The organism is Pantoea sp. MT58, from assembly GCF_014495885.1.
Taxonomy (GTDB): Bacteria; Pseudomonadota; Gammaproteobacteria; order Enterobacterales; family Enterobacteriaceae; genus Pantoea; species Pantoea eucalypti.
Genome location: NZ_CP061083.1, coordinates 2,805,977 through 3,036,662, shown reverse-complemented (window position 1 = coordinate 3,036,662; position 230,686 = coordinate 2,805,977). Strand labels below are relative to the sequence as shown.

The 230,686-nt window shown below is 54.6% G+C and carries 209 protein-coding genes, 11 tRNA genes, 2 other RNA genes and 1 riboswitch (2 of these 223 cut by a window edge); of the genes, 131 read left to right on the top strand and 91 right to left on the bottom strand.

Annotation, left to right across the window (positions count from 1 at the left end):
• Window positions 1–589 carry the 5' portion of an SDR family oxidoreductase gene (locus IAI47_RS14375; RefSeq protein ID WP_003849434.1) on the bottom strand. It extends 185 nt beyond the left edge of the window, so 589 of the gene's 774 nt are visible here — the first part of the coding sequence; it begins with the start codon at window positions 587–589; the stop codon falls past the left edge of the window.
• Window positions 590–619: 30 nt separating this feature from the next.
• Window positions 620–1,246, bottom strand: coding sequence for a multifunctional acyl-CoA thioesterase I/protease I/lysophospholipase L1 (gene tesA / locus IAI47_RS14370; protein ID WP_181162210.1), 627 nt, complete (start codon window positions 1,244–1,246; stop codon window positions 620–622).
• Here tesA and ybbA point away from each other — a divergent pair.
• A complete protein-coding gene (gene ybbA / locus IAI47_RS14365) occupies window positions 1,214–1,900 on the top strand; it encodes a putative ABC transporter ATP-binding protein YbbA (protein WP_010259059.1) in 687 nt (228 codons plus the stop codon). The two genes, tesA and ybbA, sit on opposite strands and share 33 nt — an antisense overlap.
• Complete coding sequence (gene ybbP / locus IAI47_RS14360; protein WP_003849440.1) at window positions 1,897–4,314, top strand: putative ABC transporter permease subunit YbbP; 2,418 nt, start codon at window positions 1,897–1,899, stop codon at window positions 4,312–4,314. Before ybbA ends, ybbP begins: the two co-directional genes overlap by 4 nt.
• 83 nt (window positions 4,315–4,397) lie before the next feature.
• Here ybbP and purK read toward each other — a convergent pair whose 3' ends face one another.
• The 4 genes from purK to ppiB all read right to left on the bottom strand — a co-directional run bounded on the left by purK (window position 4,398) and on the right by ppiB (window position 7,306).
• The gene (gene purK / locus IAI47_RS14355; RefSeq protein WP_008924927.1) at window positions 4,398–5,462 is read right to left on the bottom strand and encodes a 5-(carboxyamino)imidazole ribonucleotide synthase; all 1,065 of its coding nucleotides are present in this window, start codon (window positions 5,460–5,462) and stop codon (window positions 4,398–4,400) included.
• Entirely contained in the window at window positions 5,459–5,965 is a 507-nt protein-coding gene (gene purE, locus IAI47_RS14350; protein ID WP_003849444.1) for a 5-(carboxyamino)imidazole ribonucleotide mutase, read from the bottom strand. Before purE ends, purK begins: the two co-directional genes overlap by 4 nt.
• Window positions 5,966–6,095: 130 nt before the next feature.
• Entirely contained in the window at window positions 6,096–6,812 is a 717-nt protein-coding gene (gene lpxH / locus IAI47_RS14345) for a UDP-2,3-diacylglucosamine diphosphatase (RefSeq protein WP_003849446.1), read from the bottom strand.
• Window positions 6,812–7,306 (bottom strand): peptidylprolyl isomerase B, encoded by a 495-nt coding sequence (gene ppiB / locus IAI47_RS14340; RefSeq protein ID WP_003849447.1) that lies wholly within the window; start codon window positions 7,304–7,306, stop codon window positions 6,812–6,814. Before ppiB ends, lpxH begins: the two co-directional genes overlap by 1 nt.
• A gap of 212 nt (window positions 7,307–7,518) precedes the next feature.
• Here ppiB and cysS point away from each other — a divergent pair, with 212 nt between their 5' ends.
• Together cysS and IAI47_RS14330 are read left to right on the top strand one after the other, a co-directional pair.
• Entirely contained in the window at window positions 7,519–8,904 is a 1,386-nt protein-coding gene (gene cysS / locus IAI47_RS14335) for a cysteine--tRNA ligase (RefSeq protein ID WP_008924928.1), read from the top strand.
• Window positions 8,905–8,937: 33 nt separating this feature from the next.
• Window positions 8,938–10,044 (top strand): AAA family ATPase, encoded by a 1,107-nt coding sequence (locus IAI47_RS14330; RefSeq protein WP_008924929.1) that lies wholly within the window; start codon window positions 8,938–8,940, stop codon window positions 10,042–10,044.
• 27 nt (window positions 10,045–10,071) lie between these two features.
• Here the strand turns inward: IAI47_RS14330 and ybcJ are convergent, their stop codons facing one another.
• Both ybcJ and folD read right to left on the bottom strand, forming a co-directional pair.
• Complete coding sequence (gene ybcJ / locus IAI47_RS14325) at window positions 10,072–10,284, bottom strand: ribosome-associated protein YbcJ (RefSeq protein ID WP_003849455.1); 213 nt, start codon at window positions 10,282–10,284, stop codon at window positions 10,072–10,074.
• Window positions 10,285–11,151, bottom strand: a complete 867-nt coding sequence (gene folD / locus IAI47_RS14320) for a bifunctional methylenetetrahydrofolate dehydrogenase/methenyltetrahydrofolate cyclohydrolase FolD (protein WP_003849457.1) — start codon at window positions 11,149–11,151, stop codon at window positions 10,285–10,287. It lies immediately after the preceding gene.
• A gap of 172 nt (window positions 11,152–11,323) precedes the next feature.
• Here folD and IAI47_RS14315 point away from each other — a divergent pair, with 172 nt between their 5' ends.
• The 3 genes from IAI47_RS14315 to IAI47_RS14305 all read left to right on the top strand — a co-directional run bounded on the left by IAI47_RS14315 (window position 11,324) and on the right by IAI47_RS14305 (window position 12,674).
• Window positions 11,324–11,827 (top strand): DUF1198 family protein, encoded by a 504-nt coding sequence (locus tag IAI47_RS14315; protein ID WP_008924930.1) that lies wholly within the window; start codon window positions 11,324–11,326, stop codon window positions 11,825–11,827.
• 94 nt (window positions 11,828–11,921) lie between these two features.
• Window positions 11,922–11,998 (top strand) — tRNA-Arg (locus tag IAI47_RS14310).
• Between the two features lie 352 nt (window positions 11,999–12,350).
• The gene (locus tag IAI47_RS14305; RefSeq protein WP_008924965.1) at window positions 12,351–12,674 is read left to right on the top strand and encodes a hypothetical protein; all 324 of its coding nucleotides are present in this window, start codon (window positions 12,351–12,353) and stop codon (window positions 12,672–12,674) included.
• Here IAI47_RS14305 and IAI47_RS14300 read toward each other — a convergent pair.
• Together IAI47_RS14300 and IAI47_RS22195 are read right to left on the bottom strand one after the other, a co-directional pair.
• Entirely contained in the window at window positions 12,671–13,489 is an 819-nt protein-coding gene (locus IAI47_RS14300; protein WP_008924966.1) for a DUF4225 domain-containing protein, read from the bottom strand. The two genes, IAI47_RS14305 and IAI47_RS14300, sit on opposite strands and share 4 nt — an antisense overlap.
• 754 nt (window positions 13,490–14,243) lie before the next feature.
• Entirely contained in the window at window positions 14,244–14,462 is a 219-nt protein-coding gene (locus IAI47_RS22195; RefSeq protein ID WP_220486796.1) for an IS1 family transposase, read from the bottom strand.
• 374 nt (window positions 14,463–14,836) lie between these two features.
• Between IAI47_RS22195 and tssB the strand changes: the two genes are divergently transcribed.
• The 20 genes from tssB (at window position 14,837) to ddpX (ending at window position 38,010) form a co-directional block, all read left to right on the top strand.
• A complete protein-coding gene (tssB, locus tag IAI47_RS14290) occupies window positions 14,837–15,322 on the top strand; it encodes a type VI secretion system contractile sheath small subunit (RefSeq protein ID WP_003854105.1) in 486 nt (161 codons plus the stop codon).
• Window positions 15,319–16,794, top strand: coding sequence for a type VI secretion system contractile sheath large subunit (tssC, locus tag IAI47_RS14285; protein ID WP_187961147.1), 1,476 nt, complete (start codon window positions 15,319–15,321; stop codon window positions 16,792–16,794). Before tssB ends, tssC begins: the two co-directional genes overlap by 4 nt.
• Window positions 16,795–16,823: 29 nt before the next feature.
• Window positions 16,824–17,318: a type VI secretion system tube protein Hcp gene (locus IAI47_RS14280; RefSeq protein ID WP_008924967.1), complete on the top strand. Its 495-nt coding sequence runs from the start codon at window positions 16,824–16,826 to the stop codon at window positions 17,316–17,318.
• A 45-nt stretch (window positions 17,319–17,363) separates the two neighbouring features.
• Complete coding sequence (locus IAI47_RS14275; RefSeq protein ID WP_003854098.1) at window positions 17,364–17,771, top strand: GPW/gp25 family protein; 408 nt, start codon at window positions 17,364–17,366, stop codon at window positions 17,769–17,771.
• Window positions 17,772–17,785: 14 nt separating this feature from the next.
• Window positions 17,786–19,588, top strand: coding sequence for a type VI secretion system baseplate subunit TssF (gene tssF, locus IAI47_RS14270; RefSeq protein WP_008924968.1), 1,803 nt, complete (start codon window positions 17,786–17,788; stop codon window positions 19,586–19,588).
• Window positions 19,579–20,514, top strand: coding sequence for a type VI secretion system baseplate subunit TssG (gene tssG / locus IAI47_RS14265; RefSeq protein WP_008924969.1), 936 nt, complete (start codon window positions 19,579–19,581; stop codon window positions 20,512–20,514). Before tssF ends, tssG begins: the two co-directional genes overlap by 10 nt.
• A 4-nt stretch (window positions 20,515–20,518) precedes the next feature.
• Window positions 20,519–22,507 carry a type VI secretion system Vgr family protein gene (locus IAI47_RS14260; protein ID WP_008924970.1) on the top strand — a complete coding sequence of 663 codons (1,989 nt, stop codon included), beginning with the start codon at window positions 20,519–20,521 and terminating at the stop codon, window positions 22,505–22,507.
• An 11-nt stretch (window positions 22,508–22,518) separates the two neighbouring features.
• Window positions 22,519–23,031, top strand: coding sequence for a hypothetical protein (locus IAI47_RS14255; RefSeq protein WP_008924971.1), 513 nt, complete (start codon window positions 22,519–22,521; stop codon window positions 23,029–23,031).
• Window positions 23,031–23,330, top strand: a complete 300-nt coding sequence (locus IAI47_RS14250; protein WP_181162220.1) for a PAAR domain-containing protein — start codon at window positions 23,031–23,033, stop codon at window positions 23,328–23,330. The genes IAI47_RS14255 and IAI47_RS14250 overlap by 1 nt, the downstream gene beginning before the upstream one ends.
• A gap of 12 nt (window positions 23,331–23,342) precedes the next feature.
• Window positions 23,343–24,398, top strand: a complete 1,056-nt coding sequence (gene tssA, locus IAI47_RS14245) for a type VI secretion system protein TssA (RefSeq protein WP_008924973.1) — start codon at window positions 23,343–23,345, stop codon at window positions 24,396–24,398.
• The gene (locus IAI47_RS14240) at window positions 24,395–25,051 is read left to right on the top strand and encodes a type VI secretion lipoprotein TssJ (RefSeq protein ID WP_187961146.1); all 657 of its coding nucleotides are present in this window, start codon (window positions 24,395–24,397) and stop codon (window positions 25,049–25,051) included. Before tssA ends, IAI47_RS14240 begins: the two co-directional genes overlap by 4 nt.
• The gene (gene tssK, locus IAI47_RS14235) at window positions 25,048–26,439 is read left to right on the top strand and encodes a type VI secretion system baseplate subunit TssK (protein WP_008924975.1); all 1,392 of its coding nucleotides are present in this window, start codon (window positions 25,048–25,050) and stop codon (window positions 26,437–26,439) included. The genes IAI47_RS14240 and tssK overlap by 4 nt, the downstream gene beginning before the upstream one ends.
• Window positions 26,436–27,062: a DotU family type IV/VI secretion system protein gene (locus tag IAI47_RS14230; protein ID WP_008924976.1), complete on the top strand. Its 627-nt coding sequence runs from the start codon at window positions 26,436–26,438 to the stop codon at window positions 27,060–27,062. The genes tssK and IAI47_RS14230 overlap by 4 nt, the downstream gene beginning before the upstream one ends.
• Before the next feature lies 1 nt (window position 27,063).
• Window positions 27,064–30,501 (top strand): type VI secretion system protein, encoded by a 3,438-nt coding sequence (locus IAI47_RS14225; RefSeq protein WP_008924977.1) that lies wholly within the window; start codon window positions 27,064–27,066, stop codon window positions 30,499–30,501.
• Between the two features lie 49 nt (window positions 30,502–30,550).
• Window positions 30,551–33,103, top strand: coding sequence for a type VI secretion system ATPase TssH (gene tssH / locus IAI47_RS14220; RefSeq protein ID WP_008924978.1), 2,553 nt, complete (start codon window positions 30,551–30,553; stop codon window positions 33,101–33,103).
• Window positions 33,100–34,422 carry a VasL domain-containing protein gene (locus IAI47_RS14215; RefSeq protein ID WP_008924979.1) on the top strand — a complete coding sequence of 441 codons (1,323 nt, stop codon included), beginning with the start codon at window positions 33,100–33,102 and terminating at the stop codon, window positions 34,420–34,422. The genes tssH and IAI47_RS14215 overlap by 4 nt, the downstream gene beginning before the upstream one ends.
• Before the next feature lie 141 nt (window positions 34,423–34,563).
• Window positions 34,564–35,469 (top strand): hypothetical protein, encoded by a 906-nt coding sequence (locus IAI47_RS14210; protein WP_008924980.1) that lies wholly within the window; start codon window positions 34,564–34,566, stop codon window positions 35,467–35,469.
• 94 nt (window positions 35,470–35,563) lie between these two features.
• Window positions 35,564–36,529 carry a hypothetical protein gene (locus tag IAI47_RS14205; protein ID WP_008924981.1) on the top strand — a complete coding sequence of 322 codons (966 nt, stop codon included), beginning with the start codon at window positions 35,564–35,566 and terminating at the stop codon, window positions 36,527–36,529.
• A 182-nt stretch (window positions 36,530–36,711) separates the two neighbouring features.
• Window positions 36,712–37,203 (top strand): hypothetical protein, encoded by a 492-nt coding sequence (locus IAI47_RS14200; RefSeq protein WP_008924982.1) that lies wholly within the window; start codon window positions 36,712–36,714, stop codon window positions 37,201–37,203.
• Window positions 37,204–37,428: 225 nt separating this feature from the next.
• On the top strand, window positions 37,429–38,010 hold the full coding sequence (gene ddpX / locus IAI47_RS14195; protein WP_008924983.1) for a D-alanyl-D-alanine dipeptidase: 582 nt from the start codon (window positions 37,429–37,431) through the stop codon (window positions 38,008–38,010).
• Between the two features lie 167 nt (window positions 38,011–38,177).
• Here ddpX and IAI47_RS14190 read toward each other — a convergent pair whose 3' ends face one another.
• A complete protein-coding gene (locus IAI47_RS14190; RefSeq protein WP_008924984.1) occupies window positions 38,178–38,414 on the bottom strand; it encodes a DUF2171 domain-containing protein in 237 nt (78 codons plus the stop codon).
• Between the two features lie 353 nt (window positions 38,415–38,767).
• Here IAI47_RS14190 and IAI47_RS14185 point away from each other — a divergent pair, with 353 nt between their 5' ends.
• The 7 genes from IAI47_RS14185 (at window position 38,768) to IAI47_RS14155 (ending at window position 43,726) form a co-directional block, all read left to right on the top strand.
• Entirely contained in the window at window positions 38,768–39,364 is a 597-nt protein-coding gene (locus IAI47_RS14185; RefSeq protein WP_003854078.1) for a DUF1349 domain-containing protein, read from the top strand.
• A gap of 102 nt (window positions 39,365–39,466) precedes the next feature.
• Entirely contained in the window at window positions 39,467–40,486 is a 1,020-nt protein-coding gene (locus IAI47_RS14180) for a DUF481 domain-containing protein (RefSeq protein WP_008924985.1), read from the top strand.
• 103 nt (window positions 40,487–40,589) lie between these two features.
• Entirely contained in the window at window positions 40,590–41,555 is a 966-nt protein-coding gene (gene corA, locus IAI47_RS14175; RefSeq protein WP_003854075.1) for a magnesium/cobalt transporter CorA, read from the top strand.
• Window positions 41,556–41,852: 297 nt separating this feature from the next.
• Window positions 41,853–42,086 carry a hypothetical protein gene (locus IAI47_RS14170; RefSeq protein WP_003854071.1) on the top strand — a complete coding sequence of 78 codons (234 nt, stop codon included), beginning with the start codon at window positions 41,853–41,855 and terminating at the stop codon, window positions 42,084–42,086.
• 474 nt (window positions 42,087–42,560) lie between these two features.
• Window positions 42,561–42,833 carry a cupin domain-containing protein gene (locus tag IAI47_RS14165; protein WP_003854069.1) on the top strand — a complete coding sequence of 91 codons (273 nt, stop codon included), beginning with the start codon at window positions 42,561–42,563 and terminating at the stop codon, window positions 42,831–42,833.
• 11 nt (window positions 42,834–42,844) lie between these two features.
• A complete protein-coding gene (locus tag IAI47_RS14160; RefSeq protein WP_008924986.1) occupies window positions 42,845–43,270 on the top strand; it encodes a DUF4186 domain-containing protein in 426 nt (141 codons plus the stop codon).
• A gap of 138 nt (window positions 43,271–43,408) precedes the next feature.
• The gene (locus IAI47_RS14155) at window positions 43,409–43,726 is read left to right on the top strand and encodes a hypothetical protein (protein WP_003854066.1); all 318 of its coding nucleotides are present in this window, start codon (window positions 43,409–43,411) and stop codon (window positions 43,724–43,726) included.
• A gap of 65 nt (window positions 43,727–43,791) precedes the next feature.
• Here the strand turns inward: IAI47_RS14155 and IAI47_RS14150 are convergent, their stop codons facing one another.
• Window positions 43,792–45,030 (bottom strand): AI-2E family transporter, encoded by a 1,239-nt coding sequence (locus tag IAI47_RS14150; protein WP_187961145.1) that lies wholly within the window; start codon window positions 45,028–45,030, stop codon window positions 43,792–43,794.
• A gap of 351 nt (window positions 45,031–45,381) precedes the next feature.
• Here IAI47_RS14150 and IAI47_RS14145 point away from each other — a divergent pair, with 351 nt between their 5' ends.
• Complete coding sequence (locus IAI47_RS14145) at window positions 45,382–45,711, top strand: hypothetical protein (RefSeq protein WP_003854059.1); 330 nt, start codon at window positions 45,382–45,384, stop codon at window positions 45,709–45,711.
• Between the two features lie 14 nt (window positions 45,712–45,725).
• Here the strand turns inward: IAI47_RS14145 and IAI47_RS14140 are convergent, their stop codons facing one another.
• Complete coding sequence (locus IAI47_RS14140) at window positions 45,726–49,484, bottom strand: NAD(P)-binding protein (protein WP_008924987.1); 3,759 nt, start codon at window positions 49,482–49,484, stop codon at window positions 45,726–45,728.
• Window positions 49,485–50,087: 603 nt separating this feature from the next.
• Here IAI47_RS14140 and IAI47_RS14135 point away from each other — a divergent pair.
• A complete protein-coding gene (locus IAI47_RS14135; RefSeq protein ID WP_003854056.1) occupies window positions 50,088–50,780 on the top strand; it encodes a YetF domain-containing protein in 693 nt (230 codons plus the stop codon).
• 14 nt (window positions 50,781–50,794) lie between these two features.
• Here IAI47_RS14135 and IAI47_RS14130 read toward each other — a convergent pair whose 3' ends face one another.
• The gene (locus IAI47_RS14130; RefSeq protein ID WP_008924988.1) at window positions 50,795–51,529 is read right to left on the bottom strand and encodes a GNAT family N-acetyltransferase; all 735 of its coding nucleotides are present in this window, start codon (window positions 51,527–51,529) and stop codon (window positions 50,795–50,797) included.
• Between the two features lie 188 nt (window positions 51,530–51,717).
• Here IAI47_RS14130 and IAI47_RS14125 point away from each other — a divergent pair, with 188 nt between their 5' ends.
• Entirely contained in the window at window positions 51,718–51,924 is a 207-nt protein-coding gene (locus tag IAI47_RS14125; protein WP_003854053.1) for a hypothetical protein, read from the top strand.
• 64 nt (window positions 51,925–51,988) lie between these two features.
• On the opposite strand, the gene IAI47_RS14120 is transcribed toward IAI47_RS14125, so the two are convergent.
• Both IAI47_RS14120 and IAI47_RS14115 read right to left on the bottom strand, forming a co-directional pair.
• Window positions 51,989–53,182 carry a zinc-dependent alcohol dehydrogenase gene (locus IAI47_RS14120; RefSeq protein ID WP_187961144.1) on the bottom strand — a complete coding sequence of 398 codons (1,194 nt, stop codon included), beginning with the start codon at window positions 53,180–53,182 and terminating at the stop codon, window positions 51,989–51,991.
• Between the two features lie 150 nt (window positions 53,183–53,332).
• Window positions 53,333–53,923, bottom strand: coding sequence for a hypothetical protein (locus IAI47_RS14115; RefSeq protein ID WP_008924990.1), 591 nt, complete (start codon window positions 53,921–53,923; stop codon window positions 53,333–53,335).
• A gap of 365 nt (window positions 53,924–54,288) precedes the next feature.
• Between IAI47_RS14115 and IAI47_RS14110 the strand changes: the two genes are divergently transcribed.
• The 4 genes from IAI47_RS14110 to IAI47_RS14095 all read left to right on the top strand — a co-directional run bounded on the left by IAI47_RS14110 (window position 54,289) and on the right by IAI47_RS14095 (window position 58,582).
• The gene (locus tag IAI47_RS14110; RefSeq protein WP_008924991.1) at window positions 54,289–55,575 is read left to right on the top strand and encodes an HAAAP family serine/threonine permease; all 1,287 of its coding nucleotides are present in this window, start codon (window positions 54,289–54,291) and stop codon (window positions 55,573–55,575) included.
• Between the two features lie 235 nt (window positions 55,576–55,810).
• On the top strand, window positions 55,811–56,908 hold the full coding sequence (locus IAI47_RS14105; protein WP_008924992.1) for an ABC transporter substrate-binding protein: 1,098 nt from the start codon (window positions 55,811–55,813) through the stop codon (window positions 56,906–56,908).
• Between the two features lie 271 nt (window positions 56,909–57,179).
• On the top strand, window positions 57,180–57,644 hold the full coding sequence (locus tag IAI47_RS14100) for an RcnB family protein (protein ID WP_008924993.1): 465 nt from the start codon (window positions 57,180–57,182) through the stop codon (window positions 57,642–57,644).
• Between the two features lie 101 nt (window positions 57,645–57,745).
• A complete protein-coding gene (locus IAI47_RS14095) occupies window positions 57,746–58,582 on the top strand; it encodes a Cof-type HAD-IIB family hydrolase (protein WP_008924994.1) in 837 nt (278 codons plus the stop codon).
• A gap of 108 nt (window positions 58,583–58,690) precedes the next feature.
• Here IAI47_RS14095 and IAI47_RS14090 read toward each other — a convergent pair whose 3' ends face one another.
• Window positions 58,691–59,839 (bottom strand): iron-containing alcohol dehydrogenase, encoded by a 1,149-nt coding sequence (locus IAI47_RS14090; protein ID WP_008924995.1) that lies wholly within the window; start codon window positions 59,837–59,839, stop codon window positions 58,691–58,693.
• A 292-nt stretch (window positions 59,840–60,131) separates the two neighbouring features.
• Between IAI47_RS14090 and gntT the strand changes: the two genes are divergently transcribed.
• Complete coding sequence (gene gntT / locus IAI47_RS14085; RefSeq protein ID WP_003854041.1) at window positions 60,132–61,448, top strand: gluconate transporter; 1,317 nt, start codon at window positions 60,132–60,134, stop codon at window positions 61,446–61,448.
• Window positions 61,449–61,559: 111 nt separating this feature from the next.
• Here the strand turns inward: gntT and IAI47_RS14080 are convergent, their stop codons facing one another.
• Entirely contained in the window at window positions 61,560–61,805 is a 246-nt protein-coding gene (locus IAI47_RS14080) for a hypothetical protein (RefSeq protein ID WP_003854040.1), read from the bottom strand.
• A gap of 1,297 nt (window positions 61,806–63,102) precedes the next feature.
• Here IAI47_RS14080 and cspE point away from each other — a divergent pair.
• From cspE to tatE, 4 genes are all read left to right on the top strand, one after another.
• Window positions 63,103–63,312 carry a transcription antiterminator/RNA stability regulator CspE gene (gene cspE / locus IAI47_RS14075; RefSeq protein WP_006118399.1) on the top strand — a complete coding sequence of 70 codons (210 nt, stop codon included), beginning with the start codon at window positions 63,103–63,105 and terminating at the stop codon, window positions 63,310–63,312.
• Between the two features lie 228 nt (window positions 63,313–63,540).
• A complete protein-coding gene (locus IAI47_RS14070; protein WP_003854037.1) occupies window positions 63,541–63,972 on the top strand; it encodes a GNAT family N-acetyltransferase in 432 nt (143 codons plus the stop codon).
• 499 nt (window positions 63,973–64,471) lie between these two features.
• Window positions 64,472–65,260 (top strand): deaminated glutathione amidase, encoded by a 789-nt coding sequence (locus IAI47_RS14065; RefSeq protein WP_033742974.1) that lies wholly within the window; start codon window positions 64,472–64,474, stop codon window positions 65,258–65,260.
• A gap of 173 nt (window positions 65,261–65,433) precedes the next feature.
• Window positions 65,434–65,637 (top strand): twin-arginine translocase subunit TatE, encoded by a 204-nt coding sequence (gene tatE / locus IAI47_RS14060; RefSeq protein WP_003854033.1) that lies wholly within the window; start codon window positions 65,434–65,436, stop codon window positions 65,635–65,637.
• Window positions 65,638–65,759: 122 nt separating this feature from the next.
• Here tatE and lipA read toward each other — a convergent pair whose 3' ends face one another.
• From lipA to leuS, 13 genes are all read right to left on the bottom strand, one after another.
• The gene (gene lipA, locus IAI47_RS14055) at window positions 65,760–66,725 is read right to left on the bottom strand and encodes a lipoyl synthase (protein WP_003854032.1); all 966 of its coding nucleotides are present in this window, start codon (window positions 66,723–66,725) and stop codon (window positions 65,760–65,762) included.
• Between the two features lie 169 nt (window positions 66,726–66,894).
• On the bottom strand, window positions 66,895–67,554 hold the full coding sequence (lipB, locus tag IAI47_RS14050; RefSeq protein ID WP_008924997.1) for a lipoyl(octanoyl) transferase LipB: 660 nt from the start codon (window positions 67,552–67,554) through the stop codon (window positions 66,895–66,897).
• A gap of 80 nt (window positions 67,555–67,634) precedes the next feature.
• Window positions 67,635–67,898 carry a DUF493 family protein YbeD gene (ybeD, locus tag IAI47_RS14045; protein ID WP_003854030.1) on the bottom strand — a complete coding sequence of 88 codons (264 nt, stop codon included), beginning with the start codon at window positions 67,896–67,898 and terminating at the stop codon, window positions 67,635–67,637.
• 100 nt (window positions 67,899–67,998) lie between these two features.
• Complete coding sequence (gene dacA / locus IAI47_RS14040; protein WP_003854029.1) at window positions 67,999–69,210, bottom strand: D-alanyl-D-alanine carboxypeptidase DacA; 1,212 nt, start codon at window positions 69,208–69,210, stop codon at window positions 67,999–68,001.
• A 131-nt stretch (window positions 69,211–69,341) separates the two neighbouring features.
• Window positions 69,342–70,439: an endolytic peptidoglycan transglycosylase RlpA gene (gene rlpA / locus IAI47_RS14035; protein WP_008924999.1), complete on the bottom strand. Its 1,098-nt coding sequence runs from the start codon at window positions 70,437–70,439 to the stop codon at window positions 69,342–69,344.
• Between the two features lie 10 nt (window positions 70,440–70,449).
• Window positions 70,450–71,562 carry a peptidoglycan glycosyltransferase MrdB gene (gene mrdB, locus IAI47_RS14030; RefSeq protein ID WP_033743010.1) on the bottom strand — a complete coding sequence of 371 codons (1,113 nt, stop codon included), beginning with the start codon at window positions 71,560–71,562 and terminating at the stop codon, window positions 70,450–70,452.
• An 8-nt stretch (window positions 71,563–71,570) separates the two neighbouring features.
• Window positions 71,571–73,475 carry a peptidoglycan DD-transpeptidase MrdA gene (gene mrdA, locus IAI47_RS14025; RefSeq protein WP_003854026.1) on the bottom strand — a complete coding sequence of 635 codons (1,905 nt, stop codon included), beginning with the start codon at window positions 73,473–73,475 and terminating at the stop codon, window positions 71,571–71,573.
• Window positions 73,476–73,509: 34 nt separating this feature from the next.
• On the bottom strand, window positions 73,510–73,980 hold the full coding sequence (gene rlmH / locus IAI47_RS14020) for a 23S rRNA (pseudouridine(1915)-N(3))-methyltransferase RlmH (RefSeq protein WP_008103678.1): 471 nt from the start codon (window positions 73,978–73,980) through the stop codon (window positions 73,510–73,512).
• 3 nt (window positions 73,981–73,983) lie between these two features.
• Window positions 73,984–74,301 (bottom strand): ribosome silencing factor, encoded by a 318-nt coding sequence (gene rsfS, locus IAI47_RS14015; RefSeq protein ID WP_003854023.1) that lies wholly within the window; start codon window positions 74,299–74,301, stop codon window positions 73,984–73,986.
• A gap of 92 nt (window positions 74,302–74,393) precedes the next feature.
• Window positions 74,394–75,038, bottom strand: a complete 645-nt coding sequence (nadD, locus tag IAI47_RS14010; protein WP_008925000.1) for a nicotinate-nucleotide adenylyltransferase — start codon at window positions 75,036–75,038, stop codon at window positions 74,394–74,396.
• Window positions 75,031–76,062, bottom strand: coding sequence for a DNA polymerase III subunit delta (gene holA, locus IAI47_RS14005; RefSeq protein ID WP_008925001.1), 1,032 nt, complete (start codon window positions 76,060–76,062; stop codon window positions 75,031–75,033). Before holA ends, nadD begins: the two co-directional genes overlap by 8 nt.
• Window positions 76,059–76,658, bottom strand: a complete 600-nt coding sequence (lptE, locus tag IAI47_RS14000; protein ID WP_003854016.1) for an LPS assembly lipoprotein LptE — start codon at window positions 76,656–76,658, stop codon at window positions 76,059–76,061. The genes holA and lptE overlap by 4 nt, the downstream gene beginning before the upstream one ends.
• A 14-nt stretch (window positions 76,659–76,672) precedes the next feature.
• Window positions 76,673–79,255 carry a leucine--tRNA ligase gene (leuS, locus tag IAI47_RS13995; protein ID WP_008925002.1) on the bottom strand — a complete coding sequence of 861 codons (2,583 nt, stop codon included), beginning with the start codon at window positions 79,253–79,255 and terminating at the stop codon, window positions 76,673–76,675.
• Window positions 79,256–79,477: 222 nt separating this feature from the next.
• Here leuS and IAI47_RS13990 point away from each other — a divergent pair, with 222 nt between their 5' ends.
• Entirely contained in the window at window positions 79,478–79,960 is a 483-nt protein-coding gene (locus IAI47_RS13990; RefSeq protein ID WP_003854013.1) for a zinc ribbon-containing protein, read from the top strand.
• Between the two features lie 45 nt (window positions 79,961–80,005).
• Here the strand turns inward: IAI47_RS13990 and IAI47_RS13985 are convergent, their stop codons facing one another.
• The 9 genes from IAI47_RS13985 to miaB all read right to left on the bottom strand — a co-directional run bounded on the left by IAI47_RS13985 (window position 80,006) and on the right by miaB (window position 89,598).
• Window positions 80,006–80,731 (bottom strand): amino acid ABC transporter ATP-binding protein, encoded by a 726-nt coding sequence (locus IAI47_RS13985; RefSeq protein ID WP_003854011.1) that lies wholly within the window; start codon window positions 80,729–80,731, stop codon window positions 80,006–80,008.
• A complete protein-coding gene (gene gltK, locus IAI47_RS13980; RefSeq protein ID WP_003854008.1) occupies window positions 80,732–81,409 on the bottom strand; it encodes a glutamate/aspartate ABC transporter permease GltK in 678 nt (225 codons plus the stop codon).
• Window positions 81,409–82,149: an amino acid ABC transporter permease gene (locus tag IAI47_RS13975; protein WP_003854005.1), complete on the bottom strand. Its 741-nt coding sequence runs from the start codon at window positions 82,147–82,149 to the stop codon at window positions 81,409–81,411. Before IAI47_RS13975 ends, gltK begins: the two co-directional genes overlap by 1 nt.
• 285 nt (window positions 82,150–82,434) lie before the next feature.
• Entirely contained in the window at window positions 82,435–83,331 is an 897-nt protein-coding gene (locus IAI47_RS13970) for an amino acid ABC transporter substrate-binding protein (RefSeq protein ID WP_003854004.1), read from the bottom strand.
• Between the two features lie 609 nt (window positions 83,332–83,940).
• A complete protein-coding gene (gene lnt / locus IAI47_RS13965) occupies window positions 83,941–85,464 on the bottom strand; it encodes an apolipoprotein N-acyltransferase (RefSeq protein ID WP_008925003.1) in 1,524 nt (507 codons plus the stop codon).
• A gap of 4 nt (window positions 85,465–85,468) precedes the next feature.
• Window positions 85,469–86,350, bottom strand: a complete 882-nt coding sequence (gene corC, locus IAI47_RS13960; RefSeq protein WP_008925004.1) for a CNNM family magnesium/cobalt transport protein CorC — start codon at window positions 86,348–86,350, stop codon at window positions 85,469–85,471.
• An 82-nt stretch (window positions 86,351–86,432) separates the two neighbouring features.
• Window positions 86,433–86,906: an rRNA maturation RNase YbeY gene (ybeY, locus tag IAI47_RS13955; RefSeq protein WP_003853997.1), complete on the bottom strand. Its 474-nt coding sequence runs from the start codon at window positions 86,904–86,906 to the stop codon at window positions 86,433–86,435.
• Window positions 86,903–87,964, bottom strand: a complete 1,062-nt coding sequence (locus tag IAI47_RS13950; RefSeq protein ID WP_003853995.1) for a PhoH family protein — start codon at window positions 87,962–87,964, stop codon at window positions 86,903–86,905. Before IAI47_RS13950 ends, ybeY begins: the two co-directional genes overlap by 4 nt.
• A 209-nt stretch (window positions 87,965–88,173) precedes the next feature.
• Window positions 88,174–89,598 (bottom strand): tRNA (N6-isopentenyl adenosine(37)-C2)-methylthiotransferase MiaB, encoded by a 1,425-nt coding sequence (gene miaB, locus IAI47_RS13945; RefSeq protein WP_003853992.1) that lies wholly within the window; start codon window positions 89,596–89,598, stop codon window positions 88,174–88,176.
• Between the two features lie 172 nt (window positions 89,599–89,770).
• Between miaB and ubiF the strand changes: the two genes are divergently transcribed.
• Window positions 89,771–90,943 carry a 3-demethoxyubiquinol 3-hydroxylase gene (gene ubiF, locus IAI47_RS13940; protein ID WP_003853990.1) on the top strand — a complete coding sequence of 391 codons (1,173 nt, stop codon included), beginning with the start codon at window positions 89,771–89,773 and terminating at the stop codon, window positions 90,941–90,943.
• 112 nt (window positions 90,944–91,055) lie between these two features.
• Here ubiF and IAI47_RS13935 read toward each other — a convergent pair.
• From IAI47_RS13935 to nagB, 12 genes are all read right to left on the bottom strand, one after another.
• Window positions 91,056–91,130: transfer RNA gene (locus tag IAI47_RS13935), tRNA-Gln, on the bottom strand.
• A 29-nt stretch (window positions 91,131–91,159) separates the two neighbouring features.
• Window positions 91,160–91,234: transfer RNA gene (locus IAI47_RS13930), tRNA-Gln, on the bottom strand.
• A 6-nt stretch (window positions 91,235–91,240) separates the two neighbouring features.
• Window positions 91,241–91,317, bottom strand: a tRNA-Met gene (locus IAI47_RS13925).
• Between the two features lie 24 nt (window positions 91,318–91,341).
• Window positions 91,342–91,416 (bottom strand) — tRNA-Gln (locus tag IAI47_RS13920).
• A 35-nt stretch (window positions 91,417–91,451) separates the two neighbouring features.
• Window positions 91,452–91,526: transfer RNA gene (locus IAI47_RS13915), tRNA-Gln, on the bottom strand.
• A gap of 22 nt (window positions 91,527–91,548) precedes the next feature.
• Window positions 91,549–91,633, bottom strand: a tRNA-Leu gene (locus IAI47_RS13910).
• A gap of 9 nt (window positions 91,634–91,642) precedes the next feature.
• Window positions 91,643–91,719, bottom strand: a tRNA-Met gene (locus tag IAI47_RS13905).
• 218 nt (window positions 91,720–91,937) lie between these two features.
• Window positions 91,938–93,605, bottom strand: a complete 1,668-nt coding sequence (gene asnB / locus IAI47_RS13900) for an asparagine synthase B (RefSeq protein WP_003852788.1) — start codon at window positions 93,603–93,605, stop codon at window positions 91,938–91,940.
• A gap of 308 nt (window positions 93,606–93,913) precedes the next feature.
• Window positions 93,914–94,666 carry an HAD-IIA family hydrolase gene (locus IAI47_RS13895; protein ID WP_003852790.1) on the bottom strand — a complete coding sequence of 251 codons (753 nt, stop codon included), beginning with the start codon at window positions 94,664–94,666 and terminating at the stop codon, window positions 93,914–93,916.
• Window positions 94,667–94,705: 39 nt separating this feature from the next.
• Window positions 94,706–95,926: an N-acetylglucosamine repressor gene (locus IAI47_RS13890; protein WP_008925006.1), complete on the bottom strand. Its 1,221-nt coding sequence runs from the start codon at window positions 95,924–95,926 to the stop codon at window positions 94,706–94,708.
• A gap of 7 nt (window positions 95,927–95,933) precedes the next feature.
• Window positions 95,934–97,082 (bottom strand): N-acetylglucosamine-6-phosphate deacetylase, encoded by a 1,149-nt coding sequence (nagA, locus tag IAI47_RS13885; protein WP_008925007.1) that lies wholly within the window; start codon window positions 97,080–97,082, stop codon window positions 95,934–95,936.
• Between the two features lie 62 nt (window positions 97,083–97,144).
• On the bottom strand, window positions 97,145–97,945 hold the full coding sequence (gene nagB / locus IAI47_RS13880; RefSeq protein WP_003852796.1) for a glucosamine-6-phosphate deaminase: 801 nt from the start codon (window positions 97,943–97,945) through the stop codon (window positions 97,145–97,147).
• 327 nt (window positions 97,946–98,272) lie between these two features.
• Here nagB and nagE point away from each other — a divergent pair, with 327 nt between their 5' ends.
• The 3 genes from nagE (at window position 98,273) to IAI47_RS13865 (ending at window position 102,750) form a co-directional block, all read left to right on the top strand.
• Window positions 98,273–100,300 (top strand): N-acetylglucosamine-specific PTS transporter subunit IIBC, encoded by a 2,028-nt coding sequence (nagE, locus tag IAI47_RS13875; RefSeq protein ID WP_008925008.1) that lies wholly within the window; start codon window positions 98,273–98,275, stop codon window positions 100,298–100,300.
• A 152-nt stretch (window positions 100,301–100,452) separates the two neighbouring features.
• Window positions 100,453–102,120 carry a glutamine--tRNA ligase gene (glnS, locus tag IAI47_RS13870; RefSeq protein ID WP_008925009.1) on the top strand — a complete coding sequence of 556 codons (1,668 nt, stop codon included), beginning with the start codon at window positions 100,453–100,455 and terminating at the stop codon, window positions 102,118–102,120.
• Between the two features lie 234 nt (window positions 102,121–102,354).
• A complete protein-coding gene (locus IAI47_RS13865) occupies window positions 102,355–102,750 on the top strand; it encodes a hypothetical protein (RefSeq protein ID WP_003852803.1) in 396 nt (131 codons plus the stop codon).
• Window positions 102,751–102,814: 64 nt separating this feature from the next.
• On the opposite strand, the gene fur is transcribed toward IAI47_RS13865, so the two are convergent.
• The 4 genes from fur to ybfF all read right to left on the bottom strand — a co-directional run bounded on the left by fur (window position 102,815) and on the right by ybfF (window position 105,478).
• Window positions 102,815–103,258 carry a ferric iron uptake transcriptional regulator gene (gene fur, locus IAI47_RS13860; RefSeq protein WP_003852805.1) on the bottom strand — a complete coding sequence of 148 codons (444 nt, stop codon included), beginning with the start codon at window positions 103,256–103,258 and terminating at the stop codon, window positions 102,815–102,817.
• A 348-nt stretch (window positions 103,259–103,606) separates the two neighbouring features.
• Window positions 103,607–104,137, bottom strand: a complete 531-nt coding sequence (fldA, locus tag IAI47_RS13855; protein ID WP_003852808.1) for a flavodoxin FldA — start codon at window positions 104,135–104,137, stop codon at window positions 103,607–103,609.
• 132 nt (window positions 104,138–104,269) lie between these two features.
• Complete coding sequence (ybfE, locus tag IAI47_RS13850) at window positions 104,270–104,545, bottom strand: LexA regulated protein (protein WP_003852811.1); 276 nt, start codon at window positions 104,543–104,545, stop codon at window positions 104,270–104,272.
• Between the two features lie 168 nt (window positions 104,546–104,713).
• Window positions 104,714–105,478 carry an esterase gene (gene ybfF, locus IAI47_RS13845; protein ID WP_003852814.1) on the bottom strand — a complete coding sequence of 255 codons (765 nt, stop codon included), beginning with the start codon at window positions 105,476–105,478 and terminating at the stop codon, window positions 104,714–104,716.
• 250 nt (window positions 105,479–105,728) lie between these two features.
• Between ybfF and seqA the strand changes: the two genes are divergently transcribed.
• Together seqA and pgm are read left to right on the top strand one after the other, a co-directional pair.
• Complete coding sequence (gene seqA, locus IAI47_RS13840) at window positions 105,729–106,274, top strand: replication initiation negative regulator SeqA (RefSeq protein WP_008925010.1); 546 nt, start codon at window positions 105,729–105,731, stop codon at window positions 106,272–106,274.
• 27 nt (window positions 106,275–106,301) lie between these two features.
• Window positions 106,302–107,942 carry a phosphoglucomutase (alpha-D-glucose-1,6-bisphosphate-dependent) gene (pgm, locus tag IAI47_RS13835; RefSeq protein WP_008925011.1) on the top strand — a complete coding sequence of 547 codons (1,641 nt, stop codon included), beginning with the start codon at window positions 106,302–106,304 and terminating at the stop codon, window positions 107,940–107,942.
• Between the two features lie 275 nt (window positions 107,943–108,217).
• Here pgm and kdpE read toward each other — a convergent pair whose 3' ends face one another.
• A complete protein-coding gene (gene kdpE, locus IAI47_RS13830; RefSeq protein WP_003853190.1) occupies window positions 108,218–108,892 on the bottom strand; it encodes a two-component system response regulator KdpE in 675 nt (224 codons plus the stop codon).
• A 256-nt stretch (window positions 108,893–109,148) separates the two neighbouring features.
• On the opposite strand from kdpE, the gene IAI47_RS13825 reads away from it, so the two are divergent.
• From IAI47_RS13825 to nei, 11 genes are all read left to right on the top strand, one after another.
• Entirely contained in the window at window positions 109,149–109,349 is a 201-nt protein-coding gene (locus IAI47_RS13825; protein ID WP_003853189.1) for a YbfA family protein, read from the top strand.
• Window positions 109,350–109,503: 154 nt separating this feature from the next.
• Window positions 109,504–110,460, top strand: coding sequence for a 2-thiouracil desulfurase family protein (locus tag IAI47_RS13820; protein ID WP_008925012.1), 957 nt, complete (start codon window positions 109,504–109,506; stop codon window positions 110,458–110,460).
• Window positions 110,461–110,472: 12 nt separating this feature from the next.
• Window positions 110,473–111,897 (top strand): deoxyribodipyrimidine photo-lyase, encoded by a 1,425-nt coding sequence (gene phrB, locus IAI47_RS13815; RefSeq protein ID WP_008925013.1) that lies wholly within the window; start codon window positions 110,473–110,475, stop codon window positions 111,895–111,897.
• An 18-nt stretch (window positions 111,898–111,915) separates the two neighbouring features.
• The gene (locus tag IAI47_RS13810) at window positions 111,916–112,659 is read left to right on the top strand and encodes a type 2 GTP cyclohydrolase I (protein ID WP_008925014.1); all 744 of its coding nucleotides are present in this window, start codon (window positions 111,916–111,918) and stop codon (window positions 112,657–112,659) included.
• A gap of 160 nt (window positions 112,660–112,819) precedes the next feature.
• Window positions 112,820–113,476 (top strand): 5-oxoprolinase subunit PxpB, encoded by a 657-nt coding sequence (gene pxpB, locus IAI47_RS13805; protein ID WP_008925015.1) that lies wholly within the window; start codon window positions 112,820–112,822, stop codon window positions 113,474–113,476.
• Window positions 113,470–114,399, top strand: coding sequence for a 5-oxoprolinase subunit PxpC (gene pxpC, locus IAI47_RS13800; RefSeq protein ID WP_008925016.1), 930 nt, complete (start codon window positions 113,470–113,472; stop codon window positions 114,397–114,399). Before pxpB ends, pxpC begins: the two co-directional genes overlap by 7 nt.
• Window positions 114,389–115,126, top strand: coding sequence for a 5-oxoprolinase subunit PxpA (gene pxpA / locus IAI47_RS13795; protein ID WP_008925017.1), 738 nt, complete (start codon window positions 114,389–114,391; stop codon window positions 115,124–115,126). Before pxpC ends, pxpA begins: the two co-directional genes overlap by 11 nt.
• 52 nt (window positions 115,127–115,178) lie before the next feature.
• The gene (locus IAI47_RS13790) at window positions 115,179–115,907 is read left to right on the top strand and encodes a DUF969 domain-containing protein (RefSeq protein WP_008925018.1); all 729 of its coding nucleotides are present in this window, start codon (window positions 115,179–115,181) and stop codon (window positions 115,905–115,907) included.
• Window positions 115,907–116,923, top strand: a complete 1,017-nt coding sequence (locus IAI47_RS13785; protein WP_008925019.1) for a DUF979 domain-containing protein — start codon at window positions 115,907–115,909, stop codon at window positions 116,921–116,923. The genes IAI47_RS13790 and IAI47_RS13785 overlap by 1 nt, the downstream gene beginning before the upstream one ends.
• 6 nt (window positions 116,924–116,929) lie before the next feature.
• Complete coding sequence (gene pcp / locus IAI47_RS13780; RefSeq protein ID WP_008925020.1) at window positions 116,930–117,577, top strand: pyroglutamyl-peptidase I; 648 nt, start codon at window positions 116,930–116,932, stop codon at window positions 117,575–117,577.
• A gap of 11 nt (window positions 117,578–117,588) precedes the next feature.
• Window positions 117,589–118,377 carry an endonuclease VIII gene (gene nei / locus IAI47_RS13775; RefSeq protein WP_008925021.1) on the top strand — a complete coding sequence of 263 codons (789 nt, stop codon included), beginning with the start codon at window positions 117,589–117,591 and terminating at the stop codon, window positions 118,375–118,377.
• A 347-nt stretch (window positions 118,378–118,724) separates the two neighbouring features.
• Here nei and IAI47_RS13770 read toward each other — a convergent pair whose 3' ends face one another.
• Window positions 118,725–120,008, bottom strand: a complete 1,284-nt coding sequence (locus IAI47_RS13770; RefSeq protein WP_003853167.1) for a citrate synthase — start codon at window positions 120,006–120,008, stop codon at window positions 118,725–118,727.
• A gap of 633 nt (window positions 120,009–120,641) precedes the next feature.
• Here IAI47_RS13770 and sdhC point away from each other — a divergent pair.
• The 24 genes from sdhC to IAI47_RS13650 all read left to right on the top strand — a co-directional run bounded on the left by sdhC (window position 120,642) and on the right by IAI47_RS13650 (window position 140,660).
• On the top strand, window positions 120,642–121,031 hold the full coding sequence (gene sdhC, locus IAI47_RS13765) for a succinate dehydrogenase cytochrome b556 subunit (RefSeq protein WP_033742984.1): 390 nt from the start codon (window positions 120,642–120,644) through the stop codon (window positions 121,029–121,031).
• Window positions 121,025–121,372, top strand: coding sequence for a succinate dehydrogenase membrane anchor subunit (gene sdhD, locus IAI47_RS13760; protein ID WP_008925023.1), 348 nt, complete (start codon window positions 121,025–121,027; stop codon window positions 121,370–121,372). Before sdhC ends, sdhD begins: the two co-directional genes overlap by 7 nt.
• Complete coding sequence (sdhA, locus tag IAI47_RS13755; protein WP_033742985.1) at window positions 121,373–123,139, top strand: succinate dehydrogenase flavoprotein subunit; 1,767 nt, start codon at window positions 121,373–121,375, stop codon at window positions 123,137–123,139.
• Window positions 123,140–123,153: 14 nt separating this feature from the next.
• Window positions 123,154–123,870, top strand: coding sequence for a succinate dehydrogenase iron-sulfur subunit (locus IAI47_RS13750; RefSeq protein WP_003853156.1), 717 nt, complete (start codon window positions 123,154–123,156; stop codon window positions 123,868–123,870).
• A 200-nt stretch (window positions 123,871–124,070) separates the two neighbouring features.
• Window positions 124,071–126,878 (top strand): 2-oxoglutarate dehydrogenase E1 component, encoded by a 2,808-nt coding sequence (sucA, locus tag IAI47_RS13745; protein WP_003853155.1) that lies wholly within the window; start codon window positions 124,071–124,073, stop codon window positions 126,876–126,878.
• A 15-nt stretch (window positions 126,879–126,893) separates the two neighbouring features.
• The gene (gene odhB, locus IAI47_RS13740; RefSeq protein WP_003853153.1) at window positions 126,894–128,117 is read left to right on the top strand and encodes a 2-oxoglutarate dehydrogenase complex dihydrolipoyllysine-residue succinyltransferase; all 1,224 of its coding nucleotides are present in this window, start codon (window positions 126,894–126,896) and stop codon (window positions 128,115–128,117) included.
• 67 nt (window positions 128,118–128,184) lie between these two features.
• Window positions 128,185–129,351 (top strand): ADP-forming succinate--CoA ligase subunit beta, encoded by a 1,167-nt coding sequence (sucC, locus tag IAI47_RS13735; protein ID WP_003853151.1) that lies wholly within the window; start codon window positions 128,185–128,187, stop codon window positions 129,349–129,351.
• Complete coding sequence (sucD, locus tag IAI47_RS13730) at window positions 129,351–130,226, top strand: succinate--CoA ligase subunit alpha (protein ID WP_003853148.1); 876 nt, start codon at window positions 129,351–129,353, stop codon at window positions 130,224–130,226. Before sucC ends, sucD begins: the two co-directional genes overlap by 1 nt.
• A 573-nt stretch (window positions 130,227–130,799) precedes the next feature.
• Window positions 130,800–132,371, top strand: coding sequence for a cytochrome ubiquinol oxidase subunit I (cydA, locus tag IAI47_RS13725; protein ID WP_008925025.1), 1,572 nt, complete (start codon window positions 130,800–130,802; stop codon window positions 132,369–132,371).
• Between the two features lie 11 nt (window positions 132,372–132,382).
• Window positions 132,383–133,522, top strand: coding sequence for a cytochrome d ubiquinol oxidase subunit II (gene cydB / locus IAI47_RS13720; protein WP_008925026.1), 1,140 nt, complete (start codon window positions 132,383–132,385; stop codon window positions 133,520–133,522).
• A gap of 15 nt (window positions 133,523–133,537) precedes the next feature.
• On the top strand, window positions 133,538–133,642 hold the full coding sequence (gene cydX, locus IAI47_RS13715; protein WP_008925027.1) for a cytochrome bd-I oxidase subunit CydX: 105 nt from the start codon (window positions 133,538–133,540) through the stop codon (window positions 133,640–133,642).
• Complete coding sequence (ybgE, locus tag IAI47_RS13710) at window positions 133,642–133,935, top strand: cyd operon protein YbgE (protein WP_008925028.1); 294 nt, start codon at window positions 133,642–133,644, stop codon at window positions 133,933–133,935. Before cydX ends, ybgE begins: the two co-directional genes overlap by 1 nt.
• Window positions 133,936–134,113: 178 nt before the next feature.
• A complete protein-coding gene (gene ybgC / locus IAI47_RS13705; RefSeq protein WP_008925029.1) occupies window positions 134,114–134,518 on the top strand; it encodes a tol-pal system-associated acyl-CoA thioesterase in 405 nt (134 codons plus the stop codon).
• Window positions 134,515–135,201 (top strand): Tol-Pal system protein TolQ, encoded by a 687-nt coding sequence (tolQ, locus tag IAI47_RS13700; RefSeq protein ID WP_003853142.1) that lies wholly within the window; start codon window positions 134,515–134,517, stop codon window positions 135,199–135,201. Before ybgC ends, tolQ begins: the two co-directional genes overlap by 4 nt.
• A 13-nt stretch (window positions 135,202–135,214) precedes the next feature.
• Window positions 135,215–135,643, top strand: a complete 429-nt coding sequence (gene tolR / locus IAI47_RS13695) for a colicin uptake protein TolR (protein ID WP_003853140.1) — start codon at window positions 135,215–135,217, stop codon at window positions 135,641–135,643.
• 27 nt (window positions 135,644–135,670) lie between these two features.
• Window positions 135,671–137,005 (top strand): cell envelope integrity protein TolA, encoded by a 1,335-nt coding sequence (gene tolA / locus IAI47_RS13690; protein ID WP_008925030.1) that lies wholly within the window; start codon window positions 135,671–135,673, stop codon window positions 137,003–137,005.
• 115 nt (window positions 137,006–137,120) lie between these two features.
• Window positions 137,121–138,416, top strand: a complete 1,296-nt coding sequence (gene tolB, locus IAI47_RS13685) for a Tol-Pal system beta propeller repeat protein TolB (RefSeq protein WP_003853138.1) — start codon at window positions 137,121–137,123, stop codon at window positions 138,414–138,416.
• A gap of 51 nt (window positions 138,417–138,467) precedes the next feature.
• Window positions 138,468–138,995, top strand: a complete 528-nt coding sequence (gene pal / locus IAI47_RS13680) for a peptidoglycan-associated lipoprotein Pal (protein WP_003853135.1) — start codon at window positions 138,468–138,470, stop codon at window positions 138,993–138,995.
• A 9-nt stretch (window positions 138,996–139,004) separates the two neighbouring features.
• The gene (cpoB, locus tag IAI47_RS13675) at window positions 139,005–139,799 is read left to right on the top strand and encodes a cell division protein CpoB (RefSeq protein ID WP_003853134.1); all 795 of its coding nucleotides are present in this window, start codon (window positions 139,005–139,007) and stop codon (window positions 139,797–139,799) included.
• Between the two features lie 164 nt (window positions 139,800–139,963).
• Window positions 139,964–140,039: transfer RNA gene (locus IAI47_RS13670), tRNA-Lys, on the top strand.
• 71 nt (window positions 140,040–140,110) lie between these two features.
• A tRNA-Lys gene (locus IAI47_RS13665) sits at window positions 140,111–140,186 on the top strand.
• A 46-nt stretch (window positions 140,187–140,232) separates the two neighbouring features.
• A tRNA-Lys gene (locus tag IAI47_RS13660) sits at window positions 140,233–140,308 on the top strand.
• Window positions 140,309–140,351: 43 nt separating this feature from the next.
• Window positions 140,352–140,486, top strand: a non-coding RNA gene (locus IAI47_RS13655) — RtT sRNA.
• Window positions 140,487–140,529: 43 nt separating this feature from the next.
• Window positions 140,530–140,660, top strand: a non-coding RNA gene (locus tag IAI47_RS13650) — RtT sRNA.
• 380 nt (window positions 140,661–141,040) lie between these two features.
• On the opposite strand, the gene IAI47_RS13645 is transcribed toward IAI47_RS13650, so the two are convergent.
• Window positions 141,041–142,516 carry an AlkA N-terminal domain-containing protein gene (locus tag IAI47_RS13645; protein WP_008925031.1) on the bottom strand — a complete coding sequence of 492 codons (1,476 nt, stop codon included), beginning with the start codon at window positions 142,514–142,516 and terminating at the stop codon, window positions 141,041–141,043.
• 158 nt (window positions 142,517–142,674) lie between these two features.
• On the opposite strand from IAI47_RS13645, the gene IAI47_RS13640 reads away from it, so the two are divergent.
• The 3 genes from IAI47_RS13640 to pnuC all read left to right on the top strand — a co-directional run bounded on the left by IAI47_RS13640 (window position 142,675) and on the right by pnuC (window position 145,151).
• Entirely contained in the window at window positions 142,675–143,217 is a 543-nt protein-coding gene (locus IAI47_RS13640) for a methylated-DNA--[protein]-cysteine S-methyltransferase (protein WP_003851910.1), read from the top strand.
• 126 nt (window positions 143,218–143,343) lie between these two features.
• Window positions 143,344–144,405 (top strand): quinolinate synthase NadA, encoded by a 1,062-nt coding sequence (gene nadA / locus IAI47_RS13635; protein WP_008925032.1) that lies wholly within the window; start codon window positions 143,344–143,346, stop codon window positions 144,403–144,405.
• A gap of 23 nt (window positions 144,406–144,428) precedes the next feature.
• A complete protein-coding gene (gene pnuC / locus IAI47_RS13630) occupies window positions 144,429–145,151 on the top strand; it encodes a nicotinamide riboside transporter PnuC (protein ID WP_008925033.1) in 723 nt (240 codons plus the stop codon).
• On the opposite strand, the gene zitB is transcribed toward pnuC, so the two are convergent.
• The 4 genes from zitB to IAI47_RS13610 form a co-directional block, all read right to left on the bottom strand.
• Window positions 145,145–146,128: a CDF family zinc transporter ZitB gene (zitB, locus tag IAI47_RS13625; RefSeq protein ID WP_008925034.1), complete on the bottom strand. Its 984-nt coding sequence runs from the start codon at window positions 146,126–146,128 to the stop codon at window positions 145,145–145,147. The two genes, pnuC and zitB, sit on opposite strands and share 7 nt — an antisense overlap.
• Window positions 146,106–149,162 (bottom strand): ATP-binding protein, encoded by a 3,057-nt coding sequence (locus IAI47_RS13620; RefSeq protein WP_008925035.1) that lies wholly within the window; start codon window positions 149,160–149,162, stop codon window positions 146,106–146,108. The genes zitB and IAI47_RS13620 overlap by 23 nt, the downstream gene beginning before the upstream one ends.
• Window positions 149,163–149,176: 14 nt before the next feature.
• Complete coding sequence (locus IAI47_RS13615) at window positions 149,177–149,758, bottom strand: response regulator transcription factor (protein ID WP_008925036.1); 582 nt, start codon at window positions 149,756–149,758, stop codon at window positions 149,177–149,179.
• Window positions 149,759–149,856: 98 nt separating this feature from the next.
• A complete protein-coding gene (locus IAI47_RS13610) occupies window positions 149,857–150,225 on the bottom strand; it encodes a YbgS-like family protein (protein ID WP_003851898.1) in 369 nt (122 codons plus the stop codon).
• A 287-nt stretch (window positions 150,226–150,512) separates the two neighbouring features.
• On the opposite strand from IAI47_RS13610, the gene aroG reads away from it, so the two are divergent.
• Complete coding sequence (gene aroG / locus IAI47_RS13605; protein ID WP_008925038.1) at window positions 150,513–151,565, top strand: 3-deoxy-7-phosphoheptulonate synthase AroG; 1,053 nt, start codon at window positions 150,513–150,515, stop codon at window positions 151,563–151,565.
• Window positions 151,566–151,640: 75 nt separating this feature from the next.
• Here aroG and gpmA read toward each other — a convergent pair whose 3' ends face one another.
• From gpmA to modE, 6 genes are all read right to left on the bottom strand, one after another.
• Window positions 151,641–152,393, bottom strand: a complete 753-nt coding sequence (gpmA, locus tag IAI47_RS13600) for a 2,3-diphosphoglycerate-dependent phosphoglycerate mutase (RefSeq protein WP_003851893.1) — start codon at window positions 152,391–152,393, stop codon at window positions 151,641–151,643.
• A 151-nt stretch (window positions 152,394–152,544) separates the two neighbouring features.
• Window positions 152,545–153,579 (bottom strand): galactose-1-epimerase, encoded by a 1,035-nt coding sequence (galM, locus tag IAI47_RS13595; protein WP_003851891.1) that lies wholly within the window; start codon window positions 153,577–153,579, stop codon window positions 152,545–152,547.
• A complete protein-coding gene (gene galK / locus IAI47_RS13590) occupies window positions 153,573–154,721 on the bottom strand; it encodes a galactokinase (RefSeq protein ID WP_008925039.1) in 1,149 nt (382 codons plus the stop codon). The genes galM and galK overlap by 7 nt, the downstream gene beginning before the upstream one ends.
• Window positions 154,718–155,764 (bottom strand): galactose-1-phosphate uridylyltransferase, encoded by a 1,047-nt coding sequence (gene galT / locus IAI47_RS13585; RefSeq protein WP_008925040.1) that lies wholly within the window; start codon window positions 155,762–155,764, stop codon window positions 154,718–154,720. The genes galK and galT overlap by 4 nt, the downstream gene beginning before the upstream one ends.
• Window positions 155,765–156,001: 237 nt before the next feature.
• A complete protein-coding gene (modF, locus tag IAI47_RS13580) occupies window positions 156,002–157,474 on the bottom strand; it encodes a molybdate ABC transporter ATP-binding protein ModF (RefSeq protein ID WP_008925041.1) in 1,473 nt (490 codons plus the stop codon).
• A gap of 69 nt (window positions 157,475–157,543) precedes the next feature.
• Window positions 157,544–158,326 (bottom strand): molybdenum-dependent transcriptional regulator, encoded by a 783-nt coding sequence (gene modE, locus IAI47_RS13575; protein ID WP_187961143.1) that lies wholly within the window; start codon window positions 158,324–158,326, stop codon window positions 157,544–157,546.
• Window positions 158,327–158,462: 136 nt separating this feature from the next.
• Here modE and IAI47_RS13570 point away from each other — a divergent pair, with 136 nt between their 5' ends.
• From IAI47_RS13570 to modC, 4 genes are all read left to right on the top strand, one after another.
• Window positions 158,463–158,618, top strand: a complete 156-nt coding sequence (locus IAI47_RS13570; RefSeq protein WP_008925042.1) for an AcrZ family multidrug efflux pump-associated protein — start codon at window positions 158,463–158,465, stop codon at window positions 158,616–158,618.
• Between the two features lie 145 nt (window positions 158,619–158,763).
• Window positions 158,764–159,537: a molybdate ABC transporter substrate-binding protein gene (gene modA / locus IAI47_RS13565; protein WP_008925043.1), complete on the top strand. Its 774-nt coding sequence runs from the start codon at window positions 158,764–158,766 to the stop codon at window positions 159,535–159,537.
• Window positions 159,534–160,223, top strand: coding sequence for a molybdate ABC transporter permease subunit (gene modB, locus IAI47_RS13560; protein ID WP_008925044.1), 690 nt, complete (start codon window positions 159,534–159,536; stop codon window positions 160,221–160,223). The genes modA and modB overlap by 4 nt, the downstream gene beginning before the upstream one ends.
• Complete coding sequence (gene modC, locus IAI47_RS13555; protein ID WP_003851877.1) at window positions 160,223–161,281, top strand: molybdenum ABC transporter ATP-binding protein ModC; 1,059 nt, start codon at window positions 160,223–160,225, stop codon at window positions 161,279–161,281. Before modB ends, modC begins: the two co-directional genes overlap by 1 nt.
• Here the strand turns inward: modC and IAI47_RS13550 are convergent, their stop codons facing one another.
• On the bottom strand, window positions 161,282–162,100 hold the full coding sequence (locus IAI47_RS13550) for a pyridoxal phosphatase (protein ID WP_003851875.1): 819 nt from the start codon (window positions 162,098–162,100) through the stop codon (window positions 161,282–161,284).
• Window positions 162,101–162,255: 155 nt separating this feature from the next.
• Between IAI47_RS13550 and pgl the strand changes: the two genes are divergently transcribed.
• Window positions 162,256–163,257, top strand: coding sequence for a 6-phosphogluconolactonase (pgl, locus tag IAI47_RS13545; RefSeq protein WP_003851874.1), 1,002 nt, complete (start codon window positions 162,256–162,258; stop codon window positions 163,255–163,257).
• Window positions 163,258–163,499: 242 nt separating this feature from the next.
• Here pgl and IAI47_RS13540 read toward each other — a convergent pair whose 3' ends face one another.
• Both IAI47_RS13540 and bioA read right to left on the bottom strand, forming a co-directional pair.
• On the bottom strand, window positions 163,500–163,976 hold the full coding sequence (locus IAI47_RS13540; protein ID WP_008925045.1) for a kinase inhibitor: 477 nt from the start codon (window positions 163,974–163,976) through the stop codon (window positions 163,500–163,502).
• A gap of 75 nt (window positions 163,977–164,051) precedes the next feature.
• The gene (gene bioA, locus IAI47_RS13535) at window positions 164,052–165,356 is read right to left on the bottom strand and encodes an adenosylmethionine--8-amino-7-oxononanoate transaminase (RefSeq protein WP_008925046.1); all 1,305 of its coding nucleotides are present in this window, start codon (window positions 165,354–165,356) and stop codon (window positions 164,052–164,054) included.
• Between the two features lie 86 nt (window positions 165,357–165,442).
• Here bioA and bioB point away from each other — a divergent pair, with 86 nt between their 5' ends.
• From bioB to bioD, 4 genes are read left to right on the top strand one after another with little or no spacing between them, the layout of a single operon-like run.
• Entirely contained in the window at window positions 165,443–166,474 is a 1,032-nt protein-coding gene (gene bioB, locus IAI47_RS13530) for a biotin synthase BioB (protein ID WP_003851866.1), read from the top strand.
• Window positions 166,474–167,625, top strand: a complete 1,152-nt coding sequence (gene bioF, locus IAI47_RS13525; protein WP_187961142.1) for an 8-amino-7-oxononanoate synthase — start codon at window positions 166,474–166,476, stop codon at window positions 167,623–167,625. The genes bioB and bioF overlap by 1 nt, the downstream gene beginning before the upstream one ends.
• A complete protein-coding gene (gene bioC, locus IAI47_RS13520; protein WP_008925048.1) occupies window positions 167,609–168,364 on the top strand; it encodes a malonyl-ACP O-methyltransferase BioC in 756 nt (251 codons plus the stop codon). The genes bioF and bioC overlap by 17 nt, the downstream gene beginning before the upstream one ends.
• The gene (bioD, locus tag IAI47_RS13515) at window positions 168,361–169,032 is read left to right on the top strand and encodes a dethiobiotin synthase (protein WP_008925049.1); all 672 of its coding nucleotides are present in this window, start codon (window positions 168,361–168,363) and stop codon (window positions 169,030–169,032) included. Before bioC ends, bioD begins: the two co-directional genes overlap by 4 nt.
• 3 nt (window positions 169,033–169,035) lie before the next feature.
• Here bioD and IAI47_RS13510 read toward each other — a convergent pair whose 3' ends face one another.
• Window positions 169,036–169,758, bottom strand: a complete 723-nt coding sequence (locus IAI47_RS13510; protein WP_003851859.1) for an ABC transporter ATP-binding protein — start codon at window positions 169,756–169,758, stop codon at window positions 169,036–169,038.
• An 893-nt stretch (window positions 169,759–170,651) separates the two neighbouring features.
• Here IAI47_RS13510 and uvrB point away from each other — a divergent pair.
• Window positions 170,652–172,673: an excinuclease ABC subunit UvrB gene (gene uvrB / locus IAI47_RS13505; RefSeq protein WP_003851852.1), complete on the top strand. Its 2,022-nt coding sequence runs from the start codon at window positions 170,652–170,654 to the stop codon at window positions 172,671–172,673.
• On the opposite strand, the gene yvcK is transcribed toward uvrB, so the two are convergent.
• A complete protein-coding gene (gene yvcK / locus IAI47_RS13500) occupies window positions 172,657–173,580 on the bottom strand; it encodes a uridine diphosphate-N-acetylglucosamine-binding protein YvcK (RefSeq protein ID WP_003851850.1) in 924 nt (307 codons plus the stop codon). The genes uvrB and yvcK overlap by 17 nt on opposite strands.
• A 204-nt stretch (window positions 173,581–173,784) precedes the next feature.
• Window positions 173,785–173,918, top strand: a riboswitch (molybdenum cofactor riboswitch).
• Here yvcK and moaA point away from each other — a divergent pair.
• The 5 genes from moaA to moaE all read left to right on the top strand — a co-directional run bounded on the left by moaA (window position 173,908) and on the right by moaE (window position 176,613).
• Complete coding sequence (gene moaA / locus IAI47_RS13495; RefSeq protein ID WP_008925051.1) at window positions 173,908–174,894, top strand: GTP 3',8-cyclase MoaA; 987 nt, start codon at window positions 173,908–173,910, stop codon at window positions 174,892–174,894. Its footprint overlaps the riboswitch before it by 11 nt.
• 14 nt (window positions 174,895–174,908) lie before the next feature.
• Entirely contained in the window at window positions 174,909–175,424 is a 516-nt protein-coding gene (gene moaB / locus IAI47_RS13490; RefSeq protein ID WP_008925052.1) for a molybdenum cofactor biosynthesis protein B, read from the top strand.
• An 11-nt stretch (window positions 175,425–175,435) separates the two neighbouring features.
• Complete coding sequence (gene moaC, locus IAI47_RS13485; protein WP_008925053.1) at window positions 175,436–175,921, top strand: cyclic pyranopterin monophosphate synthase MoaC; 486 nt, start codon at window positions 175,436–175,438, stop codon at window positions 175,919–175,921.
• Window positions 175,914–176,159, top strand: coding sequence for a molybdopterin synthase sulfur carrier subunit (gene moaD / locus IAI47_RS13480; RefSeq protein ID WP_003851844.1), 246 nt, complete (start codon window positions 175,914–175,916; stop codon window positions 176,157–176,159). The genes moaC and moaD overlap by 8 nt, the downstream gene beginning before the upstream one ends.
• Window position 176,160: 1 nt before the next feature.
• Window positions 176,161–176,613: a molybdopterin synthase catalytic subunit MoaE gene (moaE, locus tag IAI47_RS13475; protein ID WP_008925054.1), complete on the top strand. Its 453-nt coding sequence runs from the start codon at window positions 176,161–176,163 to the stop codon at window positions 176,611–176,613.
• Between the two features lie 98 nt (window positions 176,614–176,711).
• Here moaE and IAI47_RS13470 read toward each other — a convergent pair whose 3' ends face one another.
• Entirely contained in the window at window positions 176,712–177,497 is a 786-nt protein-coding gene (locus IAI47_RS13470; protein ID WP_008925055.1) for an OBAP family protein, read from the bottom strand.
• A 106-nt stretch (window positions 177,498–177,603) separates the two neighbouring features.
• On the opposite strand from IAI47_RS13470, the gene IAI47_RS13465 reads away from it, so the two are divergent.
• Together IAI47_RS13465 and IAI47_RS13460 are read left to right on the top strand one after the other, a co-directional pair.
• On the top strand, window positions 177,604–178,698 hold the full coding sequence (locus IAI47_RS13465; protein ID WP_008925056.1) for a DUF1615 domain-containing protein: 1,095 nt from the start codon (window positions 177,604–177,606) through the stop codon (window positions 178,696–178,698).
• A gap of 104 nt (window positions 178,699–178,802) precedes the next feature.
• Window positions 178,803–179,510: a Bax inhibitor-1/YccA family protein gene (locus IAI47_RS13460; RefSeq protein WP_008925057.1), complete on the top strand. Its 708-nt coding sequence runs from the start codon at window positions 178,803–178,805 to the stop codon at window positions 179,508–179,510.
• Window positions 179,511–179,556: 46 nt separating this feature from the next.
• Here the strand turns inward: IAI47_RS13460 and IAI47_RS13455 are convergent, their stop codons facing one another.
• The 3 genes from IAI47_RS13455 to IAI47_RS13445 are packed head-to-tail and all read right to left on the bottom strand — an operon-like array spanning window position 179,557 to window position 182,527.
• Window positions 179,557–180,525 (bottom strand): lysylphosphatidylglycerol synthase domain-containing protein, encoded by a 969-nt coding sequence (locus IAI47_RS13455; RefSeq protein ID WP_008925058.1) that lies wholly within the window; start codon window positions 180,523–180,525, stop codon window positions 179,557–179,559.
• Window positions 180,525–181,769: a cardiolipin synthase ClsB gene (clsB, locus tag IAI47_RS13450; RefSeq protein WP_008925059.1), complete on the bottom strand. Its 1,245-nt coding sequence runs from the start codon at window positions 181,767–181,769 to the stop codon at window positions 180,525–180,527. Before clsB ends, IAI47_RS13455 begins: the two co-directional genes overlap by 1 nt.
• Window positions 181,766–182,527 carry an endonuclease/exonuclease/phosphatase family protein gene (locus IAI47_RS13445; protein ID WP_003851831.1) on the bottom strand — a complete coding sequence of 254 codons (762 nt, stop codon included), beginning with the start codon at window positions 182,525–182,527 and terminating at the stop codon, window positions 181,766–181,768. The genes clsB and IAI47_RS13445 overlap by 4 nt, the downstream gene beginning before the upstream one ends.
• 179 nt (window positions 182,528–182,706) lie before the next feature.
• Between IAI47_RS13445 and IAI47_RS13440 the strand changes: the two genes are divergently transcribed.
• The 4 genes from IAI47_RS13440 to IAI47_RS13425 all read left to right on the top strand — a co-directional run bounded on the left by IAI47_RS13440 (window position 182,707) and on the right by IAI47_RS13425 (window position 186,901).
• On the top strand, window positions 182,707–183,099 hold the full coding sequence (locus IAI47_RS13440; protein ID WP_003851829.1) for a YbhQ family protein: 393 nt from the start codon (window positions 182,707–182,709) through the stop codon (window positions 183,097–183,099).
• Between the two features lie 217 nt (window positions 183,100–183,316).
• A complete protein-coding gene (rhlE, locus tag IAI47_RS13435) occupies window positions 183,317–184,690 on the top strand; it encodes an ATP-dependent RNA helicase RhlE (protein ID WP_008925060.1) in 1,374 nt (457 codons plus the stop codon).
• Between the two features lie 2 nt (window positions 184,691–184,692).
• The gene (gene dusC / locus IAI47_RS13430) at window positions 184,693–185,643 is read left to right on the top strand and encodes a tRNA dihydrouridine(16) synthase DusC (protein WP_033742990.1); all 951 of its coding nucleotides are present in this window, start codon (window positions 184,693–184,695) and stop codon (window positions 185,641–185,643) included.
• 70 nt (window positions 185,644–185,713) lie between these two features.
• Window positions 185,714–186,901, top strand: a complete 1,188-nt coding sequence (locus IAI47_RS13425) for an MFS transporter (protein WP_008925062.1) — start codon at window positions 185,714–185,716, stop codon at window positions 186,899–186,901.
• Between the two features lie 50 nt (window positions 186,902–186,951).
• Here IAI47_RS13425 and IAI47_RS13420 read toward each other — a convergent pair whose 3' ends face one another.
• The 4 genes from IAI47_RS13420 to IAI47_RS13405 all read right to left on the bottom strand — a co-directional run bounded on the left by IAI47_RS13420 (window position 186,952) and on the right by IAI47_RS13405 (window position 192,727).
• On the bottom strand, window positions 186,952–188,553 hold the full coding sequence (locus tag IAI47_RS13420; RefSeq protein ID WP_003851818.1) for an inorganic phosphate transporter: 1,602 nt from the start codon (window positions 188,551–188,553) through the stop codon (window positions 186,952–186,954).
• A 187-nt stretch (window positions 188,554–188,740) separates the two neighbouring features.
• Complete coding sequence (locus IAI47_RS13415; RefSeq protein ID WP_008925063.1) at window positions 188,741–189,880, bottom strand: L,D-transpeptidase family protein; 1,140 nt, start codon at window positions 189,878–189,880, stop codon at window positions 188,741–188,743.
• A 214-nt stretch (window positions 189,881–190,094) separates the two neighbouring features.
• Complete coding sequence (locus IAI47_RS13410) at window positions 190,095–191,909, bottom strand: glycoside hydrolase family 15 protein (RefSeq protein ID WP_003851815.1); 1,815 nt, start codon at window positions 191,907–191,909, stop codon at window positions 190,095–190,097.
• A 236-nt stretch (window positions 191,910–192,145) separates the two neighbouring features.
• Window positions 192,146–192,727 (bottom strand): DedA family protein, encoded by a 582-nt coding sequence (locus IAI47_RS13405; RefSeq protein WP_003851812.1) that lies wholly within the window; start codon window positions 192,725–192,727, stop codon window positions 192,146–192,148.
• Window positions 192,728–192,936: 209 nt separating this feature from the next.
• On the opposite strand from IAI47_RS13405, the gene IAI47_RS13400 reads away from it, so the two are divergent.
• The 3 genes from IAI47_RS13400 to IAI47_RS13390 all read left to right on the top strand — a co-directional run bounded on the left by IAI47_RS13400 (window position 192,937) and on the right by IAI47_RS13390 (window position 197,322).
• Entirely contained in the window at window positions 192,937–193,524 is a 588-nt protein-coding gene (locus tag IAI47_RS13400) for a Yip1 family protein (protein WP_008925064.1), read from the top strand.
• 179 nt (window positions 193,525–193,703) lie between these two features.
• Window positions 193,704–194,651, top strand: coding sequence for a D-alanyl-D-alanine endopeptidase (gene pbpG / locus IAI47_RS13395; RefSeq protein ID WP_003851808.1), 948 nt, complete (start codon window positions 193,704–193,706; stop codon window positions 194,649–194,651).
• A gap of 226 nt (window positions 194,652–194,877) precedes the next feature.
• Window positions 194,878–197,322 (top strand): DUF3772 domain-containing protein, encoded by a 2,445-nt coding sequence (locus IAI47_RS13390; protein WP_008925066.1) that lies wholly within the window; start codon window positions 194,878–194,880, stop codon window positions 197,320–197,322.
• Between the two features lie 94 nt (window positions 197,323–197,416).
• On the opposite strand, the gene IAI47_RS13385 is transcribed toward IAI47_RS13390, so the two are convergent.
• From IAI47_RS13385 to dld, 3 genes are all read right to left on the bottom strand, one after another.
• Window positions 197,417–200,068, bottom strand: coding sequence for a beta-N-acetylhexosaminidase (locus IAI47_RS13385; RefSeq protein WP_008925067.1), 2,652 nt, complete (start codon window positions 200,066–200,068; stop codon window positions 197,417–197,419).
• Window positions 200,069–200,116: 48 nt separating this feature from the next.
• A complete protein-coding gene (locus tag IAI47_RS13380; RefSeq protein WP_008925068.1) occupies window positions 200,117–201,514 on the bottom strand; it encodes an OprD family outer membrane porin in 1,398 nt (465 codons plus the stop codon).
• A gap of 360 nt (window positions 201,515–201,874) precedes the next feature.
• Complete coding sequence (dld, locus tag IAI47_RS13375) at window positions 201,875–203,578, bottom strand: D-lactate dehydrogenase (RefSeq protein ID WP_008925069.1); 1,704 nt, start codon at window positions 203,576–203,578, stop codon at window positions 201,875–201,877.
• Window positions 203,579–203,733: 155 nt separating this feature from the next.
• Between dld and bglX the strand changes: the two genes are divergently transcribed.
• From bglX to dsdC, 3 genes are all read left to right on the top strand, one after another.
• On the top strand, window positions 203,734–206,031 hold the full coding sequence (gene bglX / locus IAI47_RS13370) for a beta-glucosidase BglX (RefSeq protein WP_008925070.1): 2,298 nt from the start codon (window positions 203,734–203,736) through the stop codon (window positions 206,029–206,031).
• Between the two features lie 96 nt (window positions 206,032–206,127).
• Window positions 206,128–207,003, top strand: a complete 876-nt coding sequence (locus tag IAI47_RS13365; protein WP_008925071.1) for an oxygenase MpaB family protein — start codon at window positions 206,128–206,130, stop codon at window positions 207,001–207,003.
• A gap of 411 nt (window positions 207,004–207,414) precedes the next feature.
• Window positions 207,415–208,347: a DNA-binding transcriptional regulator DsdC gene (dsdC, locus tag IAI47_RS13360; protein ID WP_187961141.1), complete on the top strand. Its 933-nt coding sequence runs from the start codon at window positions 207,415–207,417 to the stop codon at window positions 208,345–208,347.
• A gap of 307 nt (window positions 208,348–208,654) precedes the next feature.
• On the opposite strand, the gene IAI47_RS13355 is transcribed toward dsdC, so the two are convergent.
• Window positions 208,655–209,569 carry a DMT family transporter gene (locus tag IAI47_RS13355; protein ID WP_008925073.1) on the bottom strand — a complete coding sequence of 305 codons (915 nt, stop codon included), beginning with the start codon at window positions 209,567–209,569 and terminating at the stop codon, window positions 208,655–208,657.
• Between the two features lie 882 nt (window positions 209,570–210,451).
• On the opposite strand from IAI47_RS13355, the gene IAI47_RS13350 reads away from it, so the two are divergent.
• From IAI47_RS13350 to idi, 3 genes are all read left to right on the top strand, one after another.
• Window positions 210,452–211,561, top strand: a complete 1,110-nt coding sequence (locus IAI47_RS13350; protein ID WP_003851794.1) for a suppressor of fused domain protein — start codon at window positions 210,452–210,454, stop codon at window positions 211,559–211,561.
• 190 nt (window positions 211,562–211,751) lie between these two features.
• Window positions 211,752–213,647, top strand: a complete 1,896-nt coding sequence (locus IAI47_RS13345) for a methyl-accepting chemotaxis protein (protein ID WP_033743014.1) — start codon at window positions 211,752–211,754, stop codon at window positions 213,645–213,647.
• 146 nt (window positions 213,648–213,793) lie between these two features.
• Window positions 213,794–214,336 carry an isopentenyl-diphosphate Delta-isomerase gene (gene idi / locus IAI47_RS13340; RefSeq protein WP_008925075.1) on the top strand — a complete coding sequence of 181 codons (543 nt, stop codon included), beginning with the start codon at window positions 213,794–213,796 and terminating at the stop codon, window positions 214,334–214,336.
• A gap of 158 nt (window positions 214,337–214,494) precedes the next feature.
• Here idi and IAI47_RS13335 read toward each other — a convergent pair whose 3' ends face one another.
• Window positions 214,495–215,970 (bottom strand): MFS transporter, encoded by a 1,476-nt coding sequence (locus tag IAI47_RS13335; protein WP_003851786.1) that lies wholly within the window; start codon window positions 215,968–215,970, stop codon window positions 214,495–214,497.
• A gap of 310 nt (window positions 215,971–216,280) precedes the next feature.
• On the opposite strand from IAI47_RS13335, the gene IAI47_RS13330 reads away from it, so the two are divergent.
• Genes IAI47_RS13330 through IAI47_RS13315 form a run of 4 tightly spaced genes read left to right on the top strand, consistent with a single transcriptional unit; the run spans window position 216,281 to window position 220,030 of the window.
• Window positions 216,281–217,192 carry an ABC transporter substrate-binding protein gene (locus IAI47_RS13330; protein WP_003851785.1) on the top strand — a complete coding sequence of 304 codons (912 nt, stop codon included), beginning with the start codon at window positions 216,281–216,283 and terminating at the stop codon, window positions 217,190–217,192.
• A 3-nt stretch (window positions 217,193–217,195) separates the two neighbouring features.
• Window positions 217,196–218,371 (top strand): ABC transporter permease, encoded by a 1,176-nt coding sequence (locus IAI47_RS13325; RefSeq protein ID WP_008925076.1) that lies wholly within the window; start codon window positions 217,196–217,198, stop codon window positions 218,369–218,371.
• The gene (locus IAI47_RS13320; RefSeq protein ID WP_008925077.1) at window positions 218,364–219,311 is read left to right on the top strand and encodes an ABC transporter ATP-binding protein; all 948 of its coding nucleotides are present in this window, start codon (window positions 218,364–218,366) and stop codon (window positions 219,309–219,311) included. The genes IAI47_RS13325 and IAI47_RS13320 overlap by 8 nt, the downstream gene beginning before the upstream one ends.
• Window positions 219,299–220,030 (top strand): ABC transporter permease, encoded by a 732-nt coding sequence (locus IAI47_RS13315; protein ID WP_003851780.1) that lies wholly within the window; start codon window positions 219,299–219,301, stop codon window positions 220,028–220,030. Before IAI47_RS13320 ends, IAI47_RS13315 begins: the two co-directional genes overlap by 13 nt.
• A 176-nt stretch (window positions 220,031–220,206) precedes the next feature.
• Here the strand turns inward: IAI47_RS13315 and IAI47_RS13310 are convergent, their stop codons facing one another.
• Window positions 220,207–220,941 (bottom strand): MerR family transcriptional regulator, encoded by a 735-nt coding sequence (locus IAI47_RS13310; protein ID WP_003851779.1) that lies wholly within the window; start codon window positions 220,939–220,941, stop codon window positions 220,207–220,209.
• Window positions 220,942–221,089: 148 nt separating this feature from the next.
• Between IAI47_RS13310 and IAI47_RS13305 the strand changes: the two genes are divergently transcribed.
• The 4 genes from IAI47_RS13305 (at window position 221,090) to ybiB (ending at window position 225,455) form a co-directional block, all read left to right on the top strand.
• Window positions 221,090–221,653 (top strand): XRE family transcriptional regulator, encoded by a 564-nt coding sequence (locus tag IAI47_RS13305; RefSeq protein WP_008925079.1) that lies wholly within the window; start codon window positions 221,090–221,092, stop codon window positions 221,651–221,653.
• The gene (locus IAI47_RS13300) at window positions 221,650–222,168 is read left to right on the top strand and encodes a GNAT family N-acetyltransferase (protein WP_105099372.1); all 519 of its coding nucleotides are present in this window, start codon (window positions 221,650–221,652) and stop codon (window positions 222,166–222,168) included. Before IAI47_RS13305 ends, IAI47_RS13300 begins: the two co-directional genes overlap by 4 nt.
• A 123-nt stretch (window positions 222,169–222,291) precedes the next feature.
• A complete protein-coding gene (gene dinG, locus IAI47_RS13295; protein ID WP_008925081.1) occupies window positions 222,292–224,460 on the top strand; it encodes an ATP-dependent DNA helicase DinG in 2,169 nt (722 codons plus the stop codon).
• A 26-nt stretch (window positions 224,461–224,486) separates the two neighbouring features.
• Entirely contained in the window at window positions 224,487–225,455 is a 969-nt protein-coding gene (ybiB, locus tag IAI47_RS13290; protein ID WP_008925082.1) for a DNA-binding protein YbiB, read from the top strand.
• A gap of 1 nt (window position 225,456) precedes the next feature.
• Here ybiB and IAI47_RS13285 read toward each other — a convergent pair whose 3' ends face one another.
• From IAI47_RS13285 to hutH, 3 genes are all read right to left on the bottom strand, one after another.
• Window positions 225,457–226,614: a M20 aminoacylase family protein gene (locus tag IAI47_RS13285; RefSeq protein ID WP_008925083.1), complete on the bottom strand. Its 1,158-nt coding sequence runs from the start codon at window positions 226,612–226,614 to the stop codon at window positions 225,457–225,459.
• Between the two features lie 208 nt (window positions 226,615–226,822).
• Window positions 226,823–228,508 (bottom strand): urocanate hydratase, encoded by a 1,686-nt coding sequence (hutU, locus tag IAI47_RS13280; protein WP_003851765.1) that lies wholly within the window; start codon window positions 228,506–228,508, stop codon window positions 226,823–226,825.
• A gap of 15 nt (window positions 228,509–228,523) precedes the next feature.
• Entirely contained in the window at window positions 228,524–230,074 is a 1,551-nt protein-coding gene (hutH, locus tag IAI47_RS13275; RefSeq protein ID WP_008925084.1) for a histidine ammonia-lyase, read from the bottom strand.
• 326 nt (window positions 230,075–230,400) lie between these two features.
• On the opposite strand from hutH, the gene hutC reads away from it, so the two are divergent.
• Window positions 230,401–230,686: the 5' end (the start) of a histidine utilization repressor gene (gene hutC, locus IAI47_RS13270; protein ID WP_008925085.1), read on the top strand. 470 nt of this gene lie beyond the right edge of the window; the window shows 286 of its 756 coding nt (coding positions 1–286); its start codon is at window positions 230,401–230,403; its stop codon lies off the right edge, out of view.

The following is a 230,686-nucleotide window of genomic DNA, read 5'->3' as shown; positions in this document are numbered from 1 at the left end:
GCACCGGATTATGCTGTTCGCCCTGCGTCACATTATCGGTAAAGCGTGTCTCAATCGGTCCCGGTTCTATCAGACTGACCCGAATGCCACTGCTGCGCACTTCCAGCCGCAGTGCATCGCTCCAGGCTTCCAGTGCATATTTACTGGCAGCGTACGCGCCCCGGCCTGGCGTGGAGATCAGTCCCAGCACCGAACTGGTATTCACAATGCGGCCATCGCCGCTGGCTTGTAACGCAGGTAACAGCCGCAGCGTTAATTGATGTACACCGAAAAAGTTGCTGGAAAACTGCTGTTCAAGTTGCTGACGGGAGAGGGTACGAAGCGGTCCATAGAGGCCAAACCCGGCGTTGTTAAACAGCGCATCCAGACGGTTATCGCATAACGCGAGTATCGCATCTGCTGCCTGATCCACGCTCTGCGGATCGTCCAGATCGAGCTGTAGCCCGGTAAAACCCAGCGTGTTCATACGCGCGACATCGTCGGCTTTGCGGCAGGCGGCGATCACCCGGTAACCTCGCGCCAGTAAATCGTGGGCGGCGACCAGGCCAATGCCGCTTGAACAACCTGTAATAAGAATAGTTTTTTGCATTTATTTACCCTATTTGCGCATCCTGGCGCGTTACGGCTGCTTAACTAAGGGGGCCAGTTCTTTTGCCATTAACGCAGAGATAAACGGCTGAGCATCAGGATTCGGATGAATACCATCCTGCTGCATCCATTCGGGTTTCAGATAGACCTGCTCCATAAAAAAGGGCACCAGAGGAATGGCATGCTGCTGTGCGAGCTCCGGATAGATGCCGCTGAACGCCTCGGTGTAGCGGCGGCCATAGTTGGCGGGCAGACGGATCTGCATCAGCAAGGGTTTCGCATTAGCGGCTTTAACATCGTCGATCACTTTACTCAGATTCTGTGCGATAGCGTCGGGCGGGAAACCGCGCAGACCATCGTTACCGCCCAGTTCGATTAACACCCATTGCGGCTTATGCTGTTTTAATAGCGCAGGCAGTCGCGCCAGTCCCTGGGCAGCAGTATCACCGCTGATGCTGGCGTTGACCACTTTCGGTTTCTGCTGCCACTGCTTATCAAGCAGGCTGGGCCAGGCCGCAGTGGCAGACATGCGATAGCCCGCACTCAGGCTGTCGCCCAGCACCATCAGGGTATCTGCAGCAGCAAGACGGGATACCAGCAGAAGAATCAATAACAGGAAGGGATAATGCCAGCGGAAAACATTGTTGAAGTTCATCATCTTACTAAGTCCGTCGGTCAGGGAGAGCATCAGTTAACCATCCTCACCGGAGTTGAGTTGGTTGTCAAACCAGCCGAGACCATTGCGCTGATTGGCGAGTCGGGTTCCGGCAAGTCTACCCTGCTGGGCATTCTGGCCGGGCTGGACGATGGCAGCAGCGGTGAAGTCCATCTGCTGGGTCAGCCGCTGCACCAGATGAATGAAGAGCAGCGTGCAGCACTGCGTGCCCGGCAGGTTGGTTTTGTGTTTCAGTCATTTATGCTGGTACCGACTCTGAATGCGCAGGAAAACGTTCAACTGCCATCACTGTTGCGCGGCGACAGCGATCGCCAGAGCCGCGAACAGGCGCGTGAACTGTTGACGCTACTCGGGCTGGGTGAGCGTCTGCATCATCTGCCCGCCCAGCTGTCCGGCGGGGAACAGCAGCGGGTCGCGCTGGCCCGCGCCTTCAGCGGTCGTCCGGGCCTGCTGTTTGCCGATGAGCCCACCGGCAATCTCGATCGTAAAACGGGTGACCGTATTGCCGACCTGCTGTTTTCTCTTAATCGCGACTTCGCCACCACGCTGATTCTGGTGACGCATGATGAACAGCTGGCGGCGCGTTGCGACCGTCGATTGCGGCTGCGTGACGGAAAATTGTGGGAGGAGCAATGATCTGGCGCTGGTTCTGGCGCGAGTGGCGCTCCCCCTCGCTGCTGATCGTCTGGCTGGCTCTGACGCTGGCGGTAGCCTGTGTACTGGCGCTGGGCTCAATCAGCGATCGCATGGAAAAAGGGCTGAATCAGCAGAGTCGTGATTTTATGGCGGGTGACCGCACGCTGCGTAGCACTGATGCTGCCCCGGAAGCCTGGCTGGAAAAAGCGAAGGAAAACGGCCTGACGGTCAGTTCTCAACTGACTTTCATGACCATGACCTTTGCCGGGCAGTCGCCACAACTCGCCTCAGTCAAAGCGGTCGATGATCGCTATCCGATGTTTGGCACCTTACAGACGCAACCTCCGGGGCTGAGACCGCAGGCAGGCACCGCGCTGGCAGCACCGCGCCTGATGGCGCTGCTCAATCTGAAAGTGGGCGATACGCTGGAAGTGGGAGACACCCAGCTGCGCATCAGCGGCGAGGTAATTCAGGAGCCGGATGGCGGCTTTAACCCGTTTGAGATGGCGCCACGTCTGCTGATTAACCTGGCAGATGCGGCGAAAACCGGTGCGATTCAGCCGGGTAGCCGCATCACCTGGCGCTATAAATTCTCCGGTAATCCTGACCAGCTGGCCAGCTATGACCGCTGGATTGAGCCGCAGCTGAAGGCGGATCAGCGCTGGATCAGCGTGGAGAACGCGGAAGATGCGCTGGGCCGTTCGATGCAGCGCGCGCAGCAGTTCCTGCTGCTCTCGGCCTTGCTGACGCTGATGCTGGCGATTGCAGCCGTGGCGGTCGCCATGAGTCACTACTGCCGCAGCCGCTACGATCTGGTGGCGGTGCTGAAAACCCTGGGTGCGACGCACGGCGCGTTGCAGCGCTTAATCATCGGTCAGTGGCTGGCGGTGCTGCTGCTGGCGGCGATTGCCGGTGGCCTGGTGGGGCAGGGCGTGGAAGCGATCCTGATGGCGATGCTGAAACCGGTATTGCCTGCCAGCTTACCGGCAGCCAGCGTCTGGCCATGGATCTGGGCAGTGGGTTCATTATTTGTGATTTCGCTGCTGGTGGGACTGCGTCCCTATCGTCTGCTGCTGGCAACCCAGCCGCTGCGGGTGCTGCGGCGCGATGCCGTGGCAAACCTCTGGCCGCTGAAGTTCTATATTCCAGTGATGATTGCGGTGGTCGTGACGCTGTTAGCGCTGCTTGTCGGCGGCAGTAAAATGCTCTGGGCGCTGCTGGCGGGTGTGGTGGTGCTGGCAGGATTACTGGCGTTACTCGGCTGGGGAACTCTGCTTCTATTGCGTCGGCTGGTGGTGCGCAATCTGGCGCTGCGGCTGGCGATCAACCGGCTGCTGCGCCAGCCTGGCATGACGCTGAGCCAGCTCGCCGCTTTTTCACTGTCGTTTATGCTGCTGGCGCTGCTGCTGGTAATGCGTGGCGATCTGCTGGACCGCTGGCAGCAGCAGTTACCGGCGGATAGCCCGAACTTCTTCCTGTTGAACATGACGGCGGACCAGGTGCCGCAGGTGCGTGACTTCCTGCAGTCGCATCAGATCACGCCCGGGACCTTTTACCCGATTGCGCGGGTACGGCTTAGTGAACTCAATGGCAAACCGGCCGATCCGAAGCTGGATAACGCCCTGAACCGTGAGCTCAACCTGACGGAACTGGCCGATCGCCCGGATCACAATCCGCTGGTGGCAGGCAACTGGCCACCAAAAGCGGGTGAAGTGTCGATGGAAGTGGAACTGGCGGATCGGCTGGGGCTGAAGCTCGGCGATACCCTGACGTTCGACGGCGATACGCAGACGTTCAGCGCACGTATTACCAGCCTGCGTAAAGTGGACTGGGAAAGCCTGAAGCCGAACTTCTTCTTTATCTTCCCGCCGGGGGCGCTCGACAGCCAGCCGCAGACCTGGCTCACCAGCTTCCGCATGGAGGCGAATCCGGTTCTGCTGGCGCAGCTGAATCGTGCTTTTCCGGCGCTGAGTCTGCTGGATATCGGCAGCATCATGCAGCAGATCGGTCAGGTACTGACGCAGGTCAGCCGGGCGCTGGAGATCATGGTGGTACTGGTCACTGCCTGCGGTGTGTTACTGCTGCTGGCGCAGATTCAGGTCGGAATGCGGCAACGCAGGCAGGAGCTGGTGGTCTACCGCACGCTGGGTGCGGGCAAAAGACTGCTACGCACCACGCTGTGGTGTGAGTTTGCCCTGCTCGGCGTCGTCTCGGGCGTGGCGGCCGCGATGGGAGCAGAAGCGGCGCTATGGGGATTACAGACAAAGATTTTCGATTTCCCGTGGCAGCCTGACTGGACATTATGGCTGGCACTGCCGTTATGCGGCGCGTTGCTGTTATCGCTGTGCGGTGGCTGGCTTGGGATTCGGTTACTGAAAGGGAAGGCGTTGTTCAGGAAGTTTGATGCGGCATAAGGCAGGGCTGACTAAGGCGGCATGAGGCCGCCTTTAACCTTTATCCGGAACGCCCCAAGAACCCGCAAGCGGGTAACGGGAAACTACAGCTTTTCAACGGCCCAGGCGATGCCGCTGGCGTACTCTTCCGGGAGCAGGGGCACCAGCGCATTGAGTGCTGTTTTGAGCCGCCCGGCATCGCTGTCGGTCAGATTCAGATGACCCACTTTACGGCCCGGTCGCACCTCTTTGTCGTACCAGTGCAGATGCACCAGCGGCTGCTGCAGCCAGCTGAGATTCACATCGGTGCCGATCAGATTAACCATTACCGACGGCGCAAATACCATTGGCTGTGGCAATGCCAGACCAAGAATGGCGCGCAGATGCAGCTCAAACTGGCTGATCGACGCACCGTTCTGCGTCCAGTGACCACTGTTGTGCACGCGGGGCGCCAGCTCATTAATCAGCAGCCCATCAGGCGTAACGAAACACTCCATTGCCATTACGCCAACGTAATTCAGTGCCTGCATAATGGCGCTGAGCATCGATTCAGCCTGCTGCTGCTGAGCCTGGTCTGCCTGCGGAAACGCTACACTGGTGCGCAGAATGCCATCCTGATGCAGGTTATGCGTCAGCGGATAGAATACAACGGTGCCATCGTGACCGCGTGCGCCCACCAGTGAGACTTCACCGGAAAAGTTGATGCCCTGCTCAACGATACATTCGCCGTAACACGCTTCGGGTAGCTGATGCGTCTCATCAGCACGCAGACGCCACTGACCTCGCCCGTCGTAACCGCCGGTGCGGCTTTTCACGATGGCCAGTTCGCCCAGCGAGTCAAACACTGCCGGCCATTCGCTTTTATCGGCCAGCAACTGCCATGGCGCGGTGGCAAGCCCCAGCTGGTCCAGCAGCTGTTTCTGCGTCAGACGATCGGCCAGACGCGGAAAAATATCACGGTTAACAAAGGCCGGATGGCTCGCCAGTTCGCGCGTCAGCGCGGTCTCCGGCCAGCGTTCGATTTCGGCGGTGATCACACTGTCAGCGATGGGCAGGGAAGCAGGATCCGCCTCCAGACCCACCGGATAGACCGCGATCCCCAACGGTTCACCTGCCTGACGCAGCATACGACCCAGCTGGCCGTTGCCCAGTACGCAAACCGGCTTCATGCATCCACCCGCGGATCAGGATGGTTCAGCACCTCATCGGTCTGACTCTGACGCCAGGTCGTCAGGCGTGACGCCAGCCCACTGTCATGCAGTGCCAGAATCTGTGCGGCCAGCAGCGCGGCATTGGCTGCGCCTGCTTTGCCAATCGCCAGCGTTCCGACCGGAATGCCGCGCGGCATCTGCACAATTGAATAGAGGCTATCCACGCCGCTTAGTGCAGCGCTCTGCACCGGTACACCCAGCACTGGCACCAGAGTTTTTGCCGCCAGCATACCTGGCAGATGTGCTGCGCCACCTGCGCCAGCAATAATCACCTGAAAACCGTTATCGGCTGCCGTTTCGGCAAAGCTGAACAGTTTATCCGGGGTACGGTGCGCAGAGACTACTTCAACATGAAAAGGGACGTCCAGGCTGGTGAGGATCTCAGCGGCGAACTGCATGGTGGCCCAGTCACTTCTGGAACCCATAACAATGGCGATGCGGGCCGGGGCGTTGGATGACATGCGGTCAACTCCTGTGAATAGACAAACAGACCTGGCCGGGCGGACAGGTTTTGAAGGGCACCGAGAATAGCATGAGAAGCACGCAAGGAAAACGGTTGCGTCCCGCTAACGTCCGCGAATTAACCGCAGATTAGAAGTCGAAATCGATGAGCTGAATGCCGCTGGCGTCGAGCTGAATCATGGAACCCCGGCTGTGCCAGGCACCCAGCACCGCGCGTTCCGCCGTTTCACCCTGCAGGTTCAGCGTATGAATGGCGGGGCGATGGGTATGACCGTGGATCAACAGCGGCACCTGCTGGCGCAGCATAGCGGCAGTGACTGCCTCCTGGTTTACATCCATGATGGTCTGGGATTTGTGCTGGTTTGCCTGTTTACTGTCGGCGCGCATCCGGGCCGCAATGCGTTTGCGGATCCTCAACGGCAGCGCCAGGAACAGTCGCTGGATCCACGGATTGTGCACTTTGGCACGAAAGCGCAGATAACCCGCATCGTCGGTGCAGAGCGTATCACCGTGCATGATGAGCAGCCGATGGCCGTAGAGCGTCAGTACCTGCTCTTCCGGCAGCAGCGTCATGCCGCTTGCGCGCGCAAAGCGTCGGCCAATCAGGAAATCCCGATTGCCATGGATGAAGAAGACCGGAACCGGGAGGGCGCGCAGGGCGCGGGCAATCTGCTGATGCAGAGGATTGGGATCGTCGTCACCAATCCAGGCTTCGAACAGATCGCCGAGAATATAGAGCGCGTCGCAGTGGGGCGCTTCGCGCTGTAAAAAATGCAGAAAACCGGCGGTAATCGCCGGTTCTTCCTGACACAGATGGAGATCTGCGATAAACAGCGTGCGCGACATTACTCGCTGACGGTCACTTTCTGGATAACGACGTCATCTTTTGGCACATCCTGATGCATGCCGCTGCGGCCAGTAGAGACTGCTTTGATTTTCTCGACCACATCCATGCCTTCAACCACTTCAGCGAACACGCAGTAGCCCCAGCCCTGAACGCTTTCGTCACGGAAGTTCAGGAAGTCGTTGTCAGCTACGTTGATGAAGAACTGTGCGGTGGCAGAGTGCGGCGCAGAAGTACGTGCCATTGCCAGCGTACCTTTGGTGTTTTTCAGACCGTTGTTCGCTTCATTCTGAATTTCGGCTTTGGTTTCTTTCTGCTTCATGCCCGGCTCGAAGCCGCCGCCCTGAATCATAAAGCCGTTGATTACGCGGTGGAAAATGGTGTTGTCGTAAAAACCTTCACGGCAGTAATCCAGGAAGTTCTGTACGGTTGCCGGCGCTTTATCATCGAAAGTTTTGATTACGATATCGCCATGGTTCGTCTGGAAAGTTACCATTTTTGTCGTCCTGTAAAGGTTGTCATCAGTTGCTGAGGTCGCGGTGTCGATTGGCGTACCCCTTTTTGTCGACCGTTCTTATATCATAATTTCCAATGACGCGTCAGCAGCACGGCGCAGTTGGCTTGCTTTGCGTCGCGCGAGCGATAAAAATACGGCACAATGTCTGGATACTTAAAAGTGCCAACCACACGCGAAAACGGAACCGTTCAATGCTTAAGATTTATAACACCCTGAGTCGACAGAAAGAGGAATTCAAACCCATTCATGCCGGTAAAATCGGGATGTATGTTTGCGGCATCACGGTGTATGACCTCTGTCACATTGGTCATGGGCGGACGTTCGTGGCATTTGACGTCGTGGCGCGCTACCTGCGTTACCTCGGTTATCAGCTTAATTATGTCCGTAACATCACTGACATTGATGACAAAATCATCAAACGCGCCAACGAAAACGGCGAGAGTATCGAAACCCTGACCAATCGCATGATCGGCGAGATGCACAATGACTTCGCTGCGCTGGGGATCCTGCCGCCCGATGAGGAGCCGCGCGCGACCCGTCACATCGCTGAGATTATCGAGCTGGTGGAAAAGCTGATTGCTCGCGGTCACGCCTATGTAGCGGACAATGGCGACGTGATGTTCGATGTGCTCAGCGACACCGATTACGGCGCGCTGTCGCGTCAGGATCTGGAGCAACTGCAGGCGGGCGCACGCGTTGAAGTGGCCGATGTGAAGCGCAACCCGATGGATTTCGTGTTGTGGAAAATGTCCAAAGCGGATGAGCCAGCCTGGTCATCGCCGTGGGGCAACGGGCGTCCTGGCTGGCACATTGAGTGTTCTGCGATGAACTGCAAACAGCTGGGTACGCATTTTGATATCCACGGCGGCGGTTCAGACCTGATGTTCCCGCACCATGAAAACGAAATCGCTCAGTCGAGCTGCGCCCATGACGGCCCTTACGTCAATTACTGGATGCACTCCGGCATGGTGATGGTTGACCGCGAGAAGATGTCCAAATCACTCGGCAACTTCTTTACCGTGCGTGACGTGCTGCAACATTATGATGCGGAAACAGTGCGTTACTTCCTGATGTCCGGTCACTATCGCAGCCAGCTTAATTACGGCGAAGATAACCTGAATCAGGCGCGTGCGGCGCTGGAGCGTCTCTACACGGCGCTGCGCCACACCGACAGCAGCGTGCCTGCAAGCGGCGGCGACGCGTTTGAAGCGCGTTTCCGCAGCGCGATGGATGATGATTTCAACACCCCGGAAGCCTACTCGGTGCTGTTCGACATGGCGCGTGAAGTCAACCGTCTGAAAAGTGAAGATGGTGCTTCAGCACATGCGCTGGCGTCTAAACTGCGCGAAATGGCTAACGTGCTGGGTATCCTGCAGCAGGATCCTGAGCTGTTCCTGCAAAGCGGCGCGCAGGTGAATGACGAAGAAGTTGCCGAGATTGAGCATTGGGTGAAGGCTCGTGCCGATGCACGCGCTGCCAAAGCCTGGGCAGAAGCAGATATCGCGCGTGACAAACTTAACGCGCTGGGTGTCATCGTCGAAGATGGGCCACAAGGGTCCAGCTGGCGTCGAAAATAAACCGGAGAGGGCGAGCAATCGCCCTTTTTTATTATGGCGATTGAACAGATTCAGATCCGCGGCTTCCGCTCAATACGCAACCTGACGCTATCGCTTCAGCAGCTGAATGTGGTGAGCGGTCCCAACGGCTGCGGTAAATCCAACCTCTATAAAGCGGTGCGGTTGCTGCATGAGGCTGCCAGCGGTCGTCTGGCGCTGGCGCTGGCTGAAGAAGGCGGCATCCAGAAAGCGATGTGGGCCGGTGGTTTACGCCGGGGCGATCGCCGACACGATCCAAAGCGACTGGAGCTGGCGGTGGTGATGGATGATATGGATTACCAGCTGGAGATTGGTTTTCCCGAGCCACTGTCGACCAGCCTGTTCAATCTGGATCCGCTGTTGAAGCAGGAGCGGCTCTGGCTCAGCGGCCAGCGACGTCGTCCTTCTGCCTGCATCATGCAGCGCGAAAACCAGACCGCCTTTCTGCACAACGTTGAAGGTGAGCGCGTCGCCTATCCGGCAGTATTGCATCCGGAGGAGTCGCTGTTTGGTCAGCTTGGCGAACCCCATCTTTATCCGGAGCTTTCGCAACTGCGTGAACGTCTGCAGCAGTGGCGCTTCTACCACGAGTTCGCGGTCTGGCCCGGCTCACCGATTCGTGCGCCGCAGATTGGCGTGCGTGCGCCGGTGCTCGCTCACGATGGCCGCAATCTGGCGGCGGCCTGGGCGACCATCGTGGAGCGTGGTCATTCAGAACTGTTGTTTGAGGTTATGGCGCAGGCGTTTCCCGACTGCCAGTTTGACGTCGAGGTGCAGAACGGCCGTTTTCAGATGCTGATGTCCCGTCATGGCATTCTGCGTCCGCTGGAGAGCGCGGAGTTTTCTGATGGCACGCTGCGGTTTCTTTGTCTGGTTGTGGCGCTGCTCAGCCCGCGTCCACCCGCCTTTATGGCACTGAATGAACCGGAAAACAGTCTGCATGAGGATTTGTTGCCTGCGCTGGCGCGGTTAATCGCCGAAGCCAGCGAGTACAGTCAGCTCTGGATCACCAGCCATTCACCCCGACTTGCAACGCTGATTGCGCAGCATACGGCGGTGAATCATATTGCACTGGAGCAACGGGAAGGGGAGACGCGTGTGAAGGAGGATGAACCGCTCTAATAGCGTCCCCGCAGGGACGCTCCGGAATTACTCGACCACAGTGATGCGGAAACCGGCAAATTCCACGGTCTGACCGGCTACGATCTTGCAGCGCTTACGGGTTTCAACCGCGCCATTCACCTTCACTTCACCCTCGGCAATCACGACTTTCGCCTGTGCACCGCTCTGAACCCAGCCTTCCAGCTTTAACAGGTCACACAGATCGACATGCGGGAATTTACCCAGTGAAAAACTTGTCATTTAAAAAACCTCTTTATCATGAAACTCTTCGCACGCCTGCAGCGTGTTTTGAATCAATGTTGCTACTGTCATTGGACCCACACCGCCCGGCACCGGAGTAATGTAAGATGCGCGCGCTGATGCGCTGTCATAGTCAACGTCGCCTACGACTTTGCCGCTCTCCAGACGGTTAATGCCCACGTCGATAACTATGGCACCGGGTTTGATCCAGTCGCCCGGAATAAAGCCTGGCTTGCCCACAGCAACGACCAGCAGATCGGCGTGCTCAATGTGATGACGCAGATCTTTGGTAAAGCGATGGGTAACCGTTGTCGTACAGCCCGCGAGCAAGAGCTCCATGCTCATCGGACGACCAACGATGTTGGATGCCCCGACCACCACAGCGTTCAGGCCATAAGTGTCAATGTTGTAGCGCTCCAGCAGCGTGACGATACCGCGTGGCGTGCAGGGACGCAGGGTTGGTGCACGCTGACACAGGCGGCCGACGTTATAAGGGTGGAACCCATCGACATCTTTGTCAGGCGTAATCCGCTCCAGCACTTTCACGTTATCGATGCCCGCTGGCAGCGGCAGCTGTACCAGAATGCCATCGATTTCATCATCCTGATTGAGCTTATCGATCAGCTCCAGCAGCTCAGCCTCGCGGGTGGTGGCAGGCAGATCGTAAGAGCGGGAGTGGAAACCAACCTCTTCACAGGCGCGGCGTTTGCTGGCCACATAGATCTGCGAAGCCGGATTTTCACCCACCAGAACCACTGCCAGACCTGGGGCACGTTTTCCGGCCGCCAGACGCTGCTTCACTTTTTCCGCAACCTCAACGCGCACCTGCTGCGCAATCGTTTTACCGTCAATAATTTTTGCTGCCATCAGAGAGGAAATCCACTGTGTTGTGTTGAATCGGGGAAGGGCGCTATTTTGTCAGAAGCGTGGGCTGCTGTCAGTTACAGTTTCAGCCGTGTATGCGCTTTCCGATGTTTTCGTCGCGACGATGCCAGCCTGCATGCGTATGATATCTGCAGGACAATCCGGGGACGATGTAATGATTTGGATAATGCTTGCGACTCTGGCGGTGGTATTTGTTGCTGGATTTCAGCTGCTCACCGCGGGCTCACGCCACGCCGCCCAGCGGCTCAGCAAACGACTGCAGCTGCCACCGGTACAGGTGGAATCAATGATCTCTATGATGGGAAAAGAGGCCGCGAAAGAGTTTACCGACTATCTCAGCCACGATAATGAAACGCATCTGCATAATGGCGCAGCGGTACTGCTGATCTGGCAGGTGTTGATTGTTGATGGCAGCGAGGAGAACAGCCAGCGCTGGCATACGATTCTCAGTCGCGCCGGTTTTTCACCGCTTATCAGCCGCCAGCAGCTGCTACTCGCGCTGGGCTTTCTGCGCCAGCTGGAACCGGACAGTCAGGAACTGCACGCACTTCGTGAGCAATACAACGCGCGCTTCACATCACAAGGGATTGAGCTGGAAGGAGAATTGACCGGTAGCAGTAAACTCGTGTCGCTCAGCGAATGGCGCAGTCGTCACTGACGCCAATTGGTTATTCCCGCAGCACTTCGCTGCGGGGAAACGGCAAAAACGTTGACGTACCCGCTTCCCGACGTATAATCCGTGCCATCTCCATGCGCCCTTAGCTCAGTTGGATAGAGCACCGGCCTTCTAAGCCGTAGGTCACAGGTTCGAATCCTGTAGGGCGTACCAAATTCTCTCCTATTTTTTGCATACTGAGACTCTTTTTTCTCTATTGTCAGTTTGATACCTCAACATTTTACTCTTATTTATGTTTAAAAAACGAATTGCCCGCATTACTCGCATGGCTGTTTGGATAGGTTAGTATTTTTCTGTGCTTACGATCTGCTTATTGTGCATGCTGTTTTTTGCATATAGCATTTTAATATCATGCGCAATTGCATGGATATGATGTTCAGGCAGAGCCTTCTGAGGTGAGGAAACGTTGATACCAGTGCTGGCCAGGTAAGCAGGTTGGTTAGCATGTGTCTCGTTCACTGTGCTATATTTCGCACGTATCGCAACGTTATTCAGGATGAATCAGATGAACGAATTTGAGCAAGAACTCTATAATAACGGCTTCTCTGCTAAAGATATCGGTAAGCTCAAGAGCATCATTAAAAAAGACGAATCAAAAAAAGATACACTACAAAGCCTCGTTATTGATTTGAGTAAACGCTTCTGGGGCGGTGTCATTGCTCTTGTTATTTTGCTACTGATTGGACTGGATGGCATTTTCAATGCGGATGCTTCCAATGCCATTCCATATATTATTGTTCTGACGTTTGCATTTCTTGTGGTCTATTTTGTGACTCCTCTGAACCTCTCCTGGAAAGCTAACAGGTTTATCAGAAAAACCAGAGGTTAGTTTTGTGCAGGGCTATTTTGCATTTGGTATAGGTTCAAACCTACTCCAGCCCCCTTATAGGCTGCTCCAGCGCCTTTTAAGGCAAGTGCTGGTTTACTCATAACCTGAACCTTGCGGTAATAGTCTGTTGGCAGATATTTGTATAGCCGCCATGCTTCTGGCTTTAAAGTCAGTTTGAAAATGCCATAGTATGATGTTGTCAAATCAACTACCTGATAGGCTAACAAGCCGAGTCGCTTATCAAAACCAAAAAAATCTGCAACATCTTCATATTTATCTCTTATTGGGTTCGATGGGTGAGGCACACCGCTGAGTTTTCCTATGCTCTCAATCCCTGATCCCACTCCATTCATCACCAGGGTCGAACCCGCTACAACACCTAAAATATTACCTGTAGTGACAGAACCTACAATCAGACCGACACCAGCCACGATTTGCAAGCCACTTAACACCACGCCGATCCCATTGATGACATATCCAATGACCTTTTCATGGTCATGATAAAACTGCACGGAAGACGATACGACAGCTTCACCGGTCCTAAGCATTCTGTCCTGAATCTTGAGATGCTGACTTTCCTGCTTAAGATTCTGAATGCACTCCTGACACTGATCGTCAGAATTTGAAGTACGAATGGTATGGATCTGTAAACGAGCGAACTCGCGCACCTCATCCTGGAATTTCAGTTTTACAAGAGCATCCTTGAGGTGAAATTGAGAAAGTGAAGTAGCTATGTTAACTAAATGATTAGCTTCAAGATTTGCCATCGTCAGAAAGTAGTTTGAGAGTCTTTTTGTGTCCCAGTAGTTGTCCATAACAGTACCTCTGTAAAAACGTGGTCTCACTAAACGTGATTTTCAGATCCTAAAATAGCTGGAGTTGTATGGGATCACAAATTGAGGTGTGCAAGTTTTGCAATGCTGAGCAATTTATCGATGATTGACCTGCTGACCTGCTGACCTGCTGACCTGCTGACCTGCTGACCTGCTGACCTGCTGACCTGCTGACCTGCTGACCTGCTGACCTGCTGACCTGCTGACCATGAATAGTGATGTATTCATAAGTCACTGGAGAAGATCCTTTGAAGAAGTATTTTTCCTGCACACCAATCTTCAGTATTCTCCGCGAGACAGAAGCCGGTGTTTTGGCCCGGGAGCTCTGCCACAGGCTGTATACCGGAAGTCTCATCAGTTGCTAACCGTACTCAGGATTTCGGTCAACACACCATCAATATGTAGCCTGCATAAATTTATAAGGCAGAAGCTATTATAATCAGGGGTTAAAACTATTTTTTAAAATATACGAATATTTTTTAACGTGATTTTGTTCATTTTTATTCAGGAGCTGGCTGTAAAAATAACATATTCTTTTCATGTTGTATGATTTTCAATTCTTTGTTGCTGGTCATTTTTTCTGTGTAATCTGATTATACATGCTCGAAAGCTGTTCTTCAGTGAGTGATGCGCCAACCTTTATTTAACATTAATTTAAAGTTGGTTCATTTTTGATTGTGTCTTTGTTTAAGGTTCCTGAACTTAAAGGTGGTGTCAGGAAAAAAATTTAGTTACATTAGTTTCGCATTAACGAGATGATGAATGAAATTACATAATATGGATCCGGCTGGTAATAATGATTTTTTGGGTGGATGGCTGGTTTTTTATTAGGGCGTTTAAAGGAAGGTAATAAGCAGGTGATTTTTTTAATTATTCCTTTTATTCTTGCTCGCAGTGTGAAATTGCTTCGCTTAATACGATAGGTGAAGGTTTTGACGTTAACATGCTTTTTCAGGGCGAAGTGAGCTATTAAAGTTATCTGTTTAATTTTATCCTCTGGCTTGCGGGCATGATAAATGTCAGAGAACTAATACATGCTGGGACACCCACTGCAGTGGAACCAAATGTCCTCTTCAGGAATCTGATCATGTTAATAAACCAGAGCAAAGTGACAGCGAGGATTATGAACGTCAACACTGAGCGTGGGTAAAATTCAAAAGCGAGGTTAATACGCCGAATTCAACTTATTTGAGATGTCACCAAATTCCATTGTCTTTTCTATGGGGCTGTTTTTAGCTTGCTACCGATTTTGCTGGTGAACTGAGCGGATTTTTTAAATATTAAAAATCTAATTTTCTCTTGAGATCTTAATGTCTGTGAGTTTAATTCATGTCAGAAACCCAAAGTAAACTGGGCAAGGCCCGGCCGCCACGCGTGCATATTACCTATGACGTTGAAGTTGGTGGCGCGGAAACCCAGAAAGAGTTGCCACTGGTTATTGGTGTGATGGGCGAATTTTCGGATGAAAAAAAGCCCCTTCGTGAGCGACGCTTTGTTCAGATTGATAAAGACAATTTTAATGAAGTGATGCAGGGCATGAAGCCTGAAATCGAAATGCTGGTTGATAATGAACTGAATAATGACGATGGAAAGCTGTCGGTCGCACTGCGTTTCAATTCTATTGAGGATTTCGCTCCTGAAAATATAGCTCTACAGGTGGAGCCTCTGAAAAAACTACTTGAGCTGCGGGAGCAACTGAGTGATTTACGCAACCGTACAGCCAGTAATGATCGCCTGAAAGAACAACTGGCGGAACTGCTGGCCAATCAGCCTTCAGAAACGAAAGTTGATAATGTGGGAGAAGAGGCAGAATGAGTGCTGAGGAAATGCAGGCTGCAGTCACAGAGGCGGTCAGTGCCGATTACCTTGATCAGATAATTGACAATACCCAGGCTATCAGGCGTGAGTCTGATCGCAGCAAGCTGAGGTCTCAGCTTGACAGTTTCCTCAGTGAGGTGGCAACAGGCGCTGTTGTTGTAAGTAATGACCTGGTGGGTAGCATTGAGGAGCGCATCACAGTCATTGATGCCCTTCTTTCGGCGCAGATCAGCAAAATCATGCAGGCGCCAGCGTTTCAGAAAATGGAATCTTCGTGGCGGGGTCTGCAGAAGCTGGTTCAGAGCAGCGTTACGGAAAACACGAAAGTCCGGGTGTTGAATTGTACCAAAAAAGAGCTGATCCGCGATTTTAAATCTGCCTCTGATTTTGACCAGTCAGTCCTGTTCAAAAGCGTCTATGAGAGCGAATACGGCACTTTTGGTGGAGAGCCGTACTCCGCATTTGTGGGCGATTTTGAATTCGACGCCATGCCGGAAGATTTATATCTGCTGGAGCAGATTTCTCATGTTGCGGCGGCGGCTCATGCCCCTTTACTCACGGCAGCGGATGCCGGCATGTTTGGTATGAATAACTTTCAGGAGATGCCGCGTCCCCGGGATCTCGGCAAGCTTTTTGACACGTCAGACTATATCCGCTGGCGTTCTTTCCGACAGAGCGACGACGCCCGCTACGTTGGACTCACACTTCCCCGGGTTATAGGTCGCCTGCCTTATGGTGCCAAAACAACACCAGTAGAGATGTTCAATTTCGAAGAGAAAATCGACGAGAGCCGTGAGGGAGCCAGCTATCTGTGGATCAATGCCGCCTATGAACTGGCCGGCCGAATGATTTCTGCTTTTGAAGATCATGGATGGTGTGCGGCTATTCGCGGTGTTGAAGGTGGTGGTCTGGTGAAGTCGATGCCGGTGTATAACTACATTTCGCATACCGGCGAGAAGGTATTGCAGTGTCCAACGGAAGTGGCTATCTCCGACCGCCGTGAAAAAGAGTTAGCAGACCTCGGGTTCATTCCTCTGGTGTACTGCAAAGGAACGGATTATGCCGCCTTTTTCGCTGTGCAGTCGGCAAATAAACCGCGGAAATATGACTCCAACCTTGCAAACGCGAATGCGCGGTTATCAAACCAGCTGCAGTACATTATGACCACATCAAGGTTTGCTCATTACCTTAAATCGATTGTGCGGGATAAAGTCGGCAGTTTTATGTCCAGAACAGAATGTCAGAACTTCCTGCAAAACTGGATTAATCAATATGTGGTGGGCTCTGACAATGTCGGCCTGCATATTAAGGCCAGCCATCCGCTGCGCGAAGCCCGGATTGAGGTAGTGGATGTCCCGGGATGTCCCGGAAGCTATCGTGCCGTGGCCTATCTGAGGCCTCACTTCCAGCTTGAGGGACTGACGATGTCGCTTCGGCTTGTGGCTGAATTACCTGCATCGGCAGGCTGATAAAAAACGTATTATAACCAGGAGAAGATATGTCCAGTGCAAGTAATCTATTTATGCAAATCGACGGTGTAAAAGGAATTGTAACTGATAAACAGTATAAACAGTGGATTGCTATCGGTCATGCATCAATGGGCGTGCATAGCCAGGCCAGTATTGATAATGGCAGTGGGCAACTGAATAGCAGCGGCGTGCATTTTGAAGATATTTCTATTGCGAAGGCGCTGGATGCCACATCAACCCAACTGGTTGATATGGTTGCGCAGGGAACCAACGTTAAAAAAGTGATTATTGCGCTGAACGTCAAAACTGACAATAAAGATAATGAAATTTGCCGCTGGGAATTTGAGAATTGCATTTTTACCAGCCATAACATCAGCCTGCATAATTCAAACGGTATACCTGATGAGCAGCTTGCCATGGTATTTGGCTCGGTTAAGTTCCAGACCAGTATGATTACGTCTGAAGGTTCAACCAGTAAACAGGGTCCTGTTGGCTGGAATCAAGTCACTAATACCAAACTTTAAGTTAAGCGGCAGCGCGCTTTATAGCGTGCTGCTTATGGGAACATTATGCTTTTACAGCTGCTGTCTGATGATAATCCTGTCGCCCAGGATGAAATCCCGGAAATTATTTCGGATGACGGGGTGCTCGCAGCGGAGCTATTGATGCTGCTCTCATCCAGGCCTCGGCACTACCACGTTTCAGACATGCCTGAAATATGTCAGTCGGTCATTAACTACGGTATCAGCGATGTGTTTCCGGGAGGGATATCCAGAAGTGATAGAAATATTATTCTTGAATCCCGCATTTTACGTGCGCTTCAGCTTTTCGAACCGCGTTTAAAAGACGTCATGGTGTCCGCCGGAAACGAAAGTTATGGATGCAGTTCCTTTATTATTGAGGCTGAAAAAAATAATGCTCCCATCCGTTTTTATCTGGAATGGGATGACGTCCTCAGCCATTTCTCATTACGTTAACAGTGGTTTCTGACATGCTGTCAAAGAAGTTGCTTTCTTATTATCAGAATGAGTTGAGCTATCTCAGAAAATACGGAAAACGGTTTTCCCGTCATTTTCCGAAGGTTGCCCGACGTCTTGGCATGTCAGATGGACTGTCCGAGGATCCGCACGTTGAGCGGATCATCGAGTCTTTTGCACTTGTTACTGCGCAAATTCAGCAGCGTCTGGATGAGGATATGCCTGAAGTAACCGAAGCTCTGCTGACCGTTCTGGCTCCTCAGTTTCTCCGGCCGTACCCGTCGGTATGTATTGTACAGATGCAGCCTGACAAAAGAATCAGCGGACTGACCACTGGCTGTGAGGTTGAGGCCGGGACAATGCTCTATACCCGACAATCAGAGGAGCATGTCTGCCATTTCAGGACGCTTTACCCGGTCATTATGGAGCCCATGACGCTTGAGGAAACAAGTCTCAGGTTTGATAACAGCACTCTGCGCTGGCAACTGGAATTACGGCTTCAGGTCTGGCCGGGAGCAATCCTGAATTCACCCTCACTGCGCTTTTATCTTAATGGCAGCAGTATGGCAGTGAATATACTTTACACACTGATAAATGATGAGATTGAAGCCTTTTCACTGGTTTGCGGAGAAAAGCATTATTTACTTTCTGAATCTGATATTCAGGTCGTGGGATTTAACCGTGCAGAGAGTATTCTCGAATGCGATCCCCGTATATCACCGGTCTATGCTCTGCTTCAGGATTATTTTTATTTCCCTCAGAAGTTCCATTTTATTGATTTCAGCCTGCCCGCAGGACTCACTGTGACATCGAATGAGGTCATGTTGTTCAGGCTGCGTTTTCGCCAGTGCGCGATGGTTGCAATGCTGGATAAAATTGCTTGCTCGGTTGACCGACATTTTTTCCGGCTGCACTGTACGCCGGCAGTAAACCTTTTTCCAATGCGCGCTGAACCTCTGGTTCCGCACGATGATACTGCGGAATATCCTGTGAGACCCGATGTCGGTCATGGTGATGCTATAGGAATATGGTCAGTGAACAGCGTTTGTGCCACGCACAAAACGGGTAATGAAATCAGCACAAGGGATATCGCGCCGCTGTTTGGTCTGTCGCATTCCGTTACAGGGGGAGAGCAGGGGACATACTGGCAGTGTATGCAGCGTGAAACCGTTGATGAAAGTGGCCCTGCAAACCGCCTGTTTATTGCTTTTTCCGACCGCGGTGAAAAGCCTCTGACGCCGAAGAATGACTTGATTAATATAGAACTGACCTGCTATGACCGGGATATACCCTCCAGCATACGCAATGGTAATCCTGAAGGGGATTTCGAGTCGGATCTGGCAGTAGCGGGAGTGACCATTACGGCACTCACGCGGCCCACGCGAACCGTCTCTCAGCCGGTAAAACAGGCTTCACGCTGGCGGCTCATCTCGCATTTATCCCTCAATCATATGCTCATCAGCGGCGATAACGGGGTTCAGGTCCTTAAAGAAACATTTGCGCTATATAACATTAATGATAATCCCGCTATTCAGCAGCTGATCGGATTAATCAGACATGTCGTTGTAACACCTGTGACCGCTCGTCTGGTGAGCAACGATCCCCTGTCAATGGCGCGTGGGGTTGAGATCTGTGTGACTTTCCAAAGTTCCGCCGCAGAAGAACCTGAGTATTTTCTATTCTGTCGTTTTATTGAGCACTTTCTTTCGCTTTATGCACCAGTAAACAGCTTTTCACAGGTCGTAACCTGCATCGAATTTCATCAGGAAAGCCGGCGAGTGTGGCCTGTGCGGAGCGGGAGGCTGTCGTGGATTTAAGTACGATTTTCAGCCGATATAACTTTTTCCAGCAGGTTCGCCTGATGTTGCGGCGCCTGAAGGAACGACCTGAGAGTAACGGAACAAAATCGCTGACCAGTGATATCAGTTTTGTATCGCCTCTTTCACTTGACGCTCCAGCAGGCGAAGTGGGTCAAATTATCAGAACGGAAGAGGGAGTATGGCAGGTTGAGGTTCTGATGTATGGAATGACGGGTGCTCTGGGAGCACTACCCACGACGTATACAGAATGGATGCTGGAGCGCTATTACCGATACGGTGATAAAACGGCGAAAGCATTTATTGATATCTTTAATAACAGATTGCATGCCCTGCGTTATCTGGCCTGGCTTAAATATCACTATTACGCCTCGTATGAGTTGAACAGTCAACGCCCTCTCAGCGAGGCGTTGCTGGGGCTGGCTGGCGTCATGCAGTCTGCTCCTGCGCTTCAGAATGAAGCCTTCGCAGGTCTTTTTATGCACCCTGTGCGGTCAGCCCTGAACCTTGAAACATGGCTGGAAAACCTTTTTTCCGTTCCCGCCCGAGTGCGTTCTTTCACCGGAGGATGGCTGAAGGTTCCTTCTGAGCAGTGTTGTCATCTTGGTCATGTCAGGCTGACTCTGGGACAGGCCCCTATGCTGGGTCAGATGCGCAGAGACAGGGCTTCCGGCTTTACAGTGGAATTGGGCCCGTTGCCATTAAGTCATGCGCCACAATATCTGCCTGGCGGAAAATTCTATGCCGACCTGTTAAAACGCATTCGCGAATATGTTGGTCCCGGACTGGCATTCTCGGTCGAAATAATTACAAAACATGATCGCCACGGCGTCCCGGGGGGATGTCTCGGTGTGGATCTTTGTCTCGGGCAGCCCGGACCAGGTTTTCATCGTGTTTATTTACCCGTGTGCCGTGAACAGGAATAAATAAATGTTATCAGGTCAGGAAAATCGCTTTATCCGTTTTGTCGGACAGTCTGCATCGTCTCTGGTTCTGTTGTCCCTGGAAGGTAAAGAACAGTTGTCTGCGCCGTACGACTTCACAATCCGCTTTCGTTCAACACTGACATCGTCAGAAACGGCGAGTTTGCTGGGTGAGGAACTTGCCTGCCATGTTGGTTCAGGACAGCGCTCGCGTTATGTGCAGGGGGTCGTAACAGAAATGGAAGAAGAAAGCGATGACAGGGGGATCTGTACCTGGCACGCACGGTTACAGCCTCGCCTGGCTCTGCTGAAAATGGGCCGTAATCTGTCCGTATATCAGAATATAACGGTACCCGACCTGGTGTGTCGTTTGTTACGCGGGAATAACATCACCGATATTGACCTGCGGTTACATGGCAGTTATGCACCGCATGAATACTGTATTCAATACCGTGAATCGGACTTTGATTTTATCAGCCGACTTCTTGAGCAGGAAGGAATTTACTATTTCTTCTGCCAGACCAAAGATCGACATACGCTTGTCCTGGCCGATCATCCATCCGGTCACTACCGTGCAATAACACCTGAGCTGGCCTATCAGCCTGAAGCGGGAAAGGGTGAGGATGGCGGCATTTCGAGCTGGTCATCCCGTGTAAGTCTGGCAGTGTCTTCTGTTCATTATAAAGCGTTCAGTTTCGAACAGGCGGCTACCGCAGAGGGCGAATGTCTGTGTAATAACCTGGAATACAGTGCTCAGGGGATCAGTTTCGTTGATGCGTATGACCTGAGTGACCGGGAGACGCTGCAAAGCGCTGCACGGCTGAAAATGGAGCAGCTTGAAGCGCAGACCCGCTATGCGCATGCCCGCATTCAGGCATGGTGGCTAAGTTGCGGCGAGACGTTCTGTCTCACGTCGCTGCCTGATCAGGCAGGCGAATATATTATGCATTCCCTGACATTTCAGGCTGTCAGCAACCTGGATGATGGTTTACCCGATTTTAAGTGTAACGCGTCAGTTTTTGATACCGCCAGAGTGTGGCGGCCTGAGTGTGTCACGCCCGTACCTGACATACCCGGAGTACTTACGGCGACTGTGGTCGGTCCTGCCTCTGAAGATGTGCATACGGATGAGTACGGCCGCATAAAAATACAGTTCCCCTGGGACAGCGAAAATAAGAATGATGACAGCAGTTCCTGCTGGGTCAGGGTATCTCAGCCCTGGAGCGGCGCGCGCTTCGGTGCCATGTTCATCCCCCGCATCGGCAGTGAGGTGGTGGTTAGTTTCCTGCTCGGCAATCCTGACAATCCGCTTGTTACCGGCACCGTCTCCAACGGCAGGAACCTTCCTTTGCTTAACCTGCCCGGTGAGAAAGAACAGGCGGGATTTGTATCAAGAAGTTCTCTCAATGGTTCAGTGGAAGAGGGGCATCAGCTCCGTTTTGACGACAAAAAAGGAGAAGAAAAGCTAACTCTCGTCGCCCAAAAAGATATGGATGTGGTGGTCAAAAATAATCTGACGACGGCCGTTACTTCTGCGGTTAAAGAGACCATCGGCTCTGATCGCTCCACGGAAATCACCAAAGGAAACGATGCGCTCATTCTGCATCAGGGAAATTGTAACCTGACCCTGGAACAGGGAGATTTTAACACCCTCCTTCAACAGGGAAACATGGCGCTGGGTCTGCAGCAGGGGAATTACAGCCTGAAAATTAATGGTCACCTGCAGCAAAATCTGAAAGACGGAAGCCATTCACTCAGCATATCCGGGGGAGGCAGCACAATAAAGGCAGATAAGCGCTGTGTTATCGAGTCAACCCAGGCGGTTGAGCTGAAAGTGGGCAGCAGCAAAATCTCCATTACCCCGGCCGGAATAACGCTGAGCGGCACCACCATCAAAATTGAAGGGACAGCCACGGCAGAACTGGGTGGTGCAATGGTCACGATCAAAGGAAGCGGCATGACCCAGGTCAAAGGTGGCGTGGTCATGATTGGCTGAGGATGACAAAAATGACTGTGTCTAAGATTTTATCCCCGGAAGGGGTTGCGAAGATTCGGGATTCGGCGTCCTGGCATGAAAACATGCATAGCCTGCTGACCGCTTTGCACTGGGAAGACGCGCTTGGGTACTGGGTAAACGCGTGTACGGCTGAGAAATTAATTGCCTGGCTGCTACCGCATTCAGTCAGCACGCTGCCGCCGGGTGAATCCACCCATGCATTTGAAGCCGATATCAGTAACTGGCTTAAAACCTACGAGGATAACTACCGCTGGCGTATTTTTCATCAGGCTGAATCGCTGGGTTTTTCCACACCTGCAGGTGCTCTTGGCCTGGCGATTTTCTGGACGGGAAGCCTGACGCAGCCGGAATATGAAGCTGTATATGCTGACGAACATCTTACGCCCCTGATGCTCTGTACCGTGTTGCGACTCCTGAGCATCAGGCTTGCCGGACCCGATACGCCGGATTTTGGAGCACGGCAACTCTATTCTCTTTGGCTTCCGGTGCAGGAGAACGAATGATGGGACAGCCAGCAGCACGAGTCGGCGATATGCATATCTGCCCGATGGTCACTCCGGGAGTGCCGCCAATTCCTCATGTGGGAGGGGCGGTATCAACGCCCGGTACACCCACGGTGCTGATAGGCGGCGTGCCTGCAGCGACAGTGGGATCGCTTGCCATCTGTGTGGGGCCACCAGACAGTTTAGTGGCGGGAAGTACCTGCGTATTCATTGGTGGTAAGCCAGCGGCGCGTATGGGGGACATCTGTGCCCATGGTGGAACGGTTGTCGCAGGTTGCGTCACAGTGCTGATTTCATGAAAGGGCATAGGGATGAAAATTGATTTAGACGAGCTTCTCTTGCCCCTGCCCGGAGGGCAGCCAGCGGGCAGATGCATGGAATATGAATCTGTATATGAAGAGATCCGTCAGGCGCGTGAGAGCGATCCGGACTTTCTGCCACAGGACGAATGGCGGACACCCCTGCGTAAAGCCGACTGGCCAAAAGTAATACGTCTTAGCGCATCAATACTGCGTGAAACCAGTAAAGACTTGCAGGTCGCCTGTTGGCTGGTTGAAGGGACCAGCCAGCAATACGGGATTGTCGGTATCAGGGAAGGCCTTGCTTTTCTGCATCGTTTTGTTGCCCGTTACTGGGACAGTGGCTGGCCCAGGAAAGACGATGACGATGGCCTGTTGATTAGTCATGCCATCGTCAGCCGGCTTGATCGGCAACTGTCTGATCTGATTATTCAGCTTCCTTTGCTCAGTCAGCCTGAAAGCACGCTCGAATACTGGCGGAAGGTACTGGCTTATGAACATCAGGCGTCAATGGCTCCGGGTGAACGCGGCAGCGAGGATTTTTCAGCCGAAACGTTTCACCTTTGGGCCTCCCGGCAGTCAGCGGAAAAGTTAGCACGACTGTCTGATGAATTGTTACTGCTGTCAGTATGTCTTGCAGATTTTGAAGCCACATATCAGACGCTGAATCCGCAAAAAGAAGGACCAGCACTAGGGCAGACAGCTCAGGGAATTAATGACCTGCAGGCATTTTCACAACGACTGGCCGGGTTAGTGACACCAACCAGCGAAGATGTCATGTCGCTTAATGTTCTCGCACGGAATGACGAACAGCCTGTGTTAAAAACCAATGAGCTGGCTTCAGGATCAGGCAATCAGCAAATGTCTCGCGATCTGGCGATCACCCAGATGTTAACGATTGCTCATTTTTTTCGTCAGTCTGAGCCCTCGAGTCCGGTTCCATTTTTAATGGAGCGAGCTGCCCGCTGGGCTGACATGACGCTGACGGAATGGCTGGAAGAGATGCTGAGTGATAACAACACTCTTCAGGATATTAATAACGTGCTAACGGGGCCAGGGAAGGAATGATTATAAAAGGGAAAAATCTGTGCTGTTTCAGCCTGATATGGATGTTGTCAGGTTGTGCGGGACATCAGAGCAGTTTGCAAAATTCAGCGAAACCAGATCTGTCAGCGCCGTTTTCAGCTGGAGCCATTAGCGTAACGCTAAATGCCAGGCCTGACCTGAATCTGGTCAACGGCATGGCCAACAGTTGCACTATTTTAGTGCTTCAGGCTGCAAAAGCCGAAACGCTTGAACAGATACTCATCAATCCTGTGAAAGTAAAGAGCCTGTTTGCGGGGGCAGGAGTCGGGACGGATGCGGCAAACGGCCACGCAGTTTTACAGATTGATCGTTACACCATGATGCCGGGACAGACAACCACGTTGCATGTCGACAGGGCAATGCACACGCGATACATGGCGCTGATTGCAGGGTACTACCCATTCCCGGGTAAACAGCACCAGATCCAGGAAGATATTCCTGTAAGGAAATACAAGACAGGATGGCTGAATCCCGTCTGGCATCGCGAACTTTCACCATTATCTCTGGCAATCACGCTGGGAAGTGAGGGAATTATCAGCATACAGAAAAACGTTCAGCAAAGCCAGGCTCCGGATGTCAGCCTGCCTGACATTGATCTGACTGAGACAAAAAATAGCGGAGCAGATAAACAATGAACGCTGAAGAACAACAGATCTATTGGCATTCTGGACTTTATCTGCAACCTCAACATTTACAGTCGCTCGATCTCCATTATGCATGGTTGCATGCCCGTCATCGGCAGCAGGCGCAACCTTATAACTACGGGATTAGTGAGATGTCTGTGAACAGGGCTGCTCTGAACGATTATGTCATGAGTGTTGATAGCATTAGTTTCTTTCTTCCGGGTGGAGATTATCTGACGTACCCCGGAAACTGTCGTATTCAAAAAAGAAACTTTCGTGATGCCTGGAAACTTCGCGATCATCCTTTAACGTTATGGCTGGCATTACCGCGGTTTGACGCTGCCCACTGTAATGTGACGTTGCCAGAAAAGGAAAACAGCCATGTGGTAACTCGCTGGCTGAGTATGGCAAACGCTCCTCTGATGAAAGACGTGCATGGTAGCGGTCCTGAAACTGAAGTAAACCGTATCTTATATAATGTTTTGTTGCTGACGAGCGAGGAAAAAGAGGCCGCAACCAACTGTGAATGCATCCCATTGGTAAGGTTGTGTCATGAGGGTGAGCAAGTGGTCTTTGATTCAATGTTTTCACCTCCTGCCGTTACGCTCTGTGGCAGCCCCTCACTGCATAAGCTCATTGAGAGCCTTGTGTTCGAAATCGGAGCCAGAACCCGGAAACTCGAAGAATATAAGCGTCCGGAACAGCTGGTCAGCCGTCAGGAACGGAGCGATCAGCTAATTCAACTGATGACTATGCGCTCTCTTAATCGCGCATTACCCGTGCTGAAAAATTACATGGCGGCTGCTCAGGTACATCCCTGGAGTATTTATAATTTACTGAGTCAGCTTGTCGGCGAACTTTCCTCATTCAGTGATTGTTGTAATTGTCTGGGAGAATGGAAAGGGGAGGAAAATATCGCCCTGTATTATGATCATGAAAAACTATTTGACTCATTTTATCGTCTGAGAACGACGTTAACTATGCTTATGAACAGCCTGGTGCTTGAAGACAGCACGTATATAAAGCTGAAAAATGAGAATGGCATATTTTGTGGAGAGATAACGAAAAATCAGGAACTGAAGAAAGGCGATGTTTTATTGTTATTACGTACTTCGGAAAAAATCCTGAGCCAAAGTGGTCAGTTCAGTGCGGCAGGCTTTAAGCTTGCCTCGGGTAATACGATTGACGGATTGATTCGACATGCTTTGCCAGGGGTAGCGCTCACCGCCTGCGAAAATCCACCTCGGGGAGTGCCTGTTCGCAACGATTATTATTATTTTCACATACACCACAATTCTGACCAGTGGCGTTCTGTAGCTGAAAATGGGGAGGTTGCGTTTTATTTTCCTGAAATGCCGGATGACCTGGAAGTGCAGCTGGTTTTTACGGGGGCAGAATGAATTCTCTGTTAAATCATTATCTACCTGTGTTCAGTATGGGAATAAAGTTCAGTCTGACGCCCGAGGATTATCCTGACTGTAATCATTTCAGAAATGAGTGCATTACATTGCTGGATAAGGCTATGCTGAACTCAGAATTATTATACAGCCTGCAGGACTGTGAGGATTCACATTTTGCGGTGATTGTATGGCTTGATGAAATGGTATTAAAAACGTCACCGGACTGGGTAAATGAATGGCGCACCAGCATGCTGCAAAGTCAAAGGTTCCGGACGGCGATCGGGGGCGAGGAATTTTACACCCGTCTTGATAGAATTGATTTAGTGAATAAGGACCTGAGGCAGGTTTACCTTTTTTGTTTGCTCATGGGTTTCCAGGGGAAGTATGCTCATAAGAGGAGCGATGAATTACAGTTGCGTATCAGTGATGAAAGGAAATGTCTTCCAGATGAATGGCAGTCCTGGCCCGGTGTTGCGAGAATTATAGCAACGGACGTCGAATTAAATTCGCGCCAGTCTTTTCAGAGGTTGCGTTTTTTTCATAACAAAACATCATTGTTTTTATTTGGTGCTATTTTTTATCTGACAACTCTTTCAGGACTGCATCTGTTAATCCGGAACTAATATGTTAAAAAAGATAATTCCCGTTATAATCTGGGCGGTTTTGCTGTGCATTCTTTTCATCTTTTGCCTTTTCCTGTCAGTATGGATGGAAATATCTCTTGTTTACGCCATTGTTTTATGGTTTTTTTTTATTTTTTCTGTTTGTCTGGTTAGTCTGCTTCGGAAATCGTTATCCGCCTTGCAAAAACAGGATTATTTTCAGAAGCTTTTTTCCCGCCATGTATTTTCCCGTACAGAACGGATCCTGTATACACACTGGAGATCGGGCGTACGTAGATTAAAAAAAGCCAAAAGAATAAATAAGGTCTATCCCTGGTTTTTTATTACCGCAGCAGGCAACAGTCATTCAACCCTGCTGTCGGGGTCAGAGATGATGCCAGCTTCGGGATGTCGGGAAAATCGGGAGATCACGCCAGCCCGAACCCTGCGGTGGTGGTTTTTCCAGCCACTGTCATTTCTGGAACTGCCCGGACTATTTTCTGAGTCCGGATGTGTGAAAAAAGTCTGGAAACGAACTGCGAGCTGGTTTCATGCGGCTCCGCCGCCGGCCGGCGTTGTCGTCTGCATTTCTGTTACCGAATTGCTGAATCTTCGCGATGAGCCGCCTGTCATCAGGGGGAGGCGTATACGTGCTTGCCTGGAGCCGTTGCTGAATAAAACCAGAAGACGTTTGCCGGTTTATGTCCTGGTGACAGAGTGTGAAAATATCCCGGGATTCAGCCGCTGGATAAGTGCGCTATCATCAGAACAACAGCACCAGCCTCTGGGATATTTCTGGCTCACGCCTCCCGCGATTGATAGCCGTGATCCCTCATTCCTCAGTCCCCTTTTCGATGCCATGAGAGAGGGGCTAAATAACGTGCGTATCAGCATGTTTTCCGGAGCAAAGCCTGATGCTGATACACTTTTTCTGCTGGACATGCCTGAGCAGATGCAGTCGCTTCAGCCTGTATTGCATCAATATATTGCGTCCATCTGTGGGGATGATGTCAGTTCAGACTCTACGGTCCCGGCATTAGGCGGGATCTGGTTTACGGCAACAGAACCTGTTAGCAACACATCAAATGAGAGAAAGAGTTATTTTACAGGAGAGTTGTTTTCCAGAACGCTGCCATTTATCAGTAGCAACAGCAAAATATTATACACATGCCCTGTCCGCGGCTTTTTGAGCCGCTGGGGAACGCTTTTTATCGCGAGCATAGTTACATTTCTGCTGTTGATTAGCGCGACAATGACCTTTCATGTTGTTGATACCGATAAAAGCAGTGATGTAATTAGCTCTCTTTCTCAGCTGGAATCGATTGATGCTGCTCTTCAGCATCCGGTCCGCTATTTACCTTTCATAAGTGTGCTTTATTCCCGCCAGGCCGAGATTGAGGATAGGATATTATCCTATTCGGTGATTCATTATCAGGATGATCGCGAGGTTATCAGCCGTTACCACCAGGATTTCAAACTGGCCGTTCCGGAAAAACAACGTGAACTCATCCTGGAACTTGCTCGTGCTGTTGTGGCAAAAGAAAGCCTTCTGAACGGCAACGCACTGGCTTCGTCATCAGGAAAGTCACCGATATCTCCTGCCCTGACAATGATGACTAGCGATATTTCCCTGACTCCACGCCAGAGTTTGCTGCTCCAGCGTGCACTTTTGTTGCGTAATGGAGGAGAACAACAGATATCCCGTTTAAGACGTTTACTGGGTGAACTTGTCAGTGACGATCCACAGTGGCGATGGCTGCTGGCATCAACTCAGCAGATTTCGCCTGTACGTTCGGGAAGCTTTTTTCCAGGAAGTGGTGACAAAGTTAGCATTGATGGCATCTGGACAGCGGAGGGGACGCAACAAATTTACCGCTGGCTGAAAGAGATTCACTACGCAGCAGGTAAAAAAATAGACTTACCCGCCTTGGCACGGTTTGAACAACGCCTGCCTGCACTACGTCAGTCGGCCTGGATTAAGTTTATTATACAGCTGAACAGACTGCCTGTTTCGGATCTGAGTGAGCAACAGTGGTCTGATATCTTGCTCAATATTGCCCAGGGAAACAGTCCTGCAACAGGCCTTGCGCGTATGGTAAATCAGCAGCTTGCAGACATCAGTCATGCTGACGCTTCGCCCTGGCTGTTACAGCTGCGAAAGCTGGTTGAATTGCAGACGAACAGTGTTTCAGGAACGCTGGTTCGACAGTTCAGTCAGCGCAAGCAGGAGCTGGATTTTGTCTTCGGGGAGTGGCTTAAAAAGGGCAAGGGCGCTCAGGTTATTACTGACGCGGGCTTACAGGCACAGTCGTGGACGGATTGGCAGAGCAGTTTACATTCTGCCGTATCAGATGCACTTAATTCGCCATCAGATACTCCCTTGCTGACGTCAGGTCTGTTTGCCCCTGTTCAGGGAAACGAAAACAATCCACTTCCTGCACTGAGTAAGCGTTTCACTGCATTGCGTAAAAACCTCATCTCTGTGACGCCAGATGCCGGTGTTGACGCGGTCTGGACACTGTATGGGCAGGATAAAAAATTGATAATCGCTCATGCCATGCAACAGAGTGGATGCTGGTTACAGCATCAATGGCAAAGCACGGTGCTATGGCCACTGGAGCAGAACGCCAGGCGAATAGACTATCCGGCACAACAGGCTCTCGCACACCAATATATTTCCTCCTTTATGCGTGATTCAGCAAAACATGTTCTCGCTATCGGTAAGAACGGTGCTGAAGCAGGCAAATTTGAAGGCCAGCATATAAAGCTGAGCCAATCGTTTATCTCCCTGATAAACGCGGAACTCAATCCCGATGATTTGCTGCCCATGCCTGAGCGGGATAAAACCCGTAAGGATGACAAATTAGCCCTGCTCAGAGCCCAGCAGAAAAGTCTCGAAGATAAGCAGAAACAGCTGGAGAGCACGCCCAGAGAACTGAGCCTGCATAGCCTGCCAGCCACAGTACCTGGTGGTGCCGGGCTAATGCCTGTCGGCACAAAACTTACTCTTTTTTGTGACGATCAACGCTGGGTACTGAAGAGTATGAACTTCGATGAACAGGCGCTTTTCAGATGGCGGCCGGGTCATTGCGGCCGGGTGGCACAGCTTATTCAGTTTCCCGGCTTCAGCCTTGAATATAACTACACAGGAGAGAGTGCCTGGCCAGATTTCCTCAACGATATAGCAGAAGGGCAGCACACTTATCAGGCGGAGGATTTTTCCGACCAGGCTGCATTATTGCGTGCGCAGGGTATTAAACAAATTATGGTTCGCTATCAGCCAGCCAGCCAGGCTGATGTTCAGGAGACCTGGCGGCAATGGCAGGCGCTTGAACACGCACTTGATGAGAATAATAGCGCGCAGCAAGCGTCTCTCATTCAATCCGGCGATGGACGCTTTTCTGAACCGCAGAAACACCTGCTTTCCCGCCTTCCTGCAAAAATTGCAAGTTGCCCCTGACCAGCTGTCGGATGAACTGTTCATTTAGTATAAAAATCAGGAAAAAAAGATGAGTCAGTATTTGAAAAAAATTACGGAAGTCTTTTCTGCCGATGCGCGGTACTGCCTGAATGCGGCAGTGAGTCAGGCCGTTAGCCGGACTCACCATGAGGTGAGTGTTGAGCATTTACTGCTGGCGCTAATCACTACTCAGACGGTATTGCTTGAACAGCTGTGTCTGGGGGCGGGGCTCAGAGGGGACCAGCTGGCAGACGCGCTGACGCATAGTCTGAACCAGCAGCGCAGCGGCAATACCTGTGGACCCGTACTGTCTGAGTCCCTTGTCCGGCATCTTGAGAAAGCATGGCTGCATGCCAGCATTTGCTGGCATCAGCGGCATCTTCCTGCCACGGCGTTTATTGGTTGTCTGCTTGCTGACCCGGACGATGTTACGTTGCCTCTTCCGACAGAGGTTCGTCAGGCACTGCATTGTGACGTGCTGAAGGCTGACGCACTCATGGCTGAATACTCAGGTACGGGCCAGAAAAAAGATAACACGGAAGAAGGTGTGCCATCTGGTGGGCCTGCATTGCTGAAATACACCCATAATCTGACTCAGAAAGCGCGCCGGGGAGAGCTGGATCCCGCTACAGGGCGTGAGAATGAAATCCGCCAGATGATAGATGTATTACTTCGTCGGCGTCAGAACAATCCAATCCTGACGGGTGAACCTGGCGTCGGTAAAACAGCACTGGTTGAGGGATTAGCGCAGCGCATCGTCAGCGGTACCGTACCAGACGCACTGAAAAAAATGGATATCATGTCACTTGATCTCAGCCTGTTACAGGCTGGAGCCAGCGTAAAAGGTGAATTTGAAAATCGGCTGCAAAGCCTGCTCTGTGACATTCAGTCACACCCCGTGCCGATCATTCTTTTTATTGATGAGGCACATATGCTGGTTGGAGCAGGAGGGACTGCGGGCCAGAACGATGCGGCCAACCTGCTAAAACCCGCCCTGGCAAGGGGAGAGTTACGCATGATCGGTGCTACAACGTGGTCCGAGTACAAAAAATATTTTGAAAAGGATGCTGCGCTTGCCCGCCGCTTTCAGATAGTCAGGGTGACGGAACCCGACCGGGACACGGCAATTAATATGCTGCGGTCGATTGTACCCGCCATCAGCAGTCATCATGGTATTCCAGTCCCTGATTCGGCAATCGTGGCTGCTGTTGAATTCTCTGCCCGTTATCTTCCGGGCCGGCAGTTGCCTGATAAGTCAGTCACGCTGCTGGATACGGCCTGTGCCAGGGTGGCTTTGTCCCAGAGCGACGAGCCACGAGAGATTGAAGATCTGAATGTCATGCTGAGGAATATCTCACTTGAGCGCCGTAGCCTCTCTCTGGACAGTGGATGTGCAACACGTATTGCCTGGCTGGATCAACGTAAAGCTGAAATCAAACAAGACCTGACCATTCTAACTCCGGTATGGAAAGAACAGCAGAGCCTGGTTGCCCGGATTGCTCAATGCCAAAATTCTGAGCAGCAAGCAAGCCTGCGGCAGAAACTGTCTGTAATGCACAAACAGCAACCTATGGTCTTCGAGCGTGTTGATGCGGCATGCGTTGCAGAAATTATTGCCGGGTGGACGGGGATTCCGGTGGAACAAATCCTGGAGCAAAAACAGGGGCCGCTGAATACTCTGTATGAACGTTTGTGCGAACGGGTTACCGGACAATCACATGCGCTTGAGGCAATTGTCCGGCAGATTCGAACCAGTCGGGCGGGTCTTGCCGATCCGTTAAAGCCAATGGGCGTCTTTATGCTGGCCGGACCTTCCGGGACAGGTAAAACAGAAACAGCACTGGCCCTGGCAGAAATGTTGTACGGCGGAAGTAGAGGGCTGATAACGCTGAATATGTCTGAGTACCAGGAGGCACACTCTGTCGCCGGCCTGAAAGGCTCTCCCCCTGGCTATGTCGGCTATGGACAGGGTGGCGTACTGACTGAGGCTGTGCGTCGACAACCCTATAGCGTTGTTCTGATTGATGAAGTTGAAAAAGCACACAGAGATGTGATCGAACTTTTCTATCAGGTATTTGACAAAGGGGTCATGGAGGACAGTGAAGGGCAAACTATCGACTTTCGCAACACCTTCATCATTCTGACCAGTAATCTGGCTGATGATGTAATTATGGCGGCAGGAGAAAAGGAATCTCCTGATATCAATGCATTAGTCCGCCAGATACGACCTGAATTCAGCCGCGTATTTCCAGCGGCGTTTATGGGGCGTCTGACCCTGCTCCCTTACTTACCGCTCAGTGCCCAGGCGCTTAATAATATTATCAACGCGAAGCTCAGAAAAATCAGCCTGCGCTTTTCTGGCAGAGACGGTGAGAAGAGATCTCTCAGTTACAGTCCTGCAGTAGTGAGGTATATCGCTGACCGCTGTCATGTCAGGCAAAGTGGCGCGCGTGATGTTGATACTGTAATCAATCAAAGCCTGTTGCCTTTGGTGACCGATTATTTGCTCGAAGCTGACGGCAGCGGAAACCTGCATATCCTGGTGCAGGTTACGGGAAAAGATCTTGCCATCGTTACAGATCGACAGAGTAAAAGAAAATGAACTCAGGCACTGGTTTTCAGGCGCTAAAAGTTAATAAAAAAGATCCGAGACAGAGCCCGGAGTTTCTTGAAATCAACTGGTCCATGCAGAATGCAGATATTCGCAGGATGAGTGAAAGTGAATGGAAAACGCTGGATAGCCAGTGCCGGGCATACTGGCGTAAGTATGGGTATGATTTGCAGAGTGGGTGTTGGTTCTGTCTGATGAGCTTAAAGCTGGACGGCTGGAGAGGTCTGGCGCAGGGACTCAATATCCTGGTTAGAGTATGGCGCGGCAAGGCATCCGAATATTGCTGGCCTCCGGTCGTCGATTCGGATCGACGACGATATCTGCTTGAATGGCTGAATACACACGTAGTGACCAGTATTTACCAGCTTGACTGTGATGATAATTTTACGGCCATGGCCAGTAGTATTGCTGAAAGTATTGCACTGCTTTATGACGAAGCGGTGAAAACGGATGCGCGTTGCAGAAACTCTTTAAAAAATATGCATTATTTTCTTCAGGTTCGCAGTAAAGCATCTTCTTCTTTGATTTTAAGCCTTGCACATTTAAAAATTGATAAAGATATACGGCCAGAATTATCTCCGATCAATATTAAAACCAATTCCTCTGTCCAGGGGAGCAGCATAAAAAGAAAGCATCTTATTCAGGCTGGATGTGCAGGTATTATTGGCGGTATGTTGGCGACCATGCTGTTAATGTCCGGCATCAGATACATGGAAAAACCAGGAGTTACCGAAAAGCTTGCTGGGGTACTTCAGGATTTTCCGGGTGACGATGCACTGACAGCATTAGCATGGCAGGGGATAGATAAGGAAGAACTGGAAAGTCATCGTGATGAAATATTGCATAAGTCGGCGTCATTATTGACATGGATTGCGGATCGTCCAAACGATGAATTACTTCGCAAGGGCGATATTCTTGCTCAGCGTCTTGAAAATGCATGGCCTGATAATTCAGTCAGTCAGAAATGGAAGTATAAACTGCAGGCTAAGGCTAACATTTTACCCTCAACGTGGAACTACAAAGAGGTTACTGCCGATCTGGACGAATTTGATTTAAAACTGGCCAATGCAGAACAGAAAAAAGGAGGATATTTAACGATTTCTGAACTGAAAAGCTTTTCCTGGAAAATACGCAGAAAACTGGAAAGTTCAGGCGTACCACCAGAAGAACTGCTTAGATATTCAGCAGAGGATAAAGAAGGCAGCCGTAAAGAAATTCTGGAGTCTGTTGCAAAAACCTTGTCTGCTTTAAATGCTTTGTATGTATTGTCAGTGAACCAAAATGATAAGCCAGCACAAGAAAATCATTAAGTCCCAAAAGGATTATGCTCTTTAATGAACGTAATGTTTTTTCTGAAAAAATAAAGCTGATTTGATTTTGTTATTTTGAGGTGGCTGGCAACACTAAGCTAGCATCACCCGTGTAAAATTATACTAAACATGAGATTTAAAATGATAAACTTTGATAGAAGTATTTCAAAGAAATGTTTAAAAAAATTCAGTGAGAGAACTCAGGTTAGAAACGAAAGAGAAAAGATTAATAGCGATATATTACGGGCATGGGATTATGAATTAAATAAAAAAGCAAGACCAGATTTAATGATCGCACACTGTATCTCTTCCCGCGGAAGCGTTTCTGCCATTGGAAAAAAGAACACAAACTCACCTTTTTTAACAAAGACTGTAGAAGTGGTTCTATCATCATGGGATGTTATATCTGCCTGTTGTACAGGTGCAGTGTCGAATTCTAACGGTATTATGGAAGGTCGGGTGCCTCTGGATATTCAACTCAATCTTCGTGTTCCGGTACAAAATATTTTGGGTACGCATCATAGTGATGTGAGATTCAATAATTTTTCAGGGCTTGAAGGTAATGTTCCGCATGGACGTGTTCTGGATAAAGCGGCATTGACCGAAAGTATTTTTAAAGGGATAGAAAGACCTAATGATCATGGTTTCAAAATGTCTGGTCCTTATAATATTTTACGTCATCCAAATGAATTCTTGAGAAAAATTGTTTCCAGTGCGGGTAATTATAACGAAATACTTCTTGTGGGGAAGACAGGCGTACGGATGTATATGGACTTCCCATGTACTGAAATGATAAAGCTAATAGGGGTTTCATTCAGACCAAATTATCTTATAAAGCTTTTGATCAAAGGGGAATATGACGAAGAAACACTGTCAAAATTTGAAGAGGACATGGAGTTTATAAAAAAAATCCTCAGGATTAATGCTAGTAACAGACTTCTATTTCCGATGGGAAGACATCCTGGATTAAGGAGGCTTAAGTTTTCATATCACATTGAAAAAGCAGGGTTTATAACAGTTGATGGTAGCTCTTATGTGCTTAGATGAAAGCTAAATTTTTAACATTTTACTGATTATTCATAAGGTGCCGGGAGAATGTTCCTGCCAGCCCTGTTATCCGTTAATTATTAAGGAGATACGTATGGATGAAAAAAAGTGTGTGGCCGGCAATCCATTGCAGGTAAACAAGGCATTGGAACTACAGGCATTGATTATGTGTTATTTCCCAAAATATACTAACTGCGAAGTTAAGTTTGAAGAATGCAACTGGGATTTCGGGGGTAGTGATAATGTTATTCAGTCAAAAATAAGAAGTATGGCTATATCAAAAGGGTATTGTAAAAAGGATTTTATAGTGCGAAACCGGATGGTTGTAAAAAAAGAAAAAGCAATCAGCCCCATAAAAACCCTTCACAGGGCATTAGTAGCAACCTATGTTACTTCAGGTAATTACTATAATACGCCCTTAAGACGACGTCTCAATCCAGTTCAGCGGCTTGTGTCTGAACCACTTACCATGAGTATGGAGGATGTCATTGAAAAGTTCAGGCGTGAAAGCGAAGAAGCTGCCAGAGGTTATGGGTTTAGCCTTGATTTTACTGTAAGAAGCATGAGATTACAGGGCAGGTTGTCTGCGGGCTTTTCAACATTACTGCTTAAAAATCTGCTATTGGAAAGAAAAAGAAAAGGGACAACGTTTCGTGGCGTTCTGGCGTCATCACAGTTTGTGACTTTGCTCGATTATTACAGTCAGCATTCTACCGTTGTAACCACAGATCAATTTCTTTCCACTACCACATATCAGCTTGTTGCCAGAGAGTTTTCCGCAGGAAAATATGATTCCCGATCTGTTTCTGAAGGAGATAAAAAAGTTGTCTTTATCGTGGAGGGATACTCTGGTGCAGAAATATCAGCCTGGATTGATGAAGGTGAAGTGTTATATCCGCCAGAAGTTTATTTTCAGGTCTGTCCAGTAAATACTTATGAAAAAATACGTTATCTGGGTGCTACATACGGCGCGTTTATCTATAAATTAAAAGAGGTTCCTGCGCCAGATACCGATAAGGAAATACCCTTTTTAACAGATGTTCATAAATTGCAACGTTAAGGCATAATTTTAATAACATGTTTGATATCACACCTGAAAATGCTGGGGTTAAAACATACACTCCATAAATATCTTCTTTTGGTTTTTTAGCTTTTAAGAAGAATATGGCGGTGTTTTCAGGGTGAGGTTTCTCTTATTTTTTTCTGGTGGATGCTTTTATTTTTCTATAAAAGGTAATGTTTATGTTAACAAGCACTCAACGTGATAAGTTAAAAAATATATTTAATCATCGTGCTAAAATGAAGACAATCAATTCATTTTTATCCTTACAAGAACCTGCGGGCCCAGAGCAAATCCTTGAGCTAAGGAGGTTGTCTGACAATGATTATTTTTTTGTCCCTGTGATGCCTGAAAGGAAAGTTAATATCCCGAAACCTCATGGGCGATTTTTATTTGTTATTCCCTCTTTCTCGCCAGGAAAGGTCTTCTGTGGCGTACCTGATGGTTACCGGACGTTTGCTTCTGATATTATCAAACCAATACAGGGCCATACTTCAATATGTCTTGATAAAGATGTGTTTTTTGCGGGTGAAGTGGATTTTATTAATGGCGTATTGAAAAGCTGGTCGAATAACAGTGGTCATTATATGCCAAAAGCAGAACTCATTGATATTAATTTTATTCCGGCAGTAAAATTACTCTTGCCTAAAAGTAAGTTTAATGAGATTTTTTGAAGTAATTTTTTGTTAATGATAGGCATGTAATTTTTTAGACTACTGTTTTTTTTGAAAAGCAGGATGTCTAGGAGTGCCAGAAAGATTCATTCACTACAGAATCTGGCAAATGCCTGCAAATACCTCAGAATTGGTAAAGGAAATAGATCGTTCATTACGGTCTGGAAGAATGCGTTAGCAAAGATACCTGAACCCTAAAATTTTATGAACAAGGAGCACCCCATCATGGAAAGTCAGAGTCTTGTTAATATCGCTGAGGCCTTTCCTCAGTCAGCCATCGATCTCAAATATGCCACCGCTGACAACCTCACCGGTAAGCCGATCTATCGCGACGCGCGTTGTCTGCTGCACGTTGATGCGGCGAAAGCGCTGGCAAAATGTATCAATATCGCCGGTGTGGCGGGCTATAAGATGCTGATCCTCGATGCATATCGGCCACCTGCTGCGCAGGCTATTTTATGGCAGGCCTGTCCGAATCCTGACTATGTTGTGCCGCTTTCGCGTGGATCAAACCACAGTCGCGGAACGGCGGTAGACGTGACGCTGATCGATGAGCGCGGTGAGATCGTGGATATGGGCACCGGCTTCGATGAGATGAGTGAGTACTCTCATCCTTATCATCCTGCGGTGCCTGTTCAGGCACAGCGCAACCGACTAATGCTTAATGCCATCATGCTGGGCGGTGGCTTCAGCAGTATTGCAACCGAATGGTGGCATTTTGAATTGCCCGGTTCAGAGAACTATCCTCTGATTGACGGTGTGTTTCACTGTTATTCCTCGTCTCATGCTGAAAATATCAACATCTGAAGCGTTATAAACAGGAGGGGTATAATGAGTGCAGGGAGATGCGTATCGCGCTGTTTAATATAAGCAGAGTGATTAAATAAATTCGGGAAGGGCGGAATGACGTTGTCATTTACAGCGGTTTTCTGGAGTAATAAAAATAAGCCGTGGCAGGCGCCACGGCTAACGATTTATGTAGACTGCCACTCGCTTTCAACATCCGCTTTGGCTTTAGAGAGAATGACTTTATTGTCATCCACTTCTTTAACCCAGCTGAATGGAATAATGTGGTGCTTGCCGCCTGCTTCAGGGTCGCTTTTCGCCAGTTTAATTTTGTCGTCGCCTTCAAAATGGTCGACAATACCGACATGTTCGCCATTTACATCAACAACCTGTGCGTGATCCAGAATCTCTGATTTATCTACCATGGTGGCTTAATCCTTATATTTGATGAGTTAAGTTGCCCTCAGACAAAACAAGCCTGGTAGTTAAATACGTTTTTAGCCAGGCGATTAACAAAATGAAATAGTTAAGTGCACTGGTCCTGGTCGATATTATTTCCCCTCATAAGTGTGTGAAAGAAAAATAAGCGAAACCGCAGATAAGGCGAATTTGTCTGTTGCATCAGGCATTCTGACCTGTTCATCTGCCACATCACTTTAATCAGATTAGCTGCGTGAGTCTGCCGCGCGTTTAACAACAAGGCTATGATAATCAGACCCATCGCCTTGCGGTAGAGCAACCTGATCGCGGGCGGTTTAACGTACAGAAAGGAGTCCCTATGACAGCAGTCAGTTCATTGACCACCGAAGGCGGCGTCTGGATTAATCAGCCGCCGGTACACAGTCTGGATGGCAATACGTTGCAGTTCGAAACCGCATTAAACAGTGATTTCTGGCAGCGCACCTGGTACGGCTTCGAACGGCACAGCGGCCACGCCTTTGGCTTCTGGGTAGAAAACGACTTCACCGTTCAGGTGCAGGTGAGGGCAGAATTCAGTCAGCTCTATGATCAGGCTGGTCTGTTCATTCAGGACAGTGAAACGCATTGGGTTAAAGCGGGTATTGAGTTCAACGATGACCAGCCCGCCATTGGCAGCGTGGTCACGCGTGAGTTTTCTGACTGGTCTACCGGCGTTTTTCCAGGCGATGCGCGTCAGTTCTGGATGCGAGCCACGCTGGAAAATGCCGCGCTGAGGATCCAGTACTCCACTGATGGAGAGATATGGCCGCTGTTGCGACTCTGCCCGTGGCCGGGTCAGGGGCGGCGTTTTGTCGGCGTGATGGGCTGCTCGCCCGAACGCGAAGGGCTGGGGGTTAGCTTTATGGATTTCGCGCTGACTCCGCCGCTCGGTAAAGCACTGCACGACCTGTCATAACCCTGGGCAGATTGCTTATCATCGCAGAATCGGCTTAATTGTCGGGTCAGAATTTGCGGTGACGCGTCGTCCATGCAGGACAACGCTTTTACAGGGAAAGCCATGCGTTGTTCCAACTTGTTGACCAGACTGCTGGTCATCTTCTGCTGTGCCGGATGGGCAGAGCAGGCCGCAGCCGATACCGTCTGGCTGAATAATGGCGACCGGCTGACGGGCACGATTCGTTATCTCAGTGACGGCAAGCTGGGTATAGAGACACAGTATGCCGGGACCGTCACGCTGGACTGGAATGCGGTCAGCACGCTCGCCAGCGAGAATCCGGTCAATGTCGAAAACAAACAGACCGGTGAGCATTATCAGGTGCGGCTCAGCTCGTCCGATCCCGGCTATGTCTGGGTTGAGCGCAACGAGCAGGAGCAGCAGGTCTCCCTCAGGCGTATTGACGAGTTTATGAAAGCCAAAGTACGCACCGATCAGCTCGCCTGGACCGGCAACATCGATGCGGGCGTCAAAGTCAAAAAAGCCTCGACCAAAACGGATGACTACAGTTTTGCGCTTAACACCAAACTCAACCAGGGAAAATGGCGGCATGACATCGGCGCGACCTTCAATCGCGAGCAGGAAAACGACAGCATCAACACCAGTAACTACAGCCTGCGCTATGCCTTTGATTACCTGGTCAGGGAGCAGTATTTCTGGCAGACCCGCGCGACCTACAAGCGCGACTGGGTTGAGAATCTCTCCCGGCAGGCGCTGATCGGTACCGGGCCAGGCTATCAGCTGTGGGACACTGAACTCAGCGCGTTCTCACTCTCATTGCTGGGCGGTGCCTTTGAGTATGGCTACAGCGATGACAGGGAAGAGCGACATTTTGGCGGCTCAGTACGCTGGAACTATCAGCGCTATTTGCTGGGCAAGTCGGTCACGCTTTACAGCAATGGCGACATCGGCCATTCGCTGGACGATGACGGGGTATTTATGCTGGATGCGGAAGTCGGAATGCGCTATAGCCTGACTTCCTGGTCAACCCTGCATATTGGCTATCATCGCAACCTGGTCAGCGGCATACCGGATACCCTGAATGAAGGCATCTTCTCCACCGGGCTTGGGCTAAAGTGGTAATCCGCAGATTGCGCAACGCCGCAGCAAATCCTTACGGTTTTTATCCGGTTACAGGCCCGGCATTAGCTAAGCTCCATGTACTGTCACAACAGGAATGCAGAAGATGATCGTAAGTAGCATGGTGTATCGTCCGGGATGCGCGGGCGAAGAGGTCCAGGTCGATGATATCAGTGAAGTGATTAAAGAGCCGGAGGCGTTTATCTGGCTTGGGCTGTGGCAGCCAGACGCTGAGTTTATGGCGAAGATTAAAGAGGAGTTTGGACTCCACGAACTGGCGGTTGAGGATGCGCTTAATGCCCATCAGCGACCTAAAATCGAACATTATGGCGACTCACTGTTTATTGTCGTGAAGACGGTGTGCGCTAAGGATGATACCTGCGAGCTGGGTGAGTCCCATTTCTTTGTTGGGAAAAAATTCCTGATCAGCATCCGTCACGGCGCATCGGAAAGCTACACCCCGGTGCGACAGCGGGCGTCTGAAAACCCGGCGCTGCTAAAATTTGGTCCGGCCTATCCGCTTTACTGCCTGCTCGATTTTGTCGTGGATCGGTATGCTCAACTCTCCACCTCTCTGAATGAGCGGGTCGGGCAGATGGAGAACGATCTCTTTACCAGCGAATTCGACCGCAAGTCGGTGCAATCGGTTTACACCATGCGTCGTCATCTGCTGTCGCTGCGCAATGCGGCGCTACCGGTTGAAGAGATCTGCAATCAGCTGATTCACCTGCATGAAGATTTGATACCCCGTCCGCTGCGTGCCTATATCCGTGACGTACAGGACCATGCCCGCCATGTGGTAACCGACGCGGAAGATATGCGCGAGATGCTGACCAGCGCCATGCAGGTCAATCTGGCGCTGGTCACGGTGCAGCAGAATGAAGTGGTGAAAAAGCTGGCCGGCTGGGGCGCGATTCTGGTGATCCCGACAGTTGTATTCAGCATGTATGGCATGAACTTCGAGCACATGCCAGAGCTGAAGTCGCTGTATGGTTATCCGCTGGCTGTCGGGCTGACACTGGTGGCCTGCGGCGGGCTGTGGGCCAGGCTGCGCCGCTCTGGCTGGTTGTGATCGTGACGGGTCAGGAGAGGCTGCACAGGCGGTCATCCGGTTCCTGACCCGTGTTATTTCGCTGTAACTGACGCAGCTGCCCGTTTTTGCCGCGGGTCCACATGAAGATGCGCGGGATTGGTCCGGCAGAACAGGCAACAGACACCGCCACAAAGCGAACCCTTTGACGCTGCGCTTATTCTGCCGCTGCCCTTGTAATCCTGTCGATTTAGTTCAGACTCACTACTCCACTCATGTTTTATCATCAGAGCTGGCCTGACTATCAATCAGCGTTATGCTTTTACAGTCAGGATTAATGTGAATGAATTTACACGTTTTACCTTCTATCCGATCACCGGCTGGCATATCGGTCCTCTGAGCTCGCATCAGGCACTCGTCCTCAAATTCGGTTATATCGATCCCGACGCCCCGCGTGAACAGGGCCCGCAGGAGACGCTGTTCCTGGGGCTGACCATTGAAATGGCCAAAAAACTGGTTGCCAGTCTTTCCGAACATATCGACTACGCCGAAAAAATGGGCAACCAGCACTAGTTTCCATCCGGGAAGACGCCTGGCGGTTGGCATTCAGTAATCCATCGTCGGGTGCGCACACCGTTACGCTGCCGCCGCATTTAACCTACTGGCACCACCGCCGACAATAACGCTATCCACGCCACACTATGCGACTGGCCTACGCTGCGATTCACTGGCTGTCGCTGCGGGGTTCGTTTTCGTCTGATTGCAGCATAATGAGTCCTGTTTGAGTCAGCAGCGTCTGTGCCCGACGGGCCTCCACGCCTCTTTTGGACTATTGGTAGTTAATCAGCAATAGCCCTGTTCTTTCATGGTGAACACACTTTTTTGTCATCCTGATGTCAAACCAGCGACAATAAGAGAGCAGGAACACCATCCGACTGACCGGTCAACAACGTTGCCTGCGCGACGGTACGTAACCCGTTGAGTGCCATAAGTAACCATAAAGATCGTCTACACTGCTTAGGGTCTGTTCCACATTGAGGTGTTGCCATGACCGAACATGAATTCAGAAAATTGTTAGCCGAACAGGGCTTTGATGAGCCGCTGCTGGTTGAACGTGCAGCGTCAGCCCAGCTTGATAATCACGTCCATCCCTTTGAGGCGCTGGCACTGATTCTCAGTGGTGACATCACTATCAGTACTGAACAGGGCGACACGACTTATCATCCCGGTGAGACATTTCACCTGCAGCCGAATGAGCTGCATCGCGAGGCGTTTGGTCTGCAGGGCGTCAGTTATCTGGCGGGACGTAAATATGAGTAACGAGTATTAGCATGAAGGTTTCAGACGATCTCTTTATCCGGCTGGCGCGCTCACCGTTCCGCCAGCGTTTTCGCCTTGGACGCGCTGAATATGATTACGCCAACAGCAAAGGCGAGTCGGTGGTGAGACAGCACGCCGCAGGGTTTGTGGAACAGCGCCTTGCGCCTGCCCAGCCTGAGAATGATGGCAAACAGACACCCATGCGCGGCCATCCGGTGTTTATCGCCCAGCACGCCACCGCGACATGCTGTCGTGGCTGTCTGAGTAAATGGCACAATATCGGACAGCATCAGCCGCTGAGTGCTGAGCAGCAGGCGTATGTGGTAACGGTGTTACTGGCGTGGATTACGCGACAGCTGGAACAGCCTGCGCCGCCTGCTCGCGTGACCCGAAATCAGCCTGAAAAAGACGACGATCCGCAGCTCGCGCTTTGGTAGTGGGCGAAAAATCTACAATCAATCACTTTTTCTGGTGAAAACTGGCCCTTTTTCATTCCTGGTTTATTCTTAAATCTTTCCTGGGAAGGCTATGCCAGGATTAAAACCTACACGGCAACGATGAATACAGAGGGAATTATGAAGAAATCAATTATTGCACTGTCTGCTATTTTGCTGGCCTCGCCAGTATTTGCTGCTACTACTACAGACAACACCGTTGCAGAAGCGCATAAAGGCGCTGATACCGCGAAAGAAAAACTGCATCAGACCCAGAACGAAGGCGAAGAGCTGAAGCTGAAGTCTGAGCACGCCGCTGAAGGCAAGAGCCACACCACCGGTAGCAAAATCACCGAAGGTACACAGAAGGGCTGGCACAAAACCAAAGAAGGCACTGAGAAAGGCTGGGATAAAACCAAGCAGGGTGCTGAAGATCTGAAAAACAAAGCGACCAACTAATTCGCTGCTGTTTCAGAGTTAAAAAAAACCCACCGAAAGGTGGGTTTTTTTATGGCCTGACGCTGTCAGGGCTTATTCAAGGCTGCTTTCTCTCTCTGCGAGGCGACTAACGCTGAGACTTTGCTTTCCGTTTCTGCAGCCGCTTCCGCTGATGCCGCAGCCGCTTCTGCCGCGGCTTCTGCTGCTGCCTCGGCGGCGTCATCGGACTGTTTCTTGCCTTCTTCGATAAACTCTTCGTCGATGGCTTCGATATTCTCGCGGTTGTCGCGTCCGGAGAGGAGATTCCAGCAGGCGATAAACAGAGCAGCAATCACCGGACCGATAACAAAACCGTTAATGCCGTAGATTTCCATGCCGCCCAGCGTGGCAATCAGGATCATATAGTCAGGCATTTTGGTGTCTTTGCCGACCAGCAGCGGACGCAGGATATTATCCACCAGACCGACAATCACCACGAAGAAACCCACCAGGAACAGCCCTTTCCACAGTGCGCCAGTGGCGAAGAAGAAGATCGCCGCAGGCACCCAGATAATGGCGGAACCGACGGCCGGAATCAGGGAGAGGAAGGCCATCAGCGCACCCCACAGCAGGCTGCCGTCGATGCCGGTAAACCAGAAGGCCAGCCCGCCGAGAATACCCTGAACGATACCGACTACCACCGTGCCTTTCACCGTCGCGCGCGCCACGGCGGCAAACTTCACCATCAGGTGATGCTTCACGTAGGTTGAAAGCGGCAGCGCTTCCAGAATCAGATGTACCAGATAGGAGCCATCTTTCAGCAGGAAGAACAGCAGATAAAGCATGATGCCAAAGCCGACGGTGAAGCTGAACGTTCCTTTACCGATAATAAAGGCGCTGCCCGCGACATACTGACCGCCCTTAAGGGCAAACGAGGAGAGCTTCTGCTGAATCTGCCCGGCGTTATCCAGATTGTTTTCAGCCAGAAAATGCTTCGCCCAGCGCGGCAGATGCTGCAACAGATCGGCGAAGACCACCGGGAACTGCGACGAGTTGGTCTGCAGCTTGTGATAGACCGCGTTGGTTTCAACCACCAGTGAGGAGGCAATGATCGCCAGCGGCGTAAACACAATCAGGCAAATACAGAGCAGGGTAATTAACGCCGCTACGCCATTACGATCACCCAGTCGATTACGAAACCAGGTTTTCAGCGGATGGAAAATGACCGCCAGAATCGCTGCCCATAAAATCGACGAGAAATAGGGCGAAAGGACGTCAAAAAAAGCGACGGTGGCGATAGCCAGAATCAAAATGAAAAACCCGATGTTCAATCCTTTAAAACGCATGGAAAAACCTCATCTGGAACAAACGCTGATAAACCCGACGCGCAAATTTTCTGTGCCTGTCTTCGCCTATGCGAGGGCCTGGGACGCATTAACGGTCTGGCTTTGTTCTTAACACGCTGCTGGTGGCAGCATCATACTGGCTAACTATCTGAAAGGTCTGGCAGAAGTGATGAACGGATAATGTTCGTTCGCTGCGTGACTTCCGGTCGGTAGCAGGCTGCTTATGACTGCAGCGCGCTGAATCCTACATTAGCGTAGCGGTTTCGACCATTATTGGTAGGTCAGAGACTCATGTTCTCTGTGTATGCTGCCGATAATAGCGTTGACTGAGCAAAAAACAGGCAATAAGAAATGGGTAAACCGAGCGTTTTAACGGTGCTGCTGGCGCTGGCACTAACCGGCTGTGCCACCAAACAGTATCCTCAGGCGGCGGCGGTAACGCCGGAAGAGACGGCGACACTTAACTGCAGTGCACTGGATCAGGAACTCGTGAAAGCGCACAGCGTGCAGAGTGACATTGAGCAAACCGGCCAGTTTGATGCACTGACCGTACTGGGGTTTGTCGGCGATTTCGGGCTGGGTAATGGCATTGCGAAATACAATGCCAGCCAGAAGGCAGAACGGCGACTGAATCAGTTACAGTCGCTGAAAGCCGCGAAGTGCAGCCAGCGACTGTCGTAGCGGGCGGCTTAAAATCAGCCAACGGTTCCTGCGCGGACATGCTGCAGCCGGACATTTTCGGCTGCACGTTTACCTGCCAGAAACGCGTGATCCGAATTGTAATATTCCCACTCGCTGTAGCGACCCGACAGATGAATATCCTGAGTCAGCAGCCACTGACGGATCAGCGCCACGTTATCGCTTCGTGCATGGTCATAGACCACGTAGGCATAGGGCATATCAACCTCTGAAGCACAAAGCAGCGGATCGTCCGCAGTGATCATGCCGACCCTGATGCAATCCTGACGGCAGCGCTCAATCAGCGCATCGCCCTCCAGCGGCAGTGGGTTGGCCGCATTGTAGGTGATTTCGCAGGTTAAGCCGAATCCGCCCGGCGGATTGCAGTGTGGGCTGGCATTACCCTGCACAAAGATGCGGTGGAACAGCGTATCGCCAGGATAGTAAATCCAGTGCTTTTCGGTCAGATCAGCGCGACCAATGCCCAGATTCACACAGCGCACCGAAACAAACTGCAGCTGCTGCGCCGCCCGTTGCACACTCTCCGGCACCTCATCGCCCATCAGTTTAATCAGCTCAGGTAGCGGCATGGTGCTAATCAACTGCTCATAACGGTAGTGGCGACCATCCGCCAGCAGCGCAACATGCGCCTGCGAATAGATGCGGGTCAGCGTCGTATCCGTTTCCAGCGTACATTTCAGATGCGGCAGGAAGCCGGACATCAGTGCCTGGAAACCGCCGCGCAGCGGATAGCCAAATCGGGCGTTAGGGCCGACCGGTTTCGCCAGTGGTTGTAGTGCGCCATCGATGATCTGCGACAGATCGGGCAGTGGGACGCGTCCGCCCAGCCACGAGGTTTCCATGTCGCTCAACGGCACCTTCCACAGCTTCTGGTTGTAGGGCAGGGCAAAGTGACGTGCGATGCCTTTACCCCAGGTTCGCATAATGAAGTGCTGGAAATCCTCTTCGCCTTCCACCATGCCGCTGCTGCTGCCCTCATCAGGAATCGCGCCATCCGCACAGCAATCCCGCCGCGCCCGCGCGCGATCCAGCGGCACGGCAGCTGTCGCCGTTGCGCCATAACGCGCCTCGATAGCCCCCAGCACGCACTCTTTTACCACTTCGACGGGTAAGCCGTGCAGCGCAGACTGGAACGGATAGCGGGTATACACGCCGTCACTGTAGACCCAGGCTTCACGTGCCTGCCAGTGCAGATTGTCGCCCAGCAGCATTTCATAGAGCTGCAACACATATGGGTCCTGCGAGAACATAATGTGACCAGCATAATCGAAGGTGAACCCCTGATCGTCAATCGAGCGGCACCAGCCGCCTGGGGTGCTATTTTTCTCCAGCAGGACTGCGCCTTCGCCATAGTGATAACCGGCGCTCAGCCCGGTGGGTCCGGCGCCGATAATCAGGCAGGGCACCGCTTCGCTCTCCAGCATGGCCGGCGTTAAAGGTGTGACGTTAGCCTGTGCGCTGGCCTGACTGGCTGACTTCAGGGCAGGCTGACGTTGCGCGAGCGCCTGCTGGATCAGCCCATGTATCTGCTCAGCGGTGCGATCCCATGAGGTGGCATCCACTTTTGTCTGCATCCGTCCCATCAGCGCCAGCCGCTCAGCGGCACCCATCGCCATTGCCTGTTCACAAGCGGCAATAAACGCCGGGTGAGTTTCTGCTACTGCCACCTCCTCTGCGTAGTGGCGCGCCACATCGACAATCGCGGTACTGACAATCGGCAGCTGCGCCGCCATATATTCCAGCACCTTGGTAGGCGAGATGAAGCGGGTGGAGGCATTAATGGCGAACGGCATCAGACAAACATCCCAGCCTGCCAGAAATTGCGGCAGTGCCTGGTAGGGCTGCTGGCCGAGCCAGTGAATATTGTCGCGCTGTGGCAGGCTGGCGGGATCAATTTTTACTACCGGCCCAACCATAATGATCTGCCATTCGGGGTGGGTGTCTGCCAGCGTCGCAATCAGCGACAGGTCGATGCGCTCATCAAGCACGCCGTAGTATCCCAGACGCTGCGGTGGAATCGTATCCTGCAACGGATGACGATTAGTGCGATCGCGTGCCTGCTCAAAATGAACAGCATCGACACTGCTGGGAAAGCAATAGACCTGAGAATGTTTGTCACGCTTCGCTTCGTAAAGACTGGTGCCGCCGGTAAAGACCAGATCGGCGCGGGTCATCAGTGCCGATTCGCGCTGTTGCAACTGGCGCGGCGCATTCTGGAAGGCGGAAAGCTCATCCATACAGTCGTAAATTACCAGCGAGGGATCAAACGGCGTCAGCAGCGGCAGCGCCATCGGCGTATAGAACCAGATCAGCGGCTGTTCATCTTCCTCAAGAAGTGGCGCCAGCAGCAGCAACAGTGGCGCGATCTGGCTGTCATGAAAACCGGGCGCGTCGCTGTCGGTATGTGGCTGGATGACCGTGATGTTAGCGGCAGGTGAACTCTGATGCAGACCCGGTGGCCCCGACTGCCGGACCGGCTCCTCGAAAAACAGCACGCGATAGTGCTGCGCCAGGCGTGTCAGAAGCTGCTGCGGACGCTGGAAAACAAATCCCCAGCGTAAATGGCTGAAAACAATGAGAACAGGTGGTTTCATGGTGTGCTCCTGACGTTGTAGTGGGGACTGAATGTGCTGCAAAAAGCGCTGCGCCTGCCGTAAAGCGTCGGCATAAGGCTGCTGTAACTGGCGGGCGTAAGGATCCGGCCCCAGCAGATCGAGATCCCATAAACCGCTGCGGGTCCAGAAGGTTGTCTCTTCCCACAAGGGACGATCGAGGATCGGATAGAGGCAGATGCCGATCAGATCAACGCCTGCCAGCTGTGCCTGCGCTACCTGGGCGGTGATTTCGCTGATCCAGGCTCCACGTCCGCTGCCAACATGACTCGTTTCCGCCAGCAGAATGGGCCGCTGGTAACGCTGCCAGACTTGCTGCAGCATCTGATGCAGTGGCTGGCGGCGGTTGTCGCCCAGATGCCAGTAAAGGCGGAGGTTTGAGCCCTGTTCCCACTGGTTATCGTGGTAGTAATTCACGCCAATCAGATCGAGATAGCGGGGTGTGCCACCCAGCTCCGGGTTACGCCTGCCGCTAAGCATGTCCCACGCCTGATACTGGGTATCGCACATCTCACGTGCCAGCACGTCACTGGTGGGATCGGCAGGATCGGGCACGATATGGATCAGCGGATCGCAGTGCAGCAGACGGGCGCGCGGATCGGCCAGCCAGATCGCATCACAGGCGGCCAGAGTGGCGCGAACCAGTTGCTGCTTGGCAGCATCCGCCCGATCCGGCGCCGGAATCGCCTCACAGGCGAACAGCCCGACCGAGATGCCCCAACTGACAAAGGAGATTTCATTCATTGGGGAGTAGACCGGCGGCTGCTGATACCAGGGCGCCAGAAAGCGGGCCAGCGCACCGCAGAACGCAGCAAAGCGACTGATAAAATCGTGATCAAACAGGCTGACGCCAGCGGGCCAGCCGTAATGGCAGATTGTCCAGCTCAGCTGGATGCCCTGCTGCTCTGCGGCCCGCATCCGCGCAGCGACCGTCGAAAAGTCATAATGCCCATCGCGTTCACATAAGCGCCAGCCGACGCTTTCGCGTACCGTGCGAATAGAAAAGGGGGACAGCGCGGCATAATCCTCTGCTACACGTGCCTGATGCTGATTAAGATCGTTCATCGACAGCGCAATCCCGGCAGGATTGATATGGTCGGCACCTTCATAGCCGGCCTGCCAGAAACTGGTAAAAGGCGTCATGGCATCTCCCGAAAAAAAAGCAACACGTTTCTCTCTGACGAGCCGTCGTGAAACGGGTCAGGGCGTTACAGGTATGCATTGCAGACTGGTCGTTATGACCAGTCTGAACAGATGGGCGATCCTTGCCATAAGGCACAACCACTGAAGGACAGGCATCAGGTCCTGTGGCGGTCTGGACGAGAGATAGCAGGTATCTATGTGCGGCGCTATCGACAGGAAAAAGACTGACTTCTCTGAATGTTATCGGGTTTACGGAAGCCTTACTGGAAAGTATAGATGCGAGAGTGTGGTAATCAACTCATTGAAGTAAAAAGAAAAAAGCGTAGCGGTAAAAGAATCCCAGTCAGAAACAGGATGTTTTTTGGTTAAGTTTCATAATCTGTTTGATAAGCGCAACGTGAACAGCGTCAGCGCTATTTTCAGCTTTATTAACCTTTTCCTTCACATGCAGAGAGGTCAGACTCACCCGCTTTTACGTTACAGCTTCGCTTGCCTTTTGGCGGGCTGGCGACAAGATTTACTTATCACTGGCCTGAATCTGCGGGTCATCAACGGAGGGCTGCGATAATGCGCGTTCCCTTAAAACAGGATGTTTAGCAGACTATGTTCTCATTCGACTGGCACCGTTTCTTACTCAACGATCAACCGGCCACTTTTTTATTTGAGGTGGTGGCGCGGGTCCTGATCGCATATCTGGTGGTATTCACCTTTTTGAAAGTGTCTGGACGACGCGGCGTGCGCCAGCTGTCCCTGTTCGAACTGGTGGTCATCCTGACACTGGGCTCGGCATCGGGTGACGTCACATTTTACGATGATGTACCGGTGTTGCCGGTCATTATGGTGTTTGTGGTGCTTCTGGCCCTCTACCGCCTGACGACCTGGCTGACGGCACACAGCCCGCGCTTTTCACGATTTATTCAGGGCGACGTCATTACGCTGATTAAAGATGGGTTGTATGTGCTGGAAAGTCTGGATCGGCTGAATATTTCCGAAGATGAGTTCTTTATGGAGTTGCGGCAGAGCGGCGTGGAGCATCTGGGACAGGTCCGGCTGGCGCTGGTGGAGGTCGACGGTCAGCTTAGCCTCTATTTCTATGATGATAATGAGATGCGCGCCGGGCTAAGCATACTGCCGCCGGAGCATCGGCAGGATTACAGTACGGTGCCGATCAGCGCCCTTTACGCCTGCACGCATTGCGGGCAAACACAGAGGATAGAAGCCGGGCAGCCGGCCGTCTGTCCGCGCTGTCAGCGGCAGCGCTGGTCTGCGGCACTGAGCGTGCGTCGGCTGCATTAATGGCCCGTGCCTGCTTAACCTTTCCGGCTTGTCGCGTCAGTATCGCCCCGATGAGCACCGGCGAAACAGGCGCTGAGTGAGCGCTTTTGCTCTCCTTCGGCGGTGAAATTATCCGCGCTCAGCCAGGCGTTCAGGGCGCGCTGAACGTCTGGCCATTCCCGATCAATCATCGACAGCCAGTCGGTATCCCGATTACGCTGTTTTCGCGTCATGACCTGACGAAAACGGCCCTCAAATCGAAACCCCAGCCGTTCTGCTGCGCGTCGTGACGCCACATTGGTTGAATCACAGCGCCACGCGACTCGCCGATACCCCAGCGAGAAAACCTGTTGCAGCAGCAGAAAAATCGCCTCGCTGCCGATCACACTACGCTGCATCAGCGGCGACCAGGTGACGTGACCGATTTCAAGGGTGCCATGTTCGGGTTCAATGCTGGCGAAGCAGACCACACCGCAGGGCTGCTGATTCGGCGTGCAGACAGTGAAGGGTACCAGGGCTTTATCAGCAACTTTATCCGCAATCCAGCGCTGCATCTGCATCAGCGAAGCGGGCCGCTCTGCGCTCAGCCAGGTCCAGTCGCGATCATCAGGTGCCAGCATAAAGGCCTGTAACAGCGACGCCGCATGTTCCACGCTAAGCGGTAAAAGAAGGCAGTGCTGTCCCTGGAGAGGAACGCCGTGAGGTCTGGCGACCGGCTGCCAGTCGGGCAACGCTTCACCGACCGGCTGATCAAACTGATTGATGTTCACTGGCATCCTCCTGAAGGGAATAGGGACGGGAAGCGGGAAAACTTTCGAGCTGTACTGACGGGCTATCCTGAACCGCGAGTAAACCCGTCGCAGCTTGTTCCCGCTACCCACATAACTTTGCCTGTTACTGACAGAAAATGAAAACCCTTCAGGCAGCATAGCGACACCGAATTCATTGAGGTGTGCGTATGAAAGTGAGGCTGGCCAGTACATTACTGTTTTTGCTGTTATCGTTTGGCGCGTTTTCACAACAGGTGATCAGTGAAAGTCATCCCCATTCACGCAGTGCGCGACTGCTCGAGCAGGGGAGTCAGGTGGACACGGCGGATTCGCCGGATGAACATCTGCTGGAGCGGCGGGAGTGGCGAAGCAGTCTGGAGCGTAAGCCGTTTTGAAATGAATTCCCCGGCAGAGTTCTCTGCCGGGGAGCAGGGAATGTGGCCCTGCTGGTTCATGTGACTAAATGGTGGCCTGGGAGGCTGCCATGCCAGGCACCAGAATCACCTTGCGACACTCCTCTTCGCGTTTTGCGAAAATATCGTAGCCGCGTGCGGCATCTTCCAGCGGGAGATGGTGAGTTATAATCTCTTCCGGCGTCAGATGGCCTTGCTCAATCAGCTTCAGCAGGTCAGGCAGATAAGCATGGACATGCGTCTGTCCCATCTTAAAGGTCAGCCCTTTGTCGAAGGCATCGCCAAACAGAAAGCCGTGAATAAATCCTGCGTAGACGCCTGGCACGCTGACGATACCGCCACGTCGCACTGCAGCAATACACTGACGTAATGCTTTGCCGCTACTGCCTTCCAGCTTGAGATTGGTGAGCACGGTCTCAGTCATGCTGCCTTTTGCCTCAAACCCGACGGCATCAATTACGGCATCTACACCGCGATTGCCGGTACTGTGTTCGATAATCCAGCCAGCCGGATCATCAATTTCATCGAAATTAATCGGGATTACGCCGTAACGTTCGCGGGCAAAGTTTAAGCGGTAATTATTATGGTCAATCATGTAGATCTGTTCGGCACCCTGCTGGCGGGCGCAGGAAGCACTGAGCAGGCCAACCGGTCCGGCACCGAAAATTGCCAGGCTGGAGCCCGGCTTGACCTCAGCGTTTTTCACCGCCTGCCAGGCAGTGGGCAGAATATCCGACAGGAACAGCACTTTTTCATCCGACAGCACCGACGGCACTTTGAACGGGCCTGTATTGGCTTTGGGCACACGGACATATTCCGCCTGGCCGCCAGGCACACCGCCATAAAGCTTGCTGAACCCAAACAGCGCCGCAGGTGGCGTGATGTTTTTGCGGTTCAGGATGGCGCCTCGTCCGCTATTGGTATTTTCACAGGCGGCATACTGACTCATGAGGCAGAAAAAGCAGTCGCCACAGGCGATAACAAAAGGGATGACAACCCGATCACCTTTGGCCACGGCGGTTACTGCGCTTCCGGTCTCAACCACTTCACCCATAAACTCATGACCGAAGATATCGCCATGCCCGGTCCCCGGGATTTTGCCGCGATAGAGATGCAGGTCTGAACCGCAAATAGCGGTAGCGGTCACACGCAGGATAATATCATCGGCGGCTTCCAGTCCCGGATCGGGCACGTTATCCACACTGACTTTATGGGGACCATGATAAGTTAATGCTTTCATCTCTTCATCTCCTGCTGACAAGGGAATGGTGGTCAGGCCAGAAGGCGTGACTACCCGCGGGAAAGACTCAGGGAACCTGAAATCGCAACCTGCCTGAAGTGTAGTAACCCTTTGAGGAGTAAGCAGAGCGGTGCATATGACTGAGCTGTATCAGCCGGGCTGACAGGGCGGATGCAGCTGGATCGTAGCGACCGGGGCGGAGGCCGAATCGGGCTGCCAGCGGGACAGATCGGCAAAGGCACGACGATAAACCGTATCGATCTGCGCCGGAACCTGTTCGATGTAGTGAAACGCATGCTCGCGTGTTTCACCGGTGAGATTCTGCAAATAGTGCCGTGCGTCATCCAGCGTGGGGATCTGGCCTTCCGTTCCCGCCATGCGGGCGGGCAGACCGGTCCAGATTAATCCTTCAATGCCTTTCGTCTGTGCCCACTCCGCCAGCGGTCCGGTTGCGTTCTCTGTCACCGTAATTATGCCGATGCCATCGACGCGGCTGTCCGGAATCGCCTCACGAAGGCGCAATGCACGGCAGGCGCTCTCCAGTGACGCCGTGTTTAACCAGGCCCAGAGTACCTGCACCGGTTTTGCGTTCAGACAGATTGCGGTCGAGAGTTCACCGCCGTCAGCGATGCGCACAAATTCAATCGGTACCGCAGGACCATCATGATGCCACGGACTGGCCACTGGCAGGTCGCCGGTTTTCCAGATTAACGATCCCCATCCCAGGCAGGCAATCTTCATTTTCATCTCCTTTGCATCTGTCGGCGTGATCGCGACAGCGTGAGGTAAAGCGTAGTCCGTTATGCTGAATCGTTGCAGGGATCACCTTTTTAAGGGGGTAAAACCGCCACATAAATGGCATGATCGCCGTGCAGTCGCCTTGCACGATATGACGGATTTTTGCGCAACACATGCGAGTTTATCTTCGTTACTTGAAGTTTTATCGTCATGTAGTGTAAAAAGTGGCGCACGCAATCGATTACCTATGCGCGGGCGGATCAGCGGCACCCTTCACTGATCCGCTTGCAGCAGAGGCGGAGAGCGGGAGAGACCTTTTCCTGCCTGTTGGCTCAAATTAATGGCGGCTTTTTAACACGGAAAATCTGATGAAAACCACGCAAACGGGCACGCTGGGTGCGCTTGAGAGTGACGTCGATACGGGATGGCGTAAAACCGACACCATGTGGATGCTGGGTTTATACGGCACGGCAATTGGCGCGGGTGTACTGTTCCTGCCAATTAATGCGGGTGTCGGCGGTCTGATCCCGCTGATCATTATGGCGGTGCTGGCTTTTCCGCTGACCTTCTTTGCGCACCGCGCTCTGACGCGCTTTGTGCTCTCCGGTAAAAATCCGGCCGGTGATATCACTGAAGTGGTCGAGGAGCATTTTGGCGTCGGCGCGGGCAAGCTGATTACGCTGCTCTATTTCTTCGCTATCTACCCGATACTGCTGATGTACAGCGTGGCGATTACCAATACGGTAGAGAGCCTGATGGTGCATCAGCTTGGCCTGGTGCCACCGCCGCGTGTGCTGCTGTCGCTGCTGCTGATTGTCGGACTGATGACCATTGTGCGTTTCGGCGAGAAGATGATCGTGAAAGCGATGAGCGTGCTGGTTTACCCGTTTGTGGCGGTACTGATGCTGATGGCCTGCTACCTGATTCCACACTGGCACGGCGCGGCGCTGTCGACCCTTAACGTTCAGCCTGCGGGCAGCAGCCTGTGGATGACGCTGTGGCTGGCGATTCCGGTGATGGTCTTCTCGTTTAACCATTCACCTATCATCTCTTCCTTTGCGCTGGCGAAGCGCGAAGAGTATGGCGATGCCGCTGAGAAAAAGTGTTCGCGCATTCTGGCCTGTTCGCACCTGATGATGGTAGTGACGGTGATGTTCTTTGTGTTCAGCTGCGTGCTGAGCCTGTCGCCCGAAGATTTACACGCTGCCAAGGCGCAGAACATCACCATCCTTTCTTATCTGGCTAACCATTTTCAGGTGCCGATGATTGCGTGGATGGGGCCGCTGATTGCCATTGTGGCGATCACCAAATCATTCCTGGGTCACTATCTGGGTGCGCGCGAAGGATTTAACGGTATGGTCAATAAGGCGTTGCGCAGTCGCGGTAAGACCATCGCGCCAGCCAGACTGAATCGCCTGACGGCACTCTTTATGCTGCTGACCACATGGCTGGTGGCGACGCTGGACCCGAATATTCTCGGCATGATTGAGACACTGGGCGGACCGATTATTGCCATGATCCTGTTCCTGATGCCGATGTATGCCATCCAGAAGGTGCCCGCGATGCGTAAATACAGTGGTCACATCAGCAACCTGTTTGTTGTGTTGATCGGACTAATTGCTATCTCTGCAATCTTCTATTCGCTGGTGAAGTAACACGCAACAGGCGCATCTCAGTCACGCTGAGACGCGCCTGCTTTCCTGCCCGCCACTCGCCGTTCTTACTGTCCTCATCCGCAATTCTGCGCCATCGCTTCGTGATTTCAGCCAGCAATCGCGTTCCTGATCTTCTCTGACAGTAGCATCCGGTCAGCAATTTTTACATTTGTTACGTATTCGCATGGTAAAGTAAACGCGAATAATTATTATTCCTTTATGGGACAGGAGAAAAATGAAAATCGGGATTGCTGCAGCTACCACACTTTTACTGTCAACGGCCTCTGCGGCTACCACCTATCCGGTCACCGTGACCGACATGGATGGCCAGAAAGTTACGCTGCAAAAAGAGCCGCAACATGTAATTTTGCAGGATGGGCGCGACGTGATGTCGCTGGCACTACTGGATCGACAGAATCCGTTTCAGCGGGTTGTCGCCTGGAACAACCTGCCGAAAAAGCAGGACACTCAGACCTGGGACCTGCTGAAGCAGCGCTGGCCGCAGGCCGCATCCATTGTGGATATGGGCTTTAACGATCAGGGACAGGTCAATCTGGAGAGCGTGCTGGCTCAGCAGCCCGATATGATGATTGCCCAGCTGCGTGCCAAACCGGCCCTGATGCAGTCAGGCGTGCTGGCGACCCTGAAAAATCTGCATATCCCGGTGCTGTTCCTGGATGATGAACTCCATCCAAAAGAGAATACCCTGAAGAGTGTGAAAGTGCTGGGCACCGTTCTGAACCGCGAAGCCGAAGCAAAAGCCTATGCCGATTTTTACCAGCAGCGCTGGGAGATGCTTCAGCAGAAGATTGCGCAGGTGCAGCACAAGCCGACAGTGTTTATTGAGCCAATTGCCGGCAACAGCGATAACTGCTGCTTTACCCACGGTCATAACGGCTGGGGCGCACTGGTAGAAGCGGTCGGTGGAAAAAATATTGGCTCAGCGTTACTGCCCGGCAGTTCAGGATTTGTGTCGCTGGAGAAGATTATCGCCATGAAGCCGGACGTCTACATCATGACCGGCTCTAAACGCCCGAACAGCAACGTGCTGCCGTTTGGCTACGGTGCCAGCCAGGCCGACGTGACCGCCACCTTTAACCGCCTGCAGAGCCGTACCGGTCTGGAGCAGATCGAACCGATAAAACAGAAGCGGGTGTATGGCGTTTATCACCATTTCTATAATCACCCTTACAACATTATCGGAATGGAAATTCTGGCAAAAGATCTCTATCCGGATTTGTTCAGGGATCTGGATCCGACGGCTGATTATCACCACATTGTGACGCACTTTACCGGGTTACCGGACGCGCCAGTGATCCTCAGTACGCCATAACCGGATAACGCGTCAGAGAGCGATTCAGCATCCTGACGCATCTCAACGCTTAAACAGTCAGCCTGATGCGTTATTATCAGGCTGACTCTTTGATATCTGGATTACGTCAGGAAAGCTGTCCGGATATGACGCGTGTTAAGAAAGCGCTAAGCAAGCGTAATAGTGTGTAAGTTACCGGATTTTAAGACTTTTGAAGATGTCTCCCGCCACAATTATTGCCATCATGCCGATCAACGGTGCCTGAACAGCCGTTATTTTCGGAGGCAGTATCATGAAAAAAACAACACTTACGCTTATCGCTTCACTTTTGACATGCAGCACACTCTTTTCTCAGGCCTCACGGGCAGACGATCACGGAGACGCACAGCGTATGCCGGTGCCACATCAGAATGATGATCATCGTCCTGACAATCGCGGTCCTGACCAGAATCGCGGCCGCGACAATCGCGATCATGATATGGGCAATCATCGCCCGGATCAGGATAACAAACGCCATGGCAGAGAGGGCCGCAATGAACGGGACCATTTCGCCTGGCAGGGGCACGACTTCCGTCGCGGCCATCCTGTTCCGCCAGAATATCGCGGTGACCACTATCGTGTAGCCGACTGGCATGAACGCGGTCTGCGTGAACCGCCACGTGGTTACCACTGGGCAAACATTGATGGCAACTATGTGCTGATTGCTGCCGCGACCGGGGTGATTACCGCGCTGGTGCTGAATAGCGCCCTGAACTGATTCCCGGGGGATGGCTCAGGCCATCCCTCTTTCTTTCCGTTTTGCTGCGCCAGCGGCTATCCTGAGACTCCACTCTGAAATTTCCTGTGTAAGGAGTCATGATGACGACGGTTAAGATGGTTGCGGTAGATATGGATGGCACGTTTCTGGACGATAACAAGCAGTATAATCGATCCCGTTTTCTCGACGGCTATCAGCAACTCACCGCCCGTGACATCAAATTTGTGGTAGCCAGCGGCAATCAGTATTACCAGCTCAAATCCTTCTTCCCGGAGATCGCCAGCGATATCGCTTTTGTGGCAGAGAACGGCGCATGGATTATTGATCGTGATGAGGAGCTGTTTTGCGGTGCCTTTGAACGACGTGATGTGGAAGCGGTCATCGACACTCTGCAAAACGGCAACTATCCCGGCCTGCGTTACCTGCTGTGTGGACGTGACAGCGCGTATTACTTCGAGGGCATGGAAGAGACCTGGCTTAAGAAGATGCGCCACTACTGTCACCGGCTGAAGCCGATTCATCATCTGAATGAGGTGCAGGATGACAGGCTGTTTAAGTTCGCACTGAATCTGTCTGACGATCACATAGAAGCACTGATGGCGGATATTGAGCGTTTGCATCAGGGCCGCGTGGCGGCGACCTCCAGCGGTCACGGTTCGGTAGATTTGATCGTGCCGGGAAATCATAAAGCGCACGGTCTGGATCTGCTGGCTCAACGCTGGGGGATTACGCACGATCAGGTGCTGGCCTTCGGCGATGGCGGTAACGATCTGGAGATGCTCAAACAGTCCGGCTTTAGTTTTGCCATGGGCAACGCGCCAGAGCGGGTGAAGCAGGCGGCGCGCTTTGAAGCACCCTCTAACAACGAGCAGGGCGTGCTGCAGGTGATTGAGCAGATGCTGGCAGGTGAGGGGCCTTTTAGCGCCAGAGAGGCTTAGCCTCGCGTCTCAGAGCGCGGATGCAACAGAATTGCGCTGAGCGGATGCCTGACCTGCCAGGGCTGGCAGGTCAGAATTGCCGGAACCGGGAAGCGAGATTCGCGTTGATCACGCCGTGATTTGCCAGGCCTGCGTAATCATCGTCTGCATCTGTTCGTGGCTGTAATTTACCAGCGAGTTTTTGCTGTTGGCACGCGCCAGAATCCACTCGACCTGGGTGCGGCTCAGTGTGGTGCCATCCTGCCAGAACGGGGTGATCGACTGCGCCTGCAGCCACTGCTTCAGAAACTGTGCCGGTGAATCCGTGGTTTCGCTGAAAAGTTGTGGGTGTAGCTCGGCCATCAGCTTTCGCTGCAGCGGCTGCTCGCTATCAGACAACAGATCCAGGAACGGAAACAGAAGCCGTCCGCATACTTCTCCGTGATGGAACGGTTTTATCGCCCCCAGTTCTCCCGCAATACCATGGATCACGCCGAGACCCGCACTGCTGAGACTGACACCTCCCAGCCACGACGCCATCATCATCGCTTCTCGTGCCTCATCACCAACCGCATCCTCGCGATTGAGTGCAGGCCAGGCCTGAATAAACTGACGCAGACCGGTCAGCGCCAGCTGTCGGGTGAAGAGATTGCCTTTGCTGGAGAGATACGCTTCGAACAGGTGGGTAAAGGCATCAATTCCGCAGGTCGCCAGCACAGAGTCAGGTGCACCTTTCAGCAGATCCGGGTCAAGAATCGCCACCTCTGGCACAAACACCGGGTGGCGCAATGACGCTTTGATTTGAATGTCCTGCTGATCGGTTACCACCGCATTTTGCGTCACTTCACTGCCTGTCCCGGCAGTAGTCGGAACAGCAATCAGCGGCAACGTGATGGGCTGAACGGCGGTGTCACCCACTTTTTCCAGATAACGGGCGACAGGTAAAGGATGCTGTACCATCGCACTGAACGCTTTCGCCGCATCCAGCACACTCCCTCCACCAATCGCGACTACCCGATCAACATGCCCGCGCCAGCGCGCAACCCAGCCATCAATTTCAGTGGGTGAGGCTTCATGGCTGACAATTTCGTAGCCAATAATGTGATCGTTGAGGCCAGCTTTCAGCCGGGCGTAGGCCGGGCCCTGCAGGAAAGATTGTCCGCAAAACAGCAGGGTAGGCTGTGAACGGGCGGCCAGCAGCGGCACCAGCTTATCCAGACTACCGCGGCCAAAAAGGGTTCGTTGATTACTGTACAGCTCACTCAGGTTCTCACTCACCAGTGCATCCTTTTTACATTTCACTAAAATCTGAGTGTAACGAAAAGCGCGGCGTCGACACTGGCAAACTTTCTAATAACGCATCGGCAAAAAGTTGATCACCTTCGCAAAACAGAAATTCACCGTCGGCGGGGTGATGCTTTCCTGCGGATGTTACCCTTAACATGTTATCGGTAACAGCGTTTGTCGGGATGTGTAAACATCTTACAAAGGCACTGTTTTGTCGCCCTACGGGGATCATGATAATAAATCGACACCGTATTCCGTTCGGTGCACAAGGTGGAGAAAAGCTATGCCATTACTCTATGTGGCGATCGGCGTCGCGCTACTGTTGCTGCTGATGATTCGCTTTAAGCTCAATGGATTTATCGCGCTGATCCTGGTGGCGCTGGCCGTCGGCGTGATGCAGGGCATGCCGGTGAATAAAGTTATTACCTCAATCAAAGCGGGTGTAGGTGGCACGCTGGGCAGCCTGGCGTTGATCATGGGCTTTGGTGCCATGCTCGGTAAACTGCTGGCCGATTGCGGCGGGGCGCAACGTATCGCGACCACCCTGATTGAGAAATTCGGCACAAAGCACATTCAGTGGGCGCTGGTGCTGACCGGTTTTATTGTCGGATTTGCGCTGTTCTATGAAGTCGGCTTTGTACTGATGCTGCCGCTGGTATTCAGCGTGGCGGCGTCGGCGCGTGTGCCGCTGCTCTATGTCGGGGTGCCGATGGCCGCTGCTCTGTCCGTGACGCACGGTTTCCTTCCGCCCCATCCGGGTCCAACCGCCATTGCCACGCTGTTTAACGCAGACATGGGTAAAACGCTGCTGTTTGGCACGCTGCTGGGTATCCCTACGGTGATTCTGGCAGGTCCGGTCTACGCACGTTTCCTGAAAAATATCGATAAACCGATTCCACAGGGGCTCTATAACCCGAAAACGTTTACCGAAGCGGAAATGCCCAGCTTTGGCGTGAGTGTCTGGACGGCACTGGTACCAGTGGTGCTGATGGCGCTGCGTGCCGTGGCGGAGATGCTGCTGCCAAAAGGCCACGTGCTGCTGCCCTATGCGGAGTTCTTTGGCGACCCGGTCATGGCGACCCTGATTGCGGTGCTGATTGCCATCTTCACCTTTGGACTGAATCGTGGCCGCACGATGGAACAGGTGATGGATACCCTGACCGACTCGATCAAAATCATTGCCATGATGTTGTTGATCATCGGTGGTGGCGGTGCCTTTAAACAGGTGCTGGTGGACAGTGGCGTAGATAAATATATCGCCAGCATGATGCACTCAACGCAGCTGTCACCCATCTTTATGGCGTGGTCGATTGCCGCAGTGCTGCGTATTGCGCTGGGCTCTGCCACGGTAGCAGCGATTACTGCCGGCGGTATTGTTGCACCGCTGATTGTTACCAGTGGCGCCAGCCCGGAACTGATGGTGATCGCCGTGGGGTCCGGCAGCGTGATCTTCTCTCATGTTAACGACCCTGGATTCTGGCTGTTCAAAGAGTATTTCAACCTGACGATTGGCGAAACCATTCGCTCCTGGTCTGCGCTGGAAACCATTATTTCGGTTTGTGGCCTGGTGGGTTGCCTGTTGCTCTCCTGGGTGATTTAACCTGTCGTCGCTGGCAAATCTGTCAGCGGCTCTCTGTTCTGACCGGGTGCACGACGTTAAAACTAAAAAGGGCCGCAAGTGCGGCCCAGGCTGTCACTTAATTCTGACGCCTTAGTGAGGCGGTTCAAAACCGGCTTTCACCATCTCTTCCCGCAGCGCACGTGCAATTTCACGGTTGCCGCCAGTGACCGGGTAGATCACGTTATTCACCACATCATCAAGATAGTGCTCGTCAAACTCCTGCATAGAGAGCTGCGTGCCGCCTTCATCGTTGATGGCGAAAGAACCTCTGATGTGGTTACCGCTGTTTTTGGCCTTAAGGCTGTAGCGGCCCATGCTGGTATTAATCGTGCTCATAAGATCTCCTCGCGACTCATTTCAGTCTCATCACTATTGAGGCCTGCCTTGCCGCATAAATTTTAGCCAGGAGTATTCTTTAAAACGAAAAAAGAGTGCCGGTAAAAACTGGTGTTGCGATCGCTATCCCAGAAAGCAAATAAAGAGCAGGATTGGTGAACTTTTGACCAATTGAAGCCTGAGTGAAGCGGCGCGATAAATATTCCTGTCTATACTGCCTACAGGAAACGTGTCTAATCAGTGAGGGAAAAGGAAATGAAAATTATTCTGTGGATTATCGCGATTATCTTTATCGTCGGCCTGCTGACCCTGACAGGGGTGTTCAAACTGATTTTCTGATTTTTGTAAAAGCTTCAGCGACAACGGGCACCTAATCAGGTGCCCGAACTGTTTTCTGGCTGGCCAGCAGACACTGTGTAATGGGATCCATCGGCGTCGTGGGCAGCAGATCCTGGGAATCCAGGCATTTTTTACAGTTCGCACAGCGGGCACCATGAACGTTGTGCTCTTCCTCGTGATACTCCGTAAAAACGAATCGGGTGCTTCCGCACTGACTGCAGCGTATCTTCATCACCATCCTGTGCCTCACTCTCCTTTTCATTTGCCCGGAAGGAAGCTATCCCCTCACCGGTTAAGCGGACGTAATCTATTGCCGGGTAATATTATTCCGGCTCGCCATAAGAAAAGTAGTTGCTCATAACGTTAATTGTTTGTTGCCAGATGCGAATCCGGACACTAAAAAGCACTTCATTGATCTTTCTCAAGGTTTGCCTGCTTTTGGTGAAAATATCAGCAGGTTGCCTGCTCTCACTGGGGGCAATGGCACAGCAGTCTCAATATTGTCTGAGAAAAAGTCGTTTCGGCGGATAGGAATTTGCGATCAACTGCACATTAAATAACCAGATGCGTTACGGCGGCCTCCGGAAGCAGGGAAATCGGATTTTTATGCTGAGGTTTACTACCCGCAGGACGATAAAAAATAACTGTTTTGAGACGGTTGTTATCAGTAATAACAGGAATACGTCTTAATAAGATTTTCCTTTTTAACCTCAAAACGTCACGGTGTTAAAGATCAAAAAGGTTCGCCTTTCCAGCAGGTTAGCGGAAGGCACAGGCCATACGTCTGATCCCTGCTGATGAGTGTTTCGCAAGTCGAAAAGCAGGAAAGTGTGATGCATGTACGGAAAGTCGATATTTATCACTTTTTCATCAAATCATGCTGGACAAATCCCTCAGCAATTGCTGTACTAGACCCCGACACAGTTTAGTGTCCATTTTTCATGTAAAGGTAATATAGATGTCTAAGATCAAAGGTAACGTTAAGTGGTTTAATGAATCTAAAGGATTCGGTTTCATTACTCCTGAAGATGGCAGCAAAGATGTATTCGTACATTTCTCTGCAATCCAGAGCAACGGCTTCAAAACTCTGGCTGAAGGTCAGCGCGTAGAGTTTGAAATCACCGACGGCGCTAAAGGCCCATCTGCTGCTAACGTTATCAGTCTGTAAGTTAACAGTCAGAATTCTAAAAACCCGCCTTATGGCGGGTTTTTTTATGGCTGTAATCTGCGCTTCATCCCTCACATCGTAACCTTCTGAATTGTCCCCAGGGGCGCACAAACTGCGCGGCGGTTCACAATAAATCCTCGTAACATATTTATAACAACCAGCTGTGCAGCTTTTTAGCCTGCGACGCTATATAACAGTGCTACAGAACCCGATGAGTGAGGAGACAGGATGAACATACGGCATGCGGAGTTGAGAGACAGTTTTGCGTTGAGTGCCTTGCTGAGTGAGTTAGGCTACGGCGGCACTGAAAGTTTCATTGAGCAGCGTCTGGCGCAGTTATGCAGCGATCCCAGTGAAGCGCTGTTAGTGGCTGAACTGGGCAGTCAGGTTCTGGGTTTCCTTTCACTTCATTTTATTCCTCAGCTGGCCCTGGCCGGTGATTTCGCCCGCATCAGTTACTTCTGTATTGCGGAAGGTGAGCGCAGCAAAGGCGTCGGCCAGCAACTGCTCCAATATGCCGAAACGCTGGCAGCCCGCCGTGGCTGCGATCGTATGGAAGTCCATTGCCATCAATCACGGCTCAAGGCGAATCAGTTTTACGCGCGCGAGGGTTATGCTGAATCACCCTGTTATCTCATTAAAAATCTGCAAGCGGGTTAAATTCCCGTCCTAAGGCGATGACCAGTGCCTCGGCAATCATCTCCCGCTGTTCATCCCTGAGGCTGGCGACAGGGATTATTGCTGACCTGCTACCACAGCATTTGTTCTTTGCCAGCACTTTCTGCTTCCTATCTGGTTTCAGGACAGCATAAACAGTTGTCCGACTGCTGATTAGCGCCGTTACCTCACGTGATGCAGACACTCTCTGCATACCCATCGGGACGGCGTCCACGCAGAACACGCACTGAAGCTGTTAGCGGTATTAAGGGCGGCGAGCGATAGCGCTTAAAGGCTATGGCGGTATAAAAGAAAACAGGATGACACTGCACTGGCTGTACAATGCCGAAGCACAGCGCAGGAATAAGCGGCGATCAGGTTCGTTTTAAAGAGAACAGACAACGATCGCCGGCTCTGGATGCGAGCATTCTCTGCAAGGGCTTAATCACTGATGAGTGACGCGGGAAGTGACACTTCTGGTCGCTGGGGGAGGAAAGAGATGATGAAAGTTGCACTGGGACAATTTGCGGTCAGCCGTGAATGGCAGGAGAACGCTGATAGCTGTCTGGCTCTGATGAAGCGGGCAGCAGAGGGAGAAGCGGATCTGCTGGTCCTGCCAGAAGCTGTTCTGGCGCGCGATAATACCGATCCCGATTTAGTGGTGAAAGCCGCACAGCCGCTGGATGGCCCTTTTATCACACAGTTGCTGGCTGCCAGTGAGCATAATGCGCTGACCACTATAATGAGCGTCCATGTCCCCAGTGACCAGCATAAAGCGCTCAATGTACTGGTGGCTATCCGCAACGGCGAAATTATTGCCACCTATGAAAAGCTGCATCTGTACGATGCATTTGCCGTGCAGGAATCGCAACGGGTCAATCCAGGCCATGTCATTCCACCGCTGATTGAGGTTGCGGGTATGAAAGTCGGATTAATGACCTGCTATGATGTGCGTTTCCCGGAACTGGCACGACGACTGGCGCTGGACGGTGCAGAAGTGCTTGTGTTGCCTGCCGCATGGGTGAAAGGCCCGCTGAAAGAGATGCACTGGGATTTACTGACCCGTGCCCGCGCGCTGGAGAACACCTGCTATATGGTGGCGGTGGGCGAGTGTGGCCCACGCAATATTGGCAACAGTCTGGTGGTCGACCCGCTGGGGGTAGCGGTGGCGAATGCCGCGGAGTCCCCGACACTACTGTTTGCTGAACTCGACCCGGAACGCGTCGTCTATGCCCGACAGATGCTGCCGGTACTGGAGAACCGGCGCTTTGCGCGTCCTGAACTCAAGTGATCTAAGGATAAAAATCCATGACGACAAAGCGAGCAAAACGCTGAGTGCTGGCACTTGTGCATACTTAATCGGCCTCTCTGAGATCTCACTCTGTTACAGATTCCAGTTGTCGCCGCAGGCAAACTGCGCGTAAATAACAGTCACCGTGATTTGAATAAGTTGAAAGGTTAAATATGGAAGGTATCAGTATTGCCAAGCTGCTGATTATCGGTGCGCTTATCGTACTGCTTTTTGGTACCAACAAGTTGCGCTCACTGGGCGGCGATCTGGGCTCCGCGATTAAGGGCTTCAAAAAAGCCATGAAAGACGAAGATACCAGCGCAACCCGAACAACCGCTGAAGACGTACCGGCAGAACGCGTCGTTCATAAAGATTAATCGGTTATTTGCTGAAAATAACTGTTACTTTTTATTTCAGGCAACGTCAGGCACGCATAAAAAAACCAGGCTGTTTCCAGTCTGGTTTTTTGTTGTTCAGGCTTCTGATAGCGGAGGCCGGCTTATTTCACTTCTTCGCCTTTGGCCTGCATATCCGCATGATAGGAAGAGCGGACAAACGGACCGCATGCGGCATGGGTGAAGCCCATCGCCATCGCTTCTTCTTTCATCTCATCAAATTCAGCCGGGCTGACGTAGCGCTGAACCGGCAGGTGGTGACGGCTCGGCTGCAGATACTGGCCCAGAGTCAGCATGGTGACACCGTGGCGACGCAGATCGCGCATCACTTCCACGATTTCGGCGTTGGTCTCACCCAGCCCAACCATCAGACCCGATTTGGTCGGGATATCCGGATGCGCTTCTTTGAACCGCTCCAGCAATTTCAGTGACCATTCGTAGTTAGCGCCCGGCCGCACCTGGCGGTAGACGCGTGGTACGTTTTCCAGATTGTGGTTAAACACATCCGGTGGCGTTGCGGTGAGAATTTCCAGCGCACGGTCCATGCGGCCACGGAAGTCCGGAACCAGTGTTTCAATTTTAATCGTGGGATTTTTTTCGCGAATCGCGCGGATACAGTCTGCAAAATGTTGTGCACCGCCATCACGTAAATCATCGCGGTCAACAGAGGTGATCACGACGTAGCGCAGGCCCATATCGGCAATCGTCTGCGCCAGTTTTGCCGGTTCGTTAGCATCAGGCGCATTAGGACGGCCATGTGCCACATCGCAGAACGGACAACGACGGGTACAGATAGCACCAAGAATCATAAAGGTGGCAGTACCGTGGTTGAAGCATTCAGCAAGGTTAGGGCAGGAGGCCTCTTCGCAGACTGAGTGCAGCCCGTTTTTACGCATCGCGGCTTTAATGCCCTGAATACGACTGGAGTCAGCTGGCAGCTTGATTTTCATCCATTCCGGCTTACGCAACATCTCCTGCCGTTCAACAGCCACGGTTTTCACCGGGATCAGCGCCATTTTGTCTGCGTCACGATATTTGACGCCGCGTTCCATCTGAATTGGTTTACTCATAAATCAGCAGGTTCCGGTCGGATTGCGATTTGAAAGCGTTCCCACTCAAACCGGGAAGGGGGCTTTCAACTTTATTTGAAAAAAGTGCAAAAATTATATCATCACATCGCCTGCGAAGCAGCCACAGTCAGCACGGATACGTTACATATTTGTAAATTCGCATTCTGCGTTAAGGCTTAACAGGGAGATCGCCTGATATCCATTCAACATTTTCATAACCTGACAGCCGCGCAAAGGCGCTGACCAGCGGAGAACGTACCTGCTCCGTTGTCACCTCTGGCTCAAAATTTTTCAACTGTGTCATGCTCATCCCGGCGTAACCACAGGGATTGATGCGCAGGAAAGGAGATAAATCCATGGCCACATTCAGCGCCAGGCCGTGAAATGAACAGCCTTTGCGGATGCGTAATCCCAGTGAACAGATTTTCTCTTCCCCGACATAAACGCCGGGGGCATCCGCGCGGGCGCGGGCGCTGACGCCGAACTCTGCCAGCGTCGCGATCACCGTCTCTTCCAGAATGGTCACCAGCTGGCGCACGCCGAGTTTACGGCGTTTCACATCGATGAGGACGTACATCACCTGCTGTCCCGGCCCGTGATAGGTCACCTGACCGCCACGATCGCTCTGCACCACCGGAATATCGCCTGGCATCAGCAGATGCTCCGCTTTTCCCGCCTGACCCTGCGTAAAGACCGGAGGATGCTCGACCAGCCAGATTTCGTCACGACTCTGGTCATCGCGCTGGTCGGTGTAGTGATGCATGGCGTCGGAGACAGATTGCCAGTCGCACAGACCGGACTGACGGACAAAGAGGGTTTCAACTGACAAAACGATAGCCCGCTAAAGGAAATAACGTTAAGAATAACGTCGGCAAACCGTCAGGCAGAGGCGCCTTGCCGACCCGTAAATTACAGGACCATCCGCACGATTTCGATGTTGCCCAGCTCTTCGTACAGGCGTTCAACCTGCTCGATGTGGGTGGCGGTGATAGTGATGTTTACGGAGTGATAGTTGCCTTTGCTGCTCGGCTTAACTTCAGGGCTGTAGTCGCCGGGCGCATGACGTTGCACCACTTCAACCACTTGATCAACCAGCTCCGGTTGCGCCAGACCCATTACTTTGTAGGTAAACGGGGTAGGAAATTCGAGCAGCTCATTCAGTTTGGTTTTCATATTAACTCCGGTGCATAAAAAACAGGCTCCCGCCTGAGCGGGAGCATCATAATATCCTGTAATGGGGGCAGAAGGGTGATTTTTCAATCACCCCTTACGCTTAACCGAACCAGTGATGGAACATCAGTTTGATGTAATCAACGATACGGCCAAAGAAACCACCCTCAGAAACTTCGTTCAGCACCACCAGCGGACGCTGTTCGATAGTTTTGCCATCCAGCTGGAAGTTGATGCTGCCCACAACCTGGTTTTTCTTCAGTGGCGCGTGCAGTTCTGTATTGGTCAGCACATAGCTGGCTTTCAGATCTTTCATACGGCCACGTGGAATGGTCAGGTAAGCATCTTTTTCCACGCCCAGTTGTACACGGTCATTATCACCGAACCAGACTGGCTCAGAAGCGAACTCTTTGCCTGCTTTCAGTGGCGCAACAGTTTCAAAGAAACGGAAGCCCCAGGTGAGCAGTTTCTTGCTCTCAGTTTCACGGCCTTTATAGGTATGACCGCCCATCACAGCGGAGATCAGGCGCATCTGGCCTTCGGTCGCTGACGCCACCAGGTTGTAACCGGCTGAGTTAGTATGACCGGTTTTGATCCCATCCACGTTCAGGTTGGTATCCCACAGCAGACCATTACGGTTCATCTGACGGATATTATTGAAGGTGAACTCTTTCTCTTTATAAACAGCATACTCTTCCGGTACGTCGCGGATCAGCGCCTGGCCGATCAACGCCATGTCGCGCGCGGAGCTGTACTGACCTTCCGCGTCCAGGCCATGAACGGTCCCGAAGTGGGTATTCTGCAGGCCAAGCGCTTTGACGTAGTTGTTCATCAGGTTAACAAAGGCATCCTGACTGCCAGCGACATAGTCAGCCATCGCAACGCAGGCGTCGTTACCGGACTGCAGGACAATGCCACGGGTCAGCTGTGAAACCGGCACGCGATCGCCTGGTTTCAGGAACATCAGCGAAGAACCTTTAAACACCGGGTTGCCGGTCGCCCAGGCATCCGGGCCGACGGTCACCAGATCATCCTGATGAATTTTGCCCGCTTTCACGGCCTGACCAATGACATAGCTGGTCATCATCTTGGTCAGACTGGCAGGATCGCGGCGTGCATCGGCGTTTTTCTCTGCCAGCACTTTGCCTGAGTTGTAGTCGATGAGGACATACGCTTCGGCATCAATGTCCGGCACGCCCGGAATCATGGTCTTGAGATTGACGTCATCAGCAATAGCAGCATGGCTGAGAGAGATAGCGATCAGTGATCCCACTGTCAGGCGTTTCAGTAAACGAGATGATTTCAGCGTGTTCATGTGTAGGACTACAACATCCGTGAGTTTGAGGTTAAAAATGTCACTCATCATAACCAATGCCAGATTTTCTGGCACCGGGCATGATGATTGGGTTGTTAGCAGACGTAACCTGCAGTGCTCTGAACCACGGTTCAGCGACGTGTGTTCGTAATAAATGACGCGGCCTGGCCTTCACTGCTCAGGCGCTGTTGCAGCGCAGCAGCTTCGGCGCGGGAGGCATAACCACCAAGCTGTACGCGATAGACATTGTTGCCCGCGTTTTCAACCTTGCCGGGCACACCATAACGCTGGCTCAGGCTTTTCATCATCTGCTGCGCACGCGCCGGATCGTTCAGCGCACCAACCTGCACCACATAGCCATCGGCAGAACCACTGCTGGCTGCAGGCGAGGCACTGGCTGCTGCGGGAGCAGCACTGCTGGCTGCGGGTGCGGAACTGGCAGGTGCGGCGGCTGGCGGCTCGTTACCTTCCAGTACACCGTTCGCTAATGGCTGGGGTGCGCCAAGAAAGCCGCTGCTCTGGACTGGCGCGCCCATGTTGTCACTGCTCTGCAGCGTGCTGTTGCTGATGGCTTCAACATTCTGTGCAGGCGGTTCAGAAGGGGCTGCACTGCCGCCGTTCATCACCGCGCCGCCACTCAAATCCGGGCGGGCAGGCAGAGAGTAGCTCTGTTTGGCTACCACGGTTCCGATGGTGCCGGGACCTGAGAGCGTGCCGTCGGGTGCGACCTTGATGTAGTCGACGCGTACCCGCGAATTGTTGGAGATATTCAGGCGATCACCGGCAGCCCGCGACAGGTCGATAATGCGTCCCGGCGTGTAGGGACCGCGATCGTTAACGCGCACCACAATCTGACGGCCATTCGCGATATTGGTCACGCGCACATAGCTCGGCAGCGGCAGAGTAGGGTGAGCCGCAGTCAGCGCATCGGGATCGTAAGCTTCACCGGTGGCGGTGCGGTTTCCCTGTGCCTCTTCACCGTACCAGGTTGCCAGACCGACTTCGCTGTAGTTCGACGGATCTTTGATGATGCGATAATTTTTGCCGTTAACGCTGTAATCCTGGCTGGTGCCCGGATTGATTGGCTCATAACGTGGCTCAACGCCTGGAATCTCTACCACCGGTCCGTTGTAAGCCGGTTGCGGCGGCGCCGTATTTTGGGGTTCGGGCGTGGTACAGGCCGCCAGAACCAGTGATGCCAGTGCAACGCCAAGCCATTCCTTACGCATCTGCAGCCTCTTAGACACTTTTAGATAACATTTTTCGGTGAGTGTGGATCGACATCACAATGCCAAATCCCGCCATAAGCACGATAAGCGCGGAGCCGCCATAACTGACCAGCGGCAGCGGCACGCCAACTACCGGTAAGATACCACTAACCATGCCAATATTAACGAAAACATAAACGAATAAAATCAGCATTAAACCGCCCGCCATAACACGGCCAAAGGTGGTCTGCGCCCGGGCTGCTACCACCAGTCCCCGCATGATCAGCAGCAGATAGAGGGCCAGCAGCAGCAGTACGCCGACCAGCCCTAACTCTTCGGCCAGAACGGCGAAGATAAAGTCAGTATGACGTTCCGGCAAAAACTCCAGCTGAGACTGGGTGCCCTGCAGCCAGCCTTTTCCGCGCAGTCCGCCCGAGCCAATCGCGATTTTCGACTGGATGATGTGATAACCGGCACCCAGCGGGTCCGTTTCCGGATCGAGCAGCATCATGACGCGGTCGCGCTGATAGTCGTGCATCAGGAAGAACCACAGAATCGGGATAAAGGCGGCGACCAGCAGTACCGCCACGCTAATCAGTTTCCAGCTCATTCCTGAGAGGAAAAGCACAAACAGGCCCGAGGCGGCAATCAGAATCGAGGTGCCGAGATCGGGCTGTGCGGCCACCAGCAGAGTAGGCAGGAAGATCAGAATCAGCGCGATACCGGTATTTTTCAGCGTCGGCGGACAGACATCGCGGTTGATAAAGCGCGCCACCATCAGCGGCACCGCGATCTTGGCAATCTCAGAAGGCTGGAAACGCACAAAGCCGAGATCGAGCCAGCGCTGGGCCCCTTTACTGATCTGTCCAAAAGCATCCACTGCCACCAGCAGGATGACGCAGACAATATAGAGATAGGGCGCCCAGCCTTCATAAACGCGCGGCGGCACCTGCGCCAGCACAATCATGATCACCAGACCCATCGCGATCTGCCCGAGTTTACGCTCCATCATGCCAGGATCCTGTCCGCTGGCACTCCAGATCACCACGGCGCTGTAGGTCAGCAGCGCGAGAATGATCAGCATAAACATCGGATCGATGTGGATGCGCATCCAGATCGATCGTTTCTGCGGACTATCTTGCATCGACATGTTTATTCACCTTCATAACCGGGCGGCACAGGGGCGGCGTCCGGCAGAACTGTATTGTTATCACCCAACATAATGTGATCCAGAATCTGGCGCATGACGGTGCCGACAGCCGGACCGGCGCCACCGTTTTCCAGGATAATGGTCACAGCGACCCGAGGTTTGTCATAAGGGGCAAACGCGGTCATTAATTTATGGTCGCGTAATCGTTCAGCAATTTTATGGGCGTTATACGTTTCGTTCTCTTTCAGGCCGAAGACCTGTGCTGTACCGGACTTGGCGGCGATTTTATAGGGCGCATCAGCAAAACTCTTGTGCGCGGTACCATTAGGGCGATTCGCCACGCCGTACATGCCATCTTTGGCGATTTCCCAGAAGCCGGAATGGATATCACCAATCGGGGCCTCAGGCGGCTGACGATAGGGCACCAGGGTACGACCTTCGCGGGTAGCACGCAGCATATGCGGCACCTTGACGACACCGTCATTGATTAAAATCATCATCGCTTTGTTCATCTGCAGCGGGGTTGCCGTCCAGTAACCCTGACCGATCCCCACCGGAATGGTATCACCCTGATACCACGGCTTTTTAAACCGTTTCATTTTCCAGTCGCGGGTAGGCATATTACCGGCGCTCTCCTGCGGCAAATCGATGCCGGTACGGCTGCCATAACCAAATTTGTTCATCCACTCCGACAGGCGGTCAATACCCATGTCGTAGGCGACCTGATAGAAGAAGGTATCAGCAGACTCTTCCAGTGCTTTGGTGACGTTCAGACGGCCGTGGCCCCACTTTTTCCAGTCACGAAAACGCTTTTCTGAACCCGGAAGCTGCCACCAGCCGGGATCAAACAGACTGGTGTTACGGTTGATCACGCCCGCACTCATGGCAGAAACCGCGACATAAGGTTTGACTGTGGAAGCCGGTGGGTAAGCCGCCTGAATGGCGCGGTTGTAGAGCGGGCGGTTTTCATCTTCCAGCAGTCCACGGTAATCCTTACTGGAAATACCGTCGACAAATAAGTTGGCATCGTAGCTCGGCGTAGAGACCATGGCGAGAATTTCGCCGGTGCGCGGGTCGCTGACCACCACTGCTGCGCGACTTCCCGCCAGCAGAGTCTCGACATATTGCTGCAGTTTGAGATCGATCGTCAGATAGATATCACGCCCAGCCTGAGGTGACTCCTCATGCAACTGGCGAATAACGCGGCCACGATTGTTAACCTCTACCTCTTCAAAGCCGGTTTTGCCGTGCAGCAAACTCTCGTAATACGCTTCAATCCCCAGCTTACCGATATCGTGTGTTGCGGCATAGTTCGGCCATATGCCCTCTTTATCGAGGCGGGCAACGTCACGGTCGTTGATTTTTGACACGTAGCCGACGACATGCGTCAGCGTGGCACCGTAAGGATAGTAGCGGCGCTGATAACCTTTCACTTCCACGCCGGGGAAACGGTACTGATTAACCGCAAAGCGCGCCACCTGCACTTCATTCAGACCGGTTTTAACCGGGATAGAGGTGAAACGACGTGAGCGTTTACGCTCTTTCTGGAAATTCTCGAGGTCTTCATCCGTCAGCTCAAGAACCGGACGTAAGTTTTCCAGCGTCTGTTGCAGGTTATCGACTTTTTCCGGGACAAGTTCAGCCTGATAGATGGTGCGGTTCAGTGCCAGCGGGGTGCCGGTACGATCGTAAATTATGCCGCGACTGGGCGCGACAGGCACCAGTTTGATGCGGTTCTGGTTAGAGCGGGTGCTGTAATCATCAAAGCGAAGAATCTGCAGGTGGTAGAGGTTAACCACCAGAATTGACGAGAGCAGTAAGATACCGACGAAGGCGATAAACGCCCGACGGACAAAGAGTTTCTGTTCGGCGCTGTAATCGCGAAAGGCGTTGCTTTGTAATTTCATCCGCTACTTGTCATGTCTGATGTGGGCTGATCGGTCATTCACGATGATAAGGATGATTTGTCGTTATACTCCAGGCACGATACAGACTTTCGGCTACCAGCACGCGCACCAGCGGATGGGGCAACGTCAATGCTGACAGTGACCAGCTCTGTTCTGCCGCCGCTTTACAGGCGGGGGCCAGGCCTTCGGGCCCGCCAATCAGCAGGCTGACATCGCGACCATCAAGCTTCCAGCGTTCAAGCTGCTGTGCCAGCTGCGGGGTTTCCCACGGTTGGCCCGGAATATCCAGCGTGACGATGCGATTACCTTTGCCGACCGCCGCCAGCATCGCTTCACCCTCTTTTTCAAGAATGCGTTTGATATCAGCATTTTTACCGCGCTTACCTGCGGTAACTTCGATCAGCTCAAACGGCATATCTTTCGGGAAGCGGCGCAGGTATTCCATAAAACCGGTCTGCACCCAGTCAGGCATTTTGGTGCCGACGGCAACGAGTTGCAGTTTCACCGATTAGCTCCAGAGTTTTTCCAGCTCATACAGCTGGCGACTCTCTTCCTGCATCACATGCACGATGACATCGCCCAGATCAACCACGACCCAGTCTGCCGCGCTTTTACCTTCAATGCCTAATGGCATCAGGCCAGCTAAACGGGATTCCTGCTCAACGTGTTCTGCGATCGAAGTCACATGACGCGTGGAGGTACCGGTGCAGATGATCATGTAATCGGTGATGCTGGATTTGCCCTGAACGTCGATGGTAACAATGTCCTGGCCTTTAAGATCATCAATCTTATCAATAACGAACTCTTGGAGTGCTTTACCTTGCAAAAGGTTCCCCTTGGAATCTGGTAGTAACGAGCCGGCTGTAAGCCCGGAGAGTGCAGCCAAAAAATTAAGCGGCGCAGTATAGCATGCCCGGATCAGTCGCGATATAAGCCTTCGCGGTCGATATAGTCGATAACCGCAGCGGGTAACAGGTCATCGCAGGGCTGATTTTGATGGCGACGGCGGCGAATTTCGGTCGCCGAAATATCATAGAGTGGGGTTTCCGCCAGCCAGATATGCCCCGCGGGCTGCTGATGCAGCTGCCGGATATCCCGAGCGACGTGTTGCTCAAGCCACGCCTGCATCTCTGGCGAGTCGAACCGGGTCGGATAGCCGGGACGCTGGCAGACCAGCAGATGGCAGAGTGACAGCAGATCCTGCCAGCGATGCCATTTGGACAGGCTCAGCAGGGAATCCTGACCAATGATAAAGGCCAGCGGCTGCTCTGCACTGCGTTCTGCGCGCCAGGCTTCCAGGGTGGTCACGGTCCAGGAAGGCGTATCGCGTTCCAGTTCACGGGTATCAATTTCAAACAGCGGTAAGCCATGGATAGCACAGCGCAGCATAGCAACCCGCTGAGACGCGCTCGCTTCCGGTTGTGGACGATGCGGGGGCACATTGTTGGGCAGCAGCGTCACCCGTTTCAAGCCAGTCTGTTGAGCCAGCGCTTCCACCGGGCGCAGATGGCCAAAATGGATCGGATCGAAGGTGCCACCAAACAGTGCGTGTAACTCAGACATGGGCAAAGCTCGTCGGAAAAGCGCGACTGCTGAGCAGCAGCGTCAGCGTCTGTACCTGCGGCCACACTGACTGACCATAATCCTGCTTCAGGGTGATCTCAATCTGACTCAGCAGATGAATGGCGCGTTGCAGACGGGTGGCATCCAGTCGCTGGAGTGCGTCGGTGAACAGCGCGCGGCGGTTTTGCCAGATACGCTGCTGATCCATCAGCGTGCGCAGTGGTTGCCGGGCCTGATGGCGTTGCAGATGCAACAGCGTCAGCAAATCGCGCTGCAGCGTACGCAGCAGAATCACGACTTCGCTCTCTTCTTTCTCCAGTTGGTGCAGGATATGCAGCGCGCGACGACTTTTACCCGCCAGCAGGGCATCCACCCAGTGGAAGGGCGTGAAGTGCGCGGCATCACTGACCGCCTCTTCGACCCGTGGCAGTGTCAGCTTGCCGTCCGGCCACTGCAGTGAGAGCCGCTCCAGCGCCTGCGCCAGCGCCAGCAGATTACCCTCATAGCAGTAACACAGCAGCTGTACTGCCGCGTCATCCACGGATAATTTCAGCGCTTTCGCGCGATTTACCACCCAGCGTGGCAATTGTGCCTGCTCTGGCGTCTGGCAGGGCACGACAACCGCAGAGGCAGCCAGTGCCTTAAACCAGGCGCTGTTTTCCTGCGCTTTGGTCAGCTTTGGCATCCGGCAGATCAGCAGAATATCGGCGTGCAGCAGCTGAGAGAGCTTAACCAGCTGCTCGGCCATGGCGGCGTTGGGGCCATTCTCGGGGAATTGCAGTGTCATCGTCTGACGCTGGGCAAACAGACTCAGTGACTGGCAGCTGACGAACAGGCTCTCCCAGTCGGTCTGGGCATCCAGCGTAAAACTAAAATGTTCGTCGAATCCCTGTGTGGTTGCGGCGGCACGGATGGCATCCGCGCTTTCCTGCAACAGCAGCGGTTCGTTACCGGCTAACAAATAACAGGCGCGCAGCCCCTCACGGAGCTGCGCGCTGAGTTGCTCAGGATAAATCCTGATCATTGCAGGCTGGTAGCAGAGGAAGAGGGCGCTTCCTGTGAACCCTGACCCGGCACCGAAATCACTGACGCTGGCAGAGTATCTTTGCTGTTCATCTGCGCGGCATGCACCGACAGCAGCTTACGAACCAGCTGTTCAGCTGCACGCTGACGCATCTCCTGCGTAATCAGGTCCTGCTCGGCATCTTTTGCCAGCGCCGCATTCGGGTTATCGAAGAACGAACGATAAACCGTGGTGCTGATGGGATAGATACCTTTGCCCGGCAACAGCACCTGCGCAGTGAGGGTCATCACCAGCTGATACTCGGCAGTGGTGCCGCTGATAAAGACCGAGGCTGTATTACGCCCTGACATTTCAGGACCCAGACGCAGTGTCGGAATATCGGTACGGGTCTGCTTGCTGTCTTCAACAATGGTGACATCGTTGATACGCAGTTGCTGACGTACAGTACGCGCCAGCGGACCATAAGGATCGCCGGTTGAAACAATCAGGGTTTTCAGTTCGCTGGGCACCTGCGTGGTGCCGCGCGGATGAAAACCACAGCCAGCGGTGATCACCACCGCCAGCATGACAAACAGCCTGATAATCGGATGTCGCACAGTTCCTCCTGAACTTAACCTACGACCAGGTTAAGCAGTTTGCCCGGTACATAAATGACTTTACGGATAGTCACGCCGTCCAGGTACTTCGCCACCAGATGCTCCTGCGCAGCGCGTGCCTGAACCTGTTCCTGTGTTGCATCGGCGGGTACGGTGATTTTGCCGCGCACTTTACCGTTAACCTGTACCACCACCAGCAGTGAATCTTCAACCATAGCGGCTTCATCAGCAACCGGCCAGCTCGCTTCATCAATGGTGCCTTCGCCGCCCAGCGTCTGCCACAGAACATAGCAGGCGTGCGGGGTAAACGGATAGAGCAGACGGACGATAGCCAGCAGCGCTTCCTGCATCAGGGCGCGATCCTGCTCGCTCTCCTGCGGAGCGCGGGCCAGCTTGTTCATCAGCTCCATGATTGCCGCAATAGCGGTGTTGAAGGTCTGACGACGGCCGATATCATCCGCCACTTTGGCGATGGTTTTGTGCAGGTCACGACGCAGCGATTTCTGCTCGTCATTCAGGCTGTCCACATCCAGTGCCACGGTCGCACCCTGTGAGGTGTGCTCGTAGACCAGCTTCCAGACACGTTTCAGGAAGCGGTTAGCCCCTTCAACGCCCGATTCCTGCCACTCCAGCGTCATATCTGCTGGCGAAGCAAACATCATAAACAGACGTACGGTATCGGCGCCGTAACGCTCAACCATCAGCTGTGGATCGATGCCGTTGTTTTTCGACTTCGACATTTTGCTCATGCCCGCGTAGATCACGTCGCGGCCCTGCGTGTCGGTCGCTTTAATAATGCGGCCTTTCTCGTCACGCTCAACTTCAACGTCAACCGGGGAAACCCAGTTACGTTCGCCGTTGTTGCCCAGGTAGTAGAAGGCATCAGCAAGTACCATGCCCTGGCACAGCAGACGTTTTGCTGGCTCATTAGAGTTCACCAGGCCCGCGTCACGCAGCAGCTTGTGGAAGAAGCGGAAATACATCAGGTGCATGATGGCGTGTTCGATACCACCCACATACTGATCGACCGGCAGCCAGTAGTTTGCTGCGGCCGGGTCCAGCATGCCTTCCTTGTAGCTGGCGCAGGTATAACGCGCATAGTACCAGGAGGACTCCATAAAGGTGTCAAAGGTGTCCGTTTCACGCAGCGCTGGCTGACCGTTTACTGTGGTTTTCGCCCACTCCGGATCCGCTTTGATCGGGCTGGTAATGCCATCCATCACCACATCTTCCGGCAGGATAACCGGCAGCTGGTCTTCAGGTGTCGGCATCACAGTGCCATCTTCCAGCGTCACCATCGGGATAGGTGCACCCCAGTAGCGCTGACGGGAAACACCCCAGTCACGCAGACGGTAGTTCACTTTACGTACGCCCACGCTTTTTGCCGCCAGTGAATCCGCGATAGCGTTAAAGCCAGTTGCGTGATCCATGCCGTTGAACTCACCCGAGTTGAACAGGGCGCCTTTATCCGTCATCGCCGCAGCGCTGACGTCAGGAATGGAGCCATCCAGGTTGAGGATGACCGGCTTGATCGACAGATCGTATTTAGTGGCAAACTCCCAGTCACGCTGGTCGTGTGCCGGAACCGCCATCACGGCACCGGTGCCGTATTCCATCAGGACGAAGTTGGCGACCCAGACCGGAAGCAGCTCACCGGTCAGCGGATGAATAACAGACAGGCCGGTCGCCATGCCTTTCTTCTCCATGGTCGCCATATCGGCTTCGGCCACTTTGGTATTACGGCATTCCGCAATAAAGTCAGCCAGTGCCGGATTATTGACTGATGCCTGAGTGGCCAAAGGATGACCTGCTGCGACAGCCACATAGGTTGCGCCGATAAAGGTATCCGGGCGGGTGGTGTAGACAGTAACTTTCTCTTCGCTCTCTGCCACGTCGAAAGTGATTTCGACGCCTTCAGAACGACCAATCCAGTTACGCTGCATGGTTTTGACCTGTTCAGGCCACTCTTCCAGCGTATCCAGATCGTTCAGCAACTCTTCCGCATAATCGGTGATTTTGATAAACCACTGCGGGATCTCTTTACGCTCAACTTTGGTGTCGCAGCGCCAGCAACAGCCATCGATCACCTGCTCGTTCGCCAGCACCGTCTGATCGTTCGGGCACCAGTTCACTGCGGAGGTTTTTTTATAGACCAGGCCTTTTTCATACAGTTTGGTAAAGAACCACTGTTCCCAGCGGTAGTACTCAGGCTGGCAGGTGGCCAGTTCACGACTCCAGTCATAGCCAAAACCCAGCAGTTTGAGCTGGTTTTTCATGTAGGCGATGTTGTCGTAAGTCCACGGGGCAGGTGCAGTATTGTTTTTAACCGCAGCGCCTTCTGCAGGCAGGCCGAAAGCATCCCAGCCAATCGGCTGTAGCACGTTTTTGCCGAGCATACGCTGATAGCGCGCGATTACGTCGCCGATGGTGTAGTTACGAACGTGACCCATGTGCAGGCGGCCAGAAGGATAGGGCAACATGGAGAGGCAATAGTATTTCTCTTTACCTTCCTGCTCAGTCACTTTAAACGTTTCGTTTTCATCCCAGTGCTGCTGCACACGGGATTCAATTTCTTCCGGGCGGTATTGCTCTTGCATGGCTGCCTGTGGTCCTTTATGAAAAACATTTTTCTGGCTCTAAGATCCGCATAGCATACCCATAAGGCCGCGTATCAACAACACTTCCCACTTTTGCTGGCACGATTTCTGCCGAAAGCGTCAGCCTCTTCACCCTTTTGTAATTCACTGTACAGACGACACGGCAAAAGCAACATTACGACTAAACTTAAGTCAGCGAGGGTCTGCATAAAGGAGAACAAAATGAATAAAGTGGCTCAGGAGTATCGCGAGTCGTTAGCCGTATTGACTGAACGTCTTCGTCAGGGCGATCGTAACCTTGATGAGCTGATTGCCGGGCGGCGAAGTCAGTTGCTGGTGCGCGATGATATGTCAGAAAGTGAGATTGACCAGGCGCTGCGTTCGGTGCGCCGTGATTTAGGCGAGTTTGCCCGAAGTTACAGCGATGCTGAAGAACCGCTGGCGGACTCACTGTTTATGCGCATTATCCGCGAGAGCGTCTGGAAAGAGCTGGCGGATATTACGGATAAAAGTCAGCTGGAGTGGCGTGAGGTCTTTCAGGATCTGCATCACCATGGTGTCTATCAGAGCGGTGAAGTGGTAGGTCTTGGCAATCTGGTGTGTGAAAAGTGCCAGTTTACCCGGGCAATCTATACGCCTGAGACCTTATCCCGTTGTCCGGAATGCGGCCACGATCAGTTCCAGCGTCAGCCTTTTGAACCCTGATAACAAACATTATGCGGGCCACATTGAGTGACCCGCATACGTTGTTTAGTGCAGAATTTTAGCGAGGAAATCTTTAGCGCGGTCAGACTGCGGATTATTAAAGAAGTCATCTTTGTTGGTGTCTTCGATAATTTTCCCTTCATCCATAAAGATCACGCGATTGGCGACTTTACGGGCAAAGCCCATCTCGTGTGTCACCACCATCATCGTCATCCCTTCCTGCGCCAGTTCAACCATCACATCCAGCACTTCATTGATCATTTCCGGATCCAGCGCGGAGGTCGGTTCATCAAACAGCATCGCAATAGGATCCATGCAGAGCGCACGCGCAATTGCCACGCGCTGCTGCTGACCGCCGGAGAGCTGGCCAGGAAACTTCTCCGCATGGGCTGACAGTCCCACACGCTTCAGCAGCTTCAGCCCTTTATCGCGGGCCGCCGCTTTGTCTCGCTTCAGCACTTTTACCTGCGCCAGCACCAGATTGTTAATAATGCTCAAATGCGGGAACAGCTCGAAGTGCTGGAATACCATTCCGACCTGACTGCGAAGCTGCGCCAGATTGGTTTTTTTGTTGTTCACTTCGGTGCCGTTGACGGAAATCACACCCTGCTGAACGGGCTCAAGTCCGTTCACGGTTTTGATGAGCGTCGATTTACCGGAGCCGGACGGGCCGCACACTACCACCACTTCACCGGTTTTGACTTCGGTTGAGCAGTCGGTCAGCACCTGAAAGTGACCATACCACTTAGAAACATTTTTCAGGCTAATCATTTAAACCGTCCTTTTTCTTTTTAGATAGCTGACCAACAGCGATGCGCTCAGGCTGATAACGAAGTAGACCAGACCTGCAAACAGAACCATTTCAACCTGGGTGCCGTCGCGCTCACCGATAGTCGACGCGGTACGGAAGAAGTCCGCCAGGCTTAACACATAAACCAGAGAGGTATCCTGGAACAGCACGATACCCTGCGTCAGTAACAGCGGAACCATGGCCCGGAATGCCTGCGGCAGAATAATCAGTTTCATGGCCTGCCACTGCGTCATACCCAGCGCCAGCGCGGCATTACCCTGGCCGCGTGAGATACTGATGATGCCGGCACGAATGATCTCTGAGTAGTACGCCGCTTCGAACAGTGAAAAGGCGACCATGGCTGAAATCAGGCGGATATCGGTTTTAGGCGACAGGCCCAGCACCTGTTGCAGGAAACTCGGCACCACCAGATAGAACCACAGCAGCACCATCACCAGCGGTACTGAGCGGAACAGGTTGACATAAATTTTGGCGAACCAGCTGATGGGCTTAAAGGTCGACAGACGCATTACCGCCAGCAGGGTGCCCCAAAGAATGCCGAAAACCACGGCGGTAATCGTGATCTTAAAGGTAATCACTAAGCCGTTAAGCAGATAGGGCAGGCTGGGCGCAATCGAACTCCAGTCAAAGTCGTACATTACTTGCCTCCCGCATTGCCTGGCAGCCGGACTTTGCGCTCGACCAGACTCATCAACAACATAATCACCAGGTTAATCGCGACGTAGGCCAGCGTAATGGCGGTAAAGGATTCATAGGCGTGAGCAGAATAGTCGAGCAACTTGCCCGCCTGTGCTGCCATATCCACCAGACCAATGGTGGAGGCGATAGCGGAGTTCTTGACCAGGTTCAGCATTTCCGAGGTCATCGGCGGAACAATCACGCGATACGCATTCGGCAGCAATACATAGCGGTAAGTCTGCGGCAGGGTTAATCCCATCGCCAGGCCAGCATTCTTCTGTCCACTCGGCAGTGACTGAATCGCCGCGCGCACCTGCTCGCAAACGCGGGCGGCGGTAAACAGGCCGAGACAGATCATGGAAGAGAGGAAGAACTGAATGTTGGGGTCCAGCTCAGACTTAAACCACATGCCGAGATTCTCGCCCACCAGCTCGGGCGCCACCAGATACCAGAAGAAGAACTGGACGATCAGCGGGATGTTACGAAACAGTTCGACATAGCAGGTGCCAATGGTCGACAGCAGGCGATTAGGCACGGTGCGCAGAATGCCAAAAAATGAACCCACGCAGAAAGCGATAATCCAGGCGCAGCAGGAGACGGCTATCGTCACCTGAAAACCGGACCACAGCCAGCCGAGGTAGGTCGTGTTACCGAACGGGGCCTGTTCGAGAAATATGCCCCAGTTCCAATCGATACCCATAACGAGCTCCGGAAAAAAAGGGTAGCTAAGCTACCCTGAAGATTGATGAACGGCGTTTTATGTCCTGACGCAGGGGAACGACCCGTGTCAGTCTGTCTGTCCATGCCGCGGTTTCAGCAATCGAGAGGGCAGCCAGGCCGCCCTTGTTATACCCGCCGTCTTTCAGGCTGCATTTTGTTGGCTATGTATGTCCACGCATCCGAATCATCTACCTGAGTAAGTTCCCCGGGATGCATGCTCTCCTGCCGACTCAATGTGACCTGAAATCCATTGGGTATTTTTTTGTTAATTGAGTGCTTTGTCGTTTGGCGTTTTGAACAGCGCTTTCATGTCATCAGACAGCTCAAAGTTCATGTTCAGGTTCTTAGGCGGAATAGGCTTTTTGAACCAGGTATCGAACCATTTTTCTGCCTGACCCGACGTCTGGGCTTTGGCGATGGTTTCATCTACCAGCGCTTTGAACTGCGGATCATCTTTACGCAGCATGCAGCCATAGGCCTCTTTAGACTGTGGCGTGCCTAAAATTTCCCAGTTGTCCGGCTTTTTGGCTTTGGCGCGTTCGCCAGCCAGCAGGGCATCATCCATCATAAAGGCCACGGCACGGCCGGTTTCCAGTGTACGGAACGAGTCGCCATGATCTTTTGCGCTGATGATGCGCATATCCAGTTTCTGTTCGTCGTTGAGTTTGTGCAGCAGCACTTCAGACGTAGTCCCTGAGGTTACGACGACGGTTTTGCCTTTCAGGTCGGCGAAATCTTTGATCGGGCCATCTTTCTTAACCAGCAGACGGGTGCCAATGACAAAAATGGTGTCAGAGAAAGCCGCCTGTTTCTGGCGCTCAAGGTTATTGGTGGTGGAGCCACACTCATAATCGTAGGTGCCGTTTTGCAGCAGTGGAATACGGTTTTGTGAGGTGATTGGAATCATTTTGACCTGCAGGTCAGGCTTGTTCAGCTTCGCTTTGATGGCTTCCACAATGGCGTTTGAGTAATCCTGTGAATAGCCGACGACTTTTTGCTGGTTGTCATAATAAGAAAAGGGAACTGATGATTCGCGATGCCCGACCACAATGACGCCATTGTCATTGATTTTCTTCAGGGTGCCGCTGAGATCTTCCGCCTGGGCCGCTCCCGCCGCTGCACCGATCAGCAGAAGAGATAATGCCACTTTGCGTAGTTGCATGTTCCAACTCCTTCGTATGAAAAAGGCACAGGATATAACCTGCGCTGATTATGATGTTGTGTCTGTTTTGTGCTGCGTTTCTGCTCATTCTGCGGATTAAATGGGCGCAGAAGAGTCACTAACATAGCGGATTGTTAACGCAATGAAACAAAAAAGTTTCTTTTTTGCGAGGTGATCCGCACCAAAAAAAGGCAAATTTCTCACACTGCGCGTTTACGGTGCAGGAGGTGCGACAGTTTTGGTGCAATCCGCCTCGCGGCAGCGTCTGCAATCAGGCCGTTAGCGAAAAACAGTGAAACATTTTGCAATCATCGTGCCAGAAAGCGGTGCAGGGTGAGAAAGGCAGCAGAGTATGCGGTCAGGGAGTGGGAGTATCAGAAAATAACAAGGAGAAAAGGCGAAACTTGCACCTCGCACCTACGGCAGACAAACGTCAAGCGAGGGGAGCTTTCGCCTGTAGCAGCGCATCGCGGGCCATAGATGGCCCGCGATGCGCAAGGCAGGGATGGCGGTGTTTGCGTCTCTGCGTAAGGCGTTTACTCCCTGAGCACCGCGCGTTTTCAACAACCTCAGGCGAAGCATTCGCTTCGCCATGACGCCTCTGCGCTGTTATCGGCGTCGGCGCAGCAGGGCAATCAACGCCGCCAGCAGCGTCAGTGACCAGACAGGCCAGATGCCAGCCCGCGCGTACGGGGTTTCTCCCTGCGTAGGCGTAACTTTGCTGGTCAGGACATCGCGCGTAAATTGCGGCAGCATGGCTTCCACATCACCACTGGCATTCACCACTGCAGTTACGCCATTGTTGGTACTGCGCAACAGCGGACGACCCAGTTCCAGCGCCCGCATCCTCGCCATCTGGAAGTGCTGCCACGGGCCGATAGAGTGGCCAAACCAGGCATCGTTCGAAACGGTCAGCAGGAAGTTGGTGTCGGGATGGAAGTTGGCCCGCACCTGTTCACCCAGCACGATCTCATAACAAATGGCGCTGGTCAGGTTATAGCCCGCCACGCGGAGTTGCGGCTGGAGATAGTTGCCACGGCTGAACGCCGACATCGGCAGATCAAAGAACGGAGCCAGCGGACGCAGCAGATCGGCCAGCGGCACAAATTCGCCAAATGGCACCAGGTGATTTTTCTGGTAACGATTGCCGCTGAAGTAGTTGTACGGCGTCTTGCCACCCAGCACGATCACGGTGTTGTAATCGTGATAGCGGTTCTGCTCCAGTCGGGAGTCTACGATACCCGTGACCAGCGAACTGCCGCGTTCACGCAGTTCATCATCCAGTGAATGCAGGAACGGCTGCTGATTACTTTCCAGATCGGTAATCGCCGATTCAGGCCAGATAATAATCGGCGCTTTGCCCATGAGCGGCTGGCTCAGACCGTGATAAATGCGCAGGGTGTTGAGCAGTTGCTGCGGATCCCACTTCATCGACTGCGGGATGTTTCCCTGCACCAGCGCCACTTCGACGGCACGCTCGGGCATCGGCTGAACCCACTGGATATAGCGCAACGGCCACGGCAGGGCCAGCAGCAGCAATGCTGCGACCAGACTTCTGACGTTGCGCTGCTGCAGGGCATATGCCAGCAGGCCAGCCACCACCATCAGCAGGAAGGTCAGGGTCTCGACCCCCGCCAGCGGGGCCAGACCTTTTAACGGGCCGTCAATCTGGCTGTAGCCAAACTGCAGCCATGGAAAGCCGGTCAGCACCCAGCCGCGCAGGAATTCCGTGATCTGCCACAAAGCCGGTGCGGCCAGCGCCAGTCGCCACAGCGTTGTGCGCGGCCAGATGCGATTCAGTACACCGGCAAACAGCGCCGGGTAGATCGCCAGATACGCCGCCAGCAATGCCACGATAAAGACATTCACCGGGCCAGGCATGCCACCAAAGGTGGCGACACTGACGTAAACCCAGTTGATGCCGCTGCCGAATAAGCCAACTCCCCAGACAAAACCGATTGCCGCAGCCTGCGGACTTGAGCGGTTGAGGGTCAGGAGCTGTAAGCCGCACAGCGACAGCAGTGCGGCGGGCCAGAAATCGTAAGGAGAGAAGGCGAGGGTGCCCAGCGCACCCGTCATTAAAGCCAGCAGCAGGCGAACCCGCTGGCGCGGGTAGAGTGAGGCTAAAGCCATAGACTTATTCGTCTTCCAGTTGAGGTTGTGGCGAGTTTTCCGGAATGGTCACGTGAACCTGGATAATGCGGCGGCTGTCAGCCATTGCTACCTTGAACTGGTAACCCTCAATCTCAATGCTTTCACCGCGCGCGGGCAGATGGCCGAAGCCCTGCATCACCAGACCACCAATGGTATCGACTTCATCGTCACTGAACTGCGTGCCAAACACCTCATTGAAATCTTCAATGGCGGTCAGAGCGCGCACCGTAAAGGTGTGACGGTTGAGCTGACGGATATCACGATCTTCTTCATCGTCATACTCATCTTCGATCTCACCGACAATCAGCTCCAGAATATCTTCAATGGTCACCAGACCAGAGACACCACCAAACTCATCGATAACGATCGCCATGTGGTAGCGCTGGGAGCGGAACTCTTTCAGCATCCGGTCAACGCGCTTACTTTCAGGCACAACCACCGCAGGACGCAGGACTTTCTCAATGCTGAAAGGCTCAGATTCGCTGCTCATAAACGGCAGCAGATCTTTCGCCATCAGAATCCCTTCCACATGATCTTTGTCTTCGCTGATCACCGGGAAGCGGGAATGGGCGGATTCGATAATGACATCCAGACACTCTTCGAGGCTCTGATTACGTTTCAGGGTGATCATTTGCGAGCGCGGGATCATGATGTCACGCACGCGCTGCTCCGCAATATCCAGAACCCCTTCGAGCATGTCGCGGGTGTCCTGGTCAATCAGCTCTTTGTTATTCGAGTCGCGGATCAGCTCCAGTAGCTCATCACGGCTTTTCGGTTCACCGTGAAAAAGTTGGTTGATCAACAGGGAGAAAAATCCCTTTTTACTACTGGGTGCATCGCTGTTTTGAGAATGGTCGTCGCTCATGGCGGTTTTTATAGATCTCTCTGGTGAGGAATAGGTGCTGTCAGCACACCGTGCTGACAGCCGGATAGCCAGAATTCGGGATTCAGGCGTCTTCTTTCTCCGAAATGTACGGATCAGGATACCCAAGAGCAAGCATTATCTCGGTCTCCAGTCCTTCCATCTCGTCCGCTTCGTCGTCTTCAATATGGTCGTAACCCAGCAGATGCAACGTGCCGTGTACCACCATATGCGCCCAGTGGGCTTCAACGCTTTTGCCCTGTTCTGCGGCTTCCTGCTCAACCACCTGGCGGCAGATGATCAGATCGCCCAGCAGAGGTAACTCAATACCCGGTGGTGCTTCAAACGGGAAGGAGAGCACATTTGTCGGCTTGTCTTTGCCGCGATAAGTCAGATTTAACTCATGACTCTCCGCTTCATCGACCAGACGGACGGTGACTTCGCTTTCGGGCTGAAAAGGGGTAACAGCCGCGGAAAGCCAGCGATGAAACAGGCTTTCATCCGGCAGGTTCGCCGTGTTCTCACAGGCGACCTGCAGGTCGAGAATGACCTCACTCATTTGCTCTCCTGCGAGGTGCTCTGTGCAGCCAGTGCTTCACGTTTACGCTCTTCAGCCTGCTGATCGCGACGGGTCTGATCGGCCGCTTCCCAGGCTTCATAGGCGGTAACAATGCGGGCAACCACCGGATGGCGCACCACATCTTCACTGTGGAAGAAGTTAAAGCTAATCTCTTCAACGTCTGCCAGCACTTCAATGGCATGCCGCAGGCCCGACTTAACGTGACGTGGCAGGTCAATCTGGGTGACGTCGCCGGTAATTACCGCTTTGGAGTTAAAGCCGATACGCGTCAGGAACATCTTCATCTGCTCGATGGTGGTGTTCTGGCTCTCATCAAGAATGATAAACGCATCGTTCAGGGTACGACCACGCATGTAAGCCAGCGGAGCCACCTCAATGACGTTGCGCTCCATCAGCTTTTCTACCCGCTCAAAACCGAGCATTTCAAATAGGGCATCGTAGAGCGGACGCAGATATGGGTCGACTTTCTGGCTCAGATCGCCAGGCAGGAAGCCGAGTTTTTCACCCGCTTCGACGGCAGGGCGCGTCAGCATGATGCGGCGAATCTCCTGACGCTCCAGGGCATCCACTGCGGCTGCCACCGCCAGATAGGTTTTACCGGTACCCGCCGGGCCGACGCCAAAGGTGATGTCGTGGTCGAGCACGTTAGCGATGTACTGCGCCTGGTTTGGCGTGCGTGGCTTAATCACACCACGCTTGGTCTTGATATTGACCGCTTTGCCGTACTCCGGCACGCTTTCGGCGGTTTGTTCCAGTACCCGGCTCTCTTTGATGGCCAGGTGAATCTGGTCAGGCTCAATATCCGGGATCTCACCACGCATCGGCGCGGTGTCGACATACAGGGTTTTCAGAATATCTGCGGCGGCATTGACGCACAGTGGACGTCCCACCAGCTTAAAGACATTGTCGCGACGATTGATCTCAATGCCCAGACGACGCTCAAGCTGTTTCACATTATCGTCGAAAGGCCCGCACAGGCTCATCAGTCGACGGTTATCAGCCGGTTCAAGGGCGATTTCACGAGTTTCGATATTCAAACGAATCCTTTGGGTCACTCAGGGCCAGTTATGGGATGTGTCTGACGCACCGTTGGGCTTAACCGTGTGCACCATAACGAAATTATTTATGCCGTAACGCCTGGGCGCAAGCTTAAGGAGAGATATTTGGGCGACACTTTCATAAACCAAGTGTCGCGGCGTGAAATTGGCGGCAACGCGCTGCGCGCTGCCGCCCGGTAGTGCAGGGATCACGGCTGGAACAGGCTCACGCCGATTTCGTTTTCTTTGCGGGTACGGGCAATCACAGAGGCCGGGCTTTCCGCCATACGCAGGCCCATCTCTTCTTCGGTACGCACCAGTTTGCCGCGCAGCGAGTTGGTGTAGACATCGACAATTTCAACATCCACAAAACGGCCAATCATCTCAGGCGAGCCTTCGAAATTAACCACACGGTTATTTTCGGTGCGGCCGGAAACTTCCATGACGTTCTTGCGGGAGATGCCTTCTACCAGAATACGCTGCACGGTGCCCACCATGCGGCGACTGATCGCCTGCGCCTGCTGGTTAATGCGGTCCTGGAGGATCCACAGACGCTGCTTTTTCTCCTCTTCGCTGACATCATCCGGCAGGTCAGCGGCTGGCGTGCCAGGACGGGCAGAGTAGACAAAGCTGAAGCTGACATCGAAATTGATCTCGGCGATAAGCTTCATGGTCTGCTCGAAATCCTGCTGCGTTTCACCCGGGAAGCCGATGATGAAGTCAGAACTGATCTCAATATCGGGCCGCGCTGCGCGCAGCTTGCGGATAATCGCCTTATATTCCAGCGCGGTGTGCGCACGCTTCATCAGCGTCAGAATACGGTCCGATCCACTCTGAACGGGCAGATGCAGGAAACTCACCAGCTCCGGGGTATCGCGGTAGACCTCGATAATGTCGTCAGTAAACTCAATCGGGTGGCTGGTGGTGAAACGAATACGGTCGATACCGTCGATAGCAGCGACCAGGCGCAGCAGCTCGGCGAAGGTACAGATCTCACCGTCAAAGGTGGCGCCACGATACGCGTTGACGTTCTGGCCAAGCAGGTTAACTTCACGCACACCCTGCGCCGCCAGCTGCGCGATTTCCAGCAAAATGTCATCGCTGGGACGGCTCACTTCCTCGCCGCGTGTGTAAGGAACCACGCAGAAAGTACAATATTTGTTGCAGCCTTCCATGATAGAAACAAAGGCTGTGGGACCTTCTGCGCGCGGATCCGGCAGGCGATCGAATTTCTCAATTTCCGGGAAACTGATGTCGACCACCGGACTTTTGGTGCCGCGCACGGTGTTAATCATTTCCGGCAGACGATGGAGTGTCTGCGGACCAAAAACGATATCGACGCAGGGAGCACGCTGGCGAATATGGTCCCCTTCCTGCGACGCGACGCAGCCGCCAACGCCGATAATGACATCCGGATTGCGCTCTTTGAGTTTTCTCCAGCGTCCCAGCAGGTGGAACACTTTCTCCTGCGCTTTTTCACGAATAGAACAGGTGTTAAGCAGCAGGATATCCGCCTCTTCAGGGACCTCGGTCAGCGTGTAGCCGTGCGTCGTGTTCAGCAGATCAGACATCTTGGATGAATCATACTCATTCATCTGACATCCCCAGGTTTTGATATGCAGTTTTTTTGTCATCGCGCTAGCCATTGATTCAGTGCAGTGAAGTGAGGGGCGCGTATTGTAATGCTTTGATGCTGTTGTGACCAGCCTGAGGGCTTTTCTGCCAGCCTTCGGGTTTTCCGGTACACTTTGCTCTATTCAGACCCGTGTTGCGCAGGCTGGCGGGAATAAGAGAGGGATATAAGCAATGCAGGATAATCAGTTTGATGTCGTGATTGTCGGCGGTGGCATGGTCGGTGCTGCGCTGGCCTGTGGACTGACACAGCAACATTTTCGCGTGGCGGTCATTGAGCGTGCCGAACCCGCTCCATTTGAGGCCGACAGCGATCCCGATTTGCGAATTTCAGCGATCGGATCCTCCTCGGTAGCGTTACTGAAGCAACTTAACGTCTGGCCGCGGGTAGACGCGATGCGCAGCGCGCCCTATCGGCGACTGGAAACCTGGGAGTGGCAAGCGGCGCAGGTAAGTTTTGATGCTGCCTCGCTGGGCTTACCTGAACTGGGTTTTATGGTTGAGAACAGCGTGCTTCAGCGGGCGTTGTGGGAGGAGATGCAGTCGCTGGGCGTGACCTGCTATTGTCCGGCCACGCTGGAAAATCTGCAGCCAGAAAATGGCGGCTGGCGCGTTGATCTTAACGACGGCGTGGCCTTACACACCCGGCTGGTGGTTGGCGCAGATGGTGCGAACTCACAGGTGCGGCAGATGGCCGGAATCGGGATTCATGGCTGGAGCTATGCGCAGTCCTGTTTACTGATCAGCGTGACCTGCGAACATCCGGCAGGAGATGCCACCTGGCAGCACTTTACGCCGCAGGGGCCGCGCGCCTTCCTGCCGCTGTATGGCAATCGCGCCTCACTGGTCTGGTACGACGCGCCTGCAAGAGTGCGTCAGCTGCAGACGATGCCGATGGCCCAGCTGGAAAAAGAGATTGCCAGCCACTTCCCGGCGCGGCTGGGACGTTTCAAAGCCCATGCGGCAGGGGGTTTTCCGCTGGTGCGTCGCCATGCTTCACGCTATGTCCTGCCAGGACTGGCGCTGGTTGGCGATGCCGCGCATACCATTAACCCGCTGGCCGGGCAGGGCGTGAATCTTGGCTATCGCGATATTGATGCGTTGATTGAGGTGCTGGTCAGCGCACGCGGTGCGGCGGAAGACTGGGCGTCAGAGCGGATATTGCAGCGCTATCACCGGCAGCGTCGTAAAGACAATATGCTGATGCAGGGCGGAATGGATCTCTTTTACTTTGCTTTCAGCAATCAGCTGGCACCACTGCGCTTCGCGCGTAATCTCGGACTGATTGCTGCCGAGCATTCCGGTGTCCTGAAGCGACAGGTATTACGATACGCACTGGGTTTATAGACCATTGCGCATTGAGGCTCGCCGCAGGGCGGGCCGGCAATCAGGAAGCGTGGAACGTTTCAGAAGGGACAAAAACAACAAAGCCCGCAAAAGCGGGCCTGGTTGTGCAATTTGGCTGGGGTGCAGGGATTCGAACCCCGGAATGCTGGTATCAGAAACCAGTGCCTTACCGCTTGGCGACACCCCAATAATGGTGTTTTTCAAATTGTCTTTGTATGGCTGGGGTGCAGGGATTCGAACCCCGGAATGCTGGTATCAGAAACCAGTGCCTTACCGCTTGGCGACACCCCAATTATATGGTGGCTACGACGGGAATCGAACCTGTGACCCCAGCATTATGAGTGCTGTGCTCTAACCAGCTGAGCTACGTAGCCTAATTGTACTGCATTTTTCAATGATGGCTGGGATACCTGGATTCGAACCAGGGAATGCCGGTATCAAAAACCGGTGCCTTACCGCTTGGCGATATCCCATTCGTCCGTTCTCAGCATACAAGAATCATCGAAATTGGCTGGGATACCTGGATTCGAACCAGGGAATGCCGGTATCAAAAACCGGTGCCTTACCGCTTGGCGATATCCCATCCACGCTGCCGAATAATGAAATGGTGCGGGAGGCGAGACTTGAACTCGCACACCTTGCGGCGCCAGAACCTAAATCTGGTGCGTCTACCAATTTCGCCACTCCCGCAAAAAAAGATGGTGGCTACGACGGGAATCGAACCTGTGACCCCAGCATTATGAGTGCTGTGCTCTAACCAGCTGAGCTACGTAGCCATCTTTTTTTCGCGTTACCTTCATCGGCGTTGCGGGGCGCATTATGCGGAGTTGACCAGACAGCGTCAACAAGTTTTTTACCGTTTTTTGCCAGATAATTGCTGTTTGACTGGCTTATAACCAGCCTGGCGGTTTATTCGGCAATTTTTCAGTGAATACAACGCTAATCGTAAAAAAAATGGGCCGCAGCGGGCCCATTCTGACGGCTCTCTGCCTGCTTATTTGTAAGCTGACTGATGCACACCGACGGCACGTCCGGATGGATCGTCCATGTTTTTAAACGCTTCATCCCACTCAATTGCTTTGGCAGAAGAACAGGCGACCGATGGACCACCAGGCACACATTCTGCCGCGCTCGCTAATGGGAACAGCTCTTCGAAGATCTCACGATAAAGATACGCTTCTTTCGAACCTGGCGTGTTGAACGGGAAACGGAAGTGGGCGGTTGCCAGCTGCTGATCGCTGATTTGCTTCGCCGCGACTTCTTTCAGTGAGTCGATCCAGCTGTACCCCACGCCATCCGAGAACTGCTCTTTCTGACGCCACGCCACGCTCTCTGGCAGGTAAGAGGAGAAACATTCACGCAGAATGTGCTTCTCCATTTTACCGTTGCTGCCACACATTTTGTCGGCCGGGTTAATCCGCATCGCCACATCCAGGAATTTTTTATCCAGGAAGGGTACACGTGCCTCAACGCCCCAGGCTGACATCGCTTTGTTAGCACGGGCGCAGTCGAACATATGCAGCGCCTGCAGTTTACGCACGTTTTCTTCGTGGAACTCTTTGGCGTTTGGCGCCTTATGGAAATAGAGATAGCCGCCGAAGACTTCATCTGCGCCTTCGCCAGACAGCACCATCTTAATGCCCATCGCTTTGATTTTACGCGACATTAAATACATCGGCGTAGAGGCGCGAATAGTGGTGACGTCATAAGTTTCAATGTGATAAATCACATCGCGAATCGCATCCAGTCCTTCCTGAACGGTGAAATGAATTTCGTGGTGCACGGTGCCCAGATGTTCCGCTACGGTTTTCGCCGCTTTTAAATCGGGTGAACCTTCCAGTCCGACTGCGAAGGAGTGCAGTTGCGGCCACCAGGCATCACTTTTGTCCTGATCCTCAACCCGCTTTGCTGCAAAACGCTTGGTCACAGCTGAAATGATGGAGGAGTCCAGACCGCCTGACAGCAGCACACCGTAAGGTACATCTGACATCAGGTGGCTTTTCACGGACTCTTCCAGCGCATGCTTCAGGCCAGCGGCGTCGGTGGTGTTGTGCTCAACGTTTTTGTATTCCATCCAGTCACGCTGCCAGTAACGACGGATTTCACCATCGGTGCTGGAGAGATAGCTTCCCGGCGGGAATTCTTTGATGGAACGGCAGGCTGGCACCAGCGCTTTCATTTCTGAAGCAACAAACAGGTTGCCGTGCTCATCGTTACCCATATAGAGCGGGATGATGCCAATGTGGTCGCGACCAATCAGCCAGGTTTTTTTAACGGTGTCATAGAGGATAAAGGCGAACATGCCTTCCAGCTCGTCGAGGAAATCGACACCTTTCTCCTGATAGAGCGCCAGAATGACTTCACAGTCAGAGCCGGTCTGAAATTCGTAGCGATCGCTGAGTTCAGCGCGCAGTGCCTGATGGTTGTAAATTTCGCCGTTAACCGCCAGTACGTGGGTGTGATCGGCGTTGTACAGCGGCTGTGCGCCATTGTTAACGTCAACAATTGAGAGGCGTTCATGCGCCAGAATAGCATGATCATCGGCGAAGACGCCTGACCAGTCCGGGCCGCGATGACGCATTAAGCGTGAACATTCCAGCGCTTTTTTGCGCAGCTCAACAGGATCGGTTTTCAGATCCAGCACACCAAAAATTGAACACATAACTGACTCCTGAGCTCACCTTACGGCGATGTTATCTTTTACGTTTGTCCGGCAGCCTGTCGCTGCGTGATACATAAGAAAATGCGCTATTTAGTGCATTCAATGCAAGAGGAATCGTGATTTACTGATAAAAATATTGTTCACATGGCAATAATTTTGAATAAACGATAATTTAAACGTTGTTTTGTTGATGGATCAGCAATGGAATGGCTTTTATGAACAAAAAACAGGCAGTGAAACCCGCGGGAACAGGGGAAAAAAAGGGGGACGCATCACAGATTAGCCGGATGCGTCATAAGAGAAATGAATCAGAACAGGTCAATATCGGCAACAGAAGGGTAGATCCAGTCCGGGCGGAACGGCATAGCATCAATATCCGTCAGCGTGGAGACGCCAGAGAGAACCAGCACCGTCTCCAGACCCGCCTGAAAACCGGCCAGAATATCGGTTCGCAGATTGTCGCCAACAATGACCGTCTCTTCAGAGTGAGCCTGCATTTTGTTCAGCGCGGCGCGCATGATGTAGGGGCTGGGTTTGCCAACAACAAACGGGCGACGACCAGAGATTTTCTCGATACCCGCACAAAGCGCGCCACAGGCAGGAATAAAACCGCGCGCATGCGTATCCGGGTTAGTGGCAATGAAGCGAGCGCCGTTAGCCACGAAAAAAGCCGCTTTATGCATCATGTCCCAGTTAAACGAGCGTGTCTCACCGACAATCACGAAGTCGGGATTCACATCAGTAATCGTAAAGCCCGCTTTGTAGAGTTCGTGAATCAGCGCGCCCTCACCAATGACATAGGCCTTTTTGCCTTCCTGACGGCGCAGGAAATCGGCTGTGGCCATTGCCGAGGTATAGAAAACGGATTCAGGAACCTCAACACCGGCCGAGGCAAAACGGTTAGCCAGATCCTGCTCGGTTTGCGAGGGATAGTTTGTCAGCACCACCAGCGGCATCTCTTTGGCCAGAATGCGCTGTAAAAATTCCTGCGCGCCGGGAACGGCCGTGTTGTCGTGCATCAGCACGCCATCGATATCACAAATTACGCTTTTAATGGTCATAGTCAGATCCGATGTGGCCCGCCACAGCAGCGGGTTAGCTTAGTCTTCCAGAAGATGTTGCAGCAGAATGCCGTTAAGCATGGCACGTTTGGCGAGCGCAAACGCGCCAATGGCAGAACGATGATCCAGGGTGGAGCGCACAACCGGCAGATTTTTGCGAAAGGCGGCTAAGGCCTGGGTATTGATGCAGCCTTCGATAGCGGGCAGCAGCACTTTTTCGGCCTCTGTGATCTCACCCGCCAGCACCACTTTTTGTGGATTAAACAGGTTGATTGCGATTGCGATAGCTTTGCCAAGATAACGGCCAACATGCTCGATCACTTCACACGCCAGCGCATCCCCCTGATTGGCCGCTTTGCAGATATGGGACATCTGGCTCGCCTCCAGCGTCAGTGTGCTGGGATGGCCCTGACTCAACAGATGTCGTACGCGATTTTCAATGGCGCCGTTGGCGGCAATGGTTTCAAGGCAGCCAAAGTTGCCGCAGTGGCAGCGTTCACCAAGGGGATCGACCTGAATATGGCCGATCTCGCCGACGTTGCCGTTGCTGCCAAGAAAGATATGGCCGTTAGCAATAATGCCGGCACCGGTGCCACGGTGTAAGCGCACCAGAATTGAGTCTGCACAGTCACGGCTTGCACCGAAGTAGTGCTCGGCCAGGGCCAGACTGCGGATGTCGTGACCGACAAAGCTCGTGACGTTGAAACGTTTTTTCAGACTGGCGACCAGCGGCCAGTGGCTGACGGAAATATGCGGCATATAGCGGATGACGCCGTTAATCGGATCGACCAGCCCTGGCAGGATAACGGAAATCGCGATCAGCTCGCGTATTTTGCGCTGGTGCTGCTCAATGAAGCTGCTGATGGCGTTAAACAGCGCATGTTCCAGCGTCTCCTGAGTGCGTTCCGGCAGGGCGTAATCTTCCTGTGCCAGTGATTTACCACTGAGGTCGAACAGGGTCAGGGTGGCATCATTGCGTCCGAGACGGATGCCGATGGTATGGAAATGGCGGGTTTCAGTAATAATCGAAATGGCGCGGCGACCACCGGTAGAGGCCTGCTGGTCTACCTCTTTGATCAGGCCGCGCTCAATCAACTGGCGGGTAATTTTGGTGACACTGGCGGGGGCAAGCTGACTGAGTTCAGCAATCTGAATGCGCGATATCGGCCCCTGTTGATCAATCAGCCGGTAAACCGCTGCGCTATTGAGTTGCTTAACAAGATCGACATTTCCTATTTGTGACTGGCCGCCAGTGGTCATTCAGTGCTTACTCGCTCAGGACGTCGTCTCCGTTGACAAACGTCTTAATGATTTTAAAGTCGCGCGTAAACACAGTCAGGTTCGCGATTTTTCCTGCTTCGATCGAGCCCAACTGCCTTTCCACGCCCATCGCCCGTGCCGGATAAAGTGATGCCATGCGCAACGCTTCATCCAGTGCGATACCCACATGCTCGACGCTGTTTTGTACCGCTTCGATCATCGTCAGGGCAGAACCACTTAATGTGCCGTTTTCGTCGACACAAAGCCCATCACGATAATAGATTGTTTTGCCTGCAAAAATAAACTCGCTGATGTCAGCACCAGCGGGGGCAGTGGCATCCGTTACCAGCACCAGTTTGTCGCCTTTAATGCGCTTTGCATTCCGTACGTTAGCGTAATGTACATGTAAACCATCCGCAATAATGCCGCAGTATACATCAGGTGAATCAAACAGCGCACCGATAAGCCCGGGTTCACGGCCGGCAAATGCCGGCATGGCGTTGTAGAGGTGCGTTGCGAAACGCACGCCAGCAGAAAAACCCGCTTTCGCCTCTTCATAAGTCGCATTCGAGTGACCCGCTGAAACGATGATTCCGGCGTCTGTCAGCTGACGAATCACCTCGCTGCCGGCGTTTTCCGGTGCCAGCGTGACTTTGGTGATGACGTCTGCGTTGTCACAAAGATACTGCACCATCGCAGCATCCGGCAGGCGAATCAGCGCCGGATCGTGGGTGCCTTTTTTCGCCTTACTCAGCCAGGGCCCTTCCAGATGCAGACCCAGGGCCTGATGCTGATGTTTCTGCAGATAGGCGCGCATGGTTTCAATCGCACGCTTCATCAGGGCATCGCTGCTGGTAATCAGCGTCGGTAAAAAGCTGGTGCAGCCAGACTTCTCATTGGCGCGCTGCATCGTTTCCAGGGTTTCGATACTCAGTGCATCCAGGCTGTCATTGAACTGCACACCGCCGCAGCCGTTGAGCTGAAGATCGATAAAACCTGGCGCAATCATCGCGCCCGCCATATCCCGCTGCTCAATATTGGCCGGGAGCGATTCACGCGGGCAGACGCGTGCAATAAGCCCGTCAGCCACCACGACGGCATGATTGTCCAGAACCTCATGGCCACTGTAAATTCGACCGTTTACTAATGCGTACATCTCTTTTCTCCCGTCCTGGCCTGCTGTCACTCAGCGTAACAGCAGGGCACGACAATGTTCTGTTACACGCCTTTCATATTTTCCGCTTCCATTTCGCGGAAATATTTCACGGTTTTCACTTTCAGTTCCATGGTGGCGGGTTCATCACAGACCACCACCGATTTGGCATGCAGCTGCAGACAGCTGATTGTCCACATATGATTCACATTGCCTTCGACCGCCGCCTGCAGTGCCTGCGCTTTAACATGGCCGGTAACCAGAATCATCACTTCTTCTGCATCCAGCAGCGTACCGACGCCCACGGTAAGGGCATATTTAGGCACCTGATCAACATCGCCGTTAAAGAAGCGAGAGTTTGCCACGCGGGTGTCATGCGTCAGGGTTTTAATGCGGGTACGGGAGGCCAGTGAAGAAGCCGGCTCGTTAAAGGCGATATGACCGTCGTTACCGACACCGCCCATAAACAGGTGAATTTTACCCAGCGTGCGAATTTTCTCTTCGTACTGACGACATTCTGCGTCAATATCCGGCGCATTACCATTCAGCAGGTTGATATTTTCCGGTTGAATATCAACGTGATCAAAGAAATTGCGATACATAAAACTGTGATAGCTTTCCGGATGCTCTTTCGGCAGGCCAACATATTCGTCCATATTGAAGGTGACGACATGCTTAAAACTGACCTGGCCCGCTTTATGCATATCAATCAGGTGCTTGTACGCCTCCAGGGGTGTGCCGCCGGTCGGCAGACCCAGAACAAAAGGTTTATCCGCCGTCGGATTAAATGCATTGATGCGGTTAACAATATGTCGGGCGGCCCATTTGCCTACCTGAGTTGGCGTCGCTAAAGGAATCAGTCTCATGTTTCACCTCATTAGAAAATGGAAAGGGGATCGCTAAACCGTTGCGTTACTCATCAGCCTGAGCAGATTTTCTATTCTCGCCACGGGCGGAGCGCAATTCAATATTTCGGATCATAAAATAAGTTTGCAGTCATTGCCAGATGTTGCCGTATGACACGATGTTTTTTAGTGATAAAAATCACATCTGGCAGGGTTTTAATTTGCGAAGCGAATTAATTTATTATTACACTTCGCTGCGTGATATGAAGTGTATTAACGATCTTTGCAGCTGACACAACAACATTAAGCAGCGCAAAGCGACAAGTCAGGCTCATAGGGGGAAGGGTTATGTTAGGTTACTTACAAAAGGTGGGGCGTGCACTGATGGTGCCGGTCGCTACCCTGCCAGCAGCAGCAATACTAATGGGGGTTGGCTACTGGATTGATCCAGACAGCTGGGGTGCAGGCAATGCGCTGGCTGCCTTACTGATCAAATCAGGTTCTGCCATCATTGAGCACATGTCAGTCCTGTTTGCGATTGGTATCGCCTATGGCATGTCAAAAGATAAAGATGGTGCGGCAGCCCTGACCGGCTTTGTCGGATTCCTGGTGGTCACCACGCTTTGCTCACCGGCCGCGGTGGCCATGATTCAGAAAATTCCTTTAGCTCAGGTACCTGCAGCGTTTGGCAAAATTGAGAATCAGTTTGTCGGTATTCTGGTCGGTATCCTGTCAGCAGAAGTCTATAACCGCTTCAGCCATGTTGAGCTGCCTAAAGCGCTCTCCTTCTTCAGCGGACGACGGCTGGTGCCGATTCTGGTTTCGTTCCTGATGATCTTCGTCGCTTTTATCCTGATGTACATCTGGCCAGTGGTGTTTAACGGCCTGGTCAGCTTTGGTGAACACATCCAGAAGCTGGGCTCTGTCGGTGCCGGCATCTATGCCTTCTTCAACCGCCTGCTGATTCCGGTCGGTCTGCATCACGCGCTGAACTCCGTGTTCTGGTTTGACGTTGCAGGTATTAATGACATTCCTAAATTCCTTGGCGGTGCGCAGTCACTGGCTGACGGAACCGCAACCGTAGGGATTACCGGTCGTTATCAGGCGGGCTTTTTCCCGATTATGATGTTTGGTCTGCCGGGTGCAGCACTGGCTATCTACCACTGTGCGCGTCCAGAGAACCGCGTCAAAGTGGGGAGTATTATGCTGGCTGCTGCGTTTGCTGCCTTCTTTACGGGTATCACCGAACCGCTGGAATTCTCCTTTATGTTCGTGGCGCCGGTGCTCTATCTGATCCACGCCGTTCTGACCGGTCTCTCTGTCTTTATCGCTGCCAGTATGCACTGGATTGCCGGATTTGGTTTCAGCGCCGGGCTGGTGGATATGGTGCTGTCGACCCGTAATCCTCTCGCGACACACTGGTACATGCTGATTCCGCAGGGGCTGGTCTTCTTCGCTATCTACTATGTCGTGTTCCGCTTCACGATTAAAAAATTCAACCTGATGACGCCAGGCCGTGAGCTGGCGGTTGACGGTGATGAAAGTGATGGTTACGACGTCAACGTGGATAAAACCGACAATGGTGAAACGGCGACTGAATCACTGGCGCGCCGTTACATCGGTGCAGTGGGTGGTTCAGAGAACTTAACCAGCATCGATGCCTGTATCACCCGTCTGCGTCTTAATGTGAATGATTCCGCTCAGGTTAATGAAGGTGTGGCGAAGCGTCTTGGTGCGTCCGGCGTGATTCGTCTTAACAAACAGAGCGTGCAGATCATCGTGGGCACCCAGGCAGAAAGCATCGCCTCGGCCATGAAAAAAGTGCTGACCAAGGGTCCGGTTGCTGCAGCGACAGCCAGCAGCGCACCGGCTGAGCCGGCTGTGGCACCGCAGGCGGTGCTGAACAGTGAGAAGCGTGTCATCGCAACCCTGCTGGCACCAGTCAGCGGTGAAGTCGTGGCACTGGATGATGTGCCGGATGAAGCCTTCGCCAGCAAAGCGGTGGGTGACGGTCTGGCGATCAAACCCAGCGACAAATGGGTCGTGGCACCGATAGCGGGTACGCTGGTTAAAATCTTCAACACCAATCACGCCTTTTGTCTGGAAACGGAGAATGGTGTAGAGATTGTGGTGCATATGGGGCTGGATACCGTAGCGCTGGAAGGCAAAGGCTTTACCCGTCTGGCAGAAGAGGGGGCCAGCGTGGTCGCCGGTCAGCGGGTGCTGGAGATGGACCTTGAATTCCTGAACGCGAACGCCCGCTCAATGGTGAGTCCGGTCGTGGTCAGTAACAGCGATGACTTCGCAGGGCTGACATTACTGGCTCGCGGCCAAGTGGTAGCCGGTGAAACCCCGCTATACGAAGTGAAAGGCTAATCCCCGCAACAGAACCCCACAGGCAGGAAGCGATTCCTGCCTTTTTTGTTTTAAAGGCTTAACAAACGGTTGTTTCCCTCAGACGCTTTGTGGATCATACTCCGTTACTTCGTGGTACAAATCACCCGTTATTCGTATTGAGGATTTTTGAGATGAGTGAGGCTGAAGCCCGCCCAACTAACTTTATTCGTCAGATCATTGACGAAGATTTGGCGAGCGGTAAGCACAGCAGCGTGCATACCCGTTTCCCGCCAGAGCCCAATGGCTATCTGCATATTGGTCATGCGAAATCGATCTGTCTGAATTTTGGCATCGCCCAGGATTATCAGGGGCAATGCAACCTGCGTTTCGACGATACCAATCCGGTTAAAGAGGATATGGAATTTGTTGAATCCATTAAGCGTGACGTCCAGTGGCTGGGTTTTGAGTGGAGCGGTGAGGTCTGTTACTCATCAAACTATTTTGATCAGCTCTACAATTATGCCATCGAGCTGATTTCTAAAGGTCTGGCTTACGTTGATGAACTCAGTCCGGATGAGATTCGCGAATATCGCGGCACCCTGAAAGAGCCTGGCAAAAACAGCCCTTATCGCGATCGCAGCGTGGAAGAGAACCTGGCGCTGTTTGAGAAAATGCGCAACGGTGAGTTTGCCGAAGGCAGCGCCTGTCTGCGTGCCAAAATCGACATGGCCTCTAGTTTCATCGTGATGCGTGATCCGGTGCTGTACCGCATCAAGTTCGCAGAACACCACCAGACGGGTAACAAGTGGTGCATCTATCCGATGTATGACTTTACCCACTGCATCTCCGATGCGCTGGAAGGCATCACGCACTCACTGTGTACGCTGGAGTTTCAGGACAACCGCCGTCTCTATGACTGGGTGCTGGATAACATCACCATTCCGGTTCATCCGCGCCAGTACGAGTTCTCGCGTCTGAATCTGGAGTATGCGGTGATGTCGAAACGCAAACTCACTCAGCTGGTGACCGAGAAGCACGTAGAAGGCTGGGACGATCCGCGCATGCTGACCGTTTCAGGTCTGCGTCGTCGCGGTTACACCGCAGCCTCTATCCGTGAGTTCTGCCGTCGTATTGGCGTGACCAAACAGGATAACATCGTGGAGATGGCCTCGCTGGAATCCTGTATTCGCGATGATCTTAACGAGAATGCACCACGTGCCATGGCGGTGCTCGATCCGCTAAAAGTGGTGATCGAAAACCTGCCAGCGGGTCACAGCGAAACCCTCACCATGCCCAATCATCCGGGTAAGCCGGAGATGGGCACGCGTGAAGTGCCGTTCAGCCGCGAGATCTGGATCGACCGTGCAGATTTCCGTGAAGAGGCGAACAAGCAATATAAACGTCTGGTGCTGGGCAAAGAAGTTCGCCTGCGCAACGCCTACGTGATTCGTGCTGAGCGAATTGCTAAAGATGAAGCGGGCAACATCACCTGCATCTATTGCACCAGCGATGTTGATACGCTGAGCAAAGATCCTGCTGATGGCCGTAAGGTCAAAGGCGTGATTCACTGGGTCTCTGCCGATCACGCGCAGCCTGCTGAGTTCCGTCTGTATGACCGCCTGTTCAGCGTGCCAAACCCGGGTGCGGCTGAGGACTTCCTGGCGGTAATCAACCCTGAGTCACTGGCGATTAAACAGGGCTTTGTGGAACCGAGCCTGCGCGATGTAGAACCGACCACACCGTTCCAGTTTGAACGTGAAGGTTATTTCTGCGCCGACAGCGTTTACTCTACGCCCTCGCAGTTGGTATTCAACCGTACCGTTGGTCTTCGTGATACCTGGACGAAAGCCGGCGAATAACGTGGTGAGGCTGACCTCATAAAATGACAAAAGGGCGATTTATCGCCCTTTTTTATTGTCCCTATTTCGACCATTACCGACGTTTGTTCTGAACTAACTGCAATCCATTAAATGCCATACTGTGAGAGAAATCTGAGTTTAAAAAAATTAATCAATTTCAGGATGTGAATTAGCAGCTTTCAGGTAGGCTATGCGCTCTCAGAGGTCGCACAGCGGGTTACAGAAGGAAAAAATATGACCGTTCTCGCCCAGGAAGCCAAACACAGTGTCGTCGTTTTACATCAGCTCATTGAACGTATTTTTAATAAGCCCGCCGGATCAGACGACAGTTTTGAGCTGCTGATGTCCTATTTTCATCCTGAATTCCGCATGGTGACCCCTAAAGGCAAAGAGTACAATCTGAACGAGGTCGAGGATCTTTTCCGGCAGTTGCAGGGGCAGCGGGAAGGGATGCGCATTGCCACCTGCGAACATGTGATCCTCTCTCATCATGATAAAGAGATCACCGTGCAGTATCGCGAAATGCAGATGATGAATGGCAATAACAATAGCCGCATCTCGCTGGCCATTCTCGATTGCAGTAGCTCTATTCCGCGCTGGCGTTATCTGCAGGAGACGCTGGTCGCCTGACTGACAGCAGACATCAGACGAAAAAAAACCGGTGAATTCACCGGTTTTTTTATTTCAGCTCGCGTTACTGGTCGTGCAGGGTTTCATTTTCCCGGCAATCGCCCAGTGTGCAGTGTCCGTAAAGATAGAGGCTGTGGTTAGTGAGCTTGATGCCGTGGCGGGTTGCGATTTCACGCTGACGCGTTTCAATAGACTCGTCGCTGAACTCAATAACCTTGCCGCAATCCAGGCAGATCAGGTGATCGTGATGATGCTGCTGCGTCAGTTCGAAGACCGATTTGCCGCCTTCAAAATTGTGGCGCGTCACAATACCCGCGTCATCGAACTGGTTAAGCACACGGTAAACGGTAGCCAGTCCAATCTCTTCGCCGATATCAATCAGGCGTTTATACAAATCTTCCGCACTGACGTGATGGCACTCAGGTTCCTGAAGCACTTCCAGAATTTTCAGTCTGGGCAGTGTCACTTTCAGGCCAGCCTTCTTTAATGCGGTGTTGTTGTCAGTCATGCGGATTTTGTCCTGTTACTAATATTCACTTTTGTGGCTTGTCGCCTTGAATGTCGATCTACACTCATTCTCATTTGCGTCTCATTATAGAACTGAAGCGATGAAATGAAAACCAGAGGGCGTGCCTGAATCATCATGGGCTGCTGGGGAGGCGTCACCGGGCCGGGGAGAATTCTGGCAGATGTCTGTTTGTACATCGCTTAGTCTTGCCGCGTGAGAAAATAAGCGGAAGATCGATGCGGGTATTCTACAGATTAAACGGAGAAAGTTAAAAAAATGTGGCTATTATTTCTATAGGAATTTCCATTACCTCAATGTGAGCTGGCGCTCACATTGAGTCAGACACCATCACGCTTCGATGATCTCTTTCAGTTGCAGTTCATCAAAAATCTGCTTAACCCACTGATCAACACGCTGGTTAGTCAGTTCAGGCTGACGATCTTCGTCGATAGCCAGACCCAGGAAGTGGGTATCATCCGCCAGACCTTTTGAGGCTTCGAAATGGTAGCCCTCAGTTGGCCAGTGTCCGACAATCACGGCACCGTGTGGCTCAATAATGTCGCGGATAGTGCCCATCGCATCACAGAAGTACTCTGCGTAATCTTCCTGATCGCCGCAGCCAAACAACGCCACCAGCTTGCCATTAAAGTCGATCTCTTCCAGCGTCGGGAAGAAGTCATCCCAGTCGCACTGTGCTTCACCGTAGTACCAGGTTGGAATACCCAGCAGCAGGATATCAAATGCTTCCAGATCTTCTTTTGTGCTTTTCGCGATGTCATGCACTTCTGCAACGTCTGAACCCAGCTGTTTCTGGATCATTTTTGCAATGTTTTCGGTATTACCGGTATCGCTGCCAAAGAAGATGCCTACGAGTGCCATGAGTAAAATAACCTCTTAAATCCTGATGATGAGATGTGTGCCGCAGCACATTTCAGCGAATAATAGCAGACGAGAGAAAACCGGTGAACGGTTAAAGCCCCGACATTTGCTCCTGCGTGCGATTTGCCCGCATCAATCCAGTTTGAGCTGCGCCAGCAGCATCTGTTCAATCAGTTCGCTGCGGCTGAGATTACGCTGTTCTGCCAGCGTATTAAGTGCATCGACGGCTTCACTGTTCATTTTCAGTTCGACACGACGAAGTCCGCGTCCTTTGTCACGTTTAAGCTGGTTGCGCTTGTTGATGCGCAGCTGTTCATCACGCGAAAGCGGACTGGTTTTGGGTCGACCGGGGCGGCGCTCATCAGCAAAGAGATCGAGCGTCGTGCGGTCAGTCTGTTCTTTTGCCATGGCTTAGTAAAACTGAATGGGGGCGGGCGCCAGACACTCACCGCGCAGATTATAAATTATTGGCCATTGCCGCAGCAAAACTGACCAGCGGCAAAATTTTAGCGCGCCATCATACTTCACGCGTACTCCCGACGCCAATCCTAAACTTTTACCGCCATCTATTTGCTTTTAAAGCGCAAAAAAACGACGAATGCTGCGCAAAACGGCATCAGGTTTCTCTGCATGAACCCAGTGCCCGGCGCCGCCAATGACATGTGCCTGAGCCGCCGGAAACTGTTGAAGTAACACGTCGCGGTAGCGGTTATCCAGATAGCTTGAGTCGCCGCCACGAATAAACAACGCGGGATGATCCCAGGCAGGAACCGGCTGCCAGCCAGAAATCGTGGTGTAGTTATCCCACAGTACCGGCACATTGAAGCGCCACTCACCCTCCTGAAATGACTTCAGCAGAAACTGGATAACCCCTTCTTCATCAATCAGCGTGCGCATAATGCGGGCTGCCTCGCTGCGGGATGAAACGCCCGCATCAGTGACGGCACGAATACCGGCAAAAATCTCATCGTGGCGGCGGGTCTGGTAGTCCACCGGTGCGATATCGATCATCACCAGTCGCTCAATGCGATCCGGCACCAGCGCGCTCATGGTCATCGCGATTTTACCGCCCATCGAGTGACCGATAACCGCGACGCGTTCGATGCCCTGTGCATCCAGCGTGTCGACCATATCCTGCGCCATTACAGCGTAGTTCATCTCGTCGGATCGTGGCGAAAGACCGTGGTTACGGACATCAACCTGCAGCAGGGGACCGGCATCTTTCAGCCCGCGCGCCAGCACACCAAGGTTATCCAGGCTGCCAAACAGACCATGGATAAGGAGGATGGGCAGGGAATCAGGAGGGGATTGTTCAGTTTGCAGACGGGCGTTCAAAATCATAGCAAAGTTCTTAAGTTTGAGACCTGAGCTTAGGTTATCATGGTTTCACCTTTTCAGGTGCGCCGGTTCCGGTGGCATTAGGACATATTCTGACTTTTGCCCGTAAACCGTTTGATTGCTAACAACCCGCCTGAATTTAACTTTATAATCCTGATGTTAGAACCCACACACCTTTTGAATTGCCTGACTATACTCAGTGCTTTTCAGGAAACAGGTGGTTCTGTCATGAGAAAGAACCGTACGGAATAAGATGAAAACGATTGAAGTTGACGAAGAGCTCTACCGTTATATTGCCAGCCATACGCAACACATTGGTGAAAGCGCATCCGACATTCTGCGTCGTATGCTGAAATTCACGGCCGGTCAGACTGCACCTGCTTCGCCTGCTCAGCCAGCGTCAAAAGAGGCAGCGAAAGAGTCCCAGGCCTCTGTGGGTTCCCGCCCGCAGGATCGTGTTCGCGCGGTGCGTGAGCTGCTGCTTTCCGATGAATATGCGGAGCAGAAGCGGGCGGTGAATCGCTTTATGCTTATTTTGTCAACGCTCTATCGTCTTGATACCGCAGCCTTTGCTGAGGCTACTGCATCGCTGCAGGGGCGTACCCGCGTCTATTTTGCAGGCGATGAGCATACGCTGTTGCAGAATGGCACCCATACTAAGCCGAAGCATGTGCCCGGCACGCCGTACTGGGTGATCACCAACACCAATACTGGTCGTAAATGCAGCATGGTTGAACACATCATGCTCTCGATGCAGTTCCCTGCGGAACTGACCGAGAAAGTTTGCGGCACCATTTAAAAACTTAAGCGTCAGGGAGCAGCGCCAATGGCCAATCACCCACGTGCCGGGCAACCCGCCCAGCAGAGCGATTTGATTAACGTTGCACAATTAACGTCACAATATTATGTCCTGCAGCCCGATGTGGCGAACCCGGAACATGCGGTGAAATTTGGCACCTCTGGCCATCGCGGCAGTGCAGGGCGCCAGAGCTTCAACGAGATGCACATTCTGGCCATCGCTCAGGCAATTGCCGAAGAGCGTAAAAAGAACGGCATCACCGGACCTTGCTACGTCGGTAAAGATACTCATGCGCTGTCAGAACCGGCGATTCTGTCTGTTCTGGAAGTCCTGGCGGCGAACGGCGTTGATGTGATTGTTCAGCAGGATAATGGCTATACGCCAACCCCTGCGATTTCCAACGCCATTCTTGAGCACAATAAAGCGGGTGGCCCGCTGGCAGATGGTATCGTCATCACACCTTCGCATAACCCACCGGAAGATGGCGGCATTAAGTACAATCCACCTAACGGTGGACCGGCGGATACCAACGTCACTAAAGTGGTGGAAGATCGCGCTAATCAGCTGATCAAAGATGGGCTGAAAGAGGTGAAACGTCTGCCACTTGAACAGGCTATGGCGAGCGGTCACGTGGTCGAGAAAGATCTGATCCAGCCTTACGTTGAAGGTCTGGCAGAGATTATCGATTTCCCGGCAATTCAGAAAGCTGGCCTGAAGCTGGGTGTTGATCCACTGGGCGGTTCAGGTATTGCTTACTGGCAGCGTATTGCTGAGCATTACAAGCTGGATCTGACGCTGGTAAACGATGCAGTCGATCAGACCTTCCGCTTTATGCATCTGGATAAAGATGGCGTTGTGCGCATGGACTGTTCGTCCGAAAGCGCAATGGCAGGCCTGCTGGCTTACCGCGACAAGTTCGATCTGGCGTTCGGCAACGATCCCGATTATGACCGTCACGGCATCGTGACCCCGGCGGGTCTGATGAATCCAAACCACTATCTGGCGGTTGCGATCAACTATCTGTTCCAGCATCGTCCACAGTGGGGCCAGGATGTTGCCGTGGGTAAAACCCTGGTGTCCAGCGCCATGATTGACCGTGTGGTCAACGACATTGGTCGCAAGCTGGTGGAAGTGCCGGTTGGTTTCAAATGGTTTGTTGATGGTCTGTATGACGGCAGCTTCGGTTTCGGCGGTGAAGAGAGCGCGGGCGCTTCATTCCTGCGTTTCGACGGCACGCCGTGGTCAACGGACAAAGATGGCATCATCATGTGTCTGCTGGCGGCTGAAATTACAGCGGTGACCGGTAAAAATCCGCAGCAGCATTATGATGAACTGGCTGCGCGTTTTGGCGCACCAAGCTACAACCGTCTGCAGGCATCCGCCACTTCAGCGCAGAAAGCTGCACTATCGAAGCTGTCACCAGAGATGGTGAGCGCGGATACGCTGGCGGGTGATCCTATCACCGCGCGTCTGACGGCGGCACCAGGTAACGGTGCCTCAATCGGCGGTCTGAAAGTGATGACGGAGAATGGCTGGTTTGCTGCCCGTCCTTCAGGCACCGAAGATGCCTACAAAATCTACTGTGAAAGCTTCCTGGGCGCAGAACATCGTGAGCAGATTGAGAAAGAAGCCGTAGAGATTGTCAGTGAAGTGCTGAAAAACGCCTGATAAGTCAGGATGAGAAAAGGCGCCTCTGGCGCCTTTTAGATTGCTGACAAATTCTACCCCGGTTAGTTGCGGGATCGTGCCAGCACAGGAAACAGGGTCAGATCGGAAAGACGCAAAAGCCGTCATCCATGACACGCTCGGCCCACGCCATCCATGGCGTGGGACGCTTTCCTCCTCGGACCCTGTTCCCTGTGCCTCGGGTTTATCCGTTGCGGTCAGATTCAGTATGATTTGAGTTTGTTTGCAGTCATGAAAGGCGCCTCTGGCGCCTTTTTTTATGGCATAAAACGGTAGCCGATCCCGGTTTCGGTCAGCAGATGGGCAGGTTGTGTCGGATTCGCTTCCAGCTTCTGGCGCAGATGGCCCATATAGATGCGCAAATAGTGGCTGTGCTCCACGGCATTGGGTCCCCACACCTGGCTCAGCAGCTGTCGCTGTGTCAGCACCTTTCCGGCGTTATTCAGCAGAATACTCAACAGACGAAATTCTATTGGAGTGAGGTGAATCTCATTGCCGCCGCGCTGCACCCGCCGTGCGGCGAAATCGACACTTACGTCGGCAAAGTGAACTCTGGCATCAGGTTGCTGGCCACTATGACGACGCAGCGCAACCCGGACGCGCGCCAGCAGTTCGCCAATACCAAAAGGTTTGGTCAGATAGTCATCCGCGCCTGCATCCAGTGCGGCGATTTTATCCTGCTCATCGCTGCGCGCTGACAATACAATTACCGGGATGGCGCTCCACTGGCGCAGGTCACGGATAAAATCGGTGCCATCCCCATCTGGCAGGCCAAGATCGAGGATCACTAAATCGGGCTTACGGGTTGCCGCTTCAATCAGTCCGCGCTGCAGCGTATCGGCATCAAACACCTTAAGATCTTCATTTTCCAGCGCCAGCCGGACAAAGCGACGGATCTCTTTTTCATCTTCAACGATCAAAACCGTGGTCACGCAATACCTGCCTTGGATAGGGGCCGAACTACCATTTTATCAATATTACAGGCTGCCGTCCGTGAGCTTCACCTTCCGGGCGTTTAAACCCTCATGTAACCAGACGATAACTTATCTGTAACTTAATTACAGGCTGATTCTTAAACCGTGTAAATAGCGGCAAATAAGTGGTCAGACGAGTAGTAAAATTACACAACCTGGCGTAAAGTCAGACACAGATCACATTCAAACACTTTTGCTTACCGGGAGGAGAACCATGTATCAGGCTTATCCACGTTACAAAATTATCGCGCGTCGTACGCTGGTGGTTTTTCTCGGCGTGCTGGCGCTTCCTGTCATGCTGTTTCGACAGGACCGGGCACGTTTCTACAGTTACCTGCACCGTGTCTGGTGCAAGACCAGCGCAAAGCCGGTCTGGCTGGCGCAGTCTGAAGCCGGTGGTGGCGCGTTCTGGTAAGTCGTACTGCCACAAAACAGGCCTGGTCAATTGACCGGGCTTTTTTTTGCGTTTTTTCTGAGTATAAGCAGATCTGAACCGCGTTTTCCTCCTTTATTCCTGACCATTTTGCGCTACACTTAAACCTCTACAAGATTTCTGAGGTTGTACAAGTATGAGCAAAAAAATCCCCGTTGGAATCAGTGCATGCCTGCTCGGCGACCGCGTCAGATTTGATGGTGGGCACAAGCGTCTTACTTTTGCGACCGACGATCTTACCCCGTTTGTGCGTTTTGAACCGATCTGTCCGGAAATGGCGATCGGTTTGCCAACGCCGCGCCCGGCATTACGCCTGGTAAAGCAGGGCGACGATGAGCTGCATCTCTGCTTCAGCAAAGATGGTGGAGAAGAGGTCACCACGCAGATGCGTGACTGGTCTGCCGAGCGGGTAAAATCGCTGCATCATCTCTGCGGCTATATTCTGTGCGCCAAGTCCCCCAGCTGCGGCATGGAGCGTGTGCGGGTCTATGAGCCTGACAACAATAACAACCGCAAAGTGGGCACTGGTATTTTTGCTGAATTCCTGCAGCGCGAAATGCCCTGGCTGCCGCTGGAGGAAGATGGTCGTCTGCACGATCCCGCTCTGCGTGAAAACTTTATTGGTCGTATCTGCGCGCTGCACGAGTTCAATCAGATGTGGGAAAATGGCCTGACCCGTCAGGCTTTAATCGCCTTTCACAGCCGCTACAAACTGATGATGCTGGCACATTCGCAGGAGAAGTATCGCGAACTGGGACCGTTTGTCGCCTCAATGAGCCAGTGGGAGTCGCTCGACGCCTTTGCCTTCGAGTACCGCAATCGTATGATGGAACTGATGTCACGCCCCGCCTCACGTCGCAATCACACCAATGTACTGATGCATGTGCAGGGCTACTTCCGCACCCATCTGAGCTCACCGCAGCGCCAGGAGCTGGCAACCCTGATTGACCGCTATCGTCAGGGCACACAACCCTTGCTGGTGCCGATCACCATTCTTAAGCACTACATGGCCGAATACCCGCATCCGTGGCTGGCCCAGCAACGCTATTTTGATCCCTATCCCGAAGCCTTGTGCTTACGCTACGGACAATAATTCAGGAGGAGTATGACCACCCATCTGGTCTGGTTGCGTAACGATTTACGCATCAACGACAACCTGGCGCTGCACGCCGCCTGCCGCGACAGCGATGCAAAAGTGATTGCGCTCTACCTCTCCACGCCAGAACAGTGGCAGCAGCATGACATGTCCCCAAAACAGGCGGCGTTTATTCACGCCAGTCTGCTGGAAGTCCAGAGCGCCCTGGCTGAGCGGGGCATTCCCCTTCACTATCAGGCCTGTCATGCCTTCAGCGACAGTATTGATGCGCTGGCGGAATTCTGCGAAAAGCAAAAGGTCGATCAGCTTTTCTACAACTATCAGTATGAGGTCAACGAGCGCCAGCGCGATGCCCGGGCTGAAAAGCGTCTTGATGATGCGGGCGTCATTTGTCAGGGTTTTGATGACAGCCTGTTGCTGCCGCCCGGCAGCGTGCAGAGCGGCGACCGCTCGATGTATAAGGTTTTTACGCCGTTTAGCAAAGCGTTTGTCCGCCGTTTGCAACAGAGTCTGCCGGAGTGCGTGCCAGCGCCGAAACCGCGTGAAGGTTCGCCGCTGAAAGTCACCCCGATTCCTGCTTTTGACTATCCGACCAAGGCTTTTGATGAAGATCTGTTCCCGGCAGGCGAAGCAGCTGCGCTGAAGCGTTTACGTCATTTCGCCACTAAACCGGTTATCGATTACCCTGCGAAGCGTGACCTGCCGGCGCTGGATGCCACCAGCCGTCTGTCGGTTTATCTGGCGACCGGCGTGCTGTCACCCCGCCAATGCCTGCATCGTGTGTTGCATGAGCATCCCGATGCACTGGACAACAGCCGCGCATTTACCTGGCTGAACGAGCTGATCTGGCGTGAGTTCTACCGCCATCTGCTGGTTGCCTACCCGGCGCTGTGTCGGCATCAGCCGTTTATCGACTGGACGCGTAACGTTGAATGGCAGCGTAACGACGCACACTTTGACGCCTGGAAAGCGGGTAGAACGGGTTACCCGATTGTCGATGCGGCGATGCGTCAGATGAAGGCGCTGGGCTGGATGCACAACCGCTTAAGAATGATCACAGCCAGTTTCCTGGTCAAAGATCTGCTGATCGACTGGCGTGAAGGCGAACGCTATTTTATGCAGCAACTGATCGATGGCGATCTGGCCGCGAACAACGGCGGCTGGCAGTGGGCAGCATCGACGGGCACTGACGCGGCTCCCTATTTTCGCATCTTTAATCCGACGACACAGGGCGAGCGCTTCGACGAGAAGGGGGATTTTATCCGCCACTATCTGCCGGAACTGGCCGACGTCCCTGACAGCGATATTCACCAGCCCCACGTCTGGGCGGAGAAGCATCACAAGAAACTCGATTATCCGGCACCAATCGTGGATCATAAGGCCGCCCGTAAAAAGACATTAGATGCCTTTGAGCGCGCCAAAAGCGCCGCCTGAGGCCTCGAAGGAGCCTGAATGAACCATTACGAATTAGAGACGCTGATCAATCAGCACCTCGACAGCCACAGCTTCAGTGACTACGCCCCCAACGGTTTGCAGGTTGAGGGACGCAGCCAGGTCAAAACGATTATCACCGGCGTGACGGCCTGTCAGGCACTGCTGGACGAGGCGGTGGCACGTCAGGCCGATGCGATTATTGTCCATCATGGCTATTTCTGGAAAAGTGAACCGGCCGCGATTAAAGGTATGAAGCGTCGTCGTCTGCGCACTCTGCTGGCTAATGATATTAATCTCTATGGCTGGCACCTGCCGCTCGACGCGCATCCTGAACTGGGCAACAACGCCCAGCTGGCAAACTTGCTGGATATTGAAATAAAGGGTGAAGTGATGCCGCTGGTGTTCTGGGGTGAGCTGGCTGAGCCGATCTCCGGTGAGCAGCTGGCACGTCGAATCGGTGACCGACTGGGACGTGAACCGCTGCATTGCGGCGATAACGCGCCCGCGCTGATTCGTCGTATCGCCTGGTGCAGCGGGGGTGGCCAGGGCTTTATCGACCAGGCCGCTGCCGCAGGCGTCGATGCTTATATCACCGGAGAAGTCTCTGAACAGACCATTCACAGCGCACGTGAGCAGGGGCTGCACTTCTTTGCTGCAGGCCATCACGCTACCGAGCGCGGCGGCGTAAAAGCGCTGGGCGAGTGGCTGGCGCAGCACCACGAGCTTGATGTGACTTTCATTGATATTCCCAATCCTGCCTGATCTCCTTCCCGGGTCCTGTGTGCCTGCGCAGGACCTAAATCTATTGACACATCCCTGTCACTTTCGCATAACTATTTGCTTTATGTAGATAAGCCATCGGCTGATTCGGGCATCCGGCACGGTCAGCCGGTCGCGATCTCAACTGAGCGGGAGGTAGCTGTTGCAACGAGCACGGTGTTATTTATTGGGTGAACGCGCTGTCGTGCTGGAGCTGGAACCCCCGGTCTCACTGGAGAGTCAGCAACGTATCTGGGGACTTAACCAGCGATTGCAGTCCTCTGCGAGCGTGCTGGAGGTCATTCCCGGCATGAACAACATCACCTTGATTTTGCGTGATCCCCAGCAGAGTGCGCTGGATGCGATTGAGCGACTTCAGCGATGGTGGGAAGAGAGTGAAGCGCAATTACCTGAGTCGCGTCTGGTAGAGATCCCGGTGATCTACGGCGGTGAGGCCGGTCCCGACCTGACGGCGGTGGCTGAACATGCCGCGCTGACGCCTCATCAGGTGGTTGAGCTGCACAGCAGCAGCGAATACGTCGTGTTTTTTATTGGCTTTCAGCCGGGTTTCCCCTATCTGGGCGGACTGGATCCGCGCCTGCACATTCCGCGTCGTAGTGAGCCCAGGGTGGCCGTGCCCGCGGGATCCGTGGGTATCGGTGGCAGCCAGACCGGCGTCTACCCTCTGGCGTCGCCCGGCGGCTGGCAGTTGATCGGCCAGACACGCACCGCGCTGTTTGATCCGCTGCAGCAACCGCCCACGCTGCTCCGTCCGGGTGACAAAGTGCGCTTTGTGCCGCAACAGGAGGGCGTATGTTAAACATTCTGCGGGCCGGGCTGGCGGCCACTATTCAGGATGCGGGTCGATACGGCTGGCGTCAGTTCGGTATCAGCCCCGGTGGCGTGCTGGATTATCCCGCCATGTTCACCGCCAACGTACTGGTAGGCAATGCGCCCGACAGCGCGGTGCTGGAGATGGTGCTCGGCCAGTTCAAAGCAGCGTTTACCCGCGACGGCTGGTTTGCGCTGACGGGTGCAGGCTGTCATGCGGAGCTGGACGGCCAGCCGGTCTGGACGGGCTGGCGCACGCCAGTGAAACGCGGACAGGTCCTGTCGCTGGCGATGCCGCAGCGTGGTATGCGCAGCTATCTGGCGGTGCAGGGTGGTTTTGACATCCCCGCGGTGCTTGGCTCTGCCAGTACCGACCTGAAAGCAAAATTTGGCGGATTTCATGGGCGCGCCTTGCAGGATGGCGATCAGGTCCCGCTGGGGAAACCGACGCGTCAGTTCGACCGCAAAGTCGGGGTACGACAACTGCTGTGGGGCAACCGCATTCGCGCCTTGCCTGGTCCGGAGTATCACGAATTCAGTCCCGAAGCGCAGCAGGCGTTCTGGCGCACCGCATGGAAACTCAGCCCGCAAAGTAACCGGATGGGATACCGGCTGGAAGGACGTGAGCTTAAACGTGAGCGCCCGCGCGAGCTGCTGTCACACGGCGTGATGCCAGGTGTGATTCAGGTGCCGCCGAACGGACAGCCCATCGTATTGATGGCGGATGCCCAGACTACCGGTGGTTATCCGCGCATCGCTTCTGTTATCGAAGCCGATCTTTATCACCTGGCGCAAATCCGTCTGGGTGAGCCGATTCACTTTATTCACTGCACCCTGCCGGAAGCGATGCTGGCCCGTCAGCATCAGCAACGCGCTCTGGACCAGATGAAATGGGGACTCAATGAAAATTGATTTAAACGCCGACCTGGGTGAGGGCTGCGCCAGCGATGAAGCGCTGCTGCAACTGGTGAGCTCTGCCAACATCGCCTGTGGCTTTCACGCCGGTGATGCACAGACCATGCTGCAGTCGGTGCGCTGGGCAAAGGCATCCGGCGTCGCCATCGGGGCGCATCCCGCCTTTCCCGATCGCGAGAACTTTGGCCGCAGCGCCATGCAGTTGCCGCCGGAAACGGTCTATGCCCAGATGATCTATCAGATTGGTGCGCTGAAAAGTCTGGCGGAGAGCGAGGGCGCGCGCCTGGTGCATGTTAAGCCACACGGCATGCTCTATAACCAGGCCGCGTCAGACCCGGTGCTGGCTGATGCCATTGCCCGCGCCATCAGGGCGGTGGACAGCCAGCTGATTGTGGTCGGGCTGGCGAATAGCGAATCGATCCGTGCTGCGGCGCATTACGGTTTACACACGCGGGAAGAGGTGTTTGCTGACCGTGGCTATCTCAGCAGCGGTGCGCTGGTGCCGCGCAACCAGCCGGGCGCGCTGATTGAGAATGAACAGCAGGCTATCGATCAGACACTGACAATGGTACGGCAGGGCAAAGTGAAAAGTATCACCGGAGAATGGGTGGCGGTGAACGCGCAGACTGTCTGCTTACATGGCGACGGCGAGCATGCCCTGCAGTTTGCACAGCGGTTACGTGATGCGTTTGCCGACCAGCAGATTCGTGTCACCAGCGCCTGAATAATCACACTTAGCCCGGCTTATGCCGGGTTTTTTAACTCGGGGAAAATCCATGGAAACTGCAGTGAATCTCTGGCCACTACTGGGCATTGCCGCGATCATCGTCGGCTTCGTATTACGTTTTAATCCGGTGCTGGTGGTGATTGTCGCCGGATTTGTCACCGGTCTGGCTGCGATGATGCCGCTGGCGGACATTCTGGAAAAACTCGGCGCAGGGTTTCTTAACACCCGGAACCTGCCGCTGATTCTGCTGCTGCCACTGGCGGTCATTGGCCTGCTGGAACGTCACGGGCTAAAAGAAAGGGCGCAGGCGTGGATTGCTCAGATTAAAACCGCCACCGCCGGACGGCTGCTGATCGTCTACCTGTTTGTGCGTGAAATTACTGCGGCGCTGGGGTTAACCAGTCTTGGCGGACATCCGCAGATGGTGCGTCCGTTACTGGCACCGATGGCGGAGGGCGCCACAGAAAATCGCTATGGCGAGATCTCGCCTGAACTGCGCCATAAGCTGCGCGCCATGTCAGCGGCGACCGATAACGTCGGCCTGTTCTTTGGTGAAGATATCTTCGTGGCATTTGGCGCGATTATCTTTATGCACAACTTTATGCAGGCGTCGGCCGGGATTCAGACTGAGCCGCTGCACATCGCCTTATGGGGCATTCCGACTGCCGTTGCTGCGTTCCTGATCCATTCAGCGCGTCTGGTTCGTCTGGATCGTCAGCTGGCACGTGAGCTGCAGCAGCTCAACAGCCAGGCGCTGAAAGCCAAAGGAGGCCAGTAATGTTTCAGCAACAATATCTGATGTGGCTGGCGGGCATTATCCTGCTGGTGGTGGCTATCCTCTCATGGCGTGACCGCGCTAATCCGCGTCGCTTTACCACCGGACTCTTCTGGGCCTTATATGGCCTGGTTTTTCTGGTCGGTGACTGGACGACGGTGCTGATGAGCAGCCTGATGGGCTCGGACGCGGCGGGCACCCGAATGCTGCACATCACCATCGGTGTCATTGTGGTGATCATGGCGCTGATTGCGGGTTTAGGGGGTGTCCGGCTGGGTCGTTATCATCAGCGCACTAATGAAGAGAAACAGGCAAGCGCACAGCGTCTGCGGAATAAGCTGTTTCTGCCTGCACTGGCGATTCCGGTTGTGACCGTGGTCGGTGTGCTGGCGTTCAACAATATTCCTGGGTTGCAGGATGCGGTGTTCGGTCCCGGTAATCACGCCACGCTGGTGACATTGTTTTCAATGATGGCCGGCTGTGTGATTGGCTGGCTGGTGGCGTTAAAACTGACCCATGAAAAACCGGTACAGTCGATGCAGGAGACCCGTCGCCTGCTGGATTCAATTGGCTGGGCGTTTATCCTGCCGCAGATTCTCGCCACCCTGGGACTGCTGTTTACCGCCGCGGGCGTAGGCAGTGCTATTTCGCATCTGACTGAAACCTGGCTGGCGGTGGATAACCGCTTTATCGCCGTCACCGTCTATGCCGTCGGGATGGCCCTGTTAACCATGGTCATGGGTAACGCGTTTGCGGCATTTCCGATTATTACTGCAGGCGTTGGCATTCCGATTCTGGTGCTGCAGCACGGCGGAAATCCGGCGGTAATGGCGGCGATTGGTATGTTCTCCGGTTACTGCGGCACGCTGATGACGCCGATGGCGGCCAACTTCAATATTGTTCCGGCGGCGCTGCTGGAGCTGCCCGATCGTAACGCGGTCATTAAGGCTCAGATTCCAACCGGTGTGCTACTGTTAATCGTTAACATTTTCCTGCTCTATTTCCTGATGTTTCTGTGAGGCTGCATGAAAACTGTCCTGATGACCGCTTTTGAACCCTTTGGCGGTGAAACGATTAATCCCTCGTGGGAAGCGGTGCGCGCGCTGGAAGGCAAAAAGATTGGCGGAGCGACGATCGTCATCCGACAGCTGCCGGTGGTATTCAGTGAGGTACTTAATGTGCTGAATCAGGCACTGGAAGAGGTTAAACCGGACGCGGTAGTGTCAGTCGGGCAGGCGGGCGGTCGCAGCGACATTACCGTGGAACGTATCGGTATCAATGTCGATGACGCCCGCATCCCGGACAACGCCGGCCAGCAGCCTGTAGACGAACCGATTGTGGCAGGCGGCCCGGCAGCCTATTTTTCCCGTCTGCCCATCAAAGCGATTGTGGCGGCAGTGCGCGACGCGGGGATCCCCGCGTCGGTCTCACAGACCGCCGGGACCTTTACCTGCAATCGGGTGATGTATGGCCTGCTTCACTGGCTTGAGCAGCAAGGGAGTCCGGCGCGGGGTGGCTTTATTCATATTCCTTACCTGCCTGAACAGGCCGCGCAACATCCTGGTGCGCCGAGCATGGCGGTCGCGACCATTATTCAGGCGCTGGAGATTGCGGTGAAGGTGACGCTGGAGACCGGCGAAGATATTAAACAGGCTGGCGGCGCCACCCATTAAGAGGAAGAACGATGCCAGAAGGACCGGAAATTCGCCGCGTGGCGGATAAGCTTGAAGCCGCCATTGTGGGTGAGCCCTTAACGGAAGCGTGGTTTGCGTTTCCTCAGCTCAAGACCTATGAACCTTCACTGATTGGTGAGCAGGTGCAGGCGATTGAGACGCGGGGTAAAGCGCTGCTGACTCATTTCAGCAATGGTCTGACGCTCTACAGTCATAACCAGCTTTATGGTGTCTGGCGCATTGTGAAACCCGATACCGAACTCAATACCACGCGTCAGTTGCGGGTGCGGCTGGCTACAAAGGGTAAAGCGATTCTGCTTTACAGCGCGTCAGATATTGAACTGCTTAACGCTGATACGCTGGCGGCACATCCGTTTCTGACCCGCATCGGACCGGATGTGCTGAACAGCGCGCTGACGGTTGAAGAGGTGCGAGAGCGGCTGCTGTCACCCCGTTTCCGGCGGCGTCAGTTCAGTGGTCTGCTGCTGGATCAGGCTTTTCTGGCCGGGCTGGGAAACTACCTGCGTGCCGAGATTCTCTGGCTGGCGCAGCTGCTGCCAAATCATCGGGCGCAGGATCTCAGTGACGATCAGCTGACTGCTTTCAGCGAGGCGCTGCTGTCAGTGCCGCGTCATGCTTATCGGATGCGTGGAACCATGAAGAAATATCATGAGGAAGCGGCGTTTCAGTTTGAGGTGTTTCATCGGCAGGGCAAGCAATGCCGGCGCTGTGGCACGGTGATTGAGAAGGGCACGCTGTCATCACGGCCGTTTTACTGGTGTCCGGGGTGTCAGAGATAGACAGTAAAGTCAAAAGGGTAAAATGCTCTTACGGCTGACAGAGCCAGGCCCGTGTGAATCTTATAGCAATAAAATAGCTTAACGCGCAGGGAGCATGGTCAGAGGAGGAAAGCGTCCCGCGCCAGGGACAAAAACGCCGGGAGCGTTTTTGAACAACGCAAAGCGTTGGCCCGGAAACGGGCGCACCTCTCGGATGAGGTGCGTAATCGCGCGGGCCGAGCGTGTCATGGATGACGGCTTTTGCGTCTTTCCGATCTGACCATGTTCTCTGCGCAGGCGCGGTATCACAGCCAACCGCCCCCGGTTTTTAAGCAACATCAAGCGGAGAAATCTCCGCCCTCCGAATCTTACTTCTTCAGCTGTGAACTGAATTCGCGCTCAGTATAACCGGTGTAGAGCTGACGCGGACGGGCAATCTTCATGCCTTCGTCGTGCATCTCTTTCCAGTGTGCAATCCAGCCAACAGTACGGGCCATCGCGAAGATCACCGTAAACATGGAGGATGGAATGCCCATCGCTTTCAGAATGATACCGGAGTAGAAGTCCACGTTTGGATAAAGTTTACGCTCGATAAAGTACGGGTCGTTCAGCGCAATGTGTTCCAGCTCCATCGCCACTTCCAGCAGGTCATCCTTCATACCCAGCTCATTCAGCACTTCATGGCAGGTATCGCGCATTACGGTCGCACGTGGATCGTAGTTTTTGTAAACGCGGTGACCAAAGCCCATCAGACGGAATGAGTCATTCTTGTCTTTGGCGCGTTTAACAAATTCCGGGATGTGCTCAACGGTGCTGATCTCTTCCAGCATACGCAGGGTCGCTTCGTTGGCACCGCCGTGCGCCGGTCCCCACAGGGAGGCGATCCCGGCGGCGATACAGGCAAACGGGTTCGCGCCGCTTGAACCGGCGGTACGTACGGTCGACGTAGAGGCGTTCTGCTCATGGTCAGCATGCAGGATCAGGATGCGGTCCATCGCGCGTTCCAGGACCGGATTCACTTTGTACTCTTCGCACGGGGTAGCAAACATCATGTGCAGGAAGTTACCGGCATAGGAGAGGTCGTTGCGAGGATAAACAAATGGCTGGCCGATAGAATATTTGTAACACATTGCTGCCATGGTCGGCATTTTGGAAAGCAGACGGAATGCCGCGATTTCGCGGTGGCGCTCAATGTTTACATCCAGCGAATCGTGGTAAAACGCAGCCAGAGCACCCGTAACACCGCACATTACCGCCATCGGATGTGAGTCACGACGGAAGCCGTGGAACAGGCGGGTAATCTGCTCATGAATCATGGTGTGGCGGGTAACAGTGGTGCGGAACTCATCAAACTGTTTCTGGTTCGGTGCTTCGCCATTCAGCAGAATGTAGCAGACTTCCAGATAGTTAGAGTGGGTCGCCAGCTCAGAAATAGGGAAACCACGGTGTAGCAGGATACCTTCATCACCATCAATAAAGGTGATGGCAGATTCGCAGGACGCAGTAGACGTAAAACCGGGATCGAAGGTGAACAGGCCACTTGAACCCAGAGCGCGGACATCAACCACATCCTGGCCCAGCGTACCTTTCAGCACGTCCAGTTCAATAGATGTTCCATCTTGCAGGGTTAGCGTTACTTTTTTATCTGTCATTTTCGTCTCCATAGCGCCTTATGTAGGTAAGGATCTTTAGACACCTGAAACGCGTTCATGTTGCGGTTGGCAAAACTACACAGTATCACTCTGCGGGGATAAAGCGGGTGCAGGGTACAGAGTGAGCGGCGCGTTCCCAGCGGGAACCGGTGAGCCATGGACATGCTGCATATCGCGGTTGTTAAAGATCCGGTCAGGACATAACTTCTTGGTAACCAATAACCTGATGCTTTTTAAAGCTCATTATCGCAATGTTACATAACTTGCGCTTAGGGGAAAGTGTATCCCCATAACTTTTGTGCATCATAGGAATTTATAGGCTTAGTTTGTAACTGAATTGTTGAACTATTGTCAAATCAGATAATTAAAATTGTATCAATTGTGAAAATCGTGAGTATGATCACTGTTCTACCTAAAATATACCAAAGAGTTTGTAGGGGAATTGTAATCAGAATGTGATCCTCCTATACTCCAGGCAGGTCTCCGGAACACCCTGACACCAGGAGCCACCCAGCGTTTACTACCGCGTCAATTAACACTGGATGTTGCTTTATTGGTGACGGTTAAAGTCTGCCACGCGTTGTGATTAGACTCCGCCTCAGGTCCGGAGGAAGCAAAATAAAAAAGAGCTGTGTGGGCAAAACCGTGAAAAAACAAAGACCTGTCAACTTGGATCTCTCGACGATCCGGTTTCCCGTTACTGCAATAACGTCCATTCTTCACCGCGTCTCCGGCGTAATCACATTGGTTGCTATTGGCATCCTGCTGTGGCTACTCGGTCTCTCTCTCTCTTCTCCTGAAGGTTTCCAGCACGCTGCATCCATCATGGACGGCTTCTTCGCGAAGTTCATCATGTGGGGCATTTTAACGGCGCTGGCCTATCACGCGGTGAGCGGGATTCGTCATATGTTGATGGATTTTGGTTATCTGGCCGAAACGCTGGAATCAGGTAAGCGTTCCGCTCATATGACTTTTGTGATCACTGTCGTGCTGGCAATTCTGGCGGGAGTCCTCGTATGGTAAGCAATGCATCCGCGTTGGGTCGCAACGGCATTCAGGACTGGCTGCTGCTGCGGGCAACGGCAATCCTCATTACGCTCTACATCGTCTACATCCTCGGTTTCGTTGTGATGACAGACACGCTGACCTATGACCTGTGGCGTGGCTTCTTCGCGTCCGCATTCACCAAAGTGTTCACGCTGCTGACGCTGTTCTCCATTCTGGTCCACGGCTGGATCGGGATGTGGCAGGTGTTAACAGACTACGTCAAATCGCTGCCGGTTCGCTTGCTGTTGCAGTTTGTGATTGTCGTGGCGCTGTTGTGGTATGCGATTTATGGCTTTGTTGTGGTGTGGGGTGTGTAAATGAGTTTGCCAATCAGAGAGTTCGATGCCGTGGTAATCGGCGCAGGTGGCGCAGGAATGCGGGCCGCACTGCAAATCTCCCAGGGCGGCCAGACCTGCGCTCTGTTATCTAAAGTTTTCCCGACCCGTTCCCACACAGTATCTGCGCAGGGCGGTATTACCGTTGCGCTGGGTAATACCCATGAAGATAACTGGGAATGGCATATGTACGACACCGTCAAAGGGTCCGACTACATCGGTGACCAGGACGCGATTGAATATATGTGCAAAACCGGCCCGGAAGCGATTCTGGAACTGGAGCACATGGGCCTGCCTTTCTCGCGTCTGGAAGATGGTCGTGTTTATCAGCGTCCGTTTGGTGGTCAGTCGAAGAATTTCGGTGGCGAGCAGGCGGCACGTACCGCGGCCGCAGCTGACCGTACTGGTCACGCGTTGCTGCACACGCTTTATCAGCAGAACCTGAAAAACAAAACCACCATCTTCTCTGAGTGGTATGCACTGGATCTGGTGAAAAATGCCGATGGCGCAGTCGTTGGATGTACCGCAATCTGCATCGAAACCGGCGAAACCGTTTATTTCAAAGCGAAAGCGACCATTCTGGCAACCGGCGGCGCAGGCCGTATTTACCAGTCCACCACCAATGCGCATATCAACACCGGTGACGGCGTCGGTATGGCACTGCGTGCGGGCGTGCCGGTGCAGGATATGGAGATGTGGCAGTTCCACCCAACCGGTATCGCCGGTGCGGGCGTGCTGGTCACAGAAGGCTGTCGTGGTGAAGGCGGCTATCTGCTGAACAAACATGGCGAACGCTTCATGGAGCGTTATGCGCCAAATGCCAAAGATCTGGCGGGCCGCGACGTGGTTGCGCGCTCAATGATGATTGAAATTCGTGAAGGTCGCGGCTGTGATGGCCCATGGGGTCCGCATCTGAAGCTGAAACTGGATCACCTCGGTAAAGAGGTGCTTGAGTCACGTCTGCCAGGCATCCTTGAGCTGTCTCGCACCTTTGCCCATGCCGATCCGATTAAAGAGCCGATTCCGGTTATTCCAACCTGCCACTACATGATGGGCGGTATTCCGACCAAAGTGACCGGTCAGGCACTGCGCGTGAATGAGCAGGGCGAAGATGTGGTGATTCCAGGCCTGTTCGCTGTCGGCGAAATTGCCTGTGTATCCGTCCATGGTGCCAACCGTCTGGGCGGTAACTCACTGCTCGACCTGGTGGTCTTTGGCCGTGCAGCCGGTCTGCATCTGCTGGAGAGTATTAAAGAGCAGGGCGACCTGCGCGATGCTTCTGAAGATGAGATTGCCGTAGCGATGGCGCGCTTCAACCGCTGGGAAAACAATACTACCGGTGAAGATCCGGTTGAGATTCGTAAAGCGCTGCAACGCTGCATGCAGAACAACTTCTCTGTATTCCGCGAAGGCGACGCAATGGCGCAGGGTCTGAAAGAGCTGAAAGAGATTCGCGAGCGTCTGAAGTCAGCGCGTCTGGATGACCGCTCACCAGATTTCAATACGCAGCGTATTGAGTGCCTTGAGCTGGATAACCTGATGGAGACGGCTTTTGCCACGGCGGTAGCGGCTAACTATCGCACCGAGAGCCGCGGTGCACACAGTCGCTTCGACTTCCCGGATCGTGATGATGAAAACTGGCTGTGCCACAGTCTTTATGTCCCGGAAACCGAAAGCATGACGCGCCGTGAGGTGAACATGCAGCCGAAACTGCGCGCGGCGTTCCCGCCGAAAGTGCGTACCTACTAATTTCGGAGACGATCATGAGACTTGAGTTTTCAATTTATCGCTACAATCCGGACGTCGATGACAAGCCGCGCATGCAGGATTACACCCTGGAGTCGGAAGACGGTCGCGACATGATGTTGCTGGATGCGCTGATTCGCCTGAAAGAGAAAGATCCAACGCTGGCGTTTCGTCGCTCCTGCCGCGAAGGCGTCTGCGGCTCTGATGGCCTCAACATGAACGGTAAAAACGGACTGGCCTGTATTACGCCCGTCTCGGCATTGGGCAACGGCAAACAGAAAATTGTTATCCGTCCGCTGCCAGGTTTACCGGTAGTGCGTGACCTGGTCGTAGACATGAGCCAGTTTTATGCACAGTATGAGAAAATTAAGCCTTTCCTGCTGAATGATGGCGAGAACCCGCCAGCACGTGAGCATCTGCAGTCACCGGATGAGCGCGAACACCTGGATGGTTTGTATGAATGTATTCTCTGTGCCTGCTGCTCAACCTCATGCCCATCTTTCTGGTGGAACCCTGAGAAGTTCATCGGTCCTGCTGGCCTGCTGGCAGCATACCGCTTCCTGATTGACAGCCGCGACACGGAAACCGAAGCGCGTCTCGACAATCTGAATGATGCTTTCAGCGTATTCCGCTGCCACAGCATCATGAACTGTGTGAGTGTCTGTCCGAAAGGGCTTAACCCGACGCGCGCCATCGGCCATATCAAGTCGATGCTGCTGCAGCGCGGCGCATAAGTTATCTCCGCCGGGAACCTCAGGTTCCCGGTGTTTTACGGAAGCCTCTGTAAGCGCGGTGACTACCACGTTTACAAAGGTTCCCTTACGGGCCACGCGCGCTGCGCAAAGTGCTCGTATCGCTGAACTCACTACGGCAAACCGCGAAAGCGGCAACAAATGAAACCTCAAAAAAGCATAGCAATGCTTAAGGGATCACAATGCAGAACAGCGCGATGAAGCCCTGGCTGGACTCTTCCTGGCTGGCCGGCGCGAATCAGTCTTACATAGAGCAGCTCTATGAGGATTTCCTGACCGATCCTGACTCTGTCGATGCAGTGTGGCGCTCGATGTTCCAGCAGTTACCGGGCACCGGAATGAAACCTGAGCAGTTTCACTCCACCACACGTGAGTACTTCCGTCGCCTGGCGAAAGATGCATCTCGTTACACCTCATCTGTCTCCGATCCGGAAACCAACTCCAAGCAAGTGAAAGTGCTGCAGCTGATTAACGCGTTTCGTTTCCGCGGTCATCAGCATGCCAATCTTGATCCGCTCGGCCTGTGGAAACAGGACCGTGTCGCCGATCTCGATCCCGCTTTTCACGACCTGACCGAGGCCGATTTTCAGGAAAGCTTTAACGTAGGTTCATTTGCCATTGGCAAAGACACCATGAAGCTGGCCGATCTCTTCCAGGCGCTGACGCAGACTTACTGCGGCTCGATTGGTGCAGAATATATGCACATCAACAACACCGATGAAAAACGCTGGATCCAGCAGCGTCTTGAGTCGGTTGCGGGCCGTGCAGCGTTCAGCAACGAAGAGAAAAAAGGTTTCCTGAAAGAGCTGACTGCGGCAGAAGGGCTGGAAAAATACCTTGGGGCGAAATTCCCGGGTGCCAAACGCTTCTCGCTGGAAGGCGGCGATGCGCTGGTTCCGATGCTGCGCGAAATGATTCGTCACGCCGGCAAGAGCGGTACCCGTGAAGTGGTACTGGGTATGGCGCACCGTGGTCGTCTCAACGTGCTGATCAACGTGCTGGGCAAAAAGCCGCAGGATCTGTTCGACGAGTTCGCCGGTAAGCATAAAGAACATCTGGGCACCGGTGACGTGAAGTACCACATGGGCTTCTCCTCTGACGTGGAAACCGAAGGCGGCCTGGTTCACCTGGCGCTGGCGTTTAACCCGTCACACCTGGAGATCGTCAGCCCGGTGGTTATGGGTTCTGTGCGTGCCCGTCTGGATCGTCTGGATGAGCCAGCCAGCAATAAAGTTTTACCGATCACCATTCATGGTGATGCGGCCGTGATTGGTCAGGGCGTGGTTCAGGAAACCCTGAACATGTCACAGGCGCGCGGTTATGAAGTGGGTGGTACGGTTCGCATCGTTATCAACAACCAGGTTGGCTTTACAACGTCCAACCCTAAAGATGCGCGTTCTACCCCTTACTGCACCGACATCGGCAAAATGGTGCTGGCACCGATTTTCCATGTCAATGCTGACGATCCGGAAGCGGTCGCGTTTGTGACCCGTCTGGCGCTCGATTACCGCAACACCTTTAAGCGCGATGTGTTTATCGATCTGGTCTGCTATCGCCGTCATGGTCATAACGAGGCGGATGAGCCAAGTGCGACCCAGCCGCTGATGTATCAGAAAATCAAAAAACACCCGACGCCGCGCAAAATCTACGCCGACCGTCTGGAAGGTGAAGCCGTTGCCACGCAGGAAGATGCGACCGAAATGGTCAATCTCTACCGTGACGCGCTGGATGCGGGCGAGTGCGTGGTGCCGGAATGGCGTCCAATGAGTCTCCACTCCTTTACCTGGTCACCTTACCTGAATCATGAGTGGGATGAGCCTTATCCGGCGCAGGTCGACATGAAACGTCTGAAGGAACTGGCGCTGCGTATCAGCCAGGTGCCTGAAGAGGTGGAAGTGCAGTCGCGTGTTGCCAAGATTTATAACGACCGTCGTCTGATGGCTGAAGGCGAAAAGGCCTTCGACTGGGGCGGCGCGGAAAATCTGGCCTACGCCACGCTGGTTGATGAAGGTATTCCGGTTCGCCTGTCGGGCGAAGATACCGGTCGCGGTACTTTCTTCCACCGTCATGCGGTGGTTCATAACCAGGCGAACGGCTCAACCTATACTCCTCTGCATCATGTGCACAGTGGTCAGGGTCAGTTCAAAGTGTGGGACTCCGTGCTGTCAGAAGAGGCGGTACTGGCCTTTGAATATGGCTACGCCACCGCAGAGCCGCGCATCCTGACCATCTGGGAAGCGCAGTTTGGTGACTTCGCCAACGGTGCACAGGTTGTTATTGACCAGTTCATCAGTTCCGGTGAGCAGAAATGGGGCCGTATGTGTGGCCTGGTGATGCTGCTGCCGCACGGTTATGAAGGTCAGGGCCCGGAGCACTCCTCTGCGCGTCTGGAGCGTTATCTGCAACTTTGCGCTGAGCAGAACATGCAGGTTTGCGTGCCGTCTACACCCGCACAGGTTTACCATATGCTGCGTCGTCAGGCGCTGCGCGGTATGCGTCGTCCATTGATTGTGATGTCACCAAAATCTCTGCTGCGCCATCCGCTGGCTATTTCCACGCTGGATGAACTGGCGAATGGCAGCTTCCAGCCTGCGATTGGTGAAGTCGATGATCTGGATCCGCAGGGCGTTAAACGCGTCGTACTGTGCTCCGGTAAAGTGTATTACGACCTGCTTGAGCAGCGTCGTAAAAATGAGCAGACCGATGTGGCTATCGTGCGCATCGAACAGCTTTATCCGTTCCCGCATCAAGCGGTTCAGGAAGCATTGAAAGCGTATTCTCACGTACAGGATTTTGTCTGGTGTCAGGAAGAGCCACTGAATCAGGGCGCCTGGTACTGCAGCCAGCATCATTTCCGTGAAGTTGTGCCATTTGGTGCCACTTTACGTTATGCAGGCCGCCCGGCCTCCGCCTCACCGGCCGTGGGTTACATGTCCGTACACCAACAACAGCAGCAAGACCTGGTTAATGACGCGCTGAACGTTAATTAATTAAAAGGAAAGATAATGAGTAGCGTAGATATTCTCGTTCCCGACCTGCCTGAATCGGTTGCCGATGCCTCAGTGGCAACCTGGCACAAAAAACCAGGCGATGCAGTCACTCGCGATGAAGTGCTGGTCGAAATCGAAACCGATAAAGTGGTGCTGGAAGTACCAGCCTCTGCTGACGGTATCCTGGAAGCCGTTCTGGAAGATGAGGGTGCCACTGTTACCTCCCGCCAGATCCTGGGTCGTCTGAAAGAGGGCAATAGCGCCGGTAAAGAGAGCAGCGCGAAGTCTGAAAGCAAAGAGTCTACCCCGGCTCAGCGTCAGACTGCGTCACTGGAAGAAGAGAGCAACGATGCGCTCAGCCCGGCTATCCGCCGCCTGATTGCAGAGCACAATCTCGACGCCTCTCAGATTAAAGGCAGCGGTGTTGGCGGACGTCTGACCCGTGAAGATGTTGAAAAACACCTGGCCAACAAGCCGCAGGCTGCTAAAGCGGCAGCACCTGCTGCTGATGCGGCTACCGCGCAGCAGCCAGTGGCTAACCGCAGCGAAAAACGCGTGCCGATGACGCGTCTGCGTAAGCGCGTTGCCGAGCGTCTGCTGGAAGCGAAGAACAGCACCGCGATGCTGACCACCTTCAACGAAATCAACATGAAGCCCATCATGGATCTGCGCAAGCAGTATGGTGAGGCGTTCGAGAAGCGTCACGGTGTGCGTCTGGGCTTTATGTCCTTCTACATCAAAGCGGTTGTTGAAGCGCTGAAACGCTATCCGGAAGTGAACGCTTCTATCGATGGAGAAGATGTGGTTTACCACAACTACTTCGACGTCAGCATTGCGGTCTCTACACCACGTGGTCTGGTTACGCCAGTCCTGCGTGACGTTGATGCGCTGAGCATGGCGGACATCGAGAAGAAAATCAAAGAGCTGGCAGTGAAAGGCCGTGACGGCAAGCTGACAGTGGAAGATCTGACCGGCGGTAACTTCACCATTACCAACGGCGGCGTCTTTGGTTCACTGATGTCTACCCCGATCATCAACCCACCGCAGAGCGCCATCCTGGGCATGCACGCCATCAAGGATCGCCCGATGGCGGTCAATGGTCAGGTTGTAGTGCTGCCAATGATGTATCTGGCGCTCTCCTACGACCACCGTCTGATCGATGGCCGTGAATCAGTTGGTTATCTGGTTGCAGTGAAAGAGATGCTGGAAGATCCGGCGCGCCTGCTGCTGGATGTCTGATTTTCACCGGGCGCGCCTGGCGCGCCCAACCTCAATACTCTTTTCAGACCTGAATGGATAGAACATCATGAACTTACACGAATACCAGGCGAAACAACTGTTTGCACGGTATGGCATGCCTGCACCAACGGGTTACGCCTGTACTACACCACGTGAAGCGGAAGAAGCTGCCTCTAAAATTGGCGCAGGCCCGTGGGTAGTTAAATGTCAGGTTCATGCCGGTGGCCGCGGTAAAGCGGGCGGTGTGAAAGTAGTTAACAGCAAAGAAGAGATTCGCGCCTTTGCTGAAAACTGGCTGGGCAAACGCCTGGTGACCTATCAAACTGATGCAAACGGCCAGCCGGTAAACCAGATTCTGGTTGAAGCAGCGACCGATATCGACCAGGAGCTCTATCTGGGCGCTGTGGTCGATCGCGCAACGCGTCGCGTCATTTTCATGGCGTCGACTGAAGGCGGCGTGGAAATTGAAAAAGTGGCGGAAGAGACCCCGCACCTGATCCATAAAATGGCGCTGGATCCGCTGACCGGTCCGCAGCCTTACCAGGGCCGTGAGCTGGCATTCAAACTTGGCCTGACTGGCAAGCTGGTTGGTCAGTTCACCAAGATCTTCATGGGTCTGGCGACACTGTTCCTGGAGCGCGATCTGGCGATGGTTGAGATCAACCCGCTGGTGATTACCAAGCAGGGCGACCTGATCTGCCTGGACGGTAAACTGGGTGCCGATGGCAATGCCCTGTTCCGTCAGCCAGAACTGCGTGAAATGCGCGACCCAAGCCAGGAAGATCCACGTGAAGCACATGCGACACAGTGGGAACTGAACTATGTTGCGCTGGAAGGCAACATCGGTTGTATGGTTAACGGCGCAGGTCTGGCGATGGGTACCATGGACATCGTTAAGCACCATGGCGGTCAGCCAGCCAACTTCCTTGATGTCGGCGGCGGCGCGACCAAAGAGCGCGTAACCGAAGCCTTCAAAATCATCCTGTCTGACGATGCGGTTAAAGCCGTTTTCGTTAACATCTTCGGCGGTATCGTACGCTGTGACCTGATTGCCGACGGCATCATCGGCGCAGTGGCTGAAGTGGGTGTGAACGTGCCAGTAGTGGTACGTCTGGAAGGTAACAATGCCGAGCTGGGCGCCCAGAAACTGGCGGACAGCGGTCTGAACATCATTGCAGCAACCAGCCTGACAGACGCCGCACAGCGTGTTGTTGCTGCCGCGGAGGGTAAATAATGTCCATTCTGATCGACAAAAACACCAAAGTCATTTGCCAGGGTTTCACCGGTGGCCAGGGGACTTTCCATTCTGAGCAGGCGCTGGCTTACGGCACCCAACTGGTTGGCGGCGTGACGCCAGGCAAAGGCGGCACGACTCACCTCGGCCTGCCGGTGTTCAATACCGTGCGCGAAGCCGTAGAAGCGACGGGCGCAACTGCCACCGTGATCTATGTCCCCGCACCATTCTGTAAAGATGGCATCCTGGAAGCGATCGAAGCGGGCATCAAACTGATCATCACCATCACCGAAGGTATTCCGACCCTGGATATGCTGACCGTGAAAGTGAAGCTGGATGAAGCAGGCGTGCGGATGATCGGTCCAAACTGCCCGGGTGTTATCACCCCTGGCGAATGTAAGATCGGCATCATGCCGGGCCACATTCACCAGCCGGGCCGCGTTGGTATCGTATCGCGTTCAGGTACGCTGACCTATGAAGCGGTTAAGCAGACCACTGACATCGGCTACGGCCAGTCAACCTGCGTCGGCATCGGCGGTGACCCGATCCCAGGCTCTAACTTCATCGACATTCTGAAAATGTTCCAGGATGATCCACAGACTGAAGTTATCGTGATGATCGGTGAAATCGGCGGTAGCGCTGAAGAAGAAGCCGCAGCCTTCATTAAAGAGCACGTGACCAAACCGGTTGTGGGCTATATTGCTGGCGTAACCGCGCCAAAAGGCAAGCGTATGGGCCATGCAGGCGCCATCATTGCCGGTGGTAAAGGCACAGCAGATGAGAAATTTGCTGCGCTGGAAGCGGCAGGCGTGAAAACCGTTCGCAGCCTGGCTGATATCGGTGATGCAGTTAAAGCCGTATTACCGGCCAAATAAGTCAGCGTCATCTGAAACTAAGCCACCTTCGGGTGGCTTTTTTTATGTCCGTTATCAACGGGCATAATGCTGGCAGTGAAAGCGAAGAATACGTTGTTAAATAACCTGCTCACCGTTTATCACGTTAAGAAAAAGTGGCAAAGGTAAACTATTTCTTCACATCTTATTTCATTAATGACAATTTTTTAACAGGAAACTGACCCAGCTCTATCTGGAAACTTATTACGTTAATCCAGATCAATAAATCACGTTTTATATCCAACTATATCTCTGGCAAAGCGCAACGCTAAGGGCGTAAATTGCGCTGCATCAATCCAGCCTTTTACACAAATTTTCATACGTCTGCTCAACCCGGGATGACACCCACTTTTCTCCTGTTAAAGCAGCCGTTAATAAAGCGCTGATTGACATTTTTCAGAGCTGCTTCATTCGTTACTCGCCTTTTCGGGCAGCTCACAGACCTGTTCTGCTGGTAATAAAAAACTGGAATCAATAAACAGTCGTTCCTGACTCCGATTACGTTCGATCTGATCGCGCGCGTGACGGAGACAAAGCGAGGAGCAAGGAGTCCTTATGTTAGATATCGTCGAGCTGTCGCGGTTACAGTTTGCCTTAACGGCGATGTACCATTTTCTGTTCGTCCCTTTAACGCTGGGTATGGCGTTTCTGCTGGCGATCATGGAAACGGTCTATGTCCTGAGCGGTAAACAAATTTATAAAGATATGACGAAGTTCTGGGGCAAGTTATTTGGTATTAACTTTGCGCTGGGCGTCGCTACCGGACTGACCATGGAATTTCAGTTCGGGACAAACTGGTCATATTACTCTCACTACGTCGGCGATATCTTCGGCGCGCCGCTCGCCATTGAAGGTCTGATGGCGTTCTTCCTGGAATCGACCTTTGTCGGGCTGTTCTTTTTTGGCTGGGATCGGCTGGGTAAAGTGCAGCACATGGCGGTGACCTGGCTGGTCGCCCTGGGCTCGAATATGTCTGCGTTGTGGATTCTGGTCGCCAACGGCTGGATGCAGAACCCTATCGCTTCAGAGTTCAACTTTGAAACCATGCGCATGGAGATGGTCAGCTTCTCAGAGCTGGTGCTGAACCCGGTGGCACAGGTGAAATTCGTTCACACCGTCGCGGCCGGTTACACCACAGGCGCGATGTTTATCATGGGCATCAGTGCCTGGTACATGCTGAAAGGCCGCGACTTCGCCTTTGCTAAACGCTCGTTTGCTATTGCGGCCAGCTTTGGCATGGCGGCGGTGCTGTCAGTGATCGTGCTGGGTGATGAGTCTGGTTATGAAATGGGTGATGTGCAGAAAACCAAGCTGGCCGCGATTGAAGCGGAGTGGGAAACCCAGCCGGCGCCGGCGTCCTTTACCCTGTTTGGCTTGCCCGATCAGGCCACTCAGGAGAACCGGTACGCCATTCAGATTCCCTGGCTGCTGGGCCTGATTGCCACCCGATCCACGGATACGCCGGTGACGGGCCTGAAAGAGTTAATGGCACAGCATGAAGTACGCATCCGCAACGGCATGAAAGCCTACGCCTTGCTGAACGAACTGCGCGGTGGCAGTCAGGATCAGGCGGTACGGGACGCGTTCAACAGTCACAAACAGGATCTCGGTTACGGTCTGCTGCTGAAACGCTATACCGATAACGTGGCGGATGCGACAGAAGCGCAGATCAAACAGGCGACGCAGGACTCTATCCCGCGTGTTGCCCCGCTTTATTTCGCCTTCCGTATCATGGTGCTGTGTGGTGTTCTGCTGCTGGGCATTATCGCGCTGGCTTTCTGGAGCGTGTTGCGTAACCGCATCGGTAAAAATCGCTGGTTACTGAAAGCGGCGCTGTTTGGTATCCCGCTGCCGTGGATCGCAATCGAATCCGGCTGGTTCGTCGCGGAATATGGTCGTCAGCCCTGGGCAATCGGTGAAGTTCTGCCGACTGCGGTGGCGAACTCTTCTCTGACTGTAGGCGATCTGTTGTTCTCGATGATCCTGATTTGCGGACTCTACACGCTGTTCCTGGTGGCTGAGATGTACCTGATGTTCAAATTCGCCCGCCTTGGGCCGAGCAGCCTGAAAACCGGGCGTTATCATCATGAGCAGATCACGGCAACCACGCAGCCGGTTCGGGGATAAGGAGAGCGACCATGTTTAATTATGAAGTTCTGCGCTTTGTCTGGTGGCTGTTGATTGGCGTGCTGCTAATCGGCTTTGCTGTCGCAGATGGTTTTGATATGGGCGTCGGCATGCTGACGCGCATTCTGGGTCGCACCGATACTGAGCGTCGCATTATGATTAACAGTATCGCCCCGCACTGGGACGGCAACCAGGTCTGGCTTATCACTGCCGGTGGCGCACTGTTTGCCGCCTGGCCGATGGTCTATGCGGCGGCCTTTTCTGGCTTCTACGTTGCCATGATTCTGGTGCTCGCCTCGCTGTTCTTCCGTCCGGTTGGCTTCGATTACCGCTCGAAGATTGAAGACAACCGCTGGCGCGGTGCCTGGGACTGGGGCATCTTCATCGGCAGCTTCGTACCGCCGCTGGTCATTGGCGTGGCGTTTGGCAACCTGTTACAGGGCGTGCCGTTCCATGCCGATGAGTATCTGCGTCTGTTCTACACCGGCAACTTCTTCCAGCTGCTGAATCCGTTTGGCCTGCTGGCTGGTGTGGTCAGCGTAGCGATGATTCTGGCACAGGGCGCAACCTATCTGCAGATGCGCACCACGGGCGAACTGCATCTGCGTTCACGCACCGCAGCACAACTTGCCGCCCTGGTGATGATGGCCTGCTTCATCCTGGCCGGTGTCTGGGTGAAATATGGTATTGATGGCTATGTGGTGACCAGCACGATGGATCACTTTGCTGCCTCTAACCCACTGGGTAAAACGGTAGTGCGTGAGGCAGGTGCCTGGATGGTCAACTTCCAGAACCATCCTGTGCTGTGGCTGTTCCCGCTGCTGGGCGTGGTGTTGCCGCTGCTGACCATACTTTGCTCGCGGGTTGAGAAGGGCGCCTGGGCATTCCTGTTCTCTTCACTGACGCTGGCCTGCGTCATCATGACCGCCGGCATTGCGATGTTCCCGTTCATCATGCCATCCAGCACCGTGCCGGGTACCAGCCTGACGATGTGGGATGCAACGTCCAGCCTGCTGACGCTGCAAACGATGACCGTTGCCGCCGCTATCTTTGTTCCAATCATTCTGATTTACACCACCTGGTGTTACTGGAAGATGTTTGGTCGTATTACCAAAGAGCATATTGAAAGCAACAGTCACTCACTCTATTAATTAAGGAGAAGTCGCATGTGGTATTTTGCCTGGATTCTCGGCACGTTGCTGGCCTGTGCCTTTGGTATCGTGACCGCGCTGGCGATTGAACACGTTGAAGCGCAGGATGAGTCTCACTGATGCGTACGCCAATTCGGATGCTGTATGATCTGATGGATAAGGGCCCGTTACGGGCTCTTTCACTGCTGCTGGCGCTGCTGGCGGCTGGCGGCGTGATGTGGGACCCGACCCGCTTTGCTAACCACGCGGGTCAGCTGCCTGCGCTGCAGGGTCTGGTGCTGATCTGGGCGGTCTGCAGTGGTGTGATTCACGGTACAGGCTTCCGGCCACAGCAAACCCGATGGCAGGCGCTGTTTAGCCCGTTACCCGCCATGCTGGTGTTATTTATCGCGCTTTACCGTTTTTACCTGTAACACCCCACCTCACCAGCGCTGTCAGTGAATATTTGTCAGCGTCTGGTCAATTAATCTTCCTGAAATCGTTCCATTTGTTACCGAGCGATAATTATTTTCGCCTGGCTCTGACGAGCCATTCCCAACCCCAATTCTCTTGCGTATAGTAGCAACGTTTAAAACGAGGCCGGGATGTAGAGTGAGTACAACGCTGTTTCGCTGGCCGGTTCGGGTCTACTACGAAGATACTGATGCCGGTGGTGTGGTTTATCACGCCAGCTATATCGCTTTTTATGAACGAGCACGTACCGAAATGTTGCGACAGCACCATTTCAATCAGCAGATGCTGTTAGAACAGCAGATCGCTTTTGTGGTACGGCGCATCACGGTGGACTATCTTGCAGCGGCGCGTCTTGATGACCTTCTGGAGATCCAGAGCGAGGTCACCTCAATGACTCGGGCTACCATGACGTTCACTCAGCGTATCGTGAATACTGAAGGCAAAGTGCTCAATGAGGCAGAGGTCCTGATTGCCTGCATTAACCCTCATCTAATGAAGCCGATTGCGCTTCCCAAGTCTATTGTCGCGGAGTTCAAGCAGTGACTGACATGAACATTCTTGATTTGTTCCTGAAGGCGAGCCTTCTGGTCAAACTTATCATGTTGATTTTGATCGGCTTTTCTATTGCCTCCTGGGCCATTATTATTCAGCGCACACGTATTCTGAATGCGGCGGGAAGAGAAGCTGAGGCATTTGAAGACAAATTCTGGTCCGGCATCGAACTCTCCCGACTGTATCAGGAGAGCCAGGAGCGTCGGGAAGAGCTGGGCGGCTCGGAGCAGATTTTCTACTCCGGCTTTAAAGAGTTCGCCCGACTGCACCGCGCTAACAATCATGCGCCGGAGGCAGTTATTGATGGTGCAAGCCGTGCGATGCGCATCTCAATGAACCGTGAGCTGGAAGCGCTGGAAAACCACATTCCGTTCCTCGGTACTGTCGGTTCAATCAGTCCCTATATCGGGCTGTTCGGTACTGTCTGGGGGATCATGCACGCCTTTATCGCGCTGGGCGCGGTGAAGCAGGCAACACTGCAGATGGTGGCACCGGGTATCGCTGAAGCATTGATTGCAACCGCAATCGGTCTGTTTGCGGCAATTCCGGCGGTAATGGCGTACAACCGTCTGAACCAGCGCGTCAACAAACTGGAGCAGGGCTACGACAACTTCATGGAAGAGTTCACTGCCATTCTGCATCGCCAGGCTTTCTCCAGCGATAGCGCTAAGTAAATAGAGGTTAATGATGGCCAGAGTACGTGGTCGCAAACGCCGCGACCTGAAGTCGGAAATCAACATCGTTCCGCTACTGGACGTCCTGTTGGTGCTGCTGCTGATCTTCATGGCAACGGCACCCATTATTACCCAGAGCGTGGAAGTGGATCTGCCTGATGCGACCGACTCTAAAACCGTTTCCAGCGATGATAATCCGCCGGTAATTGTTGAAGTGGCGGGCGTGGGGCAGTACAGCCTGGTCGTGGATCACGATCGTATGGATCAGCTCCCCCCCGAGCAGGTGATCAGCGAAGCGCAGCGTCGACTGGAAGCAAATCCTAAGACGGTGTTTTTGATTGGGGGCGCGAAAGAAGTGCCTTACGATGAAATCATTAAAGCGCTCAACCTGCTGCACCAGGCGGGTGTTAAATCTGTCGGTTTGATGACGCAGCCGATTTAAAATCGAACCGTTTTTTGGGAACCGAGTGTGTCGAAGGCAACCGAGCAAAACGAGAAGTTAAAGCGCGCGATAATCATTTCGGTGATTCTGCATATCGTGTTGATCGCGCTGCTGATTTGGAGCTCGTTTAATGAGCACGTTGACCCCAGCAGTGCGGGTGGCGGAGGCAGCGATATTGATGCTGTGATGGTCGATCCCGGTGCCGTCGTGAGTCAATACAATCGTCAGCAGAACCAGCAAAGCGACAGCCAGCGGGCTGAGCAACAGCGTAAAAAGCAGGCGCAGCAGCAGGCAGAAGAGCTGCAACAGAAACAGGCTGCTGAACAGCAGCGTCTGAAAGCGCTGGAAAAAGAGCGTTTAGCCGCGCAGGAAACCGCGAAAGAAGAGGCTAAACAGCAGGCTGAGCAGCAGAAAGCGGCAGAAGACGCCGCGAAACAGGCTCAGGAACAGCAGAAAACCGCCGAAGCGGCAGCAGCTAAAGCTAAAGCGGATGCGAAAGCACAGGCGGATGCTCAGGCTAAAGCGACTGCTGAGCAGGCGAAGCAGGCCGCAGCCGAAGCAAAGAAGCAGGCTGATCAACAGGCGAAAGCCGCTGCTGCCGCTGCGGCAAAAGAGAAAGCCGTTGCGGAGGCGAAGGCGAAGTCGGAAGCGGATGCAAAAGCGGCGGCTGAGGCCAAAGTGAAGGCGGCTGCGGATGCCAAAGCTAAAGCCGCCGAAGAAGCGAAAGAGAAAGCCGCAGAAGCGAAAGAAAAAGCTGCTGAGGCAGCAAAAGAGAAAGCCGCTGAAGCCGCTAAAGAAAAAGCCGAAGCCGCCAAAGAAGCTGCCAAAGAGAAAGCTGAGGCGGCGAAAGAGGCCGCTAAAGAGAAGGCGGAAGCGGCTGCTAAGGCGAAAGCCGATGCGGCTGCCAAAGCGAAGGCTGAGGCTGCCGCTAAAGCCAAAGCAGATGCCAAAGCGAAAGCTGCCGCCGATGCGGCCAATGACAGCGATGTTGATGATTTGCTGGGTGGACTCACTTCCGGTAAAAATGCACCGAAAAGCGGCACCTCAGGTGGCGCAGCGGGGCAGGGCAACCAGAAGAAAGCGGGGGCATCGGGCGCTGAGATCAACTCCTACATGGGTCAGGTGGTGAGTGCGATTCAGAGCCGATTCTACGATGCCGATCTGTATCGCGGAAAAACCTGTGATTTGCGGATTAAACTTGCGCCTGATGGCTTGTTGATTGATGTTAAGTCAGAGGGTGGTGATCCCGCGCTCTGCCAGGCCGCGATTGCTGCTGCCAAACAGGCACGTATTCCGAAGCCGCCTTCTCAGGCGGTCTACGAAGTGTTTAAAAACGCGCCGATGCGTTTTAAACCGCAATAATGCAGTCACGGTCGGCAAGTTGATCTATGTTTAGCTTGCCGTACTTATGTTGTACTCGTGGTTTCCAGGAACAGTGCCAATTATCGTGGACTGAGGTTCAGATAAGGGAGATAAAATGAAGCAAGCTCTTCGCGTTACGTTAGGCTTTTTTATCCTGCTGTGGGCAGCCATGCTGCATGCAGAAGTTCGAATTGAGATCACCCAGGGTGTGAACACCGCGCGCCCGATTGGCGTGGTGCCGTTTAAATGGGCCGGTTCTGGTGCAGCGCCGGAAGATGTCGGCGGCATCGTGGCGGCTGACCTGCGCAACAGTGGCAAATTCAATCCACTGGATCGCTCACGTCTGCCACAGCAGCCAACCAGTGCGCAGGAAGTGCAGCCTGCCGCCTGGAGCGCACTCGGCATCGACGCCGTTGTCGTCGGTCAGGTCGCGTCTAACCCGGATGGCAGCTATCAGGTTTCTTACCAGCTGGTTGACACCGGCGGTGCGCCGGGTACAGTGCTGGCACAGAACTCATATAAAGTGACAAAGCAGTGGCTGCGCTATGCCGCTCACACTGCCAGTGACGAAACGTTCCAGAAGCTGACAGGCATTAAGGGCGCTTTCCGCACCCGCATCGCCTATGTCGTGCAGACCAACGGTGGTCAGTTCCCTTATGAACTGCGCGTCGCTGACTACGATGGCTATAACCAGTTCGTCGTACATCGTTCACCACAGCCACTGATGTCGCCAGCCTGGTCTCCGGATGGCAGCAAAGTGGCCTACGTGACCTTTGAAAGCGGCAAGTCCGCGCTGGTGGTCCAGACGCTCTCTAACGGTGCCATCCGTCAGGTTGCCTCATATCCGCGTCACAACGGTGCTCCGGCATTCTCGCCAGATGGTTCTAAGCTCGCTTTCGCACTCTCTAAAACCGGTAGCCTGAACCTCTATGTGATGGATCTGGCGTCAGGTCAGACGCGTCAGGTGACGGATGGTCGTTATAACAGTACTGAACCGACCTGGTTCCCGGACAGCCAGACTCTGGCTTATACCTCCGATCAGGCGGGTGCCCCTCAGATCTATAAAGTCGGTATTAATGGCGGCACGCCACAGCGTATTACCTGGGAAGGCGGTCAGAACCAGGATGCGGATGTGGCAACAGATGGTAAATCTATGGTGATGATTAGCACCAACGGTGGTGCTCAACACGTCGCCAAACAGGATCTGGAAACGGGAGCCGTTCAAACGTTAACGGACACGTTCCTGGATGAAACGCCGAGCCTGGCACCAAATGGCACAATGGTAATCTACAGCTCTACTCAGGGTATGGGTTCCGTGTTGCAGTTGGTTTCAACCGACGGCCGTTTCAAAGCGCGTCTTCCGGCAACTGATGGACAGGTAAAATTTCCTGCCTGGTCGCCGTATCTGTAATGTCTGACACTTCAGACATCGCAAACAATAAACAATAATGGGATTTTTGAAATGCAACTGAACAAAGTGCTGAAGGGTTTGATGCTGGCTCTGCCGGTTCTGGCAGTAGCGGCTTGTAGCTCACACAAAAACAACAACAATGACCAGACTGGCATGGGTGCTGATGGCGCTTACGGTGCAAATTCTGGCATGAACGGCAACGGCGGCAACATGTCTTCTGACGAGCAGGCTCGTCTGCAGATGCAGCAGCTGCAGCAGAACAACATCGTGTACTTCGGTCTGGACAAATATGACGTTCAGTCTGATTACGCACAGATGCTGGATCAGCACGCAACTTTCCTGCGCAGCAACCCATCATACAAAGTGACCATCGAAGGTCATGCGGATGAGCGCGGTACGCCGGAATACAACATCGCCCTGGGCGAACGTCGTGCTAACGCCGTTAAGATGTACCTGCAGGGTAAAGGCGTGTCGGCTGATCAGATGTCTATCGTTTCTTACGGTAAAGAGAAGCCAGCCGTTCTGGGTCATGACGAAGCAGCGTATTCTAAAAACCGTCGTGCCGTTCTGGTCTACTAAGAGAATCACATGGTTAGTAACTTCAGACGTCATCTGTTGAGTCTGTCGTTACTGATTGGCGTAGCGGCCCCCTGGGCCGCTAATGCCCAAGCGTCAATCAGTAGCGTTGGCTCCGGCTCGGTCGAAGACCGTGTCACCACTCTTGAACGAATCTCTAATGCCCAGGCACAGCTGATGCAGCAATTGCAGCAGCAGATGAGCGATAACCAGCGTGATATTGATGCGCTGCGTGGGCAAATCCAGCAAAACACGTATCAGTTGAATCAGGTGGTTGAGCGGCAGAAGCAGCTTTACCAGCAGATTGACACGCTGAGCAGCGCCAGCAGCAACGGCGGGCAACAGGCAGCCGGCAGCGATGCCGCAGCAGATACAGGCGCAGCAGCAACCGCAGGCGCGGCAGCATCAACGGAGAGCGCACCTGCGCAGACCGGCGATGCGAACAGCGATTACAATGCGGCTGTGGCGCTGATTCTGGAGAAGAAACAGTATGACCAGGCGATCAGCGCGCTTCAGGCGTGGGTAAAACGTTACCCTGATTCGACCTATCAGCCGAATGCGAATTATTGGCTGGGTCAGCTGAACTACAACAAAGGCAAAAAGGACGACGCGGCGTATTATTACGCCACGGTAGTGAAAAACTATCCGAAGTCGCCGAAAGCTGCAGAAGCGTTGTTGAAAGTGGGTGTGATCATGCAGGAGAAAAAAGACACGGCGAAAGCCAAAGCGGTCTTCCAGCAGGTGATCAAACTTTATCCAGACACTGAATCTGCTAAACAAGCTCAGAAACGTCTGAGCGGTCTGTAATTTGTCCGGTTCAGACCAGATATCGTGTGATTTCTGGTCTTGCCGTATGAAAGGTAAGCAACTGAAGCGTTTAGCAGAAATAAGAGTTGCGCTACCCCGCTAAATCAGTAATATATGCCGCCGTTGCCGGGACACATTGAAAAGTGTATGGTAAGCCTGAAGATGGGTCGTTAGCTCAGTTGGTAGAGCAGTTGACTTTTAATCAATTGGTCGCAGGTTCGAATCCTGCACGACCCACCATCTCCTTCAGACGCGCTTTTTACCGCGCAGTTTCAAGAAGAACACTTCAGCATTGCTTCACAACCTAAGATGGGTCGTTAGCTCAGTTGGTAGAGCAGTTGACTTTTAATCAATTGGTCGCAGGTTCGAATCCTGCACGACCCACCATCTTATCTCAGCCGCCAGGCGCGCTGAACGGTTGTAAGCCCCCAGCGGGTCGTTAGCTCAGTTGGTAGAGCAGTTGACTTTTAATCAATTGGTCGCAGGTTCGAATCCTGCACGACCCACCAATTAAGAAAGAAGCGCCTTTTGGGCGCTTTTTTCGTTTCCGGGGCACGGACTTTACCGTGCAGGGTGAGAACCTGCAGCAGGTTCGACTGAATCGCCCGGCGATTCAGGCTGTTGCGTCAGCATCACCCGGAGGGCGAGGCCCTGGGAAGGGCCGAGGCAATCCTGCACGACCCACCAATTAAGAAAGAAGCGCCTTTTGGGCGCTTTTTTCGTTTCCGGGGCACGGACTTTACCGTGCAGGGTGAGAACCTGCAGCAGGTTCGACTGAATCGCCCGGTGATTCAGGCTGATGCGTTAGCATCACCCGGAGGGCGAGGCCCTGGAAGGGCCGAAATCCTGCACGACCCACCAATTAAGAAAGAAGCGCCCTTTGGGCGCTTTTTTCGTTTCTGCTGTATCTATTTATTATTCAAAAGCACAATGCATCTGGCATATAAGATAGTGATCAAGCCTGGCCTGTATCGCTATGAGATCCAGCCTGCGCAGAGAACACGGTCAGATCGGAAAGACGCAAAATCCGTCATCCATGACACGCTCGGCCCGCTCCGTCCCTGGAGCGGGACGCTTTCCTCCTCTGACCGGGTTCCCTGCGCTTTAAACTCATTTATTACGGTCAGATTCAGCCGGATGATGGTTTGCCAGCAGATTGGAAGCTTTTTATGGCGCTTTTATTATTTCTGCGATACTGCTTGTGCAAGTCTGGGTGATAACCTGCATCTCTGTATCCATCCTCACGGCTTTTTCTTCACCTTCGCCACTGCCAGGCTCTCCCAGATATGCATCACCGCATAGCTGCGCCAGGGACGCCAGGATTGCGAGCGCGCTTCTGCTTCTTTAGATGACATGCCGCCCAGGTTATTACGGATGGCAATGTCCTCTTTGGGAAAAGCATCCGGCCAGCGCAGGGCGCGCATCGCGATATAGTGCGCGGTCCAGGGACCAATGCCCGGCAGGCTGACCAGCTTTTTTATCACCTCATCAGGTGGCTGCGCGGCACTGAGACGCAGATCCCCGCTGGCGCAGGCGGTGGCAAAGGCGATGATGGCGCGGGAGCGAGCGGCGCTGACGATGCCCATCGGCGCAACGTCATCCACCGTCAGCGCTGCGATGCGTTCAGGAAGCGCGGTGTAGCGGGTCAGGTCGGCAAAGGGCGTTTCACAGGGCTCGCCAAAGGCGGCGGCAAATCGGCTGCTGACTGTGGTGGCGGCTTTGACGGTCACCTGCTGGCCGATAATAGCGCGCACGCCAAGTTCAAAAGCGTCGAAGGCGCCCGGCACACGCAGACCAGGATGTGCAATCAGGCTGGGTGCCAGCAGCGGGTCCTGAGCCAGACAGGTGGCGATACGCTGCGGCTGCGCGTCCAGGTCAAACAGATCGCGCAGGCGGCGCAGCAGCAGCGGCAGAACCGGCGTCAGCGAGGTTGAGAGCGTCACCTGCAGCGCGTTCTTCTGCGGCAGATGGGACACACTGACCCAGCCCCGATAACGTCCCAGCGCCACGGTGCGTCGCCAGCAGCCATCTTCCACTGCCTCAACTTCCTTCATCAGGTGTGTCTGCAAAAACCAGAGCATCGCCGCCCAGTCGTAGGGCGGGCGATAGGCCAGCCGCAGCGTCACACGGTCGCCGGGCTGCGCACGCTTCGCGCCGGTATCCTCCCGGCGCAGCGCGCTCGGCGTCATGCGGTAGCGAGCCTGGAAAACATCATTAAAACGGCGCAGACTGCTGAAGCCACTGGCGTAGGCGACCTCTGTGACCGGCAGTTGCGTTTCTGTCAGCAACTGCTTGGCCAGCAGCATTCGCCGTGTCTGCTTCAGCTCCAGTGGTGAGACACCGAGTTCATGTTGCACGATACGGCGCAGCTGACGCAGGCTGAGACTGAACTCAGCGGCAATCGCCTCCAGACCTTCGCGCTCCTCCAGCATGCCTTCCTCAATGCGCTGAATCAGCTGCTCCGCCACGCGATGCGGCTGATCGACAGGCGCATTGCCGGGAGCCAGCTCAGGCCGGCAGCGCAGGCAGGGGCGAAAGCGCGCTTTCTCCGCCGCCTCGGCGCTGCTGAAGAAAAGACAGTTTTTCTGCATCGGCGCTTTGACCGGGCAAATTGGGCGACAATAGATACCGGTTGAGGTCACGCCCACAAAGAAAACGCCGTCGAAGCGGGTATCACGTGAGGTCAGCGCCTGATAGGCAATGTCGGGATCGAGCATGGCATTTCTCCGGTAAATAAGCGCAGCCTACAGGGGGGAATCCCGGCAGACTGGCTGTTTTCGGACAGCACAACAGTTTATAACCATGACCGAAAACAGCCAGTCAGGCTGATGAAAAGTGCGATACTGAACGACGGAACCGTGACGGGAGAATTACCATGTACTACTTCAAGCAGATAGTTACCCCGGTGGGCGAGCTGAAGCTGGTCGCCAGCGATATCGGCCTGGCGGGGATTTTGTGGGAAAACGACGATCCAAAACGCACCCGGTTTTTACCTCAAACGCGCAATGACGATCATCCCATTCTGATCGAAACCGCGCGTCAGCTCAGCGAGTACTTTACCGGTGCGCGACGCTGTTTTGCGTTGCCGTTCGACATGGTCGGCACCGACTTTCAGAAAAAAGTCTGGCAGGCGCTGGTGGCGATACCGTTTGGTGAGACGCGCAGCTACAGCCAGATTGCACGGGAGATCGGCCATCCGCAGGCGGTGCGGGCGGTCGGCGCGGCCAATGGCCGTAATCCACTTTCCATTGTCGCACCGTGCCATCGCGTGATCGGTGCCAACGGCAAGCTGACCGGCTTTGCGGGCGGCCTGGAGACCAAAGCTTTCCTGCTGGCACTGGAAGCGCCGCAGAAAACGCTGGTGCTGGCAGATGAAACGCAGCCGGGCAGGGTCGGTGCTGTAACGCAGGCAGAGTAAAAATCTCACGACACAGTGTGGCTTTTCCGCTATCGTGTTTAGCATATAAAACACGACGGCGTATTCATCGCCAAAATTCGCCTCCTCAGGTGATTTTCGTTAATTAGACAAAACGAGAGCTGTGTCATGAGTGTAATGTTCGATCCTGAAAGCGCCGTTTATCCTTTTCCACCGAAACCCGCCCGCCTGAGTGACGATGAGAAGACGTTTTACCGTGAGAAAATCAAAGCGCTGCTGAAAGCGCGAAACGCGGTGATGGTGGCGCACTATTACACCGATCCGGAAATTCAGGCGCTGGCGGAAGAGACAGGCGGCTGCGTCTCCGACTCGCTGGAAATGGCGCGTTTCGGCAGCAATCATTCGGCGACCACACTGCTGGTGGCGGGCGTACGCTTTATGGGTGAAACCGCCAAAATCCTCAGCCCCGAAAAAACCGTGCTGATGCCGACCCTGCAGGCGGAGTGCTCACTGGATCTTGGCTGTCCCATTGAAGAGTTTAACGCCTTCTGTGATGCGCATCCCGATCGCACTGTGGTGGTCTATGCCAATACCTCGGCGGCCGTCAAAGCCCGCGCCGACTGGGTGGTGACCTCCAGTATTGCGGTAGAGCTGATTGAGCATCTCGACAGTCTCGGCGAAAAGATCATCTGGGCACCGGATCGTCACCTTGGTCGCTATGTTACCCGGATGTCGGGTGCAGATGTGTTGTGCTGGCAGGGTGCCTGCATTGTGCATGACGAGTTCAAAACCCAGGCGCTGCAGCGCATGAAAGCGCTCTATCCCGATGCGGCGGTGCTGGTGCATCCTGAGTCACCGCAGGCGATTGTCGAACTGGCGGACGCGGTCGGCTCGACCAGCCAGCTGATTCAGGCGGCGAAATCCCTGCCGCATCCGCAGATGATTGTGGCGACCGACCGCGGCATCTTCTACAAAATGCAGCAGGCGGTGCCGGATAAAGAGCTGCTGGAAGCGCCGACCGCCGGTGAAGGGGCAACCTGCCGCAGCTGCGCGCACTGTCCCTGGATGGCAATGAACGGCCTTAAAGCCATCGCAGAGGCGCTGGAGTCGGGTGGGGTGGAACATGAGATTCAGGTGGATGAGACGCTGCGAGAGGCGGCGTTACTGCCGCTTAATCGCATGCTATCCTTTGCAGCGGAACTTAAACTCAACGTGAAGGGCAACGCCTAAGCGTTCCCGGACAGGTGCTCTGCATGGACTTCTTCAGCACACATAATATTCTGGTTCATATTCCTCTGGGTGCCGGAGGCTACGATCTCTCATGGATTGAGGCCATCGGCACGCTGGCGGGCTTACTCTGTATCTGGTTTGCCAGCCTGGAAAAAATTATCAACTATCCGTTTGGCCTGATTAACGTCACGCTGTTTGCGGTGATCTTCTTTCAGATCCAGCTCTATGCCAGCCTGCTGCTGCAGCTCTTCTTCTTTGCCGCCAATCTCTATGGCTGGTACGCATGGAGCCGACAGACCGAAGATCATCAGGCGGCGCTGAAAATCCGCTGGCTGCCGCTGCCTAAAGCGCTGGCCTGGACAGCAGGGTGTGTGATTGCGATTGCGCTGATGACCCTCTATATCGATCCGGTGTTTGCGCTGTTAACCCGTGCGGCGGTAACGCTGATGAACGGTCTGGGCCTGTCGGTGGCGATGCCTGCGCTGCAGCCGGATGCCTTCCCGTTCTGGGATTCCTGCATGATGGTGCTGTCTATTGCCGCGATGGTGCTGATGACGCGCAAATATGTGGAGAACTGGCTGCTGTGGGTCATCATCAACGTGATTAGCGTGATGATCTTCGCCCGCCAGGGTGTCTATGCGATGTCGCTGGAGTATGTGATTCTGACGCTGATTGCGCTGAACGGATCACGTATGTGGATCCGCAGCGCGCGGCAACAGGGTTCCCGCGCGCTGTCAGCTCAGTGAGTGTGCTTGTCGCCTTTAACATGGTCATGATCGTGGTCGTGAGAATGACTGTGGTCATGGCCGGTGGCAGCCGCACTGCCTGAGCCGAGTTCACACTCGGCACCAGCGCAGGGCTGGTACTCCATCTGCACCGTCGCGTGCGCGATCTGATAGTTCTCGCGCAGATAGTCGTGAATGCGATGCAGCAGCGCATCATGATCGTAAGGCGGGATCACCTGCGCATGCAGCGTCAGCATCGGCTTTTCGCCCACCTGCCACAGATGCACATGGTGAACATTGCGCACCTCGGCGATGTTCAGGGTGAGATCCCGTGTCAGCTTGTTCACATCCAGTGAATGCGGAGCCCCTTCCAGTAACTCCTGCAGACTCTCACGCAGCAGCGACCAGGCGCTGCGTAGCACCAGCAGTGACACCAGCAACGACAGTATCGGGTCGATGGGCGTCCAGCCGGTCAGCATTATAATTACTGCCGCCACAATCGCGCCCACTGAACCGAGCAGGTCACCCATCACATGCAGCGCCGCGGCCCGCACGTTGAGGTTCTTCTCTCCGCTGCCATGATGCAGCAGCCAGAACGAGAGCAGATTGGCCAGCAGGCCGCCGATCGCGATTCCCAGCATCAGTCCGCCGGTCACCGGTTGCGGGTCGGCAAAGCGGCGCACTGCTTCCCAGACGATCAGCGCAGTAATGCCGAGCAGTGCAATGGCGTTAATAAATGCGGCTACCGTGGTCAGACGCAGCAGGCCAAAGGTGTGACGTGCATTGGGTTTACGGCGTGAGAAATGGACCGCCAGCAAGGCCATCAGCAGTGCGGCGGCATCGGTCAGCATATGCCCGGCGTCCGCCAGCAGCGCCAGTGAACCAGAGAGCCAGCCGCCAATGACTTCAGCAACCATGAAGACGACGGTCACCCCGAAGGCGGCCGCCAGACGCGTGCGATTACTATCCTGCCCGCTATGAGTGTGGGTATGTGCCATAAGTTTCCAGTTTTTTCAGTAACCTGTTTGCTAATAATATCAGTAATTGCCACGTCTCAGACGGGTCCTGATGCTGTTTTACCTGCTCCGTCAATTGCTGGCTGAGCTGCGCGCCATGCTCCAGCCCCACCAGTAAAAAGCTTCCTTTCATCCTGTGTGCCGCCTCAGCGAACGGCGTCCAGTCCGCACGATCATGCGCCGCCTGCATCGCAGCCAGATCCTGCGTGACCGTGTTGTGCAGCGTCTGGCTCAGACGGTTGAGGAATTTTTCATTCTGCTGTGCCAGTTGCCACAGATTGTCATCCAGTGACGCCAGCGGATCGTCCTGCCACGCCTGCTGCCACTCTGCCAGCAACGCGCTGAGATCGCCTAACTGCACCGGTTTGATCAATACCCGCTCCCGCTCCTCAAGCGAGCGCGACAGCAGCTGCGCATCAGCCGAGCAGAGTACCCGCATCGCCTGCCGTCTCCGCTGGCGGTCACGCCGACGCAGTATCCGCAGCAGCAGCGTGCCGTCGGGACGCGGCATCATCTGGTCGATAAACAGCAGGTCATAAGGTTGCTGCGCATCGGCCTGCAGCAGCGCACGTCCCTGCTCAAAGATGTCAGCCTGAATGGCAAAGCGTGCCAGCTGCTGCTGCATCACCAGCAGGTTAGTCGGGTGGTCATCCACAATCGCCACCCGCAGCTGCGGAAAACCGGGCAGGGCGGATTCGTCCACGTGGTTTGCTGGCGTGCAGATCTCAAGCGGCAGCGTCACAGTGACCTGAGTGCCGAGCCCCGGTTCTGAGGCGAGCCGGATATCGCCGCCCATCCGCAGCACTATTTCGCGGCAGATAAACAGCCCCAGGCCGCTGCCCTGCACCGAAACTGATTTTCCGGACGGCGCCTGATACCAGGGATCAAACAACTTCTGCTGTTCCTCCGATGGGATACCGCTGCCGCTGTCGCTCACTGTGAGAATCAGCTGTTGATCCTGGGCAGCCAGGGTCAGGCGAATCGTGCCGTGACGCGTAAATTTCAGCGCATTGGTCATCAGGTTGTTGATCACCTGCTGCAGGCGATCGGCATCGATGAGCACCGTGTCAGGCAGCGGCGTCAGCGCCTCGACAATCAGACGCGGCCCGTCACCGCGCATTAACGGGTGATAAAAGTGCTGCTGCTGGCTGAGCCATTGCGCCAGCGCCAGTGGACGGGGTGCCAGGGTAAAACTGTTGCTCTCAATGCGGGCATGGTCCTGCAGGTCATTCAGCAGCGTCAGCAACGATTGAGCGCTGCTGTGAAGCAGCGTCAGGTTCTGGCTGCTGTGCTGCTGTTTTTCCAGCTCAAGCAGCCCCAGGATAGCCTGCATCGGCGTGCGCAGCTCATGACTGACGGTTGCCAGAAACTGGCTTTTCATCGCATTGGCATGCTCTGCCTGTTCACGCTGCTGACGCTCGCGGCGCTGTTGCCAGTAACGGCGTGCCAGCAGCAGCAACAGCAGCACAATGGCCGCACCGGCCACCGCCAGCACCATCATTGGCAGCGAACCCATTGCCATCACGCTGCCGGGCTGCGGCGGGGTAGACCAGCTGTCGCGCATCTGGCTCTGGGTATCGGCCGGGATCTGCTGCAGAGCGCGATCCAGCAGCGTACGCAGCACCGCCTGGTCGGGTGCGACGCCGAGCGCGATGGGCCAGGCGATGTCGCTGGCGGCAAAGGCCAGGTGGATGCGCGCATCATCGCGGCTGGCAATACGCCAGCGGGCGGAAAGCACATTATCGACCAGCACATCGATCTGCCCTTTTGCCAGCGCGTCATAAAGGCTATTATGGTCGGCAAACTGCAGGGGCTGCAGATCCGCAGGCAACAGACGCAGCGCCAGATCATCCTGCAATACACCAATCCGTTTGCCGCGCAGGTCGCGCCAGTGCGCCAGCGTGTCAGACTGGATACTGTAGATGCCCCACAGCGCCCGCCACACCGGCAGCGACGTACTCTGCATCGCATCGCCGTTCAGCGGCTGCATCAGCTGCAGCATCGCCTGATTTTGCTCAATCAGGGTGCGTGCCTGACGGGGATTGCTGACCCATACCGGCTCAAACTGCAATCCTGTGCTCTGTGCTATCGCTTTCAGCAAGTCCACGCCATAACCTCTGGCGGTGCCGCTGGCATCGCGGTAGCTCCAGGGATAGTTGTCCGGTTCGGCGGTGTAAGTAACGCGCGGATGATCGGCGATCCAGGCGCGTTCAGCGGGGCTGAGCATCAGGGTCTGCGTATCCTGATAGCGCGGCAGGTTACTGCTCCAGCGCGCCTGTAGCGTGTTCATCAGTTCCGCTGGCAATTGACGCAGGCTCTGATTAATCCAGCTGATAAGCTGAGGATCACGTGCCACCGCGCGCAGGTTGAGCTGTCCGGCCTCGATGTGAGAGGCGATCTGGTAAATCTGGCCCTGCTGAAGCTGGCTTAACAAAAAACCGGCGCTGGTCTCATCCGCCACCACATAGTCATTCTGCTGATTGAGCAGGGTGTAGAGCGCCTGCAGATCGCTGCTGTAGCGTCTGAAGCTGTGGCGGGCCGCCAGCGCGGGCGGCAGTTGGGCCAGCGTGCTGTCGCTGATCGCCAGTTGGGCATTCTGGCTGTTAAACATCACGGCACGCTGGTTTTGCTGATTGCGGTAGACACGCAGCGGGCTGCTGTACCAGTTATCGCTGCTCAGGGTGCCGGCGGGCAGGGGCGTGACCCACATGCCCAGCGCGAAATCAATCTGGCCGCTGCTCAGTGCCTGCATGAGATGCAGCTGATCGCTGTACAGGTTGAGGGTGAACTGCGCGCCGGTCAGCTGTCGCAGCGCGGAAAGATAGTCGGCATTGATGCCATAGAGGTCATTGCCGATGCGCATTGTCCAGGGCGCGTGGTTCTCTTCCAGCAGGCCAACGCGCAGGATTTTGCCCTGCATGGTTTCCGCGTGCGTCACCGGCAGCATCATCGGCAGATTGACGCTGCTCACCGGACGCACCTCAGCCAGCGCGGAGCCGCACAGCAACATCAGCATCAGCAGAAAAACTCTCACTGCTGCGCCTTCCACAGATCGGCCAGTTCTACCACCGAGCGGGCGCCGGTTTTTTCCAGAATATTTTTCTTATGGGTGCTGACCGTTTTATTGCTGATGTGCAACTGGGCAGCAATTTGCAGATTAGACAGCCCGCTGGCCAGTAGGGCCAGAATCTGACGCTCTTTCTGGGTCAGCGGGAGTTCAGGCTCATCATCCATCTCCGGGAAAGCCGTCTGTCCGCCGAGCACGGCAAGGATAGCGCTGAGCAACTGCGCCATACGCTGGCTTTTCACCACATAACCGGCGGCACCCAGCGCCTGAGCGCGACGCACATAGTGGCGGGTCTGCTGCGCGGAGTAGATGAGGACCGGGCAATCGGGTCGATGGATCTTCAGGCGACGCAGGAACTCCAGCCCATCACTATCCGGCAGGCCGATATCCAGCACGATAATGTCCAGTGACTGCTGAAGCAGGGGACGGGCGGCTTTTTCACTGCTGGCAGAGAGGAGCTGAACCGGAATAGGTGACTGGCTCAGGGCGGCTTCAAGTGCCACTTCAACCAGCGGATGATCGTCAATCAGAAGCAAAACAGCCATGAAGGATTCCCTGTAAATTTCACAGGATTAGCATAGCGGAAGAGTGGGGCAGAGGGGAGAAAAACCCGGAGAGCCGAAGCGCGCCGGGTTAAACAGCATTACTGGGTGGTGCCGTCGGTTTTGGTATCTACGTCACCGCCGCCCACTTTAGTCTGAACTTTTTTATTAATGTTCGGACATTTGCCATCTTTACACTGGGCGTTCTGGTCCATTTCGTTAGCAGACATATTACCATTGCTGGTGGTGCTGCCAGACGTTGCAGGATTAGTGTTGTTGCCGGTGTTATTAATTTTATCGTTATCAACTTTGTTTGGCGGCAGATTTTCATTTGCGCCGCCCGCTGCTGCACCTGCACTGGCCGCCTGATTAGCTGTACCATTGTTGCTGCTGCTGTCCGCAGCCAGTACCGCACCGCTGCTCAGTGTCATTGCTGCTGTCAAAAAAACTAAGGCAAACTTTTTCATCATTATACTCCCGTTAATAAATGAAGTTGCTTTAAGCCCAGAGGTGCAATTTCGGGTAATAAAATCCCTGACGAAATAAAATTCGCCGGTTGGCTTAAACAGGGTGATTAAATCTGGTAAGCGGGATGTTCCTCAGTGCTTACCAGTAAAAAGTCTAGTCGCTAACCTGATTAATGCAAATATGACCCGCACATTTAACCCGCAGCGGGAATTTACACCCCTGGCGCTTCGGGCTACATTGGGCAGGTTGTGTCCGGCGGGCGCCGGGCCAGAAATAAAATGGAATCAGTATGAATTACCAGAACGATGACTTACGCATCAAAGAGATTAAAGAGCTGTTACCTCCGGTTGCGCTGCTCGAAAAATTCCCGGCGACCGATCGTGCTGCACAGACCGTTTCACAGGCCCGTCAGGCGATTCATCAGATCCTGCAGGGCAAGGATGACCGCCTGCTGGTGGTGATTGGACCCTGCTCCATTCATGATACACACGCGGCGAAAGAGTATGCCGATCGCCTGCTGGCGCTGCGTGATGAGCTGAAAGGCGAGCTGGAAGTGGTGATGCGGGTCTATTTTGAAAAGCCGCGCACCACGGTGGGCTGGAAAGGGCTGATCAACGATCCGTATATGGACAACAGCTATCAGCTCAACGACGGTCTGCGTCTGGCGCGTAAGCTGCTGCTGGACATTAACGACAGCGGTTTACCGGCGGCGGGCGAGTTTCTGGATATGATTACCCCGCAATACGTGGCTGACCTGATGAGCTGGGGCGCGATTGGTGCGCGTACCACAGAATCTCAGGTTCACCGTGAGCTGGCATCGGGTCTTTCCTGTCCGGTGGGTTTCAAAAACGGCACCGATGGCACCATTAAGGTCGCGATCGATGCGATTAACGCGGCAGGTTCGCCACACTGTTTCCTGTCAGTGACGAAGTATGGTCACTCCGCGATTGTTGAAACCAGCGGCAACGGTGATTGCCATATCATTCTGCGCGGCGGAAAAGAGCCAAACTACAGCGCGCCGCATGTGGCTGAGGTCAAAGAGGGTCTGGCAAAAGCGGGTCTGCCACAGCAGGTGATGATCGATTTCAGCCATGCCAACAGCAGTAAACAGTTCCAGCGTCAGATGGTCGTGGCAGACGATGTTGCACAGCAGCTGATTAACGGTGAGCAGGCGATTGTCGGTGTGATGATTGAGAGTCATCTGGTGGAAGGTAACCAGAGCCTGGAGAGCGGCGAGCCGCTGGTCTATGGCAAAAGTGTTACCGACGCCTGCATTGGCTGGGAAGATACTGACAAGGTGCTGCGTCAGCTGGCGGCAGCGGTTAAACAGCGCCGCGCTTGATTTGCCTGGCCAGACGTTGTCATCAATAAAAAAAGGCCAGACTTTCGTCTGGCCTTTTTGCCTTTCAGCGAGGAATTACTTCGCTTTACCCTGATTCGCAACGGCTGCAGCTTTCGCGGCGATCTCGTCCTGGTCGCCCAGGTAGTAGCGTTTCAGCGGTTTGAAGTTTTCATCGAACTCATACACCAGCGGTACGCCGGTAGGGATGTTCAGTTCGAGGATTTCATCTTCGCTCAGGTTATCCAGATATTTTACCAGTGCACGCAGTGAGTTGCCGTGTGCAGCAATGATCACTTTCTCACCGCTTTTGATGCGCGGCAGAATGGTGTCGTTCCAGTAAGGGATAACGCGGTCGATGGTCAGCGCCAGGCTTTCGGTGGTTGGCAGCTGCTCTGGGGTCAGTTTCGCGTAACGCGGGTCATGGCCCGGGAAGCGCTCATCTGAACGATCCAGCTCTGGCGGGGTGACGGCAAAGCCGCGACGCCACTGCTTAACCTGCTCGTCGCCATATTTGGCGGCAGTTTCAGCTTTATCCAGACCCTGCAGCGCACCATAGTGACGCTCGTTCAGACGCCAGGTTTTCTCAACCGGCAGCCAGGCCTGATCCAGCTCATCCAGCACATTCCACAGCGTATGAATGGCACGCTTCAGTACGGAGGTGTAAGCAAAATCAAAAACAAAGCCCTCTTTCTTCAGCAGCTGACCTGCTGATTTGGCTTCGCCACGACCTTTCTCAGAAAGGTCAACATCATACCAACCGGTAAAGCGGTTTTCGTTGTTCCACTGGCTTTCGCCGTGTCGCACCAGAACCAGCTTAGTTACAGCCATAGCTTAACTCCTTAATACTGTGATGTTTCTGTGAGATTGGAAACCTGCTGCTGCCCGCCTGATACACGAGCTGATTGCGCCATACCATAACGGAAAAGCGGGCAGCGCGTAAGCCTGTGTGTGACGCACTGCGCGTTTTTCAGCCGGAGGCTCAGCGTGGCGTGAAGCGATAACGCGTCACCGATTCCCAGCGATCTCCCGGCTGCAGCCAGCAATCAGGCTGAGGCCACTCAGCGTGATTAGGCGAATCCGGTAAAAATTCACTCTCCAGCGCAATGCCCTGAAAGGCATTATAGCTCGCCTGCTCACGGGCACGGGTGCCCGCCAGATAGTTGCCGGAGTAGAACTGCAACGCTGGGGCCGAGGTAGTCACGCTGAGCTGTAATTTTCCATCTTCTGACCAGAGTTCTGCCGCAGGCTGACTCTCGTCGCCGGCGCTGTTCAGCAGAAACGCGTGGTCATAGCCCTTTACTGCACGCTGGTCGTCATCTGCCAGGAAATCCTGCGCCACGACTTTAGCGTTGCGGAAATCAAAGCTGGTATCGGCGACCGCTTTTAGCGGCGCATTCGGAATGCCTTCGCTGTCGACCGGTAAATACTGGTCGGCGTGCAGTTGTAAGCGATGCTGGCGGACATCGCCATGATGCGCATCAAGATTAAAGTAAGCATGGTTGGTCAGATTGACCGGGCAGGACTGATCGCAACGCGCTTCATAACTGATGCTCAGGCAGTTCTGATCATCCAGCTGATAGCGCACGTCAGCAATCAGATTGCCCGGATAGCCCTGATCGCCATCCGGTGAATCGATGCGGTAATGCACTTCGCTGTCAGACTGACTGACAATTTGCCAGCGGCGTTTATCAAAGCCTTCCGGTCCGCCATGCAGCTGATGTACGCCCTGGTTAGGCACCAGCTGACGGTTAAGTTTATTGAGTTTTGCGCCAGCGATGCGGTTAGCGTAGCGGCCCACGGTGGCGCCCAGATAGGCATCCTGGTGCAGATAGTCAGAGGGCGTGGCGCAGCCGAGCAGCGCTTCACGCACCGTGCCATCCTGCATCGGTACGCGGGCAGAGAGCCAGGTCGCCCCCCAGTCCATAAAAGTTGCCAGCATGCCGTTGGCATTGCGCAGCACGGTTATGCGCCACGGCTGACCGTCGGGCGCATGGGAGTTGACGTCATTCAGCATTGGCCGGCTCCTTCAGAGGCTTTACAGACGTAGAAGGTCTCTTTGATGCCGGTCGCGGCTTCATACTGTTCTGCCACGGCGGCTTTAACCTGATCGATGAGGTCCAGTGGCATCAGTGCCACGATGCAGCCACCAAAGCCGCCGCCGGTCATACGGACGCCGCCGCGCTCACCAATCTGCGCTTTCACGATCTCAACCAGCGTATCGATCGGCGGCACGGTGATTTCGAAATCGTCACGCATTGAGGCGTGAGAGTCGGCCATCAGCTGGCCCATACGGGTCAGGTCGCCCTGCGTCAGCGCATCGGCGGCTTCCAGGGTACGGGCGTTCTCGGTCAGAACGTGACGCACGCGTTTGGCGACCTGTGGATCGAGCTGCGACTGTGCCGCTTCAAGCTCGGCCAGTTCAACGTCACGCAGCGCTTTCTTATTGAAGAAACGCGCGCCCGCTTCACACTGCTCGCGGCGGGTGTTGTATTCGCTGCCGACCAGCGTACGACGGAAGTTGGAGTTGATGATCACCACCGCGATATCTTCCGGCATCGACACCGGACGGGTGCCCAGGGTGCGGCAGTCGAGCAGCATAGCGTGATCTTTCTGGCCCAGTGCGGAGATCAACTGGTCCATGATGCCGCAGTTACAGCCAACGAACTGGTTCTCCGCTTCCTGACCATTAACGGCGATGGCTGCGCCATCCAGCGGCAGGTTATAGAGCTGCTGTACCACGGTGCCGACCGCCACTTCCAGCGAGGCCGATGAGCTGAGGCCCGCCCCCTGTGGCACATTGCCGCTGATCACCATGTCGATGCCGCCGAAATCGGCGTGACGCTTCTGCAGATGTTTCACCACGCCACGCACATAGTTGGCCCACATCGGTTCCTGCACGCTGACAATCTCTTCATCCAGCGAGAACGTGTCCTGCGCATTCTCATAATCGGCAGCGACCACGCGAATCTGGCGATCGTCACGGCGGGCACAGGCGATGACCGTCTGATAATCGATAGCGCACGGCAGCACGAAGCCGTCGTTATAGTCAGTGTGCTCGCCAATCAGATTAACGCGGCCCGGTGCCTGAATGGTATGGGTGGCAGCGTAGCCAAATGCGTCAGAAAAAAGCTGCTGCGTGATGGTTTTTAAGCTCATTGTTGTGCCTCACGGAAGTGAACGTCGCTGACAGAACGCAGACGTTCCGCCGCCTGTTCCGCCGTTAAATCGCGTTGGGTTTCGGCCAGCATTTCATAGCCAACCATAAATTTACGCACCGTTGCTGAACGCAGCAGCGGAGGATAGAAGTGAGCGTGCAGCTGCCAGTGATCGTTGGCTTCGCCATTAAACGGCGCGCCGTGCCAGCCCATTGAGTAGGGGAAGGAGCACTGGAACAGATTGTCGTAGCGGCTGGTCAGCAGCTTAATGGCTTTTGCCAGGTCGGCGCTCTGGGCTTCGCTGAGGTCCGTCAGCTGTTTAACGTGCGCTTTCGGCAGCAGCAGCGTTTCAAACGGCCAGGCCGCCCACCATGGCACCACGGCCAGCCAGTGTTCGGTTTCCACCACGGTGCGGCTGCCATCCTCCTGCTCACGGGCCAGATAATCGACCAGCATCGGCGAGCCATGTTTAGCGAAATAGTCGCGCTGATGATCATCTTCACGCTGCGCTTCATTTGGCAGGAAGCTGTTGGCCCAGATCTGACCGTGCGGATGCGGGTTGGAGCAGCCCATCGCCGCGCCTTTGTTCTCAAACACCTGCACCCACGGGTAGTGCTGACCCAGATCGGCGGTCTGCGCCTGCCAGGTGCGCACCACTTCCTCCAGCGCGCTCAGTGACATCTCCGGCAGCGTTTTACTGTGATCGGGCGAGAAGCAGATGACCCGACTGGTGCCGCGTGCGCTTTCACAGCGCATCAGGATATCGTCGCTCTCGGGCGCGTCAGGCGTGTCGGTCATCAGTGCGGCAAAGTCGTTGGTAAAGACGTACGTGCCCGCATAGTCCGGGTTTTTATCGCCGGTAATGCGGGTATTTCCGGCACACAGGAAGCAGTCCGGATCGTGCGCCGGTAAAGTATTGACCGCCGGGGTTTCCTGCGCGCCTTGCCACGGACGTTTGGCCCGATGAGGTGAAACTAAAATCCATTGATCAATCAGTGGATTGTAACGGCGATGCGGGTGATCGACCGGGTTGAATTTGTCCATGTGAGATCCTGGTAAGCGTCAAAAGCCAAAGAGTCATCGGTAAAAAGTAGCACATCAGCGCGCCCGAAAGCGTGATCAAGTCTGGATAAATGGTATCGTTTACACAAGCTGAATATTCTTATTTCGAGGCATTGTGTGCGGTTATGCGGGGTTAAAGACGGTGCTGAATGGTAGCGCTTACACCAATATGCTTTAAAACGCCGCGGTAGCGGCGTTGAAAGACGTGATGTGAAAGCTTTAGCGCACCGTTTCCTGCTGAAAAACGTAGCCGCCATTAGCGGGAACAAAGCTCAGGCGATGCGTGATGCAGGCGGGCGCATCTTCAGCGTGATGCGAAACGAACAGCAGCTGAGTCCGCCCTTCGCCAATCAGCACATCCACAAAGCGTCGCACCAGCTGGCGGTTAATCGGGTCCAGTCCCTGAAGTGGCTCATCCAGAATCAGCAGCGTCGGATGCTTAACCAGTGCGCGGGCAATCAGCACCAGTCGCTGCTGTCCCCAGGAGAGTGAGTGGAACGGCGCATCGCCCAGCCGGTTATCCATTCCCAGCAGCGTCAGCCATTGCTGTGTCAGCGCTTTTTGCCGGTCAGATGCCGCCTGATAGAGACCGATAGAGTCGAAGAAGCCCGAGAGGATCACCGTTCGCACATTGGTGCTGACGCGGTAATCAAGATGCAGGCTGCTGCTGACATAGCCAATATGCTGTTTGATCTCCCAGATGGTTTCGCCGCTGCCGCGACGGCGCCCAAACAGGGTTAAATCATTGCTGTAGCCCTGCGGGTGATCGCCGGTCACCAGGCTGAGCAGGGTCGATTTTCCGGCACCGTTTGGTCCGATGATCTGCCAGTGTTCGCTGGCGTTGACCTGCCAGTTCAGCCCCTGAATCACCGGCTGATCGTTGTAGGAGACGGTGCCGTTGCGCAGAATAACGCGCGGGGCATCATCTGTCAGTGAGGGTAACTGATCCGGCGCATCCGCCTCGGGTAACGCCATTCCCATCAGCTGTTCACTGTGCGCCAGTTGTGCCACCAGTGCTTCCGTTAAAATGGCCTGGCGCGGCCCGCTGTGGGTGAGGGTACATTCTGCCAGTACGCCAACCTGCTGAATGAAATCGGGAATGTCGTCAAAGCGATTGAGCACCAGCACCAGGGTAAACGCGGGATGCTGCAGGCTGCGCAGCGTGTCGGTCAGGCTGGCGCGTGACGCCACATCCAGTCCGTCAAATGGCTCATCCAGAATCAGCAGATCGGGCTCGCTCATCAGCGCCTGGCAGAGCAGGGTTTTACGGGTTTCGCCAGTGGAAAGATATTTGAAGCGACGGGACAGCAGCGGTTCAATGCCAAACTGCCGGGCAAGCTGTTTGCAGCGATCGGGCTGCTGCACCTCCGCCTGAATCACCTCTGCCACGGTCAGTCCGGTATCTTCTTCGCCTTCGCTGAGCATATCGGTGTTGTTGCGCTGCCACTCCTGCGCCACCAGGGTCTGTAACTGCTCCAGCGACAGCCGGACCGGCTTTCTGAAATCGCTGCTGACGGAACCGGCCAGCGGTGGCAGTTCACCGGAAAGCGCGCGCGCCAGAGAGGATTTACCGCTGCCGTTGGCACCGACAAAAGCCCAGCTTTCGCCGCGCTGCAGTTCCACCTGATTCAGGTTCAGTGTCCGTGTATCGCTAAGATGAAACGTGCCTTGCAAAATCTGCAATGAAGCCATGATCTGTTCCATTTTCTGCATCGTGTCACTGAGTTGTAACCATTGCCCGTAATGAAGTCAAATCAACGGCTAGAGCAGGGTAGCGACAATGGCATTTTCCGCGTTAAAGCTGGCAATCACAGCGTCGCCTGGCTGAAGCTTCAACTGCTGCAGCTGATCGTGACTCAGGGTGGCGCACAGGGTTTCGCCGCTGGCAAGCTGCATCAGCACTTCGCTCATCTGCTCACCGGGCTCGATGGCACTGACGGTGGCTGGAAGCTGATTATCTTCTTCCGCGGCGTCACGGCTGATACGGATCCACGGGGCTTTAATCAGTACCAGCACCTCTTTACCTGCCGCCAGTTGCAGACGATCGGCGCTGCGCTGGGTCAGCGCCACATTGAGCTGTGTGACGCCATCAGCAAGCTGAATCATAAGATGCTGGACCACCTGCTGCGCATCGTTGCTGATCACGGTGCCAAACAGTTGATTGCGGGCGCTGGTCTGCAGAGAGAAGCGGGCGATGGCCGCCAGCAGACTGTCGAGCGGCAGCGTATCCTGCTGCAGGGCATCGAACGCTTTCTGCTGAATCTGTTCCATCAGCTGAAACAGCTGTATCAGGCGTTCACCGTAGCGGGTCAGCGTGGCACCGCCGCCGCCTTTACCGCCCGTTGCCCGCGCCACCAGCGTTTCATCCGCCATCTGGTTCATCTCATTGATCGCATCCCAGGCACTTTTGTAGCTGATGCCCGCCAGCTTCGCCCCCTGACTGATCGATCCGGTCTGTTGCATGCGTTTCAGCAGCTCAATACGCCGGGGATCGGCAAACAGTTTCTGTTGTAAACGGATATGAAGGGACAGTTCGGCTTCCATGACAGCTCCGGCAAAGGGTTAAGGCGAAGGCCGATGATAGCGGCGTTTTGTGACCAAAGTAAAAGCACGAAAAGGGCTGCGCAAAATTTTCCTGACCCGTTACAATCACTTTTTTGTTAGCAGAGTGAGACTCTCCATGCTGGAATTACTGAAAAGCCTCGCCTTCGCCGTCCTGATGGTGCCTGTGGTGATGGCGCTGATGCTGGGTATGATTTATGGCCTGGGTGAAGTGTTTAACGTCATTTCTAAAATTGGTCATCGCGAAAAATCCTCAGCCCGTTCGCACAATTAATTGCTGCCACGCCCGCCATCGTCGCGGGCGTGGTCGTTATTATTCCTCTCTGATTTAACCTTTTGTTCCTCCTGCCGATAATTTACTGAACCTCCCGGCCATTGCGTTATATTATCCACTACACAACGTATAGCCGGAGAACATCATGTCATTGAATTACACTCGCTGGGGCGCAGCGGCGCTGATCACTGTTTCGCTGGCCGGGCAGGTTGTGGCCGCCGATAACATTACGGTGTTTGCCGCAGCGTCACTGACCAACGCGATGCAGGATATTGCCAGTCAATACAAGCAGGAAAAAGGGGTGACGGTGGTCTCTTCATTCGCCTCATCGTCAACGCTGGCCCGCCAGCTGGAGCAGGGTGCGCCTGCCGACCTGTTTATCTCTGCCGATCAGCAGTGGATGGATGATGCGGTGGTGAAAAAAAGCGTGATCACCCGCACTCGCTACACGCTGCTGGGCAACGATCTGGTGCTGATTGCACCACGCAGTGCGCCAGCTAAAGCGGTGACGCTGGACGCAAAGACCGACTGGAAAACACTGCTGCACGGTGAACGTCTGGCGGTTGGCGATCCGGACCATGTTCCGGCCGGCATCTACGCCAAAGAGGCGCTGCAAAAGCTGGGCGCCTGGGAAAGCGTTGCGCCTGTGTTAGCGCCAGCCAATAATGTGCGTGCGGCACTGGCGCTGGTGGAGCGAAACGAAACACCTTATGGCATTGTCTATGGCTCGGACGCTGTTGCCAGCGACAACGTGCAGGTGGTCGGGCGTTTTCCGGCAAACAGCCATAAACCGGTGGAATATCCGATGGCGATCGTGAACGAGCACGACAATGCGACTGTTAAAGCGTTTTATGATTATCTGAAAGGACCGCAGGCCGCGGCTATCTTCAAACACTACGGATTCACACCGACGAAATGATACTCAGCGATCCCGAATGGCAGGCGGTACTGCTTAGCCTTAAAGTCTCTGGCATAGCCGTGCTGGGCAGTCTGCCGTTTGGCATCCTGATGGCCTGGATTCTGGTGCGCTGCCGTTTTCCCGGCAAAGCGCTGCTCGACAGCCTGATCCACCTGCCGCTGGTGCTGCCGCCGGTGGTGGTGGGTTATCTGCTGCTGATTAGCCTGGGCCGGCGCGGCATCATTGGCGAAAAACTTTTCGACTGGTTCGGTTTCAGCTTTGCTTTCAGCTGGCGCGGCGCCGCACTGGCGTCTGCCGTCATCGCCTTTCCGTTGATGGTGCGTGCTATCCGGCTGGCGCTGGAGGCGGTGGATATCCGGCTGGAGCAGGCGGCTCGCACGCTGGGGGCCGGGCGCTGGCGGGTCTTTTTCACTATCACGCTGCCGCTGACGCTGCCTGGCGTGATTGTCGGCACGGTGCTGGCGTTTGCCCGTTCGCTGGGTGAATTCGGGGCCACCATCACCTTTGTTTCCAATATTCCCGGCGAGACGCGCACGCTTCCGCTGGCGATGTTTACTCTGATAGAGACTCCCGGTGCAGAGGGCGCGGCGGCGCGCCTGTGCGTTATCGCTATCGTGCTGGCGCTGGCGTCACTGCTGGCGTCAGAATGGCTGGCTCGCGCAGGCCGTAAGCGGATGGGAAGCTGATGCTATCACTTAACTTTATGCAGCAGCAGGGCGATCACCAGCTGGAGGTTGACCTGCAGATCCCGGCCAAAGGGATCACCGCTATTTTTGGTGTTTCCGGTGCCGGTAAGACGTCCCTGATTAACGCGATTAGCGGGCTGACCCAGCCGCAGCGCGGGCGGATCCAGCTTAACGAGCGTCTGTTGTTTGATGCGGAGCAGAAGATTGCGCTGCCGCCCGAAAAACGGCGCATTGGTTACGTGTTTCAGGATGCGCGGCTGTTCCCGCACTATCGGGTTCGTGGCAACCTGCAATACGGTATGGCGCCGGCAATGAAAGCGCAGTTCGACAGCCTGGTGTCGCTGCTGGGTCTGGAGGCGTTGCTGCCGCGCTTTCCGCTGTCGCTGTCTGGCGGGGAAAAGCAGCGGGTCGCGATAGGCCGTGCGCTGTTGACCGCACCGGACATGCTGCTGCTGGATGAGCCGCTGGCGTCGCTGGATCTGCCGCGCAAACGTGAACTGATGCCGTATCTGCAAAAACTGGCGAAACAGGTCGATATTCCGATGCTTTACGTTTCTCACAGTCTGGATGAGATCCTGCATCTGGCGGATAACGTGCTGGTGCTGGATGCGGGCAAGGTCAAGGCCTTTGGTCCGCTTGAGCGGGTCTGGAGCAGCAGCGCGATGCGGCCGTGGCTGCCAGTAAGCGAACTGACCAGCGTACTGCGGGTGCTGGTGCTTGAGCAGCATCCCGACTATCCAATGACCGCGCTGTCGCTGGGCGACCAGCATATCTGGGTCAGCCGGGTGAATCAGCCGGTGAAAACGCCACTGCGTATTCGCATCGCCTCTTCTGATGTCTCGCTGGCGCTGCAACCGCCGCAACACAGCTCCATCCGCAACATTTTACCGGCGCAGGTGGTAGAACTGCTGGAGGTCGGCGATCAGGTGGAAGTGAAGCTGCGTATTGGTATCAGCGAGCTCTGGGCGCGCATTACGCCGTGGGCGCGTGATGAACTGGGCATCCGGCCGGATCAGTGGCTCTATGCCCAGATCAAAAGCGTCTCCGTGACGCCCTGATTACAACACGTACTGACGGAGGGTATCGGCAATACCGGTTTCAAGGTTGGTGCCGATCACCCGCTTCGCCCGCGCTTTAATCGCGTCGTCGGCATTGCCCATCGCCACACCCAGCCCGGCCGTTTCCAGCATGCTGAGATCGTTGTAGTTATCTCCGAATGCGATCACATCAGACATGTCCAGCCCCAGTGATTCAACCCACTGCGCCAGCCGTTTGCCTTTGCTATTGCCGCCTTTCGCAATATCCACCTGATCGTGCCATGACCATTCGCAGGCCAGACCCAGCTCCGCTTCGGCGCGGGTGGCGAACTGCTGCAGTTCCTCATGATTGTCGTGCGACAGGGCAAACTTCCAGATCGAACCGGCGTCACGCGCCGCCTGCGCTAAGTCGGGCACCTGAATGAACAGCGGACGCTGATGAGCAGGCAGTGATTCGGCCCACTTCAGTGTGCGCATCACGTGACCGGTCGGCGTCTGATAAAGCATTGCATCATCCACGTAGAGCAACCCGTGAATACGCTGCTGGTCCAGCATCTCAATGACCTGTAACGCCAGTTGCGGGTCCATGGGATCGGACGCCAGCACCTTTTTTGCCTGGTAATCATACAGGTAGGTACCATTACAGCAGATTGCGGGGGTATCCAGCTGTAACGCCTGATAAAAAGGATGAATAGCGCAGTGATGGCGTCCGGTGACGATAGCGACATGAACGCCCGCCTGTCGGGCCTGGTTTAACACATCGATTGACTGCGGCAGAATCGTCTTGGCTGGGGTCAGCAGCGTGCCGTCGAGGTCGAGGGCAATTACACGGTAGCTCATTAATCCTCACGTTTTTCCAGGTTTGCAGGGGCTGAAGTCTACACCTGACCACGGCCCGGAGACAAAAAACAGGGCACAAATGATTCCAGCGTAGGGCAATAAAACGCGCTACAGTGATTCAAAGATCATGACAAGGCAGCAAAAAAGGAGAATGCATGAAACAGGTTGTTTACACCGCCAGTCCCGAGAGCCAGCAGATTCACGTCTGGCAGATGAATGATGAGGGTGCGCTGACGTTGCTTCAGGTGACCGATGTCGCCGGCCAGGTTCAGCCGATGGTGGTGAGTCCGAAACGCGATTTTCTCTATGTCGGCGTGCGTCCCAATTTTCGCGTGCTGGCGTTTAAGATTGCCGCTGATGGCACGCTGACCGAAGCGGGTCAGGCACCGTTGCCCGGCAGTCCGACCCACATTTCCACCGATCGTGAGGGCCGGTTCCTGTTCTGCGGCTCCTACAATGATGCCTGCGTCAGCGTCAGCCCGATTGGCGATGACGGCATTCCGCAGGCTCCGCTGCAGGTGATAAACGGTCTGGATGGCTGCCACTCGGCCAATATCGACACTGACAATAAGACCCTGTATGTACCGGCACTGAAGCAGGATCGTATCTGTCTGTTCTCGCTGGGCGCTGACGGTCAGCTGACGCCGCGTAAGCAGGCGCAGGTCACGACAGTAGAAGGTGCAGGCCCGCGTCACATGCAGTTCCATCCGGGCGGTCAGTTCGCTTATTGCGTAAATGAGCTCGACAGCACGGTTGAGGTCTGGGCATTAAATACGGGTGAAGGTGAAGCAGAAAGCGTGCAGACGCTGGATATGATGCCACCGGATTTCAACGGTACGCGCTGGGCTGCGGATATTCACCTGACGCCGGATGGCCGTTTCCTCTACGCCTGCGATCGCACCAGCAGCACTCTGGCGGTGTTCAGCGTCAGCGAGCTGGGTGACGAGCTGACCCTGGAAGGGTTCCAGCCGACAGAAACACAGCCGCGCGGATTCAATATCGATCACAGCGGACGCTATCTGGTGGCAGCGGGACAGAAATCGCATCACATCGAAGTCTATGCGATTAGCGAACCAAAAGGGCTGTTACAGCCGCTGGGACGTTATGCAGTAGGGCAGGGCCCGATGTGGGTCGTGATTCATCAGTTGCAGGCGTAACGCACCACGAAAAATGCCTCTCCCGGGCGGGAGAGGCGTGGCTGCCAGCTGTGAGATCCTGCAGACACAGGGAACAGGGTCAGATCGGAAAGACGCAAAAGCCGCCATCCATGGCATGCTCGACCCGCGCCATCCCTGGCACGGGACGCTTTCCTCCTCTGACCCTGTTCCCTGCAATTTAAGCTAACGCGTTGCTGCCAGATCATTCAGCTTTAGGCTTGTCAGTGGTCAGTCTTACTGAATTACTGATAATTCACGGTCAGCGAGGCGCTCGCCAGTGCGTGGAAATGCACATTAAAGCCGACCATTGCGCCGCTGGCGCCTTCATCCACCTCAATCGTCTCCACATCCAGCGCATGCACGGTGAAAATGTAGCGATGGGTTTCGCCCTGCGGCGGCGCCGCGCCACCGTAGCCCGCCTGACCGAAATCGGTACGGGTCTGAATTGCGCCTGCTGGCAGTGACGCTTTGCCGGAACCGGCACCCTGTGGCAGTGATGTGGTGCTGGCCGGAATATTCGCCACCACCCAATGCCACCAGCCCGAACCGGTCGGCGCATCAGGATCGTAGCAGGTCACCACGAAACTTTTGGTGCCTTCCGGCACCGCTTCCCAGGCAAGATGGGGAGAGATATTCTCGCCCTGATAACCCATGCCGTTGAAAACATGCTTTTCAGGCATCTTCTCGCCGTCATTAAAATCCTGACTAAAAACGCGCATCACATCTCCTCAATTGTCGATGAATAGCCTTTCATGATAACCAAAAGCGCCACCAGTGCCAGCGGTCAGCCCGCTTCAGGCAGCAAAATGTTGCGAATGTTCCAGCGCGCCGCCTATCGCCTGCACCAGCTGACTCAGTGCCTGTGGCGTAATGATGTAGGGCGGCATCAGGTAGATCAGACGACCAAATGGCCGGATCCAGACGCCCTGTTCAACAAAGAACTGCTGCAGCGTCGCCATGTTGACCGCCTGATGCGTTTCCACCACGCCAATTGCGCCCAGCACGCGCACATCAGCCACCTGCGGTGAGTTGCGTAGCGGCAGCAGCTCAGCGCGCAGCTGCTGTTCGATGGCGGCCACCTGATGCTGCCAGTCTCCTTCCGCCAGCATGGTCAGGCTTTCTGCCGCGACCGCGCAGGCCAGCGGGTTGCCCATAAAGGTCGGGCCATGCATGAAACAGCCTGCCGCGCTGCGACTGATGGTGTCGGCCACGTCACGGGTGGTCAGCGTCGCCGCCAGCGTCATCATGCCGCCGGTCAGCGCTTTACCGACGCAGAGTATATCCGGCGTGATGCCCGCGTGTTCACAGGCGAAGAGTTTGCCGGTGCGACCAAAGCCGGTTGCGATCTCATCGGCGATCAGCAGCACGCCATAGCGATCGCAGGCTTCCCGCACCTGCTGCAGATAGCGTGGATGGTAGAAACGCATCCCGCCCGCACCCTGTACTATTGGCTCCAGAATCACCGCCGCCAGCTGCCGGTGATGCTGTTCAATCAGACGGGCGAAATCATCGAAATCGCGCTCGTCCCACTCATCATCAAAGCCGCAGGCGGGAGCCGCCGCAAAGTGATGCTCCGGCAGATAGCCGCGCCACAGGCTGTGCATTGAGTTCTCAGGATCGCACACCGACATCGCGGCAAAGGTATCGCCGTGATAGCCGCGTTTTAGCGTCAGGAACTGCTGGCGGGTTTCGCCCCGACCCAGCCAGTACTGCAGCGCCATCTTCATCGACACTTCCACCGCCACCGAGCCGGAATCGGCCAGGAAAACGCACTCCAGCGGCTCAGGCGTTATCGCCACCAGCTGACGGCAGAGCGCCACCGCCGCCGGGTGGGTAATGCCGCCAAACATCACGTGCGACATCTGTGTGACCTGCTCCGTCAGCGCCCGGTTCAGGCGGAGATGGTTATAGCCGTGGATCGCCGCCCACCATGATGACATCCCATCTACCAGCTCACGGCCATCGGCCAGTTGCAGCTGAAAACCCTGCGCGGTAACAACCGGATAGCAGGGCAGCGGATTCTGCATTGAGGTGTAGGGATGCCAGATATGCTGGCGGTCAAAACGGGCATCATCTGAGGAAAAAACAGGGGTAGTCATCGGAGTTGTAAACCAAAATAAAAAAATATAGTTTACAAGTATACCCCTGCTTTTCGTCGGGATGACACCCTTTTCTGGAGTAAGTAATGGCTCAACGCTGGACAATTGCACAGGCACAAGCGCTGTTTGATCAACCTTTTCTCGAACTGATGTTTCAGGCGCAACAGGTGCATCGTCAGCACTTCGACCCGCGCCAGGTACAGGTCAGTACCCTGCTGTCGATTAAAACCGGTGCCTGTCCGGAAGATTGCAAATACTGCCCGCAGAGCGCGCGCTATAAAACCGGCCTGGAGTCGGAGCGTCTGATGGAAGTGGAAGAGGTGCTGACCTCCGCGCGTCAGGCCAAAGCTGCTGGTTCAACCCGTTTCTGCATGGGAGCCGCGTGGAAAAACCCGCACGAGCGCGATATGCCTTACCTGGAAAAGATGGTCGAAGGCGTGAAGGCGATGGGGATGGAAACCTGCATGACGCTGGGCACGCTCAGCGACGACCAGGCGCAGCGCCTGGCGGGCGCGGGCCTCGATTACTACAACCATAACCTCGACACCTCGCCGGAATTCTATGGCTCCATCATCACCACCCGCAGCTATCAGGAACGTCTGGATACGCTGGGTAAAGTGCGTGACGCCGGGATCAAAGTCTGTTCGGGCGGCATCGTTGGCCTGGGCGAAACCGTGAACGACCGTGCAGGTTTGCTGGTGCAGTTAGCCAACCTGCCGACACCACCGGAGAGCGTGCCGATCAACATGCTGGTGAAAGTGAAAGGTACACCGCTGGCGGATAACGATGACGTCGAACCGTTCGATTTTATCCGCACCATCGCGGTGGCGCGGATCATGATGCCGACCTCGCATGTACGTCTCTCGGCGGGCCGCGAGCAGATGAGCGAGCAGACCCAGGCGATGTGCTTTATGGCCGGGGCGAACTCGATTTTCTACGGCTGCAAACTGCTGACCACACCGAATCCGGAAGAGGATAAAGACCGCGTGCTGTTCCGCAAACTGGGGCTGAACCCGGAACATACTCACACCCAGCATGGCGATCAGCAGCAGGAACAGCAACTCAGCGAGCAGCTGTTCCATGCCGACACTGAACAGTTTTACAACGCGGCACTGTAATGAGCTGGCAGCAACGACTCCGGCAGGGGCTGGCGCAGCGCCGTGCGGCTGATGGCTGGCGGCAGCGTCGGGTTATCGATGAGCAATCGACCCGCACACTGCAGAGCGGTGGCCGCAACTATCTTCACTTCTCCAGCAATGACTATCTCGGCTTAACCCGCCATCCGGCGGTGATAGCCGGCTGGCAGCAGGGTGCGGCGCTGGCAGGCGCGGGGGCGGGCGCTTCAGGGCATGTCACCGGTTATCACCGTCAGCACGCCGATCTTGAGGCGCAACTGGCCGACTGGCTCGGCTATGACTGTGCGCTGCTGTTCATCTCTGGCTTTGCCGCCAATCAGGCGGTGATTCATCTGCTGGGTGAGAAAAACGATCGTATCCTGGCCGATAAGCTCAGCCATGCCTCGCTGCTCGACGCTGCCAGCCACAGCCCGGCGCAGCTGCGTCGTTTCAGTCACAACGCACCTGAGAGTCTGGCGGCGCGGCTCGCATTACCCTGCGAGGGGGAAACGCTGGTTGTGACCGAGGGCATTTTCAGCATGGATGGTGACAGCGCGCCGCTCGCTGCACTGGCGCAACAGACGCGCCAGGCTGAGGGCTGGCTGCTGGTGGATGATGCGCACGGCATCGGTGTGGTGGGTGAGCAGGGGCGCGGCAGCTGCTGCCTGCAGGGCGTTAAACCGGAACTGCTGGTGGTCACTTTTGGCAAAGCCTTTGGCGTCAGCGGTGCCGCGCTGCTCTGTGATGCGGAGACTGCCGACTATTTCCTGCAGTTCAGCCGGCATCTGATCTGCTCCACCGCGATGCCCGCCGCGCAGGCTGTTGCACTGCAGGCGGCGCTGCAGGTTATTCAGCAGGGCGATGCATTGCGCCAGCAGCTGCAGCAGAACATCCGGCATTTCCGGCGCGGCGCAGCCTCACTGCCGTGGCAACTGATGAACTCAGAGAGTGCGATTCAGCCGCTGCTGGTGGGTGAAAATAGCGATGCGATGACCCTCTCTCAGCGTCTGGCTGAAGCGGGCTGCTGGGTCAGCGCCATCCGGCCGCCCACCGTGCCGCCGGGAACGGCACGGCTGCGCATTACCCTGACGGCGGCACATCGCCCGGAAGATATCGATCGGTTACTGGAGGTGCTGCATGACGCTGCGGATTGATAAGCAGGCGGTTGCACGCGCTTTTGGCCGGGCGGCCAGCCATTACGACGCCCATGCGGCGCTGCAACGCCTTAGCGGCGATGCGCTGCTGGCTCTCGCACCGGCTCACAGCGGGGTTCAACTGCTGGATGCCGGATGTGGCACCGGCTGGTACAGCAGGCTGTGGCGCGAACGCGGCAAACAGGTGACGGCACTGGATCTCTCGCCACAGATGCTGCAACAGGCGCGGGATAACGACGCGGCGCACTGCTATCTGGCGGGCGACATCGACGCGCTGCCGCTGGCGGATAACAGCATCGACCTGGTATGGAGCAACCTGGCGGTGCAGTGGAGTGAAGATCTGCCCGGCGCGCTGCGCCAGTTCCGGCGGGTGCTGCGATCCAATGGCACGCTGCTGTTTTCCACGCTGGGCGACGGTTCGCTGCAGGAGGTTCATGAAGCCTGGTCTCATCTGGATGCGTTGCCGCACGCCAACCGCTTTCTTAGCGAGCCGCAGATTGCAGCGGCCTGCCAGGCAGAGCAACTGCGTTGCAGCTCAGAGGAGGTGACGCTGCATTTCCCCGATGCGCTCAGCGCCATGCGATCCCTGAAGGGGATTGGGGCGACCCATCTGCATCAGGGCCGCGACGGGCAGATACTCACCCGGCGACGGCTTAACCAGTTAGAGGCGCACTGGCCGCGCGATCGGCACGGTTATCGCCTGAGTTACCATTTAATTTATGGAGTCACGCTTTCATGAAACGGTTTTTTATTACCGGCACCGACACTGAAGTCGGTAAAACTGTCGCCAGCGGCGCACTGTTGCAGGCCGCTGCCACAGCAGGCTTTCGCTGTGCGGGCTATAAGCCGGTTGCGTCGGGCTGTGAGATGACACCAGAGGGGATCCGCAACAGCGATGCGCTGGCGTTGCAGCGATTCAGCAGTGTGCCGTTAACCTATCAGCAGGTGAATCCGCTGGCGTTTATGGAACCCACCTCGCCGCACATCGTCAGCGCTGAAGAGGGCAGAACGATTACCCATCTGGCCCTGTCAGCCGGTCTGGCGGCGCTGGAGCCACTGGCGGACTGGATTCTGGTCGAGGGCGCAGGCGGCTGGTACACGCCGCTGTCAGAGACACACACCTATGCAGACTGGGTAGTCAGCGAAAAGCTGCCCGTTATTCTGGTGGTGGGAATTAAGCTCGGCTGCATCAACCACGCGATGCTCACCGCAGAGGCGGTGCGGGCGCGTGGCCTGCCGCTGGTGGGATGGATCGCCAACACCGTGGAACCGCCTGGCAAACGCTATCCGGAGTATCTCACCAGCCTGAAAAACCGACTGCCTGCGCCCTGTCTGGGCACGATCCCGTATCTTACTGATGCGGCGCAGCAGGCGTCATGTGGTCACTACCTGACGCTTCCGGCGTAAGCCTCAGGCCACCGTCAGCCACTTATCGACGGTGTGGTCATCCAGCTGTTCCATGCTGCCCTGCGCCACATTGCGACCGCGGTGCAGCAGCAGAAAATAGTCTGCCACGCGACGGATCAGCGACAGTCGCTGTTCAAGTAGCAGGATGGTCAGCCCGTAGTCGAGATTAAGACGACGAATCAGGTTGCCCATCTCCTCTTCCAGCCACGGCGACATCCCGTCAGTCGGCTCATCCAGAATCAGCAATTTGGGCTGCAGCACCAGTGCGCGCGCCAGGGCCAGCTGTTGCTGTTGATCGATCGGCAGATCGCCGCTGCGCTGCTGTCGCAGTGAATAAAGCGCCGGAAACAAATCAAATACCATTTCGGGAATGGCGCGATGGCGATCACGCTGGCTGGCCCCCGCCAGCAGGGCAATCAGCAGGTTATCTTCCACGCTCATCTGCGTAAAAATATGGCGGCCCTGTGGCACATAGCCAATGCCCATCTGTGCCCGCTGTTCAGCGGGCTGCAGCAGCAGATCTTCCGGCGGTGAGCCATCCTCTTTCCAGGAGATAGAGCCGCTGTTAATCGGCAGTCTGCCCATGATGCAGTTGACCAGCGTGGTTTTCCCCATGCCTTGACGACCCAGAACGCCCGTGCAGGTGCCAGGTGCCAGATCCAGATCCACATCCCACAGAATATGGTTCTGACCGTAAAATTGATTGACCGAACGTAGACTCAGCATCTGACACTCTCCTTCCCGATCATTAGCCTGATTGCATCCGCTCTCTGTCGTCTGGCAAACAAGTCTTCAGCAACAGCTGTCTCGCTATTGCAGCACAGTGCGCGTGAAGCGCGTTGACGCCAGTCATTCCTGCAATTCTCAGGCCAGATCTAAAAACGGTCCTGATTCCGGCCGGGATGCCATGTTTAAGGGATAAAAGTTGAGAAAAACTTATCAATTCCCCACGGTAGTCACGCCGCTGCACTTTTGCAGTGCCTCCGGGCGCTGTTTCTGGTGCAGACGGTGTGTTAAGAGGCAATTAAGTCTGATTAAGAATCTTAGTGGATTGATGAAAATTTGCGTGATACATCAGGTGGACGATGAAAAATGCAGAATATTCCGTCAGCGGCTGACGCGAAATTTAACGCAAAAAAAATTATTTTCGAGGCGATGAAGGAGCAGGGAAAAATTATACACAGCTGATGGCGGCGGGGCTGCCATCACTTATCCACCATTCCTGTGGATAACCTTGTGCATTAGGTTATGAAAACCAGTTGGAAGCGAGGAAATACGCGGCCTGGTAACATTATGACGAGAATCTGGCCTTGTGGCCTAAAGTAAATTAAATCAGTAGGTTATCAAAAAACAAGCCTGCGAATTATCTGTCAGGTAACCGAACTGTAATTTTGTGACGCTCTATTGACAAATGTTAAATCTGATCCGGGTCTGGGGATAACATTGCGCAACAGACTTTGTGCTATCGCTACGACGTCGCCGGTTCAAAAAGTCTCATTGTGCTGACGTTAACAATGCATCATTACTGTTTTTATATCCAGTATTATTTTCTGGCAAAATCACCATAGCAGAGTAAAATAAGTGCCTGCCCGCCGACTTCTCCAGCAGGAACTGCATTCATGACCAAAGCCTTTAAATTGAATTCCGCCTTCAAACCTTCGGGCGATCAGCCTGAGGCGATTCGTCGCCTGGAAGAGGGGCTGGAGGATGGACTGGCCCATCAGACCTTATTGGGTGTGACGGGTTCTGGTAAGACCTTTACCGTCGCCAACGTGATTGCCGACCTCAACCGCCCGACAATGGTGCTGGCCCCGAACAAGACGCTGGCCGCCCAGCTTTATGGCGAGATGAAAGAGTTTTTCCCGGATAACGCCGTCGAGTTTTTCGTCTCTTACTACGATTATTACCAGCCTGAAGCCTATGTACCGAGCTCAGACACTTTTATTGAAAAAGATGCATCGGTTAACGAACACATTGAGCAGATGCGTCTCTCGGCCACTAAGGCGCTGCTGGAGCGGCGCGACGTTATCGTCGTCGCGTCAGTTTCGGCAATCTATGGTCTGGGCGATCCCGATCTCTATCTGAAAATGATGCTGCACCTCACCCGCGGCATGATTATTGATCAGCGTAGCATCCTGCGCCGCCTGTCAGAATTGCAATACACCCGTAACGATCAGGCGTTTCAGCGCGGTACTTTCCGCGTGCGTGGTGAAGTGATCGATATTTTCCCGGCAGAGTCGGACGATATTGCGCTGCGCGTTGAACTGTTTGATGAAGAGGTGGAGCGTCTGTCGCTGTTTGACCCGCTGACCGGCCAGATCGATTCCGTGGTGCCGCGTTTTACCATTTACCCCAAGACGCACTATGTCACGCCACGTGAGCGCATTCTGCAGGCAATGGAAGATATCAAAGTCGAGCTGGCGGACCGCCGCCGGGTGCTGCTTGAGAATAATAAGTTGCTGGAAGAGCAGCGCATTACCCAGCGTACCCAGTTTGACCTGGAGATGATGAGCGAACTGGGCTACTGCTCTGGCATCGAGAACTACTCGCGGTATCTTTCTGCACGCGGACCGGGCGAAGCCCCGCCGACACTGTTTGATTATCTGCCGGCGGATGGCCTGCTGGTAGTGGATGAGTCACACGTCACCATTCCGCAGATTGGCGGCATGTACAAAGGTGACCGGGCGCGTAAAGAGACGCTGGTTGAGTATGGCTTCCGCCTGCCGTCGGCGCTGGATAACCGTCCGATGAAGTTTGAAGAGTTTGAAGCACTGGCGCCGCAGACCATCTATGTTTCTGCCACGCCGGGCAAATATGAGCTGGAAAAATCGGGCGACGAAGTGGTCGATCAGGTGGTACGTCCTACCGGCCTGCTGGACCCCATCATTGAAGTGCGCCCGGTCGGGACGCAGGTCGACGATTTGCTGTCAGAAATCCGTCAGCGCGTGGCAATCAACGAACGTGTGCTGGTCACGGTGCTGACCAAACGCATGGCTGAAGATCTCACCGAGTATCTGACGGAGCATGGCGAGAAGGTGCGTTATCTGCACTCCGATATCGACACTGTGGAGCGTATGGAGATTATTCGCGACTTACGTCTGGGGGAGTTTGATGTGCTGGTGGGCATCAACTTACTGCGTGAGGGGCTGGATATGCCGGAAGTCTCTCTGGTCGCGATTCTGGATGCGGATAAAGAGGGCTTCCTGCGTTCTGAACGATCGCTGATTCAGACCATTGGTCGTGCGGCGCGTAACATCAACGGTAAGGCGATTCTTTACGGCGATAAAATTACGCCGTCGATGGCACGCGCCATTGAAGAGACCGAGCGTCGCCGTGAGAAGCAGCAGCTACACAACGAGCAAAACGGCATTGTGCCGCAGGGGCTGAACAAGAAGATCACCGATATTCTGGAACTGGGTAACAACATAGTGAAAACCCGCGGCAAAGCGAAACCGGCACGTCCTGGCGAAGCCCAGGCACTGGCCGATTTCAAGCTGCTAACGCCGCAGGCTCTGCAGAAAAAGATTCACGAGCTGGAAGGGCAGATGCAGCAACACGCGCAGAACCTGGAGTTCGAACAGGCGGCAAATGTGCGCGATCAGCTGCATGAGCTGCGAACGCTGTTTATTGCGGCCTCGTAGCGCCGTCAAAGCCCTGAATGGCGTGTTCCAGCGCCACCCGTAATAGCTGGCGGTCGTGACGATATTTGATGTCGGCGGCCTCCAGCGGTTCCCGGACAATCAAACGGTTTTCAATGCCCTCTGTCGCCACTGACGGGCCGACCACCACCGCATCAATGACTCGCTTGCCAATGTAACGCTCCATCATCTGAAGCTTATCAGCCACAGACAGACTGGCGGCAGCGGGACTGAGCTCACGGCCCAGATTGCCGATAAACACCATGGTGGCGGGCGTGCGACGCAATGCCTGCGCCATCTCTTCCATCAGCAGAATCGGCATCAGGCTGGTGTAAAAACTGCCTGGACCAATCAGGATCAGATCCGCGTCACCTATCGCCTGCAATGCTTCCCGGGTGGGCTGGACGTTGGGATGCAGCATCAATTCCTGTGGCGGCTGTTTCATCTCGTCAATGGCGGTTTCACCGTAAACCATATTACCTTCGGCATCCATCGCCACCAAATCCACCGGCTGTTCTGACATCGGGATTAAAAAGGCATCCACTTTCAGCAGGTTGCGGATGATATTAATCGCTTCAAGCGGACGTACGCTCAAATGATCCAGCGCCCGCAGCATGAGGTTACCGAGATTGTGTCCGGCCAGTTCGCCGTTACCGGCAAAGCGATACTCAAACATCGCTGAGGCGACGCTGGGTTCCGCAATCAGCTGGTTGAGGCAGTTACGCATGTCGCCCCAGGCGATCCCGCCTTCGGAGCGGCGAATACGGCCGGTTGATCCGCCGTTGTCGGTGGTGGTGACGATACCGGTGAGACGCGAGCCCAGCGGGGAAAGGGCAGACATCACGCGGCCTAAACCGTGTCCGCCTCCCAGTGCCACAACGCGATCAAGATCGGCCAGTGTGCGATTCATACTTCTCCTTAAAATCCGTTCGCGTGGCGAGGCTCTAAACGCTAAGCCCGCGCGGATGACATGCGTCAAAATCTGGATCGCATTTTAACGTATCCTGTCGCTAACATGCGGTGAAAATTCGATATGTATAAGAATATATAGCGAAAAGAGCACATGGAAGAGTGGCGAAATACACGCTACCATCATGCTTACCGCGCTGATCAACGGGTCAGCGTACACTCAAGCCTGAATGCCTAAGTCTGCGGATAGGGGGTTCAGGCCGTAGCCATCGAGCTGCCAGGGTGCAGGAAGAAATGACTGCATCTCCCAATCTGGAAAGGTGTTCTGGTGTCACAATTTACTGATGCATACGCGCGTAAGTTCTATTACCTGCGCCTGTCGGTCACGGATGTCTGTAATTTCCGCTGTACCTACTGCCTGCCTGACGGCTACAAACCGCAGGGAATTCGTAACAAAAGCTTTCTCTCTCTGGATGAAATCCGCCGTGTCACGCGGGCCTTCGCCGCTGCCGGCACCGAAAAAGTGCGGCTGACCGGCGGTGAGCCGTCGCTGCGCCGTGATTTCACCGACATCATTGCGGCGGTCCGTGAAAACGCTTCTATCCGCCAGATCGCGGTGACCACTAACGGCTACCGGCTGGCGCGTGATGTGAAGCAGTGGCGCGAGGCGGGTTTAACCGCACTTAACGTCAGCGTCGACAGTCTGGATGCCCGTCAGTTTCACGCTATTACCGGTCAGGATAAATTCCATCAGGTGATGAGCGGCATCGATGCCGCGCTGGACGCCGGTTTTCGCCAGGTCAAAGTCAATAGTGTGCTGATGCGCGATCTCAACAGCCGTAATCTGGCGACGTTCCTCGACTGGATCCGCACCCGCCCGATCCAGCTGCGTTTTATCGAACTGATGGAAACCGGCGACGGCGGCACGCTGTTCCGCGAGCAGCACGTTTCCGGCATGGTGATCCGCGATCAACTGATCGCCCAGGGCTGGCAGCGCCGCGAAAGTGGACGCAGTGACGGGCCGGCGCAGGTCTTTTACCATCCCGATTATGTCGGCGAGATTGGCCTGATCATGCCTTACGCCAAAGATTTCTGTGCCAGCTGCAACCGTCTGCGCGTCTCAGCGCACGGTAATCTGCACCTGTGCCTGTTTGGTGACGGCGGCGTACCGCTGCGCGACCTGCTGGCGTCCGATGAGCAGCAGGCCGAACTGCAGGCGCGCATTGCCAGCAGCCTGGGGCAGAAAAAGCAGACCCACTTCCTGCATCAGGGCAACACCGGCATCACACAGAATCTCTCTTACATTGGCGGCTAATTTCAGGAGGAAGTATGGGTAAACCAGCCAGCGAATTTCAGGCATTGCAGATGGCGGTGATGACGGTGTCAGATCGCCGCGATGCCAGCAACGATACCTCCGGCGACTACCTGCGCGAGGCGGCAGCAGAAGCGGGTCATGAGGTGGTTGATCACGCCATCGTGCCGGATAATCTCTATCGCATCCGCGCCACCGTGTCGCGCTGGATCGCCAGTGAAGATGTACAGGTGGTGATTATTAATGGCGGCACCGGCTTTAACCTGAAAAACAGCACCCCGGAAGCCCTGCTGCCACTGTTTGATCGCGAGATTGACGGCTTTGGCGAACTGTTCCGGATGGTCTCCTATGAAGAGATTGGCGGTTCAACATTGCAGTCGCGCGCCGTTGCCGGTCTGGCTAACGGGACGCTTATTCTGGCTGTGCCGGGATCAACCAGCGCCTGCCGTACTGCCTGGGAGCGGATTATTGCTGACCAGCTTGATGCGCGCACCGCGCCCTGTAATTTTGTCTCACATCTGAAGAAACGGTAAGAACGGTAAGTATGTCTCAACTCACACACATTAACGCCGCGGGCGAAGCGCACATGGTGGATGTCTCCGCCAAAGCTGAAACCGTGCGAGAAGCGCGGGCAGAAGTGCTGGTGCTGATGCAGCCTGAAACGCTGCAGATGATTATGGAAGGCAGCCACCACAAAGGGGATGTCTTTGCCACGGCGCGCATCGCCGGGATTCAGGCAGCAAAACGCACCTGGGAGCTGATTCCGCTCTGTCATCCGCTGATGCTGAGCAAAGTGGAAGTGAATCTGGAAGCGGAACCGGATCATAATCGGGTTCGCATTACCACGCTCTGTCGCCTCACCGGCAAAACCGGCGTCGAGATGGAAGCGCTGACGGCCGCCTCGGTTGCCGCCCTCACCATCTACGACATGTGCAAAGCGGTACAGAAAGATATCGTCATCGATCAGTTGCGTTTAATCAGCAAGAGCGGCGGTAAAAGCGGCGATTTCCAGGCGGTCGCGCATGATTAAGGTGCTGTTTTTTGCCCAGGTGCGTGAGCTGACCGGCACGGCATCACTTGAGGTCGGTGCTGATTACCCGGATGTGGCCACGCTGCGTAGTGCGCTGGCCGACCGCAACGATCGCTGGGCGCTGGCGCTGGAGTCAGGCAAACTGCTGGCGGCGGTCAATCAGACGCTGGTGCCGATGACGCATCCGCTGCACGCCGGGGATGAAGTCGCCTTTTTCCCGCCCGTGACCGGAGGCTGAGATGGAAACGCAGATTCGCGTTGGCCCTGCACCCTTTGATATGGCGGAAGCGTATCGCTGGCTGGCGGCCTGTGATGAAGATGGTGCGGTGGTAACCTTTACCGGCAAAGTCCGCAACCACAATCTGGGTGATAACGTGGCGGCGTTGATGCTGGAGCACTATCCCGGCATGACCGAAAAAGCGCTGCAGGAGATTGTGGATGCGGCGCGCGAACGCTGGCCACTGCAACGGGTTACCGTGATTCATCGCGTCGGCGAACTGTTTCCCGGCGATGAAATCGTGCTGGTGGGTGTGACCAGTGCGCATCGCAGCAGCGCCTTTTCTGCCGCAGAGTTCATTATGGATTACCTGAAAACCCGCGCCCCCTTCTGGAAGCGTGAAGCGACTGAGCAGGGCGATCGCTGGGTGGACGCCCGCGACAGCGATCACCAGGCAGCTCAGCGCTGGGACTAAGGCGGCGTTAATGGCTCAGCGGGCCAGACCCTTTTCGCCCGCTGAGTCTCCTCTGTGTATCCACACGCCACTGCCAGAAAACACGCTTATCACGTCGCTTAAGGCTGCTTTAGCTGCTCCGCAGGGCCAAACCCGGTCTGGCCGTGGCTGTGTTCACCACCGCCAGTGGTGCGCTTCAGCTGAATAACCTGACCCTTTTCCCAGGCATTGGCGCCCGGTGCCGCCGGATGCGCTACGATATCCGCTCGTTCGGCACGGATCTGTTTACTGTCGACGTCAAAGCGGCGATCGCGGTCTGCCAGCAGTCGCGAATCCATCTGACCATCCGCTGTAAAGCCCATCATCAAGGCCGGAATGCCAATTGGCAGCGTTTTATCACGATCCGTGTGCCAGGTGTGCCAGGTCTTTCCGTAGGTGTTCGCGATGCGTGTCATCAGGGCATGGTCGGCGGCGGCGGGTAAGCCCGGCGCAATCAGCGTGCCCGATTTCACCTCATACTGATGGCTGTGCCACAGTTTCTTCTCTTCCGGCGGCAGGGTCTTAAACAGCCGTTCGCTGATAATGTACTCCACGCCCATCAGCCGTGCGTCGCGCGTATTGCCGTCGTAAATCACCGCCTGCATCACATCGTCGTTCAGCACGGTGACATAGTGGTGCGCCTCCATCTGACCGTTCCTGTCGCCGTTATAAAAATGGAAGCCATCGAGATAGGTGTTAATGGCGTCGATAGGCGGACGTGACTGCATCACGCTGGCACCCGTCTCCAGCACCTTAAGCGAGGAGGAGGTGGGCGCGCCCGGTGACTGCACCTGGGCAGGCGTATTATTGGCGCCGCAGCCGGTTAATAACAGGCTGAAGGCCGCAACAGGCCAGAGTTTAAACATCGTAAGTTCCTTTAACGTTAAAAAAGGTAACCTTAGTTCAGTTCTCGCCTGCCTGCGAAACGCTGGCAATGGTAGACTAGGGCTTTCGTTCATTCTGAGGACAGGCATGTCATCCACCCCGATTCTGCAACGTCTGACACTGGTCGCCGCGCTGGTGCTGGTGGGTTGTAGCAGCAAGAAAACCCCTGAGGCGCCCGTGCGGCAGCCCGAAGATGTCAAAGCGCAGATCCAGCGACTGCTGCCGTCTCACGTCAGTAATAAAGCCGCATGGAGCGACGACATCTACACCACCTTCCGCACGCAGCAGATCGATCCCAGCGCCAGTAATCTCTGCGCAGTCATCGCCGTAGCGGATCAGGAGAGCAACTTCAGCGCGGAGGCCGCCGTACCGGGCCTGCCAAAAATTGCCTGGGGCGAGATCAACCGCCGTGCGGCGCAGGTGCATGTGCCGGCCTTCCTGGTGCGCACCGCACTGCTGATCAAGTCGCCGACCGGGGAAAGTTACGCGGCCCGTCTGGACAAGGTGCGCAGTGAAAAAGATCTCAGCGCTATCTTTGATGACCTGATCGACATGGTGCCGATGGGCCAGACGCTGTTCGGTAATCTCAACCCAATCCACACCGGCGGGCCGATGCAGGTCAGCATTGCGTTTGCCGAAGCACACGCCAAAGGCTACCCGTGGCCGATCGATGGCACCATCCGCCGCGAAGTCTTTACCCGTCACGGCGGAATCTACTTCGGCACTATGCATCTGCTCGGCTACCCGGCTGACTACAGTCAGCCGCTCTACCGCTTTGCCGATTACAATGCGGGCTGGTACGCCAGTCGCAATGCGGCCTTCCAGGCGGCGGTGTCACGCGCCACCGGCATGAAGCTGGCGCTGGATGGGGATCTGATTCTTTATGGATCGGATGCGGCAGGGGGGACTGAACTCGCGGTGCGCACACTGTCGAAGCAGATCGACATGAGCAACAGCGATATTCGCCGCGATCTGGAGAAAGGGGAAAAAGCGTCGTTCAGCGACAGTGAACTCTGGAAACAGGTCTTTACCCTGGCGGACAAAATGGCGGGTCGCAAACTCCCGCGTGAAATGCTGCCGGGCATCAAGCTGGAAAGCCCGAAAATCACCCGTAATCTGACCACGGCGTGGTTTGCGCAGCGCGTTGACAGCCGCTATCAGCAGTGCCTGTCGCGCCGTTAAGCGGCATGTTGTGGCGCAGTTGAGCTGAGCTGTGCCACACTTAGCCTCTGGCATGTCTCCCGGTTGGGAGCGCATCTGTTCATCCGTCTAACAAGAGGTGCATCATGGACCGATATCCAAGAAATGATTCCATCGTTCAATCCGCATCTCGCGGTTTACAAGCCTATATGGCGCAGGTTTATGGCTGGATGACCTGTGGTCTGTTACTGACCGCGTTTGTCTCCTGGTATGCTGCGCGCACGCCTGCAGTGATGGAGATGGTGTTTGCCAATCGCATCACTTTCTTCGGGCTGATTATCGCGCAGCTGGCACTGGTCTTTTTCCTGTCAGGAATGGTGCATCGCCTGAGTGGGGCAGTGGCTACCGGACTGTTTATGCTCTATTCGGCCCTCACCGGCTTGACCATGGCGAGTATCTTCCTGGTTTACACCTACTCCTCCATCGCCAGCACCTTCTTTGTCACGGCAGGGATGTTTGGTGCGATGAGCTTCTACGGCTACACCACCAAACGCGATCTGAGCCGTTTTGGCAGCCTGCTGTTTATGGGGCTGATTGGCATTGTGCTGGCGTCGCTGGTGAACTTCTGGCTGAAAAGCCCGGCGCTGATGTGGGCGATTACCTATATCGGCGTGGTGCTCTTTGTGGGATTAACGGCTTATGACACGCAGAAGCTGAAAAACATCGGTGAGCAGATTGATGCCCGCGACACGGAGAACCTGCGTCGCTATTCGATCATGGGCGCGCTAACGCTCTATCTCGACTTCATTAACCTGTTCCTGATGCTGCTGCGGATCCTCGGTAACCGCCGCTGATTTTCAGTGTAAAAGGGAGAGGCGCGAAGGTTGCGCCTCCCCTTTTTTATGACGATTTCTGTAACTTCTGCTCGTTCTTCTGACGCAGATGCTTCGCCCGACTCTCCAGTCCCAGATAGAGCACCAGCGCTAACAGCAGCGGCAGGATAAAGTAGAGCACGCGATAGGCCAGCAGCGCCGCAATGATGGTGCCATGCGAAGCGTGCTGACCGCTGAGCAGCGCCAGGAAAACCGCTTCCAGAACGCCAATGCCCGCCGGAATGTGAATGATTACCCCGGCAATACTGCTGATCAGCAGGACGCCCAGCACCATCGGATAGCCCACGTCGCGTCCCAGCAGCAGCCAGATAATCGCGCCCATCACCATCCAGTTGGCGCAGGAAACCGCAAACTGCAGCAGCGCCATGCGCAGTGAAGGCAGCTGCAGCGTCTGGCCTTTAATCGTCCAGCGACGCTGTTTTGAGAAGGCGCAGGCCCAGAGGTAAATCGCCACCAGCACCAGCAAAACCCCGCCAATCAACCGCAGTGTGGTCTCGCCGATAAACCAGCCGCTGGGGATCGAGACCATGCCCGCACTGAACACCACGCCCGCCAGCAGAATATAGCCCAGCCAGTTGGTCGCGATGCTCAGGGAGAAGATGCGGGTGATGGTGCCGCTATCGAGACCGAGTCTGGAGTAAAGCCGGTAGCGCATCGCCACACCGCCGACCCAGGTGCTCAGCGTCAGGTTAAAGGCATAACAGATAAACGACACCAGCATCACCTGACGCTTCGCCAGTTTGTGGCCGCAGTAGGCGCGGCCAATCAGGTCATAGCAGCCATACACCAGGTAACTCAGCACCACCAGTCCGGCGGCGGTCAGCACCACAAAACGGTTGTAATTAACGATGACGTTATAAACATCTTCCCAGTTCACTTTGCGGGCATAAACCACCAGCAAAACCACCACCGCGATGAAAAACAGTACGGTGAGGATTTTTTTCGCCAGTTGCCAGCGTGGATGTTTTTTTGCCATCAGGATTTTGCTCCCGGATTATCAGCTTCAACGCGATCCTGCGTTTCCATTTCAGGTTGTACCGGCGGACTCACCTGAGCCAGCAAGGGCGTATGCGCCGGAAGCCAGCCCGCGATGGCCGGGAAATGGCGCAGGAAGTGAAACACCACCACGCTTTTACTCAGTTGCCACCAGTTTCGCGGTGGCAGGTGCTCCTCCTGCACGCGCTTGCAATCGTTGGCCAGCAGCGCTTCGAGGTTGTCACGCAGCGTCTGATTAAAGGGATGATCGTGAATGATCAGATTGGCTTCCAGGTTTAAAGAGAGGCTGAGCGGATCGAGATTGCTGGAGCCGACGGTGGCCCAGTGATTGTCTTTTACAGCAACCTTGCCGTGCAGCGGACGACGAATATATTCATACACTTCGACGCCGCCATCGACCAGATAGTTATAGAGCAGCTCCGCACCCACTTTTACTATCGGCATATCTGGCTCGCCCTGAACGATCAGGCGTACCCGGACGCCACGCTGTGCGGCATTACGCATCTCACGCAGCAGCCGGTAGCCAGGAAAGAAGTAGGCGTTGGCAATAATGACATCCCGCTTCGCCTCGCGCAGCATCTCAAGATAATGCACTTCGATGTCGTCGCGATGCTCGTCGTTATCGCGATAGACATAGAGCACCTGGGCATCGCCAGGTGTAGCGTTCACTGCCGGACGATGAGAACGCGAGCCCCACCAGCGGCGGGTAGGCTGCTCGCTGCCAATCGCCTGTTGCAGATAGCGGGCAATATCGGCCACAACCGGGCCTTTGACCTGCACTGAGTAATCCTGTTTTGCCTCCGGGCCATAATCGGTGTTGTGTTCAGCCGAAAAGTTGATGCCGCCCACAAAGGCGACGACATCATCCACCACCACGGTTTTGCGGTGCAGACGGCGAAATACGTTGGTGCGCATCCCCATCACCAGCGGACGGGGATCGTAATAGATGAAACGTACGCCCGCGCTGGTCAGGCTGTTCACAAATTTATCTGAGAGTTCAGCGGAGCCATAACCATCGACCATCACTTCAACCCGCACGCCGCGCTGTGCCGCAGCCAGCAGCTCACGGTGCAGAGCGTTGCCTACCTCATCCTCAAACAGAATAAAGGTTTCAATTAATACCGTGCGTTCTGCCCGCTGAATCGCGCCAAAGACGCGCGGGAAAAACGCTTCGCCATTTTCCAGCAACAGCAGCCGGTTGCCTTCCTGCCAGCTAAAATTCATAGGTGGATCTCCACGGCCAGCGGTGCATGGTCCGACAGATGTGACCAGGGTTTACGTGGCAGCGCCCACGGATGACTGACCGTGGCGTTGCGCACATAGATGCGGTCAAGTCGCAGGATCGGGAAGCGTGCCGGAAAGGTCCGCGCCGGGCGTCCGGTTTTCATGCTGAATACCTCTTTCAAACCCGCACCCTGTTTTAAAATTGAGTTAGCGCGTCGCTGCCAGTCGTTGAAATCACCCGCCACGACGACCGGTGCGTCGGGCGGCAGCGAGTTAACCATTTCACATATTTTCTTCATCTGCGCGTGACGATGCGCTTCTTTCAGGCCCAGATGTACGCAGATGACATGCAGCGTGCCGTGCGGTTCCGGCAAGGCAATCTGGCAGTGCAGCATGCCGCGATTTTCACTGCCTGCCACCGAGATATCCCGGTTTTCATATTCGGTGATGGGGAAGCGTGACAGCACCGCATTGCCATGATGTCCCTCCGGATAGACCGCATTTCGCCCATAGGCGAAATCGTTCCATATGGTGTCGGCCAGAAACTCATAATGCGGAGAATCGGGCCACGCCTCATGATTAAGGGCGTGGATAGCATGCGTGCCCATTACCTCCTGGAGAAAGACCACATCCGCCTCTGTTGCGCGAACGGCGTCGCGTAATTCGGGCAGGATGAATCGGCGATTAAACGGGGCGAAACCCTTGTGTGTATTGATCGTCAGGACTTTTATTGAAAATCCTTGCGTGTTTTGTGGCATACTCGCGACGCACTCCTTTTCATCATCATCAGAATCAAAGTGTAGTCTTTGTCACAAATGGGTGGTGAAAGAGGGCAATAATTAGGGCGTTATCCGAAAATTGTTTTACATTGAGGAAATCGTTTCCGGCTTCTGCCGGTAGCACTTGGGCGACCTGTTGGGTCTGCCAGGAGAACTGAATGAAATGGTCTAATCGTATTCAAATCATCACGGGTCAAACGTTATTGCATATTGCTATGCATTTACTGGTGATCGCTGCGCTGATCTGGGGCTGGAAGCACAAGGCTCTGGTTGATGTCTGCAGTACGCTGGTGGCGATGTATGCACTGGTTTTTGTTGCCATGCTGGTAACACAGCGCATCCCACGTTTACGTACTCTCGGCGATTATCTTGAAGAAGCGACCACCACTTACTACTTTGGCGCTGCCATGATGACACTGTTCCTGGTGTCGCGAATTTACCACAACAACCTGCTGCTGGCCTGTCTCGGCGTAGTGATGTTGCTGGGTCCGGCGCTGGTCTCGCTGCTGGCGAAAGAGCCGCCGCGGCGAATCGAAAACAAACGTAGTTAAGTTGAAGGCCACCGGAAGGTGGCCTTCCTGTTTTCAGGCTATTAAGTTGTGTCAGTAAATGTGAGCTATCTCGCACACTGTCTATAAAGCTGATACACTCGCTCGCTTACGCATCGTAGTTTGTGCCCTTTTCACGCGTCAGCCCCAGCTGGCGTCATTATCCCTCTGAAAACTACACCGTGAATCACGGCCAGAGCGGACCGGAGTAAATCACGTAATGTCTTTTGACTCTCTCGGCCTGAGTGCCGATATTTTGCGCGCGGTCGCCGAACAAGGCTACAGCGAACCTACACCTATCCAGCGCCAGGCGATTCCTGTGGTGCTGGCTGGCCGCGATCTGCTGGCGAGTGCCCAGACCGGCACCGGCAAAACGGCCGGCTTTACTTTACCGCTGTTACAGAAACTCTCAGCCACTGCCACGCCAATCCGCGGTCGTCGCCCGGTGCGCGCCCTGATCCTGACCCCAACCCGTGAACTCGCGGCGCAGGTCGGTGAAAACGTCAGCGACTACAGCAAGTATCTTTCGCTGCGTTCGATGGTGGTGTTTGGTGGTGTCAGCATCAATCCCCAGATGGTCAAGCTGCGTGGCGGCGTTGATATACTGGTCGCAACACCAGGCCGCCTGCTGGATCTGGCGCAACAGAATGCCGTTGACCTGTCACAGGTCGAAGTTCTGGTGCTGGATGAAGCGGACCGCATGCTGGATATGGGCTTTATCCATGATATCCGTCGTGTGCTGGCGCGCCTGCCGGCGAAACGTCAGAACCTGCTGTTCTCTGCCACCTTCTCTGATGAGATCAAAGGTCTGGCTGAGAAACTGCTGACCAATCCGGAAATGATTGAAGTGGCTCGCCGCAACACCGCCTCTGAGCAGGTTGCGCAGCAGGTCGCTTTCGTTGATAAGAAGCGCAAGCGTGAACTGTTGTCGCAGCTGATTGGCGAAGGTAACTGGCAGCAGGTGCTGGTCTTCACCCGTACCAAACACGGCGCGAACCACCTTGCCGAGCAACTGGGCAAAGATGGCATCAGCGCTGCAGCCATTCATGGCAACAAGAGCCAGGGTGCACGTACCCGTGCGCTGGCCGACTTTAAGTCAGGCGGTATTCGCGTGCTGGTTGCGACCGATATCGCGGCCCGTGGCCTGGATATTGAAGAGCTGCCACACGTCGTGAACTACGAGCTGCCTAACGTCGCCGAAGATTATGTTCACCGTATTGGCCGTACAGGTCGTGCAGCCGCGACGGGTGTCGCACTGTCGCTGGTCTGCGTCGATGAGCATAAACTGCTGCGTGATATTGAGCGTCTGCTGAAGCGTGAAATCCCGCGTCTGGCCGTTGAAGGTTATGAACCCGATCCGAGCATCAAAGCGGAGCCGATCATTAATGGTCGTCAGCAGCAGTCTCGCGGCGGTGCAGGAGGCGGCGGCCGGGGTCGTGGTCAGGGCGGACAGGGTGCAGGCGCATCGCGTTCATCTTCATCCGGCGACAAGCGTCCTCAGGCGCGTCGTCAGAGCCAGGCCGCGCCTCAGGGCGATAAGCCCGCGTCGCGTCCACGTCGTCCGGCAGTCGCGAAGCGTACCGGTAACGTCTGAGTATGAGGGTTTTACTGGCGCCAATGGAGGGCGTGCTGGATTCACTGGTGCGCCAGCTGTTATCGGAAGTGAACGACTACGATCTCTGCATCACTGAGTTTTTGCGCGTGGTCGATCAACTGCTGCCGGTAAAATCTTTCTACCGTCTCTGCCCCGAACTGCATAACGCCAGCCGCACGCCTTCAGGCACGCGGGTGCGTATGCAGCTGCTGGGGCAGCATCCCGAATGGTTAGCCGAGAACGCCGCACGCGCGGTGGAGCTGGGTTCCTGGGGTGTTGATCTCAACTGTGGTTGTCCCTCTAAACTGGTCAACGGCAGCGGAGGCGGCGCGACCCTTCTTAAAGATCCCGATCTGATTTATCGCGGCGCGAAAGCGATGCGTGAAGCCGTCCCTGCGGATTTACCGGTAACGGTAAAAGTGCGGCTCGGCTGGGATTCCAGTGCCCGCAGTCTGGAGATTGCCGATGCGGTTCAGCAGGCGGGAGCCAGCGAGCTGACGGTGCATGGGCGGACCAAAGAAGAAGGCTATCGCGCAGAGGCGATCAACTGGCAGGCAATTGGCGAGATTCGTCAGCGGCTGCGCATTCCGGTGATTGCCAACGGCGAGATCTGGGACTGGCAAAGCGCGCAAAATTGTATGGCAGTGACGGGCTGCAGTGCGGTAATGATTGGCCGTGGTGCACTGAACATCCCCAACCTGAGCCGGGTGGTGAAATACAACGAACCACCGATGGCCTGGACGGATGTGGTGCGGTTACTGCAGAAGTACAGCCGGCTGGAGAAGCAGGGCGATACCGGCCTCTATCACGTGGCGCGTATCAAACAGTGGCTGGGTTATCTGCGCAAAGCTTATGGCGAAGCCGATGGCTTATTCAGTGAAATCCGCGCGTTAAAAAACTCCGGCAATATTGCGCAGGCAATCGATCGTCACGCGATTGTTCATGGTTTGTGATAAAAAACCAGGCGACCCCTTCGCGACCTGACGGTATAGTGGGCAAAATTTCCTATACCACTAGCCTGCTATGTCTGACACCGCTGTACTGAGCAACAGCCAGCTCAACAAACGAATCCTCTCCGTTATTATCTTCACTTTCTTCTGTTATCTCTCCGTCGGACTGCCGCTGGCCGTACTGCCGGGCTTTGTCAAAAATCATCTTGGCTTCAGCTCCTTTATTGCCGGACTGATTATCAGCATTCAATATTTTGCGACGCTGCTCAGTCGTCCGCAGTCGGGCCGTCTGGCCGATCGGCTGGGGCCAAAACGGGTGGTGATGCTGGGACTGCTCTGCTGCGGCATGAGCGGGGTGCTGACTATCGTGGCCGCAATGCTGAGCAGCTGGCCGTGGCTGAGTCTGGCGCTGCTGGCTATCGGGCGACTGTTTCTCGGGGTAGGCGAAAGCTTCAGCAGCACGGGCTCTACGCTGTGGGGCATGAATATCGTCGGGCCGTTGCAGACCGCGCGCGTCATCTCCTGGAACGGTGTCGCCACGTATCTGGCGATGGCTGTGGGTGCACCGCTGGGCGTGCTGCTCAACAATCAATTTGGCATGAGTGGATTTGCCGGACTGATTGCGCTGATGGGCGTCGCCGGTTATCTGATGGCCAGCCGCAAACCGTCGGTCACCGTCAGCGTCGGCGAGCGCATTCCGTTTCACCGCGTCTTCTCCCGCGTCTGGCTTTATGGTCTGGCGCTGGGCTTCGGCACGATCGGTTTTGGCGTCATCGCGACCTTTATTACCCTCTATTTTGCCAGCCGTGACTGGCAGGGCGCGGCCTATGCGCTGACGCTGTTCAGCCTGGGTTTTGTGCTGGTGCGGCTGGGGTTTGGTCGCTTTATTACCCGCTTTGGCGGATTGCGCGTGTCGCTATTCTCTTTTCTGCTGGAGTGTCTGGGACTGCTGATTATCTGGCAGGCGGATAGCGCCTGGCTGGTGGGCGTGGGCGCATTTCTGACCGGCAGCGGTTTTTCGCTGGTCTTTCCGGCGCTGGGTGTTGAGGCGGTAAAAAGGGTTGAGCGTCAGGATCAGGGCTCGGCGCTGGGAACCTATTCCGCTTTCCTCGATCTTGGGCTGGGTTTAACCGGCCCGGTGGCGGGACTGTTTATCGGACACTGGGGAATGCAGTCGGTTTATCTGGCTGCTGCGATGATGGTGCTGGGCGCATTACTGATTACGCTGCGGCTCTATGGGCAGCAACGGCTCAGCGCCTGATTATGGTCAGCATTGGCTCACCCCCTCACTGGTGGTGAGCCAGAGATGCATCAGAAATGGGTAAACAGCCAGTAGAGCAGGGCGGAAAGCAGAATAGAAACCGGCAGTGTTAATATCCAGGCGACAGCCAGATTACGCAGGGTTGAAAACTGCAGACCTGAGCGGTTGGCCGCCATGGTGCCTGCCACGCCAGACGACAGCACATGTGTAGTCGACACCGGCAGGCCAAAGCCATCCGCTGCGCCTATCGTCATCATCGCCACCAGTTCGGCGCTGGCACCCTGCGCATAGCTCAGGTGCGTTTTCCCAATTCGTTCTCCCACTGTCACCACAATTCTGCGCCAGCCCACCATGGTGCCAAGACCCAGCGCAATCGCCACCACCACTTTCACCCACATCGGGATAAAGCGGGTGGCGCTGTCGAGTTCTGCTTTCACCGCCTTAAGGTTGCGTTCCGTCTCCTGCGGCATTGCAACTTTCGTGTTTTGCAGATGCTTAATCGACTCTGAGGCCAGATACATCTGGTTGCGGGTGTTGGTCACCGCCTGAGCAGGAATATTGTCCATGGAGCCGTAACGGCGGATCTGATCGCCTACCTCGTTCAGCGTCCTCGCCAGCGCCGGCAACACATCGGCATTCATCTGATTACTGCCGACAAAGCCGGTCAGCACGTCGCGGGCCGCCGGCGGGTTCGCCGTCGCCGGTTGCAGCTGCAACAGCTGATGCGCGGTTACTTCAGTCAGTGCGGCCACGCGTGGGATCTGATCGGCAGGCAGCGATCGGTTGAGGGCATAGGCAATCGGCATGGTACCGACCAGGATCAGCATAATCAGCCCCATCCCTTTCTGCCCATCGTTGGAGCCGTGCGCAAATGAGACGCCGGTACAGGTCAGGATTAGCAGGCCACGAATCCAGACCGGTGGCGGTTGATCGCTTTTCGGCGCCTGATAAAGCTGCCGATTGCGAATAAAGATCTTCATCACCCAGAGCAACAGCCCGGCGCAGACAAAGCCGACCACCGGTGACAGTAGCAGAGCGTAGCCCACCTTCAGCGCCTGATCCCAGTCTACGCCGCTCACACCGCTGCGCCCGTGCAGCATGGCGTTGGCAACCCCGACGCCAATAATCGAGCCAATCAGGGTATGCGACGACGACGACGGCAGGCCGAAATACCAGGTGCCGAGATTCCAGATAATGGCGGAGAAAAGCAACGCATAGACCATGGCGAAGCCGTTGCCGCTGCTGGCCTGCAGGATCAGCTCGACCGGCAGCAGCGAGATAATGCCAAATGCAACCACGCCGCTGGAGAGCAGCACGCCCATAAAGTTACAGAAACCGGACCAGACCACCGCGACGCCGGGCGTGAGCGAGTGTGTGTAAATCACTGTAGCAACTGCATTGGCGGTATCGTGGAAACCGTTGACGAACTCAAAGCCGAGCGCAATCAGCAACGCCAGTCCCAGCAGAAAGAACGGCAGATAGCTGGTGACCGGCATATTGGTCTGTTCGACGTCATTGACCAGGTTGAGTCCGGCGAAGGCCAGTCCGGCGACCAGCAGAATAAAAAATAGCGGCTTGCTGAAGCGACTGCCCTTGCCGTTGAAATCGGGCCGTCCCTGGGCTGATGAGGAGGAGAGACTGTTTTCGCTCATGGTGTACCTCATATGGCTGATGCCGGATGCTGATATGCATCGGGTTAACGGAGTGTGATACGCGCTTTATATGACAGATTAATGATGGTCACGTGGGGAAGGAGAGGAGAAATATTCGTCAATTTGCCTTTATGCAGGCAATAAAAAAGCCAGCGACAGGCGCTGGCTTCTGAGGGCAGAGTGACAGTTACGAGCTGGTATTTGCCGCTGCTGCTGGCGCTGCAGGTGTTACCGGCGCAGCAGGTGCAGCAGGTGCAGCTGGCTCAGTGGCTGGCTGCTGCGGCTGCTGTGGCTGAGTAGCATCGCTGCTTGCACCCTGTGGCGTTACCGGCGTCATTGGCTCTTCCTGAGGAGCAGCCTGTGAATTTTCGGGTACCGGAACAGGCGCAGTCTGGACATTGTTTTCCACACCATTCACTTTTACTGGCATACCGGTACGGCTCTGAATCGCGGCATTAACCTGATCCTGATTCACGCTGGCATCAACCACAATTTTGCTCACGGCCTGAGTCAGGGTAATCGGCACCAGCTCACGTGAGTTGAACTGCTCTTCAGTGGTCGACAGTGGGTTATGCACTTCCACATAACGTGAACCGTCCGGCTCTACAGTCGCTTTCACGGGCTGATCAACGAACTGTACGCGTGTGCCAACCGGCACATTCTGATACAGCCATTTGATATCGTCAGCACGCAGACGCACACAGCCATGGCTCACGCGCAGGCCGATGCCGAAGTTGGCGTTGGTGCCGTGAATCGCATAGAGACGACCAATGTAAAGCGCGTAAAGGCCCATTGGGTTATCCGGGCCTGCCGGGAACACCGCTGGCAGCGTTTCGCCGCGAGCCGCGTAGTCCGCATGCATACCTTTGGTTGGCGTCCAGGTCGGGCCATCTTTCTTACGTTCTACCGCGGTAGTCCAGCTGATCGGCGTATCTTTACCCAGTTCACCGATACCAATTGGCAGAACCACGACGGTTTTGCTGCCCTTCGGGTAGTAGTAAAGACGCATCTCCGCGCTGTTAATCACAATGCCTTCACGCGGTGCGTCAGGCAGGATCAGCTGCTGTGGGATGATCATTTTGCTGCCAGCCTTTGGCAGATAAACGTCAACGCCCGGATTGGCTTCCAGCATATTGCTGAGGCCCATCTGGTACTGTGCCGCAAAAGCTTCCAGCGGCAGTTTGCTGTCTTCAGGAACAGTAATTTCGATATTTTCCCCGATCAGACGGCTGTTGGCCGGCGGCAACGGGTAAACCACAGCAAAGGCTGACTGGCTGAACGCCGCCAGAGCCAGTGCGATTGAAGCGAAAGCGCGAATGATTTTCATATTTTACAATTCTTTATCGCCATATTTCAGGCTGTTCAGTGTGTCGAATTCATGCTGGCCAATGTGACCTGCTGCGCATTATATGTTCATTAAACTGACGTTGTGAATCGGGATTTTAACCTCCCTGCAATACTTTACGTAATTTCAGCGCGGATGTTAGCGCATTTCCGTGAATCAGGAGGGTAAAAATGGGGCTTTCCGGGGTTACCACCGATCAAGGTTGCCACTGCGTCTGTTCGCCACTGAGTTTGCGGTTCAGGAAAAAGGCGGCACTGATCAACGCCAGATGAGTCAGCGCCTGCGGTGTATTCCCCAGCGCATGGCCGTGACTGTCAAACTCCTCGGCATAAAGGCCCAGCGGATTGGCGTAGCTCAGCAACTTCTCGAATTCAAAATGCGCCTCCTGAATCCGCCCTGCGCGTGCCAGACATTCGACATACCAGAAAGAGCAGGCGCCAAACGAGCCTTCCGATCCTTTAAGACCGTCGGCGGGCGTCTCATGCGTATTGTAACGCCGCACCATACCATCACTGACCAGGTTGGCTTTGATCGCATCCAGTGTGGCAATCCAGTCCGGATCGGTGGCACCAACAAAGCGTACCAGCGGCATCAGCAGCATGGAGGCGTCAAGGTATTCGCCATGCCGGGTCGAAGAGAAGTGACCGCGTTCGCTGTTCCAGAAGTTGGCCCAGATATCTTCGCGGATCTCACGGCGTGCCCGATCCCAGCGCTCGTAAGGCATCGGCAGGGATCGCTTCATGCCGAGACGCAGAGCACGATCCATCGCTACCCAGCACATCAGACGTGAATGCAGGAAATGCTCCGGTTCGCCGCGCATCTCCCAGATACCGGCATCGGGCTGATCCCAGTTCTCGCTTAGCCAGTCGATCATTTTGACCACATGTTGCCAGCCGCGCTGAGAGATCGCCTCGCCATATTTGTTGGCCAGATAGACCGCATCCATCAGTTCGCCATAGATATCGAGTTGCGTCTGCTGCCAGGCATCATTGCCGATGCGCACCGGTCGGGAGTCGGCATAGCCGGAGAGATTCAGTAATTCCATCTCATGCAACTCAGTGCCGCTGTCGAGACGGTACATCACCTGCAGGCGCATCTCATCATGATGGCTGTTTTCAACGCAGCGACCCACCCAGTGAGTAAAGTGTTTAGCTTCATCGATATAACCCAGCCGCATCAGCGCATACATGCTGAAGGACGCGTCGCGGATCCAGGAGGCGCGATAGTCCCAGTTGCGTTCGCCACCCAGTTCTTCAGGCAGACCAAACGTTGCCGCCGCCGCAATGGAGCCGTGCTGATACGAAGTCAGGAGCTTCAGGACCAGCGCCGAACGCTGCACCATTTCACGCCAGCGTCCCTGATAGGTGCTGTGGCTGCTCCAGTGTCGCCAGTAATTCAGTGTCTCTTCAAAGCAGTGTTCAGTGGCCAGCGCTTCGATATGCGCATCATCCACGCTGCCAAATTCGAACTGCGCATATTCGCCGGGCTGTAACGTGAAGTGGGCAGTCGCACTCTCATCCTCCAGCGTCATCACCACCGAGGCTGCAAGGCGCAGCGACGGCTGGCCCTCAGCATGAAAGTCGATACAGCCATTATGCGCTTCTGCACGGGTCTGCGCCCGGGCATAGTCGTGGCGGGGCGAACAGCGCATCTGAAAGGTTGCACTGCCGCGGACCATTTTGAGCCGACGGATCAGGCGCGGCATCTTATCCCTGTCATCACAAATCGGCATGTAGTCGGTGATTTCTGCCACGCCTTCATCATCCAGCCAGCGGGTCTGCAGGATGTTGGTGTCGGGCAGGTAGAGTTGCTGACGTCGTGCATTGGGCCAGTCAGGAGCCAGAGAGAAAAGTCCGGCGTCATCGCTATCGAGCAGGGCGGCAAAGACCGACGGGCTGTCGAGTTCAGGCCAGCAAAGATAATCAATGGTGCCGTCATTGGCGATCAGCGCACAGGTGCGCAAATCGCCAATGACACCGTGGTCTTCAATCTTACGTTTTACCTTACTCATTCTCATCTCCCTGTCAGTGTCCCTGCTAACTATAGCTGAGCTATTCGATGCGGCTTCGGTTGGGCACAGATGGTTAACGTAAGGTTGAATAAGGCAGGGAAGGGAAAGCGCGTAGAACAGGGAAGGTGAAACTGACGACGTGGTCAGCAGGGTGCCCGGGCGCTGATGCGTGTCTGGCGACCCTGCTGACGTTCACTGCCAGTGACGCCTGCTGGCAACGGCGTTGTTTATTTCATTTATTCCTGATCGGCCCGACGGTTATGCCAGCGGCGGATGAACCAGCGCAGCACAAAGGCAAAGATGACCGCGCCCACCAGCCACAGCAGATGCTTCAGATGCTGATCGAGTTTGTGCAGCCACGGCGCGATGATGCCGCCCGCGAAATAGCCGAGGGTCACGAAAATCACGGCCCAGATGGCCGCTCCGATAACGTTAAGAATGAAAAATTTCATTGGATTAAGGCGGCTGGCACCGATAATAATCGGGCCAATCAGTCGGAAGCCATACATAAAACGCACGCCAATTACAAACAGGCTGGGACGGCGTTTAATCAGTCGGTTCGCCTTGACCACTTTATCCTGATGCTTTTTAAAGCGGCGCAGGATGCGCGTGCCCCAGCGGCGGCCTACCCAGTAGAGCAACTGATCGCCGACAATGCCGCCACCCATCGCGGCCAGCACCACTCCGACGTAATGCAGCAGCCCCTCATGCGCGGCAACGCCGCCCAGCAATGTAAATGTTTCCCCTTCGGCAATACAGCCAATAAAAAGTGCCAGATAGCCGTACTGTGTAATTAATGCGTTGATATCCAGATGCAAAATGACTCTCCCTGTGCATTGGGTGATGGTTTCTTTCAGTCTATACGCGATTTGGCCTCCCTTCCGCCCGTGCACGATGGAGGGGTTTATTTACGCTGTTTTTTTGTCCGGTCACCACGAAAGTTTTACTGCCGTTTATACTTGAGAAGACGCTGCCCCCAAAGACGCATGCATCACCGGGCGGCCCATCGCATCAGAGGAGTGACTGTATGAACCATGTCTGGGGACTTCTGGCGCATCCGAACCAGGAAATGCGTCATATCAAGCAAGAGAATGAAAGCGTATCGCACCATTACACCCATCATGTTCTGCTGATGGCGGCGATCCCGGTGATCTGCGCCTTTATCGGAACAACTCAGCTGGGCTGGAATCTGGGCGACGGGCAATATGTGCAACTTAATCTGGCGACAGGGATCGGGTTGGGCATTCTGTTCTATCTGATTATTCTGGGTGGCGTGGCGGTAATGGGACGCGTGATTCACTGGATGGCGCGGGATTACCCTCAGCGTCCCGGCGTTCAGCGCTGTACGGTCTTTGCCGGTTACGTCGCTACGCCGCTGTTCCTGAGCGGACTTGTCGCACTCTATCCGCTGGTCTGGCTCTGTGTGCTGGCAGGTGCGCTGGCGCTGCTTTACACCGGCTATCTGCTCTATATCGGCATCCCCCTGTTTCTGAATATCGACCGCGAAGAGAGCCTGCGCTTTTCCGGCTCAACGCTGGCCATCGGCGTGCTGGTATTTGAAGTGTTACTGGCATTAACTGTCGTGCTGTGGGGATATGGACCGCATCTTTTCTGATAGACCTCTGCCGCCGCTCTGGCGGCAGTTCTCTTTTTACGCCCGGAAACAATCTCACCAGGAAATTTCTTAACCTTACGGGTATGATACCGCTGCCAGCCCGCGCTGCGATTTTACTGAGGCGGGCGGCCTGTGTCGGTCTGACACAGTACATCTTCATAACCGGTTTTTTTTCTACGATGCCTGCAAAAATTCGTTTTACTCTGCTTTCGCTGGCGCTGCTCGTTTCAGGGCAGATTGTTTCACTTCCGGCGCAGGCGACTACCACACTGTCGCAACTTGCGCCTATCGCTCAGCCGCAGATCGCCTCTGGCAGTGCGATGATTGTCGACCTCACCACCAATAAAGTGCTCTTTTCCAGCCATCCGGATCGGGTCAGGCCTATCGCGTCGATCACCAAGCTGATGACGGCGATGGTCGTGCTGGATGCGCATCAGCCGATGAACGAGATGATACCTGTCGATATCAGCCAGACGCCGGAAATGCGTGGTGTCTTCTCACGCGTTAAGCTCAACAGTCAGATCAGCCGCCGTAATATGATGCTGCTGGCACTGATGTCCTCGGAAAACCGTGCTGCTGCCAGTCTCGCGCACGCCTATCCGGGCGGTTATAACGCCTTTATCCGGGCAATGAACGCGAAAGCGCGATCGCTGGGCATGAAACAGACCCGCTATGTCGAGCCGACCGGTTTGTCGACGCAAAACGTCTCAAGTGCACAGGACCTGGTTAAGTTGCTCAAAGCCACACGGGAATATCCGGAGCTGGGCGCGCTTAGCACCACGAAAGAAGAGACGGCGGTTTTTGCTCATCCGAGCTATGCGCTGCCGTTCCGCAACACCAACCATCTGGTCTATAAAAATGACTGGCATATTCAGCTGACCAAAACCGGTTACACGGATGAGGCAGGCCACTGCCTGGTGATGCGTACCATGATTAATAATCGTCCGGTGGCGCTGGTGGTACTGGATGCCTTTGGCAAATATACCCACTTCGCCGACGCTAACCGTCTGCGTAGCTGGATCGAGACCGGTAAAGCGGCACCGGTCCCTGCGGCCGCACTGGCTTATAAAAAACAGAAGTCGGGCCAGGTCGCCAGCAATGGTGCCAGCAGTGCCGGCGTCGAGTAAAAATAGCCGACATGTTGTATTGCGCGACAGGCATTGCCTGCAGGCTGAGCAGGATGCCAGAATAGAATGTGGTCAGAGGCTTCAGGCCCTTTTTTGCCTCTGACCGCCCGGAATCAGCCCCAAAAAATGCCCGTTATTCCTATGTTGCCCTCCCTTGCAAAGCCCTACACTACGCGCGACTGGCGAGGGAAGATCGCCTGATTTAAGCTGCCGGAATCTTACTCATATGTTTATACGATCCTTTTTTGCATTGTTAATGCTGGCGCTGGTGGGGTTTGCCCCGGCGCTGGCGCTGGCCGCGGATGATACGGCCACGCCTGCTCAGGAACAGGATGCGCCGCCGAAGCTGAATGCTGCGGTGGAACTGCCGAAAATGCAGAAGATCCTCGATAAAATTAAAAGTCAGGTCTCCGTCGATGCCGGCGAGAACAAGCTGACACAGCTGAATGAAATGGCGCTGGAACTGTCAGGTAACGCCGATACACTTGGCCAGGCATTGGTTCCCGATCGCCAGCAGGTGGAAGCGCAGTTGCAGGTGCTTGGGCCGGCCCCTAAAGCCGACAGCGGTGTGAAAGAAACACCGGAAGTGACGCGCAAGCGAAACACGCTGGGGAGTCAGAAAAGCAAACTCGACGACCAGATTAAACAAGCCGAAGGCATTAAAAATGGCGCGCTGATGCTCTCTTCGCAGATTGTTAACCTGCGTCGTGATCAGCTGAAAAGCCAGCTGGCGCTCAACTCCGGCAGTATCCTCGGTGCGCGCTTCTGGTCACCGCTGCTCAGCGCTCAGGATCTGGAGGGCGAGAAAATTGGGGAGTTCCTGCAGGAGTTGCAGGACACCGCCGCGCTCTCATGGGAGCCGGGCTGGCGCGTGGGTAGTGTCTTCTGGCTGCTGGCGGCAATGCTGGTGATGACGGTGGGGCGTCGCTACTGCGAAGAGTTTCTGGCCTGGATCAGCATTAATAAACTGCCGGAAGGGAAGCTGCGTCGTAGTTTCCTGGCGGCAGCGGTAGCGCTGACTACGCTGGCGGCTGTTGTCCTCACCTTTAACTTTCTCTCTCTGGCCTTTACCCGCCGGGATGAGGTCTCTGAAAACGTTCAGGACTTTGTTGATCGTCTGGTGCAGCTAAGCGTCTTTTGTGGCCTGATTGCCGGACTGGGGCGCGCATTCCTCTCTACTCGCAGACCCAGCTGGCGCTTACCGGCTATCTCCAATGAAGTGGCGATGGCATTAAAGCCTTTTCCACCCATCACCGCTGTGCTGGTGTTTATCTTCCAGACGGTCGAGGCGTTTAACTACAGCGTCGGCACCAGTCTGAATACCACCATTTTTGCCAACGGCCTGACGGCACTGTTGATTGGCAGTACTGCACTGGCGATCAGCATGCGCACCAACCGCGTACGCCGTCGCCTGACCCAGGCGGGCACACCGCCGGAAGCACGCTCAACGCTGGTCGGGCTGATTCAGATGGGCCTGACGCTGACCGCGGTTGCCATCCTCGTGTCGCTGCTGATCGGTTACGTTACGCTGGCGCGCTTCCTGAGTTATGAAGTGATCTGGTGCGGTCTGCTGTTTGGTTCGTTCTACTTCCTGAGTCACCTGCTCAAGGATGGTTGTGAGAGTCTCTTTTCGACCAGTAATGCCACCGGTCGACGCATTCAGAGTTCACTTAACATCAATGAGCGTCATTTGCAGCAAACGGCTACGCTGCTGACGGCCATCGGTAAAACCTTCCTGGTGCTGGTGGTGGCGCTGGCGCTGGTCAACGGCACCTTTGCCTCTTCAACGCCGATTGAGCTGCTGCAAAAAGTCATTGAGTTCTGGGGCGGTAAAGGCCTCGAATCCCTGAACATTGTGCCAGCGCATATGGTGAATGCGATAATTTGCCTGATTGTCGGCATCTATGTGCTGCGTTCGGTGCGTCGCTGGCTTGATACCGATTTCCTGCCAAAAACCACCATGGATGTGGGGATGCGGGTGTCGCTGGTGACGCTGTTCAGCAACATCGGTTATGTGCTGATTATTCTGCTTACCCTGTCGATTATGGGGCTGCAGTGGAACAAGCTGGCCTGGATCGTCAGTGCGTTGTCGGTTGGTATCGGTTTTGGCTTACAGGAGATCGTGAAGAACTTTATCTCCGGTCTGATTCTGTTGACCGAGCGGCCAGTGAAAGTCGGCGATCTGGTGAGCATCAGCGGCATTGAAGGGGATATTCGCCGGATTAATGTGCGTGCCACGGAGATTCAGCTGGGCGACAAATCCACCGTAATTGTGCCGAACTCGCAGTTTATCTCGCAGAACGTGCGCAACGCGACAATGGGTAATGCGCAGGGTGTGGTCACCATTACGCTGACCTTCCCGCTAAATATCGACCCGGTAAAGGTGCGCGATATTCTGCTGGAAGTTTATAACGAAAACGAACGTATTCTGGAAACACCTGAGCCATCGGTTTCGTTTAAAGATCTGACCCAGCAAGGGATTGTCCTGAGCGTCACCGGTAATGTTGCCGGTCAGCGGCAGATAGCAGGAGCGAAGAGCGATCTGCTGTTCGATATTCTGACGCGTCTGCGTAAAGAGGGCATTCTGCTCTCCACTCCGCAGACCATGATTATTGAGCGCCGTCAGCAGATAGCAGATGTGGAGCCGGTACCCGAAGAGAAGCTGGTTTAAAAGAACCCGTTTCAGAGGTGAAAGGGCCGACGTCTGTCGGCCTTTTTTATGTCCAAAACACGGGCTTTTAAGCCTGTTTTCTCACTCCCGCTGACTACAACGTTTCCTCACGGCTGGTGCGCTGGCCATCGCTGCTCACCGACCGAATGGCGACAGTACCGTTGACCTGCGGCGGTCTGTTGGCGTCGTAGCGCTGCCAGTTCTCACCCTTGTCCAGGCTGTATTCCAGCGTAATGCCAGGCAATGCCACGTTCATCAACAGAATACCATCAGCAATTTTTGCTCCCGGTACGGGCAGGCGATAATCAATACCCGCTTTATCCAGTTTTGCCAGTTCCCGTTGTCCCAGCAGGTTGGCAAATCGCTGCCAGTCGTTCAGAAGCGCCTTCTGATCAACAAGTTGTGTTTTGCCACCGGTATACTCCTCACCCGGCTGATAGTCCCGCTCCCAACTGGCGCGGTGCCAGCTGCGTTCTGCGACTGAAAGGAGGCGAGGATAGTTCATGTACTCCATTTGATCGTCAGTGCGCACGGTCTCGCTCCACAGCTGGGCCGAAATACCATAAGCCCCTTTCCAGGGTTTCGCGGATTTGGCGCTGAAAACGTTACCGTCGCGATCTACCGAAGTTTCAGCATTCTGCGGCAGGTTGTCCGGTGCGAAGCCAAAGATTTTTCGCTCATCGTTGAAGCGAGTGCCCCAGTAATAGCCGCGCTCCAGTGGGTTAACTTCATACGGGAAGTCCAGATAGAGGTAGTCAGGGCTGGAGATGACTACGTCGTACCCTTTCTGTGACCAGTCACCGGCGCTGTCAAAACCGCCCCAGTAGAGGGTATCCCAGAAGTTGACTGCGACACGCGGCGTCGCGAACTCTCCGGCATGTTTGACATCTTTCAGGCCATCCTGCCAGGCCTGCATTTTGCCAATACCGTGCCGGTTCACGATTTCGTTCACGGTCAGGGCAAAATAGCTCGGCAGATGGGCCAGATCTTCCACTTTGCCGCTTTTCACCAGTGCCTGACAGGCCTGTGATTTTGCCCATGGCAAATCTTCGCGGCTCAGGTCTTGCAGACCGGTACCCGGTTTTGGACTGTTTTTGTCAGAGTAGCCTGCGCCCAGCCGGATATTCTTCGCTTCATCACCGCCAAAATGCCAGACGCTGAGTGGCTGGCCTGCCTCCTGGTGCATCGCCTTGATTTCACCAATCACTTTGTCCACGAAGCGTTGTGAACTTTCAATGCAGGGGTTGAGATAGCTGGTACGGTCGTAAAACTGCACTGAGGTGGTGTTGGAGTTATCGGTCGGATCGATCAGGCGCCAGGCGTTAGCCTCGTCAGGTTTCCCCTCCTTCATCAGCCGCTGATAGCGCGCTTCCATTGAGATGACCGCCGCCCGGGCATGGGCGGGCATGTCAATTTCCGGGATGACCTGAATGTGGCGCGCCTGCGCATATTTAACAATCTCTATATAGTCAGCGCGACTGAAATAGCCGCTGCCATTGTTATCACTGAAGGGGCCGGAACCCAGTTGCGGCAGCAGACACTTTTGTTCGGAAAGATCATGACAGCGTTTCGCACCCACTTCCGTGAGTTCCGGTAAGCCGGGAATCTCAATCCGCCAGCCTTCATCATCACTGAGGTGGAAATGGAAACGGTTCATCTTCCACGATGCCATCTGATCAAGCTGTCGCATCACCGCCTGTTTACTGTGGAAGTTACGGGCAACGTCAAGGAAGGCACCGCGATAAGCAAAGCGCGGCGCATCATGGGCTTCCAGCGTGGCAATCCGTGGCGCGCCCTCTGAGGGGACCAGTGACAGAATCGACATCAGACCGTAGAACGCACCGGCAGCGTCGTAGCCGACTATGCTCGCACGGCGGGAAGTAATATCGAGGTCGTATGCGCCCGATATCGCTTTTTTGCCGCTAAAGTGACCCGGTTTGACCTGCGTGTTAATAGCGAATCCATCAGGCGATTCTTTGAGGCCAAGCAGTGCCATACGCTGTCTCACTGCCTCAGCGGTTTCACGGCTCAGTCCAGTCAGTGACAAGGTGACGCCACGGCTGAGATCGGCATCCTGCGAACGAAGTTTAACGTCCAGCGGCGTGGGTGTGATTTGCCCCCGCAATGCTGAGGCTGGCAGGGTGGCGACATCGCTGTTTTTCTCAAACCGGCTGACAGGCTGCATCAGGACGTTATTGTCATCGGCATTGCGTCGCCAGTGGTTATCCAGCGGCAATACAAACTGGCTGGGATCTTCGTAGTCAGTGCTGGCAATAATTTTTGGCGTCGCCTCAACGGAGGTGACATACCAGCGCGGCATCACATCAGTCACGAACAGTTGCCAGTATTCGTTAACGATGGGGATCTGCACTGATTCGCCCGCGCCAATACCCGTGAATTTCTCTGTTGGCTCCAGTCGCGTTAAGTCTCCGACCAGATGCGTCAATGTAAACTGATCGTTATCGACCCGCAGCGTCTGGCGGATGTTGCTCATGTAGATGGCCCAGTTTTTGTCGGTCAGTGCAGGGCCGTTATTGGTCAGCGTGATAATGGCGCGGTTACAGGAGGCAAAATCGGCGCCTAACGCGGCGCAATCTGTACCGTGCAGTCCCGCCTGGTTGTCTGTTACCTGATAGGTCACGCCAAACTGGCTGATTTGATCAACCACCTTCTGCCCTGACGAGCTGGCGTGGCCTGTGGCGGTAACGCTCAGCAGAGTGAGCGCGATAAGGCTTAACTTGAACATGTTGATTCATCCTTAATGGTGAAAATAGTTCCGAAAGTCCGCAGGGCGTCAGAACAGCGTAAACGGCGCGATAACAATAAATTTGATGTCCTTCTCGTCCTGGAAAATGTTGTTGTATCCATTGCTGAAGCTGGGCAGGTCGCTGTGATTTTTGTAGCGGGTATAGTGAAGATGGAACTGGGTGTCTTTGGCCCGGCCCTGCTGGATTTGATAGATCAGATCAAGGTTCCAGGCCGACTCTCTCAGTCGCTGACTCTGGTCAACGGTGGGGAGCGTGGCGGGTTTTGCATCCCAGCCCCAGACGTAAGATGCGCCGGCTTTCCAGCCCGTCAGCTGCCACGGCGATAAATCGAGCATCGCGCCCGCAAAGATCGCTTTTTCACCATTGGCGTTCCAGTCAGAACGCGAATCCCACCAGATATCCATTCGTCCGTTGGAGGTGGCGTAGCCCGGCGTCATGCGCTGCAGGAAAAAGCCCTGATTCCCTTCAGCTTTAACCCAGCTGCCTTCAAGTCGGAGATCCACCGGGCCGACGGTATAACCGACGGTGATCGCCTGTAACCAGGCCAGGCCATCATAGACATCACGCGGGTTTGCGGCGCCCCCCGAGACTTTGTCGCGTGCGCCATAAAACTGATAGCTGGTGCGCAGTTCGTTACCACCTGGGCTGGCAGACCAGGATGCTTTGGCAAAATATTGATCCATATAATGTGCGGCCTGACCAAATGCACCTTCAAGCACCAGATTATTTTTGAAGTCATATTTCATGCCGAATGAATGCAGGTAGCTGACAGGCGTTTTATTATCAGCCTGCCGGAAATTATATAAATCACGATACCAGGGGGCTTTATATTTATCGGTCCACATCCAGGAGAGTGATAATGCGCCTGCTTGCTGGAAATCATAAAGTGCACCCGTTTCAAATCCGCGATAGGTGCCGGGCAGGAAACTCCAGTGAGGCGCAATCAGTGTCTGTCCGGTTGGCTGGATATAACCCGCGCGTAACCAGTAGTCGTTATGTTTTAATTTCAGTGCGGCTTTATAAACCGATGCGCCACTGCTGTCACCATTCCATTTTTCATTCCAGCGGGAATGCGATTTACTGAAGCCAATTTCATTGGGTGCGGCGGGACCGCTATTGGAAAGTTCAACGGCGCCAAACACGGCGAGGTCCATGCCAATCCAGTCCCCGGCATAGCCGGACTGATAGTCGAGGTTACTGTTGAGTGAAGTATGGTGTAAATTAGCCTGGTACTCTCCCTGATGCTGACTGGCGGGATCGCTCTCTTTTCGGTCTCGCTGTCGCTGCCAGTAAAAAACATTTCCTGTCAGCGTTGAGTCGTCAACAAATCCGGCAGCATAGGCTGGCGTTGATGACATTGCCGTTACGCCTGCTGACAGCGCTATTATTTCCATCAATACTAATGTGTAGTTTTTTTTAGACATGGAAGATCCTGCCCTGAGGTAAATTAATATTTGTGGTTTTTTATTTTTGTGTCGTGAATATATTTTTCGCGACGCGAATTATCAATTGTCAGGGTGGTTTTTTGTGAGGCGTTGCGCATAACCCAGAGACATAAAATAATGTGGGTTCAATATGGGAGGATGGATTAATTTTTTATTAAAATATTATTAGCAGACAAGGTTAGGGCAATCGGTAATCAGGGAAAGCAGTCAGGCTGGATTAAGTGATGACTATTTCATTAACTGAATAACCAAATAGTCTGCAGGTTTTATGGGGTCTGCTGGTTCGGCTGTTTTGAACGTCAGCCTGCAGAGAAGGGCAGGCTGACAGATAACAGCGAGTTAAACCTGTTTCACCGCCCAGCCTTTTTGCTTGCTGGTTTTGCCAATGCCGGGATTGAAGCTGTTAGTCGGATCGAGCCGGCGATAGAACGCCGCCAGTTGCGGTTTCGCCTGATAGAGATGCCCAACGTTATGTTCAGCGGGATATTCCGCGCCGCGCGCCTGAAGGATCTCCAGCATCTGCGCTTTCAGCGCGTGCACATCGACCCCTTTTCTGACGATGTAATCCTGATGGAAGACATGACAGAAGAAGTGACCATAGTAGAGGCGATGGCTTAAAGATGCGCGAATCTCATCGGGCAGAGTTTCAAACCAGTCCGCATCGTTGCGACGCAGGGCGATATCCAGCGCCAGAATATCCTCGACCTCATCGGCATGCACCGCGTGGTAGCGCACGGCCGCACCTGCCGCCGCGAAGCGATGCAGAAAGGCGTGCGCACCTTCTTTGCCTTCACACTCAAAGAACTCGCCGCCGCCTTCGCGGAAGTAGTCACGCAGGAACTGACGCGCTTCTGCCACGCCGTCGCCCGACATCTTCAGCATCAGATGATGTTCATATTTATCGCGATACTGCTTCATGCGTTTGGGCAGATGCGCCGGAAACAGTTTACTCAGGCGCTGCAGCAGGCGATCGCTGAAGTGCGGTTTAACGAAGGAGAGCTTGTTCAGCCAGGAATCAATCCGCCCCTTCAGCGTGAAAAACAGCGGCATCTTATCGGTGCCCAGCTTGTCGATCATCAGGAAGGTGTCTTTGCCATAGACTTCCGCAATGTCATAGATGTCGCGGTGCATATATTCGCCCGCCACCGGCAAATGAGTAAAATGCGCCAGCATGTGACGGCGGATATCGTTGAGCACAGCGGGTTCGTTAGTGCCGATGTAAAACACCTGCTGCTGCGGTTCAGTGGGGAAGGTATCAAGTCGCACCGCGAAGACCGCCAGTTTCCCGGCACAGCCGGATGCTTCGAACAGACGACGCGCATCAGCGTTGTAACGCGCTGGCGTATCGGCATCAACTTCACGCACCCGGTCTGCATATTCATGATCGGAAGCGTGACGGCCATCGTGCTGCACATCTTTAGGCTGCCAGCGATCGTCATCCAGTCGCCCCAGAATCTCTTCCGGCGACGTTCCCAAATCGATGCCGAGATGGTTAACCAGCTTCAGTCTTCCCTGTGCATCAATCTGAGCAAACAGGGCCATTTCGCTGTAGGCCGGGCCGCGCTTAATCAGCGATCCGCCGGAATTATTGCAGATGCCGCCCAGCACCGAGGCACCAATACAGGAGGAGCCAATCACCGAGTGAGGCTCGCGCCCCAGCGGCTTCAGCGCTTTTTCCAGCTGATAGAGTGTACTGCCGGGGAACGCCAGCACCTGCTGGCCACTGTCAATCAGCTGAAGCTTATCGAGTCGCAGGGTACTGACGATCACCAGCGGGCGATCGTAATCGTCGCCATGCGGCGTTGACCCTTCGGTCAGGCCGGTATTGGCCGCCTGCATCAGGATGATGACATCCGCATTCACCAGCGTTTGCAGTACCCGCCAGAGCTCCAGCAGCGTACCAGGAAACGCCACGGCCAGCGCGTCACCTTCGCCGGAGCGAAAGCCTTTGCGATAGCGGGCGGTCTGTTCAGGTTCTGTCAGCAGATGAGAGGGGCCGACCAGGCGGCGTAGGTCAGAAAGCAGGGCAGAGGTTTGTGTCATGAGCAATTCCCTTGTCTTATCAGTGCGTCCTAACTGTAGCACGTCAACTGACCACAACGCAGTGTGACCCTGACCGCTACCTGCTATTCTCATCTTGTGGCACACTGCCGCCTGTTAATTCGATATTGCGCAGTTACTTAAGAGAACCCAACCTGATGAAATGGATTTGCTCTGTTAGTCTCGCTGTCTCCCTCGCGATGCAACCCGCTTTAGCTGAGACAGTGCAAGGTAACCACCCGATGACCGAACAGGCGCGGGATGCCTTCGTTAACCAACTGCTTAAAAAAATGACGCTGGACGAGAAAATCGGCCAGCTGCGTTTAATCAGCGTCGGACCTGATAATCCGAAAGAAGTGATTCGCGACATGATTCAGAAGAGTCAGGTTGGCGCGATCTTTAATACTGTGACCCGTCAGGATATCCGCGCGATGCAGGATCAGGCGATGCAGCTCAGCCGCCTGAAAATCCCGCTGTTTTTCGCCTACGACGTTATTCATGGCCAGCGCACCATTTTTCCTATTCCTTTAGCCCTGGCGTCGAGCTGGGATCTGGATGCGGTGAAAGAGGTGGGGCGCGTCTCCGCCTATGAAGCGGCCGACGATGGGCTGAATATGACATGGGCACCGATGGTGGATGTCAGCCGCGAACCGCGCTGGGGTCGTGGTTCCGAAGGTTTCGGTGAGGATACGTATCTCACCAGCGAAATGGGTCGCAGCATGGTGCAGTCGATGCAGGGAAAAAGCGCGGCCGATCGCTACAGCGTAATGACCAGCGTGAAGCATTTCGCACTCTATGGCGCAGTGGAAGGGGGACGCGACTACAACACCGTGGACATGAGTCCGCAGCGTATGTTCCAGGACTATCTGCCGCCCTACAAAGCCTCACTGGATGCGGGCAGCGGCGGCGTGATGGTGGCGCTCAACTCCATCAATGGCGTACCGGCCACGGCAGACAGCTGGCTGCTGAAAGATCTGCTGCGTGATAAGTGGAAATTCAAAGGCATCACCATCAGCGATCACGGTGCGATTAAAGAGCTGATCAAACATGGCGTCGCCAGCGATCCGCAGGAAGCGGTGCGCATCGCTCTGAAGTCGGGCGTCGATATGAGCATGAGCGACGAATATTACAGCAAGTATCTGCCTGCGCTGGTGAAGAGCGGCGACGTTACCATGGCTGAAATTGATGATGCGGCACGGCATGTGCTTAACGTCAAATATGACATGGGCCTGTTTAACGATCCCTACAGCCATTTAGGTCCGAAAGAGAGTGACCCGCAGGATACCAATGCGGAAAGCCGTCTGCATCGGGCTGAAGCGCGCGACGTCGCGCGTAAAAGCATCGTGTTGCTGAAAAACCGTCTGGAAACGCTGCCGCTGAAAAAATCGGGCACCATCGCCCTGATTGGTCCGCTGGCAGACAGTCAGCGCGACATTATGGGCAGCTGGTCTGCGGCGGGCGTGGCGAAGCAATCCGTTTCGCTGCTGCAGGGCATGCGCAATGCCACCGAAGGCAAAGCGACGCTGCTGTATGAGAAGGGCGCGAACGTCACCGACAACAAAGGGATTCAGGACTTCCTGAACCTCTATGAGCAGGCGGTTTCTGTTGATACGCGTTCACCGCAACAGATGATTGATGACGCGGTCGCTAAAGCGAAGCAGGCCGATGTGGTGGTCGCCGCCGTGGGTGAAGCGCAGGGTATGGCGCACGAAGCCTCCAGCCGCAGCGATCTGGTGATCCCGCCGAGCCAGCAGAAGCTGTTAGCCGCGCTCAAAGCTACCGGTAAGCCGCTGGTGATTGTACTGATGAACGGCCGCCCGCTGTCGATAGTGAACGAAGATCGCATGGCTGATGCCGTGCTGGAAACCTGGTTCAGTGGCACCGAAGGTGGCAACGCCATCGCCGATGTGCTGTTCGGTGACTATAACCCATCGGGCAAACTGCCGGTCTCCTTCCCGCGTTCAGTGGGTCAGATTCCGATTTACTACAACCATCTGCCAACTGGCCGGCCTTACAACTTTGCGAAGCCGAACAAGTACACCTCGCACTACTATGATGCGGTTAACGGCCCGCTCTATCCGTTTGGTTACGGCCTGAGCTATACCACGTTCACCGTGTCGCCGGTAAAAATGTCTTCACCGACCATGCCGCGTAATGGCAGCATTAAGGCCAGCGTAACGGTAACTAACAGCGGTAAGCGTGATGGTGCGACGGTGGTCCAGATGTATCTGAACGATCCGGTCGCCTCTATCAGCCGTCCGGTGCAGGAGCTGCGTGGTTTCAAACGCATCATGCTGAAAGCAGGCGAGTCGCAAACCGTGACCTTTAAGATCGACGTCGATGCGCTTAAATTCTGGAACCAGCAGATGCAGCATGTTGCCGAGCCAGGCAAATTCAACGTGATGATTGGACTCGATTCCGTGCGTACTCAGGATGCGCAGTTCAACTACCAATAACCGTCAGCCTTTCCCCTGAATGCAGGGGAAGGTGATGCGGCGCGTCGTGAGCGTCCTGCTATCACGCGTCGCATCATATCCACTATCAGAGCCGCTATGATTAATCTGCGTGACCGCATTCAGCAGCAGGTCTTCCGCCTTAATGGTCTGTCGATGAATGAATTTGACCTCTCTCAACCGCCAGGCGATCCCGGCCTGTATGGCCCGGACAGCGTGATCTGGCGCGTCCACGGTGATTTCACCTCCATGATGTGCGGCGGGATCAGCGCGCTGCTGTTGCAGATGCTGCATCCAGCGGCGCTGGCGGGCGTCTGGGATCACTCCAATTTCCGCGAAGATATGATGGGCCGCCTGAGGCGCACCAGTCAGTTTATCGCCGTGACCACCTACGGGAATTCGCAGGATGCCCGGACGCTGATTGAGCGGGTGAAACGCATTCATCTGAAAGTCAGCGGCGTCGACAGCGAAGGCAAACCTTATGCCGCCAGCGATCCACATCTGCTGACCTGGGTGCATGTGGCGGAGACCAGCCGTTTTCTGGCGGCGCATCTGCGCTACAAAAATCCGCAGCTCAGCCGCGCCGAACAGGATCAGTACTATCAGGAAGCGGCGCAGATTGCCGAGGCGCTGGGCGCGGAGAAGGTGCCGAAAAGCGTTGTTGATGTGGCGGATTACCTGCAACAGATGCGAGCAGAGCTGCGCTTTGATGAGCGTACCGCCGAAGTGACGCGATTGCTGATGAACGCCCCTGCACCGAGCTGGCAGGCGAAACCAGTGATGAAAATCATGCTGAAATCAGGCTTCGGGTTAATGCCAGCCTGGGCGCAGGCGATGTCCGGTAGAGAAATCGGCCGCTTTGAGCAGGCGATCATTGACCAGAAGATTAATGCCATCGCGTTGGGGTTGAGATGGTCGATTCAGCGCGGAGCGTGGTATCGGGCAATGGTGCGGATGGGGAGAGATCCGCACTGAGGTGACTGGTATCTTTTTTACTCGTTTTTTAAGTAAGTCAGATGGTTAAGTTTTACCAGCATAACGACGCGGGTTCAGTGCTTTAAAAGTAACCCTACAGGCGCTTTTATGGCTTCCCGCAGAACCGAAAATGTCACGCGAGAGCAAGCAGCGTTTCCTGAAGCTATGACCACGAAAAAGCAGGTTATGCTCTGACGTTTATAGTCTGTTCAGGCTTCTGCATGTCTTACACTGATAATCTTTTGTACAGCAGTTTCAACAATTGATCGTTCCGGGCCAGCCATAAAGCTTACAGGCTGAGACAGATTATGGCTGTTTCTCCAGGCCTGGTTTCCAGCAAAGGATAAGTTGGGCATATCCGTGAGCGGTTATAATAAGTATTTTCTTTTGACTAACGACTCTGGGGGAAAAGTGTTTTCTGACAGCAAGAACATTCCGATACTTAATTCTCTGACCGGCTATCAGCTCTCCCGCTTGCATACTTTTGAGTGTGTTGCACGGCGATTATCATTTGCGCTTGCTGCCGAGGAGTTATTCGTTAGCCCAAGCGCGGTGAGCCATCGTATCAGCCAGCTTGAAAAAGAACTGGGTTTCAGCTTGTTTTACAGGCTCCATCGTAAAATAGCTCTCACGCCTGAAAGAGAACGGATGCAATGGGCACTAAAAAATTCTTTTAATCTTTTAAATCAAGAGGTTAATTACATAAGGAATAGCGGGCTTACAGGTGATCTGACTGTTTATTCACATCCGTCTATCGTTCAGTGCCTTCTTCTTCCTCATCTTAATAAGTTTATAGAACAGAATCCTGCCGTTCAGCTGAAGATTCTGACCGGACTTGAAGCCATTAATCTGGCTAATCGGGGAGTAGACCTGGCAATATACTTCGGAAAACCTTCGTTTTCTGAAAGCTATACAGAAGAGATCTTCATGAAAGAAGCCATAACGCCGGTCTGTACTCCGCGGTATGCCAGAAATCATGGTCTTTATAACAATCCCGAAAAACTGTCAGATTGTATCTTTCTGCACGATCGTTTTAACTCAGGTGAAAATGAATGGGCAAATTGGTCAAGTTTTTTTCAGCTGGATATTGATACTGATCTAAAAGGAATATCCTTTGACCGTTCTGATTTGGCTCTGATTGCAGCTTCCCGGCATCTTGGTATTGCGATGGGAAGAATTAATCTTGTCCAGGAATGGACGGAAAGAGGAGAATTAATTTTTCCTTTCCCGGGCATGCTGATGCCCGTAGAGCACTGTTACTTCAACTGCATAATATCCGACAGGCAGTGGCCAAAAATCATGGCTTTTAAGCGATTCCTGAGTTGTCTGCCTGATGTATATTAATATTTTTTTTTAGCCCAGGTGTCGGGGCTATACCAGGAAATAAGATTGCACCTGAAGATTTTTCCATGTTTAAAATAATCGATATGTGACCTGGTTTCGTTCCATGCTATTGCTGTATCGTCGCCAAATCGAAGTATCTCAATACGTTGATTTTTTGCAACACTAAACCATTTTCTATTTCTCATGATTTCAATGCTGGCATTGTCACTCAATGTGATGAGAGGCGCACCGTGAGAGTAATTTGTTACCTGAATCATAATTTTATTACCTCCAGTGCAGTTTATATTATAACTTAAAATATCGTAATTCATTTTACTGACTTATTTTTTGAATGCTGTTGATGCGTTTTTACTGTAATAAAAAGCAGGCCAATAATAAGCAGCACTGTGCCAGCAATAAAGTTGGCCTGAACTTTTTCATGCAATATTATTATGCCCGAAAGTATTCCGAAAAAAGGTGTCATAAATGTCAACATTGAAAGTGAGGCTACCTGATAATTTCGCAGCAGGCTGAACCACACAAGATAACTGATTACTGAAACAATTAATGTCTGGAATATCAGGCTTCCATATGCCACTGTACCTGGCTTGAAATGATAACCATCATTAAAGAGCGATATGGTCATTAGAATGATAAATGCACCTGAAAGCTGATACAGCAGGGTCTGTTTTGCTGAGCACACAGAAAGTGGCGTTGTACGTATAACTACGGTAGTGCATCCCCAGGCCAGGCCAGCAAGTAGTCCGCACAAATCGCCATAATTAATGCTGTCAAAGCCAGCATGAGCGACTGTATTGATCATGCTTACCACCAGCCCAAAAAATGCAATCATCACACCAAACCACTGTCGGGCAGTAAGTTTTTCTTCGGCAGAAAAAATATGCAAGCCTACAGCAGAATAGAGTGGAGCAGTATAAAGAAGTACCGCCATATGCGATGCGCTGGAGTAGCGTAGTCCTTCAGAAAGAAAAAAAAATTCCAGCGCAAAGAGGACTCCTGCACAAACGCCTGCGAAGAGTGTTATTTTCTCCATTGAAAATTTTTCTCCTTTAATCTTTGCATAAACGTATATTACTAATGCCGCGAGACCGGATCGCATAGCAATCTGCAGAGTGAGTGAAACCTCTTTTTCGGCAGCCTTGATTGCAACCTGCTGTAGTCCCCATACAAAGCAGATGAGCGTCATGATCATGATCGCTTTGCTGTTTAAAGGTAAACGCATAATATTTTCTTTAACTCCAGGCTATAGGCGATATCAGGCGTGTCCGGATATCATAATTCGTTTGTATGAACGAAAAATTGTGAGTTTTTTATTTTTAGCGCTGATTCAGGATGGTGCGTTATATTTTTAACATCTTTCCGGTATGGATATTCGCGTTTCTTTGTCCGCTTTCGGGTTATTTCATTTTTCCTGCAGTGTTACGGGGGAATAGGGTAATTGTTAATGGTATTATTATTGAAAATATTAGCGTTCAGGATGCGCAGAATGACATTCTGCAATACAGGTCGGGGATCGCAAAACTACTATAATCAGATGTGCCGGATTCAACCTTCCGCTTTGGTTACATGGATTTAGTTCGATAGGGATATTTAACGTTTTTTTGCCTTAAGCTTCAAATGATATATATCATGCTTTACATGATATGAATTCATCTCAAGGGTAATATCATTTCTTTGAGGATTTCCGAGCTATTTGAAAAAAGGATGCAGTTAGCCACAGCTGATTTTTTATGATTGATATTTGCTCAGTTTCTGCATAGGAACATCAGGCAGTCGGATTTACGCATAGGGCCGGTCATTATCGATGCAAACAGACGCTATTCTTTTAGAAAGCCCTGTATGGTTTTATGATTAGCATGAGGCGATGATCGTCTCATCCTATGTTAAAACCTTAGTCTTTTTTTAATCGCATCGCTCTGGAATTTCACACTGTTTATCCGGGTCGTGTAAAAGTGTTTTTGGTACAAGAATCCTTCATCAGCTCCTCGCTCTACATCATCCTGAGATGCACTTTGAGACTATTACCCTTGTCTCATATCGCCGTAGCCAGGATCCTGCTCTATTCTCGGGGAAAATGGATTCCTCCAGGCTTTGTCGAGGCACTATGACGTACAAATCCCTGATTGCTGAAGTCCACAATCAGCAGCGCACCCTGACCGCAATTGTCGAACAGGATGAGCGCACCGCCTATTTTTACATCTGGCCCACCGACCTGTTCCGCAGTCAGTATGCTGTGCGCGGCTGCTGGCTGCGAAACCTGCTGCCTGCACCGGCGCAGGAAGATCGCGAGGCGATGGAGCAGGGCATAGCGCCGCTGCTCAGCGCAGAGTATTGCCGTAATCTGGAAGCGGAACCCGCACTGGACCCGGCCGGTCTGCAGATCCTGTGGGAGCCTTCTGATGATGGTGCAGCACTGTGGTATTACGGCCAGCTGCTGGCTGTCATCCCTGGCTGGAGCCTCTATCAGGAGAAACAGGTGAGTTTCTCCGCAGGCTGCATCAAAAAGAACCGGCTGACGGCCCCACTGGGGTCAGCATCAACCAATGACTACTATGCCCGTGCAGAGCATCAGCGTCAGTTCTGGCGAGAATGGCACGACGGCAGCGAGTGGGATAAGGTCCAGCAGGATCTCATGGCCTGCTATCAGGCTCGTTTCGGTGAGTCGGTGAAATATTACGCGATTGATCAGGGTAGCTGGCCGCCAATGGCAATCTCGCAGCACTGGCATCAGGGCGTCTGGTATTTCCTGACGCTTGGCATGAGTATCCGGCCCATGCCGCAGGTCGATTATCTGTTTGATGAGCTGGCACCGCAGTATCGACGTATCGAACTGGGTATGGCGGTTGACGGTGAAATCATGACGGAAGGCAATGCGGTGCAGATGGCCAGCGCATTGGCGGAATTTGTACATCTGCCCTGGGCGCGTCTCACCTGGCTGGGCGAGGGCCATACGCTGGCGTCAGAAGTGGCACCGGTCGGCTTTGAAAGCTTCCTGCTGGCGAATGAACTGGCAACCGAAAAAGGGCAGTTCACGCTGCCCAAGCGTGATGGCGATCGCCCGACGCTGCTCTGGACAACGCCGATTACTGAAGCGGAGCGGCAGTTCGCGCAGGCCGATGAACACGGCGGCCAGAAGTTACGGGAGTTGTTAACAGCAGACGGTAACGATCACGTTTTCCGTCCACGCCAGCAGGTGGTCGATTCGCCAGAGTAGCTTAGCAATGACGCGCCTGTAGACACTTTCCCCGGCGGCTGTCGGGGAGGTGATAGTCCCGGAGTGAAATTAAATTTCACATAAATCATACATTTCTTAAATATGTGATCCCGCCCATCTCAAGTTCCCCTTAAGCGAGCCGTTAACCCGAATAAGGCAATCGCGCCGTACCAGGGGCAGGGGCATGAAGATGTTCAAAACAACACAATCCCGCTTTACCGCAACAATGATCGCATTCTTTGTTGCGCTTTTACTCGTTACAGTCTGGGTGATTAATCAGTTCGTCGCACCACAGCTCGTCGACAGCGAAAGCCGTCTGGTTCGCTATCAGGTTGATTCACTGGCCTCTGGCATCGTTGAACAGATGAACCGCGTGCAGGCTCAGCAGCGTGCGATTACCGAAGCGGCCTCCGTTATGGACAGCGCGACTATCGACACCCTGTTACCGACGCTGGTAAACCAGTATCAGGACAGCAATGTGTTTGGTGGCGGTATCTGGCCACTGCCAAACCGTCGTGATCCGGCCAAAGAGAAAGACAGCAGCTTCTTTGCCCGTAATGCCAGCAATGAACTGCAGGTCAATACCTACTGGAACTCCGACGCCGCCGACAAATACTGGGAGCAACCCTGGTATAAAGATGGCATGGCTGCTGCAAAAGGGCAGTGTGCCTGGGCTAAAGCCTATCAGGATGCCGCCAGTCCGCAGCCGCGTACTAACTGTGCTATGGCCATCTACAAAAATGGCACGGCCTGGGGTGTTGCCACTATCGACGTCACGCTGGGGTTCTTTAATCAGCTGGCGAAGCAGATGGGTGAAACCATTCATGGCAACGTGCTGATTGTTGAAGCCGACGGCAAAGTCGTGGGCAATGGCGCGCTGGTCAATGCCGCACCGAAGCTGGAGAACCTGGCTGACGTGCAGATGCCGATGGCAGCACCGCTTAAAGCGCTGCTGAACGGTGTTGGCAGCCAGCCGCTGGAAACCACCTATGACAGTAGCGAAGGCGAGCAGACCCTGTTCGTTCAGGCGATTCCCGGCAGCCCGTGGTATCTCGCCAGTAGTCTGCCGACCAGCCTGCTGAAAGCGCAGTCGCATAACATGCTGACCCGACTGGGCCTGGTGCAGATTCCTCTGGCGGTAATCCTGCTGCTGGTGTCGCTGGGATTTGTCCGCGCCATGATGAAACGTCTTAACGTGCTGAACAGCAACATTGAAGCGCTCTCGACGGGTGGCGCCGATCTGACCCAGCGTCTGCCAGCCAGCAACAGCCCGGAGTTCAACGCCGTTGCGCAGAGCTTTAACCAGTTCATCAGCTATCTGCAGGGCCTGCTCCAGCAGGTGGGTGACAGCGCGCTGGCGATCACCGCCGCGTCGCGGGAAATTGCCAGCGGCAACGCCAATCTCTCGTCCCGTACTGAAGATCAGGCCAGCTCGATTGTCGAAACGGCTGCGTCGATGGAACAGCTGACCGGCACCGTCCGTCAGAATGCCGACAACGCGACGCATGCTAACCAGCTGGCGGCCGATGCCTCACAGGTAGCCGCGCGTGGCACCGAAGTGGTCCGTCAGGTGGTCACCACCATGGGTGAGATTCATCACTCGTCCCGTAAAGTGGTCGATATCATCAGCGTAATCGACAGCATCGCATTCCAGACCAATATCCTGGCGCTGAACGCCGCAGTCGAAGCTGCACGTGCCGGTGAACAGGGTCGTGGGTTTGCGGTCGTGGCATCGGAAGTGCGTAACCTGGCACAGCGTTCAGCTAACTCGGCACGAGAGATTAAAAAGTTAATCGAAGAGTCAGTGGCGAACATTGATACCGGCAGCGCGCTGGTGGAACAGGCGGGTCAGACCATGGATGAGCTCATGCAGGGCGTGAGCAGTGTGACCACCCTGATGAGCGAAATCATGTCAGCCAGCCGTGAGCAGAGCATGGGTATCGAACAGGTCAACGTGGCAATTACCCAGCTGGATGGCACCACACAGCAGAACGCCGTGCTGGTGGAGCAGGTTTCCGCTGCCGCGCAGGCGATGGAATCACAGAGTACCCAGCTTGAGCGGGTTGTTCAGAGCTTCCGACTGTAATTCTCTTCCAGGCCAGCCTTGCTGGCCTGATTTCCCCTCTGCTTCATCCGCTTATCTCTGACGGACCTGGGTAAAAAATCCGCGATGATCCGCCCAAACTGCGCATTCTGTGCCAGAATAGTTGGGAATAATCTCAAGGAAACGCCATGTCTGCTATTGAAGTTATCCTCGTTGACCACCTCGATCGTCCCACCGGCAAAATGGAAAAGCTGGAAGTGCATGAAAAAGGATTGCTGCACCGCGCGGTGACGGTCTACATCTTCAATTCCCGGCAGGAGCTGTTATTGCAGCGGCGCGCCAGCGATAAGTATCATTGTGGTGGTTTATGGAGTAACACCTGTTGTGGCCATCCTTATCCCCATGAATCGACCCGCGACGCCGCCGAGCGCCGTCTGCGTGAAGAGATGGGTATGACAGTGGCACTGACGCCGGTGTTTGAACTGAGCTATAACCTGAAGCTGAGCAATGGCCTGACAGAGCATGAATATGGTCATGTCTTTTTTGCGATCTGTGACAGCCTGCCGCAGCTTAATCCTCAGGAAGCGGATGCCTTTGATTATCGTCCGATGGCGATGATCGAGCAGCAGATGCAGCAGCAGCCACAGCAGTTCACGCCGTGGTTTTTGCATACCTTCCCGCGTATCCCGGATTATCTGGAGCAGTTTCCATTTCCGGCTGTCACGGCATAAAAAAACCGCACTAAGGTGCGGTCAGACGGTTTGAAATTCACAGCGATGGGCGCAAACGTCCATCGCAAAGCATCGCGGGCCAGGGATGGCGTCTTTTGCATCTTTGCAGAGGACGTTTGTTCCCTGAGCCTGCGTGCGCGCCACGCCTGGAATGTTGTTTAACGCGGCAGCTCAAAATCCTCCGCATCCACATCATAGCCCGACGGCTCCCAGCGGATGGCCAGCAGCGCCAGAAGACCGGCCAGCGGCGCCAGGAAGATCACCCAGAACACGCCAGTGCCCAGCGCCGCGACCAGCACCGGAAACAGAAACAGCGAAACGGTTGAACTGCCGCGCATCAGTGTCTGGTTGAAGCCCACGCCCACGCCGCGCAGTGAAGTGGGATAGCTGAGTGAGGCAAACGTCATGGTGTGCGAGCCAGGCCCGAATCCCTGACCAAACAGGAACAACGCCAGCATGGCGATAGCCATTGCTGCCTCCTGACCGCCTTCCGGGCGACCAATCAGCGCCAGCCCAAGCAGCGCCACACACTGACAACCATATCCCGCCACTGACATCTTCCACGCACCCAGACGCGGCACCAGTCGCACCGCCAGAATCCCGCCAACAAAGGCAAACAGCAGATTCAGTGCCAGCGACACCAGAATGGTGGTGAGCATCGACTGAGCAAAGAAGCTGGAGATAATCACCGGCAGTCCAAACGCCACAGCGTTATAGGCAAACGACGAGGCGATAGAGGTAATGGTCGCCAGCAGCGTACGGCGGCGATAGACGCCCTGCAGCAGCGCACCATAGTTACGCCAGCTTGCCTTACGCACCGGCGTGGCAGCGGTCAGTGCGGCGTCGGACGCGACCTGAGCGTTGATATTCCACGCACTGCGTAAAATCGCCGCGGCCCCTTTCAGGTCGCCCTGATTAGCTGCCCACACCGGGGATTCGCTCATGTAACGGCTGCGGATAGCGATGATGACAATCGCCGGAACGGCGCCAAAACCGAGGATCAGCCGCCAGAGCCAGTCGGTGTGACTTTCGGGCAACACCGCATAGAGCAGCAGCACCAGCAGATAAGAGATGCTGATTGCTGCGTACCAGGTCGGACACCACATCGCCACGCTGGCCGCTTTATTCCCCTTACCGCGCAGCTTTGAAAACTCCGCCAGAAAGGCCATCGCCACCGGCAGATCGATCCCGACGCCCAGCCCCATTACGAAGCGCGCGCCAGCCAGCACATATTCATTGGGCGCAAATGCACAGGCGATAGCCGCCACCACGAAAAAGAACATATCGGCCATGAAGACCCGATAACGGCCAATTTTGTCGGTGAGATAGCCGCCAATCAGCGCGCCGATAATCGCCCCGAAGGTAATGGCCGAGGCGACCATGCCGGTGCCGGCTGGGGTGAGATTAAACTCGCGTGTGATGTCTTTGATGCCAAAGGCCAGCGCACCCAGGTCGTAGGCGTCGAGAAAAACGCCTCCCAGCGCAATCGCCACCACAATGCGGGCATTATTACGGGCGCTGTCGCCGCTGTTGACTAATCGGGAGACGTCAGCTGCGCTACGAATCCACTGTGTTTCGCCACCGGGCGAACTCCCTGCTGTTGCCACATGGGCGGAAGAAGTCAGATCGGACATGATGTTATGTATCTTTTATTTTAAACATATTACCGAGGATAGCCGTTTAGACGCCCAGACGTAAATTCATTTCAGTTATATAAGATAATATTATAATCCCAAATCGTTATTAATTTTCGATAAAGTCCGCTGCATCACCGCTATGCCAGGCTACGCTTTTAAAGCAGATAATTTATCGCTGCACGCCTTGCCAGCAACACTCTCAGCGGCAGGAGAGCAGCCTGCACCCTCAGGCGCATGACGCCTTGTAAGTCATCACGCACTCACGAAACACAAAAACAACACGCGAAAATGCGATAAGGAAAAGGCCATGGTCAGAGTTCGGGGTTGGATGGGCGTCAGCGCGTTGCTGCTTAGCATGGGGATGGCACACGCGGCCGATCCTGTGCGGGTCGGCTCAAAAATTGATACCGAAGGATCGCTGCTGGGCAATGTGATTCTTCAGGTGCTGGAAAAGCATGGGGTAAAAACTGTCAATAAAATCCAGCTCGGCACGACCCAGGTCGTCCGTGGCGCCATTACGGCGGGCGAACTCGACATCTACCCGGAATACACCGGCAACGGCGCATTCTTCTTTAACGATGAAAAAGACAGTGCCTGGAAAAATGCCGGCGCAGGCTACGAAAAGGTGAAGAAACTGGATGCGGAGAAAAACCATCTGGTGTGGCTGACACCGGCTCCGGCCAACAACACCTGGACCATCGCCGTGCGTAAGGACCTGGCGGAGAAGAACCAGCTTACCTCGCTGGCCGATCTCAGCGCTTTCCTGAAAAAAGGAGGTACCTTCAAACTGGCGGCCTCAGCCGAATTTATCGAACGCAGCGATGCCTTACCGGCCTTTGAAAAAGCCTATGGCTTCGACCTTAAGCAGGATCAGCTGTTGTCTCTGGCGGGTGGCGATACCGCTGTCACCATCAGCGCGGCAGCACAGCAGACGTCGGGCGTGAACGCGGCGATGGCCTATGGCACCGACGGTCCGGTGGCGGCACTGGGCCTGCAGACGCTCAGCGATCCTAAAGGCGTACAGCCGATCTATGCGCCGACGCCGGTGATCCGCGAATCGGTGCTGAAAGCCTACCCACAGATTGCCGACTGGCTGAAGCCGGTCTTCAGCGCGCTTGATGAGAAGACGCTGCAACAGCTCAATGCGAAAATCGCGGTCGACGGTCAGGATGCGAGCAGCGTAGCGACTGAGTGGCTGCAGCAGAAAAAGCTGCTGTAACCGATGCTGATAGCGCGGGACGCGATACGCCGCCCGGCTCAGCAGCCGGTAGCATTGTTGCTGCTGACGCTGTTGAGTCTGGCGCTGGTGACCTTGCCGTTTCTTAACTTCGCTCCTAACCGGCTGGTGGCGGGTGAACCGCTGATGAGCTGGCAGGTCAGCAGCGCCGGGCTGTTACTGCTGCCGCTGATGATGCTGTGGTTGCTGCTGTGGCGTCAGCCTGGGCGTACTACGCTGATACTGGCCCTGCTGGCGGCAGAGCTGCTGCTGGCCGCCATGCTCTGGCTCAGCGGTCATCAGGCGACACTACTCAGTCAGCAGGGCAGCCGTCTGGCACGAACCAGCTTTGCCAGTGGCTTATGGTGCAGTGGTGCACTCATTCTGCTGCTGATTACCGATCAGGTGCGTCAACTCACTTCCCATCGGCTGGCTCAGCTGCTGCTCAATCTGCAGGTCTGGCTGTTGCCGCTGTTGCTGCTGTTCAGCGGCCAGCTCAGCGATCTCTCCCTGCTGAAAGAGTATGCCAACCGTCACGCGGTGTTTGATGCGGCACTGAGCCGTCATCTCACTCTGCTGGTGGGTACGATACTGCCAGCCTTAATGTTTGCACTGCCGCTGGGCGTCACGCTTTTCCGGCGGCCTGACTGGCAAGGCAGTGTGTTTGGCGTCCTTAATGTTATTCAGACAGTGCCGTCAGTGGCGCTGTTTGGTCTGCTGATTGCGCCACTGGCCGGACTGGCGCAGCATTTTCCGTGGCTCAGTGACTGGGGCATTAGCGGCATCGGCATGGCTCCAGCCTTGATCGCGCTGGTGCTCTACGCCCTGTTGCCGCTGGTGCGCAGCGTGGTGGTGGGCTTGCAACAGGTGCCGCAGGAGGTGCGCGAAAGCGCGCGCGGCACGGGCATGAGTGGCTGGCAGCAGTTTGTCGCGGTGGATGTACCGCTGGCGCTACCGGTCTGGCTGGCGGGCCTGCGGGTCGTCGTGGTGCAGACGCTGGGCATGGCGGTGGTTGCGGCATTGATTGGCGCGGGCGGCTTTGGCGCGATTATTTTCCAAGGGCTGTTAAGCAGCGCGCTTGATTTGGTATTGCTTGGGGTGATCCCGGTGATTGCGCTGGCGGTCGTCATCGATGCGCTGTTCCGCCTGCTGATCTCACTGCTGGAGAGAGAAGATGATTGAGTTTGATAGCGTTTGCCGCGCGTTTAACGGCAAGGCGGCGGTGAAAGATCTGTCGCTGCAGGTGGCAAAAGGGGAGTTCTGTGTACTGCTCGGCACTTCCGGCTCCGGCAAATCGACCACCCTGAAGATGATTAACCGGCTGGTGGAGTATGACAGTGGTGAAATCCGCTTTGCCGGTGAGTCGATTCGCCAGCTCGATGCCCGCTCGCTCAGGCAACGCATGGGCTATGCGATTCAGTCGATAGGGCTGTTTCCACACTGGACGGTGCGAAAGAATATTGCCACGGTGCCGGTGCTGCTGGGCTGGTCCGGAGCAAAGATCAACGAACGCATCACGACGCTGCTGGCGCTGCTCAATCTCGACGAGCGCCTGCTGAATCGTTATCCGCATCAGCTCTCAGGCGGTCAGCAGCAACGTGTCGGCGTGGCGCGTGCGCTGGCGGCTGATCCGGAGGTCCTGCTGATGGATGAGCCGTTTGGTGCGCTTGATCCGGTGACGCGCGGCGTGCTGCAACAGGAGATGCTGCGTATTCATCGCCTGTCGGGGCGAACCATCGTGCTGGTGACGCATGATATCGACGAAGCACTGACGCTGGCGGACCGCATTGTGCTAATGGATAACGGTGAGATTGTTCAGCAGGGCAGGCCGGTTGAGTTGCTGACCCAGCCGAAAAATGATTTTGTGCGCGACTTCTTTGGCCGCAGCGAAATGGGCGTACGGCTCTTGTCGCTGGAGCAGGTGGGTAATGCCGTGCGACGCGGCGAGTGGCTGGCGGGTGAACCGATTGCTGCAGGGCTGACGCTGCGCGACGCCCTGTCGCAGTTTATTGCACGGGGCACAGACAGACTCCCGGTCATTGACGATCAGGAGCAGCCGCTGGGCGTGCTCTACTTTGGCGACCTTCTGCGACAGCGCGAGGCATTAACATGCGCAGGCTAAGGGATCCGCTGTTGTGGCTGGTACTGCTCTATGGCGCGCTGCTGACGCTAATGCCTTTGAGTGGGCCGCTGTTCCATCTCTGGTTTCCGGAGCTGGCCCGGCCACTCTATCAACAGGAGAGTTTCTGGCAGTTGACGCTGGCGCATCTGTTTCTGGTGATCACCGCCAGCCTGCTGGCGATCGTCATCGGCATTGGCAGTGGCGTGCTGGTAACCCGGCGGGCAGGGCGTGCGTTCCGGCCGCTGATAGAAACTATCGTGGCAGCGGGCCAGACTATTCCGCCGGTAGCCGTGCTGGCCATTGCGGTGCCGGTGATGGGCTTTGGTGCCTGGCCTGCCGTGGTGGCACTGCTGCTCTACGGTTTACTGCCGATTTTACAGGGAACCCTGGCGGGCATTGATAGCGTACCGTCCAGCAGCCGGGAGATCGCTATTGGCGTAGGCATGAGCAACTGGCAGCGGCTGTGGCAGATTGAGCTGGCGCTGGCTGCGCCGGTGATCATTGCCGGGATACGCACCTCGGTGATCATCAACATCGGTACCGCGGCCATCGCCTCAACGGTCGGGGCAAAGAGTCTCGGGTCGCCAGTGATTATCGGCCTAAGCGGCTTTAATACCGCCTACGTGATTCAGGGAGCGCTACTGGTGGCGCTGCTGGCGATAGTGAGCGACCGCCTCTTTGAGCGCCTGCAACGTCGGCTTAGCGTGAGTGAACGATGAGAGAGTATCCCACCAGCATGAGACCGCTGGTGCCGCCAACCGCCATAATAAAAAACAGCGTGGCGAAAAAGGCTTTTTTGACATTCATGACGGAAACCTGAACTTGTTAACAGTGAGGCGGGGATAATAGCGCGCGCAAGGCAGCAGGCAAAGCGCCCGGCGTGCGTTTTTTGTTATCAGCCGGGTTCATGTAACCGCACGGCATAGCCCTGTTCCTGCCAGTGTGACAGCTGTTCCTGCTGGCGACGGGTTAATTTTTTACCGGTAAATACAAACATATTCATGCCAGGAAAAAGTTCAGGACGCGGGACATCAAGCGGTTCAGCCAGCACATCAATCCGCCAGCCATGCTGTGAAAGACGCCAGCCTTCCAGCCAGATACGGGTACGATCGTCGGTACCCCAGCCAATGATCAGCGCATCTTTTCCCGATTTTTTGCGGCTGCCGGTCAGACAGAAAGCGACATAGTCGATCAGCAAACCATCCAGCAGGCTGCACATGGTTCGGGCAGTATTCTGGTCCAGACTCAGTTTCTGGCGTACAGGCATGAAAACGTGATCAATTAGCGCATCAATCGGATGTTCGCGACCAATCGCAGCAATTTTGTTACGCAGTTTAGCGGGTCTGACATGACGTAATACGCTGATTAGCTCATCCTGCAGTGTGGTCCAGCCATCGTGTGCATCAACATCGCCACCTTCCAGCAATGCCTTTACTTTACCGACCGGCACGCCGCTTTCAATCCAGCGCATGATCTCTTCAATACGCTGCACATCCTCTTCATCAAACTGACGATGTCCGCCTTCGGTACGTTGCGGCTTCAGTAAGCCATAACGACGCTGCCAGGCGCGCAGGGTAACTGGGTTTATGCCACAGCGCTCGGCGACGTCACCGATACTGTATAAGGTCATAAATTCCTCTTTCGATTGGTCTGAGTGTAATTACCATAACGAAGCAAACTAAGTTGTACAATACATTTCTCAATGTACAACTTGACTGATACGGCCCTTTTCAGCTATATCTCATTTGAGAGAATGTTTCCCATAAGTGAGAAAAGTAATGTCTGAGCTGAATACTGAGCAACGACTGGCTGTGAGGCTGTCAGAGTTACGCCTGCAACGCGGCTGGTCGCTGGATGAACTTGCGGTGGCCACGGGCATCAGTCGTGCGACATTATCGCGCATTGAGCGAGGCGAGACCAGCCCTACGGCTGCACTGCTTAACCGTCTGTGTGTCGCCTACGGATTAACGATGTCACGCCTGCTGAGTGAGGTGGAGGAGGAGTCCAGTTTGCTGGTCACCAGCCAGCATCAGCCGGTGTGGCAGGATGAGGCCAGCGGATTTATTCGCCGCAATATATCCCCTCCTGCACTTCATTTCAGATGCGAACTGGTTGAGGGCAGGTTACGGCCTGGGGCGCGTATCGATTACGATGCACCACCCATCCAGGGACTGGAGCAGCATATCTGGCTGCGTGAGGGCGGTCTCACCGTCACGATGGGATCTCAGGCGTGGACGTTGCAGCCAGGTGACTGTTTACGTTTTCATCTGACAGGAAAATCCGCTTTTGAGGCGCACCTGACCGACGGCGCGCGCTATCTACTGGTGGTGGCGAAACCATGATTGAGTACGTAACCCTCAGCGCCACCCAGGCGCAACAGAATCTGGCCGAACTGACCCATGTTTTACAGGGCTGTGTGGCAGATGGGGCCAGCGTCGGGTTTATTGATGCTGAAGACAGTGAGTTGATGACGCGATTCTGGCAGCAGCGAATCATCAGCATCACAGGCGGCGACAGCGAGTTAATCGTGGCGCGTCAACAGGGTCGCATTGTGGCGACGGTGATGATCAATAGCAGCGGCATGCCAAACGGCCGACACCGGGCGGAGATCAGCAAACTGCTGGTGCATCCGCAGGCACGCCGACAGGGCATCGCCCGTGAACTGATGCAGCGCGCCGAGCAGCGGGCGCGCGAGCGCGTCAAAACCCTGCTGGTGCTGGATACGCGCAGCGGCGATGTCGCCAGCGATCTCTATCGCTCGCTGGGCTGGCAGGTAGCGGGATCGATCCCGTTTTATGCGGAATCCACCGCAGGCGTGCTGGACGCCACCACCGTAATGTACAAAGTGCTGGCGTAAATCACCGCCGCCGGGCACGCACTGAAATTTACGACAGCGCACGAAAAATTCGGCGTGAAAGCTGACGCCGCCGGGATACTGTGTAAAAATACAGGCCATATTTTCAGTGTGGTAACGCAAATCATGGCCCTGACAGCCGCAGTAAAAAGCCAGATAGCGCAATGGTATAAAGCGCTTCAGGAGCAGGTGCCTGATTTCATCCCGCGCGCGCCGCAGCGCCAGATGATTGCCGAAGTGGCAAAATGCCTGGCCGGTGACGATTCGCGCCATCTGGCGGTTGAAGCGCCGACCGGCGTGGGTAAAACTCTTTCTTATCTGATCCCAGGCATTGCGGCCAGCCGCGCCCAGGAAAAGCAACTGGTCATCAGCACCGCCAATGTGGCGTTGCAGGATCAGATCTTCACCAAAGATCTGCCGCTGTTGAAGAAAATCATCCCCGACCTCACCTTTACCGCTGCTTTTGGCCGCGGGCGCTATGTCTGTCCGCGCAATCTGGCGGCGATGGCAGCCGACGCCGATCAGCAGGGCGATCTGCTGCTCTATCTGGACGATGATGCGGTCAGCAGCACCAAAGAGGAACAGACGCAGTGTGGCCGCTTACAAAAATCCCTGGACCGCTATCAGTGGGATGGCCTGCGCGATCACAGCGAAGAGAACGTCAGCGACAGCCTGTGGCAGCGCCTTTCTACCGATAAAGCAAGCTGCCTGGGCGCGCACTGCCACTGGTATCGTGAATGCCCGTTCTTTGTGGCGCGACGCGAAATCGAGCAGGTGGATGTGGTGGTGGCGAATCATGCGCTGGTGATGGCGGCGATGGAGAATGAGTCGGTGCTGCCACCGGCTAAAAACCTGATGCTGGTGTTAGATGAAGGGCACCATTTGCCCGACGTAGCCCGCGATGCGCTGGAGATGAGCGCCGACATTACGCCGGGCTGGAGCAGCCTGCAACTTGACCTGTTTATCAAGCTGGTTGACAGCATCATGACGCAGATGCGGCCAAAATCGCCGCCGCCGCTGGCTAACCCTGAGCGGCTGAAAGCACACTGTGATGAGCTGCGCGAACTGCTGACCGTGACCGCGCAGGCGCTGAATCCGCTGCTGCCACCGCATAACCAGCCGGGCGAATTTCGCTTTGTGCTGGGTGCGCTTCCGCAGGAGCTGCTGGATCTCTGTGCCCGGCTGTTCAAACTCAGCGACGCGCTGCGCGGTTTGAGCGAAGGCCTGATCAATGCACTCAGTGAGCAGACTGGCAAGGTGGACGTGGTGCGATTGCATCGCAATCTGCTGCAGCTCAATCGTCAGTTTGGCTGGTTTGAGTCGGTGAGCAAATTGTGGCGGCTGGCGGCGATGGAAAAAGCGTCTGGCGCACCGGTATCGAAATGGATCACCCGCGAGCTGCGCGAAGGTCAGGCGCATCTGCTGTTTCACTGCGCCGGTATTCGCGTCAGCGATCAGCTGGAAAAGCTGCTGTGGCGCAAAATCCCACATGTGGTGGTCACCTCTGCCACACTGCGATCGCTCAACAGTTTCAACCGCCTGCAGGAGATGTCGGGACTCAGCGAAAAAGCAGGCGATCGGTTTGTGGCGCTGGACTCGCCGTTTAACCATGTAGAGCAGGGCAGGCTGGTGATCCCGCAGATGCGCTTCGAGCCGCTGATGACGCACGAAGCGGAGCACATTGCGGAGATGGCCGGTTTCTTCCGTCAGCAGATGGCGGAGAAAAAGCACAAAGGCGTGCTGGTGCTGTTTGCCAGCAACCGGGCCATGCAGCAGTTTGTCGCCTGTCTGCCTGACCTGCGGCTCTCGATGCTGGTGCAGGGCGATCAGCCGCGCAGCCGGCTGGTCGATTTGCATCGCCAGCGCGTCACCAAAGGGGAAACCAGTATTCTGATTGGCCTGCAGTCCTTTGCCGAAGGGCTTGATCTGAAGGGCGATCTGCTGAGTCAGGTGCATATTCACAAAATCGCTTTTCCCCCGGTGGACAGTCCGGTAATTTTGACCGAAGGCGAGTGGCTTAAAAGCCTGAAGCGTTATCCGTTTGAGGTGCAGAGCTTACCCAGCGCCTCATTCACCCTGATTCAACAGGTCGGGCGCCTGATTCGCAGCCATCAATGTTATGGCGAAATCGTTATTTACGACCGTCGTCTGCTGAGCAAATCCTACGGCAGTCGGTTATTAGCCGCGTTGCCGATCTTCCCGATTGCGCAGCCGGAAACGCCAGAGCCGGAAGCGATACCGGTCACCGTGGCGCCAAAAAACACGGTGCGAAAACGACGTCCCACGCGGCGCTAAGCCGCGCACTTAACCGGAAGCGAGTGATGGAACTGAATAAAATCATTAAAGAGATTGGGCGCGGTAAAAATCATGCCCGCGACATCGATTTTGATACCGCGGTGGCGCTGTATGGCGCAATGCTGGCGGGTGAAGTGCCGGATCTGGAACTGGGCGGCATCCTGATTGCGCTGCGTATCAAGGGCGAAGGCGAAGACGAGATGCGCGGCTTTTATCAGGCGATGCAGGCACAGATGATGCAGCTGCGAGCGCCAGAAAACCGGCCGATGCCGATCGTCATCCCCAGCTACAACGGCGCGCGCCGCCAGGGCAATCTGACGCCGTTGCTGGCGTTGCTGCTGGTGAAACTCGGCTTCCCGGTGGTGGTACATGGCGTCAGCGACGACGCGACGCGTATCACCAGTGAGGCGGTGTTTGCCGCGCTGGGTGTAACACCTGTCACCACCGCAGAAGCGGCGCAGGCGAGACTCGACCAGGGCGAACTCGTTTTTATTACTATCGATCACCTCTGCCCGCCGATGGCGAAACAGCTCTCACTGCGCTGGCGGATGGGCGTCCGTAACAGCGCACATACGCTGGCAAAACTGGCAACCCCGTTTGCAGAGCGTGCGGCGCTGCGGCTGTCGAGCGTGTCGCATCCGGAGTATGTGCCGCGCGTGGCGAAATTCTTCAGTGACATTGATGCGCCAGCGATACTGCTCAATGGCACCGAAGGGGAAGTCTATGCGAATCCGCAGCGCTGCCCGGCGATCAGTATGATTCAGGGCGCAGGCGTGGAAGCGGAAGTGTGGGTCGAGCGTCAGCCTGAAGTGGCGGTTGAACTGCCGGCGGACAAGACGGCAGAGGTGACGGCGCGCTGGATTGATGAGGTGCTGAATCAGCAGCGCCCGGTGCCTGCGTCACTGCGATTGCAGCTCGCCTGCTGCCTGCGCGCCAGCGGCCAGTGCGACTCGCTGGCGGCGGCCGGGCAGCAGATTGCCGCTGCCGGATACTGAGTCAGGCGGCTGGCAGCGCCTGTTCAACCAGGTTCTGCCAGAAACGGATGCCAATCGGCAGCAGCGCGTCGTTGAAATCATAGCGAGCGTTATGTAGCGGCGCGGAGGGCGTCTCGCCATCCGCGCCCAGCCAGAAGTAAGCGCCGGGACAGGCTTCCATCATGCAGGCAAAATCTTCTGATGCCATCGACGGATTGACCTGCCAGTGAACCTGTTCTGCGCCCAGCGTTGCCAGCGCCACGTCGCGCACCTGCTCAGCCGGGGCCACATGGTTAGCCGTGACCGGATAGCCCGGCAGCCAGTTAATCTCGCCGCTGACGCCAAACGGACGTGGCAGAGTCGTCACAAACTCATCAATCAGTCCGCGTACTTTTTCGCGCACGCTGGTCTGCAGGCAGCGCACTGTGCCGCGCAGCATAATCTGTTCCGGAATCACGTTGATCGCTTCACCCCCGTAGATCTGCGTCACACTGACCACCGCAGAGGCGAGGGGCGAGAGCCGACGCGAGGGAATCGTCTGCAGCGCCAGAATCAGCTCGGCCGCTACCACCATCGGATCGGCGCCACTTTCTGGCATCGCCGCATGGCAGCTTTTACCGTGCAGGGTAATTTCGAATGAATCCAGCGATGCCATCATTGCGCCAGGATTAACAGCCAGTGACCCCAGCGGCAGCCCCGGCCAGTTGTGCATCGCGTAGATCGCATCCATCGGAAAGCGCTGGAACAATCCCTCTTCCACCATTTTGCGCGCCCCGCCCAGATTCTCTTCGGCAGGCTGAAAGATGAAATGCACCGTGCCGCTAAACTGACGCGTGGCAGCCAGCTGTCGGGCGGCGGCCAGCAGAATAGCGCTGTGACCATCGTGGCCGCAGGCGTGCATGACGCCAGGCGTCGAAGATCGCCACTCAGCGTCGCCTTTCTCTGTAATCGGCAATGCATCCATATCCGCACGCAGCCCGATAACCGGACCGGAACCGTTTTCCAGCGTACCGATGACTCCTGTTCCCGCCAGCCCACGAAACACCTGCAGCCCCGCCCGCGCTAATTCTTCAGCAATAAACTGGCTGGTTTGCTGTTCCTGGTAACCTAATTCGGGCTGGCGATGAAACTCACGGCGCCAGTGCAGGGCGTCTTCAAGCAGGGAAGGAGAAAGGGTCATGCAGCGTCGCGCTCCATACAGAATGAGAAGATTTCACTTTAGTGATTGGGTGGCGCGGCGTCTATCGCTGTCGGGACTAAATATGGCTATAGGCTAAATCAAAATGGAATAAGTAATAAGGAAGTGATTTCAGCGAGGGGTTTCACAATGGAAAAGTCAGAAAAACGGGGCAGGCCACAGCGCGCCCCGTGTAGTGAACGATATCAGACTATTTTTGCATTGGCAGGTTCAGGCCGTGCTCTGCAGCACAGCTCTGCGCCAGCTCATAACCTGCATCGGCGTGACGCATGACACCGGTGGCCGGGTCATTCCATAACACACGACCCAGACGCGCATCGGCCTCTTTGCTGCCATCGGCAACAATCACTACGCCAGAGTGCTGCGAGAAGCCCATGCCGACACCGCCGCCATGATGCAGGCTGACCCAGGTCGCGCCGCCCGCGGTATTCAGCAGCGCGTTAAGCAGCGGCCAGTCAGAGACCGCATCCGAGCCATCTTTCATCGCTTCGGTCTCGCGGTTTGGTGAGGCAACTGAACCGCAGTCGAGATGGTCGCGGCCAATGACCACCGGCGCTTTCAGCTCGCCGTTGCGCACCATTTCATTGAACGCCAGACCGGCAAGGTGTCGCTCACCCAGTCCCAGCCAGCAGATACGTGCCGGCAGGCCCTGGAAAGCGATGCGCTCCTGCGCCATATCAAGCCAGCGATGCAGCGTTTTGTGGTGCGGGAACAGCTCTTTAAGTTTGGCATCGGTCTTGTAGATATCCTCCGGGTCGCCTGACAACGCCACCCAGCGGAACGGGCCTTTGCCTTCACAGAACAGCGGACGGATATAGGCCGGTACAAAGCCAGGGAAGTCGAAGGCGTTGCTGACACCCTCATCCAGCGCTACCTGACGGATGTTGTTGCCGTAATCCACGGTCGGAATACCCATATGACAGAAGTCGAGCATCGCCTGGACGTGAACCGCCATAGAGGCACGCGCGGCTTTCTCAACCGCTTTCGGCTGTGAAACGCGCGCCTGTTGCCAGCGCGCCAGATCCCAGCCAATCGGCAGATAACCATTTATTGGGTCATGTGCCGACGTCTGGTCGGTCACGATGTCCGGCTTCGGCCCGCCCGCCCGGGCGCGTTTCACCAGCTCTGGCAGGATTTCAGCGGCATTGCCCAGCAGCCCGACTGAAATCGCTTTTTTCGCAGCAGTGGCTTCGCTGATGATGGCCAGCGCTTCGTCCAGCGTGGTGGCTTTGTAGTCTACGTAGCGGGTACGCAGACGGAAATCGATGCGTGACTCCTGGCACTCAATCGCCAGTACGCAGGCACCGGCCAGCACACCCGCCAGCGGTTGCGCACCGCCCATGCCGCCCAGCCCGGCGGTGAGAATCCAGCGTCCGCTGAGGTCGTTGTTATAGTGCTGACGTCCCGCTTCCACAAAGGTTTCATAGGTGCCCTGCACGATGCCCTGTGCACCGATATAGATCCAGGAACCGGCGGTCATCTGGCCGTACATCATCAGGCCCGCTTTATCCAGCTCGTGAAAGTGATCCCAGGTCGCCCAGTGTGGCACCAGATTAGAGTTCGCCAGCAGGACGCGCGGCGCATCCGCGTGGGTGCGGAAGATGCCGACCGGTTTGCCGCTCTGGATCAGCAGCGTCTCATCCGGTTGCAGCGCCCGCAGCGAACGCAGGATCTGCTCGAAGCATGCCCAGTTTCGCGCTGCTTTACCGATGCCGCCGTAAACCACCAGATCTTCCGGCCGCTCGGCCACATCGGGATCGAGGTTGTTCTGAATCATGCGGTAAGCCGCTTCAATCAGCCAGTTAGCGCAGTGCAGTGTGGTGCCATGTGGCGCACGAATTTCACGTGCCACAGCCTGAGAAAGAGTTTCGCTCATAAGAGATTCCTTAATTCAAGAAGTTGGGTGCATGCTCGGCAGCAGCGCGGTCAATGCCTGAGGCCAGTCAGCGCGACTTGCCCACTGACGCATGGCCTCGATATCGGGTGCCAGCAGGCGATCTTCCTCAAGGAAAGCGACCTGCTCGCGAATGGTGTCGATGGCCTGCTCAATCAGCACAGAGCTTTTCAGCGGCCGGTTAAATTCAATACCCTGCGCGGCGGCCATCGCTTCAATACCGACCACCGCGGCGCTGTTAAAGCACATGCTGCCGAGACGGCGGGCGGCATAGGTCGCCATTGAGACGTGATCCTCCTGGTTAGCGGAGGTCGGCAGACTGTCTACGCTGCCCGGATGGGCCAGCGATTTGTTCTCAGAGGCGAGCGCGGCGGCGGTGACCTGGGCGATCATAAAGCCAGAGTTCACGCCACCGTCACGCACCAGGAAAGGCGGCAGGCCAGATAAGCCGCTGTCCAGCAGCAGCGCCAGGCGCCGCTCGGAGATGGCGCCGACTTCAGCAATGGCCAGCGCCAGGATATCTGCGGCAAAGGCCACGGGTTCGGCGTGGAAGTTGCCGCCGGAGATCACATCGCCGCTGTCGCTGAACACCAGCGGGTTGTCCGAGGCTGCGTTTGCTTCGATTTCCAGAATCCGCGCCGCGTGGCTGAAATTGTCCAGGCAGGCACCCATCACCTGCGGCACGCAGCGGATGGAGTAGGGGTCCTGCACGCGGCCGCAATGGGTATGCGACTGCAGAATTTCACTGCCCTCTATCAGAGCGCTGACGGCGGCGGCGACCGCAATCTGGCCCTGCTGACCACGCGCTTTATGAATACGGGCGTCGAACGGTTTCAGCGAGCCTTTGATCGCCTCCAGCGAGAGCGCACCCGCCATCAGACCGGCAGCAAACAGATTTTCACCTTCAAACAGGCCACGCAGCGCCAGCGCAGTCGAAACCTGGGTGCCATTGAGCAGCGCCAGTCCTTCTTTTGGACCGAGCACAAACGGCGACAGGCCGACGCTTGCCAGTCCTTCTGTTGCCGGGATCAGCTTACCAGCGAGCCGTACCTGACCTTCACCCAGCAGCATCAGCGACATGTGCGCCAGCGGCGCCAAATCGCCAGAAGCCCCGACAGAGCCTTTTTCCGGGATGCAGGGCATCACACCCGCGTTAAACAGGGCAAGCAGCGCCTCAACGAGTTCGATTCGCACGCCAGAGTGACCGCGCGCCAGACTGATGATTTTGGTTGCGACCACCAGCCGGGTGACATTGTCGGGCAGCAGATCGCCCAGTCCGACGCTGTGTGACAACACCAGATTACGCTGCAGATCCGCCAGCCGGCTGGCCGGAATTTGGGTCTGCGCCAGTTTGCCGAAGCCGGTATTAATGCCATACACCACGTTACCGGAGGCGACAATGGCATCTACGGTTTGCTGCGCCGCTGCAATCGCCTGACGCGCATGCTCATCGAGACTTAATGTGACATTACCCTGATAGATAGCGCGTAATGTGGCGAGGTCCACCTCGCCTGGCACCAGGCGCAATGCCTGAAACGAACCTGACATAGCCTACTCCTGTCGATACAAGTGTGCTGGTGTGGCGAAGCTGCTTCCCTTGCCCTGAACCAGCGGGATAATTCGAGTGAAACATAAGCATTAAATCTTGTCTATGCTTGTCTATACAATCAAGCAAAGGAAGCAAAGGACGTGCCAGGCCGATCACAAAAATCGAATCTCCATGTGCTGCGGGTCGGGTGTTTAGCATGTGGGAGAAGCTGCACCATCAGGATGCGGAGGCTGCACCATCGGAGCATCGCGTGCTCTGCTGGATGTATATACATTCACGCAGTGAGACAGTAAACTCAGGGGACTTTCAGCATAAGGAACAGCAAATGGTTGAGCATACGGCACTGGCACAACTGGCGGCGGCAATGAGCGATGAACCTGCACCGATCTATCAGCGGGTGAAACAGGCCATTGTCAGCCAGATTCGTGAAGGGTTGTGGAAAGCGAATCAGCGTGTGCCATCAGAAAGTGAACTGGTCAATGAACTGGGCGTCAGTCGCATGACCATTAACCGGGCGCTGCGTGAGCTCACCAGTGAGGGATTTCTGGTGCGGATGCAGGGTGTCGGGACCTTTGTGGCGGAGATGAAAGGCTACACCGCCATGCTGGAGG

Coding starts and splice junctions, on each gene's coding strand:
- ubiF (WP_003853990.1), top strand. CDS start 89,771: ATGCAGGATAATCAGTTTGATGTCGTGATTGTCGGCGGTGGCATGGTC.
- gltK (WP_003854008.1), bottom strand. CDS start 81,409: ATGTACGACTTTGACTGGAGTTCGATTGCGCCCAGCCTGCCCTATCTG.
- galM (WP_003851891.1), bottom strand. CDS start 153,579: ATGCTGAATGACGTCAACTCCCATGCGCCCGACGGTCAGCCGTGGCGC.
- IAI47_RS13645 (WP_008925031.1), bottom strand. CDS start 142,516: ATGCTCGATCCCGACATTGCCTATCAGGCGCTGACCTCACGTGATACC.
- IAI47_RS13415 (WP_008925063.1), bottom strand. CDS start 189,880: ATGAAAATCATTCGCGCTTTCGCTTCAATCGCACTGGCTCTGGCGGCG.
- lipA (WP_003854032.1), bottom strand. CDS start 66,725: ATGAGTAAACCAATTCAGATGGAACGCGGCGTCAAATATCGTGACGCA.
- seqA (WP_008925010.1), top strand. CDS start 105,729: ATGAAAACGATTGAAGTTGACGAAGAGCTCTACCGTTATATTGCCAGC.
- sucA (WP_003853155.1), top strand. CDS start 124,071: ATGCAGAACAGCGCGATGAAGCCCTGGCTGGACTCTTCCTGGCTGGCC.
- IAI47_RS13975 (WP_003854005.1), bottom strand. CDS start 82,149: ATGGGTATCGATTGGAACTGGGGCATATTTCTCGAACAGGCCCCGTTC.
- IAI47_RS13325 (WP_008925076.1), top strand. CDS start 217,196: ATGCTGATAGCGCGGGACGCGATACGCCGCCCGGCTCAGCAGCCGGTA.
- IAI47_RS13335 (WP_003851786.1), bottom strand. CDS start 215,970: ATGTCCGATCTGACTTCTTCCGCCCATGTGGCAACAGCAGGGAGTTCG.
- IAI47_RS13445 (WP_003851831.1), bottom strand. CDS start 182,527: ATGCCACAAAACACGCAAGGATTTTCAATAAAAGTCCTGACGATCAAT.
- hutH (WP_008925084.1), bottom strand. CDS start 230,074: ATGTCAGGTTCGTTTCAGGCATTGCGCCTGGTGCCAGGCGAGGTGGAC.
- nagE (WP_008925008.1), top strand. CDS start 98,273: ATGTTAGGTTACTTACAAAAGGTGGGGCGTGCACTGATGGTGCCGGTC.
- nagB (WP_003852796.1), bottom strand. CDS start 97,945: ATGAGACTGATTCCTTTAGCGACGCCAACTCAGGTAGGCAAATGGGCC.
- lpxH (WP_003849446.1), bottom strand. CDS start 6,812: ATGTCGCGCACGCTGTTTATCGCAGATCTCCATCTGTGTCAGGAAGAA.
- nadA (WP_008925032.1), top strand. CDS start 143,344: ATGAGTGTAATGTTCGATCCTGAAAGCGCCGTTTATCCTTTTCCACCG.
- pgl (WP_003851874.1), top strand. CDS start 162,256: ATGAAACAGGTTGTTTACACCGCCAGTCCCGAGAGCCAGCAGATTCAC.
- IAI47_RS14305 (WP_008924965.1), top strand. CDS start 12,351: ATGAACGAATTTGAGCAAGAACTCTATAATAACGGCTTCTCTGCTAAA.
- dusC (WP_033742990.1), top strand. CDS start 184,693: ATGAGGGTTTTACTGGCGCCAATGGAGGGCGTGCTGGATTCACTGGTG.
- odhB (WP_003853153.1), top strand. CDS start 126,894: ATGAGTAGCGTAGATATTCTCGTTCCCGACCTGCCTGAATCGGTTGCC.
- ybgE (WP_008925028.1), top strand. CDS start 133,642: ATGCGTACGCCAATTCGGATGCTGTATGATCTGATGGATAAGGGCCCG.
- tolR (WP_003853140.1), top strand. CDS start 135,215: ATGGCCAGAGTACGTGGTCGCAAACGCCGCGACCTGAAGTCGGAAATC.
- nadD (WP_008925000.1), bottom strand. CDS start 75,038: ATGTCTGAGTTACACGCACTGTTTGGTGGCACCTTCGATCCGATCCAT.
- glnS (WP_008925009.1), top strand. CDS start 100,453: ATGAGTGAGGCTGAAGCCCGCCCAACTAACTTTATTCGTCAGATCATT.
- IAI47_RS14095 (WP_008924994.1), top strand. CDS start 57,746: ATGACGACGGTTAAGATGGTTGCGGTAGATATGGATGGCACGTTTCTG.
- IAI47_RS13410 (WP_003851815.1), bottom strand. CDS start 191,909: ATGAGTAAGGTAAAACGTAAGATTGAAGACCACGGTGTCATTGGCGAT.
- IAI47_RS14330 (WP_008924929.1), top strand. CDS start 8,938: ATGGCGATTGAACAGATTCAGATCCGCGGCTTCCGCTCAATACGCAAC.
- purE (WP_003849444.1), bottom strand. CDS start 5,965: ATGTCATCCAACGCCCCGGCCCGCATCGCCATTGTTATGGGTTCCAGA.
- IAI47_RS13610 (WP_003851898.1), bottom strand. CDS start 150,225: ATGATGAAAAAGTTTGCCTTAGTTTTTTTGACAGCAGCAATGACACTG.
- dinG (WP_008925081.1), top strand. CDS start 222,292: ATGGCCCTGACAGCCGCAGTAAAAAGCCAGATAGCGCAATGGTATAAA.
- rhlE (WP_008925060.1), top strand. CDS start 183,317: ATGTCTTTTGACTCTCTCGGCCTGAGTGCCGATATTTTGCGCGCGGTC.
- ppiB (WP_003849447.1), bottom strand. CDS start 7,306: ATGGTAACTTTCCAGACGAACCATGGCGATATCGTAATCAAAACTTTC.
- IAI47_RS14210 (WP_008924980.1), top strand. CDS start 34,564: ATGATAAACTTTGATAGAAGTATTTCAAAGAAATGTTTAAAAAAATTC.
- IAI47_RS14160 (WP_008924986.1), top strand. CDS start 42,845: ATGAAGGTTTCAGACGATCTCTTTATCCGGCTGGCGCGCTCACCGTTC.
- IAI47_RS14155 (WP_003854066.1), top strand. CDS start 43,409: ATGAAGAAATCAATTATTGCACTGTCTGCTATTTTGCTGGCCTCGCCA.
- tssF (WP_008924968.1), top strand. CDS start 17,786: ATGCTGTCAAAGAAGTTGCTTTCTTATTATCAGAATGAGTTGAGCTAT.
- IAI47_RS13320 (WP_008925077.1), top strand. CDS start 218,364: ATGATTGAGTTTGATAGCGTTTGCCGCGCGTTTAACGGCAAGGCGGCG.
- moaC (WP_008925053.1), top strand. CDS start 175,436: ATGTCTCAACTCACACACATTAACGCCGCGGGCGAAGCGCACATGGTG.
- IAI47_RS14180 (WP_008924985.1), top strand. CDS start 39,467: ATGCGTTGTTCCAACTTGTTGACCAGACTGCTGGTCATCTTCTGCTGT.
- cydA (WP_008925025.1), top strand. CDS start 130,800: ATGTTAGATATCGTCGAGCTGTCGCGGTTACAGTTTGCCTTAACGGCG.
- IAI47_RS13810 (WP_008925014.1), top strand. CDS start 111,916: ATGAACCATTACGAATTAGAGACGCTGATCAATCAGCACCTCGACAGC.
- tssA (WP_008924973.1), top strand. CDS start 23,343: ATGAAAATTGATTTAGACGAGCTTCTCTTGCCCCTGCCCGGAGGGCAG.
- IAI47_RS13825 (WP_003853189.1), top strand. CDS start 109,149: ATGTATCAGGCTTATCCACGTTACAAAATTATCGCGCGTCGTACGCTG.
- IAI47_RS13865 (WP_003852803.1), top strand. CDS start 102,355: ATGACCGTTCTCGCCCAGGAAGCCAAACACAGTGTCGTCGTTTTACAT.
- IAI47_RS13895 (WP_003852790.1), bottom strand. CDS start 94,666: ATGACCATTAAAAGCGTAATTTGTGATATCGATGGCGTGCTGATGCAC.
- modF (WP_008925041.1), bottom strand. CDS start 157,474: ATGGCTTCATTGCAGATTTTGCAAGGCACGTTTCATCTTAGCGATACA.
- ybiB (WP_008925082.1), top strand. CDS start 224,487: ATGGAACTGAATAAAATCATTAAAGAGATTGGGCGCGGTAAAAATCAT.
- uvrB (WP_003851852.1), top strand. CDS start 170,652: ATGACCAAAGCCTTTAAATTGAATTCCGCCTTCAAACCTTCGGGCGAT.
- IAI47_RS13990 (WP_003854013.1), top strand. CDS start 79,478: ATGAATAAAGTGGCTCAGGAGTATCGCGAGTCGTTAGCCGTATTGACT.
- IAI47_RS14190 (WP_008924984.1), bottom strand. CDS start 38,414: ATGGTAGATAAATCAGAGATTCTGGATCACGCACAGGTTGTTGATGTA.
- IAI47_RS13400 (WP_008925064.1), top strand. CDS start 192,937: ATGAACCATGTCTGGGGACTTCTGGCGCATCCGAACCAGGAAATGCGT.
- IAI47_RS13465 (WP_008925056.1), top strand. CDS start 177,604: ATGTCATCCACCCCGATTCTGCAACGTCTGACACTGGTCGCCGCGCTG.
- moaB (WP_008925052.1), top strand. CDS start 174,909: ATGGGTAAACCAGCCAGCGAATTTCAGGCATTGCAGATGGCGGTGATG.
- fur (WP_003852805.1), bottom strand. CDS start 103,258: ATGACTGACAACAACACCGCATTAAAGAAGGCTGGCCTGAAAGTGACA.
- corC (WP_008925004.1), bottom strand. CDS start 86,350: ATGAGCGACGACCATTCTCAAAACAGCGATGCACCCAGTAGTAAAAAG.
- IAI47_RS13510 (WP_003851859.1), bottom strand. CDS start 169,758: ATGCTGAGTCTACGTTCGGTCAATCAATTTTACGGTCAGAACCATATT.
- IAI47_RS13540 (WP_008925045.1), bottom strand. CDS start 163,976: ATGCGCGTTTTTAGTCAGGATTTTAATGACGGCGAGAAGATGCCTGAA.
- IAI47_RS14200 (WP_008924982.1), top strand. CDS start 36,712: ATGTTAACAAGCACTCAACGTGATAAGTTAAAAAATATATTTAATCAT.
- IAI47_RS14140 (WP_008924987.1), bottom strand. CDS start 49,484: ATGACGCCTTTTACCAGTTTCTGGCAGGCCGGCTATGAAGGTGCCGAC.
- gntT (WP_003854041.1), top strand. CDS start 60,132: ATGCCATTACTCTATGTGGCGATCGGCGTCGCGCTACTGTTGCTGCTG.
- ybbP (WP_003849440.1), top strand. CDS start 1,897: ATGATCTGGCGCTGGTTCTGGCGCGAGTGGCGCTCCCCCTCGCTGCTG.
- IAI47_RS14300 (WP_008924966.1), bottom strand. CDS start 13,489: ATGGACAACTACTGGGACACAAAAAGACTCTCAAACTACTTTCTGACG.
- ybbA (WP_010259059.1), top strand. CDS start 1,214: ATGCCAGCGGAAAACATTGTTGAAGTTCATCATCTTACTAAGTCCGTC.
- mrdA (WP_003854026.1), bottom strand. CDS start 73,475: ATGAAATTACAAAGCAACGCCTTTCGCGATTACAGCGCCGAACAGAAA.
- IAI47_RS13790 (WP_008925018.1), top strand. CDS start 115,179: ATGGAAACTGCAGTGAATCTCTGGCCACTACTGGGCATTGCCGCGATC.
- ddpX (WP_008924983.1), top strand. CDS start 37,429: ATGGAAAGTCAGAGTCTTGTTAATATCGCTGAGGCCTTTCCTCAGTCA.
- purK (WP_008924927.1), bottom strand. CDS start 5,462: ATGAAGCCGGTTTGCGTACTGGGCAACGGCCAGCTGGGTCGTATGCTG.
- ybfE (WP_003852811.1), bottom strand. CDS start 104,545: ATGGCAAAAGAACAGACTGACCGCACGACGCTCGATCTCTTTGCTGAT.
- IAI47_RS14135 (WP_003854056.1), top strand. CDS start 50,088: ATGTTCTCATTCGACTGGCACCGTTTCTTACTCAACGATCAACCGGCC.
- IAI47_RS13820 (WP_008925012.1), top strand. CDS start 109,504: ATGAGCAAAAAAATCCCCGTTGGAATCAGTGCATGCCTGCTCGGCGAC.
- modC (WP_003851877.1), top strand. CDS start 160,223: ATGCTATCACTTAACTTTATGCAGCAGCAGGGCGATCACCAGCTGGAG.
- gpmA (WP_003851893.1), bottom strand. CDS start 152,393: ATGGCTGTAACTAAGCTGGTTCTGGTGCGACACGGCGAAAGCCAGTGG.
- tssH (WP_008924978.1), top strand. CDS start 30,551: ATGAGTCAGTATTTGAAAAAAATTACGGAAGTCTTTTCTGCCGATGCG.
- IAI47_RS14255 (WP_008924971.1), top strand. CDS start 22,519: ATGACTGTGTCTAAGATTTTATCCCCGGAAGGGGTTGCGAAGATTCGG.
- IAI47_RS14100 (WP_008924993.1), top strand. CDS start 57,180: ATGAAAAAAACAACACTTACGCTTATCGCTTCACTTTTGACATGCAGC.
- lnt (WP_008925003.1), bottom strand. CDS start 85,464: ATGGCTTTAGCCTCACTCTACCCGCGCCAGCGGGTTCGCCTGCTGCTG.
- IAI47_RS14080 (WP_003854040.1), bottom strand. CDS start 61,805: ATGAGCACGATTAATACCAGCATGGGCCGCTACAGCCTTAAGGCCAAA.
- sucD (WP_003853148.1), top strand. CDS start 129,351: ATGTCCATTCTGATCGACAAAAACACCAAAGTCATTTGCCAGGGTTTC.
- ybcJ (WP_003849455.1), bottom strand. CDS start 10,284: ATGACAAGTTTTTCACTGGGTAAATTCCCGCATGTCGATCTGTGTGAC.
- cspE (WP_006118399.1), top strand. CDS start 63,103: ATGTCTAAGATCAAAGGTAACGTTAAGTGGTTTAATGAATCTAAAGGA.
- IAI47_RS13640 (WP_003851910.1), top strand. CDS start 142,675: ATGTACTACTTCAAGCAGATAGTTACCCCGGTGGGCGAGCTGAAGCTG.
- folD (WP_003849457.1), bottom strand. CDS start 11,151: ATGGCAGCAAAAATTATTGACGGTAAAACGATTGCGCAGCAGGTGCGC.
- IAI47_RS14215 (WP_008924979.1), top strand. CDS start 33,100: ATGAACTCAGGCACTGGTTTTCAGGCGCTAAAAGTTAATAAAAAAGAT.
- tatE (WP_003854033.1), top strand. CDS start 65,434: ATGGAAGGTATCAGTATTGCCAAGCTGCTGATTATCGGTGCGCTTATC.
- IAI47_RS13310 (WP_003851779.1), bottom strand. CDS start 220,941: ATGACCTTATACAGTATCGGTGACGTCGCCGAGCGCTGTGGCATAAAC.
- IAI47_RS13315 (WP_003851780.1), top strand. CDS start 219,299: ATGCGCAGGCTAAGGGATCCGCTGTTGTGGCTGGTACTGCTCTATGGC.
- ybfF (WP_003852814.1), bottom strand. CDS start 105,478: ATGATTTTGAACGCCCGTCTGCAAACTGAACAATCCCCTCCTGATTCC.
- IAI47_RS14240 (WP_187961146.1), top strand. CDS start 24,395: ATGATTATAAAAGGGAAAAATCTGTGCTGTTTCAGCCTGATATGGATG.
- nagA (WP_008925007.1), bottom strand. CDS start 97,082: ATGTACGCATTAGTAAACGGTCGAATTTACAGTGGCCATGAGGTTCTG.
- tssK (WP_008924975.1), top strand. CDS start 25,048: ATGAACGCTGAAGAACAACAGATCTATTGGCATTCTGGACTTTATCTG.
- ybeD (WP_003854030.1), bottom strand. CDS start 67,898: ATGAAAACCAAACTGAATGAGCTGCTCGAATTTCCTACCCCGTTTACC.
- IAI47_RS13380 (WP_008925068.1), bottom strand. CDS start 201,514: ATGTCTAAAAAAAACTACACATTAGTATTGATGGAAATAATAGCGCTG.
- IAI47_RS14205 (WP_008924981.1), top strand. CDS start 35,564: ATGGATGAAAAAAAGTGTGTGGCCGGCAATCCATTGCAGGTAAACAAG.
- bioA (WP_008925046.1), bottom strand. CDS start 165,356: ATGACTACCCCTGTTTTTTCCTCAGATGATGCCCGTTTTGACCGCCAG.
- galK (WP_008925039.1), bottom strand. CDS start 154,721: ATGAGCTTAAAAACCATCACGCAGCAGCTTTTTTCTGACGCATTTGGC.
- aroG (WP_008925038.1), top strand. CDS start 150,513: ATGAATTACCAGAACGATGACTTACGCATCAAAGAGATTAAAGAGCTG.
- IAI47_RS13390 (WP_008925066.1), top strand. CDS start 194,878: ATGTTTATACGATCCTTTTTTGCATTGTTAATGCTGGCGCTGGTGGGG.
- IAI47_RS13890 (WP_008925006.1), bottom strand. CDS start 95,926: ATGACCACTGGCGGCCAGTCACAAATAGGAAATGTCGATCTTGTTAAG.
- bioB (WP_003851866.1), top strand. CDS start 165,443: ATGGCTCAACGCTGGACAATTGCACAGGCACAAGCGCTGTTTGATCAA.
- IAI47_RS13570 (WP_008925042.1), top strand. CDS start 158,463: ATGCTGGAATTACTGAAAAGCCTCGCCTTCGCCGTCCTGATGGTGCCT.
- pcp (WP_008925020.1), top strand. CDS start 116,930: ATGAAAACTGTCCTGATGACCGCTTTTGAACCCTTTGGCGGTGAAACG.
- IAI47_RS13455 (WP_008925058.1), bottom strand. CDS start 180,525: ATGGCAAAAAAACATCCACGCTGGCAACTGGCGAAAAAAATCCTCACC.
- IAI47_RS13620 (WP_008925035.1), bottom strand. CDS start 149,162: ATGCTGATGTTGCTGTGCGGCTCCGCGCTGGCTGAGGTGCGTCCGGTG.
- IAI47_RS14185 (WP_003854078.1), top strand. CDS start 38,768: ATGACAGCAGTCAGTTCATTGACCACCGAAGGCGGCGTCTGGATTAAT.
- bioC (WP_008925048.1), top strand. CDS start 167,609: ATGACGCTGCGGATTGATAAGCAGGCGGTTGCACGCGCTTTTGGCCGG.
- cydX (WP_008925027.1), top strand. CDS start 133,538: ATGTGGTATTTTGCCTGGATTCTCGGCACGTTGCTGGCCTGTGCCTTT.
- IAI47_RS13770 (WP_003853167.1), bottom strand. CDS start 120,008: ATGACAGATAAAAAAGTAACGCTAACCCTGCAAGATGGAACATCTATT.
- IAI47_RS13425 (WP_008925062.1), top strand. CDS start 185,714: ATGTCTGACACCGCTGTACTGAGCAACAGCCAGCTCAACAAACGAATC.
- IAI47_RS14250 (WP_181162220.1), top strand. CDS start 23,031: ATGGGACAGCCAGCAGCACGAGTCGGCGATATGCATATCTGCCCGATG.
- cpoB (WP_003853134.1), top strand. CDS start 139,005: ATGGTTAGTAACTTCAGACGTCATCTGTTGAGTCTGTCGTTACTGATT.
- tssC (WP_187961147.1), top strand. CDS start 15,319: ATGAGTGCTGAGGAAATGCAGGCTGCAGTCACAGAGGCGGTCAGTGCC.
- mrdB (WP_033743010.1), bottom strand. CDS start 71,562: ATGCAAGATAGTCCGCAGAAACGATCGATCTGGATGCGCATCCACATC.
- tolB (WP_003853138.1), top strand. CDS start 137,121: ATGAAGCAAGCTCTTCGCGTTACGTTAGGCTTTTTTATCCTGCTGTGG.
- pxpC (WP_008925016.1), top strand. CDS start 113,470: ATGTTAAACATTCTGCGGGCCGGGCTGGCGGCCACTATTCAGGATGCG.
- IAI47_RS13440 (WP_003851829.1), top strand. CDS start 182,707: ATGAAATGGTCTAATCGTATTCAAATCATCACGGGTCAAACGTTATTG.
- leuS (WP_008925002.1), bottom strand. CDS start 79,255: ATGCAAGAGCAATACCGCCCGGAAGAAATTGAATCCCGTGTGCAGCAG.
- pxpA (WP_008925017.1), top strand. CDS start 114,389: ATGAAAATTGATTTAAACGCCGACCTGGGTGAGGGCTGCGCCAGCGAT.
- modA (WP_008925043.1), top strand. CDS start 158,764: ATGTCATTGAATTACACTCGCTGGGGCGCAGCGGCGCTGATCACTGTT.
- IAI47_RS13970 (WP_003854004.1), bottom strand. CDS start 83,331: ATGCAACTACGCAAAGTGGCATTATCTCTTCTGCTGATCGGTGCAGCG.
- sdhA (WP_033742985.1), top strand. CDS start 121,373: ATGAGTTTGCCAATCAGAGAGTTCGATGCCGTGGTAATCGGCGCAGGT.
- galT (WP_008925040.1), bottom strand. CDS start 155,764: ATGGACAAATTCAACCCGGTCGATCACCCGCATCGCCGTTACAATCCA.
- IAI47_RS14225 (WP_008924977.1), top strand. CDS start 27,064: ATGTTAAAAAAGATAATTCCCGTTATAATCTGGGCGGTTTTGCTGTGC.
- yvcK (WP_003851850.1), bottom strand. CDS start 173,580: ATGAATCGCACACTGGCCGATCTTGATCGCGTTGTGGCACTGGGAGGC.
- tssB (WP_003854105.1), top strand. CDS start 14,837: ATGTCAGAAACCCAAAGTAAACTGGGCAAGGCCCGGCCGCCACGCGTG.
- IAI47_RS13355 (WP_008925073.1), bottom strand. CDS start 209,569: ATGCGTTTACCTTTAAACAGCAAAGCGATCATGATCATGACGCTCATC.
- miaB (WP_003853992.1), bottom strand. CDS start 89,598: ATGACAAAAAAACTGCATATCAAAACCTGGGGATGTCAGATGAATGAG.
- sucC (WP_003853151.1), top strand. CDS start 128,185: ATGAACTTACACGAATACCAGGCGAAACAACTGTTTGCACGGTATGGC.
- tesA (WP_181162210.1), bottom strand. CDS start 1,246: ATGATGAACTTCAACAATGTTTTCCGCTGGCATTATCCCTTCCTGTTA.
- IAI47_RS13750 (WP_003853156.1), top strand. CDS start 123,154: ATGAGACTTGAGTTTTCAATTTATCGCTACAATCCGGACGTCGATGAC.
- dacA (WP_003854029.1), bottom strand. CDS start 69,210: ATGAACACGCTGAAATCATCTCGTTTACTGAAACGCCTGACAGTGGGA.
- IAI47_RS14275 (WP_003854098.1), top strand. CDS start 17,364: ATGCTTTTACAGCTGCTGTCTGATGATAATCCTGTCGCCCAGGATGAA.
- IAI47_RS14125 (WP_003854053.1), top strand. CDS start 51,718: ATGAAAGTGAGGCTGGCCAGTACATTACTGTTTTTGCTGTTATCGTTT.
- IAI47_RS14065 (WP_033742974.1), top strand. CDS start 64,472: ATGAAAGTTGCACTGGGACAATTTGCGGTCAGCCGTGAATGGCAGGAG.
- bioF (WP_187961142.1), top strand. CDS start 166,474: ATGAGCTGGCAGCAACGACTCCGGCAGGGGCTGGCGCAGCGCCGTGCG.
- IAI47_RS14230 (WP_008924976.1), top strand. CDS start 26,436: ATGAATTCTCTGTTAAATCATTATCTACCTGTGTTCAGTATGGGAATA.
- clsB (WP_008925059.1), bottom strand. CDS start 181,769: ATGAATTTTAGCTGGCAGGAAGGCAACCGGCTGCTGTTGCTGGAAAAT.
- pnuC (WP_008925033.1), top strand. CDS start 144,429: ATGGACTTCTTCAGCACACATAATATTCTGGTTCATATTCCTCTGGGT.
- IAI47_RS13615 (WP_008925036.1), bottom strand. CDS start 149,758: ATGGCTGTTTTGCTTCTGATTGACGATCATCCGCTGGTTGAAGTGGCA.
- cysS (WP_008924928.1), top strand. CDS start 7,519: ATGCTTAAGATTTATAACACCCTGAGTCGACAGAAAGAGGAATTCAAA.
- IAI47_RS14110 (WP_008924991.1), top strand. CDS start 54,289: ATGAAAACCACGCAAACGGGCACGCTGGGTGCGCTTGAGAGTGACGTC.
- IAI47_RS13350 (WP_003851794.1), top strand. CDS start 210,452: ATGACGTACAAATCCCTGATTGCTGAAGTCCACAATCAGCAGCGCACC.
- IAI47_RS13365 (WP_008925071.1), top strand. CDS start 206,128: ATGATTAATCTGCGTGACCGCATTCAGCAGCAGGTCTTCCGCCTTAAT.
- holA (WP_008925001.1), bottom strand. CDS start 76,062: ATGATCAGGATTTATCCTGAGCAACTCAGCGCGCAGCTCCGTGAGGGG.
- zitB (WP_008925034.1), bottom strand. CDS start 146,128: ATGGCACATACCCACACTCATAGCGGGCAGGATAGTAATCGCACGCGT.
- bglX (WP_008925070.1), top strand. CDS start 203,734: ATGAAATGGATTTGCTCTGTTAGTCTCGCTGTCTCCCTCGCGATGCAA.
- moaE (WP_008925054.1), top strand. CDS start 176,161: ATGGAAACGCAGATTCGCGTTGGCCCTGCACCCTTTGATATGGCGGAA.
- IAI47_RS13420 (WP_003851818.1), bottom strand. CDS start 188,553: ATGAGCGAAAACAGTCTCTCCTCCTCATCAGCCCAGGGACGGCCCGAT.
- IAI47_RS13460 (WP_008925057.1), top strand. CDS start 178,803: ATGGACCGATATCCAAGAAATGATTCCATCGTTCAATCCGCATCTCGC.
- IAI47_RS14150 (WP_187961145.1), bottom strand. CDS start 45,030: ATGCGTTTTAAAGGATTGAACATCGGGTTTTTCATTTTGATTCTGGCT.
- pbpG (WP_003851808.1), top strand. CDS start 193,704: ATGCCTGCAAAAATTCGTTTTACTCTGCTTTCGCTGGCGCTGCTCGTT.
- IAI47_RS13785 (WP_008925019.1), top strand. CDS start 115,907: ATGTTTCAGCAACAATATCTGATGTGGCTGGCGGGCATTATCCTGCTG.
- IAI47_RS13550 (WP_003851875.1), bottom strand. CDS start 162,100: ATGAGCTACCGTGTAATTGCCCTCGACCTCGACGGCACGCTGCTGACC.
- nei (WP_008925021.1), top strand. CDS start 117,589: ATGCCAGAAGGACCGGAAATTCGCCGCGTGGCGGATAAGCTTGAAGCC.
- IAI47_RS13985 (WP_003854011.1), bottom strand. CDS start 80,731: ATGATTAGCCTGAAAAATGTTTCTAAGTGGTATGGTCACTTTCAGGTG.
- IAI47_RS14165 (WP_003854069.1), top strand. CDS start 42,561: ATGACCGAACATGAATTCAGAAAATTGTTAGCCGAACAGGGCTTTGAT.
- pgm (WP_008925011.1), top strand. CDS start 106,302: ATGGCCAATCACCCACGTGCCGGGCAACCCGCCCAGCAGAGCGATTTG.
- IAI47_RS13385 (WP_008925067.1), bottom strand. CDS start 200,068: ATGTTCAAGTTAAGCCTTATCGCGCTCACTCTGCTGAGCGTTACCGCC.
- corA (WP_003854075.1), top strand. CDS start 40,590: ATGATCGTAAGTAGCATGGTGTATCGTCCGGGATGCGCGGGCGAAGAG.
- IAI47_RS13330 (WP_003851785.1), top strand. CDS start 216,281: ATGGTCAGAGTTCGGGGTTGGATGGGCGTCAGCGCGTTGCTGCTTAGC.
- ybeY (WP_003853997.1), bottom strand. CDS start 86,906: ATGAGTGAGGTCATTCTCGACCTGCAGGTCGCCTGTGAGAACACGGCG.
- pal (WP_003853135.1), top strand. CDS start 138,468: ATGCAACTGAACAAAGTGCTGAAGGGTTTGATGCTGGCTCTGCCGGTT.
- rlpA (WP_008924999.1), bottom strand. CDS start 70,439: ATGCGTAAGGAATGGCTTGGCGTTGCACTGGCATCACTGGTTCTGGCG.
- bioD (WP_008925049.1), top strand. CDS start 168,361: ATGAAACGGTTTTTTATTACCGGCACCGACACTGAAGTCGGTAAAACT.
- modE (WP_187961143.1), bottom strand. CDS start 158,326: ATGGAAGCCGAACTGTCCCTTCATATCCGTTTACAACAGAAACTGTTT.
- IAI47_RS14280 (WP_008924967.1), top strand. CDS start 16,824: ATGTCCAGTGCAAGTAATCTATTTATGCAAATCGACGGTGTAAAAGGA.
- IAI47_RS14260 (WP_008924970.1), top strand. CDS start 20,519: ATGTTATCAGGTCAGGAAAATCGCTTTATCCGTTTTGTCGGACAGTCT.
- modB (WP_008925044.1), top strand. CDS start 159,534: ATGATACTCAGCGATCCCGAATGGCAGGCGGTACTGCTTAGCCTTAAA.
- IAI47_RS13285 (WP_008925083.1), bottom strand. CDS start 226,614: ATGACCCTTTCTCCTTCCCTGCTTGAAGACGCCCTGCACTGGCGCCGT.
- idi (WP_008925075.1), top strand. CDS start 213,794: ATGTCTGCTATTGAAGTTATCCTCGTTGACCACCTCGATCGTCCCACC.
- IAI47_RS13470 (WP_008925055.1), bottom strand. CDS start 177,497: ATGTTTAAACTCTGGCCTGTTGCGGCCTTCAGCCTGTTATTAACCGGC.
- sdhD (WP_008925023.1), top strand. CDS start 121,025: ATGGTAAGCAATGCATCCGCGTTGGGTCGCAACGGCATTCAGGACTGG.
- IAI47_RS14105 (WP_008924992.1), top strand. CDS start 55,811: ATGAAAATCGGGATTGCTGCAGCTACCACACTTTTACTGTCAACGGCC.
- IAI47_RS14315 (WP_008924930.1), top strand. CDS start 11,324: ATGATTTGGATAATGCTTGCGACTCTGGCGGTGGTATTTGTTGCTGGA.
- asnB (WP_003852788.1), bottom strand. CDS start 93,605: ATGTGTTCAATTTTTGGTGTGCTGGATCTGAAAACCGATCCTGTTGAG.
- phrB (WP_008925013.1), top strand. CDS start 110,473: ATGACCACCCATCTGGTCTGGTTGCGTAACGATTTACGCATCAACGAC.
- IAI47_RS13305 (WP_008925079.1), top strand. CDS start 221,090: ATGTCTGAGCTGAATACTGAGCAACGACTGGCTGTGAGGCTGTCAGAG.
- IAI47_RS13345 (WP_033743014.1), top strand. CDS start 211,752: ATGTTCAAAACAACACAATCCCGCTTTACCGCAACAATGATCGCATTC.
- cydB (WP_008925026.1), top strand. CDS start 132,383: ATGTTTAATTATGAAGTTCTGCGCTTTGTCTGGTGGCTGTTGATTGGC.
- hutU (WP_003851765.1), bottom strand. CDS start 228,508: ATGAGCGAAACTCTTTCTCAGGCTGTGGCACGTGAAATTCGTGCGCCA.
- dld (WP_008925069.1), bottom strand. CDS start 203,578: ATGACACAAACCTCTGCCCTGCTTTCTGACCTACGCCGCCTGGTCGGC.
- IAI47_RS14070 (WP_003854037.1), top strand. CDS start 63,541: ATGAACATACGGCATGCGGAGTTGAGAGACAGTTTTGCGTTGAGTGCC.
- fldA (WP_003852808.1), bottom strand. CDS start 104,137: ATGGCACTCGTAGGCATCTTCTTTGGCAGCGATACCGGTAATACCGAA.
- IAI47_RS14120 (WP_187961144.1), bottom strand. CDS start 53,182: ATGAAAGCATTAACTTATCATGGTCCCCATAAAGTCAGTGTGGATAAC.
- IAI47_RS14115 (WP_008924990.1), bottom strand. CDS start 53,923: ATGAAGATTGCCTGCCTGGGATGGGGATCGTTAATCTGGAAAACCGGC.
- IAI47_RS14145 (WP_003854059.1), top strand. CDS start 45,382: ATGGGTAAACCGAGCGTTTTAACGGTGCTGCTGGCGCTGGCACTAACC.
- moaD (WP_003851844.1), top strand. CDS start 175,914: ATGATTAAGGTGCTGTTTTTTGCCCAGGTGCGTGAGCTGACCGGCACG.
- IAI47_RS13300 (WP_105099372.1), top strand. CDS start 221,650: ATGATTGAGTACGTAACCCTCAGCGCCACCCAGGCGCAACAGAATCTG.